Source organism: Henriciella sp. (assembly GCF_029936995.1).
Taxonomy (GTDB): Bacteria; Pseudomonadota; Alphaproteobacteria; order Caulobacterales; family Hyphomonadaceae; genus Henriciella.
In genome coordinates, this window is sequence record NZ_JAPYRE010000002.1 from 57,672 (window position 1) to 280,872 (window position 223,201).

234 protein-coding genes and 4 tRNA genes (2 of these 238 only partly in view) are annotated in these 223,201 nt (G+C 60.5%); 142 read left to right on the forward strand and 96 right to left on the reverse strand.

The genetic code is table 11. From position 1 onward, the window contains the following. Together Q1K31_RS04415 and clpB are read left to right on the forward strand one after the other, a co-directional pair. A protein-coding gene (locus Q1K31_RS04415) for an RNA polymerase factor sigma-32 (RefSeq protein ID WP_300377141.1) crosses the window boundary here: on the forward strand, positions 1-545 show its 3' portion. Its footprint begins 340 nt before the window's first position; only the last 545 of its 885 coding nucleotides appear in the window; its start codon lies beyond the left edge, outside the window; it ends in the stop codon at positions 543-545. A 192-nt stretch (positions 546-737) separates the two neighbouring features. Next, positions 738-3,365: an ATP-dependent chaperone ClpB gene (clpB, locus tag Q1K31_RS04420; protein WP_300377143.1), complete on the forward strand. Its 2,628-nt coding sequence runs from the start codon at positions 738-740 to the stop codon at positions 3,363-3,365. Between the two features lie 35 nt (positions 3,366-3,400). On the opposite strand, the gene Q1K31_RS04425 is transcribed toward clpB, so the two are convergent. Next, positions 3,401-5,365 carry a prolyl oligopeptidase family serine peptidase gene (locus tag Q1K31_RS04425; RefSeq protein WP_300377145.1) on the reverse strand — a complete coding sequence of 655 codons (1,965 nt, stop codon included), beginning with the start codon at positions 5,363-5,365 and terminating at the stop codon, positions 3,401-3,403. 214 nt (positions 5,366-5,579) lie between these two features. Between Q1K31_RS04425 and Q1K31_RS04430 the strand changes: the two genes are divergently transcribed. Then, positions 5,580-5,927 (forward strand): UrcA family protein, encoded by a 348-nt coding sequence (locus Q1K31_RS04430; RefSeq protein ID WP_300377147.1) that lies wholly within the window; start codon positions 5,580-5,582, stop codon positions 5,925-5,927. An 85-nt stretch (positions 5,928-6,012) separates the two neighbouring features. On the opposite strand, the gene Q1K31_RS04435 is transcribed toward Q1K31_RS04430, so the two are convergent. Beyond that, on the reverse strand, positions 6,013-7,389 hold the full coding sequence (locus tag Q1K31_RS04435) for a M23 family metallopeptidase (RefSeq protein ID WP_300377149.1): 1,377 nt from the start codon (positions 7,387-7,389) through the stop codon (positions 6,013-6,015). A gap of 266 nt (positions 7,390-7,655) precedes the next feature. Here Q1K31_RS04435 and Q1K31_RS04440 point away from each other — a divergent pair, with 266 nt between their 5' ends. The 11 genes from Q1K31_RS04440 (at position 7,656) to rimM (ending at position 16,335) form a co-directional block, all read left to right on the forward strand. Next, a complete protein-coding gene (locus Q1K31_RS04440) occupies positions 7,656-10,892 on the forward strand; it encodes a YdbH domain-containing protein (protein ID WP_300377151.1) in 3,237 nt (1,078 codons plus the stop codon). Between the two features lie 56 nt (positions 10,893-10,948). Next, entirely contained in the window at positions 10,949-11,155 is a 207-nt protein-coding gene (locus tag Q1K31_RS04445) for a YnbE family lipoprotein (RefSeq protein WP_367187525.1), read from the forward strand. A 23-nt stretch (positions 11,156-11,178) separates the two neighbouring features. Then, on the forward strand, positions 11,179-11,532 hold the full coding sequence (locus Q1K31_RS04450) for a YdbL family protein (protein ID WP_300377155.1): 354 nt from the start codon (positions 11,179-11,181) through the stop codon (positions 11,530-11,532). A gap of 7 nt (positions 11,533-11,539) precedes the next feature. Further along, positions 11,540-11,782: a hypothetical protein gene (locus Q1K31_RS04455; RefSeq protein ID WP_300377157.1), complete on the forward strand. Its 243-nt coding sequence runs from the start codon at positions 11,540-11,542 to the stop codon at positions 11,780-11,782. A 77-nt stretch (positions 11,783-11,859) separates the two neighbouring features. Then, the gene (locus tag Q1K31_RS04460; RefSeq protein ID WP_300377159.1) at positions 11,860-12,516 is read left to right on the forward strand and encodes a histidine phosphotransferase family protein; all 657 of its coding nucleotides are present in this window, start codon (positions 11,860-11,862) and stop codon (positions 12,514-12,516) included. A gap of 63 nt (positions 12,517-12,579) precedes the next feature. Next, entirely contained in the window at positions 12,580-12,945 is a 366-nt protein-coding gene (locus tag Q1K31_RS04465) for a response regulator (protein WP_300377161.1), read from the forward strand. 71 nt (positions 12,946-13,016) lie between these two features. Then, a complete protein-coding gene (locus Q1K31_RS04470; RefSeq protein WP_300377163.1) occupies positions 13,017-13,859 on the forward strand; it encodes a protein-glutamate O-methyltransferase CheR in 843 nt (280 codons plus the stop codon). A 116-nt stretch (positions 13,860-13,975) separates the two neighbouring features. Further along, positions 13,976-14,596 (forward strand): hypothetical protein, encoded by a 621-nt coding sequence (locus Q1K31_RS04475; RefSeq protein WP_300377165.1) that lies wholly within the window; start codon positions 13,976-13,978, stop codon positions 14,594-14,596. A 10-nt stretch (positions 14,597-14,606) separates the two neighbouring features. Then, a complete protein-coding gene (locus tag Q1K31_RS04480; RefSeq protein WP_300377167.1) occupies positions 14,607-14,918 on the forward strand; it encodes a transcriptional regulator in 312 nt (103 codons plus the stop codon). 121 nt (positions 14,919-15,039) lie between these two features. Then, complete coding sequence (locus tag Q1K31_RS04485) at positions 15,040-15,723, forward strand: beta/gamma crystallin-related protein (protein WP_300377170.1); 684 nt, start codon at positions 15,040-15,042, stop codon at positions 15,721-15,723. A 54-nt stretch (positions 15,724-15,777) separates the two neighbouring features. Then, complete coding sequence (gene rimM, locus Q1K31_RS04490; RefSeq protein ID WP_300377172.1) at positions 15,778-16,335, forward strand: ribosome maturation factor RimM; 558 nt, start codon at positions 15,778-15,780, stop codon at positions 16,333-16,335. On the opposite strand, the gene Q1K31_RS04495 is transcribed toward rimM, so the two are convergent. Next, positions 16,332-17,456 carry a glycosyltransferase gene (locus Q1K31_RS04495; protein ID WP_300377174.1) on the reverse strand — a complete coding sequence of 375 codons (1,125 nt, stop codon included), beginning with the start codon at positions 17,454-17,456 and terminating at the stop codon, positions 16,332-16,334. The genes rimM and Q1K31_RS04495 overlap by 4 nt on opposite strands. A gap of 123 nt (positions 17,457-17,579) precedes the next feature. Here Q1K31_RS04495 and Q1K31_RS04500 point away from each other — a divergent pair, with 123 nt between their 5' ends. Next, complete coding sequence (locus Q1K31_RS04500) at positions 17,580-18,584, forward strand: glutathione S-transferase family protein (protein ID WP_300377176.1); 1,005 nt, start codon at positions 17,580-17,582, stop codon at positions 18,582-18,584. A 59-nt stretch (positions 18,585-18,643) separates the two neighbouring features. Here the strand turns inward: Q1K31_RS04500 and Q1K31_RS04505 are convergent, their stop codons facing one another. After that, entirely contained in the window at positions 18,644-19,132 is a 489-nt protein-coding gene (locus tag Q1K31_RS04505; protein WP_300377178.1) for an Hsp20 family protein, read from the reverse strand. A gap of 183 nt (positions 19,133-19,315) precedes the next feature. Between Q1K31_RS04505 and Q1K31_RS04510 the strand changes: the two genes are divergently transcribed. From Q1K31_RS04510 to Q1K31_RS04525, 4 genes are all read left to right on the forward strand, one after another. After that, entirely contained in the window at positions 19,316-20,323 is a 1,008-nt protein-coding gene (locus tag Q1K31_RS04510; RefSeq protein ID WP_300377180.1) for a methyltransferase domain-containing protein, read from the forward strand. 40 nt (positions 20,324-20,363) lie between these two features. Then, positions 20,364-20,978 (forward strand): TIGR02466 family protein, encoded by a 615-nt coding sequence (locus Q1K31_RS04515; RefSeq protein WP_300377182.1) that lies wholly within the window; start codon positions 20,364-20,366, stop codon positions 20,976-20,978. A 135-nt stretch (positions 20,979-21,113) separates the two neighbouring features. Then, positions 21,114-21,650, forward strand: a complete 537-nt coding sequence (gene ppa, locus Q1K31_RS04520; RefSeq protein WP_300377184.1) for an inorganic diphosphatase — start codon at positions 21,114-21,116, stop codon at positions 21,648-21,650. 19 nt (positions 21,651-21,669) lie between these two features. Continuing rightward, entirely contained in the window at positions 21,670-22,296 is a 627-nt protein-coding gene (locus tag Q1K31_RS04525) for a LysE family translocator (RefSeq protein ID WP_300377186.1), read from the forward strand. Here the strand turns inward: Q1K31_RS04525 and Q1K31_RS04530 are convergent. Next, positions 22,293-22,916, reverse strand: coding sequence for a carbonic anhydrase (locus Q1K31_RS04530; RefSeq protein WP_300377188.1), 624 nt, complete (start codon positions 22,914-22,916; stop codon positions 22,293-22,295). The two genes, Q1K31_RS04525 and Q1K31_RS04530, sit on opposite strands and share 4 nt — an antisense overlap. 152 nt (positions 22,917-23,068) lie before the next feature. Between Q1K31_RS04530 and Q1K31_RS04535 the strand changes: the two genes are divergently transcribed. Further along, positions 23,069-23,677: a TetR/AcrR family transcriptional regulator gene (locus Q1K31_RS04535; protein WP_300377190.1), complete on the forward strand. Its 609-nt coding sequence runs from the start codon at positions 23,069-23,071 to the stop codon at positions 23,675-23,677. Position 23,678: 1 nt separating this feature from the next. Here Q1K31_RS04535 and tsaD read toward each other — a convergent pair whose 3' ends face one another. Together tsaD and Q1K31_RS04545 are read right to left on the reverse strand one after the other, a co-directional pair. Next, positions 23,679-24,767 carry a tRNA (adenosine(37)-N6)-threonylcarbamoyltransferase complex transferase subunit TsaD gene (gene tsaD, locus Q1K31_RS04540; RefSeq protein WP_300377192.1) on the reverse strand — a complete coding sequence of 363 codons (1,089 nt, stop codon included), beginning with the start codon at positions 24,765-24,767 and terminating at the stop codon, positions 23,679-23,681. A 44-nt stretch (positions 24,768-24,811) separates the two neighbouring features. Next, complete coding sequence (locus tag Q1K31_RS04545; RefSeq protein WP_300377194.1) at positions 24,812-25,816, reverse strand: glycoside hydrolase family 5 protein; 1,005 nt, start codon at positions 25,814-25,816, stop codon at positions 24,812-24,814. Between the two features lie 126 nt (positions 25,817-25,942). Between Q1K31_RS04545 and hemC the strand changes: the two genes are divergently transcribed. From hemC to Q1K31_RS04570, 5 genes are all read left to right on the forward strand, one after another. After that, positions 25,943-26,908, forward strand: coding sequence for a hydroxymethylbilane synthase (gene hemC, locus Q1K31_RS04550; protein WP_300377196.1), 966 nt, complete (start codon positions 25,943-25,945; stop codon positions 26,906-26,908). Continuing rightward, entirely contained in the window at positions 26,901-27,623 is a 723-nt protein-coding gene (locus tag Q1K31_RS04555; RefSeq protein ID WP_300377198.1) for a uroporphyrinogen-III synthase, read from the forward strand. The genes hemC and Q1K31_RS04555 overlap by 8 nt, the downstream gene beginning before the upstream one ends. Positions 27,624-27,676: 53 nt before the next feature. Further along, positions 27,677-29,185 (forward strand): hypothetical protein, encoded by a 1,509-nt coding sequence (locus Q1K31_RS04560; RefSeq protein ID WP_300377200.1) that lies wholly within the window; start codon positions 27,677-27,679, stop codon positions 29,183-29,185. Positions 29,186-29,195: 10 nt separating this feature from the next. Continuing rightward, positions 29,196-30,665, forward strand: coding sequence for a heme biosynthesis HemY N-terminal domain-containing protein (locus Q1K31_RS04565; RefSeq protein ID WP_300377202.1), 1,470 nt, complete (start codon positions 29,196-29,198; stop codon positions 30,663-30,665). Between the two features lie 73 nt (positions 30,666-30,738). Then, positions 30,739-30,814, forward strand: a tRNA-Thr gene (locus tag Q1K31_RS04570). A 99-nt stretch (positions 30,815-30,913) separates the two neighbouring features. Here the strand turns inward: Q1K31_RS04570 and thpR are convergent. From thpR to Q1K31_RS04585, 3 genes are all read right to left on the reverse strand, one after another. Beyond that, a complete protein-coding gene (gene thpR / locus Q1K31_RS04575) occupies positions 30,914-31,453 on the reverse strand; it encodes an RNA 2',3'-cyclic phosphodiesterase (RefSeq protein ID WP_300377204.1) in 540 nt (179 codons plus the stop codon). 71 nt (positions 31,454-31,524) lie between these two features. Beyond that, entirely contained in the window at positions 31,525-31,857 is a 333-nt protein-coding gene (locus tag Q1K31_RS04580; RefSeq protein ID WP_300377206.1) for a DUF2853 family protein, read from the reverse strand. Between the two features lie 100 nt (positions 31,858-31,957). Continuing rightward, positions 31,958-33,010, reverse strand: a complete 1,053-nt coding sequence (locus Q1K31_RS04585; RefSeq protein WP_300377208.1) for an aldo/keto reductase — start codon at positions 33,008-33,010, stop codon at positions 31,958-31,960. A 144-nt stretch (positions 33,011-33,154) separates the two neighbouring features. On the opposite strand from Q1K31_RS04585, the gene Q1K31_RS04590 reads away from it, so the two are divergent. The 3 genes from Q1K31_RS04590 (at position 33,155) to Q1K31_RS04600 (ending at position 35,119) form a co-directional block, all read left to right on the forward strand. Beyond that, positions 33,155-33,937 carry a Bax inhibitor-1/YccA family protein gene (locus tag Q1K31_RS04590; RefSeq protein ID WP_300377210.1) on the forward strand — a complete coding sequence of 261 codons (783 nt, stop codon included), beginning with the start codon at positions 33,155-33,157 and terminating at the stop codon, positions 33,935-33,937. Between the two features lie 129 nt (positions 33,938-34,066). Continuing rightward, the gene (gene mmcB, locus Q1K31_RS04595) at positions 34,067-34,525 is read left to right on the forward strand and encodes a DNA repair putative endonuclease MmcB (protein ID WP_300377212.1); all 459 of its coding nucleotides are present in this window, start codon (positions 34,067-34,069) and stop codon (positions 34,523-34,525) included. 48 nt (positions 34,526-34,573) lie between these two features. Continuing rightward, positions 34,574-35,119, forward strand: a complete 546-nt coding sequence (locus Q1K31_RS04600) for a hypothetical protein (protein WP_300377214.1) — start codon at positions 34,574-34,576, stop codon at positions 35,117-35,119. 12 nt (positions 35,120-35,131) lie between these two features. Here Q1K31_RS04600 and Q1K31_RS04605 read toward each other — a convergent pair whose 3' ends face one another. Together Q1K31_RS04605 and msrB are read right to left on the reverse strand one after the other, a co-directional pair. Next, positions 35,132-35,278, reverse strand: coding sequence for a hypothetical protein (locus Q1K31_RS04605; RefSeq protein WP_300377216.1), 147 nt, complete (start codon positions 35,276-35,278; stop codon positions 35,132-35,134). A 39-nt stretch (positions 35,279-35,317) separates the two neighbouring features. Next, entirely contained in the window at positions 35,318-35,869 is a 552-nt protein-coding gene (gene msrB, locus Q1K31_RS04610) for a peptide-methionine (R)-S-oxide reductase MsrB (RefSeq protein WP_300377218.1), read from the reverse strand. Positions 35,870-36,004: 135 nt separating this feature from the next. On the opposite strand from msrB, the gene Q1K31_RS04615 reads away from it, so the two are divergent. The 5 genes from Q1K31_RS04615 to Q1K31_RS04635 all read left to right on the forward strand — a co-directional run bounded on the left by Q1K31_RS04615 (position 36,005) and on the right by Q1K31_RS04635 (position 38,984). Continuing rightward, positions 36,005-36,262 (forward strand): GapR family DNA-binding domain-containing protein, encoded by a 258-nt coding sequence (locus tag Q1K31_RS04615; RefSeq protein ID WP_300377220.1) that lies wholly within the window; start codon positions 36,005-36,007, stop codon positions 36,260-36,262. A gap of 49 nt (positions 36,263-36,311) precedes the next feature. Beyond that, positions 36,312-36,818, forward strand: a complete 507-nt coding sequence (locus Q1K31_RS04620; RefSeq protein ID WP_300377222.1) for a hypothetical protein — start codon at positions 36,312-36,314, stop codon at positions 36,816-36,818. Further along, a complete protein-coding gene (locus Q1K31_RS04625; protein ID WP_300377224.1) occupies positions 36,808-37,269 on the forward strand; it encodes an ASCH domain-containing protein in 462 nt (153 codons plus the stop codon). The genes Q1K31_RS04620 and Q1K31_RS04625 overlap by 11 nt, the downstream gene beginning before the upstream one ends. A 42-nt stretch (positions 37,270-37,311) precedes the next feature. Beyond that, positions 37,312-38,172, forward strand: a complete 861-nt coding sequence (locus Q1K31_RS04630) for an SDR family oxidoreductase (RefSeq protein ID WP_300377226.1) — start codon at positions 37,312-37,314, stop codon at positions 38,170-38,172. A 71-nt stretch (positions 38,173-38,243) separates the two neighbouring features. Continuing rightward, positions 38,244-38,984, forward strand: a complete 741-nt coding sequence (locus Q1K31_RS04635; RefSeq protein ID WP_300377228.1) for an enoyl-CoA hydratase/isomerase family protein — start codon at positions 38,244-38,246, stop codon at positions 38,982-38,984. Between the two features lie 3 nt (positions 38,985-38,987). On the opposite strand, the gene Q1K31_RS04640 is transcribed toward Q1K31_RS04635, so the two are convergent. Genes Q1K31_RS04640 through Q1K31_RS04650 form a run of 3 tightly spaced genes read right to left on the reverse strand, consistent with a single transcriptional unit; the run spans position 38,988 to position 41,122 of the window. Beyond that, positions 38,988-39,371 carry a DUF202 domain-containing protein gene (locus Q1K31_RS04640; protein WP_300377230.1) on the reverse strand — a complete coding sequence of 128 codons (384 nt, stop codon included), beginning with the start codon at positions 39,369-39,371 and terminating at the stop codon, positions 38,988-38,990. A gap of 23 nt (positions 39,372-39,394) precedes the next feature. After that, complete coding sequence (locus tag Q1K31_RS04645) at positions 39,395-40,291, reverse strand: tyrosine recombinase XerC (protein ID WP_300377232.1); 897 nt, start codon at positions 40,289-40,291, stop codon at positions 39,395-39,397. A gap of 45 nt (positions 40,292-40,336) precedes the next feature. Further along, the gene (locus Q1K31_RS04650; RefSeq protein WP_300377234.1) at positions 40,337-41,122 is read right to left on the reverse strand and encodes an enoyl-CoA hydratase-related protein; all 786 of its coding nucleotides are present in this window, start codon (positions 41,120-41,122) and stop codon (positions 40,337-40,339) included. A 131-nt stretch (positions 41,123-41,253) separates the two neighbouring features. On the opposite strand from Q1K31_RS04650, the gene Q1K31_RS04655 reads away from it, so the two are divergent. From Q1K31_RS04655 to atpD, 6 genes are all read left to right on the forward strand, one after another. After that, on the forward strand, positions 41,254-43,422 hold the full coding sequence (locus Q1K31_RS04655; protein WP_300377237.1) for a primosomal protein N': 2,169 nt from the start codon (positions 41,254-41,256) through the stop codon (positions 43,420-43,422). A gap of 101 nt (positions 43,423-43,523) precedes the next feature. Beyond that, on the forward strand, positions 43,524-44,525 hold the full coding sequence (locus Q1K31_RS04660) for a hypothetical protein (RefSeq protein WP_300377239.1): 1,002 nt from the start codon (positions 43,524-43,526) through the stop codon (positions 44,523-44,525). Positions 44,526-44,716: 191 nt separating this feature from the next. Next, on the forward strand, positions 44,717-45,277 hold the full coding sequence (gene atpH / locus Q1K31_RS04665; RefSeq protein WP_300377241.1) for an ATP synthase F1 subunit delta: 561 nt from the start codon (positions 44,717-44,719) through the stop codon (positions 45,275-45,277). 7 nt (positions 45,278-45,284) lie between these two features. Then, the gene (gene atpA, locus Q1K31_RS04670) at positions 45,285-46,820 is read left to right on the forward strand and encodes a F0F1 ATP synthase subunit alpha (protein WP_300377243.1); all 1,536 of its coding nucleotides are present in this window, start codon (positions 45,285-45,287) and stop codon (positions 46,818-46,820) included. Positions 46,821-46,851: 31 nt separating this feature from the next. Further along, positions 46,852-47,733, forward strand: a complete 882-nt coding sequence (locus Q1K31_RS04675; protein ID WP_300377245.1) for a F0F1 ATP synthase subunit gamma — start codon at positions 46,852-46,854, stop codon at positions 47,731-47,733. Positions 47,734-48,122: 389 nt separating this feature from the next. After that, entirely contained in the window at positions 48,123-49,550 is a 1,428-nt protein-coding gene (gene atpD, locus Q1K31_RS04680) for a F0F1 ATP synthase subunit beta (RefSeq protein ID WP_367187533.1), read from the forward strand. 69 nt (positions 49,551-49,619) lie between these two features. On the opposite strand, the gene Q1K31_RS04685 is transcribed toward atpD, so the two are convergent. Further along, positions 49,620-50,411 carry an enoyl-CoA hydratase/isomerase family protein gene (locus tag Q1K31_RS04685; RefSeq protein WP_300377249.1) on the reverse strand — a complete coding sequence of 264 codons (792 nt, stop codon included), beginning with the start codon at positions 50,409-50,411 and terminating at the stop codon, positions 49,620-49,622. Between the two features lie 153 nt (positions 50,412-50,564). Between Q1K31_RS04685 and Q1K31_RS04690 the strand changes: the two genes are divergently transcribed. Both Q1K31_RS04690 and Q1K31_RS04695 read left to right on the forward strand, forming a co-directional pair. Then, positions 50,565-50,972: a F0F1 ATP synthase subunit epsilon gene (locus Q1K31_RS04690; RefSeq protein ID WP_300377251.1), complete on the forward strand. Its 408-nt coding sequence runs from the start codon at positions 50,565-50,567 to the stop codon at positions 50,970-50,972. Positions 50,973-51,095: 123 nt separating this feature from the next. Further along, a complete protein-coding gene (locus Q1K31_RS04695; protein WP_300377253.1) occupies positions 51,096-51,677 on the forward strand; it encodes a hypothetical protein in 582 nt (193 codons plus the stop codon). 33 nt (positions 51,678-51,710) lie between these two features. On the opposite strand, the gene Q1K31_RS04700 is transcribed toward Q1K31_RS04695, so the two are convergent. From Q1K31_RS04700 to Q1K31_RS04710, 3 genes are read right to left on the reverse strand one after another with little or no spacing between them, the layout of a single operon-like run. Continuing rightward, on the reverse strand, positions 51,711-52,496 hold the full coding sequence (locus Q1K31_RS04700; RefSeq protein ID WP_300377255.1) for a thioesterase family protein: 786 nt from the start codon (positions 52,494-52,496) through the stop codon (positions 51,711-51,713). A gap of 1 nt (position 52,497) precedes the next feature. Continuing rightward, the gene (locus Q1K31_RS04705) at positions 52,498-52,818 is read right to left on the reverse strand and encodes a 2Fe-2S iron-sulfur cluster-binding protein (RefSeq protein ID WP_300377257.1); all 321 of its coding nucleotides are present in this window, start codon (positions 52,816-52,818) and stop codon (positions 52,498-52,500) included. Between the two features lie 17 nt (positions 52,819-52,835). Next, positions 52,836-54,077 carry an FAD-dependent oxidoreductase gene (locus Q1K31_RS04710; protein ID WP_300377259.1) on the reverse strand — a complete coding sequence of 414 codons (1,242 nt, stop codon included), beginning with the start codon at positions 54,075-54,077 and terminating at the stop codon, positions 52,836-52,838. A 174-nt stretch (positions 54,078-54,251) separates the two neighbouring features. On the opposite strand from Q1K31_RS04710, the gene Q1K31_RS04715 reads away from it, so the two are divergent. The 10 genes from Q1K31_RS04715 (at position 54,252) to Q1K31_RS04760 (ending at position 66,750) form a co-directional block, all read left to right on the forward strand. After that, positions 54,252-55,361, forward strand: a complete 1,110-nt coding sequence (locus tag Q1K31_RS04715) for a cystathionine gamma-lyase (RefSeq protein WP_300377261.1) — start codon at positions 54,252-54,254, stop codon at positions 55,359-55,361. Continuing rightward, a complete protein-coding gene (tsaE, locus tag Q1K31_RS04720; RefSeq protein WP_300377263.1) occupies positions 55,358-55,810 on the forward strand; it encodes a tRNA (adenosine(37)-N6)-threonylcarbamoyltransferase complex ATPase subunit type 1 TsaE in 453 nt (150 codons plus the stop codon). Before Q1K31_RS04715 ends, tsaE begins: the two co-directional genes overlap by 4 nt. Continuing rightward, positions 55,746-56,897 carry a phosphotransferase gene (locus Q1K31_RS04725; protein WP_300377265.1) on the forward strand — a complete coding sequence of 384 codons (1,152 nt, stop codon included), beginning with the start codon at positions 55,746-55,748 and terminating at the stop codon, positions 56,895-56,897. Before tsaE ends, Q1K31_RS04725 begins: the two co-directional genes overlap by 65 nt. A gap of 4 nt (positions 56,898-56,901) precedes the next feature. Then, positions 56,902-57,624: a nucleotidyltransferase family protein gene (locus tag Q1K31_RS04730; RefSeq protein WP_300377267.1), complete on the forward strand. Its 723-nt coding sequence runs from the start codon at positions 56,902-56,904 to the stop codon at positions 57,622-57,624. Then, positions 57,621-60,689: a double-strand break repair protein AddB gene (addB, locus tag Q1K31_RS04735; protein WP_300377269.1), complete on the forward strand. Its 3,069-nt coding sequence runs from the start codon at positions 57,621-57,623 to the stop codon at positions 60,687-60,689. Before Q1K31_RS04730 ends, addB begins: the two co-directional genes overlap by 4 nt. After that, on the forward strand, positions 60,682-64,176 hold the full coding sequence (gene addA / locus Q1K31_RS04740; RefSeq protein ID WP_300377271.1) for a double-strand break repair helicase AddA: 3,495 nt from the start codon (positions 60,682-60,684) through the stop codon (positions 64,174-64,176). Before addB ends, addA begins: the two co-directional genes overlap by 8 nt. A 56-nt stretch (positions 64,177-64,232) precedes the next feature. Next, positions 64,233-64,550: a thioredoxin gene (gene trxA, locus Q1K31_RS04745; protein WP_300377273.1), complete on the forward strand. Its 318-nt coding sequence runs from the start codon at positions 64,233-64,235 to the stop codon at positions 64,548-64,550. Positions 64,551-64,755: 205 nt separating this feature from the next. After that, a complete protein-coding gene (locus tag Q1K31_RS04750; RefSeq protein ID WP_300377275.1) occupies positions 64,756-65,538 on the forward strand; it encodes an SDR family NAD(P)-dependent oxidoreductase in 783 nt (260 codons plus the stop codon). Positions 65,539-65,753: 215 nt separating this feature from the next. Next, positions 65,754-66,023 (forward strand): GIY-YIG nuclease family protein, encoded by a 270-nt coding sequence (locus Q1K31_RS04755; RefSeq protein ID WP_300378257.1) that lies wholly within the window; start codon positions 65,754-65,756, stop codon positions 66,021-66,023. A 124-nt stretch (positions 66,024-66,147) separates the two neighbouring features. Next, positions 66,148-66,750 carry a hypothetical protein gene (locus tag Q1K31_RS04760; RefSeq protein ID WP_300377277.1) on the forward strand — a complete coding sequence of 201 codons (603 nt, stop codon included), beginning with the start codon at positions 66,148-66,150 and terminating at the stop codon, positions 66,748-66,750. 123 nt (positions 66,751-66,873) lie between these two features. On the opposite strand, the gene Q1K31_RS04765 is transcribed toward Q1K31_RS04760, so the two are convergent. From Q1K31_RS04765 to Q1K31_RS04790, 6 genes are all read right to left on the reverse strand, one after another. Continuing rightward, positions 66,874-68,142 carry a folylpolyglutamate synthase/dihydrofolate synthase family protein gene (locus Q1K31_RS04765; RefSeq protein ID WP_300377279.1) on the reverse strand — a complete coding sequence of 423 codons (1,269 nt, stop codon included), beginning with the start codon at positions 68,140-68,142 and terminating at the stop codon, positions 66,874-66,876. Further along, entirely contained in the window at positions 68,139-69,128 is a 990-nt protein-coding gene (locus Q1K31_RS04770; protein ID WP_300377281.1) for an acetyl-CoA carboxylase carboxyltransferase subunit beta, read from the reverse strand. Before Q1K31_RS04770 ends, Q1K31_RS04765 begins: the two co-directional genes overlap by 4 nt. A gap of 35 nt (positions 69,129-69,163) precedes the next feature. Beyond that, a complete protein-coding gene (trpA, locus tag Q1K31_RS04775) occupies positions 69,164-69,985 on the reverse strand; it encodes a tryptophan synthase subunit alpha (RefSeq protein WP_300377283.1) in 822 nt (273 codons plus the stop codon). Continuing rightward, positions 69,985-70,314 carry a divalent-cation tolerance protein CutA gene (gene cutA / locus Q1K31_RS04780; RefSeq protein WP_300377285.1) on the reverse strand — a complete coding sequence of 110 codons (330 nt, stop codon included), beginning with the start codon at positions 70,312-70,314 and terminating at the stop codon, positions 69,985-69,987. Before cutA ends, trpA begins: the two co-directional genes overlap by 1 nt. Positions 70,315-70,319: 5 nt before the next feature. Beyond that, entirely contained in the window at positions 70,320-71,531 is a 1,212-nt protein-coding gene (gene trpB / locus Q1K31_RS04785) for a tryptophan synthase subunit beta (RefSeq protein WP_300377287.1), read from the reverse strand. A 65-nt stretch (positions 71,532-71,596) separates the two neighbouring features. Continuing rightward, complete coding sequence (locus Q1K31_RS04790; protein ID WP_300377289.1) at positions 71,597-72,226, reverse strand: phosphoribosylanthranilate isomerase; 630 nt, start codon at positions 72,224-72,226, stop codon at positions 71,597-71,599. 131 nt (positions 72,227-72,357) lie between these two features. Here Q1K31_RS04790 and Q1K31_RS04795 point away from each other — a divergent pair, with 131 nt between their 5' ends. From Q1K31_RS04795 to Q1K31_RS04805, 3 genes are all read left to right on the forward strand, one after another. Next, positions 72,358-73,536, forward strand: a complete 1,179-nt coding sequence (locus Q1K31_RS04795; protein WP_300377291.1) for a CoA transferase — start codon at positions 72,358-72,360, stop codon at positions 73,534-73,536. A 430-nt stretch (positions 73,537-73,966) separates the two neighbouring features. Beyond that, positions 73,967-74,785: a class I SAM-dependent methyltransferase gene (locus Q1K31_RS04800; protein WP_300377293.1), complete on the forward strand. Its 819-nt coding sequence runs from the start codon at positions 73,967-73,969 to the stop codon at positions 74,783-74,785. Beyond that, complete coding sequence (locus Q1K31_RS04805; RefSeq protein ID WP_300377295.1) at positions 74,785-75,618, forward strand: cyclopropane-fatty-acyl-phospholipid synthase family protein; 834 nt, start codon at positions 74,785-74,787, stop codon at positions 75,616-75,618. The genes Q1K31_RS04800 and Q1K31_RS04805 overlap by 1 nt, the downstream gene beginning before the upstream one ends. Before the next feature lie 61 nt (positions 75,619-75,679). Here the strand turns inward: Q1K31_RS04805 and Q1K31_RS04810 are convergent, their stop codons facing one another. Beyond that, positions 75,680-76,477 carry a DUF72 domain-containing protein gene (locus Q1K31_RS04810; protein ID WP_300377296.1) on the reverse strand — a complete coding sequence of 266 codons (798 nt, stop codon included), beginning with the start codon at positions 76,475-76,477 and terminating at the stop codon, positions 75,680-75,682. Between the two features lie 151 nt (positions 76,478-76,628). On the opposite strand from Q1K31_RS04810, the gene Q1K31_RS04815 reads away from it, so the two are divergent. Next, positions 76,629-77,714 (forward strand): helix-turn-helix transcriptional regulator, encoded by a 1,086-nt coding sequence (locus tag Q1K31_RS04815; protein ID WP_300377298.1) that lies wholly within the window; start codon positions 76,629-76,631, stop codon positions 77,712-77,714. A gap of 121 nt (positions 77,715-77,835) precedes the next feature. On the opposite strand, the gene Q1K31_RS04820 is transcribed toward Q1K31_RS04815, so the two are convergent. Together Q1K31_RS04820 and Q1K31_RS04825 are read right to left on the reverse strand one after the other, a co-directional pair. Next, positions 77,836-77,919 (reverse strand) — tRNA-Leu (locus Q1K31_RS04820). Positions 77,920-78,159: 240 nt separating this feature from the next. Then, positions 78,160-78,250: transfer RNA gene (locus Q1K31_RS04825), tRNA-Ser, on the reverse strand. A gap of 111 nt (positions 78,251-78,361) precedes the next feature. On the opposite strand from Q1K31_RS04825, the gene msrA (Q1K31_RS04830) reads away from it, so the two are divergent. From msrA (Q1K31_RS04830) to Q1K31_RS04845, 4 genes are read left to right on the forward strand one after another with little or no spacing between them, the layout of a single operon-like run. Then, positions 78,362-79,015, forward strand: a complete 654-nt coding sequence (gene msrA, locus Q1K31_RS04830) for a peptide-methionine (S)-S-oxide reductase MsrA (RefSeq protein ID WP_300377300.1) — start codon at positions 78,362-78,364, stop codon at positions 79,013-79,015. A gap of 21 nt (positions 79,016-79,036) precedes the next feature. After that, the gene (gene gluQRS / locus Q1K31_RS04835) at positions 79,037-79,882 is read left to right on the forward strand and encodes a tRNA glutamyl-Q(34) synthetase GluQRS (RefSeq protein ID WP_300377301.1); all 846 of its coding nucleotides are present in this window, start codon (positions 79,037-79,039) and stop codon (positions 79,880-79,882) included. 7 nt (positions 79,883-79,889) lie between these two features. Next, the gene (locus tag Q1K31_RS04840; RefSeq protein ID WP_300377303.1) at positions 79,890-80,834 is read left to right on the forward strand and encodes a DMT family transporter; all 945 of its coding nucleotides are present in this window, start codon (positions 79,890-79,892) and stop codon (positions 80,832-80,834) included. A 26-nt stretch (positions 80,835-80,860) separates the two neighbouring features. Beyond that, positions 80,861-82,447, forward strand: coding sequence for an alkaline phosphatase (locus Q1K31_RS04845; protein ID WP_300377305.1), 1,587 nt, complete (start codon positions 80,861-80,863; stop codon positions 82,445-82,447). On the opposite strand, the gene Q1K31_RS04850 is transcribed toward Q1K31_RS04845, so the two are convergent. From Q1K31_RS04850 to ykgO, 4 genes are all read right to left on the reverse strand, one after another. Then, positions 82,435-83,394, reverse strand: coding sequence for an alpha/beta hydrolase (locus Q1K31_RS04850; RefSeq protein WP_300377307.1), 960 nt, complete (start codon positions 83,392-83,394; stop codon positions 82,435-82,437). The two genes, Q1K31_RS04845 and Q1K31_RS04850, sit on opposite strands and share 13 nt — an antisense overlap. Beyond that, a complete protein-coding gene (locus Q1K31_RS04855; protein ID WP_300377309.1) occupies positions 83,391-83,921 on the reverse strand; it encodes a tetratricopeptide repeat protein in 531 nt (176 codons plus the stop codon). The genes Q1K31_RS04850 and Q1K31_RS04855 overlap by 4 nt, the downstream gene beginning before the upstream one ends. A 65-nt stretch (positions 83,922-83,986) precedes the next feature. Next, positions 83,987-84,595 (reverse strand): HAD family phosphatase, encoded by a 609-nt coding sequence (locus tag Q1K31_RS04860; RefSeq protein ID WP_300377311.1) that lies wholly within the window; start codon positions 84,593-84,595, stop codon positions 83,987-83,989. Between the two features lie 41 nt (positions 84,596-84,636). Further along, the gene (gene ykgO / locus Q1K31_RS04865) at positions 84,637-84,762 is read right to left on the reverse strand and encodes a type B 50S ribosomal protein L36 (RefSeq protein WP_300377313.1); all 126 of its coding nucleotides are present in this window, start codon (positions 84,760-84,762) and stop codon (positions 84,637-84,639) included. Positions 84,763-84,869: 107 nt separating this feature from the next. Here ykgO and Q1K31_RS04870 point away from each other — a divergent pair, with 107 nt between their 5' ends. Beyond that, a complete protein-coding gene (locus Q1K31_RS04870) occupies positions 84,870-86,333 on the forward strand; it encodes a lytic murein transglycosylase (protein ID WP_300377316.1) in 1,464 nt (487 codons plus the stop codon). Here the strand turns inward: Q1K31_RS04870 and Q1K31_RS04875 are convergent. Next, positions 86,330-87,625: an MFS transporter gene (locus Q1K31_RS04875; protein ID WP_300377318.1), complete on the reverse strand. Its 1,296-nt coding sequence runs from the start codon at positions 87,623-87,625 to the stop codon at positions 86,330-86,332. The two genes, Q1K31_RS04870 and Q1K31_RS04875, sit on opposite strands and share 4 nt — an antisense overlap. Positions 87,626-87,758: 133 nt before the next feature. On the opposite strand from Q1K31_RS04875, the gene Q1K31_RS04880 reads away from it, so the two are divergent. The 3 genes from Q1K31_RS04880 (at position 87,759) to Q1K31_RS04890 (ending at position 91,280) form a co-directional block, all read left to right on the forward strand. Next, positions 87,759-88,646: a motility-associated protein gene (locus Q1K31_RS04880; protein ID WP_300377320.1), complete on the forward strand. Its 888-nt coding sequence runs from the start codon at positions 87,759-87,761 to the stop codon at positions 88,644-88,646. Between the two features lie 89 nt (positions 88,647-88,735). Beyond that, entirely contained in the window at positions 88,736-89,260 is a 525-nt protein-coding gene (locus Q1K31_RS04885; protein WP_300377322.1) for a hypothetical protein, read from the forward strand. 28 nt (positions 89,261-89,288) lie between these two features. Then, the gene (locus Q1K31_RS04890) at positions 89,289-91,280 is read left to right on the forward strand and encodes a sodium:proton antiporter (RefSeq protein WP_300377324.1); all 1,992 of its coding nucleotides are present in this window, start codon (positions 89,289-89,291) and stop codon (positions 91,278-91,280) included. Here the strand turns inward: Q1K31_RS04890 and Q1K31_RS04895 are convergent. Beyond that, a complete protein-coding gene (locus tag Q1K31_RS04895; RefSeq protein WP_300377326.1) occupies positions 91,270-91,989 on the reverse strand; it encodes a M48 family metallopeptidase in 720 nt (239 codons plus the stop codon). The two genes, Q1K31_RS04890 and Q1K31_RS04895, sit on opposite strands and share 11 nt — an antisense overlap. Before the next feature lie 65 nt (positions 91,990-92,054). Between Q1K31_RS04895 and Q1K31_RS04900 the strand changes: the two genes are divergently transcribed. Both Q1K31_RS04900 and Q1K31_RS04905 read left to right on the forward strand, forming a co-directional pair. Further along, a complete protein-coding gene (locus Q1K31_RS04900) occupies positions 92,055-93,644 on the forward strand; it encodes a hypothetical protein (protein WP_300377328.1) in 1,590 nt (529 codons plus the stop codon). Positions 93,645-93,734: 90 nt separating this feature from the next. After that, positions 93,735-94,559, forward strand: coding sequence for a TIGR00282 family metallophosphoesterase (locus tag Q1K31_RS04905; protein WP_300377330.1), 825 nt, complete (start codon positions 93,735-93,737; stop codon positions 94,557-94,559). A 5-nt stretch (positions 94,560-94,564) separates the two neighbouring features. Here the strand turns inward: Q1K31_RS04905 and Q1K31_RS04910 are convergent, their stop codons facing one another. Continuing rightward, entirely contained in the window at positions 94,565-95,395 is an 831-nt protein-coding gene (locus Q1K31_RS04910) for an EAL domain-containing protein (protein ID WP_300377332.1), read from the reverse strand. A gap of 157 nt (positions 95,396-95,552) precedes the next feature. Here Q1K31_RS04910 and Q1K31_RS04915 point away from each other — a divergent pair, with 157 nt between their 5' ends. Both Q1K31_RS04915 and msrA (Q1K31_RS04920) read left to right on the forward strand, forming a co-directional pair. Beyond that, the gene (locus Q1K31_RS04915) at positions 95,553-96,305 is read left to right on the forward strand and encodes a YebC/PmpR family DNA-binding transcriptional regulator (RefSeq protein ID WP_300377334.1); all 753 of its coding nucleotides are present in this window, start codon (positions 95,553-95,555) and stop codon (positions 96,303-96,305) included. 140 nt (positions 96,306-96,445) lie between these two features. After that, complete coding sequence (gene msrA, locus Q1K31_RS04920; protein WP_300377336.1) at positions 96,446-97,102, forward strand: peptide-methionine (S)-S-oxide reductase MsrA; 657 nt, start codon at positions 96,446-96,448, stop codon at positions 97,100-97,102. Positions 97,103-97,188: 86 nt separating this feature from the next. On the opposite strand, the gene Q1K31_RS04925 is transcribed toward msrA (Q1K31_RS04920), so the two are convergent. The 3 genes from Q1K31_RS04925 to Q1K31_RS04935 all read right to left on the reverse strand — a co-directional run bounded on the left by Q1K31_RS04925 (position 97,189) and on the right by Q1K31_RS04935 (position 101,994). Further along, on the reverse strand, positions 97,189-97,971 hold the full coding sequence (locus Q1K31_RS04925; RefSeq protein ID WP_300377338.1) for an outer membrane lipoprotein carrier protein LolA: 783 nt from the start codon (positions 97,969-97,971) through the stop codon (positions 97,189-97,191). A 159-nt stretch (positions 97,972-98,130) separates the two neighbouring features. After that, the gene (locus Q1K31_RS04930; RefSeq protein WP_300377340.1) at positions 98,131-100,512 is read right to left on the reverse strand and encodes a DNA translocase FtsK; all 2,382 of its coding nucleotides are present in this window, start codon (positions 100,510-100,512) and stop codon (positions 98,131-98,133) included. Positions 100,513-100,692: 180 nt separating this feature from the next. Continuing rightward, positions 100,693-101,994 (reverse strand): ammonium transporter, encoded by a 1,302-nt coding sequence (locus tag Q1K31_RS04935; RefSeq protein WP_300377342.1) that lies wholly within the window; start codon positions 101,992-101,994, stop codon positions 100,693-100,695. Between the two features lie 188 nt (positions 101,995-102,182). On the opposite strand from Q1K31_RS04935, the gene Q1K31_RS04940 reads away from it, so the two are divergent. Continuing rightward, a complete protein-coding gene (locus tag Q1K31_RS04940; RefSeq protein ID WP_300377344.1) occupies positions 102,183-103,412 on the forward strand; it encodes an FAD-dependent oxidoreductase in 1,230 nt (409 codons plus the stop codon). Here the strand turns inward: Q1K31_RS04940 and Q1K31_RS04945 are convergent, their stop codons facing one another. From Q1K31_RS04945 to Q1K31_RS04965, 5 genes are all read right to left on the reverse strand, one after another. Next, positions 103,413-103,724 (reverse strand): gamma-butyrobetaine hydroxylase-like domain-containing protein, encoded by a 312-nt coding sequence (locus tag Q1K31_RS04945; protein WP_300377346.1) that lies wholly within the window; start codon positions 103,722-103,724, stop codon positions 103,413-103,415. Further along, a complete protein-coding gene (locus tag Q1K31_RS04950; RefSeq protein ID WP_300377348.1) occupies positions 103,721-103,942 on the reverse strand; it encodes a Trm112 family protein in 222 nt (73 codons plus the stop codon). The genes Q1K31_RS04945 and Q1K31_RS04950 overlap by 4 nt, the downstream gene beginning before the upstream one ends. Next, positions 103,939-104,589, reverse strand: a complete 651-nt coding sequence (locus Q1K31_RS04955; protein ID WP_300377350.1) for an LON peptidase substrate-binding domain-containing protein — start codon at positions 104,587-104,589, stop codon at positions 103,939-103,941. Before Q1K31_RS04955 ends, Q1K31_RS04950 begins: the two co-directional genes overlap by 4 nt. Before the next feature lie 63 nt (positions 104,590-104,652). Beyond that, complete coding sequence (gene trxA, locus Q1K31_RS04960) at positions 104,653-105,567, reverse strand: thioredoxin (RefSeq protein WP_300377352.1); 915 nt, start codon at positions 105,565-105,567, stop codon at positions 104,653-104,655. An 88-nt stretch (positions 105,568-105,655) separates the two neighbouring features. Beyond that, positions 105,656-106,159 carry a prolyl-tRNA synthetase associated domain-containing protein gene (locus Q1K31_RS04965; RefSeq protein ID WP_300377354.1) on the reverse strand — a complete coding sequence of 168 codons (504 nt, stop codon included), beginning with the start codon at positions 106,157-106,159 and terminating at the stop codon, positions 105,656-105,658. Between the two features lie 51 nt (positions 106,160-106,210). On the opposite strand from Q1K31_RS04965, the gene Q1K31_RS04970 reads away from it, so the two are divergent. Together Q1K31_RS04970 and Q1K31_RS04975 are read left to right on the forward strand one after the other, a co-directional pair. After that, the gene (locus tag Q1K31_RS04970) at positions 106,211-106,948 is read left to right on the forward strand and encodes a DUF6065 family protein (protein ID WP_300377356.1); all 738 of its coding nucleotides are present in this window, start codon (positions 106,211-106,213) and stop codon (positions 106,946-106,948) included. Positions 106,949-107,057: 109 nt separating this feature from the next. Then, positions 107,058-107,132, forward strand: a tRNA-Gly gene (locus Q1K31_RS04975). Positions 107,133-107,179: 47 nt separating this feature from the next. Here Q1K31_RS04975 and Q1K31_RS04980 read toward each other — a convergent pair. Continuing rightward, positions 107,180-108,046 (reverse strand): SDR family oxidoreductase, encoded by an 867-nt coding sequence (locus Q1K31_RS04980; RefSeq protein ID WP_300377358.1) that lies wholly within the window; start codon positions 108,044-108,046, stop codon positions 107,180-107,182. Between the two features lie 142 nt (positions 108,047-108,188). Here Q1K31_RS04980 and Q1K31_RS04985 point away from each other — a divergent pair, with 142 nt between their 5' ends. The 4 genes from Q1K31_RS04985 (at position 108,189) to ruvB (ending at position 111,114) form a co-directional block, all read left to right on the forward strand. Further along, positions 108,189-108,890, forward strand: a complete 702-nt coding sequence (locus Q1K31_RS04985) for a metallophosphoesterase family protein (protein WP_300377360.1) — start codon at positions 108,189-108,191, stop codon at positions 108,888-108,890. Between the two features lie 87 nt (positions 108,891-108,977). After that, positions 108,978-109,466 (forward strand): crossover junction endodeoxyribonuclease RuvC, encoded by a 489-nt coding sequence (gene ruvC / locus Q1K31_RS04990; RefSeq protein WP_367187534.1) that lies wholly within the window; start codon positions 108,978-108,980, stop codon positions 109,464-109,466. Next, on the forward strand, positions 109,463-110,086 hold the full coding sequence (gene ruvA / locus Q1K31_RS04995) for a Holliday junction branch migration protein RuvA (protein WP_300377364.1): 624 nt from the start codon (positions 109,463-109,465) through the stop codon (positions 110,084-110,086). Before ruvC ends, ruvA begins: the two co-directional genes overlap by 4 nt. Next, positions 110,083-111,114, forward strand: a complete 1,032-nt coding sequence (ruvB, locus tag Q1K31_RS05000) for a Holliday junction branch migration DNA helicase RuvB (protein ID WP_300377366.1) — start codon at positions 110,083-110,085, stop codon at positions 111,112-111,114. The genes ruvA and ruvB overlap by 4 nt, the downstream gene beginning before the upstream one ends. Positions 111,115-111,120: 6 nt before the next feature. Here the strand turns inward: ruvB and Q1K31_RS05005 are convergent, their stop codons facing one another. Then, positions 111,121-111,507 (reverse strand): hypothetical protein, encoded by a 387-nt coding sequence (locus tag Q1K31_RS05005; protein WP_300377368.1) that lies wholly within the window; start codon positions 111,505-111,507, stop codon positions 111,121-111,123. A 95-nt stretch (positions 111,508-111,602) separates the two neighbouring features. After that, on the reverse strand, positions 111,603-111,872 hold the full coding sequence (locus Q1K31_RS05010) for a BolA family transcriptional regulator (protein WP_300377370.1): 270 nt from the start codon (positions 111,870-111,872) through the stop codon (positions 111,603-111,605). Positions 111,873-111,913: 41 nt separating this feature from the next. Here Q1K31_RS05010 and Q1K31_RS05015 point away from each other — a divergent pair, with 41 nt between their 5' ends. The 8 genes from Q1K31_RS05015 (at position 111,914) to leuB (ending at position 119,724) form a co-directional block, all read left to right on the forward strand. Continuing rightward, positions 111,914-112,534: a J domain-containing protein gene (locus tag Q1K31_RS05015; RefSeq protein WP_300377372.1), complete on the forward strand. Its 621-nt coding sequence runs from the start codon at positions 111,914-111,916 to the stop codon at positions 112,532-112,534. Between the two features lie 34 nt (positions 112,535-112,568). Then, positions 112,569-113,297 (forward strand): tRNA (guanosine(37)-N1)-methyltransferase TrmD, encoded by a 729-nt coding sequence (trmD, locus tag Q1K31_RS05020; protein ID WP_300377374.1) that lies wholly within the window; start codon positions 112,569-112,571, stop codon positions 113,295-113,297. Beyond that, positions 113,284-113,847, forward strand: coding sequence for a 50S ribosomal protein L19 (gene rplS / locus Q1K31_RS16620; RefSeq protein ID WP_367187528.1), 564 nt, complete (start codon positions 113,284-113,286; stop codon positions 113,845-113,847). Before trmD ends, rplS begins: the two co-directional genes overlap by 14 nt. Before the next feature lie 350 nt (positions 113,848-114,197). Then, on the forward strand, positions 114,198-115,589 hold the full coding sequence (locus Q1K31_RS05030; RefSeq protein ID WP_300377376.1) for a hypothetical protein: 1,392 nt from the start codon (positions 114,198-114,200) through the stop codon (positions 115,587-115,589). A 143-nt stretch (positions 115,590-115,732) separates the two neighbouring features. Then, positions 115,733-117,130 (forward strand): 3-isopropylmalate dehydratase large subunit, encoded by a 1,398-nt coding sequence (gene leuC, locus Q1K31_RS05035; protein WP_300377378.1) that lies wholly within the window; start codon positions 115,733-115,735, stop codon positions 117,128-117,130. Positions 117,131-117,148: 18 nt separating this feature from the next. After that, positions 117,149-117,991: a VOC family protein gene (locus Q1K31_RS05040; RefSeq protein ID WP_300377380.1), complete on the forward strand. Its 843-nt coding sequence runs from the start codon at positions 117,149-117,151 to the stop codon at positions 117,989-117,991. A gap of 9 nt (positions 117,992-118,000) precedes the next feature. Beyond that, on the forward strand, positions 118,001-118,633 hold the full coding sequence (gene leuD / locus Q1K31_RS05045) for a 3-isopropylmalate dehydratase small subunit (protein WP_300377382.1): 633 nt from the start codon (positions 118,001-118,003) through the stop codon (positions 118,631-118,633). A 35-nt stretch (positions 118,634-118,668) separates the two neighbouring features. After that, on the forward strand, positions 118,669-119,724 hold the full coding sequence (gene leuB / locus Q1K31_RS05050; RefSeq protein ID WP_300377384.1) for a 3-isopropylmalate dehydrogenase: 1,056 nt from the start codon (positions 118,669-118,671) through the stop codon (positions 119,722-119,724). Between the two features lie 98 nt (positions 119,725-119,822). Here the strand turns inward: leuB and Q1K31_RS05055 are convergent, their stop codons facing one another. Next, positions 119,823-120,206, reverse strand: a complete 384-nt coding sequence (locus tag Q1K31_RS05055) for a nuclear transport factor 2 family protein (protein ID WP_300377386.1) — start codon at positions 120,204-120,206, stop codon at positions 119,823-119,825. A gap of 178 nt (positions 120,207-120,384) precedes the next feature. Between Q1K31_RS05055 and Q1K31_RS05060 the strand changes: the two genes are divergently transcribed. Next, entirely contained in the window at positions 120,385-121,419 is a 1,035-nt protein-coding gene (locus Q1K31_RS05060) for an aspartate-semialdehyde dehydrogenase (protein WP_300377388.1), read from the forward strand. 144 nt (positions 121,420-121,563) lie between these two features. Continuing rightward, positions 121,564-122,472, forward strand: coding sequence for an EamA family transporter RarD (gene rarD, locus Q1K31_RS05065; protein WP_300377390.1), 909 nt, complete (start codon positions 121,564-121,566; stop codon positions 122,470-122,472). A 204-nt stretch (positions 122,473-122,676) separates the two neighbouring features. On the opposite strand, the gene Q1K31_RS05070 is transcribed toward rarD, so the two are convergent. Beyond that, positions 122,677-123,804 (reverse strand): serine hydrolase domain-containing protein, encoded by a 1,128-nt coding sequence (locus Q1K31_RS05070; protein WP_300377392.1) that lies wholly within the window; start codon positions 123,802-123,804, stop codon positions 122,677-122,679. A 121-nt stretch (positions 123,805-123,925) separates the two neighbouring features. Here Q1K31_RS05070 and Q1K31_RS05075 point away from each other — a divergent pair, with 121 nt between their 5' ends. Continuing rightward, positions 123,926-124,426 carry a DUF302 domain-containing protein gene (locus tag Q1K31_RS05075; protein WP_300377394.1) on the forward strand — a complete coding sequence of 167 codons (501 nt, stop codon included), beginning with the start codon at positions 123,926-123,928 and terminating at the stop codon, positions 124,424-124,426. Positions 124,427-124,449: 23 nt separating this feature from the next. On the opposite strand, the gene Q1K31_RS05080 is transcribed toward Q1K31_RS05075, so the two are convergent. Then, positions 124,450-124,959: a hypothetical protein gene (locus Q1K31_RS05080; protein WP_300377396.1), complete on the reverse strand. Its 510-nt coding sequence runs from the start codon at positions 124,957-124,959 to the stop codon at positions 124,450-124,452. A 122-nt stretch (positions 124,960-125,081) separates the two neighbouring features. On the opposite strand from Q1K31_RS05080, the gene Q1K31_RS05085 reads away from it, so the two are divergent. The 10 genes from Q1K31_RS05085 to Q1K31_RS05130 all read left to right on the forward strand — a co-directional run bounded on the left by Q1K31_RS05085 (position 125,082) and on the right by Q1K31_RS05130 (position 132,873). Continuing rightward, complete coding sequence (locus tag Q1K31_RS05085; protein ID WP_300377398.1) at positions 125,082-125,972, forward strand: CoA ester lyase; 891 nt, start codon at positions 125,082-125,084, stop codon at positions 125,970-125,972. Positions 125,973-126,020: 48 nt separating this feature from the next. Next, the gene (locus Q1K31_RS05090) at positions 126,021-126,368 is read left to right on the forward strand and encodes an ArsC/Spx/MgsR family protein (protein WP_300377400.1); all 348 of its coding nucleotides are present in this window, start codon (positions 126,021-126,023) and stop codon (positions 126,366-126,368) included. Positions 126,369-126,449: 81 nt separating this feature from the next. Then, entirely contained in the window at positions 126,450-126,707 is a 258-nt protein-coding gene (locus tag Q1K31_RS05095) for a hypothetical protein (protein WP_300377402.1), read from the forward strand. 39 nt (positions 126,708-126,746) lie between these two features. Beyond that, positions 126,747-127,781 carry a MaoC family dehydratase gene (locus Q1K31_RS05100; RefSeq protein WP_300377404.1) on the forward strand — a complete coding sequence of 345 codons (1,035 nt, stop codon included), beginning with the start codon at positions 126,747-126,749 and terminating at the stop codon, positions 127,779-127,781. A 7-nt stretch (positions 127,782-127,788) separates the two neighbouring features. Then, positions 127,789-128,199 carry a hypothetical protein gene (locus Q1K31_RS05105; RefSeq protein WP_300377406.1) on the forward strand — a complete coding sequence of 137 codons (411 nt, stop codon included), beginning with the start codon at positions 127,789-127,791 and terminating at the stop codon, positions 128,197-128,199. Between the two features lie 48 nt (positions 128,200-128,247). Then, positions 128,248-129,057: a diaminopimelate epimerase gene (gene dapF, locus Q1K31_RS05110; protein ID WP_300377408.1), complete on the forward strand. Its 810-nt coding sequence runs from the start codon at positions 128,248-128,250 to the stop codon at positions 129,055-129,057. A 66-nt stretch (positions 129,058-129,123) separates the two neighbouring features. Beyond that, positions 129,124-129,579 (forward strand): DUF3617 family protein, encoded by a 456-nt coding sequence (locus Q1K31_RS05115; RefSeq protein ID WP_300377411.1) that lies wholly within the window; start codon positions 129,124-129,126, stop codon positions 129,577-129,579. 44 nt (positions 129,580-129,623) lie between these two features. Then, a complete protein-coding gene (mtaB, locus tag Q1K31_RS05120; protein WP_300377413.1) occupies positions 129,624-130,904 on the forward strand; it encodes a tRNA (N(6)-L-threonylcarbamoyladenosine(37)-C(2))-methylthiotransferase MtaB in 1,281 nt (426 codons plus the stop codon). Further along, positions 130,901-132,247 (forward strand): signal recognition particle-docking protein FtsY, encoded by a 1,347-nt coding sequence (gene ftsY, locus Q1K31_RS05125; RefSeq protein ID WP_300377415.1) that lies wholly within the window; start codon positions 130,901-130,903, stop codon positions 132,245-132,247. Before mtaB ends, ftsY begins: the two co-directional genes overlap by 4 nt. Beyond that, positions 132,244-132,873 carry a 5-formyltetrahydrofolate cyclo-ligase gene (locus Q1K31_RS05130; RefSeq protein ID WP_300377417.1) on the forward strand — a complete coding sequence of 210 codons (630 nt, stop codon included), beginning with the start codon at positions 132,244-132,246 and terminating at the stop codon, positions 132,871-132,873. The genes ftsY and Q1K31_RS05130 overlap by 4 nt, the downstream gene beginning before the upstream one ends. A 20-nt stretch (positions 132,874-132,893) precedes the next feature. Here Q1K31_RS05130 and Q1K31_RS05135 read toward each other — a convergent pair whose 3' ends face one another. The 4 genes from Q1K31_RS05135 to argH are packed head-to-tail and all read right to left on the reverse strand — an operon-like array spanning position 132,894 to position 138,476. Continuing rightward, positions 132,894-135,527 (reverse strand): DUF4175 family protein, encoded by a 2,634-nt coding sequence (locus Q1K31_RS05135; RefSeq protein WP_300377419.1) that lies wholly within the window; start codon positions 135,525-135,527, stop codon positions 132,894-132,896. Continuing rightward, a complete protein-coding gene (gene lysA, locus Q1K31_RS05140) occupies positions 135,515-136,780 on the reverse strand; it encodes a diaminopimelate decarboxylase (RefSeq protein ID WP_300377421.1) in 1,266 nt (421 codons plus the stop codon). Before lysA ends, Q1K31_RS05135 begins: the two co-directional genes overlap by 13 nt. An 8-nt stretch (positions 136,781-136,788) precedes the next feature. Further along, complete coding sequence (locus tag Q1K31_RS05145; RefSeq protein WP_300377423.1) at positions 136,789-137,067, reverse strand: lipoprotein; 279 nt, start codon at positions 137,065-137,067, stop codon at positions 136,789-136,791. Further along, positions 137,064-138,476, reverse strand: coding sequence for an argininosuccinate lyase (gene argH, locus Q1K31_RS05150; RefSeq protein WP_300377425.1), 1,413 nt, complete (start codon positions 138,474-138,476; stop codon positions 137,064-137,066). Before argH ends, Q1K31_RS05145 begins: the two co-directional genes overlap by 4 nt. Positions 138,477-138,505: 29 nt before the next feature. Here argH and Q1K31_RS05155 point away from each other — a divergent pair, with 29 nt between their 5' ends. Continuing rightward, positions 138,506-139,096, forward strand: a complete 591-nt coding sequence (locus Q1K31_RS05155; protein ID WP_300377427.1) for a TlpA disulfide reductase family protein — start codon at positions 138,506-138,508, stop codon at positions 139,094-139,096. Here the strand turns inward: Q1K31_RS05155 and Q1K31_RS05160 are convergent. After that, the gene (locus Q1K31_RS05160; RefSeq protein ID WP_300377429.1) at positions 139,093-139,938 is read right to left on the reverse strand and encodes a hypothetical protein; all 846 of its coding nucleotides are present in this window, start codon (positions 139,936-139,938) and stop codon (positions 139,093-139,095) included. The genes Q1K31_RS05155 and Q1K31_RS05160 overlap by 4 nt on opposite strands. Before the next feature lie 85 nt (positions 139,939-140,023). Here Q1K31_RS05160 and Q1K31_RS05165 point away from each other — a divergent pair, with 85 nt between their 5' ends. After that, on the forward strand, positions 140,024-140,689 hold the full coding sequence (locus Q1K31_RS05165; RefSeq protein ID WP_300377431.1) for a Fe2+-dependent dioxygenase: 666 nt from the start codon (positions 140,024-140,026) through the stop codon (positions 140,687-140,689). Here Q1K31_RS05165 and Q1K31_RS05170 read toward each other — a convergent pair. The 5 genes from Q1K31_RS05170 to rpmB all read right to left on the reverse strand — a co-directional run bounded on the left by Q1K31_RS05170 (position 140,686) and on the right by rpmB (position 147,055). Continuing rightward, on the reverse strand, positions 140,686-141,765 hold the full coding sequence (locus Q1K31_RS05170; RefSeq protein ID WP_300377433.1) for an esterase-like activity of phytase family protein: 1,080 nt from the start codon (positions 141,763-141,765) through the stop codon (positions 140,686-140,688). The genes Q1K31_RS05165 and Q1K31_RS05170 overlap by 4 nt on opposite strands. Before the next feature lie 20 nt (positions 141,766-141,785). After that, complete coding sequence (cobT, locus tag Q1K31_RS05175) at positions 141,786-143,789, reverse strand: cobaltochelatase subunit CobT (RefSeq protein ID WP_300377435.1); 2,004 nt, start codon at positions 143,787-143,789, stop codon at positions 141,786-141,788. Positions 143,790-143,870: 81 nt separating this feature from the next. Further along, a complete protein-coding gene (cobS, locus tag Q1K31_RS05180; RefSeq protein ID WP_300377438.1) occupies positions 143,871-144,854 on the reverse strand; it encodes a cobaltochelatase subunit CobS in 984 nt (327 codons plus the stop codon). An 87-nt stretch (positions 144,855-144,941) separates the two neighbouring features. Next, the gene (locus Q1K31_RS05185) at positions 144,942-146,636 is read right to left on the reverse strand and encodes an amidohydrolase (protein ID WP_300377439.1); all 1,695 of its coding nucleotides are present in this window, start codon (positions 146,634-146,636) and stop codon (positions 144,942-144,944) included. Between the two features lie 125 nt (positions 146,637-146,761). Then, positions 146,762-147,055 (reverse strand): 50S ribosomal protein L28, encoded by a 294-nt coding sequence (rpmB, locus tag Q1K31_RS05190; RefSeq protein ID WP_300377440.1) that lies wholly within the window; start codon positions 147,053-147,055, stop codon positions 146,762-146,764. A gap of 215 nt (positions 147,056-147,270) precedes the next feature. Here rpmB and Q1K31_RS05195 point away from each other — a divergent pair, with 215 nt between their 5' ends. Beyond that, positions 147,271-148,140, forward strand: a complete 870-nt coding sequence (locus Q1K31_RS05195) for a DUF3108 domain-containing protein (RefSeq protein WP_300377441.1) — start codon at positions 147,271-147,273, stop codon at positions 148,138-148,140. 58 nt (positions 148,141-148,198) lie between these two features. Continuing rightward, entirely contained in the window at positions 148,199-149,011 is an 813-nt protein-coding gene (locus Q1K31_RS05200; RefSeq protein WP_300377442.1) for an exodeoxyribonuclease III, read from the forward strand. Here Q1K31_RS05200 and Q1K31_RS05205 read toward each other — a convergent pair. Next, positions 149,008-149,697 (reverse strand): response regulator transcription factor, encoded by a 690-nt coding sequence (locus Q1K31_RS05205; RefSeq protein WP_300377443.1) that lies wholly within the window; start codon positions 149,695-149,697, stop codon positions 149,008-149,010. The two genes, Q1K31_RS05200 and Q1K31_RS05205, sit on opposite strands and share 4 nt — an antisense overlap. 101 nt (positions 149,698-149,798) lie before the next feature. On the opposite strand from Q1K31_RS05205, the gene Q1K31_RS05210 reads away from it, so the two are divergent. Further along, positions 149,799-150,308, forward strand: coding sequence for a L,D-transpeptidase family protein (locus Q1K31_RS05210; RefSeq protein ID WP_300377445.1), 510 nt, complete (start codon positions 149,799-149,801; stop codon positions 150,306-150,308). Here the strand turns inward: Q1K31_RS05210 and Q1K31_RS05215 are convergent. Then, a complete protein-coding gene (locus tag Q1K31_RS05215; RefSeq protein ID WP_300377447.1) occupies positions 150,305-150,973 on the reverse strand; it encodes a YggS family pyridoxal phosphate-dependent enzyme in 669 nt (222 codons plus the stop codon). The two genes, Q1K31_RS05210 and Q1K31_RS05215, sit on opposite strands and share 4 nt — an antisense overlap. On the opposite strand from Q1K31_RS05215, the gene Q1K31_RS05220 reads away from it, so the two are divergent. Continuing rightward, positions 150,972-151,595, forward strand: coding sequence for a thiamine phosphate synthase (locus tag Q1K31_RS05220; protein WP_300377449.1), 624 nt, complete (start codon positions 150,972-150,974; stop codon positions 151,593-151,595). The two genes, Q1K31_RS05215 and Q1K31_RS05220, sit on opposite strands and share 2 nt — an antisense overlap. On the opposite strand, the gene Q1K31_RS05225 is transcribed toward Q1K31_RS05220, so the two are convergent. Next, positions 151,592-152,032: an NtrZ family periplasmic regulatory protein gene (locus Q1K31_RS05225; protein WP_300377451.1), complete on the reverse strand. Its 441-nt coding sequence runs from the start codon at positions 152,030-152,032 to the stop codon at positions 151,592-151,594. The genes Q1K31_RS05220 and Q1K31_RS05225 overlap by 4 nt on opposite strands. A gap of 47 nt (positions 152,033-152,079) precedes the next feature. After that, complete coding sequence (locus Q1K31_RS05230) at positions 152,080-153,240, reverse strand: porin (protein WP_300378259.1); 1,161 nt, start codon at positions 153,238-153,240, stop codon at positions 152,080-152,082. Positions 153,241-153,357: 117 nt separating this feature from the next. On the opposite strand from Q1K31_RS05230, the gene Q1K31_RS05235 reads away from it, so the two are divergent. From Q1K31_RS05235 to holA, 4 genes are read left to right on the forward strand one after another with little or no spacing between them, the layout of a single operon-like run. Further along, a complete protein-coding gene (locus Q1K31_RS05235; RefSeq protein WP_300377453.1) occupies positions 153,358-153,786 on the forward strand; it encodes a DUF3576 domain-containing protein in 429 nt (142 codons plus the stop codon). A gap of 33 nt (positions 153,787-153,819) precedes the next feature. Continuing rightward, positions 153,820-156,381 (forward strand): leucine--tRNA ligase, encoded by a 2,562-nt coding sequence (gene leuS / locus Q1K31_RS05240; RefSeq protein WP_300377455.1) that lies wholly within the window; start codon positions 153,820-153,822, stop codon positions 156,379-156,381. Then, positions 156,378-156,860: an LPS assembly lipoprotein LptE gene (gene lptE / locus Q1K31_RS05245; RefSeq protein WP_300377457.1), complete on the forward strand. Its 483-nt coding sequence runs from the start codon at positions 156,378-156,380 to the stop codon at positions 156,858-156,860. The genes leuS and lptE overlap by 4 nt, the downstream gene beginning before the upstream one ends. After that, positions 156,857-157,909: a DNA polymerase III subunit delta gene (holA, locus tag Q1K31_RS05250; RefSeq protein ID WP_300377459.1), complete on the forward strand. Its 1,053-nt coding sequence runs from the start codon at positions 156,857-156,859 to the stop codon at positions 157,907-157,909. Before lptE ends, holA begins: the two co-directional genes overlap by 4 nt. Here holA and Q1K31_RS05255 read toward each other — a convergent pair. The 8 genes from Q1K31_RS05255 to hemE all read right to left on the reverse strand — a co-directional run bounded on the left by Q1K31_RS05255 (position 157,887) and on the right by hemE (position 166,459). Next, positions 157,887-158,807, reverse strand: coding sequence for a ParB/RepB/Spo0J family partition protein (locus tag Q1K31_RS05255; protein WP_300377461.1), 921 nt, complete (start codon positions 158,805-158,807; stop codon positions 157,887-157,889). The genes holA and Q1K31_RS05255 overlap by 23 nt on opposite strands. Beyond that, the gene (locus tag Q1K31_RS05260) at positions 158,807-159,625 is read right to left on the reverse strand and encodes a ParA family protein (RefSeq protein WP_300377463.1); all 819 of its coding nucleotides are present in this window, start codon (positions 159,623-159,625) and stop codon (positions 158,807-158,809) included. The genes Q1K31_RS05255 and Q1K31_RS05260 overlap by 1 nt, the downstream gene beginning before the upstream one ends. Continuing rightward, entirely contained in the window at positions 159,618-160,235 is a 618-nt protein-coding gene (rsmG, locus tag Q1K31_RS05265; protein ID WP_300377465.1) for a 16S rRNA (guanine(527)-N(7))-methyltransferase RsmG, read from the reverse strand. Before rsmG ends, Q1K31_RS05260 begins: the two co-directional genes overlap by 8 nt. A gap of 2 nt (positions 160,236-160,237) precedes the next feature. Continuing rightward, complete coding sequence (mnmG, locus tag Q1K31_RS05270) at positions 160,238-162,115, reverse strand: tRNA uridine-5-carboxymethylaminomethyl(34) synthesis enzyme MnmG (protein WP_300377467.1); 1,878 nt, start codon at positions 162,113-162,115, stop codon at positions 160,238-160,240. Positions 162,116-162,191: 76 nt separating this feature from the next. Then, positions 162,192-163,517 carry a tRNA uridine-5-carboxymethylaminomethyl(34) synthesis GTPase MnmE gene (gene mnmE / locus Q1K31_RS05275; RefSeq protein WP_300377469.1) on the reverse strand — a complete coding sequence of 442 codons (1,326 nt, stop codon included), beginning with the start codon at positions 163,515-163,517 and terminating at the stop codon, positions 162,192-162,194. Positions 163,518-163,520: 3 nt separating this feature from the next. Further along, positions 163,521-164,822: a transcription termination factor Rho gene (gene rho / locus Q1K31_RS05280; protein ID WP_300377471.1), complete on the reverse strand. Its 1,302-nt coding sequence runs from the start codon at positions 164,820-164,822 to the stop codon at positions 163,521-163,523. Between the two features lie 140 nt (positions 164,823-164,962). After that, on the reverse strand, positions 164,963-165,388 hold the full coding sequence (locus Q1K31_RS05285; RefSeq protein WP_300377473.1) for a CopD family protein: 426 nt from the start codon (positions 165,386-165,388) through the stop codon (positions 164,963-164,965). A 21-nt stretch (positions 165,389-165,409) separates the two neighbouring features. Further along, positions 165,410-166,459, reverse strand: a complete 1,050-nt coding sequence (gene hemE / locus Q1K31_RS05290; protein WP_300377475.1) for a uroporphyrinogen decarboxylase — start codon at positions 166,457-166,459, stop codon at positions 165,410-165,412. A gap of 360 nt (positions 166,460-166,819) precedes the next feature. On the opposite strand from hemE, the gene Q1K31_RS05295 reads away from it, so the two are divergent. From Q1K31_RS05295 to dnaQ, 5 genes are read left to right on the forward strand one after another with little or no spacing between them, the layout of a single operon-like run. After that, complete coding sequence (locus tag Q1K31_RS05295) at positions 166,820-167,653, forward strand: pyruvate, water dikinase regulatory protein (protein WP_300377477.1); 834 nt, start codon at positions 166,820-166,822, stop codon at positions 167,651-167,653. Continuing rightward, positions 167,650-168,246 carry a Maf family protein gene (locus tag Q1K31_RS05300; protein ID WP_300377479.1) on the forward strand — a complete coding sequence of 199 codons (597 nt, stop codon included), beginning with the start codon at positions 167,650-167,652 and terminating at the stop codon, positions 168,244-168,246. Before Q1K31_RS05295 ends, Q1K31_RS05300 begins: the two co-directional genes overlap by 4 nt. Then, positions 168,243-169,067, forward strand: a complete 825-nt coding sequence (gene aroE, locus Q1K31_RS05305; protein WP_300377481.1) for a shikimate dehydrogenase — start codon at positions 168,243-168,245, stop codon at positions 169,065-169,067. Before Q1K31_RS05300 ends, aroE begins: the two co-directional genes overlap by 4 nt. Then, complete coding sequence (coaE, locus tag Q1K31_RS05310; RefSeq protein WP_300377483.1) at positions 169,064-169,663, forward strand: dephospho-CoA kinase; 600 nt, start codon at positions 169,064-169,066, stop codon at positions 169,661-169,663. Before aroE ends, coaE begins: the two co-directional genes overlap by 4 nt. Positions 169,664-169,665: 2 nt before the next feature. Continuing rightward, the gene (gene dnaQ / locus Q1K31_RS05315) at positions 169,666-170,370 is read left to right on the forward strand and encodes a DNA polymerase III subunit epsilon (protein ID WP_300377485.1); all 705 of its coding nucleotides are present in this window, start codon (positions 169,666-169,668) and stop codon (positions 170,368-170,370) included. A 17-nt stretch (positions 170,371-170,387) separates the two neighbouring features. Here dnaQ and secB read toward each other — a convergent pair whose 3' ends face one another. Then, a complete protein-coding gene (secB, locus tag Q1K31_RS05320) occupies positions 170,388-170,930 on the reverse strand; it encodes a protein-export chaperone SecB (protein WP_300377487.1) in 543 nt (180 codons plus the stop codon). A 130-nt stretch (positions 170,931-171,060) separates the two neighbouring features. Between secB and Q1K31_RS05325 the strand changes: the two genes are divergently transcribed. The 3 genes from Q1K31_RS05325 to Q1K31_RS05335 all read left to right on the forward strand — a co-directional run bounded on the left by Q1K31_RS05325 (position 171,061) and on the right by Q1K31_RS05335 (position 173,584). After that, positions 171,061-171,669, forward strand: a complete 609-nt coding sequence (locus Q1K31_RS05325) for a Tim44/TimA family putative adaptor protein (RefSeq protein ID WP_300377489.1) — start codon at positions 171,061-171,063, stop codon at positions 171,667-171,669. 85 nt (positions 171,670-171,754) lie between these two features. Then, complete coding sequence (locus Q1K31_RS05330) at positions 171,755-173,032, forward strand: MltA domain-containing protein (RefSeq protein WP_300377491.1); 1,278 nt, start codon at positions 171,755-171,757, stop codon at positions 173,030-173,032. A 9-nt stretch (positions 173,033-173,041) separates the two neighbouring features. Beyond that, positions 173,042-173,584 carry a Smr/MutS family protein gene (locus tag Q1K31_RS05335; protein ID WP_300377493.1) on the forward strand — a complete coding sequence of 181 codons (543 nt, stop codon included), beginning with the start codon at positions 173,042-173,044 and terminating at the stop codon, positions 173,582-173,584. Here Q1K31_RS05335 and hisE read toward each other — a convergent pair. The 4 genes from hisE to hisH are packed head-to-tail and all read right to left on the reverse strand — an operon-like array spanning position 173,581 to position 176,104. Continuing rightward, positions 173,581-173,937 (reverse strand): phosphoribosyl-ATP diphosphatase, encoded by a 357-nt coding sequence (hisE, locus tag Q1K31_RS05340; protein WP_300377495.1) that lies wholly within the window; start codon positions 173,935-173,937, stop codon positions 173,581-173,583. The genes Q1K31_RS05335 and hisE overlap by 4 nt on opposite strands. A 15-nt stretch (positions 173,938-173,952) precedes the next feature. Continuing rightward, entirely contained in the window at positions 173,953-174,717 is a 765-nt protein-coding gene (gene hisF, locus Q1K31_RS05345; RefSeq protein ID WP_300377498.1) for an imidazole glycerol phosphate synthase subunit HisF, read from the reverse strand. A 5-nt stretch (positions 174,718-174,722) separates the two neighbouring features. Beyond that, positions 174,723-175,463 (reverse strand): 1-(5-phosphoribosyl)-5-[(5-phosphoribosylamino)methylideneamino]imidazole-4-carboxamide isomerase, encoded by a 741-nt coding sequence (gene hisA, locus Q1K31_RS05350; protein ID WP_300377500.1) that lies wholly within the window; start codon positions 175,461-175,463, stop codon positions 174,723-174,725. Continuing rightward, on the reverse strand, positions 175,460-176,104 hold the full coding sequence (hisH, locus tag Q1K31_RS05355; protein WP_300377502.1) for an imidazole glycerol phosphate synthase subunit HisH: 645 nt from the start codon (positions 176,102-176,104) through the stop codon (positions 175,460-175,462). Before hisH ends, hisA begins: the two co-directional genes overlap by 4 nt. A gap of 109 nt (positions 176,105-176,213) precedes the next feature. Here hisH and Q1K31_RS05360 point away from each other — a divergent pair, with 109 nt between their 5' ends. Next, entirely contained in the window at positions 176,214-177,647 is a 1,434-nt protein-coding gene (locus tag Q1K31_RS05360) for an amidohydrolase (RefSeq protein WP_300377504.1), read from the forward strand. Positions 177,648-177,707: 60 nt separating this feature from the next. Next, positions 177,708-178,061 carry a hypothetical protein gene (locus Q1K31_RS05365; protein ID WP_300377506.1) on the forward strand — a complete coding sequence of 118 codons (354 nt, stop codon included), beginning with the start codon at positions 177,708-177,710 and terminating at the stop codon, positions 178,059-178,061. Positions 178,062-178,067: 6 nt separating this feature from the next. Here the strand turns inward: Q1K31_RS05365 and hisB are convergent, their stop codons facing one another. Next, complete coding sequence (gene hisB / locus Q1K31_RS05370) at positions 178,068-178,664, reverse strand: imidazoleglycerol-phosphate dehydratase HisB (RefSeq protein WP_300377507.1); 597 nt, start codon at positions 178,662-178,664, stop codon at positions 178,068-178,070. 137 nt (positions 178,665-178,801) lie between these two features. Here hisB and Q1K31_RS05375 point away from each other — a divergent pair, with 137 nt between their 5' ends. From Q1K31_RS05375 to hslU, 3 genes are read left to right on the forward strand one after another with little or no spacing between them, the layout of a single operon-like run. Further along, on the forward strand, positions 178,802-180,781 hold the full coding sequence (locus Q1K31_RS05375; RefSeq protein ID WP_300377509.1) for a bifunctional diguanylate cyclase/phosphodiesterase: 1,980 nt from the start codon (positions 178,802-178,804) through the stop codon (positions 180,779-180,781). A gap of 48 nt (positions 180,782-180,829) precedes the next feature. Continuing rightward, positions 180,830-181,396, forward strand: coding sequence for an ATP-dependent protease subunit HslV (hslV, locus tag Q1K31_RS05380; protein ID WP_300377511.1), 567 nt, complete (start codon positions 180,830-180,832; stop codon positions 181,394-181,396). Beyond that, entirely contained in the window at positions 181,396-182,700 is a 1,305-nt protein-coding gene (gene hslU / locus Q1K31_RS05385) for an ATP-dependent protease ATPase subunit HslU (RefSeq protein WP_300377513.1), read from the forward strand. Before hslV ends, hslU begins: the two co-directional genes overlap by 1 nt. Here the strand turns inward: hslU and Q1K31_RS05390 are convergent. Continuing rightward, the gene (locus Q1K31_RS05390) at positions 182,690-183,037 is read right to left on the reverse strand and encodes a helix-turn-helix domain-containing protein (protein WP_300377515.1); all 348 of its coding nucleotides are present in this window, start codon (positions 183,035-183,037) and stop codon (positions 182,690-182,692) included. The genes hslU and Q1K31_RS05390 overlap by 11 nt on opposite strands. A gap of 53 nt (positions 183,038-183,090) precedes the next feature. On the opposite strand from Q1K31_RS05390, the gene Q1K31_RS05395 reads away from it, so the two are divergent. Then, positions 183,091-183,813 (forward strand): SDR family oxidoreductase, encoded by a 723-nt coding sequence (locus Q1K31_RS05395; protein WP_300377517.1) that lies wholly within the window; start codon positions 183,091-183,093, stop codon positions 183,811-183,813. 29 nt (positions 183,814-183,842) lie between these two features. Next, positions 183,843-184,442: a 2-hydroxychromene-2-carboxylate isomerase gene (locus Q1K31_RS05400; RefSeq protein WP_300377519.1), complete on the forward strand. Its 600-nt coding sequence runs from the start codon at positions 183,843-183,845 to the stop codon at positions 184,440-184,442. Between the two features lie 40 nt (positions 184,443-184,482). Here the strand turns inward: Q1K31_RS05400 and Q1K31_RS05405 are convergent, their stop codons facing one another. The 8 genes from Q1K31_RS05405 to Q1K31_RS05440 all read right to left on the reverse strand — a co-directional run bounded on the left by Q1K31_RS05405 (position 184,483) and on the right by Q1K31_RS05440 (position 193,723). Beyond that, complete coding sequence (locus Q1K31_RS05405) at positions 184,483-185,223, reverse strand: response regulator (protein ID WP_300377521.1); 741 nt, start codon at positions 185,221-185,223, stop codon at positions 184,483-184,485. Between the two features lie 156 nt (positions 185,224-185,379). Then, positions 185,380-186,378: an adenosine kinase gene (locus tag Q1K31_RS05410; RefSeq protein ID WP_300377523.1), complete on the reverse strand. Its 999-nt coding sequence runs from the start codon at positions 186,376-186,378 to the stop codon at positions 185,380-185,382. Positions 186,379-186,547: 169 nt separating this feature from the next. Beyond that, entirely contained in the window at positions 186,548-187,198 is a 651-nt protein-coding gene (fsa, locus tag Q1K31_RS05415) for a fructose-6-phosphate aldolase (protein ID WP_300377525.1), read from the reverse strand. A 55-nt stretch (positions 187,199-187,253) separates the two neighbouring features. Next, positions 187,254-188,204, reverse strand: coding sequence for a UDP-glucuronic acid decarboxylase family protein (locus tag Q1K31_RS05420; protein ID WP_300377527.1), 951 nt, complete (start codon positions 188,202-188,204; stop codon positions 187,254-187,256). Further along, a complete protein-coding gene (locus Q1K31_RS05425) occupies positions 188,204-189,514 on the reverse strand; it encodes a UDP-glucose/GDP-mannose dehydrogenase family protein (protein WP_300377529.1) in 1,311 nt (436 codons plus the stop codon). Before Q1K31_RS05425 ends, Q1K31_RS05420 begins: the two co-directional genes overlap by 1 nt. 98 nt (positions 189,515-189,612) lie before the next feature. Next, positions 189,613-191,130, reverse strand: a complete 1,518-nt coding sequence (locus Q1K31_RS05430) for a phosphomannomutase/phosphoglucomutase (RefSeq protein WP_300377531.1) — start codon at positions 191,128-191,130, stop codon at positions 189,613-189,615. Between the two features lie 74 nt (positions 191,131-191,204). Next, positions 191,205-191,930, reverse strand: coding sequence for a glutamine amidotransferase (locus tag Q1K31_RS05435; protein WP_300377533.1), 726 nt, complete (start codon positions 191,928-191,930; stop codon positions 191,205-191,207). After that, positions 191,927-193,723 (reverse strand): DUF885 family protein, encoded by a 1,797-nt coding sequence (locus Q1K31_RS05440; RefSeq protein WP_300377534.1) that lies wholly within the window; start codon positions 193,721-193,723, stop codon positions 191,927-191,929. Before Q1K31_RS05440 ends, Q1K31_RS05435 begins: the two co-directional genes overlap by 4 nt. A gap of 121 nt (positions 193,724-193,844) precedes the next feature. Between Q1K31_RS05440 and sdhC the strand changes: the two genes are divergently transcribed. From sdhC to Q1K31_RS05460, 4 genes are read left to right on the forward strand one after another with little or no spacing between them, the layout of a single operon-like run. Beyond that, the gene (sdhC, locus tag Q1K31_RS05445) at positions 193,845-194,213 is read left to right on the forward strand and encodes a succinate dehydrogenase, cytochrome b556 subunit (RefSeq protein ID WP_300378261.1); all 369 of its coding nucleotides are present in this window, start codon (positions 193,845-193,847) and stop codon (positions 194,211-194,213) included. Positions 194,214-194,222: 9 nt separating this feature from the next. Beyond that, entirely contained in the window at positions 194,223-194,615 is a 393-nt protein-coding gene (gene sdhD, locus Q1K31_RS05450) for a succinate dehydrogenase, hydrophobic membrane anchor protein (protein WP_300377535.1), read from the forward strand. A gap of 30 nt (positions 194,616-194,645) precedes the next feature. After that, positions 194,646-196,436, forward strand: coding sequence for a succinate dehydrogenase flavoprotein subunit (sdhA, locus tag Q1K31_RS05455; protein ID WP_300377536.1), 1,791 nt, complete (start codon positions 194,646-194,648; stop codon positions 196,434-196,436). Positions 196,437-196,445: 9 nt separating this feature from the next. Further along, the gene (locus tag Q1K31_RS05460) at positions 196,446-197,228 is read left to right on the forward strand and encodes a succinate dehydrogenase iron-sulfur subunit (protein ID WP_300377537.1); all 783 of its coding nucleotides are present in this window, start codon (positions 196,446-196,448) and stop codon (positions 197,226-197,228) included. Between the two features lie 52 nt (positions 197,229-197,280). Here Q1K31_RS05460 and asnB read toward each other — a convergent pair whose 3' ends face one another. The 3 genes from asnB to Q1K31_RS05475 form a co-directional block, all read right to left on the reverse strand. After that, positions 197,281-199,143, reverse strand: a complete 1,863-nt coding sequence (gene asnB, locus Q1K31_RS05465) for an asparagine synthase (glutamine-hydrolyzing) (RefSeq protein ID WP_300377538.1) — start codon at positions 199,141-199,143, stop codon at positions 197,281-197,283. Between the two features lie 179 nt (positions 199,144-199,322). Beyond that, a complete protein-coding gene (locus Q1K31_RS05470; protein ID WP_300377539.1) occupies positions 199,323-200,036 on the reverse strand; it encodes a hypothetical protein in 714 nt (237 codons plus the stop codon). Positions 200,037-200,231: 195 nt separating this feature from the next. Then, a complete protein-coding gene (locus tag Q1K31_RS05475; RefSeq protein WP_300377540.1) occupies positions 200,232-201,224 on the reverse strand; it encodes an NADPH:quinone oxidoreductase family protein in 993 nt (330 codons plus the stop codon). A 124-nt stretch (positions 201,225-201,348) separates the two neighbouring features. Here Q1K31_RS05475 and Q1K31_RS05480 point away from each other — a divergent pair, with 124 nt between their 5' ends. The 6 genes from Q1K31_RS05480 to folK all read left to right on the forward strand — a co-directional run bounded on the left by Q1K31_RS05480 (position 201,349) and on the right by folK (position 204,731). Further along, positions 201,349-202,221: an isoaspartyl peptidase/L-asparaginase family protein gene (locus tag Q1K31_RS05480; RefSeq protein WP_300377541.1), complete on the forward strand. Its 873-nt coding sequence runs from the start codon at positions 201,349-201,351 to the stop codon at positions 202,219-202,221. Next, positions 202,218-202,568: a hypothetical protein gene (locus tag Q1K31_RS05485; protein WP_300377542.1), complete on the forward strand. Its 351-nt coding sequence runs from the start codon at positions 202,218-202,220 to the stop codon at positions 202,566-202,568. The genes Q1K31_RS05480 and Q1K31_RS05485 overlap by 4 nt, the downstream gene beginning before the upstream one ends. Position 202,569: 1 nt before the next feature. Then, positions 202,570-203,058 carry an RNA methyltransferase gene (locus tag Q1K31_RS05490; protein ID WP_300377543.1) on the forward strand — a complete coding sequence of 163 codons (489 nt, stop codon included), beginning with the start codon at positions 202,570-202,572 and terminating at the stop codon, positions 203,056-203,058. 72 nt (positions 203,059-203,130) lie between these two features. After that, the gene (folP, locus tag Q1K31_RS05495; protein WP_300377544.1) at positions 203,131-203,895 is read left to right on the forward strand and encodes a dihydropteroate synthase; all 765 of its coding nucleotides are present in this window, start codon (positions 203,131-203,133) and stop codon (positions 203,893-203,895) included. Continuing rightward, positions 203,882-204,253: a dihydroneopterin aldolase gene (folB, locus tag Q1K31_RS05500; protein WP_300377545.1), complete on the forward strand. Its 372-nt coding sequence runs from the start codon at positions 203,882-203,884 to the stop codon at positions 204,251-204,253. The genes folP and folB overlap by 14 nt, the downstream gene beginning before the upstream one ends. Further along, positions 204,246-204,731: a 2-amino-4-hydroxy-6-hydroxymethyldihydropteridine diphosphokinase gene (folK, locus tag Q1K31_RS05505; protein WP_300377546.1), complete on the forward strand. Its 486-nt coding sequence runs from the start codon at positions 204,246-204,248 to the stop codon at positions 204,729-204,731. Before folB ends, folK begins: the two co-directional genes overlap by 8 nt. Positions 204,732-204,741: 10 nt before the next feature. Here the strand turns inward: folK and Q1K31_RS05510 are convergent, their stop codons facing one another. Then, positions 204,742-204,915 carry a hypothetical protein gene (locus Q1K31_RS05510; protein ID WP_300377547.1) on the reverse strand — a complete coding sequence of 58 codons (174 nt, stop codon included), beginning with the start codon at positions 204,913-204,915 and terminating at the stop codon, positions 204,742-204,744. A gap of 113 nt (positions 204,916-205,028) precedes the next feature. Beyond that, on the reverse strand, positions 205,029-205,796 hold the full coding sequence (locus tag Q1K31_RS05515; protein ID WP_300377548.1) for a LytTR family DNA-binding domain-containing protein: 768 nt from the start codon (positions 205,794-205,796) through the stop codon (positions 205,029-205,031). Positions 205,797-205,971: 175 nt separating this feature from the next. Here Q1K31_RS05515 and Q1K31_RS05520 point away from each other — a divergent pair, with 175 nt between their 5' ends. The 7 genes from Q1K31_RS05520 to odhB all read left to right on the forward strand — a co-directional run bounded on the left by Q1K31_RS05520 (position 205,972) and on the right by odhB (position 216,055). After that, positions 205,972-206,520, forward strand: a complete 549-nt coding sequence (locus Q1K31_RS05520) for a DUF2306 domain-containing protein (RefSeq protein ID WP_300377549.1) — start codon at positions 205,972-205,974, stop codon at positions 206,518-206,520. A gap of 76 nt (positions 206,521-206,596) precedes the next feature. Next, the gene (locus Q1K31_RS05525) at positions 206,597-207,790 is read left to right on the forward strand and encodes an alkaline phosphatase D family protein (RefSeq protein WP_300377550.1); all 1,194 of its coding nucleotides are present in this window, start codon (positions 206,597-206,599) and stop codon (positions 207,788-207,790) included. 48 nt (positions 207,791-207,838) lie between these two features. Next, positions 207,839-209,077, forward strand: coding sequence for an MFS transporter (locus Q1K31_RS05530; RefSeq protein ID WP_300377551.1), 1,239 nt, complete (start codon positions 207,839-207,841; stop codon positions 209,075-209,077). 126 nt (positions 209,078-209,203) lie between these two features. Next, positions 209,204-210,397: an ADP-forming succinate--CoA ligase subunit beta gene (gene sucC, locus Q1K31_RS05535; RefSeq protein ID WP_300377552.1), complete on the forward strand. Its 1,194-nt coding sequence runs from the start codon at positions 209,204-209,206 to the stop codon at positions 210,395-210,397. Between the two features lie 57 nt (positions 210,398-210,454). Beyond that, positions 210,455-211,357: a succinate--CoA ligase subunit alpha gene (gene sucD, locus Q1K31_RS05540; RefSeq protein WP_300377553.1), complete on the forward strand. Its 903-nt coding sequence runs from the start codon at positions 210,455-210,457 to the stop codon at positions 211,355-211,357. A gap of 89 nt (positions 211,358-211,446) precedes the next feature. Next, complete coding sequence (locus Q1K31_RS05545; RefSeq protein WP_300377554.1) at positions 211,447-214,455, forward strand: 2-oxoglutarate dehydrogenase E1 component; 3,009 nt, start codon at positions 211,447-211,449, stop codon at positions 214,453-214,455. 28 nt (positions 214,456-214,483) lie between these two features. Beyond that, complete coding sequence (gene odhB / locus Q1K31_RS05550) at positions 214,484-216,055, forward strand: 2-oxoglutarate dehydrogenase complex dihydrolipoyllysine-residue succinyltransferase (protein ID WP_300377555.1); 1,572 nt, start codon at positions 214,484-214,486, stop codon at positions 216,053-216,055. A gap of 83 nt (positions 216,056-216,138) precedes the next feature. Here the strand turns inward: odhB and pyk are convergent, their stop codons facing one another. Beyond that, positions 216,139-217,542, reverse strand: a complete 1,404-nt coding sequence (gene pyk / locus Q1K31_RS05555; protein ID WP_300377556.1) for a pyruvate kinase — start codon at positions 217,540-217,542, stop codon at positions 216,139-216,141. A 139-nt stretch (positions 217,543-217,681) separates the two neighbouring features. Between pyk and Q1K31_RS05560 the strand changes: the two genes are divergently transcribed. From Q1K31_RS05560 to Q1K31_RS05575, 4 genes are all read left to right on the forward strand, one after another. Beyond that, complete coding sequence (locus tag Q1K31_RS05560; RefSeq protein WP_300377558.1) at positions 217,682-218,230, forward strand: sigma-70 family RNA polymerase sigma factor; 549 nt, start codon at positions 217,682-217,684, stop codon at positions 218,228-218,230. Beyond that, positions 218,227-218,595: a DUF6768 family protein gene (locus tag Q1K31_RS05565; RefSeq protein WP_300377560.1), complete on the forward strand. Its 369-nt coding sequence runs from the start codon at positions 218,227-218,229 to the stop codon at positions 218,593-218,595. Before Q1K31_RS05560 ends, Q1K31_RS05565 begins: the two co-directional genes overlap by 4 nt. Positions 218,596-218,664: 69 nt before the next feature. Further along, positions 218,665-219,069 (forward strand): hypothetical protein, encoded by a 405-nt coding sequence (locus Q1K31_RS05570; RefSeq protein WP_300377562.1) that lies wholly within the window; start codon positions 218,665-218,667, stop codon positions 219,067-219,069. A 201-nt stretch (positions 219,070-219,270) separates the two neighbouring features. Beyond that, the gene (locus tag Q1K31_RS05575) at positions 219,271-219,903 is read left to right on the forward strand and encodes a hypothetical protein (protein WP_300377564.1); all 633 of its coding nucleotides are present in this window, start codon (positions 219,271-219,273) and stop codon (positions 219,901-219,903) included. Positions 219,904-219,977: 74 nt separating this feature from the next. Here Q1K31_RS05575 and Q1K31_RS05580 read toward each other — a convergent pair whose 3' ends face one another. Both Q1K31_RS05580 and Q1K31_RS05585 read right to left on the reverse strand, forming a co-directional pair. Beyond that, entirely contained in the window at positions 219,978-220,541 is a 564-nt protein-coding gene (locus tag Q1K31_RS05580) for an HNH endonuclease (RefSeq protein WP_300377567.1), read from the reverse strand. 171 nt (positions 220,542-220,712) lie between these two features. Then, positions 220,713-221,366, reverse strand: a complete 654-nt coding sequence (locus Q1K31_RS05585) for a DNA-3-methyladenine glycosylase 2 family protein (protein ID WP_300377569.1) — start codon at positions 221,364-221,366, stop codon at positions 220,713-220,715. Positions 221,367-221,512: 146 nt separating this feature from the next. On the opposite strand from Q1K31_RS05585, the gene Q1K31_RS05590 reads away from it, so the two are divergent. Further along, positions 221,513-222,115 (forward strand): HD domain-containing protein, encoded by a 603-nt coding sequence (locus tag Q1K31_RS05590; RefSeq protein WP_300377571.1) that lies wholly within the window; start codon positions 221,513-221,515, stop codon positions 222,113-222,115. On the opposite strand, the gene Q1K31_RS05595 is transcribed toward Q1K31_RS05590, so the two are convergent. Next, positions 222,116-222,868: a 1-acyl-sn-glycerol-3-phosphate acyltransferase gene (locus tag Q1K31_RS05595; RefSeq protein ID WP_300377573.1), complete on the reverse strand. Its 753-nt coding sequence runs from the start codon at positions 222,866-222,868 to the stop codon at positions 222,116-222,118. After that, positions 222,865-223,201, reverse strand: partial view of a cell division protein FtsX gene (locus Q1K31_RS05600; RefSeq protein ID WP_300377575.1) — the 3' end only. The gene runs 533 nt beyond the window's last position; 337 of the gene's 870 nt are visible here — the last part of the coding sequence; its start codon lies beyond the right edge, outside the window; it ends in the stop codon at positions 222,865-222,867. The genes Q1K31_RS05595 and Q1K31_RS05600 overlap by 4 nt, the downstream gene beginning before the upstream one ends.

The following is a 223,201-nucleotide window of genomic DNA, read 5'->3' on the forward strand; positions in this document are numbered from 1 at the left end:
GCAACTGGTCGATTGTTCGCACCGGCACGACAGCCGCGCAGAAGTCGCTCTTTTTCAACTTGAAGCGCCTGCGGGCCCGTATCGATGACACCGGCGAAGCCGTCATGACTCCCGGAAACCGGCAATGGATTGCCACACATCTTGGGGTGCGGGAACGTGACGTGGAAGCCATGGCATCACGCCTCTCGGCCTCCGACCGCTCCCTGAATGCACCACTGGCGACTGATAGCGAAGCTCAGTGGCAAGACCTTCTCGAGGACGAAAATGCGCTCACCGAGGATGCTGTCATGGAAACGCGCGACAGCGAGCGCCGCAAAGCCTGGATTGCGGAAGCTCTCAAGGCCCTGAACGACCGGGAAAATCTGATCATACGTGAGCGTCGTCTGACCGATGATTCAGTCACACTTGAAGTGCTGGGAAAACGTCTCGGCATATCCAAGGAACGGGTGCGCCAGATAGAGCACCAGGCACTCGGTAAACTCAGAAAGGCCCTGGTCTCTATTGTCGGTGAACCTGACGTTACAGGCCTCATTCCCTCCCAATAGGCTTGATACAATAAGCTGCCTCTAACTTTCATATCCAGCGCCGCAACGTATCTTGCGGCGCTTTCTATATGTACCCATATATTTTCCCAGAAATCGGCTGCTGCCAGGCAGGGCCGGTGAAAAGCCTGGGCGTGGCGCATTATCAATGGCCCGCCCTCAATATCGCAATCTGCCTTTAAAAGGGGATAAGACATGAATTTCGACACATATACGGAGCGTGCCAGGAGCGTACTTCAGTCCGCTCAAACCGCTGCTCTGGCGGCAGGACACCAATCCTTCCTGCCCGAACACATTCTGAAAGCCCTGCTTGAAGACCGCGACAGGTTGGCCGCCAATGTCATCCGCGCCGCTGGCGGAAATCCGGAACTGGTCCAGCAGAAGAATGATGACGCCCTTCGTGCCCAGCCGAGCGTCTCTGGCGGCGATGCCGGTCTTCGAATGGATCAGAAAACCGCCAGGCTGTTTGCCGATGCCGAAACGGCCGCAAGGAAAGCCGGTGACAGCTATGTCACGATCGAACGTATTCTGCTGGCCATGGCCGGCCTCTCGGGGTCGAAGGCTGCCGACGCGCTTAATGCAGGGGGCGCTGACCCATCCAGTCTCGAACACGCCGTAACGGAGTTACGTCAGGGCCGCACGGCTGATACCGAAAACGCTGAAGAGGGTTACGAAGCCCTCAAGAAGTATACCCGCGACCTGACAGCGGATGCGCGGGCGGGCAAGCTCGACCCTGTCATCGGACGGGATGAGGAAATTCGCCGGACTGTTCAGGTCCTGTCGCGGCGCTCAAAGAACAACCCTGTGCTGATCGGCGAACCCGGCGTCGGCAAGACGGCCATCGCCGAAGGACTCGCGCTGCGCATCATCAATGGCGACGTACCAGAAAGCCTGAAGGACAAGCGTCTGCTCGCCCTGGACATGGGGGCCCTGATCGCAGGTGCGAAATTCCGGGGTGAATTCGAGGAACGCCTCAAGGCGGTCATCAAGGAAATCGAGCAAGCCGAGGGCGGCGTCATCCTCTTCATCGACGAAATGCACACGCTCGTTGGCGCAGGCAAGACAGACGGAGCGATGGATGCGTCCAACCTCCTCAAGCCTGCCCTGGCACGCGGTGAGCTTCATTGCGTGGGCGCCACCACACTCGATGAATATCGTAAATACGTTGAGGGCGACGCCGCACTCGCCCGGCGCTTCATGGCTGTCTATGTCAATGAGCCCACCGTCGAGGACACTGTCTCAATCCTGCGCGGCCTGAAAGGCCGCTATGAGGCCCATCACGGCGTTCGCGTTTCGGATGCAGCCATTGTCTCAGCGGCCAGCCTCTCCAGTCGCTATATTACGGACCGCTTCCTGCCGGACAAGGCGATCGACCTGATGGATGAAGCTGCATCCCGCTTGCGGATGCAGGTTGACTCAAAGCCTGAAGCGCTTGACGAGATCGACCGCCGCCTCCTGCAGCTCAAGATCGAGGCTGAAGCGCTCAAGAAGGAGAAGGATCAGGCTTCCAGAGATCGTCTCGAAACAATTGAGGACCAGATTGACGAGTTGCAGGCTCAATCCGACGAACTGTCGACAGCCTGGGCTGCGGAGAAAGACAAGCTGAAAGGTGCTGCTTCAGCGAAGGAAGAGCTGGACCGCGCGAACGCCGAAATGGCCGAGGCCCAGCGGCGCGGCGACCTTTCACGCGCTTCAGAGCTCAAATACGCGGTGATTCCTGAACTCGAGGCCCGAATTTCTGCCGTTGAAAAGGCAGAATCTGAGGATAGCAATGAACCTGGTGGCCTCGTCTCCGAAGCTGTCCTGCCAGACCATGTCGCTGCTGTCGTCTCCAAGTGGACCGGTATTCCCGTCGACAAGATGATGGAAGGCGAACGCGAGAAGCTTCTCCGCATGGAAGACGAGCTTCGTCATCGCGTCGTTGGCCAGGATGAAGCCCTTGCGGCTGTCTCGAATGCCGTCCGCCGGGCACGCGCTGGTTTGCAGGACCCTCACCGTCCCGTCGGTTCCTTCCTGTTCATCGGCCCGACCGGCGTCGGCAAGACCGAGCTGACCAAGTCACTGGCGGATTTCATGTTTGACGATGACACCGCCGTCCTGCGGCTCGATATGTCGGAGTTTCAGGAGAAACACTCTGTGGCCCGCCTGATCGGCGCGCCGCCCGGCTATGTCGGATATGAGGAGGGCGGCGTGCTGACCGAGGCCGTGCGCCGCAGGCCCTATCAGGTCATCCTGTTCGATGAAGTCGAAAAAGCCCATCCGGACTTGTTCAATACCCTGCTTCAGGTTCTGGATGACGGACGCCTGACGGATGGTCATGGCCGTACGGTGGATTTCCGCAACACAATCATCATCATGACATCGAACCTCGGGGCGGATGCACTTGCGAGCGGCGATGCCGATGAGATCAGCGAGCCCCAGAGGGAAGCTGTCATGACGGCCGTTCGCAGTCACTTCCGGCCTGAGTTCATAAACCGGATTGATGAGATCGTCTTTTTCAAACGTCTTGGCCGTGCCGAGATCGACTATGTCGTGGATATCCAGATGGAACGGCTGTCGAAACTGCTGGCCGACCGGAAGATCACGGTAGAGCTTTCGGATGCTGCCCGGACCTGGCTTGCCGACCGAGGGTATGACCCGGTCTATGGCGCGCGCCCGCTCAAACGGGTGATCCAGAAGGAGCTTCAGGACCCGCTTGCACGGCTCGTGCTTGAAGGTCGCGTGCCCGACAGCAGCAAGGTCACGGTCGACGTTGAAGGCGACAGCCTCTCAATTAATGGCGTCCCGAATGATTTCGCCAAAGGCGCCGCCGCCTTGAACTGATCCTGCCGCAAGCGATCTATACGATCACCCGGCGCCTAACGCGCCGGGTGATTTTCATCCAGAAAAGCAAGCGTGCGCGTCAGGACCGTGTTTCGTGCATCCGATGTACGCAGATTGTGGTCTTCTGCCCCGAGACTGGCCGTTTCAAGCACAACCCGTCCGTCCAGGGCGCGCGCCATTTGCAGGCTCTGGTCTGCCGGGACAACGAGATCCTCTTCACCATAGATGAGCATGATGGGGATATCGTACTCTCCTGCCCGCTGGAGGGGTGATACGGTATTGCGCTCGACGTCACTGGAATAGCGGTTCGAGCCGATATAGCGCTCCCAGTATTCGTGTGTTTCACTATCCACCTCATATTGCGCAATAAGACGGAACGGATCACTCACACCATTGACGGAAGCGACACAGGCCGTACGCCCGGCATCCCGCAGGCCCATCATGAGCGCTGCATAGCCCCCATAGCTCGCCCCAATGACGCAGTACTGTCGGTCCTTCGCCAACCCCTGCTCAACCGCCCAGGCCCCCGTATCGACGATATCGTCGATCATCTTGCCGCCGAATTCGCCAAACCCGGCATTCCTGAAGGCCTGCCCGTATCCGGATGACCCGCGGAAGTTCGGCTGGAGGACAAGATAGCCCTCTGCCGCATAGGCCTGCGTCCACCAGTCATAACCCAGCCCGTCACGCTGTTCCGGGCCGCCATGCGGCATGATGATTGTAGGGAACGGCCCATCCGCCATGCTTTTGCCGGGCGGAAGTGTGGCGATGACCTCGACATCGAGACCATCACGCGTGGTGATATCCAGGCCAGTCACCGTGCCCGTCGGCTGGTTGACCATATGCGAAGCACTACTACCCACAGAGCCAAGCTGGCCAGATGTCCGGTCAAACACATAATGATCGGCCGGGCGGCCAGGTGACTGCGCACTGACAGCAATTTTTGTCTTGTCCCGGTTCCACGAAACCAGGCTCACGCGCTTGTCCGGCAGTGCAGTCTTCATCGCCTCATGGGCAGCCTTGAGTTGAGGATCGATGAAATATTGTACCGGCAAGCCGTCGAAATAATGAAAGCCCACAATTGAACGGGTATAACTGTCACGGATGCTGCTGGCCCGGCCAACTTCCTTGCCATCGAGAATGATGGGCTCCAACTCACCCGTTTGCCGGGACATATAGTAAAGCCCGTCCTTGTCTCCGATGTCATTGAACACCACGAGTTTGTCCGTTGCGGCATCGAGCCCATAGACATGAAATTCTGCCACACCAGTCGTATTGAAGGATTTGAGAACTCTGTCGCCGCTGCGCAATTCCGCCTGGTCGGTACGCTTGTCGGGATAGACCAGTCTAGCCACTTCATTGCCTTCGACATCGAACCAGACGCTCATGACCGCTGGCGGAAATGAATCACGACGCCTGGATTTTCCCGTCTTCAGGTTCGTCTTGAACGTGGTGAGGGTCCACGACGTACCGCCTTGATCGGGAATGACACTGCCAAGCGAAGACGAACTGCGCGCTGCATTAGCTGCCACTGTCATGATGAGCACATTCCTGTCGTCATCCGGCAAAACGGAGACAACACTCTGCGTATCGAGTGCGCCATACTCATCACGCAAGAGAAGCGACACCTCTCCAGACGAAAGTTCATAGGACAAGGCGCGCTGGAAGTCATATTCCTTCTGGCCGTTCCCTGTCTGAACAGACTCAAATTGCGAGACGTTGATGATGAGGTAGTCATTATTCGGCCAATACTGCCCCTGCAGGCGGTAATCGGCACTAATGGGAATGAACCGGCTTTCGCTCTTGCCCAGAAGATCGAAGATACAGACGGCTGGTGCGCCCTCGGGGGCACACTCGACGGCAAGGTACTGACCGGATGGTGAGAGGCTGGGCGCATCAAGCCCTGTTGCCCGCCCAAACATGTCCGGCGTATCGGCCGTCGCCGCCATTACGCTCAATGCCGCTGGCACCAGCAACCCAAGATATCTGACTACGCGCATGAAAACCCTCCGCCCTCTCTACTTTACGGATACAGGCTAGAGCTTCATTTTCAACCATGCCGGCTAAACACCACATCATGCAAATTTGCATGGGTGGGCTGCATTGGGCGGCCTTTAACTTTGCTGCATGTGCGAGATACTTGTTGTGCACCTGCGAAAAACGCAGGGCTCAGGGGCGGGTAATCTCCCGCAAGCTCAAAAAAGAGGCCAGACCATGAAACGTGTTTCCTCCATCCTCTTCGCACTTTCACTTATCGGTGGCGCTGCACACGCAGACACCCAGTATTCTGAAGTGACAGCACAACTCAAATACGACAGCACGATGCTGCAGACCGAGAACGGTGCAGCCAAGGTCCTGCGGGATCTCGAAACGCAGGCTGAACGCGCCTGCCGCAAGGTTTCGCTGGTAAGCGTCGGACTGGCGGTTGACGAAGTCTGCGCGCAGGACGTTCTGTTCCAGGCTGTCGACAAGATCGGCAACAGCAATCTCAATGATCAGTATGCCGCTTCGCACTACTACGTAAAAACGACGTCAGAGCGCATCCAGCTTGCTGCCCGCTAGCTGCTGGACGTACGCTACATCATACCATAAAAAACCCCGGTCATTTTTATGGCCGGGGTTTTCTTTATGTCTTTGCCTCCAGGGCTCATGGAGCTGGTGGCGCACCTTCCAGTGTGCCAGCCGGACCAGTCGCCTCATTCACGGCATCTGAAGAAGCCAGAGCAACACCACCGCCTTCACGAATGGCGTCGATCTGCTCACGCGCCTCCACAAAGGCCTCCATGATCTGCGGTGTATCAGCCAGCTTCCGGCCTGTCGGCAGATCCAGCGTCATGGCGTTGACCTTCTTGCCATTGACCAGCACTTCATAGTGCAGGTGAGGCCCTGTCGAGGCCCCTGTGGAACCGACATACCCGATGATATCGCCCTGCTGGATACGCTTGCCTGCCTTCACACCCGGGCCAAAGCGCGACATGTGCGCATAGGCTGTCTTGTAGCCGTTCGGGTGCTTGATGCGGGCATAATTGCCGTAGCCGCCATAACGGTTGGCCCGCTCCACTGTGCCGTGCCCGGCAGCATAGATCGGCGTTCCCGTTGGTGCTGCGAAGTCCGTACCGGTATGGAGCTTGTTATATCCCGAGATCGGGTGCGTGCGGTATCCAAAGCTCGACGAGAGACGTGCCCCGTTGATCGGCGTTTTCATCAGGAACTTTGTCGCAGATTCCCCAGTCGGCCCATAATAGTCCGTGGCGCCGTCATCTTCCGTGGTAAATTGGTAATAGGACTTGTCGAGCGCCTTGCCGTTGATGGCCGCGAAGACAACCTCGCCGGAACGGATACGGTTGCCCCGCTCATCGACCATTTCCTCGTAAACCATTTCAAACGTGTCGCCTGGCTGGATATCGCGCTGAAAATCGAGGTCATAGGCAAAAATGCCCGCGAAATCGACGACCTGCTGATCATGCGCACCAGCTGACAGGGCCGCCTGATAAATACTGGTGTCGATGGTCGCTTTCACACGCTTGTACACCGGCTCGGTATGTGCCTCGAGCACGAGCGGCATGAAATCGCCGCTGGATGTGCGCCGCGAGAGTATCTGCTTGCCGGCTTCATTCGACATGGTCAGAGAAGCGAGCTGCGCGGTCTCACCGCTTCCACGGAACTGTGCCTTGACCGTAAGGCCCGCACGTACACGGCGTGGATCAATAAGTTCGGCATCATAAAGGGCGTGTAGGGACTGGGATGCCTCTTCCGGGTCGGCACCAAGGTCCGTGACCAGTTCGATCAGCGTCTCCCGGGGCGCAAGTTTCGCTTCCCGGCTGTCGGCTGGAATATTGTCTGTGAACTCTTGGGCGCTCAAAACCGTTGTTGCCAGCGGTGTCGCCAGTGAAACAGAGGGTGGTGTTTGAGCTTCAGCCTGTTTCGACTGGGCAAGAAAGTAGAAACTCGACAGGGCAGCAACACCTGCCACTGTTCCGAGAAGAACGAGGCTTGTGGTGCCGCGTGAAAGATTGAAACTCAACTGGAGGGCCTCCCTGATGTTTAAGCGTCATGACCCCTGAACAAAGGTCAGCAGATACAACTTCCGGCGAAAAACGATTCACGCCGAACGCTGAATCTAACGAATAAAAGTATCAGCCCAAATATTCTCTTAAATTCCACACAAGGTGATGTGCAAGGGTGGGTATGAGTCTTAAAGCAGCAAAATCGATTAAATTTCGGGCAGGATAAGCCTTGGCGAGACTGGGGATAAGGATGCGTCCATGGACGATTGGCGCCGGAGTCGCGGTGTTCATTGTACTCGCTGTGCTAATGGCATGGATCTTCCGGCTGCAGCTGGCTGGTTGGGGCGCCCAGCAATGGTGCCGGGCCAATTCCCTCGAGTGCGAACTGGACGTCACGGCTCTGGACCTGTCCGGGCTGGAAGTCAGCGGGCTCGCGCTGACAAACGAGGCCCAGGAGACCCCCTTGCAGGTTCAGGACGCAACGGTGAAGTGGCGGTGGGACGGCTTCTTCAGCCCAACCGTGACTGTGATCGAGCTTGACCGCCCGATCCTGCGAGGCCGCTATGCACCAGACAGGGAACGGCAAATTGCTTTCGGCGGACTGGAATCCCTTTCAGGCAACGGCGGTGGCAGCACGCCCTCACCTGATCTTTCAGTTAAAAATGCGACTGTGGAACTGGAAACGCCTGCCGGTCCGCTGGCACTCAATGGAGCATTCTCCGGCAACCTGCCCTATGAGGGGCGCTTCAAGGCAGACATATCCCCGACCGAACTGACCTCCGGCTCCAACAGGCTTGTTGTTCAGGAAGGGATGGCCGACATCACATTCGACGGCCTCCGGATTGATGGAGAAGCCCGACTGCAATTGAGCGAAGCCGCGTTTGAAGGGCTTTCAGCCCGCAATGTGCGCGCAACAGCGGATATTTCCGGTATGCTTCTCAGCCAGATCAACTGGGCTGTAGATCTGGAGAGCTTTCAATACGGGGATACCCTCATCGAGGGGCTGGACATTTCCGGCGCAGTCAAACCACGCACTTTGGGTACAGATGCAGACAAAGGCTGGCTTGCCGGGATCAAGAACGCTGAGGCTACCGGCTCTTTGGAGAACATAACGACCCCGGCCATATCTACGGGCCCCTCGACGCTCGGCCTTGACCTTGAGAGGACCGGGCCCGACCGCATCCGAATGGAGATAGCCCTCACAGGCGAGGCGGTCACACATGCACATGGCTCTGTTGGCCGGCTCACCGTGTCCGGCACCGCATTCACGGATAACGCCACGACCACCACAACGCTTAATGGTGATGTCGTCGCTGATGATGCCAGCCTGAGCCCGGACACGCGTGACGCTCTTCTCTCGGTACTTCGCTCGGGGCCGCCCCTCGAACAACATGCGGAGGCCCTGCAAGTCTGGCTGGGCGACTCTTTGGGCAGCCTCAGTTTCGGCAGCGGTTTCATGGCTCGTTTTGCCGCGCCTTCCGATTGGTCTGTAAACTCTGAGCGCAGCCTGTCACTGAAAGCGGCAAATGGCGCCAGCCTCATGCTAGAGCCTCATGAGACCCGTCCAGCGCTTAATGTCGAACCAGGCAGGGTCGAGCTGAGCGGCGTCCTCAACCTTGCTGGCGGCGGCGCACCTGACGTCACAGCACACATAAAGTCAGCCCGCTTCGAATCGGAAGAACCTGCGGTCATTCATGCAGGCGGCATATCTTTGAAGCCCTGGACGGCCAGCGGCCTCACATTTGCCGCCGACCTTAACGAGCTGAGTCTCACCGCACGAAATGGGACGCCCCGGCTTCAAACCGTCGGAGAACTCCGTCTGGACGGACCTCTCTACGGCATCTCGGTGAAAGAGGCGCGACTTTTTGGCGGCATTGACGCGATGCTGGATAGCTCAGGTATTCGCGCCCAGACCTTCCAGACGAAATGTCTGGGAGTCGACATATCCGGCCTGAGCCTCAATGGCGGTTACAGCATTGGAGAGACAGCCTTTCAGCTCTGTCCGGTCGATGGCCGCGTGGTCCGTCAGTCAAACGGAGTGGCTGGTGGCAGGATCGATCTCGGCAGCCTGACCCTCCCGTTTACGGGACAGGACACACGCGGTGAGCTGGCACTCGAAAGTGCGCAACTTGACTGGCAGGCTGGCGAAAGCGCTAAACTTGCCATTCAGGCAGACGCGGTGCGCCTGCCCCTGGAAATAGGCGGCGATCAGCTGAATGTCGCCTCCACGCAAGCAGCCTTCACACTCCGGAGTGGTCGGCCGGCCTCGCTGTCAGCTCAAGCTGGCCTGACAGAACTTTCCGGAAGCATCCTGCCTGCAGACGTCAGCCTGAACGGCGTAGACCTCGGCCTGAAGTTCACGGAAAACGGCCTGGCGGGCGACGGCGTAGCGGAAGTGCAAATGCGCGACCCTGGCGATGATCCGCTTTACGTCCCGCTCAGGGGAGACCTTTCAGCCAGCCTCGCCAATGGGAGAATGACGCTGCAAGGCCCCGTAACCACAGCACGGGCAAACCAGACGATCGCCAATATTGATCTCAACCTGGATCTGGCGACGCTAGACGGCGATGCGCAGGTGACATCCGAAACACTTGTCTTTTCCCCGGACAGCCTTCAGCCGACCGCCTTGAGCGAACGGGTTCGCGGATTGCTTTCAAATGCGCGCGGTGAGCTCGCGGCCGAAGCCTCATTCACGATTGACGGCGGGACGCCAGAGGGCAAGGGCTGGATATCCGTTTCCGGGTTCGGGTTCGACACTTTGCGCCTCGGTGCCGTCACGGACGTGACCGGCAGACTCGAATTCAGCGACATCCTCGCTTTGACGACGCCCCCCGGACAGGAGATCCGTATCGGGCAGATCAACCCCGGAATCCCTCTGGAGAATGGTGTCATAAGTTTCCAGATTCTGGAGGGGCAGGAAGCCATTATTGAGAGAGCCCGTTGGCCTTTCGCTGGTGGAGAGCTTGTCGTCGGCCAGTCCGACTGGACGATTTCCGGAACGAGCGACACCATCCGCATTTCGGCCGAAAGCCTGGAGCTGAGCCAGATCATAAACATCTTCAACCTGCCCGACATCTCTGCCACTGGCACAGTTTCCGGGGAATTCCCGGTCGAAATAGACGGCCCGAATGCCTATATCCGGAACGCCACACTGAAAGCCGATGAGACCGGCGGCAAAGTCGCCTACACCGGAGAAATCGCAGAAGCGGCCTCCCAGGCGGACCAGCGCGTACGTATGGCATTCAACGCCTTGCGGGACTTTCGCTTTTCCGTACTGGAGCTTGGTGCCAACGGAAACCTCAGCGGCGACATGCTCGTAACGCTCAAACTGATCGGCACTTCACCTGAAGTGCTGGACGGCGCGCCGTTTGCCTTCAATATTGGAGTTGATTCGAAACTGATGCAGCTCGTGCAAACCGGGCGCAGCGTGACAACAAGCAACTGGCTGGTCGATGCAGTCAGGAAATCTGCCAGCGGCGCGAACAGGGAGGCTCCGGATGAAGAGGAGAAGCGTGAATAATGCTGTCACGCCCTGTTCAATTGACGTTCAGCCTGTTTGGTTCACACTAGATTTTCATGAGAAAGATACCTGCCGTGATACATAGACTTATTTTCGCATTTGCCGCGCTCGGCCTGACAGCCGCCTGCTCTCCGACCGTGCGCCTGGAGGCTCCGCGTGAACCCATCACGATCAATCTGAACGTCAAGATTGACCAGGAGGTCCGCGTCAAGCTTGATCGCGAGGTCGAAGATCTGATCTCGTCCAATCCGGACCTATTCTAGGGATTACACAGGGATATAATCTCATGACATTATTCATCAGAGCCATCCTCGCCCTTGCCATCGCTATTGGCGCGGCTTCGATGCTCACCAGCCCCGCGAACGCTGCGGACCCGCAGATCGAGGCCGCCAAGCAGCAGGGCGTGGTGGGCGAGCGCATCGATGGGTATCTCGGTATCGTCGAGGGCGGCGCTGACGCATCGCTCATGCGTCGCGTGCAGGACATCAATAACAAACGGCGCGCTGCATATGACCAGCTTGCCAAGCAGACCAATACGACAACCGAGCAGGTCGCACGCGTAACAGGCGAGAAGCTGATCGCTCAGGCTTCCAAAGGCGAATACATCATGAATGACAGCGGCTCCTGGAAACAGAAGTAGCTTTTTCATGACCCGCACATCCCTTCTGACCTGCGGCGTCGCCCTTGTTGCGCTTGTCCTTGCCGGATTCGGCGTCGCCGCCATGTGGCGCGATCTCGGCGTGACAATGAGCCTGCATGGCTGGATCGCCTATGGCCTTGGAGCCCTTGGCTGCCTGGCGCTATCTGTGGGGCTGTTCTGGCTCCTTTTCCACAGCTCACGTCATGGCCACGACGACCGTGTCGAAGGCCATGACGAACCGGACCGGTGACAAGGCGCTTTTATTCGGGCAAGGCAGAACCAGACCGAATCGGTTAGTTTCTCTGCCTGATCCAGAAGGGGCCCGTCATGAACGCCACGATCGACCCGGCACATCTGTCTGCCTACATCGCCTCGCGCATCTGCCACGATCTCGTATCGTCGGTCTCTTCGATCACCAATGCCCTCGATTTCATGAATGAGCCGCAGGACTCCGAAATGCGGGTCCAGGCGGAAAAACTGTTGCATGACGGCGCGGACAGCGCCGCCTCGAAGTTGAAGTTCCTTCGCTACGCCTTTGGCTCGGTTGGACTCTCCAAGGGTGCGGCAGACATTCATGACGCCAAGCAGATCACCGAACGCTTCGTCGCCAGCCATAACTACCAGCCGGTTATCACCTGGGATATCGAAACCGAGCATCTCAGCTTTTCCCATGCCCGGCTTATCATGAACATGGTCATGCTAGCCGTTGACTGCCTGCCACGTGGCGGCACCATAACTGTGAAAGTGCGCAATCAGCCAGAGGGGCTTGGCGTGAGCGTCATTGCCGCCGGCAAACGTTGCAAACTGCGTGACGATACCGCGGATGCCATTGCCGGAACCGAACCACAGGACGGCTGGTCTGCGCGCACTGTACAACCCCTGTTTACGCGGATTATCGCAGAAGGCCTTGGCGGCACACTCCATGCCGACCCGCGAGAAGAGGAAATCGCGTTGACCTCCACTGGCCTCAACGCCGAAGGATAAACGGCCCGTTAACTGCTATGGCCTCATTAAGGGGCAGTTATGGCTATTACTGCGGGTGGCGCCATGAAATCCTGTCTTATCGTTGATGACTCCCGGGTCGTGCGCAAGGTTGCCGGTCGGATCATCCGTGACCTTCAATTCGAGGTCAGCGAAGCTGGCGATGGGGCAAATGCCCTCAGTGCCTGTCGTGAAAACATGCCGGATGCGATCCTGCTCGACTGGAACATGCCCGTCATGAATGGGCTGGACTTCCTCCGTGCCCTGCGGCGTGAGCCTGGCGGCAAGAAACCCGTCATTGTCTTCTGCTCAACCGAGAACGATGCCGAACATATTGGCGAAGCCATGCGCTCCGGGGCTAATGAGTTCATCATGAAACCGTTCGATGCTGATATCGTTCAGAGCAAATTTGCAGAAGCCGGTCTCGTCTAAAGCAATTTGTTAACTCCGGACGTGCATTTGTTAATTTTTGATCCTGAGGACCTCACCGGCGAAAGATAATCATGGACGAGACCGTTTTTCAGGAAATCGCAAAGCTTGCGCTGAAAGGCTCCGGCCAGCTGATCACACCTGCGCGGGCCTATCTCGTCGAAACCAGGCTGAACCCGCTTTTGCGGCGCGAAGATTTTGGCAGCATCGAAGAACTGCTTGCCTGTTTCCAGGCGCGGCCGAACTCCAGCCTGCGCGAGGAAGCCGTCGCAGCCCTGACATCCAAAACGAGCCGTTTCTTTGATGGCCGAGAGATGCTCAAGCGTATCGTGGACCATGTACTGCCCATGATGGTCGACACTTCCGGTGGCCAACCTCTTCGCATGTGGTGCGCTGGCGGCGCAGCCGGGCATGAAGCCTATTCGCTCGCCATGCTGCTGGAGGAAACGCGCATAGATTCTGTACGACATGCCCAGATCGAAATTCTGACCACTGACATATGCGAGAAACAGTCAGAATCAGCCCGGCGCGGCCGTTTTGGCCATTTCGACGTTCAGAAAGGCCTTTCCATTCATCGCCTGCTAGAGCACTTCACCCGGCTTGATACCGGTGAGTGGCAGATTTCGCCTGCCCTGGCATCCCGCGTAGGAGTTCGCACGCACAATCTCCTGACTGACGCGTCGGGTCTCGGGCTGTTTGACGTAATCCTTTGCCGCAATGTCCTGAAAGACATGGCCCCCCAAGCCCGCACGCAGGCGCTACTGACCGTCGCCCGCCAACTGACGGATGGCGGTATTCTCATTCTCGGCGAAGGCGAGACTGCCACTGGCCTCATTGATGGGCTGGAGCCCTCACGCGATGTACGTGGCGCCTTCACGCGCCAGGTCGCACGCGATGCCCTTACCATCGCGGCCTGAGCCTGACGGGACACCCCGTCCTATAGCCAGCCCCTGAACTTTCACGGCCCACCAGAAGCCGCTTGACAAAATCACGCACGCATATACTTTGTTTTTCAAAGTTCTTGGAGACAGCAATGCCTAATCAATATTCTGACGATCTCGCTTATGTTCGTGAAGTGGCAGAGGCCGGCATATCGGCACCGCTTTTGGGCGGGCGCTTCCTTGTCTGGTGGGGCGGCCTCGTTACGGCCGCCTATATCGGACATTACATTATTATCTCCGGTACAGCAGGGCTTGGCATGGACTGGCTCGGCATCATGTGGCTTGCCTTTATCACCCTCGGACTTGGCGGCTATTTCACCCTGATGCGGCTTTTCCCTACCGACAAGCCCGGCGCTTCCTCGGTTGGTAACCGAGTCTCGGAAACCGTCTGGATGGCGTCCGGCTTCGTCCTCTTCTCCTTCTTCGCAGGTGTTACACTGAAGTCCGCTCTGGAGGGGCAGGCGTCGATAGGCTTTAACTGGTCCATCCCGCTGGTGCTCGGGGTTTATGGTATCTCGCAGCTGGTCAGCGGCCTCATGGCGAAAAGCAAGGCGCTCGTCTTTGCAGGCTATGGTGCGATTGCCAGCGTTGGCCTGACCGCGCTGATCGTCGATCAGATGGAGCTTTATCTAGCTGCCGCGGCGGCTGCAGCCGTCACCGTCCTGATCCCCGGCATTCTGATGCTGAGAAACGAACCTTCCACAACGGTTTAGGGAGGCCCCGATGAACGAGGACAACCCGTTTGACCACAGCCAGATCGACGATGTCATACATGGCCGCCTGCGTCTCGGCGTCATGGCTTATCTCTCCTCGGTAAGTCCGGCCATCTTCGGTGAGCTTCGTGACAAGGTAGGCGCGACTGATGGCAATCTCTCGACCCATCTCAAAAAACTCGAGGAAGCCGGATATGTCCGCCAGGAGAAACGCTTTGTCGGCAAACGTCCGCAAACCCGTGTCTTTCTGACCGATCAGGGCCGGCAGGCCTGGCTTTCCTGGATCGACCAGATGCGCACAATCATGGGGGCGGCGGACTAGGCATTTCGCTGGGCAGGGAACCATATGGCCACCCCGGCCTTTTCATGAAGGCCGGGTTGCGCTGCGTTCAGCCAGCCCCTGCTAGATTGTGAGGGTAATTCAGACAGGAGACGAGACGCTCATGACCGCCCTGAAAGCACTTGGCTTATCCCTTACCTTGTCGGCCGCCCTGGCCCTGCCGGCAACAGCGCAATATGGCCGCCATTCCGCTGGTGGCGAAGCGATAGTCTATGCCCATCCGGACTTTACGGGACAGTCGCTGCGCGTGACCCACGCCATCCCGCATCTCAACCGCTACCGCTTCAACGACAAGGCTTCCTCCATCCGCGTCACTGGTGGCTCATGGGAAGTCTGCGTAGACCCCAACTATCGCGGACGCTGTGAAATCATCACCTATCGTGAAGGTCAGCTCAATCAGATCCGCCTGAACGACAAGATCACCTCAATACGGCCCGTGGCCCACCGCCGGGACCGGTGGAACCGGGATGATCGCTGGGACAGACACAGGGATCGTGGCTATCGCGGACGCCAAAGCGCCCCCATCGTACTCTATCAGCATCCTGACTTCCGCGGCAGCGCCCTGCCCGTCGACGGTGCGATCCCACACCTCAATCAGTTGCGGTTCAATGACAAGGTCTCATCCATCGCGCTTCAAAGCGGTGTCTGGGAGGTCTGCACAGACCCGAACTTCCGTGGACGGTGCGAGATCATAGATCGCTCTGTTCCACAGACTAATGTCTACAGGCTGAACGATAATATCACCTCGATACGTCCAGCCGGACGGGGTTATGGACGTCGCTGGTAACTCAACCGCCAGAAGGGGCTTCCAGCCGGACCAGCCTCCGGTTAGGGAAGCCCCATGAGCGAAAAGCCTGCAAAAAAGAAACTGATAGTGCTTGGCGTCATTGCCGGGGCGCATGGGGTGCGTGGCGACGTGCGGGTGAAAAGCTTCACAGAGGCCCCAGAGACACTTTTTACCTACGGTCCCCTTCTTTCCGACCGGGGAGACACTCTCCTGGAAGCGGCAAATACCCGGCCCGGAAAAGATCACTATATCGTCACGCCTGTTACTCCACGCTCCAAGGAAGAATGGGACGCGCTGAAAGGCACCCGGCTACACGTGCCGCACAGCGCCCTGCCCGTTCCGGACGAGGATGAGTTCTATATTGAGGATCTTGTCGGCCTCACCGCGCATGACCGATCCGGCACCAGAGTGGGTAAAGTGAAGGCCGTACAGAATTATGGGGCCGGAGACCTTCTGGAAATACTTCCCACGCAAAGCGGGCATCCCTCATTCTTTGTCCCGTTCACACTTGAAGATATCCCACAGCTCGACTTCGAGACTGGCCAGATCACGCTGGCAGACCCAGCAGCCTGGGCTGATACATCCTCGGGCGATGAAGAGGAAAAGCGCTAGATACGCCCCGCCTGCGAAGCCAGCTCCACAAGGTGGGATTCGAGTTTGCGGCTCTGCTTTTGCAAATTGAAGCTCTCCATCGCGAACGCGCGTCCTGCCTCACCCATCTGTGCAGTGCGCTCCGGGTCGGTCAACATGCGCGCAAGCCTGTCGGCCAGGGCCGCCTCATCGCCCTCATCAACCAGATAACCGGTCTCCCCGTCTTTTACGCATTCGGTGATCCCGGCATGGCGGGTCGCAGCCAGTGCGCACCCCGACAGCATTGCCTCTATACAGACCAGCGGAAGTCCCTCAGCGTCCCCTGATTTGGCCCTTCGTGATGGTACAACGGCAATCCGTGCTGCAGCCCACTGTAATGGCATTTCATCAGCTGGCACCCAGCCCGGCAACTCCGCATCGACCCCTGCTTGCCGAAGCCTACGCACCAGGTCTTCCTTGAGTTCACCATCGCCTATGAGCCGTATCGTCCAGCCCTCAAGCTCCTCGCCGAGGCGCGCGAGCGCAGCGATCAGCGTATCTATGCCCTTCTTCTCGGTCCACCGGCCTGCAAACACCAGGAGGTTTTCTTTCTCCCCCGGCTGGAAACGCGCCGGGTCTGCGGTGTTATGATGGACAACCATCTTGTCTTCTGGGGCCCCCTTCGCCGCCAGTTCCCGGCGAATAAAGTCCGAACAGGGAAGGATCAGCTTCGCCTCTGCCCAAAGCTTGGCACGCCGACGGTTGTAAACCCGGATGAAGCTGTCCTTGGTGTTGGTCGTCTTGGTGGCGTCACCACCATAATAGGTTACTGCCAGTGGCAGGCCCAGCCTGTGCGCGATCGGCAATGCATAGGCGCCAGACTTTCCAAAGCTGGCATGGACTGCAACCGGGTCATAGGCTTTCAGCGCCTGTTCCAGTTTCGGCGAGATGGTTCCCAATTGCTTGAAGGCAGACTCTCCCCCCGGCCCATGCAGTGGGCCCAGCTCGACCACTTCGGCCCCATCCGGCACAGGCCCTCTCAACTCATGTCCGATATAGACAGGCTTCAGCTTCGAAAAGGCGGAATACCCGCGTGGGATAAAGCTTTCTGATGGCGTGAACAGCTTGTCGCAATAAGCGAGGAAATGCCTCGGTTCACTCACGTTATCTACCCCGGTTTGGCCTCGCGGTTTGAGTATGGCAGCACGCCTCAACCGTCAAACACGTCTTGGCAGCAATAGCAGCTTCGCCTAAGACCGCGCTTCTAACCTGATAAGGACACCGACATGACTGCTTACCGCTTGTTCGGCGCCGAAACATCGCCCTATTCACTGAAGGTGCGCGCCTTCCTGAAGTACAAGGGCATCGATTTTGACTGGATCACGCGGTCAAAATCGACTGAAGACGAGTTCCAGTCGCACGCCCGCGTGCCCAGCATTCCGCTTCTGGTCTCACCGAACCGGTCTCCCAATCAGGATTCCACCGACATCCTTTCATGTGTCGAAAGCGACCAGAGCGAACCTTCGTCTGTCCCGGACGACCCGGCCTGCGCCCTGCTTGCCCTCATCCTTGAGGACTATGGCGATGAGTGGCTGAACAAGATCATGTTCCGCGAACGCTGGGGCCAGAAACCAGACCGGGAAGAAGCCGCCGACCGCACGATGGAACAGCTTTTTGACGGCAACCTGCCGCGCGCCAAGAAGAAAACGCGCGATCAGATCGTCAAGCGCATGCGCGACCGCCTGCCCCTCGTCGGCATCGAGCGCAAGAACGAAAAAACCCTGAAGACCTCCTTTGAGCGTTTCGTCAGCCTGCTCAATACTCACCTGGAACATAACCTGTTCATCTTTGGCGGACGTCCCTGCGTGGCTGACTTCGCGCTTGCCGCCCAGCTTTCGCAGATGCTGCTTGATCCGACACCAGGGAAATGGCTGCGCGACAACGCCCCCTTCGTGACCGCCTGGTGCGAGTTCATGGAAGCGCCTAAAGCCGGTGCCCCGTTCAAGGGGCTGACCGATGTTCAGGAAACCCTTCTGCCGCTATTCCGCGATGAAGTCGCCGTGACCTACCTGCCGTGGGCAAGCGCCAACCTGCAGGCCAGCCAGGACAAGCAGGAGCGCATATCGGCAAAAATCGAGAAGAAAGCCTTCGAGCAGGTCACACAGCAATACGCGGCAACCTCGTTCAAGTCTGTGCAGAAGGCTGTGCGGCGCCTCAATGACAATGAAGCACTGAACGCGTTTCTGGAGAACGCTGGCGCTTCGGCGTTTTTTGCAAACAACGCAAACTAAAAAAGGCTCCGGACATATCTGTCCGGAGCCTTCCTTTTCATGCCTGACAACTGGCCCGTCTAGGCGGCAGAAGCTTCATCCTTCTTGCCGCCGACCAGTTTCGGCTTGCCGGCTTCGCCAGCCGGGCTGCCAATGTCGATCTTGCGCGGCTTCTTGGCTTCCGGCAGTTCACGTACAAGCTCCACCCGAAGCATGCCGTTTTGAAGGCTTGCGCCTGTTACAATGACATGATCGGCCAGCTGGAAGCGGCGCAGAAACCCGCGTTCGGCAATGCCGCGGTGCAGGTATTCGCGCTGTTCACCAGTTTCGTCATGAGACTTCTTGCCAGCAATCGTCAACAGATTGTCATTCGTCTCGATCTCGAGGTCGTCTTCGGAAAAGCCCGCGACAGCAATCTCAATCGCAAACGCATCATCGGCGACGCGTTCAATATTGTAGGGCGGATAGCCCTGCGTCCCGTCGAGACGGCTTGCGGAATCGATCAGATTGGCCATACGGTCAAATCCAACCATTGTGCGATAAAGGGGGGTCAAATCAATCGTACTCATGGTGTACAGTCCTCTCTAAGCAACTGCGTCCGGTTGCCCGGACATACATGTTTCGGCTCATCTGGAACTCCAGCCCGTTCATCGGCGCTGGCAGATTGCCGGTCCGGACCTGCTTGGCAGCGTCCTGACATGATGTATTTGGGAGAGGACACGAGACTGTTCAAGAACCCCGGAGGAGACAAGATGAAACGAATTCTAGGCACAGGACTGCTCACGCTCGCACTTGCCGCGTGCGGCAGCGAGAGCAATGTCGAAGACACACCCGCAGCCCCTCAGCCGCCGGCTGAAACGACGGATGAAGGCACAACTTCTGAAGACGGCGCGAATGGGACAGAGGGCGCTCAGACTGAAGCCGGTCAGACGTCTTTCACAGTTGATGACGCCATGGCCGGCAGCTGGCGTACGGATGAAGAAACCGCACGTGACCAGTATCGCAACCCGGCTGAAACGCTCGAATTTTTCGGAATTGAAGGGGATGACACAGTTGTTGAAATCTGGCCCGGCGGCGGCTGGTACACAAACATTCTCGCCCCCTGGCTCAACGAGAATGGCGGCCAGCTGATCACTGCGACCTACAACCCTGAACGCTCCGAACGCGCCGCCCAGGTCGTTGAGGATTTCAAAACAAACTACAACGCCAATCCGGACACTTTCGGGACGATTGACTATACAGTCTTCGGAGCCGAGTCCGGCGCACTGACAGAACCTGGAACGGTCGACGCCGTACTGACATTCCGCAACCTTCATAACTGGATGTCCGGCGATTATGCAGAAAAATTCTTTGACGATGCATATGCTTCGCTGAAGCCGGGCGGCGTACTTGGTGTTGTCGAACACCGGCTGCCTTCATCGACAGAACAGGACCCATCTGCCGCAAGCGGATATGTCCACGAAGACTATGTGAAAGGGCTCGCAGAAGCTGCCGGATTCGAGTTCGAAGCCTCCAGCGACATCAATGCCAACCCGGACGATACCGCCGACCATCCGTTTGGCGTCTGGACACTGCCGCCAGTCTCAAGGACTGAGGATGCAGACGGGAACACGCCCGAGGACTTCAACCCCCAGACATATCTGGACATTGGCGAATCCGATCGCATGACACTGAAATTCGTCAAGCCGGCCGATGATGGCAGCGACGGCGCCATGAAGACGGATGCAGAAACAGAAGCTGAGCCTGCTCCAGAAGAATAGCCACTGGGCAGACAGCCAATCACCATCTAGAAGGCGGATCATGACGATCCGCCTTCTTTTTCCAACACACCTTCATCATACCAGGCTTACGGATGGTGCCTTGCTCGACGACCTCAAGGACGCCTGCTGGATGATCGAGGACGGGGATAGCGCAGGTCATGCCTGGTGCGAGGAGAAGGGATATCCGGGCTACACATCCTACGCCTCACTGGACGACCTTCCCGCTCGCGCGACAGCATTTTCTGATCTTTCCAGACAGCTGGAAGAACACGCCTGGGCGTTCGCGAAAGCCCTTCACTGGGATATCGACCGCGACCAGCTGAGCCTTGATGCCTTCTGGGTCAATATTCTTGGTGAAGGCGGGCATCACTCAGGGCACATCCATCCCGGCAGCATTATTTCAGGAACCATTTACATCGACATGCCTGACGGATCTGGCGACATACGCTTCGAAGATCCGAGACTGGCTCGCATGATGGCCGCTCCGGCACAGAAGGATGACACGCCGGACGAGCAGAAACGCTTCATCTACATTTCTCCCACCGCTGGGGACATCCTGATGTGGGAAAGCTGGCTGCGCCATGAGGTGATGCCGGGGGCTGGCGCTGAGCCGCGCATATCAATCAGTTTTAATTTCGGACTTCAACGAAACTAGCCCGCGGGGCAGAACATGTAAGTGCGGGTTCCATCCCGTATTTGGAACACGACATCACTTGACGGTTCCGCCTGTCTTGTGCAGTGCAGCGCGGATTACCGCTTAAATGATGGCAAGCGCCCTACAGGATTTCTCATGGACATCTCGAAAATTGTATCCGGTCAAAACCCACCAGAGGACGTAAATGTCCTGATCGAAGTGCCGCTGGGCGGCGAGCCGATCAAGTACGAGATCGACAAGGCATCGGGCGCCATGTTTGTCGATCGCTATCTGTACACCTCCATGCGCTATCCCTGTAACTATGGCTTCATTCCCCACACCCTGAGCCTTGATGGGGACCCCATCGACGTCATGGTCATCGGTCAGCGTGCGCTTGTGCCAGGGGCCGTCGTCCGCGCGCGGCCAATTGGTGTCCTGATGATGGAAGATGATGGTGGCGAGGATGAAAAGATCCTGGCCGTGCCGCACCAGAAGCTCACCCGCTATCATGAGAAGATCCACACCTATACGGACCTTCCCGAGACTCTGTGCGACCGCATCCAGCATTTCTTCCAGCATTACAAGGACCTGGAGCCGAACAAATGGGTCAAGGTCCGCGGCTGGGACGGCGTGGAGAAGGCACGCGAACTGATTGAAGAGGCAATCGCCCGGCACAACAGCACCCAAGCCTGAACCCTAGAGGCAGGCCAGAATGGAACTTAGCGTCTGGCTGGCCATGATCGGCCTGTTCCTGGCTGGCGGGCTCACGCCCGGCCCGGCCGTCATGCTCGTGGTCTCCTCATCCCTGCGCTATGGCTTCCGGCCTTCGATGTTGCCAGCTATCGGCGTGTCGACGGCCAACATTGTCTGGATTTCTCTCGCGGCTGGCGGGGCGGCTGCCATTGCATCACAATTTCCGCAGGGCTTTCTGATCCTCAAGCTCGCAGGCCTCGCCTTCATATCCTGGCTGGCATTCGGCCTGATACGGGCACAGCCGAGAGACCTGCGCCTGTCGCGTGAGGCCATGCCAAGACGCGCCGCCCTTTTCGGAAAGGGTGTGGGCCTGCAGCTGGCCAATCCTAATGCCCTGGTTTTCTTCGGCGCTCTACTGCCCGGCTACTTCGATGCCAGCCGCCCGCTTGGCCTGCAGGTCATGATAGCAATTGCCACAATCACCATCACCGAAATGTTCGGGCTGGCCATCTATGCCGTTGCGGCAGACCGCATGGCCCGGAATTTTGCCAGCCCGGTCTTCGCAAAATGGTTCAACCGCGCCGCTGCGGCCCTGATGTTCGGATCGGCAGCCTTCGCTGTCTGGGCAACCAGCCAGCCAGCCTAAACCTCGACCGGGTCGAATTCGCCTGTTTCAGGATCGCGCCAGTGAAGCTCGCCATTGCCGATCGCAAACCATGCGCCGTGAAGGGCGAGCTTGCCAGCTTTTACCCGTTCTTCGACGAACGGGAATGTCAGCAGATTTCCAAGCGAGGCCCCGATGCCAGCATATTCGAGAGCACGCTGCGGATCAGCCGGGATCTCGGCAAGCATCTCATCGCGCGTTTTATCGAGAAGGCTGACCCAGGGCGCAATGAACTGGCCAACCGGCTTGTCATCAGCAGCCGATAGCGATGCCTGAACGCCGCCGCATCCACCATGACCCATGACGAGGATATGTTTCACTTCCAGCGCCGTTACCGCAAATTCGAGCGCCGCACTCACACCATGCAGCCCGCCTGAAGTGTCATAGGGCGGCACAAGGTTGGCAACATTCCGCACGACAAAAAGCTGGCCCGGCGCAGCGTTGAAAATATCAGCCGGCTCAGCACGGCTATCAGCGCACCCGATCACCAGTATGTCAGGGTCCTGCCCCTTCCCAAGTTTCTCATAAAGGTCCGCCTGCTGGCTGTATGTGCCTTTTCGGAAGGCACGATAGCCATTCTTGAGATCGTCAGGTGTGCGCATGTGAGCCTCCTCATTCTCGAACCGTGCTGCCAATAGCCAGACAGACGCCGTTCTGCAAGCACGTACGATATGACCGTCTGTTCGCGTCAACCTTTCCGCAAAGAAAGTCTGCCAGATTAGCTGTGTCAAAGGCTGGTGGAGAGAGGCGAGGAATGGACAAGGCGGACAAGAGCGGGACGGACGCCTCTGCCCCGCGCCGGCAGGGGCCAAAACGCAGCGAGTCCTCGCGTGCGGCCATTCTGGATGCCACCCGCGAAGAGATGGTCAATCATGGCTGGCGGAAATTCAGCGTGGATTCGATCGCCCGGAATGCGCACGCCTCCAAGCAGACAATCTATCGCTGGTGGCCGGCCACGGGGACGATGTGTGTTGAGGCCGCTACAGTACTGTTACAGTCTGCAGCCACAGGCGGCACTGAACCCGTGGACCGTATCGCTGCCCTGTTGCTTCCCTTTGAGGCCCTCACACGTACGGGCAACGGCCATGCTGTATTGCGCGGCGCATTACTGGCAGCATCCGACGAAAAGGAAGCCGGTGAGCTGTGGCGCAGCTGGCTGAAATCGAATGTCCGGGCCCCCTTGCGGCTGATCCTGGCTGAGCTCGCTGCCAAACAGAGTATAAGCCGCGACTATGATCTGGACGAAATGGTCAATCTTCTGGTTTCGCCGGTCTGGCACAAGCTTCTTGTGATGCGCGCACCCATGAAGGAAGGCTTCTCCAGAGAGCAGGCCGGGCGCTTCCTGCGCGTTCTCGCCCTCTAGATCAGGCCTTGGCTCCACGCTTGCCGCCCCCATAGGCAGGATCGGACTGCGCGCGGACCTCATCAAGCGGCCAGCGAGGACGGGCGGCGAACGTCATCGCGTTTTCAGGCACCCTTCCACAAGCCAGCCGCTCGGCTCCTGCCAGCGCAATCATGGCTGCATTATCCGTGCAATGACGCAATGGGGGGGCGATCAGTTTGGCCTCATGACTGTCAGCCACTGTCCCAAGCGCTGTGCGTATCGCCCCGTTCGCAGCGACCCCGCCAGCCACGACTAGCCGCTTCTTATCTCCGCCGGCAGAAAATCCGGAAAGCGCGCGATCGGCCCGTGCAGACAGACAGTCCGCAATCGCAGCCTGATAGCTCGCACAGAGATCCGCGACATCCTGCTCTGACAGGTCGCTAGCCTCGATGATACGAGCCGCCGCCGTCTTGAGCCCTGCAAAACTCATGTCGAGCCCGGGCCGTCCCAGCAGGGGGCGTGGCAGCTTGTACCGCTTCGCATCTCCACCTTCGGCGGAGCGCTCGACCGCCGGGCCACCTGGAAAACCGAGACCGAGAAGCTTGGCGAGCTTGTCGAAAGCCTCTCCAGCAGCATCGTCAATCGTGCTGCCGAGCCGTTTATAGTCGCCCAGCCCGCCGACTTCGATAAACTGGCAGTGCCCGCCCGAGACGAGTAGAAGCAGATAGGGAAACGGACACTCTTCGGCCAGACGCGGACTCAACGCATGGCCTTCAAGGTGATTCACCGGAATGAACGGCTTGCCACTTGCTAGCGCCATGGCCTTGCCGGTCATCATGCCAACCATGACACCGCCGATCAGGCCGGGCCCGGAGGTCGCCGCGACTGCATCAATTCCGGCCAGTGTCAGACCGCTCTCTTCAAGCGTGGCCTCAACAACCCGGTCGGCGACTTCAGCGTGCGCGCGGGCTGCGATTTCAGGAACGACGCCGCCATAAGGCGTATGCTCCTCGATCTGGCTGCGCACAGTCTCCGACAGGATCGTCGCACGTCCATTTTCCAGCCGCAGGACGGCCGCTGCGGTTTCATCGCAGCTGGTTTCAATGCCGAGGACGGTGACGCTTTTCATGGCGTGTATCTAGGACTTCCGCGCCGGGCTTGGAAGCCTGTGCCTCAGTCATCGAGAAGGGCCGCCCGCATGGAGCGGATCCACACCTCACGTTCCAGGTTGTAAGCCCTGAAGCTGCTTGCATAATCCCAATAACACCAGCCGATATTCCGTTCTTCGGCAAGTTCACGCATGGCACGTGTCCATTTCACCCGCTGGTTCAGAGGCACATGTTCATAGACACCGAATTCCCCGAGGAAGATCGGATGTCCTTCTTCGCGCGCGAACTCGACCGCCAGATCCGCGCCAAGTCGCATGGTCTCACGCTCTTCAGGCGTGCCCCACTCTCGCCCGGTCGGTGGCGGGTTGTCAGCAAATGACGCCCCCTGATGGGTGAAATTGTAAGGGTCGTAATTGTGAAAAGTCAGAATGATCCGGTCGTCCTCGGGCGGACGGCTTTTCAGGAGCGCATCAAGATTGCCCCAGCCTGCACTTCCAATAATCACCCACCTGTCTGGATGCCTTTCACGCACAATCGCCAGCAATTCCCGGTTCAGTGCATCGGTCTTGCGCACGGTCATCTTGTCATTCGGCTCATTGATCAGCTCGAAAATCACTGATTGCGGGGCCCCCTCGAAAGCGTCAGCGATCTGCCGCCAGATTTCACCCAGCCGTTCACGGTGCGCCGACGGTTTCTCCATCAGCTCGTTATAATGATGGACATCGATAATGATGTTGAGACCTTCCGCTTCAGCCCAGCCGGCAATTTCCTGTATGCGACCCATGAAGTCGGGATCGATCCGGTAGGGCCGGCGCTCGGCTGCATGTGCGCTCCATTTTACAGGCAGGCGGATCGTGTCGAATCCGGCTTCTGCAAGCCGCGTCATGTCCTCGCGGCGTACACTATAGCCCCAGTCTCCTTCCCTGGGCGCCTCAAGCCCGCCGCCCATGTTCATGCAGCGCTCAATCGGAGAGTCCTGCGCCTGCAAGACATCCTCCGCATGAGCGGCTGGCTCGCCTGCGGAACATGCAGCCAGGAATAGCGCGATGGCAAAACTTAAAAGGCGCATGGTATCTCCTCGGATGTGACTCAGTCATACGCGGACACGGGCCCAGGTGCCAGATGCCGCAGCCTCATTGTCTTGCGCGGTCCTGTCTCACACATTAGCAGGGCGAAATCTGGACAGTCAGGAGACATGATGACGGCAACGCGCCCCCCGCGCCACACGCTCAGGATCGGCACCCGCGGATCTCCCCTTGCGCTCGTCCAGGCCCGCGAAGTCGCCGCCGGGCTGCAACGCCTGTCGAATGGCGAAGTGACTGGTGAGGTCGTCACATTCAAGACAGGTGGCGACAAGCTGACCACAGAACGCCTGGTCAACGCCGGTGGCAAGGGCCTTTTCACCCGCGAGATTGATGCCGCCGTCGATGATGGTCGCTGCGATATCGGCGTGCACAGCCTCAAGGACGTCCCGAGCGTTCTGCCGGATGGACAGGCCCTGATTGCCTATCCGCAGCGGGAAGATCCGCGTGATGGTTTCATCACGACCACTGGCCTGAAAAGTCCGAAAGACCTGCCCGAAGGCGCAACCGTCGGGACAGCCAGCCTGCGCCGCGAGTCCCAGACTCTCGCCCTCCGGCCGGATATGAAAATTGTTACCTTCCGCGGCAACGTGCAAACGCGCCTGCGCAAGCTCAATGAGGGGCTCGCGGACGCGACCTATCTCGCAATGGCCGGTCTTCATCGGCTCGACATGGCGCATGTTGCCGCGCCCATCTCCGTAGAGGATATGATCCCGGCTGCAGGACAGGGCATTATCTCGATTGCCGCCCGGCCTGATGACATGGACGACGACCTCCTCAAGCTCATCGCAGGGCTGGATCATGCGCAGACACGGCATGCGGCTATGGCGGAACGGGCCTTCCTGGTCGAGCTTGACGGGTCCTGCCGAACCTCCATGGCAGGTCATGCCCGGCTTGAAGACGGGGTCTGGAAGTTCAGCGGCGAAGTCCTGGCACCGGACGGGTCACAACGCTGGGTCCAGCATGGCACCGCCCAGAGCGATGCCAGCCTCGATGAGCTGGCCTCCCTCGGCCGTTCAGCCGGAAAGCGGATTCGCGAGGCGGCAGGCGGCGAACTCCCCGCCTTCGACGATGTCTGAGGCCCCGCCCCGGATCATTATTACACGCGCAGCCCCCGGCGCGGCACAGACGGCTGAACGCTTAAACGCCATCGGCGCTTCGGTAATTATCTCTCCTGCGCTTGAGCTTTGTGCCCGGAACGAACCTGTTCCGGACCTTGACGTCATTGGGGGCCTGGTCTTCACCAGCGCCAACGGTGTGCGCTTCTTTTCCGAAGCCTGTGATCGCCGGGATTTGCCTGCCTGGTGTGTTGGCCCCGCAACCGCTTCGCAGGCCCTGCGTGAAGGGTTCAGCCTGGTTCATCAGTCCTCGGGCGACGCACATGACCTTGCCCACTATATCGCCCATCACTGGTCCGGCGGTGAGAAGGCGCTGCTTCACGTTGCCAATGCCGCAGCCGGTGGCAATCTGCGCACGGCCCTGGAAGCAGAAGGTTTCTCGATAACCTTTCTGCCGCTCTACGAGGCGCGTACCGCCCCGGCTCTTGTAAACGAGGCCTCCAGGGCTCTTGAGGGTGTTGAGCGCACAATTGTTCTGGGCCACTCGCGCAAAGGTATGGAGGCATTCCTGGCACTGGCCAGGGAGCTGGACCTGGCGAGGACTGAGTTTGTCGTGATTTCGGAGCAGGCTGCAGCCCCACTGGAAACAATCGGGGCCACCCGCGTTCATATTGCGACACATCCTGATGAAGACCATCTGATAAGTGCGCTTGAAAGGGTACTCGGCCGGGCCTGATCGTGCGACACTAAAAAATCAGGCCATCAGGAACGTCTACCAGAGGGAGATACATGAGCAACAACCAGCCCCATTCTTCCGAGCCGATCGACGCAGAGTATGAGCCGGCTGAAACCGGCAAGGAAGACAGCGCCACGGCCAAGGAAACACGTGTCGTGAAAAGGGGGCCGGGCTGGTTCTCCTTCTTCCTGCTTTTCCTGGTCATGCTCGGCACGCTTGGTTTCACCGCCTGGTCCACCGGGCTGATCCAGCGCACGGAGCTGGCCCAGCTCTATGCCAGAACCGGCCTGCCTGCCCTGCCCGATCCGGCGACGCAGACCCTGCCTGATGCAGAAAATCCGGAGATGGAAAATCTGCGCGCCACACAGTCCGGCCTTGAGACGCAGGTGAGCGATCTCTCCACTCAGCTGGGTGCCCTCGAAACCCGGCTCACGCGCGAAATCGAGCAACTGCGCACACAGGCCGCTGACCGCCCTGTCACTCAGGAAGGCGATGAAACGCAGGCCTCCCCCGCTCTTGAAGCCCTGCAATCGGAGCAGGCTGCACTTGGTGAAAGGCTCGATGAACTCGCGGAGGAAATCAGTTCGCAAGACGCGCAGGCGGCTGAGGCGGTCGAGGCACTCCGCACCCAGCAGGCATCCCCTGGAGAACAGGTCGAAAAACTTTCCTCACAAATGGCAGGTCTCGACGACCGGCTGGCCAGCGAGACTGAGCGTATCGCCGAAATGGCCGCAAGCGATGGCGGCAACGAATCTGACCAGCGCGCCGCCTCGCTCATGCAGCTTGCCCGCCTGCAGGACCGGCTCGGAAACCTTGAGCAACAGGTTACCCAGCTGGGCAATGAAGCCGGTGACACAATGGATCCGGCCCGCCTCGAGACCATCGAGACCCGTCTGGATGAGGCACAAGACGACAACACGGCAGCTGACGAGCAACTCGGGGAACTTCGCACAGAACTGAAGACCCTGCGCTCCGACCTTGAAACCTTCAAGGCCGTTCAGCAGGATTTCACCAGCCAACTGGCTTCCATTCAGGAATCGGGCACGGACACGACCGGTGACGCGACCGCCCTCGTCAGGGCCTCGCTTGCTCTGTCCGCCATAGAAGCCGCGGTTCAGCGCGGCGAAGCGTTTCCTGCCGCCCATGCGCGCCTGCGCGATGCCCGGCCGGGCGACGCTCTGGTTGATGACCTGGCCAGCTTCGCCGGCACGCCTGTGCCGACCCTCGACAGCCTCAAGTCAGACTTCCGCGACCTGCAAGACACCTCGTCGCCTGCAACCGCATCAGAGGCCTCAAATGATGGATGGATCGGCAATATTTTCGGGGATGCCGTCAGCGTTCGCCAGACAAACAAGCCATCTTCCGCCCAGCCCGCCCGTTTCGAAGAAGCACAAGCGGCCTTGGCCCGTAACGACCTTTCCGCGGCCATAGGCGCAGTCGAAGGGCTGCCTGCCACGCAGCGGCAAGCCTTTGCCATGTGGCTGGAGAATGCCCGCAAACGCGTGCGGCTTGAAGAAACTCTTGAGGATTTGCGCCTTAAACTGACCGCATCGGCGCCATAGAAAGCTACTCATGTTTTTACTCTTTCTCTTCATCCTTCTTGTTGTTCTGGCTGGCCTGGCCGTGCTCTGGGCAGCCCGCCTGCCCGGCAGTGTCCTGGTGACACTTGGCCCGGACACAGCTGTTGAGCTGAAAATGGTCGTCGCCATTCTCGCCGTGATACTTCTGGGCGCTGCGATGGCTGTTGTGTGGGGAGCCCTGACGGGGCTTCTCAGGCTGCCCGGCCGTTTCAACCGGGCACGCCAGACCTCGAAAACCAGATCTGCCAACAAGGCGCTCGCAGACGGCCTGCTGGCGGCTGAAGCCGGCGATATCCGATCTGCAAGGAAATATGCGAGCAAGGCCCGCCATGCCGAGGATGAGCGCCTGAAACTCTTCCTTGAGGCCCGTACATCAGAAATTTCCGATGACTGGCCAGCGGCAGAACGCGCCTGGGGCCAGCTTGCCCGCCTGCCCGGCGGCCAGCTTGCCGGGCTGCGCGGGGCGGCCACAGCTGCTTCCGAACGCGGCGATGTCGCCGCAGCCGAAATCCGTGCACGTGAGGCACTTGAGCTACGCACCGGCGCTGACTGGCCTTTCAACGCCCTGTTCGACAGCCAGATTGCCCGCGGCCACTGGCAGGATGCGCTCGATACGCTGGCGGTAGGTGAGAAACGCGGTGTGATCAAAGGCAACAGCCTGCGTCGCCGCCGTGCGGTGCTTTATACCGCGCTGGCCTGCAGCCTGCCTAATGCAGAGCGCAAGAACGCCCAGCGCATGCTGGCCGATGCGATCCGTTCCGCATCGACTTTCCCTCCCGCCGCCTATCACGGTGCCCGGCACCTCATGCTGGACGGCAAGACGAAAGCCGCCCAGGGCGTGCTGGAACTGGGCTGGAAGGCCAACCCTCACCCGGCGCTTGCCCAGCTTTGCCGGAAACTGGACTCCTCAGACAAGCCTGAGGAACGGATTTCCCGGCTGGAATCGCTGGTCTCGACAAATCCGGAAGCACGCGAAAGCCGCATTCTCAAAGCCGAAATCGCCATGGCGAAACGTGACTGGACGCGCGCCATCCGCTTCCTCGCCCTGCTGATTGAACAGAAACCGACGGCACGCCTCTGCCTGCTGCTTGAACAGGCCCTGCGCGGCTATGGCGATACTGGCGAAGCTGAGCGTTGGGGCCGCATGGCCGTGACAGCTTCCCGCGAAGCTGAATGGTCTGACATCGACCCCAACAGTAATGCCTTCGACTATTCCCGTCGCGACTGGTCGCGTCTTGTCTATGCCTTTGGAGACGCTGGTACACTCGTTCACCCGCGCTATGAGGCCTATGACAGAGAGCTGGAAGCCGGGCGCCATATTGCGCTGCCAGCTCCGGTTACACGTAAATCGCCACCAGCCGGCAGCCCGGGCAAAGAAGGCACCGCTATCAGCAACCCTTCCGTCAACCTGACCCAGCCTCCCGTCGACTACGTCCAGGATTCCGATGACGGAACGGACTGACACCATAGGCTTCTGAAAAGCGGGCTTGCAGCACACGCCCGCAAACGGTATTGAGCGCTCTTCAAGCAACGGAGCCGCCTTAGCTCAGCTGGTAGAGCATCGCATTCGTAATGCGGGGGTCAGGTGTTCAAGTCACCTAGGCGGCACCATTTTTCATCAGTTTTGCTTCGCCAAGATTTTTTGGTCCAGTGGACCAAAAACAGGTGAAAAATGCCCGCAACAGCGGGCGCAAATCACAACACAGCCACTCAAACCCCAAGCGGATAATCGGCTACTGCCTCATAGACGCTCTTTTTCCCCGTGCGCGGCACACTCTCGTAGAGGTGGAACCGGTCGGCTACCCACGGTCCGGCCCGCAGGACCTGCCAACGCTCTGACCAGGCCATTGCAGCCTCCAGCGGCGTATTATTGAGATAGGCAAGTGTTATGTGCGGCTTGAAGGGTCTGGCATCCTTTTCGAGCCCGATCCGGGTTGCAGCCTTTCCGCACGCCTGCGCAAGCTTCTCAAGTTCCGGAGTACGCTTCACGGTCACGAAAGCCGCATGCGGTTCCTTGCGCCCGAACCAGCCAACGCCCTCGATTTCAAGCTCTAGCTGTGGGCAGGAAACCTCCCCAATTTCTTCATCCAGTGCTTCGGCGACCGGCTCGCTGATCTCGCCAAAGAAAGCCAGCGTAATATGGAAGTGCTCCCGGTCGCGCCAGCGCGCCCCGTCGAGACCGGTACAGAGCGGCTCCAGACGGTCGGCGATATCCTCGGGAACGGGCAAGGCAGCAAAAAGTCTGATCATGTATCCACCACAAACGAGAAAAAGCCCGGCCTTCAAGACCGGGCTTTCTGCAAGTCACGCGAGACCAGCAGTTATTTTGCCAGCTCGCCGAGTTTCCCGAAGTTTTCGGCCAGGAGATAATAAAAGGTCACACGGGACTTGTTCGAGCCTTCCGGCTTCATGATCTCGCAGACTTTACCCATTGCCTCGTCGATTTCGCCATTCTTGTGGGCAAGTCCCAGCTTGCCCCGGCAGAATTTCTCACGAACGCGCGCAAGCTCGCCAGCGTCCGAGCATGAAACCAGCGATGAATCCCGGTTGCGCAGCGCTATTCCCAGATGCCCGACAATCTTCTCAGCCGCCTTCTGGTTATACCCATTCGCGTATTTCTTGATGTTTTCCGCATAAGCCGATGCATCAGCCATGATGCCGTCCCCTTCCAATTTATGTCCGTCCCACTGCTGCAATTGTCACAGCATTGAATATGCTGCGCCGGGACTGCGGGAAAGTCAAATACTACCGGCTTTACGGACAGGGCGAAGGTTGTCGCTGGTGGAGAGCGCTGACGTCTTCCTCCATTTCTTCAGTCCACGACAGCTGAAACCCCCGAATACATGTTTTCAGTTGCTCAAGACTCGTCGCCCCGATGATCGTCGATCCGATGAAATCGCGTGAGTCGCAGAATTTGATCGCAAATTCTGTCGGATCTGCCCCATGCTTGCGGGCCAGATCGACATAAGCATTGATCGTTTCTTCCGCACCCGGTTTCTCGTAACGCTGCAAGCGCTGGAACAGCTGCTTGCGGGAGCCTTCCGGAAGGGCCCCATCACGGTATTTCCCGGTCAGGTATCCCTGCGCAAGCGGCGAATAGGCGAGCAGGCTCACCTGTTCGCGCACACAACATTCCTCAAGATCTTCCTCGAAAGTGCGGTTGACCAGATTATAGGCATTCTGGATGGACTGCATGCGGGGCAGACCACGTTTCTCGCTCTCGGCGAGAAAACGCATGACGCCATAGGCAGTCTCGTTCGACACGCCGATGTGGCGGATATTCCCCGCCTTCACATGCGCATCGAGATGGCTGAGGATCTCCTCAAAGGGCTCGAAGTCCACTTCATAATGCTTTGACTTGATCCGGTTGCCGAACATCGAGGCCGGACGGTCCGGCCAGTGCAGCTGGTAAAGGTCGATATAGTCTGTCTGGAGCCGTTTCAGGCTTTTCTCGACAGCCTCGTCGACCTGCGCCTTGGTCTGACGCGTGAAAGGCACATCGTCATCGCGCGTCCAGGTCTGCGTAGAGCGCCCGCACATCTTGCTGGCAAGGATGATGTCCTTGCGTTTGCCGGTCTTCTTGAACCAGCTTCCGATAATTCTTTCCGTTGAGCCTTGCGTCTCCGGTTTGGGGGGCACCGAATACATTTCAGCCGTGTCGAAGAAATTGATGCCCTCGCTGACGGCATGGTCCATCTGGGCGTGGCCCTCTTCCTCGGTGTTCTGCTGGCCCCATGTCATGGTGCCAAGACAGCATGCGGTGACTTCAATGTCTGTTGTGCCCAGTTTGCGCTTCCGGTCGTGCATGAAATTTTCCTTTGTTAATCGCCTGTCAGGATAGGAAGCCGAGGCTGCCGAACACAACCGGTTTTCCTTGAACTAAGGGCGTGTTTCGCCCATATTATCGACAATCGGCATGGCTCTCATGCCGGCCTTTCGAAAGAGGGATCTATGAACGACTACAACTCTTCTGTCGCCCGTGGCAGGACTATGGATGCGAGCGTTGACGAGGGCCTGCGGTCCTTCATGCTCGGCGTCTATCAGAAGCTGACCATCGGCATCGCCCTGTCCGGCGTGCTGGCCTTTGCGGCAGGCACGTGGGAGCCGCTCTTCAACCTGATTTTCGGCACGCCACTCTATTATGTCGTGGCCTTTGCCCCGATCGCGCTGATTCTCGGCTCGATGTTCTTCATGAAGAACCCGTCGCCGACCGGAACAGCCTTCCTGTACTGGGCCATCGTCGCCACTGTCGGCCTCGGCATGGGTGTTTACTTCTACATGGCCTCAAGCGGTGTAGAGACTCAGACCGCCGGCGGGATTTCGCAATCCCTGAACTATATGACGATCGCCAAGGCGTTCTTCATCACGGCGTCGGCCTTCGGTGCCCTGTCGCTCTGGGGCTATACGACCAAAAAAGACCTCTCGGCCATTGGCAGCTTCGCCATCATGGCGATCTGGGCCCTGCTTGCTGTCTCGGTGATCTACATGTTCCTGCCGATGCTCGGCATCATGGAGCCATCCAGCGGCATGGAATGGATGATTTCCGGCGGGTTTGCCCTGCTCTCTGCGGTCCTCGTGGCCTGGCAGACGCAGGAGCTGAAGGAGAATTACTATCAGCTCGCCGGCGACCAGCGCAGCCTGGCCGTCATGACGAATTGGGGCGCACTGAACTTCTTCATCATGTTCGTGAACATGTTCCGCTTTGTCCTGATGCTGCTCGCCTCGCGCGAATAAGCATACGAGACGCATCTTTAGAGAAAGCCCCGGACCTCAAGTCCGGGGCTTTTTTCTTGACTCTTTCGTCCCGCCTGAACACGCTGGAACAGACCGGGAACCTGATATGTATGAGCTTGGGAGGCGCGCATGGCCTATGATCCGCAGAAACCGGGTGCAGGCGATATCTGCCGCGGTGTTCTGCGCCTGTTTGCTGACATGAACCATGCCGGCGTCACCGAGATGACACTCGCAAATGGTCGGCGCGCCGATATTGCCGCCATCGGCCCAAAAGGCGAAGTCGCGATTGTGGAAGTCAAAAGCTCGGTGGCCGATTTCCGGGCAGATGGGAAATGGCCGGACTACCTGCCTTTCTGCGACCGCTTCTATTTCGCTGTTGGCCATGCTTTCCCGAAAGACCTTATCCCCGGTGAGACCGGTCTGATCGTGGCTGACGGGTTCGGCGGCGCTGTCCTGAGAGAGCCCCAGCCCACTCCGCTCGCAGCGGCCCGGCGCAAGGCCGTCACGCTGAGATTTGCCCGTCTTGCTGCCAACCGCCTCAACTTTGCAACCGAACCTGCCATCGAAGACCTTCTGAACACTGGCTGATGCCCTGCGATCTGGACGCCAGCCCTTAAAAACCCTAGCTGAAATCCCATGAGCCTTGCCTATCCGCTTGCCATAACAGCCGAAGAGGCGCTGAAGGGTACAAGCCCTGCCGCGCGCACGCGCTATGAAGCTGAAGACGTGGCTGGCGAAACAGCTATCCTCTCACTGGAAACGGAGTGGCTGAAACCGGCCTCCAACGAGGTCGATGCCATCCAGAAGCAGGCCCAGTCCGGTGATGCGAAGGGCTTTATCCAGATTTATGAGGATGCCGACGGCAAGCCCGTTCTTGCCGTCACATACTGGAAACTGGCTGCCGCCCCAAAGCCGGCGCAGCGCCCTGAAACGACGGAAGCACAGCCTTCAGAAGACCGGAAGCCAGCCGCACGAAAGGCCTCACGCGAAGACGATCACACTGACGACCTCTATTTCCGCCATGACCGCGGCCGCAAATCCCGGCGCAAGAAACATGTCGACCCGCGCCAGATGGACCTCTTCGTCAGCCCCGACCCGCGCGGATATGAGCATAAGGACCCCAATAATCCGAATACGATGCTCACCGATGAGGAAGGTGACGGAACGACTTTTGGCGGCTGACCGGCCTCCACATCACGGCTGGAAGACGTAAAGCGCCAGAACAGCAACCGAGGCAAGCGTCATGACCGCAAGAAAAAGGCCCATCAGCATCTTGAGCCCGGCCTTTTCTCTCGATGGCACATCTCTCCACCAGCTCTGAAAACTGTCTCGTTGTGTCATGCCGGGTAACCTATAGCACTGCCGGCGCGGGCTCAAACCCTAGGCATTTGCAGGCTTGAAAGTCAGCGCCACACCATTGTTGCAATAGCGCAGACCTGTTGGTTCCGGCCCATCCTCGAACACATGCCCCTGATGGCCGAGACAGCGCGCACAATGATATTCCGTGCGCTGCATGAGCAGCGTATTGTCCGGCCTGGTGGCAAGGTTGCCTTCAATATAGGTCCAGAAACTCGGCCAGCCGGTACCGCTCATATACTTCCATTCGGACTTGAAGAGCGGCAGGTCACACCCCTTGCAGTGGAACGTGCCTTCGCGTTTTTCCTCATTCAACGGCGAGCTTCCTGCCCGTTCGGTTGCGTCCTTGCGCAATACCTCAAAGGCTTCCGGCGACAGGCGCTCACGCCATTCGGCCTCCGTGATCTGCCGCCATTGCGTATCTGAGTATTCCGCCTCGGCGGCCACGGCTTCGGCGGCTTGTCCCTTGCCATTCGAGCAGGCCGCGAGGATCGTGCCCGCCACACCGCCAAGCAGGATACCTCGCCTTGATAGTCTGTCGATTATCTGGGTCATATTGCGAATATAGGTCGCCATTCTGGCGGGTCGAAACACAAATCCGTGTGGAATTCGCGAGCCTCACGTGACAGGCAGATGTTTTGCGGGGTCGCCAACCGCCTGACAAGACAGTAGAACGCGGCCCGTCGACAAGGTTAAGCGGAGCAGGAACCCATGGACGAGCTTGAAGGCAAACTGACTGATGCAGCCCGCGAAAAGCTGCGCATGACGGTGGAGCGCGTCGAGCGCCTAGAAGAGGAAAAGAAAGAAGTCGCCGACCAGATCAAGGACGTCTATGCCGAGGCCAAGGCCATGGGTTATGACACCAAGGCACTTCGTCAGGTCGTCCGTCTGCGCAAGCAGGACCGCCAGGAACGCGAAGAGCAGGAAGCTGTCCTGGAAACCTATCTTGTCGCACTGGGCGAGATGTAATCGCTTTGCCCTGTTTGGCATGGGGCACGAAACGCCATAAATTGCATCCATGCCGCGTGAAATCGACGAACGGAAAAAACGAAAAGCCCTGCGCAAGCTGCGCAAGGCCGCCGAGCTTGCAGAGCGCGGCGAAGGCCCGCCCCTGTCTGACTGGGAGCGGGAATTCCTTGAGGAAGTCGAACAGCGCATCGAAACGTTCGGATCGGCCTTTGCCGATCCCGAGAAGGGCGACCTTGAAGACCCCATGTCCGCACTCCAGACCCAGAAGCTGCGCGAAATCGGCAAGAAAGCCCGCGGCAAGGGCGGCGGATTCAAGACACGCAAGCCACTGGGCTCGAAGAAGAAACCCGCCTACACACCGCGCGTCCGCCAGCTGGATGAAGACATTGAGGAAGAGGCCCCTGCCCCGGAACCAGCAAAGCCGGAAAGGCCGCCGCTCGGCGTCATACGCGGCAGCGACCTGAAATCTGGCGAAGAACTGCCCGCTCCGAAGACCGGAGGGGAAAGTGAACGGCCAAGGCTTCGCATCATCAAGGGCGGTCGGGATGACGCCTGACCAGCAGGTCTTCTGGGACCGCTTCCAGACCGAGACCGGAGACCAACGCAAACCCGCGGACATTTTCGCTTTTGGCGACAGCCCAGAGATGGCCGGTGAACTGCTCGAGCTCGTGTTGTCCGGCACCAAACGCGCAACAGCAACGCGTCTCGCCGTCTACCAGAAAGAGAGCAAACGCCCGCCTGCGCCGGGTGACCTGTCGCTTGTGCTTGATGGCGAGGACCGGCCCGCCTGTGTGATCGAGACGACAATCGTCAATGTCGACCCCTTCAACACCGCATCAGAAGCCTTCGCCCACACAGAGGGAGAGGGCGACAGGTCACTTGAATACTGGCGCAAGGTTCATCTCGCCTATTATCGCCGTGAATGTGCCGCAGAAGGCACCGTATTTGCCGCAATCGAACCCATCGTCTTTGAGGAATTCCGGCTTATCTGGACTCCCAGTGCATAAAGGCAGACTGTCTGCGGTCTGCGAAAGCAAGGGAGCTGGCAAATGAAAACAGTCGTGATTACGGGCGCCTCGACCGGCATAGGCCGGGCGGCGGCGGAGTATCTTGCCGGTCAGGGCTGGACGGTCTTTGCAGGCGTACGGAAACATTCCGATGGCGAGCCGCTAAGCAAGGGGAACAGCAATATCCGTCCGCTCATCCTGGATGTTGCCAAACCCGATCAGGTAAGTGCGGCCGTAAAAACCGTCAGTGCCGCACTGGATGGGCAGACGCTGACCGGGCTGGTGAACAATGCCGGTATCGCGAATATGGGCCCGCTCGCCGTCCAGCCGCTTGACCAGTTCCGCCAGCATTTCGACGTGAACGTCTTCGGCCTGCTCAGTGCCACGCAGGCCTTCCTGCCCCTGCTCGGCATGGACGAAGCGCGCAGCGGTGCTCCCGGCCGCATCGTCAACATCACAAGCGTCGGCGGGCGCATCTCCGCGCCCTTCCTCGGGGCCTACACGGCCACCAAACACGCTGTCGAAGCCATGACCGACAGCCTGCGCCGCGAGCTCATTATCTATGGCATCGACGCCATCGCCATCGGACCGGGATCTGTAAAGACGCCGATCTGGGACAAGGCCGAAGACATGAACAGGGATCACCCCTACGCCAGCTCGGCCTGGGCCGATCCGCTCGAAACCTTCGCGGATGTCATGCTGGAAGGCGGCCGTAACGGGCTGGACCCGGAAGTGATCGGCCAGACGATAGAATCGGCGCTTTCGGATAGAAGCCCAAAAGCACGCTATGCGCCTGTACCCGACAAGCTCACCAACTGGACGATCCCGACACGCCTGCCTAAACGCTGGCTCGACCGCATCTTCTGGAAACGCTTCGGCCTGACACGAAAGACTAAGGACTGACCCTCCCCGGCGTCAGCAATTGTCTCGCGCTCCTGCCAGCCTAAGCTGACTGCAAACAGGAGGAATGTGAGATGAGCGACCTGGTCACCCGCCGCGATGATGATGGCCTCTGCTGGCTGACACTGAACCGCCCGGACAAGCTGAATGCCCTGACAGTCGCCATGTTCAGGCAATTGCGCCAGCATGTGCTTGACCTCAAATCCGATGACAGCATCGGCTGCGTCATCCTCCATGGCGCGGGCAAATGCTTTTCCGCCGGCCATGATCTCGGTGACATTGCCGAGGGCGAGGATGTGCCTTCACGCGGCTGGCACTCTGAAACCCTGCGGCTGATGGAAAAGCTGCCCAAGCCCGTCATCGCCGCCGTGCACGGTCATTGCTACACCGGCGCCCTCGAAGTCGCGCTCGCGGCAGACTTCATTCTCGCCGCCCAGTCGGCAAAATTTGCCGACACACACGCAAAATGGGCGCTCACTCCCATCTGGGGGATGAGCCAGCGCCTGCCCCGGCGGGTTGGCATCGCAACCGCGAAACGGCTCATGTTCACTGCCGAGACCGTGAAAGCTGACGAGGCCCTGCGTATCGGCCTTTGTGAGAACGTCTTCCCCGATGAAAGCTTCGAAACGGACCTGGAATCCTTTGCCCGCCAGACCCTCACAAACTCTCCCTTCAGCCATGCCGCCAACAAGCGCCTGCTGGAAGCAACCGACATGGACGCGCTCGATGCCGGGCTGCAGTGGGAAATCATGGAAAATGAAGGCGTCGGTCCCGACATGCAGGCGCGCATCGCCGCTTTCACCAGGAAGGCTTGAGGCTCAGAGGAACCAGAGCAGCACACCGAGCCCTAATGCGCCGGTGATGAACATCCCTGCGATCATCCCGAACGCGATATGTCCCAGAGGCTGGGCTGAGTGTGAATCCATCCGGTTCGCGAGCGTCGCCGCTTTCCTGTAGGCCAGAAAGAAGACCGCAACCGCGATCAGGATGAAGACCGAGGCCCCGGCCTTGGCGAGCCAGGTTGGCTCCACGGCCCGGAAGATCGCCTGAAAGCCAAGCCCGATCCCGGCCGAGGCAAGGCCCGTCCGCATCCAGCCGGCAAATGTGCGTTCATTCGCCATGATGGTGCGGTCTTCCGCATAATCGGTCCGGTCCTCGGCGAGGTCAGTCCTGTCTTCAGCAAGTTCGGTCTTGCTCGGCATGATCTCTACCTTACGCGTTTATCTCATCCGCGCGGATGCGCACTGGCATGAACCGCCCGCAAGCGCTCGGAGTCAACGCCGGTATAGACCTGTGTGGTCGACAGGCTGGCATGGCCGAGCAGCGTCTGGATCGCCCTCAGGTCAGCGCCTTCGGCCAGAAGATGCGTTGCAAAGGCATGACGCAAAGCATGCGGTGTCGCCGTATCCGGCAGGCCGAGCGCGCCCCGCAGGATTTGCACGCCCTTCTGCACGATCGCCGGCTGGAGCCGCTTGCCACGAACGCCATAGAAGAGCGGCGCCTGTGCCGTCAGCGGGTATGGGCAAAGCCGCGCATAGGCGTGGACAGCCTCGCGTACAGCCGGGATCATCGGCACAATCCGCACTTTGCCACCCTTGCCCTTCACACGCAGGCGCTCCGGCAGCGGCAGCGCGTCGCCATTCAGGTCCAGCGCTTCAGAAATACGCAGTCCCCCGCCATAGAGCAGCGTCAGAACCGCCACATCGCGGGCAGCCACCCACGGCTCCTCAGCGAAAGCTTCGGCTGTGCCAATCATGTCCCGCGCCACAGCGACCGAAACCGGGCGCGGCAGGCGCGCACTGCGTTTTGGACCCTGCAGAAAGGCAATTTCCGGATTGTCGATACCATGATGATGGTCGAGCCAGTGATAGAACGCCTTGATGGCTGAAAGCACCCGCGCAATCGAGGCATCCGACAGCCCGTCCCGGCGCCGGCTGGCCAGGAACGCACGAATGTCGCTGGCATGGAGATGACGGAACATCTTGATGCCAACGGCTTGATCCAGATGCCCTTCAAGAAAGGTGAAAAAGCCCCTCAGGTCATGCCCATAGGCCTCGACAGTGTTGTCCGAGAGACGGCGCTCACGCCCGATATGCTCAAGAAAGGCGGCCAGGATTTCCATACCCGCGAATCTCGGCGAGAGAGATTAAGGGGGTGTTGAGAACACCTACCGGCCGGTGAACACAGGCGCGCGCTTTTCCATGAAGGCCGCAGCGCTTTCCTTTGCATCCTCTGTTTCCATCAGGCGGCGGATTTCGGTGATCGCCCATTTGCCGGTATCGCGCCAGTCCGGATCGAGCGTGCGGCGAAGCCCCGCCTTCAAAGCGCGCACAGCCTGCGGCGGGTTGGCCGCGATCTTCTGCGCAATGCCAAGCGCTGTCGGCAGAAGGTCGGCCTGTGGCACGACGCGAGAGACGAGCCCGATCTCTTTTGCCTGCGCTGCATCAATGATCTCGCCTGTAAACAGAAGCTCGCTCGCCTGTTCGCGTCCGACCAGCTGCGCCAGCCGTCCAAGGCCCGGCGCATCACAGCAGAGCCCGCGTGTCACGAAAATCTCGCCGAACTTTGCCGTCTCCGCCATCACCCTGATATCCGCCATTATGGCAAGCTCTGCCCCCCACCCCAGGGCAAAGCCGTTCACCGCAGCGATGACCGGAATATCGGTATGCAACAGCGCATCGGCACACGGGGTCAGCCCGCCGGTCGCCTTTGCCCGTTCAGCCATCTCCGGCGTCGAAGGTGCGCCCTTTGAGAGAATCTGTTTTACGTCATCGCCGGAACAGAAGGCCCGCTCGCCCGCCCCCGTGATAACAATACAGCGCGCCTCGCTCTGCCGGATCGCGTCTTCCAGCGCCATATAGAGGGGATAGTCGAGCGCGTTCATCGCTTCTGTGCGGTTCAACGTAAGCACGCTGACATGGTTCTCGGTCTCGATCTTCAGGATATCAGACATGAGCGCTTCCTCCGGATATTCTTCTCAGGATGAAGCCTGCCACCCGCGCCACGGCCGTCAATCGTGACGCCGCGCCAAGCCGCAGACCGGAGGGTGACGGAATCACCTCTCCATCCTAAACCTGAGCCTGCATGAAGATCGCCCGTATCCTCTTCCCGCTGCCCTTGCCCGAACCGTTCGACTATGCGGCGCCGGAAGGCCTGCATGTGGAAGCGGGCAGCTATGTCCGCGCCCCGCTTGGCAAGATCGAGCGCACGGGCGTGGTCTGGGAGATGAGAGACAGGGCAGAAGACGACACCCGCGAGTTGAAGCCCGTCCTCGATGTCTTCCCCGTCCCGCCCATGACGGAAGCCATGCGCCGCTTCATCGGCTTTGCAGCCAGGTACAATGTCGCCGCGCCGGGCCATGTCCTCGCCATGGTGCTGCGCGCCCGTGGCGGGCTCAAGCCTTCACCGGTCCAGACGCTCTATGTGGCCACCGGCCATCGCTCCAACCGGATGACCGATGCGCGCGTGAAAGTACTTGATGCGGCGCGTGAAACCGGGCCGACAAGTGCCGCAGAACTCGCACGTACGGCAGGCGTCTCTCCCGGCGTGGTCAAGGGGCTTGTCGAGACGGGGTCCTTGGAGGCCCGCGAGACCGCAACCGACCTGCCCTACCCTCAGCCCACCAATTTCGAACGTGGTACACATCTCACCGGCGAACAGAGAGAGGCCGGAGAAGTCCTGCGCGCACAGATATCACAGGGCGGCTTCCAGCCTTTCCTGCTCGACGGCATCACGGGCTCCGGCAAGACCGAGGTCTATTTCGAAGCCATAGCCGAAGCGCTCTCCAAGGCAGACAATGCGCAAGTCCTCGTCCTGCTGCCGGAGATTGCACTGACGCAGGCCGTGCTCAAACGCTTCGAGGAACGTTTCGGCGCCCCGCCCGCCCCGTGGCACTCATCTCTCAGTGACGCCGAACGCCGCCGCACCTGGCGCGAGACCGCGCACGGCCGCGCCCGCATCGTCATCGGCGCCCGTTCTGCCCTGTTCCTGCCTTTCGCAAACCTGAAGCTCATCATCATCGACGAGGAGCACGACACCTCCTTCAAACAGGAAGACGGCGTCACCTATCATGCCCGCGACATGGGGGTAATGCGCGCCAAGCTGGAAGATGCCGCCATCATTCTCGCTTCGGCGACACCAGCGCTTGAAACCATGGTGAATGCCGAGACTGGCCGTTACCAGCGCCTGAAACTCTCCGCCCGCCCTGGCGCAGCAAAACTTCCCGATATCGAACTCGTGGATCTGCGCACCAATCCACCGGAAAAAGGCCACTGGCTCTCGCCCGTTCTCTCGCGCGGGCTTGAACAGACCTTCGAGGCGGGCGAGCAGAGCCTGCTTTTCCTCAACCGGCGCGGCTATGCGCCCCTGGTCATCTGCAAGGCCTGTGGTGAGCGACTGAAAAGTCCTGCAACTGAGAGCTGGCTGACAGAGCACCGTTATACAAACCGGCTCGTCTGCCACCTGACCGGCTGGTCAATGCCCAAGCCTGCCAAGTGCCCGATGTGTGGAGCAAAGGACTCCCTCATGGGCGTCGGCCCCGGCGTCGAGCGAGTGGCCGAAGAGGTGCGCCAGCTCCTGCCACAGGCCAGAGTCGAAATTTTTTCCTCAGACACCGCCCAGACGGGCGAAGACACGCGGGGCATTGTCGATCGCATGGCGTCAGGCGCAATCGACGTCCTTGTCGGCACGCAGATCGTCGCCAAGGGCCACAACTTCCCGAACCTCACCCTGGTCGGCATCGTCGACGCTGACAGCTCCATGAAAGGCGGGGACCTCCGCGCGGGTGAGCGCACCTACCAGCTCCTCTCGCAGGTTGCAGGCCGTGCAGGCCGTGCCGAACGTCCCGGCCGCGCACTGGTGCAGACTTACGCCACCGAAAACCCCGCCATGATCGCTCTGGCTGCCGGGGACCGTGACGGATTTCTCCAGATCGAACGTGATGTACGCGCCGAACTGGGCCTGCCTCCGTTCGGCCGCATGGCTGCGCTCATCCTGTCGGCGCCATCTGCCGAAATGATCGCCGAAGCCGGCAAGCTCGCAGGCGCAGCTGCACCCAATGGCGAAGGGGTCACTGTCTACGGTCCGGCGCCTGCTCCCATTTCCATCCTGCGCGGGCGCCACCGCATGCGGTTTCTGGTCACCTGCCCGCGCGAGGTCGACCTGTCGGCTTATATGAGCGCGTGGCTGGCTGCGATGAAACTACCATCGGCCGTGCGAATATCAGCTGATATTGATCCTTATTCCTTCCTCTGAACCGTTAGTTGAATATTTGCTCGTGATCTGTTCACTGTTGCGAACAGAACGGCCAAAGGCAGGCTTGGCGCCCTCTAACCCTATTTCGCGGGAGAACAGTCTTGAGCCCACCATCCGGCAAACCCGGGAAACGCTACTGGGCATGGGCAGGGCTGCGCCTGGTTCTCATCTTTGCTCTTCTGACAGGGCTTTCACTTATATTTGCCCTCCTGTCGAACGGGCTGGAAGCTGGATGGAACGGCGCGACCATCAGCATCAGCCTCCTTTTTGGCCTGCCCTTCACCGTGGGCGCCTTGGGCACTTACCTGCTCTCTCTCCTGTCCATCGACAAACAACGCACCTTTGACAAATACCGCCTATGGCTACTGCTGGCTGTATTGGTAGCCGGCAGCTTCGTTCTCTCTGAAGCCATCATATGCGTCCTGATGATCCTGCCATTCTGGGTCTTCAGTGGCTGGATCGGAGCGCTCTGTGTTCAGGGACTGCGCAGGCGGTTCCAAGGGCGTCACAGGATCAACTGCAGTGTCCTTGCCGCCCTTCCCTTCCTCATGCTCGGGCTGGAAGCTCAACTGCCTCAAACGGGCAAGGATTTCGTAGTTGCGCGCTCCATCACGATCGATGCACCGGCCAAGGTCGTCCGGCCGCTCCTTTTCGAGATGAACAACATCCAGCGACATGAAGGACGGTGGAACATAACACAGGATGTTCTTGGCGTGCCCCGACCGAAATCTGCGGTTGTCACGTTTGGCAGCGGTGGCCCGCGTCGTCTTGCCCGCTGGGAAGACGGTGTCAGTTTTGAAGAACACATTTTCGCACAGACTGATGACAGTTTACGCTGGGAATTCGTTTTCCCCAACGACTCAGTCTCGCACCGCTCAGATCGCCATATCTCTCCGGACGGGCCTCATCTGAAGATCATGACTGGGGGATATGAGCTCGCGGCATTGCCGGATGGGCGAACCCGGCTGACACTCGACACATCCTATCGCGCGACGACACCCGTGAACACTTATGCGGCCCTGTGGGGCGAACTTATTCTTGGGGACATTCAGTCGAATGTGCTGGCTGCAATAAAACGTCGGGGTGAACGTAATTCAGGCTGATATTGATCCGTATTCCTTCCTTTAGGCGCTGAACGTGCCAATCGGTCGCAACTCTACCGCTGCGGCCATGTTGTCAGCCTTGGAACGAAGTGCTAAGCGCCCTCGCAAGCATCGGGTTGGGGCCTTGCCGCCAGCCCGTTTACCAGTATTCACGAACAGGGCATTCGCCCGCAACCGACGGAAACAAGGTCTTGGCCGCATCTTCCGCCTCCCATGCCAATGAAACGGCGCGCCGCTATGCGAGCGCCCTTTTTGAGCTTGCCCAGGACAAGGGCGAACTGGAAACCGTTGCGACTGACCTGAAAAGCGTCATCGCCATGGCCGCTGACAGCAAGGATCTTTCCCTGCTGCTCGAGTCGCCCGCCTTCGCCCGTGAGGACAAGGCCAAGGCCCTCGTCGCTGTGGCCGCGAAAGCCGGTCTTTCGAAGATCGTCTCGAACTTCCTGGCCACAATGGCCACCAATAGCCGCGCAGACGAGATCCTGTCCGCGGCCAGCTATTTTGATGAACTCTACGCCCGGCATCGCGGTGTGAAACGCGCTATTGCGCGGACCGCCGAAAAGATGACGGCAGCCCAGCGCAAGAAGCTCGAAGCTGTGCTGGCAAAGGCTGTCGGCAGTGATGTCGAACTGGAGACAGAGGTCGATTCCGGCCTTATCGGCGGCATTCAGCTCCGCGTCGGCTCGACCCTGATCGACGCCAGCGTCGCCTCTAAACTTGACCGTATGAACATCGCCATGAAGGGAGCTTAGAAGCTCGATGGACATCAGCGCTGCAGAAATTTCAGGCATCCTGAAATCCCAGATCGAAAATTTTGGCGTCGAGGCTGAGGTCTCCGACGTCGGACAGGTCCTGTCCGTCGGTGACGGCATTGCCCGCGTCTACGGCCTCGACAATGTCCAGTCCGGCGAAACCGTCGAGTTTGACGGCGGCGTCAAGGGCATGGCCCTCAACCTCGAAGCCGACAATGTCGGTGTCGTGATCTTCGGCGATGACCGGGGCATCAAGGAAGGTGACACCGTAAAGCGCCTCAACGAGATTGTGGCTGCGCCGGTTGGCCGTGGCCTGCTCGGCCGTGTTGTGAACCCGCTCGGTGAAGCCATCGACGGCAAGGGCGAGATCAAGGATGTCGCCTCGCGTAACCGTGTTGACGTGAAGGCGCCGGGCATCCTGCCGCGCAAATCCGTCCATGAGCCGATGATGACCGGCCTCAAAGCGATCGACGCCATGATCCCGGTCGGCCGCGGCCAGCGTGAGCTGATCATTGGTGACCGTCAGACCGGCAAAACCGCGATCTGCATCGACACCATCCTGAACCAGAAAGAAACCAACGACGCCGCCAAGGACGACAGCGAGAAGCTTTTCTGCGTCTACGTCGCGATTGGCCAGAAGCGTTCCACCGTTGCACAGGTCGTCAAGACGCTGGAAGAGCGCGGCGCACTTGAGTACACCGTCGTCGTGACCGCCAGCGCCTCCGAGCCGGCCCCGCTCCAGTATCTCGCACCGTTCACCGGCTGCACGATCGGCGAGTGGTTCCGCGACAATGGCATGCACGCCCTCATCATCTATGATGACCTGTCCAAGCAGGCTGTTGCCTATCGTCAGATGTCCCTGCTTCTGCGCCGCCCGCCGGGCCGCGAAGCCTATCCGGGTGACGTGTTCTATCTTCACTCCCGCCTGCTCGAGCGCGCGGCGAAGCTGAACGAGGACTATGATTCCGGGTCCCTGACGGCTCTGCCGATCATTGAGACCCAAGCCAACGACGTTTCGGCCTATATCCCGACCAACGTCATCTCGATTACCGACGGTCAGATCTTCCTCGAGACCGACCTCTTCTATCAGGGCATCCGTCCGGCCGTGAACGTCGGTCTGTCCGTGTCGCGTGTGGGCTCCTCGGCCCAGACGAAAGCGATGAAAAAGGTTGCCGGTTCGATGAAGGGTGAACTCGCCCAGTACCGCGAGATGGCCGCCTTCGCGAAATTCGGGTCCGACCTCGATGCCGCAACCCAGCGCCTGCTGAACCGCGGTGAGCGCCTGACCGAACTCCTCAAGCAGCCGCAATTCTCGCCGCTGCAGATGGAAGAGCAGGTTGTCGTGATCTATGCCGGTACACGTGGTTATCTTGACCAGGTCGGCGTGCGCGACGTGACCCGCTTCGAGCAGGAACTGCTTTCGCACCTTCGTGGCGCGAAGAAGGACCTCCTCGCCAAGATTCGCAAGGAAAAAGCCCTGACCGACGAGATCGATGCCGAAATCAAGGCAACGCTCGACGAGTTCACCAAGGGTTTCGCCTAGTCGTTCGTTCACGCGGAGCAGGAGCTGAGCCATGCCCAGCCTCAAGGATCTGAAAAACCGGATCACCAGCGTGAAATCCACGCGGAAGATCACCAAGGCGATGCAGATGGTGGCTGCCGCCAAGCTGAAGCGCGCCCAGGAAGCCGCTGATGCAGGGCGGCCCTATGCCAAGCGCATGGCGAGTGTCGTGGCCAACCTGGCCAGCTCGATGGGCGAAGGCGCAGGGCCGAAACTCCTGTCGGGCACCGGCAAGGAAGACACCCATCTCGTCGTTGTGATGACAGCGGAGCGCGGCCTCTGTGGCGGCTTCAACTCCTACGTCGTCAAGGAAGCCCGCCAACTCATCCGCAAGCTCGTTACCGAAGGCAAGACGGTCAAGATCCTGACCGTCGGCAAAAAAGGCCGCGAGCAGCTCAAGCGCGACTATGCCGAGTTTTTCGTCGGTCATGTCGACCTCTCGGAAGTGCGCGGCAATGACTACACCGAAGCCGGTATCGGCCTCGGCCTGGACATTACCAAACGCTTCGACGATGGCGAATTCGACGTCGCCACGCTGGTCTACAGCCAGTTCAAGAACGTGCTGACCCAGTTGCCGGTCGCCCAGCAGCTCATCCCTGCCAAGGCCCCGGAAGACGCAGAGATTGTCGACCTCAAAGGCGCCATCTACGAGTATGAGCCTTCGCAGGAGGAAATCCTCGAGACGCTCCTGCCGCGCTACATCAACACCCAGATCATCTCCGCCATGCTGGAAAGCGGCGCTGGCGAGCAGGCGGCACGCATGTCGGCCATGGACAACGCCACGCGCAATGCCGGCGAGATGATCGACGACCTGTCGCTGCAATATAACCGCGCGCGTCAGGCACAGATCACCAAGGAGCTGATCGAGATCATCTCCGGGGCCGAGGCGCTCTAGAGGAGGACGTTATGGATTTCTGGGTCTACGAACACTTCTCCAAGAAACGCGCCCGTATTCACACGGGTGACTGCCGCTATTGCAATCACGGCCAGGGCGTTGGTGGCGACCAGACCAATGACGACGACAAGTGGCACGGTCCTTTCGACACGTTCGCCAAGGCCGAGAAGGCCGCGAACGCTCTGAACCACAAGGACACGCGCGCCTGTGGCGTCTGCAAACCGGCCGAAGCCACAAGCAGCAAGCGCTCAGGCGTCAAGATTTCCGATGTCGCGCCTGCCATCGCTGCGGCCTCCAAACCCGAACCTGCCCCTGAGCCGGCGGCGAAACCCAAGCCGGCTCCCAAGAAAAAGCCCAAAACATCATCCGCTCCCAAGGAGACGCCTTCCATGAGCAGCCTTGCTACCGGCACGACCGGCAAAATCTCTCAGGTCATCGGCGCTGTTGTTGACGTCGAATTTGACGGCCACCTGCCCGATATCATGAACGCGCTGGAAACCGACAATAACGGCACCCGGCTTGTGCTCGAGGTCGCCCAGCACCTCGGTGAGAACACCGTGCGCACGATTGCCATGGACTCCACCGAAGGCCTGGTTCGCGGTCACCCGGTCACCGACCTTGGCGAGCCAATCCGCGTTCCTGTCGGCCCTGAAACACTCGGCCGCATCATGAACGTCATCGGTGAGCCGATTGACGAGCGCGGCCCGATCGAAACCAAGACCCGTGCCCCGATCCACGCGCCCGCGCCGGAATTCGTCGACCAGTCCACGGAAGCCGAAATCCTGGTTACCGGCATCAAGGTCATCGACCTGCTCTGCCCATACGCCCGCGGCGGCAAGATCGGCCTGTTTGGCGGTGCCGGTGTCGGCAAGACCGTTCTTATTCAGGAACTGATCAACAACATCGCGAAGCTGTTCGGCGGCTACTCCGTTTTTGCCGGCGTTGGCGAGCGGACGCGTGAAGGTAACGACCTTTACTACGAAATGATCGACTCCAAGGTTATCGACCTTGAGGGCGATAGCCGCGTGACGCTGGTCTATGGCCAGATGAACGAGCCGCCCGGCGCGCGTGCCCGCGTTGCCCTGACCGGCCTCTCCCAGGCGGAGTACTTCCGTGACCAGGAGGGCAAGGACGTACTCTTCTTCGTCGACAACATTTTCCGTTTCACGCAAGCCGGTTCGGAAGTTTCCGCCCTCCTCGGCCGTATCCCGTCCGCTGTGGGCTACCAGCCGACACTGGCCACCGACATGGGTCAGCTCCAGGAGCGTATTACCTCCACCAACAAGGGCTCGATCACCTCGGTCCAGGCCATTTACGTCCCGGCCGATGACCTGACCGACCCGGCCCCGGCCACATCGTTTGCCCACCTTGACGCGACGACGGTTCTCAACCGCTCGATCTCGGAGAAAGGCATCTATCCGGCTGTTGACCCGCTCGACTCCACCTCGCGGATTCTTGACCCGCAGACGGTTGGCCAGGAGCACTATGAAGTTGCCCGCGGCGTTCAGGAAATCCTGCAGCGCTACAAGGAACTCCAGGACATCATCGCAATTCTCGGCATGGACGAACTGTCCGAAGAGGACAAGCTGGTCGTTGCCCGTGCCCGTAAGGTCGAGCGCTTCCTGTCGCAGCCGTTCGACGTGGCCGAAGTCTTCACCGGTTCGCCGGGTGAGCAGGTCAAGCTCGAAGACACCATCAAGGGCTTCAAAGACCTGATCGCGGGTGAGTATGACCACCTGCCGGAACAGGCGTTCTACATGGTCGGCAACATGGACCAGGCCATCAAGAAAGCCGAAAAGATGATGGAAGACGCGTAGACGCAACTCCATATTCTGAAACGAATTCAACAGCCGCATCGGAAACGATGCGGCTGTTTTCGTTTCGGCCTAGTCTCCGGTGAAATCCGGCTCGCGCCCTTCGATGAAGGCCGAGACACCCTCCCGGAAATCCTCCGATCCCTGCATGAGCAGGAAGGATTCAAGGTCCCTGTGCGCCGTCGCGCGTGACAGGGCCAGCGCCGCTGTATTCACGTCCTGCTTCACCATCTTGAGCGCTGTCGGCGGCAGACGGCCTGCGCCCGCTGCGATCTCATGTGCCTTCTCAAGCGCCTTGCCTGGCGCAACGACATGGTCGCACAGGCCCCAATCCAGCGCTGTTGCTGCATCCACTTTTTCGCACAGGGCCGCCAGGCGCTTTGTCCGTGCCGGGCCAATCAGTGCCACGAAGCGCGGGATGGAGCCCCAGCTCATATTCATGCCGCGCTCGACTTCCGGCACGTAGAAGACGGCCTCATCGCCAGCCACCCGCAAGTCACACGAAGCGGCAAGCGCCGCACCGCCGCCAATACACCAGCCCTCTATTGCACAGATGGTCACAGCGTCGATGCGCTCCCACGCCTCGCACATTTCGGGGCCGGCCCGTTGCAGGATACGGCGTTCACTGAGGCCGGCTGCCGCTGTCTTCTCCCGCTCTGGGTCTTTAAGGTCCGCTCCCATGCTGAACTGGTCGTTTCGGCCCGTCAGGATTACGGCAGAAATCTCCGGGTCTGCGTGAAATTGCCGGGCCGCTTCTGTAAGCTCGCGGAGCAGCTTCTGGCTCAGTGCATTCGCTCTTGCTCCGGTATCGAACCGTACAACCGCTGTTCGCCCCAGCCGTTCAATCGTCACCTGCGCCGCCATGCCTTCACCTCACTGTCTGCACCCTTTTTATCTACAGCCCCCGGACCCCGCCCGGCAAATGCATCATTGGGCCGGGCCGCGACAGCAAGTCCGGGTAGACAACGCCGCTCAAACAAGTATTGAGACGGCAGCAATTCAATTGGAGCCGCGTTTATGGCTGACAAGCTTCACTTCTCCCTCGTCTCGCCCGCCAAGGAGCTGTTCTCCGGTGAGGTCGATCACGTGATCGCGCCTGGTACCGAAGGCGAGTTCGGCGTTCTGGCACACCATGCGCCCTTCATGACGACACTCAAGAATGGCGTCGTGCGCGTTCTTGATGGCGATACAACGAAGATGCGCCTGTTCGTGCGTGGCGGCTTTGCCGATGTCACACCAGCCGGGCTGACCATTCTTGCAGAAGAAGCCGTCGACCTTGGCTCGGTTGATGCCGCCACAGTCGAGTCCGATCTTGAAGAAGCAAGGTCGAAGCTTCTCTCCGAAGGCAAGGACGGTCCACACGTGACAGCGCTTCAGGCCCAGGTTGACTATCTGACCGATCTCAAGGCCGCCGTCGTCCACTAGACCCCTGTTCTCGGGCGAACAGCACGGACATCGCAGGGCGTATACAAATATGCGCCACCTCCACTTGCTGGAGTCGCACCGCGACGTGAGCCCTGCTATACTCTCCGCAAAATGGAGAGACGCATGAAATTCCGGATCGCTACTATCTTCGCCATTTCCGTCCTGTCGGCTGGTTGTGCCAGTACGGCAGGGGATACAGCGCGAAGGTCAGAAGCCGGTGTCACAAGGGCCCAGGCCGTAAAGGCTTTCTCCGATGCCGTGCTCGGGCACTGTCTGCCGGCCATTCACCGGGAAGAGACGTTCAGCGAATTCGAAGTCGACGGCGTCACGCCCATCGGCCAGCTCTGGGAAAACCGCACGCCGCTATTCCAGAACGAGACCCTGCCCATCCACCAGATGGTCGAGGGCGTGGTTCAGCTCCAGCTTGACCCCTTTTCTTCCTGCCAAGTGGCCTCCAACGATCTTCCGGTGGAAGTCACTTTCAACCTGATCGGAGATGCCCTCCTGCAGACGGCCTATGGCTACACCGAACAGGAGTCCGGTTATCCCCAGGATGGCGACAGGCTCAGCCGTGTCTTCGTATCCGGAACGGGAGACGACATGGTTACAGTCGCTCTCGATGGCATGAAGGACGGGGCGACGAGTTCGACAACCCTGTACTCCAACCTCAAGGCCAGCGTGACAGCCGGGCCACTCAACAACTAGCCGGACACCACACGTCGCGCCTGGAGGACGTTCCTAGCCGAACACCGCCACGGTCTGCCGCCCGATCATAACCGCGTCGCCTGAGCGGTTCCACAGCCGCATGGACTGGCTGGAATAGCCATCACTCGTGGCCTGCGCCTCATGATGCGCCAGGAACCAGCCTTCCGTCGTCTGGATGTCGTCTGTCAGGAACTCCGCCATCCACGTCATCGAGCTGATCGGCGCAGGCTCAGACATCATGGACATGGCCGCAGGCGGGGGCGAATCCGCGATGGACAGCAGCGTGGTCGCATTCCACAACGCCCCTTCATCCTTGTGGCGCAGCCACAGCGTGATGTCACCTCTCTCAGCGCCGCTCATGGGCGGATATCCGTCTGCCAGTCGCACATTGAAGTGGTTGGCAAAGGTCGGACGCCGGCCGCTGCCAAAGAAGGACTGGCACTCGTCCGGCGCTTTCACCTCAGGGCACTCCCGTGAGCGCTGGTTGAGCTTCGAGTCACGCTTGGCGCCGAACGTGAACAGGCACCGCGCCATCACGCCGTCCCCGGTAACCATGTCTGCATTTATGAAAGCCGAGGACTTGCCGCGCCTCAATATGCTCGGCGAGATGACCACATCGCCACCGACAGGCCCGACGAAGGCGACCTGTGCCGCACGCAGGGGCATGTCCGGCACGAGCTCAAGCGCAGACTCAAGACAAAGCGCAGCCGTAAGGCCGCCATATGTCGTGCGGCCCTGCATCCAGTCTTCGGGGATTGTCGCTTCGACACGGCCGTTCGTGCCGCGCTTCAGGCCAGCGATCAGTTCACTGTAAAGCACCCTAGTGCTGGCTTTCCGGCGTCGTCACCTTGAGCCCGTCAAGCTCATCCGTGATCTGGATCTGGCACGAAAGACGGGAATTGGGCTGAACATTCTCGGCAAAATCGAGCATCGACTGCTCCATCTCTTCCGACTCGCCAACTTTCCCCATGAAGGCCTCGTCGACATAGACATGGCAGGTTGCGCAGGCGCATGCCCCGCCGCAATCGGCATCAATTCCGGGGATCGAATTCTTGATCGCGGTTTCCATGACGGTCTCGCCATTCTTCGCTTCGATCGGGCGCTCGGTGCCTTCGTGGTCTACGTAAATAATTTTCGGCATTGGCTTTGTTTCTCTCCTCAGGCGGCGTCAGCCGCTATCTCTTTCATGCTTATGGTTGTATCGCTCAGCCGGTCAGGCGCAACATGCGCACCTGACATGATGAGCTTTTTCGAGGCTATGAACTCAGGCGGGCTGTTAACCGCATCAACAGCGATCAGCCGGCCGGCTTTCAGGTAAAAGGCGGCAAACTTGTTTGCGGATTTGTCACCGCGCACGACGACTTCGTCATGGCCCTGTGACAGTCCGGCAATCTGCAGCTTCACATCATACTGGTCGGACCAGAACCACGGGCAGTCGATGTTCGGGCGCGGTTTGTTCATGATGGCAGCGGCTGCCAGCTTGCCCTGCTCGATCGCATTATGGACGCTCTCCAGACGGCCCGAGCGGGCATAGTGGTTAAGCGGGCGCACCGTGCAGTCGCCGGCGGCAAAGATACGCGGATCGGACGTGCGTGCATCGTCATCGACGATGATCCCGTCCTTGCAGGGCAGGCCCGCCTCTGCGGCCAGCTCGATGTTCGGCACGATGCCGATCCCGGCAAGCACCATGTCGGCGGCAATCTGCTCGCCATCGGCCAGCACGGCATGGCTGACCTTGCCGCCCTCCCCTTTCAGCGAGGACAGCCGTGCGCCGAGCCGTATGTCGACACCCTTGTCGGTATGCAGGCGCTCGTAGAATTCCGAGATCACGGGGCTCGTCACCCGCGCAAGGACACGCTCGGCCATTTCCAGCACGGTCACTTCAAGGCCGAGCTGGCGCGCCACGGCGGCGGCCTCGAGCCCGATATAGCCGGCCCCGACGATGACCAGCCTCTGGCCCTCGATCATTTTTGGCTGGATATGTTCGACATCCGACAGACCGCGCAGGTCGAAGACATTCTTCAGCTCCACCCCCTCGATGGGCAGCGCCCGCGGACGCGAGCCCGTGGCAATGATGAGCGCGTCATAGGCCAGGTGTCCGCCATGCTCGAAGCGTACTTCGCGGGCCGACCGGTCAATCGCCTCGACGCGCTGGGAGAGCAGCGTCTCGACATTGTTGTCCTCGTACCAGGCGGCGTGCTTGAAATAGAGCCGGTCCTCGCCAAGCTCGCCCTTCATGTAGGCTTTCGAGAGCGGCGGACGCTGGTATGGCAGTGCGGTCTCTTCACCGATCAGCGTGATTGCCCCTTCATAGCCAAACTGGCGCAGCGACTGTATCGCCTGCGCACCCGCCTGGCCGCCGCCAATCACGACTACTCTTTCTGCGCGTGACAGATCCAAAACCTTTAATCCTCCCGGTTTCAGTACTTTCATGACGCAGGCGTCACGATTTTTCAAGACATACCCCCGCGCGATAACAGCGCAGCACGTTCAAGGAAAGCCTGAAGGCTTGACCCGCGAGGCCAGCCCGGCACATTCCCGCATTGTAAAACGCCGGAAAGGACGTGCCTTACAGTGCCAGACCCCTCTGCCCGCATGATGGAGATGCTGCATGCCCGTGCCGCGAAACTCGGTCGAGGCGAAAGCCTGACGCCGCCGGTCGTCAACGCCGCCAAGTATGCCCTGCCCGGTGATCCGGATCATGCTTTTCCGTATGGCCGGTTCGACAATCCGACCTGGGCAAGCGTCGAAGCCGCCATCGGCGTGCTCGAGGACGCAGAGACCGTCTGCTTTCCGTCCGGCATGGCCGCCGTCACCGCCGCGATCATGGCCTGCCTCAAACCAAGGGCGCGCATCCTTCTGCCCTCTGATGGCTATTACACGGTTCGCGTCCTCCTCGATGAGTTCCTGCGCCAGCACGATATAGACGTCACTGAACTGCCAACCGGGCAGATGAGCGATCACGATGTCTCCGGCTATGACCTCGTATGGCTCGAAACCCCGTCAAATCCGGGACTCGATGTCTGCGATATTGCCGCAATTGCCGCGCGCACGCATGAAAGCGGCGGGCTGGTCTGTGTCGACAACACCACCGCCACGCCCCTGCTGCAGCCGGTTCTGGATCTTGGGGCCGACCTGGCTGTCTCATCCGACACAAAGGCCCTGTGTGGCCATTCCGACGTCCTCTTCGGTCATGTCGCCGGGCGCGATAGCGCCCTCATGGAGCGGGTCCGCCAGTGGCGCAAACTCTCCGGGGCGACCCCCGGCCCATCGGAAGCCTATCTTGCCTATCGCGGCCTGATGACACTGGATGTCCGGCTGGAGCGAATGTGCGCCAATGCAGAAGCCCTCGCCAACCTGTTCTACAGCCATCCGGCCACTGGTTCAGTGCGCTATCCCGGCCTTGCTGACGATCCGTCATACCCGACAGCCACCCGCCAGATGGCCCGGCCCGGCTTCATCATTGGCATCCAGTTCACCGATGCGGCGACTGCCGAACGCTTTATTGAAGACTGCCCGGCCGTCTTTCACGCCACCAGCTTCGGCGGCATCCAGACAAGTGGTGAACGCCGCGCCCGCTGGGGCGACGATGTGCCAGACAGCTATGTCCGCCTTTCGGTCGGCTGCGAGCCTGCCGACGCACTGCTTGGCGCCATCCGGCAAACCCTGGACAGCCTCACATGAGCTTTCTCGAAATCCACCTGCCTGACATCGAAGCGACATCCCGGCTCGCGCGGCGGCTTGCCCCGCACCTTAAAGCCGGGGACGTGATCGCGCTCAAGGGCGGGCTCGGCGCCGGCAAGACCACCTTCGCCCGTGCCCTCATCTCCATCCTTTCCGGGGCTGAAACAGATGTGCCCAGCCCGACCTATACCCTCGTCCAGACCTATGACACGCCGGGCCTCACCGTCTTTCACTTCGACCTCTACCGCCTCGAGACCCCGGATGAGGTCATGGAGCTCGGCTGGGAGGAAACCATGGACGGTCTCGCCCTGATCGAGTGGCCGGACAAGGCAGGCGAACACCTCCCCCAATGGCGGCTCGATCTTGCCCTTGAACAAACGCAGGATGGCCGCACGGCAAGGCTGGAAGCGCACGGCGAAGACTGGCAAGCTCGCCTTCATGGGATTTGAAACCACACGTGCGCACCAGATAGACGTCTTCCTGACACAGGAAGGCTGGAAGGATGCGCGCCTCGACTGGCTAAACCAGGACGCCTCAACGCGCCGCTATGGCCGCCTGACCCGTCCGGATGGCACGACAGCCCTGCTCATGGACGCCCCGCCTGTCGAGGACGACCCGTGTACGCCCACACTCACTGATGCCGAGCGCCTTGCCGGGGGCTGGAACAAGCAGTCACGTCTCGCCGCATCCCGGGTCGAAGCATTCGCGGCCATAGGCGGCTGGTTGAAACGCAACGGCTTCAGCGCCCCGGAGATCCATGCTGGCGACCCGTCTCTCGGCCTTGCCGTGATTGAGGATTTCGGCACGCTGAAGGAGTTTGCCCGCCTGATCGAACAGGGCGAAGACGAGATCACCCTCTACACAGCCGCCGCCGAAGCCCTGGCCGAGCTGCACGTCCTCGACCGCCCAGCCGTCCTTGAAGGACTGGGCTGCGAGTGGCCGCTTCTGGCCTTTGATGACCTCGCCCTGCGGGTCAACGCCGACCTCTTTGCCGACTGGCTGCCGGAACTCGACCCCCGCATGAAGATGACAGACATTGCCCGGGCACGTTGGGAAGAAGAGCGCGACGCCCTGATAGACCAGGCCCGCACCTTCCCACGCGAACTCACACTCCGCGACTATCATGCCGAAAATCTGATCTGGCTGCCCGAACGCAAGGGCCGCGCCCGGATCGGCCTTCTGGACTTCCAGGACGCCGTCATCGGCTGGGACGCATGGGACATGGCAATGCTGGTTCAGGATGCCCGCCGCGAGGTTTCCGCAGAGGCCCGCGATGCCGCCATCCGCACCTATCTCAACCGGACCGGCAAGACCGAAACCGACTTCCTTGAACGCCTCGCCGTGATCGGCGCGCTGAATGCGCTGCGCATCACCGGCATTTTCTCCCGCCTCGTCTCGCGCGATGGCAAGCAGCGCTATCTCGACTTCCTGCCCCGCCAGAAACGCCTGCTCGCACGCAACCTCCAGCATCCGGCTGCGGCTGGCATGTCTGCCTTTGTGCGTGACACTGCGCCCTTCATCTTCGAGGATGCCTGACGCAATGACGACTATGCCAGACACTGCGATGATCCTCGCCGCCGGGCTCGGCACACGCATGCGCCCGCTGACGGATGATACGGCCAAACCACTCCTCAAGGTCGCCGGCAAACCCCTGATCGACCGGCAGGTCGAACCGCTGATCGAAGCCGGGGTCAAACGCCTCGTGGTCAACACGCACTGGTGTGCCGGCCAGGTCGAAGCGCATGTGAAAGGCTATGGCGGCGTCGAGGTCGTCTTTTCCGACGAACGCGAGGAAGTGCTCGAGACCGGCGGCGCGCTGGCCAAGGCCGCCCCGCTTCTTGGCGAGGGTCCTGTCTTTGTCGTCAACACCGACGCCTTCTGGGCACCCTCAGGTGCCAGCCCCCTCAGACAGCTAGCAGATGCCTATGATCCCGCCCGCATGGACGAGCTGCTGCTGCTCGCAGACACGGGCCGCTGCCTCGGCTTTGGCGGTCCCGGGGACTTCTTTCGCGCTGAAGACGGCACGCTCACCCACCGCGGTGACGCAGCTTCAGCCCCTTGGGCCTATGCCGGCCTGCGCATCGCCAATCCGGCACTTTACGCCGACCACAGCCCCGAACCCTTCTCCGCTTTCCGCATCTGGTCAGGGCTCCTCTCAAGCGGACGCATGCACGGCCTGCCGCTTGACCGCTTCTGGCTGCATGTCGGGGACCCACAGGCCCTGAAGGACGCAGAAATGTGGATGTGGTGTTTCGGCGCATGAGCAGGGATCGCCTTTTCGACGCCGGTGCCCCGAAGGTCCGCACCATCCCGGCCGGCGCCGACACCCTGACAGCGCTCGCCACAACGCTCGCCCGCGAGAAAGACTTCGCCACGCACCCCGATGCGCTGGCCGATGATTTGATTTACGTCCCCAATCGTCGCTCGGCACGCGCGCTCGCCCTGGCGCTCCACAGGGCTGCTGGCGGCAAGGCCCTCCTGATGCCGGACATCCGCCCGCTTGGCGATCTTGAAAGCGATGAACCTCCGCCCGGCGCGGAAAGTGCCCTGGCTGACCTGCCACCTGCCATCTCCCCCGCAGAAAGGCTTGGCCGTCTCGCCGTGCTTGTCAGCGCCTATTACGAGAAGCTCGGCCAATCGATCCCGCCCGCATCCTCCATAGCAGCGGCACGCGAACTCTCGCGGCTTCTGGACCAGGCGGCACTTTCGGGAAATGTCGACTGGGACAGGCTCGACACGCTGGTGGCCGAACGCCAGCTCGCCGAACACTGGCAGAAATCTGTGAATTTCCTCGACATCATCACCCGCCAGTGGCCCGAAGACCTTGAACGCAATGTCCAGATGGACCCGTATGCCCGACGTCTCGCCGCTGCCGAAGCCACCGCGAAACGCTGGCAGGACACGCCTCCAAAGGGCGACATCATCATCGCAGGCTCCACCGGCGCAGACCCATCCGGCCGCATACTGATGAAAGCCGCGCTCACCCTGCCGCGCAGCCTGATCGTCCTGCCGGGGCTCGACCGCGAAGTGAGCCACGGCGCATGGGAGCGCATCTCCGAGACGCCCAACCATCCGCAGTTCACCATCGCGCGCACGCTCGCATCGCTCGGCCTCGCCCCGCATGAAGTGGCCGCATGGCCCGGCCTTGAGACGAGCCCGCAGCAGAATGCCCGGCGCACGCTTGTCCACGAAGCGCTTGCCCCGGCTGACGACACGTCTGGCTGGCTGGAGCGTCTCGACGTCCTTTCCGGCACGCGGGACAGGGCCGATTTCGCCCGCGACGGATTTTCCGGCCTGACCATGATCGAGGCCGATGACGAAAGCGACGAGGCCTGGTGTGCTGCGCTCCTGTTGCGCCTGACGCTGGAAACAGGGGACCAGACAGCCGCGCTCGTCACGCCCGACACAGGGCTGGCCCGGCGGGTTTCCGCGCTTCTCAGGCAATGGGATGTGCATGTCGCCCCGTCCGGTGGCACACCACTTCTCCAGACGCCAGCAGGCAGCCTTGCTGCGCTTGTCATGGAATGGGTGAGCGATCCGACCCACCCCGTCTCCATGCTGGCGGTGCTGAAGCACGCACAGGTCGAGGTGACACATGACATTGCCGCGTTCGAGCGCTTCTTTCTGCGCGGGCCGCGCCGCTGGGACGACTGGGCTTCCCTCAATATACACATCAAGCGTCTGGCAAGTGATGAGGAACACGCCTACCGCGCCGGCCTGCAACCGCATCATGCAGAAGCGGCACTTGCGCTCAGTGCAGACTTGCAGGCGCGTTTCCATGCGGCCGGTCTCGATGCAAGCGATGAACAGGTAAGCGGCATGGCCTTCCTGGAGGCCGTCAGTGATTTGATGGGAAGCCTCGGCGCTACACCACTGCCATGGGCCGGGCCGGATGGCGCCGCGCTTTCGACAGCGCTAAGGGACTTTGCCGAAGTCACCAAGAGCATGGCCCCGGCCACCCCGGAAATCTGGACAGAACTGTTCAAGGCTTTCTGCACAACCATCATGGTCCGCGAGGAAGCCATCGAACATCCGCGGCTCAATATCTGGGGGCCACTGGAAGCCCGCCTGCAATCGGCTGACCGGCTCATCCTGGCCGGGCTCAATGAAGGCGTCTGGCCCGCCCAGCCACCGGCAGACGCCTTCCTGCCACGCAGCTTCCGGCGTGAGATCGGCCTCAACGACCCGGATGAACGTATCGGCCTTTCCGCGCACGACTTTGCCCAGATGGCCGCCGCTCCCAATGTCACCCTGCTATCGTCCCGCCGGCGTGAGGATGCCCCGGCGATCAGTTCACGCTGGCTCTGGCGTTTGAACACGCTGGCACGCGGTGCGCTCGGCGAGGAAGAAGCCGCAAGAACTCTTTCCCCGCAGGCGGATCAGGATCCGCGCGAATGGCTGAAGGCTCTTCGTAAACCTGAGGAGCTCAGCGGGTTCCGCTCAGAGCCCCGCCCGAAGCCACCGCTCGAGCAGCGCCCGAAAGGACTTTCGGTTACACGGATCGAAGCCCTGCAACGCGACCCTTATGCGATCTATGCACAATATGTCCTTGGCCTGACAAAGCTCGACGCGCTCGACATGCCCGTAGATGCCCGCCCGCGCGGAACCGCCATTCATGCCGCGCTCGAGAAATTCGAGGAAGACGGCGTCGAGAAGTCGGCCGGACAGCTGGTCAGGATGCTGGAAGAGGAGTTGCGCGCAGCAGGCGAAGCCGAGGACATCATCCTTGGGGCTATGGCTTCCCGCAAACGCGTGGCCGAAGAATACCTGGCCTGGCGCCATGACAGGCTCCATGAAATTGCAGGTACTCCGTATACGGAACTCAAGGGCTCGCACACCTTTCCTGTAGCTGGCGCAGAGGATGGCTTCCGCCTCACTGCCACAGCCGACCGGATAGAAAAACGCCATGATGGCAGCCTTGCGATACTCGACTTCAAGTCCGGTGCCCCGCCCGGTGAAGGCGAAGTTCGGACCGGACTCAATCCGCAGATGCCGCTTCAGGCCGTTATCGCCCTTGAAGCAGGCTTCCCGGATCGCAAGGACGGGCGCCTGTCACCCTATTCTGTCAGTGAGCTGACATATGTTCGCTTCGGCACGCAATTCGCCGTGCGCCACATAGGTGAAAAGGTCGGCAACTCCTACCCCGAAAAGCCTGTCGAAGAGATCATCGACGAGACACGCGAAGGCTTCCTGAAGCTGGTCGCAAAGTTTGCCGACCCCGATCACCCCTATGTCAGTATGCCGCGTCCGAAATGGGCGAAGTACGGCTCTGATTATGCCCGGCTTGCCCGCCGCGATGAATGGGCTGCGGAGGACGGCGATGACTGAGACTGCCCCCGACGCCTTCGCAAGAGCACTTGCCGCACAGGCCCTCGCCGCTCGCCCGGACCGCTCTGCCTGGGTCGAGGCCCATGCCGGGTCTGGCAAGACCAAGGTCCTGATCGACCGTGTCGCCCGCCTGCTCCTGCGCCGGGAAGACGGCCGCAAGGGGGCCGACCCGGACACGATCCTGTGTGTGACCTACACCAAGGCCGCCGCCAACGAGATGCTGTCGCGTCTGTTCGGCCAGCTCGGGCGCTGGTCCGTTCTGGAAGATACCGAGCTGCGTGCCGAACTCGCCCGGCTCGAACACCGCGCGCCGGAAAGCTATTCTCAGGAAGACCTCAAGGCTGCCCGCGCCCTCTTCGCCCGCGCGCTTGAAACCCCCGGCGGCCTGCGCATCGAAACGATTCACGCTTTCTGCTCACGCATCCTGCGCCGCTTCCCGCTTGAAGCTGATGTCTCGCCCGGATTTGCGGAGATGGAAGACCAGGAAGCCGACCGCCTCTGGGATGAGAGCCTTGCGGACGGCATCGTCACGGCCAGCAAAGCGCGCCCTGATGCACTGGAAATCCTCTCCGAAGCCGGCGGCGGCTTTGGGGCCGCGGCACCGCTATCATCCCTTCGCGGCGCACGGGGAGGCCTGACAGGGCAGGACCCGGACAGCCTGAAGACACAGCTCAGGGCGCGGCTTGAAGCTCCTGATGAAACGGTCGAGGAGATCATGGAGCGCGCCGTCGGCCGTGGCCTGCCACGTGCCGCCCTTGCCAGCATCGCACAGGGACTTGGCGAACTGGACAAGCCCGGCAAGAGCGACGGAAACCTGCTTGAGACGCTGGTGTTTATTCTCTCCGATGCCCCGCTCATGGAGAGATGGGACGTATATCGGACGATCTTCCTGACCACGACTGGCGCATTCCGGGCAAGCAATCCGTATACGGCAGGTGCGGCCAAGACGACCCCCGGCCTGGCTGATCTCTTCCAGATGAAGGATGGCGAAGGCAGCGAAGCCGCCCGCTTCCGGGCGCTGCTGAAAGACCTGATCGCCCGGCAGGCCTATGAGCGCACCGTCGCCCTTATCGACACAGGCCTGCCCGTCCTGTCAGCCTTCCGGGCCGGGAAGACAGGACGCGCCGCGCTCGACTTCGATGACCTCATCCAGCACACGCGTGCCCTGCTCACATCCGGGGGCCTTGCCGAATGGGTGCTCTACAAGCTCGATGGCGGCCTCACCCATATCCTGCTCGACGAGGCGCAGGATACCAGCCCCGCCCAATGGGAGATCATCAATGCGCTGGTCTCCGAGTTCCGTGCCGGCGAGGGTGCCGAGCGCAGCACCGATCCGCGCACACAATTTACCGTCGGGGACAAGAAGCAGTCCATCTACTCCTTCCAGGGCGCAGACCCGGAGCAGTTCCTGACCGAGAAACGCCGCTTCGCCGAAGCCGAGGAAGCCCTGCACGGCCAGGCCAACCTGCCAGACATGACCATGTCCTTCCGCTCCAGCCCGGAAGTCCTCTCTTTCGTCGACAACGTATTCAACCAGGACCGCTTCGAGGGACATCCTTTCTCCGAAACGATACCCGATGAAGCCGATGATCTCACCCACGTTGCCCGGCGTGCCGACCAGCCGGGCCGCGTCGACCTCTGGCCAGTTGAGCCGCATACGGACGAAGAGGAAGGCGACCCGTGGGACGCCCCGCTCGATCACCTCTCCGAAAGCTCCCCCAGGAACCGGCTGGCGCAGAAAGTCGCCGCTGAAATCCGGCAGATGATCGACACCGGAGAGCCCGTCTGGCGCAACGGCGAACAGAAAGCCGCCGAACCGGACGATATCCTCATCCTCGTGCGCAAGCGTGGCGTGCTGTTCGAAGCCATCATCAAGGCCCTCAAGGCCGCGAAACTCCCCGTTGCGGGCGCAGACCGGCTCGTCCTGCTCGATCATATCGGCGTGCAGGACTGCCTCAACCTGATCCGCTTCGCCCTCATGCCCGGCGATGACCTGACGCTTGCGGAAATCCTGCGCGGGCCGTTCTGCGGACTGGTCGATGACGATAATGAGCTCTTCCCCCTCGCGCATGGGCGCAGCAAGGACGAACGCCTGTGGGACCGACTCAAGACCGCCACCGATCCCCGTTTCACCGCCGCCCGCGCCTTCTGCGAGGACTTGCTGGCGAACCGTCACCTGTCCGCCTTTGATCTCATCATGCGGGTGCTCGTCACCCGCCGCGATGGCCTGTCGGGCTGGGACCGGCTCATCCAGCGGCTGGGGGAGCCGGCCCGCGATCCGGTCAACGCCCTCATCAACCGTGCACTCGGCCATGCCATGGGCGAGGCGGCCAGCCTGCAGACCTTCCTCGCCGAAATCGAAGGCGACGACAGCCAGCTCAAGCGCGACCTTGCCGAAGCCCACGGCCAGATCCGCGTCATGACCGTCCACGGCGCCAAGGGCCTGCAGGCCCCCATCGTCATCCTGCCCGACACGACAGGCGGGGAAAAAGCCGACACCAGCAGCCTGTTCATGCTGGAGGACGGCACACCGGTCTACAGCCCCAGAAAGGCCGACGACCCGCCCCTCATCGCGGAACTGCGCGAGGCCCGCGCCGCCGCACAGGCGCGCGAGGCCCGCCGCCTGCTCTATGTCGCGCTCACCCGCGCGCAGGACCGGCTTGTCATTGGCGGGGCCTTTACCGGCCGCAAGACAAGTGCCGGCTACAGCGAAGGCTCCTGGTACGCCCTCTGCCGCACCGCCATGCTCGAGCTGACAGGCACAGACGAGATCGACACCTCCCTCACCTATGGCAACATCGTGCCCCCGGTCGGCAAGGCCGGCGACCGCCGCGCCCGGCCCGAAGCGCCCGGCTGGACGCGTACCCCTGTCACCCGCCATGACCGCGCGCCTCGCGTCACCGCGCCGAGCCGCCTGCTGCGCGACACCGCTCCTGTCACCAAGCCCTTCGGCAAGGCCCGGTCGGCCGCCCTCAAGCGCGGCCAGCTGATCCACGCCCTGCTGCAATACCTGCCGGAACTGCCCGAAGACACACGCGAAACGGCTGCCCGCAGCTGGCTCGACCGCCATACCGATCTTGAGGCCAGCGCCCGCGCGGAAATCCTGTCGGTCACGCTCGCCACACTGAACGACCCGGCCTTCGCCGCCGTCTTTGCCCCCGGTGGACGGGCCGAGGCCGCTGTCGTCGGCGAACTCACCAGCGGCGGCGAGCGCCTCATCATCAATGGCCGGGTCGACCGCCTCGTCATAAACGAGACCGACATCCTGCTCATCGACTTCAAGACAGACCGTCCCGCCCCCGCCCGCGCGGAAGACATCGACAGCTCGTATCTTCTCCAGATGGCGGCCTACCAGATGGTGCTGGAAACCGCATGGGAGGGCCGCACCGTGCGCCCCGCCCTGCTCTACACCGACGGGCCGAAACTGTTCGAACTTGCACCTTCTCTATTGGAGAACTCACGCAACCGTTTAGTTGATGGCGTTTGAACTCACCACAGATTCCCTATCTATTGGGGCACAGACACGAACCATAAGGAGGCAACATGGCCGCCGAACACATTACCGACGACGATTTCGACGCCGCGATTTCCGGTGACACCCCGGTCGTGGTGGACTTCTGGGCCGAATGGTGCGGCCCGTGTAAACAGATGTCGCCACATCTCGAAGCCGTCTCCGAAGAGATGGCCGGCGAAGTGAAGATCGCCAAGATCAATGTCGACGAAAACCCCGTTTCCGCGTCGAAATTCGGCGTTCGCGGGCTGCCCACCCTGATGATGTTCAAGGATGGCAAGGTTGCCGCAACCCATCTTGGCGCGATGTCGAAACAGCGCATCGCCGAATGGATCAAGGAAAGCGCCTGAACCCCTCGCGCCTTTCTTGACGAGACTGGCCCGCCCGGCAAATGCCGCGGCGGGCTTTTCTTTTGCCATCTCCTCCCCCGTCATCCCGGAAGCGCCGCAGGCGCTATCCGGGACCCAGCTCGCCCGGCCCTTCCCCACGCGTCACCCATGGACGCCGTCAGCCCGTGCCCCTAATCCTCACTCAAAGCATATCAGGAGGAATGACATGGAGCCCTATCAGGACCTTTCCCGCTCGATCGAAGGCAGGACCGCGCTTATCACAGGCGCAGCCAGCGGCATGGGCCGGGCCACCGCCCACCTTTTCGCGCGCCAGGGCGCCAATGTCGCCGTCACCGACCTGAAGCAGGACGCCGTCGACGCGGTCGTGAAAGAGATCCGGGACGCAGGCTTCACCAATGTCGCCGGCTGGGCGATGGACGTTTCCGATCCCGTCACCATCAAGCGCGTCGTTAACGAAGCGGCAGATCATTTCGGCGGGCTGGAAATCCTCGTCAACAATGCCGGCTTTGCCATCCCCGCCGATGTCGGCGAAGAATCCTATGAAGACAGCTGGGAACCGACGCTCAACGTCATGCTCTCCTCTCACCAACGCGCCATCCGCGCCGCGCTGCCCTATATGCGCGAGGCCGGCTGGGGCCGCATCGTCAATGTCGCCTCCACCGAAGGGCTCGGCGCAACGCCCGGCAACTCGCCCTATGCCGCTGCCAAGCATGGCGTCATCGGCCTGACGCGCGGCCTCGCGGTTGATCTCGGACGTGAGGGCATCACGGTCAACTGTATCTGCCCCGGCCCCATCCGCACCGGCATCACCGACCGTATCCCCGACGAGCACAAGGAAATCTTCTCCAAGCGCCGCGTGCCGCTGCGCCGCTATGGCATCCCGGAAGAAGTCGCCAACATCACGCTCTCCTGCGTGCTGCCGGCCGCCAGCTACCTCAACGGCGTCCACATCCCCGTCGACGGGGGGCTTACGATCAAGAATGCCTGATGTTCTCGCCTCGGGGACAGGGCCACTAACTCATATCTCCGCAGATACCTGCGAAAGCAGGTATCCATGGTGCATCTTCATCGGTTCAGGTTGAAAGGTTTGCGGTTACACCAAACAAGTAACCACCATCAGCCCTTGCTTTACCGCTAATTCCATGGACCCCTGTCTTCACAGGGGTCTGCGGCAAATAGGGGTACCTCATTTTCTACGTCTATATCCTTGCCAGCCAGAAAAACGGCACCCTCTACACTGGCCACACCGATGACATCTCGCAGCGTATCTGGCTCCACAAGCAGGGCCTCGGTGCTGTATTCACACAGAAATACGGTGTCACACGCCTCGTTTGGCTCGAAGCCCACGAAACCCGCAACAGCGCCAAGACCCGTGAATACCAGATCAAGAAATGGAAGCGCGCCTGGAAGATTAGACTGATCGAAGAGACGAATCCCGGCTGGGCAGACCTCTACCTCACCCTCAACCACTAACCCTGCCACCGCACCCAATCTCTCCGCCGATACCTGCGAAGGCAGGTATCCAGCGCCCCCCATTTTAGAAATTGCCACCAACAATCCATCCGACCGGATAGCCTTGACCCCTATCCTTCTCCCCATGTCCAATCTCACCGGATTTCTGACGGAAGGGTTCAACGCTGTACGCGATGCGCTGGATACAGCTGCCGCGCGCGCCAATCTGCATTTGCGGCCCGAGACGATTTCGCGCGCTGTGGCCCGGCGTGTGCGCGCCACGCTGAAACGGATCGAGGCCATCCTGCGCCAGCTGCTCGTCCTGCTCGCCGCGGAGATCGGGCCGCTCCCGGCCGCCGCCACCGCCCCACAGGCACCCGCCCGAACGCCGCGTACACCCGCCCCCGGCACACGCCGTACAAGCTTCGTTCTGATGCCGGTCTATCGCTATGATGGCGCTGCCCTTCAGGTGCTTCAGGCGCGAGCCAGCAAAATGTACCGTGCTCACACCGTCACCACACCGCTGCTGGACCGTCTTCACACCCTGCGCACACTGCTGGACAACCCCTGGCCTGCCGCCCGGCGGATGGCACGTCTCATATCCCGGCTGAAGCGCGAGGGCGCCCCGGAACCGATCATCGGTGCGCAGGACAGGCTGCACCGCTACGGCACCGCCTTCGGCATGTTCGCCCACGCCCTGCCAGAGCGCGTGAAGACCGCCTTCAGGGCCTGGCCGGATACGAGTTGAGGGCCGAAAAATCTTGACCGTCTGTACCGCAAGCCACCCGGTTTGCGAACGCAGGCACAGCCCTCACTCCGCTCATCCCGGCGCAGGCCGGGATCTCATAAAATCAGTGAAATAGTATATAAATCAGCGCGGTAGCTCGTCATTCAGGGCGAGCACCTTGCCTGCCAGATAAAGAGAACCACAGATCAGGATACGCTCGGCCCCGGCCGCGACAGCCGCGCGCATCGCCGCCTCGAAACTCTCATGTGCCGCCGCACCCGCCCCGCTTTTCCGCGCCGCTGCAGCGAGGTCTTCCGGGGTGAAACTGTTCTCATTGTCCGCGATCGGGCAGGTAAAGACCTTGAGGCCGGGCCGGGACAGGGCAGCAAAAAACCCGGTCGCGTCCTTGTTGTTGAGCATTGCTGAGACCAGCATGGTCGTGTCGGTTCCGGCTTCAGCATCGAGCTGGTCAAGTACCCTGGAAAGGGCGCGACCTGCATGGGGATTGTGTCCGCCATCGAGCCAGACCGGCAGGCCGTTTGCGAGCTCTGTCACAGGCCCCGGCGAGAGTTGCTGCATCCGCGCAGGCCAATGGGCTGTGGCACAGCCCGAAAGGATTGCCTTGTCTGTAATACCCTGTATCTGCGATGTTTTTAGGGCCTTCGCGGCGAGCACGGCATTCGCCATCTGGTGATCGCCAGAGAGGCCGAGCGGCGGGAAGATCGCGGCTTTATCGGCCTCGGAGAGGAAGGAAATCTCCGCCCCGGTCCTGTCCGCCTCAGCCCGGATCGCGGCTTCCGCATCGGGGCTCTGGACGGCCGAAACAGCCGGGCATTCGGGCTTCAGGATCCCCGCCTTGTCACGGGCGATTTTCGAGATCGTGTTCCCGAGGAAAGCCTGATGATCGAGGTCGATCGGGGTAAAAACCGAACAGGCGGATTTCTCGATCACATTGGAGGCATCATAGCGCCCGCCAAGCCCGACTTCGAGCACCAGCAGGTCCGCCGGGGTCTCATGAAAGGCCAGGAACGCCGCGGCCTGGGCGGCCTCGAAATGGGTGATCTCGCGGCTCCCAAGAAGTGCGCCCTCGACGCGCTCCAGACAATCGACAAGATAGTCGTCGGAAATCAGCTCCCCGGCGAGCCGGATCCGCTCATTGAACCGGACCAGATGCGGCGAGGTTGATGTATGGACCTTCAGGCCCGCCGCCTCCGCCATCGCGCGGATAAAGGCGACAACCGAACCTTTGCCGTTTGTCCCGGCGACATGGATTGTCGGCGGCAGGTCAAGATGAGGAGAGCCCAGCTCTTCCAGCACAACCAGAATGCGGTCAAGCGAAAGCGCCCGGTCAGCCGGGTTATATTTCTCGAACCTTTTCAGCGCCGTATCGACGGCGAGTTGGGTGTCGATCAAGCCTTTTTGGCCTTCTTGTCTTCAGCTTTTTCTCCGGAAGGCGCATCGGCAGACGGCGCCTTTACCGGGCCGATTTCAGTACCGTCGGAATTCCGCGCTGGCAGAAGATGTTTGAGGATCCGGCCAAGCGTCTCTTTCATCTCGCGGCGATCGCAGACGATATCGACCTGGCCTTTCTGGCGTAGGAATTCGGACCGCTGGAAGCCTTCAGGCAGTTTCTCGCGGATCGTCTGCTCGATCACACGCGGCCCGGAAAAGGCGATCATCGCCCCCGGCTCGGCCAGGTGAACATCGCCCAGCATCGCATAGGAGGCTGAAACACCGCCAGATGTCGGGTCGCAGAGCACCGCGATATAGGGAAGCCCCGCCTCGCGGACCTCGTCAATCGCCAGCGTGGTCCGCGGCATCTGCATCAGCGACAGCGTGCCTTCCTGCATACGCGCACCGCCAGAAGCTGTGCATACGACGAAAGCCGCCTTGCGTGCGACAGCCATCTGGGCCGCGGCAATGAAGGCCTCGCCAGCCGCCATGCCAAGCGAACCGCCCATGAAGGCGAAATCCTGAACGAGGATAACAGCCGGCTGGCCATCTACACGCCCGAAAGCCGCGGCCATACAGTCTTCCTGGCTTATCGGCGGGCTTGCGTCCGGGCTTTCTTCCTTCTCACGCGCGGCAATCTTGGCTTTGGCCGCCTTGATGCGGGATGGATACGGCTTGTCGTCCTTGAACTTCAGCGGGTCCTGCTGGACCTCTGGCAGCTCCAATGGCTCCCAGCGCTCATCATCAAAGAGAAGGCGAAAGCGGCGGCGCGGCGAAATTCTCATATGCGCGCCAGCCGGGGTCACATACCAGCTCTCTTCAAGATCGGAGCGATAGACGAGCTCGCCACTCTTCGGGCATTTCACCCAAAGATTATCAGGCGTCTCTTTCTTGGACGATAGAAAGGTCTTCAGACCCGGCGTGCGAAAATTTGTTAGCCAATTCATTTAAGCTGGACTCCCTGTCTGGTCCAATCTGCTTCTCAAGCTACGCCTTTAAGCGCGTCCGACAACTCTTCGGCCAGTTTCCCCATCCGCCCGGCTATACTCCCGGTATCATCAGCCTCAAGCGCCAATCGCACATGATCTACGAAAGCAGACCCGACGACAACCCCATCGGATATACGCGCCATGGCGGCGGCCTGTTCCCCCGTTCTTACGCCGAATCCGACGCAAACCGGCAGGCCTGAGACCTTGCGGGCCCGTTCGACGCCTTCACGAATATCTTCCGGATCGGCCGATCCGGCGCCCGTCACGCCCGCCACAGCGACATAGTAGAGAAAGCCGGATGCCCCTTCGGCAACCTTGGCAATGCGCTTGTCGGTGGTCGTCGGCGTGGCCAGCCGGATAACGGAAATGCCATACTTCTCATAGGCCTGGCGCAGCTCATGGTCTTCCTCTGGCGGGAGGTCGACCAGGATTGTCCCGTCAATCCCGGCCTGAGAGGCTGCATCCGCGAAAGCGTCATAGCCCATCAGATGCACCGGATTGGCATAGCCCATGAGGATAAGCGGGGTTTCCTTGTCGTCTTCGCGAAACCTTTCCGCCAGCGCGAGGACATCCTTCAGCTTCGTGCCAGCCTTGAGACTGCGCTGCCCGGCCCGCTGGATCGCCGGGCCATCAGCCATCGGATCGGTGAATGGCGCGCCCAGCTCGATAATGTCAGCCCCGTTGTCGCGCAGCGCACAAAGCGCCTGATAGCTTGTCTCAAGATCGGGATCGCCCGCCATGATATATGTCACGAGCGCAGCGCGGTTCTCGGCACGAACCTTGTCGAACCGGTCTGTAATTCTCTGTGTCGGCATTATTCTGCGGGTGCTTTCGTATTCTCGCCCAGCCAGTCGGCATAATCAGAAAGGACGTGGCTACAGGGCCAGGCCACCATGGCTGGGACGTCATAAGGGTGAATCTCCGTCACCAGCTTTTCCAGCGCATCCCAGCAGGCCGGGACAGATTTCAGCCACAGCACATGTTCGAAAGCCTGCTCGACAACCCCTTTCCAGAGATAGGTCGAACTTACCGGCGCCTCCAGATTCGCGCAGGCGGCCAGCCGCTGTTCAACCGACGCATCGGCGATCTTCTGAGCCACATCCTTGGACGGGCAGGTAATGCGGATAATGAGGGCTTCAGTCATAACGCCTAAATCTCCATTCCCAGATGCTCAGCGACCGAGAAGATGTCCTTGTCGCCGCGGCCGCAGAGATTCATGATCAGGATGTCCTCCTTGTCCATGCTCTCGCAGACGTCGCCCAGGCGGGCAATCGCATGCGCCGGTTCCAGCGCTGGGATGATGCCTTCAAGACGGGTGCAGAGCTGGAAGCCTTCGAGCGCCTCCTTGTCCGTACACGTCAGGTATTCCGCCCGGCCCGTATCCCGAAGGAAGGCGTGTTCCGGGCCGATCCCGGGATAATCCAGACCGGCAGAAATCGAGTGGGCATCGATGATCTGGCCGTCATCGGTCTGCAACAGATAGGTCCGGTTGCCATGCAGGATGCCGGGTACGCCGCCATTCAGCGCGGCAGCATGCTCACCGGTCTCGATCCCGTGGCCTGATGCCTCCACACCTACAAGCCGCACTCCCTCATCCTCGATGAAGGGGTGAAACAAGCCGATCGCGTTGGAGCCGCCGCCGATACAGGCCATCACGGCATCCGGCAGGCGCCCCTCACGCTCCATGATCTGGCGTTTGGCTTCCTGCCCGATGACGGACTGGAAGTCGCGTACAAGCTCAGGATAAGGGTGTGGCCCAGCGGCCGTGCCGATCACGTAGAATGTGTCGTGGACATTGGTGACCCAGTCGCGCAGCGCCTCGTTCATCGCATCTTTCAGTGTGCCCGTGCCGGACGAGACAGGAACGATCTCGGCCCCCAGCATCCGCATACGGAAAACATTCGGCTTCTGGCGCTCGACATCCGTCGCACCCATGAACACGACGCATTTAAGACCGAAGCGGGCACAGACGGTTGCCGTCGCAACGCCATGCTGGCCAGCACCCGTTTCGGCAATGATCCGCTTTTTTCCCATCCGCATGGCGAGCAGGACCTGGCCGAGGCAGTTATTGATCTTGTGCGCGCCGGTATGATTGAGTTCATCGCGCTTGAAATAGATTTTCGGGCCGCCGAAATGCGCGCTCATCCGCTCGGCATGATAGAGCGGCGATGGCCGGCCGACATAGTGCTTCCAGAGGTCATCCATCTCAGCCGCAAAGGCCGGGTCCTTCTTGGCGGCGCGATACTCATCCTCGAGCTCGAGCACGAGCGGCATCAGCGTTTCAGCGACATAGCGCCCGCCAAACTCACCAAAACGGCCCTTCTCGTCGGGCCACTGGTCCCATGTATTGAGCTTGTTCATTCTGATTCCCGCTTCACTTCGTTGCGCGCTGGATCGCACTCAAGGCTGTTTCTCATCTGGCTTTCCTATCCGGCGGCCTTTGCAGCAGCGATGAAATTGGCGATCAAGGTCTCATCCTTTACGCCTCTCTGGCACTCGACTCCAGAGGACACATCGACCGCAACTGCACCGGTTGCAGCAATGGCACCGGCAACATTGTCCACATCCAGTCCGCCAGAGAGAATCCACGGCGTCGAGGGTTGCCAGTCGTCAAGGACTGACCAGTCAAACGGGCGGCCGTGCCCGCCTGGCACATCGCTGCCTTGCGGCGGTCTGGCATCCAGCAGGTACTGGTCGGCAGCCGTATATGCCTCAAGGGCTGCAAGATCGCCGGCACTGGTAACCCCATGCGCCTTCCAGACCTCGGCGCCCGTGCGTTTCTTGATCTCCTCAACCCGTTGCGGGCTTTCCCGGCCATGCAGCTGGAGCGTGGAAATCCCCGCCTGAACCACCTCGTCGATCAACCGGTCATCGGCATCGACGAGCAGGGCAACCGGCGTACAGCCAGGATAGTGCGGCAGGCGCGCAACTGTCTTCACATCCACAGCGCGCACGGATTTCGCAAAAAAAACAAAGCCAACCCAGTCTGCCCCAGCCTCAGCGGCCACACGCAGCATCGCCTCGTCCCGGAGGCCGCAGATTTTCACTTTCGCCATGACCGAAGGCTGGTGGCGCGGCCATTCACCGAAGTCAAGAAAATCTCCCTGCCCCGACGGTAAGCGCGCCTTGATATTTACGAATGCGTCCGGGCTTGCTGAATAGGCGCCAGAAGGAGGACTTAAAGCCCATGCCAGGTTCCACGCTGCTCTCTGATATCCGCATTGCCGACATGACCACGGTGATCTTCGGCCCTTATTGCACGCAGACGCTCGCCGACATGGGGGCGGACGTCGTCAAGCTGGAACCGCCCAAGGGCGATGACTTCCGAAATGTCGGCAAGCCCGCGAAAAACAAGCGCATGGGCCCATGCCACCTGACCATGAACCGCGGCAAGCGCTCGGTCGTCTGGGACATGAAATCGGATCAGGGAAAGGCGGCGATCCGCAAGCTGATCGAGAACAGTGATGTCTTTATCCACAATATCCGCCCCGACGCGGTCGCGCGGCTGGGCCTGACCTTCAAAGAGGTGAAGGCGATCAAGCCGGACATTGTCTATGTGCACTGCCTCGGCTTCGGATCGGAAGGGCCATATGCGGGCCGGCCGGCCTATGATGATCTCATCCAGGCCCTGTCAGGGGCGACCAGCCTGCTGCCGCGCGTCGACGGCAACGAGGCACCACGCTTCCTGCCGACTGCCTTTGCCGACAAGGTATCCGGTCTGCACGCCACGCACGCGACCCTGGCCGCCCTGCATCACCGCGACCGCACGGGCGAAGCCGTCCATGTCGAGGTGCCGATGTTCGAGTGCGTCACCAGCTTCCTCTTCGAGGAGCACTTCTACGAAGCCGCCTTCGATCCGCCAGTCGGCCCGCACTGCTATCAGCGACAGGTCGACAATTCCCGCCAGCCCGTGCGCACACAGGATGGCTGGATCGTCATCGCGCCTTATGTTGATCATCGCTGGATAACGCTCTTCGATGTCATCGGCGCGCCCGAAGAACTCGAGGACGAGCGGATCAATGACTATAAGGGCCGCTTCTTCAACCAGCCCTACATGATGTCGCGTATACAGGCGCATTTCGTGAATTTCACGACGGCCGACCTGCTGGCGAAGCTCGGCGCCGCCGACATTCCCTGCGCCAACGCGACAGATATCTCAGAGGTCCAGCAGGACCCGCACCTGAAGGCGGTGAATTTTTTCCAGCGCCGTGAGCATCCGAGCGAAGGCGGATACTGGGAAGTCCAGCCCCCCTTGCGTTTCGCAGGCGTCCGGTCCCGCGATATCAGCCCGGCCCCACGGCTGGGAGAACATACTGACCAGGTGCTTGAAGAACTTGGACTGGGCGCCGATCCGGCTGACAGATAGATACCTTCGGGCCCCGGATTATGGGTTCCGCAGCGGAATTGTGCCCAATCTCTGAGCAGAAATGCTTTGACATGAAAAATTCTTTCTTCGCAGCTGCGCACAGCGAAAGCAGTTCCCTGTTTTACGCACCGCCCCTTAATAGCGTTGTTTTATAAGACTTTTTTGTCGCATAAATGGCGTGCATTTCAGAGGCAAACACGTTTTGCGTGTTATTTCGCAAAATTGCGCCCCTGTTTCCGGCCTTAAATACTTTGACCTTTCGACCTAGATTTGAGACTTGGTAGCCGCGGCACGCAGCCGACAACCGCGCAATATGCGGCTTTTGACACAATCGTGAGGCACGCAGCCGGTGACACTGGCAGCAAGGGCTATTGCGAAAGACGCAAGGACCCGCCTCACCCCGACAACTCGAATGCGAGGAGGAGAGAAGATGGCATCCATGTCTGGCTCTCAAACTGCAATGGATACAAAACAGGATTATGGCGATGATCCGCTGTCCGTACGCGAGACAGGCCATTATCGTGAGGAGTATATCGAGGGCTTCGTTGACAAGTGGGACGCCCTGATCGACTGGGATGGCCGCGCCAAGGGCGAAGGCCAGTTCTTCGTCGACCTGCTGCGCGAGCGCGGCAAGCATACGGTTCTCGACGTCGCCACGGGCACAGGCTTCCACTCCTGCCGCCTCATGGAAGAAGGCTTTGATGTCACCAGTGTCGACGGATCTGCCGAAATGCTGATGAAAGCATTCGAGAATGCCGGTGACCGCGGCCAGGTGCTCAAGACGACCCAGGCCGACTGGCGCTGGCTCAACAAGGATATCAAGGGCAAGTTCGACGCGATCATCTGTCTGGGCAATTCCTTCACCCACATCCACGACGAGATGGATCGCCGCCGGGCGCTGGCTGAATTCTACGCAGCGCTGAAGCATGACGGTATCCTGATCATCGACCATCGCAATTACGATGCGATCCTCGACAATGACTTCTCGACCAAGCACCAGTTCTACTATTGCGGCAAGGACATCGTTGCCGAGCCGGAATATGTCGATGATGGCCTGGCCCGCTTCCGCTACAGCTTCCCGGACGGCTCGGTCTACAATCTCAACATGTTCCCGCTTCGCCAGCGTTACGTGAAGCAGCTGCTCAACGAAGCCGGCTTCAGGGAGATCAAGACCTATGGCGACTTCCAGGCCGATTTCGGCGAGGAACAGCCAGACTTCTACATCCAGGTTGCGGAGAAAACGTACTAATGAGCCAACAGGACGATATTGCCGTCGCTGAAGCCTATTATGACAGCGACGACGCCGACCGTTTCTATTTCACCATCTGGGGCGGCGAAGACATCCACGTCGGCATGTACAAGACGCCGGATGAGCCGATCGCCCCGGCCAGCAAGCGCACCGTTGAGACCATGGCGGATATGATGGGCGAGGCCGGCAAGGCTGCCCGCATCATCGACCTGGGCGCAGGGTATGGCGGCTCGGCCCGGTATCTGGTGAAAGAGGCGGACGCCAAGGAAGTCGTGTGCGTCAATATTTCCGAGACGCAGAACAAGCTGAACCGCAAGAAGAATGAAGCTGCGGGCCTTAATGACAGGATCGAGGTGCTGCACGGCTCCTTTGACGACGTACCGGCCAAGGATGAGTCCTTCGACGTGGTCTGGAGCCAGGATTCTTTCCTGCACGGGGCTGACCGGAAGAAGATCATCGAGGAATGCACCCGCATCCTGAAGCCGGGTGGCCGGCTGATCTTCACCGACATCCTCCAGGACCCGGATGCGCCCAAGGACAAGCTCCAGCCTGTCTATGACCGCATCCACCTTCCAAGCCTCGGCTCTGTCGACTTCTACGACAAGGCAGCCGAAGACCTCGGATTGACGGTCGGGCCCCGCAAGATGCTGCCTGATGCGCTGCCGACGCACTACGGCCGCGTGCGTGAGGAACTCATGTCACGCCGCGACGAACTAAAAGGCGTTGTATCGGACGAGTACGCCGACCGCATGATCGAAGGCCTCGCCGCATGGGTCGATGGCGGCAAGTCCGGCTGGCTCAACTGGGGCATCCTCACCTATGACAAGCCGTAGGGCCTGAACCTGATTTTTCTGAAGAAGGCCGGGCACTGCGCCCGGCCTTTTTTTGCGCGGACTAGCCTGTGCGCGCCATCAGCGCTTTCGCAGCTAGCGGGTTCAGGACCTTTTCTCCGCTTATGAAGTACGCAAACACATCCCGCCTGCCAGGGCTTCCCGGCTCGGAAACGGTCCTCAGTCCATCAGGCGCGTCGCCAGCGGCGAGCGCAGCAAGCCTTTCAGACCAGCTGTCCAGGTCCCTGGAGGGGTATCCCGCCTTGTGTCCCGCCTGCGTGCCCATAAGCCGCAGATAGGCGAAATCACCTGTCTGATCGCCGAGCTGCGGAAAGTCACTGTCGGCGGCCGTGACGACGGCCACGCCATACTTCCTGGCAAGGGCGACGAACGCCGGTATGCAGAAGCTCTCATGACGCACTTCAACGGCATGACGCAGCTTCACCCCATCTGCCTCGCCCGGCAGGAGCTCCAGAAAAGCCTCGAAATCTTCAGCCTCGAATGTCTTGGTGGCCATGAACTGCCAGTTTATTGGCCCCAGGCGTGCCCCCAGAAGCGTCACACCACTATCGATGAAACGCGCGACAGAATCGCCAGCTTCGGCGAGCACCTTACGGTTCGTTGCATAACGCGGGCCTTTCAGGGCGAAAACGAAGTCTTCCGGGGTCTCATCACGCCATTTGCGGAACGTGTCCGGCTTCTGTGAACGATAATAGGTCCCGTTCACCTCGATCGAGGAGAGCGCCCGGCTTGCATATTCCAGCTCCCGCTTCTGGGTAAGGTCATCCGGATAGAAAACGCCCCGCCAGGGTGCATAGGTCCACCCGCCAATCCCGATACGGATCCTGCCGCGCTCCGCCATGGCCTTGTCTCCTCCGGTTGCTCGATGGATGAGAAGGCCACCCACCCCAGGAGTCAATCGCTCTGGGGGCACGCTTCAGGGATGCGTCAGGGGCTTGAGCCAGCGGCCTGCCTGCCTATTCTGGACAGCCTAGGATAGAAGGATTGTTCAGGTGAAACACGCTGAACTTGCCCGGGCTTTTGACGAAGCAGCGCTGTCACCAGCGGACTGGATGCCCGCCCTCAGCCAGCTGGCCGATGCATGCGGCGCGCCGCATGCGCAGCTTATCGGTCTCGGCGGCCCCTCAAGGATCATGTTCAACTGGATCTCGAACGGATCCGGGAAGGTGGAGGAACTCGGTCTCGACCCGGCGCTTCATGACCCCAGCACGAATTACCGGATCATTGCCAGCCATTATGCTTCGGATGGCGAGATCATCGATGAACGCGCCTATGACAGGATCATCAACCGTCTTCCGTCCCTGAGCTATGTGGAACGGATTGAGCGGCACGGCATGCGCCACGGGGTCCAGACCAGCCTGGCCCTGGACGAACGCAGCCTCGTCGGACTGGCTACGTTACGCGCCGACAGGACCACCCCTGAACAGCTGGAGATGTTCAGACAGGCTGCGCCACTAGCCCGAAATGCCCTGCACATGCAGGTAGCCCTCGATCATCAGGGAGCCCAGCTCCTTGCGGGCACATTCGAGGCCATGAGCATCGCCGCCTTTGTGCTCGACGGCATCGGCATGGTCCGCGCAATGACCCCTGCCGCGGAAGAGATTGTCGCCTCCACCGGGCCGTTCACGCTTTCGAGGGGTCAACTTTGCACTTCCGAACAGCGCGGCAATAACGAACTGCAACGCGCCATCGCAGCCGCAGTCGAAACCGGGGACAGCCCGGCTCGAAATTTCTCGATCGTTCTGGGACTGAATGATGGCGACCCACTTGTCGTCGATGTCGTGCGTCTTCCCAAACGCGAATGGGCCATGCAGTTCAGCCCCCGGGCCGTGGTGATCCCGAAGCTCAGGAAAACACGCCTCACACCGCGTGGCCTGCTGCGTAAGGCATTCGGCCTGACGGAAGCGGAAGAACGCGTGACGCAGGAGATATTGCTCGGCAAATCCCGCGCCGAGATCGCACGGACCCGGCAGGTCAGCACAACAACGGTAAACAGCCAGCTGAAAAGCATCTTCGCCAAGACCGGCGTAACACGTGAAGCCTATCTCATCGCCAAACTACGCGAACTGGTCGATTAGCCCCGCCCTTAACCAACACGCCGCATCGCACCCCATCGGACAACAAAAGCGAAGTCAGCCCCTAAATATGCCTATTTTAGAAGGTTTTATGGAGCTTTTCGGACTGTCTCGGAAAAAGCAATGGTGCCAGGAGAGGACTCGAACCTCCACGTCGTGAGACACACGGACCTGAACCGTGCGCGTCTACCAATTCCGCCACCTGGGCACAGGGATCGGAAGGCGGGTTGATATGGCACCAACCCCTGCTCGTCAACGGGCAATGCCAGCCACATTTTCCGCTCATATATTAAGAGTGACATGTCGCACTGCGCCCGCATGCACGGCGGTTCACGCATCTTGCTTTTTTGAACCATGCACCTGGAAGATGCCAGACGTTGGTCACTCCCCCCCTCGGGGTCATCAATACCGGATTTAGGAAATGGCGGCCTGGCAGGCCCAAACAGACTGGCGGAGAGACAGGGATTCGAACCCTGGAGACGGGGATACCGCCTACACGCGTTCCAGGCGTGCGCCTTCGACCACTCGGCCACCTCTCCGCAGAAGTGGCGCTCTATAACGGAAGCGTGATGGTCTCCGCAAGCCCGTGATTGTTAATCAGCTGCATACACCCCATATCCAGCCCAAGAAATGATGAAAGGACGAGGTTCATGTTCTTCTCCAGAAAACCTGCCCCCATGCCGGAAAAGGGCAAGGCCCTGCCCGGCCGCGACACGCCGATCCCTACCGCTGAAACCCATTTCGTGAGCGGCAGGCCTCTCAAGGCTGAGAGACCTGAGGGTTATGAGGAGATCGTTCTCGGCATGGGCTGTTTCTGGGGGGTGGAACGTATCTTCTGGCAGATGGATGGGGTCTGGCTGACCCAGGCCGGCTATGCCGGGGGCGAGACACCGAACCCGACCTATGAAGAGACCTGCACAGGCGAAACCGGACATACGGAGGTGGTGCGTGTCATCTATGACCCGGCAAAAGTCTCGACCAGCACAGTCCTGAAAGCCTTCTGGGAAGGCCATGACCCTACGCAGGGCATGCGACAGGGTAATGATGTCGGCACGCAGTACAGGTCGGCCATATTCACCACCACGCAGGAGCAGCTCGATGCCGCCAGAGCGTCCAGGGACACGTATGAAAAAGCGCTGGGCGAGTCGGGACGTGGCCAGATCACGACAGAAATCGGGATGCTCGATAAGTTCTACCATGCCGAGGATTATCACCAGCAATACCTGGCCAAGAACCCGAATGGCTATTGCGGCATCGGCGGTACTGGTGTCTCCTGCCCCATGCCAACAGGTGTCAGCGCCTGATGCATTTGCTAGGCGGGTTGCGTGACTGATTTCGTAACCCGCTTTGCCCCTTCTCCGACCGGGCGCCTTCATCTCGGCCATGCTGCGTCTGCCTTCCATGTCTGGGAAGCCGCGCGCCAAGCCGGGGGCAAGGTGTTGCTGCGCATCGAGGATATCGACCAGGGCCGCTGCAAGCCGGAATACACTGACGCCATACTTGAGGATCTCGCTTGGCTGGGGTTTGAGTGGGACAGTGGAGTCCGCATCCAGTCAGAGCACTTCGTTGAATATGACAGCGTCGTCGAATACCTCACATCGCTGGGGCTGACCTATCGCTGTTTCCGGAGCCGTAGCGACATTGCCGCGGAGCAGGCCAAAGCCGGCCTGCCGCCCGGCACGCCTTTTGCCGGACAGCCCCTCCCGCCTGAAGAAGAAGCCCGCCGGATGAATGAAGGCGCGTCATACACCTGGCGGCTCTCGCTGGAGAAGTGCCGCGAGTATCTTGGGGCCGGCTATCACCAGCTTGCCTTCGATCTCGTCACACCTGAGGGCCATCACGAGATCATCAAGGCCCGGCCCGACCTGCACGGTGACATCAACCTGACGCGGAAGGACTCACCAACCGCCTATCATGTCGCCTGCACCCATGATGACGCGCTGCAAAACATCACGCATGTGATCCGCGGCAACGACCTGGCGGAAGCAGCGCATATTCACGTGCTGATTCAAAAGCTTATGGGCTGGCCACAGCCTGTCTATACCCACCACGCACTTGTTATGGGCCCGGATGGCAAACGGCTTGCCAAACGCTTTGCATCACAAAGTATTGCCGCCCTGAGGGCGGACGGTCTATCGGCGGATCAGGTTCGCCGCATGGCCGGAGTGTGAAGCACATATGACTGACAAGGATATCCCCCTGCCGTCGGCCCGCGCCTGGATCGGCCCCCTGCTTCTGCTGGCCGGGGGGAGCCTTATCGGGCTGGCCCCGATCGGGATGCGGTTCGGGCTGGATGCGCTGGGCCCGCAGGCGATCGCCTTCTGGCGCTTTCTCTTTGCAATCCCGTTCCTGTTCATCATCCTTATCGGTATCGAGCGGCGTATGCCCGCCCGGATCAACCGTTATTGCGTGCTTGCCGGGCTTTTCTTCGCGCTCGACATCGGGCTCTGGCACTGGGCGCTGACGGTGACGACCGTGGCCAACGCCACGTTTATTGTGAACCTCGGCAATATATGCGTCGGTTTCGCCGCATGGCTGTTCTTCAAGGAGAAGCCAAAGCCGGTCTGGTTTGCCGCCGTCTTTGTCGCCTTCTGCGGCGCTGCGGCCCTGTCACTCGGTGGAGAGCCCGGCGGCAAGGGCGATATTCGCGGCGACCTGATGGCGCTCGGCGCAGCTTTCCTCGTTGCGGGCTACATGCTGTTCTCGAAACTGGCCCGCAACCGTATGGGCGCGATGGATGCGATCTTCTGGCTGACCGTGGTCGAGGCCTGCGCCGCAGCGGTTCTGGTGATGATTTCCGGCGAATCCTTCCTGCCCGCCACGCTGGCAGGCTTTGGCGCTCCGCTTTTCCTGGCACTCGCCGCACAGGTTGGCGGACAGGGCCTCATCATTGCCGGGCTGGGCCGCACCCCCGCAGCGGTGGCCGGAATTGTCGTGCTGATCCAGCCGGTCGTGGCTGCCGCCATCTCATGGCAGCTTTTCGATGAACCACTCAGCGCTATTCAGGGCAGCGGCGCTGCGCTCATCCTGTTCGGTATATGGCTATCGCAAGGGGGTGTACGTAGAAACAGACGCCGGTCTGAAGCAAAACGGTTACAGGACGCCATTAGGGGTGCCGAATAGCCATCCAGTTTCCGAGGGAGGATCCAATGCGAACCATTTTCCTGTCCATGACGAGTGCGCTCGCGCTTGCCGCCTGCGCAACAACCACCCAGACATCCACCGCGCCCACGCCCGCGCAGGAGGCCTCTGCGTCGGCTGTGACGGATACAGATAACGGGGCCAGCCGCCTTGGACGTGTAGCCTATAAGCCGCAGCAGGCTGGCGACTCCTATTACACATCCGCTTCTGCCAGCGTCAGCGAACGCGCAGGGGCAGATTTCGCACCCAAGGCGAAAAACATAATTCTCTTCGTCGGCGACGGCATGGGTGTTTCCACCATCACAGCGGGACGGATCTATGCAGGCCAGCAGCGTGGCGTGGATGGGGAGAGTTATCGCCTGACAATGGAAAGCCTGCCCTGGTCGGCCTTTTCAAAGACCTACAGCCATGATGCCCAGGTTTCCGATTCCGCCTCCACCGCCACGGCCATGATGAGCGGCGTCAAGACGGCCTCCCGCACGCTTGGCCTGCGCCAGGGTGTCGCCTATGGAAATTGCGCCTCCGCGCAGGGTCAGGGCACGGATTCGATCTTCGAGATTGCCGAGAAGGCCGGCCTGGCCACAGGCATCGTCTCGACTGCTCGCATCACACACGCCACACCTGCTGCAACTTATTCGGAATCAGCCAACCGCAACTGGGAGGACGACCGCGAAGTCGGCGAAACCGACTGCACCGACATCGCCAGCCAGCTCATCGATTGGCCAGCCGGTGACGGTTTCGAGGTCGTGCTTGGCGGCGGGCGCGCACCCTTCATGCCGGCCAGCATCAACGATCCCGAAACAGGAGAACCGGCAGGTGCACGCGTTGATGGCGAGAACCTGATCGACGGCTGGACAGCAAAATCATCCGATCATGTCTACATCACCGACAGGACAAGCTTTGACGCGACCGATTTTGCCAGCAGCGCGCGCGTCCTTGGCCTCTTCCAGCCCTCCCACATGCAGTATGAACTGGACCGTGCTAATGACACTGCCGGTGAGCCTTCGCTCTCTGAGCTCACACGCGCCGCCATTACCCGTCTATCGCGTGAGGATGAAGGCTATATTCTGCTCGTAGAGGGCGGCCGGATCGATCATGCCCATCACGGCGTCAATGCCGCGCGCGCGCTTGGCGACACCGATGCACTGGACCAGGCGGTCGCCACTGCGCTTGAGATGACCAGCACCGAGGATACCCTGATCATGGTCACGGCGGACCACTCCCACACGATGACAATTGCGGGGTATCCAGCACGGGGCAATCCGATTCTCGGCAAGGTCGGCTATGGCCCCGGCGGCATGGCGCGCGCCGATGACGGGAAGCCCTACACCACACTTGGTTATGCCAATGGCGAGACCGCCTGCGCGCCGGGCGAAGAGGAATGCGCCCGCAAGGACATCACCAGCACTGATACCACCGACAAGGACTACCAGCAGCAATCCCACGTCTTCATGGGCTCAGAGACCCATGCCGGTGAGGATGTCCCGGTATTCGCCAGCGGCCCAGGTGCCGAGCTGGTGCGCGGCGTGATCGAGCAGAATGAGCTTTTCCATATCATGGGCCGGGCCAGCGGACTGGTCGATTACGAAGACTGATCGCCTTCACGCGCTGCAAGATTGCGGATCGCATCGGCCACCTCTGCGCCATTGTCATGATGGGGCATGTGGCCGCTATCTGCGAGGGGCACGAGGGTGAAGTCCCCGACCTGATGCTTGATCTTCCCGGCGTGAAGCTTCGGATCGATGACGGTATCCTGCGCCCCTGAAAACAGGATGACCGGCATGTCGAGTTCAGGATACCTGTCCTGTTGCGCGGCAAGCTCCTCACGCAGAGCATTCATGTCCTTGGCGTTGGCACGGAATTCCGGCGGCCTGAACAACAGTCCGAGCCCGCTATTCTCATAATAATTCTCCGGGGCATCGTTCGGATCGAAGACGCTATCAATCCCGCTCTTTACCGCCCCTGGCCCGGCAATCGGGGCGAACTGGGAAAAGGCCGGCCCCAGAACAGGTGGTCCGGCCAGGCCATTATACCAGGCAATCCCGCCACCGCCCCAGTCATGCGTGGTCGGCGCAAGCAGGACGAGACCTTTAACCAGCTCCGGATGATCGAGCGCCAGGCGCAAGGCGACCGATCCACCATATGAGTGACCGACCACTACGGCCTGCTGGTCCGGCGCGAGCGCCCTGAGCGCACCTGCCATCTGGGCGGCCTGCACACCGAGCTCCTCACCATCCTCTGGACGGCCCGAATAGCCGTGCCCGGGCCGGTCAGCCATCAGGACCTGGTGATTTTCTGAAAGCCGCGGCGCGAGTGTGAAGGTGAACTCCCGCGCATTGGCCGAGGCTCCATGAATCATCAGGACGACCGGCCCATCCATTCCCGCCTTGATGACATGAACCGGAACACCGTTCACATCCACCTGTTCACCAATTGGCGGCCAGCGATTTTCCACGCGATCCGTGTATACGGCACTGTGCACACAAGCCCCAAGGCCGGCAGCCATCAAGACCAGCAGGAGAAGCAGCACTGTCAGCTTCAAAGCCCTGTCCCGGTCTGTTCTCTCTCGAGTCGCGCAACTGCTGATTTCGCAGGCCCCAATGTCGGATGAATCTTGAGGGCTTCACGATAGGCTTCCAACGCTTCTTTGCTCGCGCCCAGTTCCTCCAGCACCCGGCCAAGCCCGGTCCAGGCGCCGAAATGACGTGGCTCCAGTTCAAGCGCCTTGTTCACATCGCGAAGGGCTTCGGCCATCTTTTCCTCGCGCAGGAAAACCGAGGCCCGGCGGTTATAGGCTTCAGCATAGTCCGGCTGGATTGACATAACCCGATCATACAGTTCACGGGCAAGCTCCAGGTCGCCATTCGACTGCGCGGTGACAGCCCGCTCCATGACGAGATCGGCGGCCGCAGACCCGCTCTCCATCCAGGCCGACCATATGTCGAGTGCAACGCTTGTCGCCTGCTCTTCGGTCTGGGCGTTCTTCAATTCCTCGAACATCTCGTCGCTCGGCCCGTGATCGGGGCCACTGACGAGGACAAGGCTGGCAAAGGCGAGCGCTTTGATCATGCGTTCAAGTATGAGGCTATAGGTGGCCCCGGCAAGGCCCGATTGCGGTAATCGCGCGGCAGTTCCTAGAGAATTTCCTCAGAGACCAGCGCGGCTTCAAGCTCTCCGGCGCAACGGAAGTGGTGCCCCCGGAAGCCGAGGCGGCGGGCGGCTTCAATGTTTTTCTCGCTGTCATCAATGAAAAAGACCTGCGCCGGATCGGGATTGCCCATACGGTTCAGTGCGATCTCGTATATCGCCGGGTCGGGCTTGATGAGGCGTTCCTCGCCGGACACCACAACATCGCGGAGGCGGCGGATAAGCGGGAAATGCTCGAGCATCCCCGGCCAGATTTCATGCGAAATGTTGGATAGCCCGTAGAGCGGGTACTGAGCCTCGTCCAGGCGCTTGATGAGCTCTGGAACGCCGTCGACATACCCGTCGAACATTTCGAACCAGCGCCCGTGCCAGGCGTCGATTTCAGCAGCATATTCGGGATGAAGCGCTTTCAGCTGCCGGGCGCCCTCGGCAAAGGAGCGACCCCGGTCATGCTCGACATGCCAGGCCATCGTACAGACCTCGCCGCAGAAACGGCGCGCTTCGTCTTCGCTGTCGAAAACCTTGCGGTAAAGGTAGACCGGATCCCAGTCCACCACGACATTACCCAGGTCGAACAGGATGATGCGTTCAGCCAAGCGGGGGAAACCTCCGCGCACTGCACGCATTCATATCTTGATTAACCCTGTTTTGCTTTAAAGCGTGGGTCAGTCTTGTTGATGACGTAAGTACGGCCCTTGCGGCGCACCACCTTGCAATCGCGATGACGCGACTTCAGGGCTTTAATGGAGGATTTGACTTTCATGGGACGGACCCTGCGATTTCTGGAAACTCGTAAGGGCGCGGAAATACTCAATGCCCCATGCAGAGTCAACGTTGCAGACACACCCTCATGGCAAAGGACTTGCTGAAATGACCAAACCGAGCTCGACGCCTCACCGCTGGGCAATGGCTTCTGCTCTCAGTGCGCTGATCGGCGCCTGTGCAGCGACACCACAGGCACCCGCCACATCAACAGGCGCTGTTCCCACGCCTTCGCCCAAGCCAGAGCAGCCAGCTCAATCGCCTGCCCCTCAGCCTGAGCCACAGGCAGCACAAACGGCAGACCCACAGGTGCAAGAGACACCCACCCCGGCTGCAGGGCCCGTGCCCGGTGACCCGACCGGGGATCCTGACGCTGCCGCCCTCAGCGGTCCGACCGGTCCGTTCACACCGACCCGCCACACTGAAATGAACCAGTGGCGCGAAGACTTTTCCGCTCGTGCGCGCGTAGAAGGCCGCAATCCGGCGGTCGTCTTTGCCATACTGGAAGGCATTTCACCCTTGCCCCTCTATCTCAGTGAAGACGAGGATGTCGCCCAGACCGGGGTCGAGGACCAGGCCGAGTTTGCCAAGGCAATCTGGGAGTATCTGCGTACGGCCGTCACGACTGCCCGTTTCGAGACCGGCCAGACGAAACTGGCAGAGCTTGCCCCCGTCTTCGACCGGCTGGAGCAGGCTTATGGCGTCGACCGCGAAGTTATCGCTGCCATCTGGGCGATGGAAACCAATTACGGGTCGTATATCGGCGACTATGATGCGGCCAACACACTCTCCAACATGGCCGTCGAGGGCCGCCGGCGCAGCTTTGCCGAGAGCCAGCTGATCGCGCTCATGAAGATTGTCGAGAACGGTTACGCGACGCGCGCACAGCTCGGGTCCGGCTGGGCAGGCGCGATGGGACAGACCCAGTTCATGCCGACCACCTATCTCGCCTATGCCCAGGACTATGACGGCAATGGCAAAGCCGATCTCTGGGCATACGCCCCGGACGCCCTGGCCTCTGCAGCCAATTATCTTTCGCAGTCCGGCTATTCCCTGGATCAGCCCTGGGGGACCGAGGTTCTCGCCCCGGCGAATTTCGACTGGTCCTATGCCGACGGCAATGATCGCCGTCTCTCGACCTGGAAAGCCCTCGGTCTCTCCCCCATACGCGGTGGCGGTTTCGAGCCGGGCGACGGGGCCTATGCCGAGCTCTGGCTTCCGGCTGGCGCACAGGGGCCGAAGTACCTGCTGTTCAAGAATTTCAGCGTCTTCAAGACCTATAACCGCTCCAACTCCTATGCCCTTGCCGTCGGGCTTCTCGCCGATGGCCTGCGCGGCGAATACGGCCCTGTCGCTTCATGGCCGACACACGTTCCGCGCCTTACCGGCAGCGAGGTGAAGACGCTGCAAGCCACGCTGAACCAGCTTGGCTATGATGCCGGGCCCGTCGACGGCATTGTCGGCAGCGGCACGCGTGGCGCGTTGCAGGAATTCCAGAAGGCCAATGGCATGACGGCGGACGGATATGTCTCGAAACCCGCGCTTCAGGCCGTGCTGAACGTGGCAGGTTAGTCGTAGATCTCTGGCCGGTCGTCCGGATCGTCTTCCATCACCTGGTTAGCGGGGAAGACGAGACGGGCAAAGCCGGCCATGAAGAGCAGCATCAGCCCTGCGCCGATAAAGGGCGCGAAGGGGTGAACGTGCTCGTACATCCACGGCCCGAAGAACGGGCTGACAATAAAGCCCATGCCATTCGCTGAGATGACGAGCCCTGCGACATTACCCTGAAGGCTTGATCCGACAGCAAGCGATGCCCCGCTTGAAAAGCCTGGCCGGGCGAGCCCCTGCCCGATACCGACAAAGAACTGCGCGAGCACCAGAACGGCAAATTCACGCGTCGGCACGATCAGGAAAGCCCCGAGCGACAGGGTAAGCGCGCCCCAGATCATCAGGGTCCGGTTGGTCATCTTCAGGCGCGGGATCAGCACGAGCTGGGAAATCAGCGTGCCTGTCGCCCCGACCGTGTAGGCTGGACCCGTGAACTGCATAGCCTCGGCCCCGCCAACCTCGATCTTGTCCATGATGGCGAACGCGAATGTCTGCATCAGGACGCCCGTCACAATGGACAGAAGCACCGCGAATATGAGGTAGGGCAGGACGCGCGGGTCACGCCACAGGCCGTCACCTTCACGTTTCTCCCCGCGTTTCAGCCCCGCTTCACGCTTTGGAGGCGTGTGCTCCGGCAGGCGCGTAAAGATCAGGAAGGACATTACCGCGGCAATCGCGCTTATCATGAAGACAGGCGTGAGAAGGCCGAAGACGGCCCCGGCGGCGGCTGCGAAGGCAGGCCCGGCAACCGCCCCGAAGCTGAAGCCTGATGTCAGGGAAGCGATTTCGGACGTGCGGTCCTCTCGCCGGGTGCGGTCGGCAATATAGGCCTGTGCAGCCGGATTGGTCGCCGATCCGATAAGCCCGAAAAGGGTGCGCGAACAGAGCAGGCAGACAAAAACGACCAGCGCGCTCTTGATATACCCCGCCATGGCCAGGGCAGCGAACGTCCCGAAAAGGAGCATGGAAACAGAAAAGCCAAGCATGCCGATCGCGGCGACACGGCGTCGGCCGAGATCATTACTCTTGCGCCCCCAGAAGGATGAGCAGATTGCCCACATCGCTGCCGAGAGCGAGAAAATCGCCCCGGCCATCCAGTCCGGCAGACCAAGGTCGCGGATCAGCGGCGGCAGGATCGCGCTGACCAGCATGGTGTTGCCCGCACCAACCGCCAGCAGCGCAAAGAAAAGGAGCCGGAAGGCCCCGCGTCGGTCGGGTCTGTCCTGTCCGAACTGCGGGGAGGATTCAACACTCATGCCCTCTCATCGGCCCGGCCCGGAGAAAGATCAAGCACTGCGGATAAATTTCAGGCTTCCGCCCATATGGAAACCTAATTGTAAGCCCAGCCTGTCATGATCATCCCTTGAAACCTGTCAAACCGGGACGTGAATGACCCAGATTATCGGCCTTCTGACTGTCTTTATCGTCGTTGTTGGCGCGCTCGCTTTCAGCGGAAGCCCTGCCATTGCCGAAGCCCTGCCCGTCGAGCTTGGCCTGATTGGCGGCGCCGCCGCCGGCACGCTGCTGATTGGCAACTCCCCGAAGATTGCAGGTGCCGCCGTGAAAGGTATCGGACAGGCCATGCGCGGCCCGAAATGGACACGACAGGATTATAGCGACCTCCTGACAGGGATGCATGACCTGATGCGCCGGGCCCGGCGTGGCGGTTTTGTTGCGATCGAGGCTGACATCGAGGAACCGCTGGCCTCGCCCGTTTTCGCCAACCGGCCGAAACTGACCGCAGATGAACCAGCCGTCAGCATGATTACCAGCAGCTTTCGCCTGCTCTCGCTCAATCCCGGCGGCCCGTCCCCCATCCAGGCCCATTTGCGGGATTCCATCTCCACAGTGGCAGAAAACCGTCACCGCGCAGTGGCCGCGCTGAACACGCTGGCCGATACTCTCCCCGCGCTCGGGATCGTCGCAGCGGTGCTCGGCATCATCAAGACGATGAGCGCCATCGACCAGTCGCCGGATGTGATCGGCCCGATGATTGCGGCAGCCCTGCTCGGCACCTTCCTCGGCGTTTTCCTTGCCTATGGCCTTGTCGGCCCGATCGCGGCGCGGTTCGGCCAGGTTGTGGATGAAGAGATGCAATACATGGAAACGATCGGCACCCTCATCTCCGCGCATGACAGCGGCATGGCACCGCTGACCGCGCTCGAAATGGCCCGGGCGCGCCTGCCCGTCCACCTGCGCCCATCGCTTGAAGAAATCGATGCTTCCATCTCGACCGTGGAAAGCCTCCCCCGCCAGAAGATTGGCCACACAGCCTGACAAGTCAGCGATTTTCGCATCTCCGGCTGGTTTTTGACCGGTGGATTGACTAGGTGTTACCGGTCCCGCGTTGGGTGAAGGAGTGCTGGATGTCGCGATTTGATCAGCTGACAGACACTGTTGAGACCTATCAGGCGCTCGCCGCCGAGAATTATGCGCGCGTGCGCCAGCTTGCCGAAGAACTTCGTGCCGGGCTGTGCGACCATCTTGGCGCCTCGGATGGCGTGTGTGTGCAACTCGTACCGCCGCAGGGGGAGTTCCAGCCGAAAGCCTATGGTGACAATGCATTTTCCGTGGCCCCGCGCGGCTTCCGTCCGCTTGGGCCCATCGCTTTCGGCATTGCCGTACGTGTGACCCGCGCCACGGACTGGATCCGCGTCACCATGCAATGCCAGAAAATCGGTGAGCACCTCATCCTCGATATCCAGGGTGGGGAATCCTTCAAACTCGACCTGCCCTTGACGGGCGACGATTCCATAAAACTGTTTGAATATGTCTATCAGCACGTGCTGAACTGGTTTCAGTCTAGGATTGATCAATATCAGCAGGGGGAATACGGGACCCGCGAGATTGGCTTCGATTTCTCGCGTGAAACAGATAGCGCCAACGCCTGAGCAGCCCCCGTAGCGGTAATCACGACACATGCCAGATTTTCATCTTCCTCTCGCGGCTGTAGGCTCTGAAGGCCTGATTTTCGCCTGCGCCCTTATCGGGGCGCTCGGTCTCGGCGCACAATGGCTCGCATGGCGCCTGCAGGCTCCGGCCATCGTGCTGATGGCACTTGCCGGGCTTGCGGCCGGCCCCCTCTGGCAGATCATCTTCGGCAAACCCCTCCTCGACCCTTCCGAAACCTTCGGGGATCTCTTGCGACCGATCGTCTCCCTGTGTGTGGCGGTCATCCTCTTCGAAGGCGGCCTCATCCTGAAATTCGAGAATTTGCGCGATGCGGGCGCTGCGGTGCGCCGGATGGTCTTCTTCGGCGGCCCGCTGGCCTGGGTCCTCGGCTCACTGGCTGCACGCTATGCCGCCGGGCTGGACTGGGCGAGCGCAATCGTCATCGCCGGTGTCATGGTCGTGACCGGCCCGACCGTCATCATGCCCCTCCTGCGCCAGTCGAAGCTGGCCGGCCGCCCCGCCCAGTTCCTGAAATGGGAAGGCATCGTGAATGACCCGATCGGTGCGCTTTTCGCTGTCGCCGCCTTCGAGATTGTCCGCGTCGCCTCACAGGGCGACTCGACCTTCTGGGCAGGGATGTGGATTCTGACTGCGGCGGGTTTCGGCATCCTGCTCGGGATCGCTTTCGGGCTTGCCATGTCGCGTGCATTCCGGGCCGGCTGGACGCCTGAATACCTCAAGGCTCCGCTGATCTTTGCCTCGATCATCCTGTGCTACGCCATTTCCGAACAGGTCGAGCACGAGACAGGCCTGGTGGCTGTCACCGCCTACGGTATGACGCTGGCCAATTCCCGCCTGGCGGATCTTTCGGAACTCAGGAAGTTCAAGGAGGATATTGCCGTCCTGCTTGTCTCGGGCGTGTTCGTCATCCTGACAGCAGACCTGACGCCGCAGATCATAAGCTCTGCACTCAATATCAATACGCTGCTCTTCCTCATCACAATGCTCTTCGTGGTCCGCCCGCTGGCGGTCTGGATTGCCACGTTCGGCACGCTCAGCCGCAAGGAAGCGCTGCTACTCGGCTGGATTGCTCCGCGCGGCATCGTGGCCGTCGCCGTTTCAGGCCTGTTCGGGTCGCTGCTCGTCGACCTTTCACGCGAAGGCCGGTTCTATTTCTCCGGGGCCGACCAGATCGTGCCGCTAGCCTTTGCCATGGTGTTCACCACCGTCGTGCTGCACGGTTTCACGATTGGCCCGCTTGCCCGCCGGCTCGGCCTGGCCCGTGCGGAAAAGCCCGGCCTCCTGCTGGTCGGGGCAAATTCCTGGAGTATCGAGTTCGCCAAGGCCCTCAAGGCCAGCAAGGTCGATGTCATCCTGGCAGACAGCAACTACCGCCGCCTGCGGCCTGCGCGCGAAGCCGGGCTCGACACCTTCCTGGGCGAGGTTCTCTCCGAAGATGCCGAAATCAAGCTCGACCATGCCCGCTTCGATACGGTCGTCGCCCTCTCGACCAACGACTCTCACAATGCACTGGTCTGTAATCAATTCGCCCCGGAAGTCGGCCGCCACCGCGTGTACCAGCTGTCCCTCTCGGAAGGAGACGAAGTCGATGAGAAATCTGTCGGCTCTGCTGCACGCGGGCGCACCCTGATCCGGCGTGGACGTACCTATGACGGCCTGATCCGCGACCAGTATCGCGGCTGGACCTTCTCGCGCACACGCCTCACCGACAAGTACACGCTCGAGCAATATCTCTCTGAACGGCCAAAAGGCGATCTCGTCGCCGAAATCCGCCCGGACGGGACAATGGTCCTGCTAGGCCCAGCGCGGGAAGCCCGCGGCGGCGAAGGCGCGACAATCATCAGCTTCGCGCCGGACCAGCAACCAACAACCCCTGCGCGTGAGAAGGACGCAGAACCGTCCAGCGAAAGCGACAGCAGCACGAAGACTTCCAGCGAGAAACCAAAGCAGGGCAAGCCGAAAACCGAAAAGGCAAAAAGCGAGAAATCTAAAGGCTGACGGCGTGAAGGCTGGCCCCATGCCGCCTCAGCCAGGCGCGCTCTTTCTTCCAGTCCGGCCTGCACCGCGCGACATGCGCCCAGAAACGCGAGCTGTGATTCATTTCCAAGAGGTGCGCGCACTCGTGTGCGGCGACATACTCCAGCACCTCGGGCGGCGCCATTATCAGCCGCCAGGAAAAGGCCAGCCGGCCATCGGATGTGCACGAACCCCAGCGTGAGCGCGTGTCCTTGACCGTCACGCGCCTGGCGTCCACGCTCAGGGCAGCACAATAGCGGTCAACCGCCCGGGCCAACTCGTCCTTTGCCATGCGTCGCAGGAAACGTTCCGCCCGCCGGCCCAGTGTCCCGGCATCGCCCGGCAGGTTGAGAACTTGCGGCTCGCCTTGGTCAAGGCTGGCGCGCCGCCCCTCTCCCGCGCAACTGAGGCGGCAGTCACGCCCCCGGAGCTGTATGGTCTGGCCATCGCCCATGATGACTTCCGGCGGCATCTGGCGCAGGCGCGCCGCAGCCCAATCAACACGCTCATGCGCAAACCGCGCGGCAGCCTTCATGTGCCGCCTTGATGGCGCAACAACAACAGCTTCCCGGCGCTTCTCGTCGAGCCTCAAAATAATGCGGCGGGCACGCGGATTGACCTGAATGCGAACAGGGATATCCATGCCGCAGGGGGACGTCAGTATCATGGTCTGGTTTTTATCGACAATCATGATATCCCTCGACTCGTGGCGCAATCGAATCTAGCCTTTTGATATAGTGTAGGGGAACCCAAACCATGAAACACCTTCTTTGCGGCGTCGCAGCCGTTGCGATGATCGCCGGCTGCGGACAATCTTCCGGCGGCCCAGGCGAGGAACCGCTAGGCGACATCACACTTCGCGATGGCGATCCGGCTGAAGCCGGCGCTGTCATCACCGCCATGTCGCTGACGAATTCGGGCGATGGCATCGTCGAGTACGGCAACAAGTCAGTCGATGGCGCCAAGGCCACTTTCTCGGACGTCACCATCGTGACCGGCGAAGATGGCACGGTTACCGCAGGCACGCTGGAGTTCGAAGGCCTCGACATGGTCGATGACAAGGCCTCTTTTTCCAAGATGAGCCTCAGCGACATCAGCGTCGCCGACCCCGAGAATGAGGACAATACGCTCAGTGTTGCCAATGTCGAGATTCTCAACCCGACCCCGGAACTGGCAGCCTGGCTGGCCGGCAGCCTCGGCAAGGGCGAACCGGCCCCGTTCCCGGAAGCCGCTCAACTCGGCTTTGCTTCCTGGGCTGTCAGCAATGTCTCCGCCAACATCGCCGACACTGACGGCGAAGGCACATTCTCGCTTGAGAAGTTCGAAGTACGTGACCTGGCTGACCAGAAGGCCAAGCGCGCAATGCTGAACAACTTCGCCTTCAACTTCACGGCTGAAGAAGACGGCGAAGAAGTACCGGTCAACATGAACCTCGGTTCTCTCAGCGTCTCCGGCCTGGACCTGGCTTTCCTTGGGGCCGTTCAGGAGAACATCGGTGACGAGGAAGCCATGATGGAAGCCATCATGAAGACCGCCTACGAGGAGCCGATGGACCCTGGTTATGACCAGTTTGCCATGGATGACTTCTCCCTCGATGCGGCTGGCGCCAGCTTCAAGATGCCGTCGCTTGATGCCGTGATCGAGCGCAATAATGATGGCCAGCCGGTCAAATACGTCACCAAGCCTTTCACCATGACACTCGATGCCGACCCGGAAGGCGGTGAAGCCGGTGCAGGACTGGCCCAGGCACTGAGCATGGTCGGCTATGAAAGCGTCGAGATGAAGGGCGCAGGCACCGCCGATTATGATCCCGAGGAAGACATCATCAGCATGGAAGCCGATGACAACTATTTCGAGATCGTGGACGGCGCGAAATTCTCCTTCGGCTCCAGGCTCGGTGGCTATGCCGCCTACAGCAAACAGGCCGCCGGTGCGCTCGATTTCGAGAACATGGCTGAAGGCGGAGAGCCTGATCCGCAAGCCTTCCAGAACGCCCTGAACGAGCTCGATTTCTACCGGGTTGAGCTTGCGATTGCCGATGATGGCCTTGTCGACCGCGTTCTCAATGCCTTTGCCGCCCAGTCCGGGCAGGACCCTGAGCAGATGCGCTCACAGGCCGCCTCAATGGTCCAGATGGCCCCGGCCATGGCTGGGGGCAGCGGTGTCGACATGACGCTCATCAGCGAGCTGTCGAGCGCTGTTTCATCCTTCATCACGGACCCGGGCACATTGACCATCAAGGTCGATCCGGAAGAACCGCTGTCAGCTGAAACGCTCGCCACCATGCAGGATCCGAGCATGCTGACGAAGGACTATCTCGGCTTCTCGGCGAAGCACGAAAACTAGGCCGCACCACGGCTGCAAATCAGGCGCGCCGGTCAGTCTGCACCGGCGCGCCTTTTCTTTTGTCACAATGAAGCGCATATCAGGGCCATCATGAGATTTGCCTATTTCGGAGATGTCGTTGGGAAACCGGGCCGCGCGGCCGTGCTGGAACACCTGCCAGGCCTGCGGCGTGACCTGAGCCTCGACTTCGTCGTCGTGAATGGAGAAAATGCCGCAGGCGGTTTCGGGCTGACGGAATCCATTGCCAGCGAGTTCTTCCAGGCTGGAGCCGACTGCCTGACCCTTGGCGATCACGCCTGGGACCAGCGCGAGGCGCTCACCTTCATCCAGCGTGAGCCGCGCCTGCTGCGCCCGCTGAATTACCCGGAGGCAGCGAATGCTCCAGGCAAGGGCGCGCATGTCTTCGTCCTTGATGACGGGCGCCGCGTCGGCGTCGTGCAGCTTCAGGGCAACGTTTTCATGAAACAGCAGCTTGAAAACGCGTTCAATCATGCCGACGCCGCGCTGGACTCCATGCCACTCGGTGTCGCGGTGGATGCACTGATCGTTGACATGCACTGCGAGGCGACCAGCGAAAAGATGGCGATGGGTCATTATTGCGATGGGCGCGCCAGCCTTGTCGTCGGCAGCCATACCCATGTCCCGACAGCCGACCTGATGGTGCTTGAACACGGCACCGCCTACCAGACGGATGCGGGCATGTGCGGTGACTATGACAGCGTCATCGGCATGAAGAAGGACAATTCCATCAACCGCTTCGCCACCCAGCTGCCGGGCGAGCGCTATGCCCCTGCACTTGGCGAGGGCACACTCTGCGGCGTGTTCGTGGAAACAGACGATGCGACCGGGCTTGCCCGGCGGGTCGAACCCATCCGCATGGGTGGACGGCTGGCAGAAACCCTGCCCACGCCCTGACCGCTTCAGGCTCGCTTTTTCTGAATTCCTTGTGACGCCGGCATGTCGACGGCTGCCGCCCGGGTCGCACCTTCCATGTGCGTCGCCTTGCCGAACAGCCAGCCCTGAATGAGCGAGCCGGCGCATTCACGTGCCCAGTGCAGTTCACGCGGCGTCTCGACGCCTTCAAACAGGAGGTGCGCGCCGATCTCATGCAGCTTGATGATGATCTGGTGAGCGAACTGGCGCGTGTCCTCGCCCTCCATCATGCGGCGGAACCAGCCTGCATCGATCTTCACGATGTCCGGCTTCAGGGCAACCACGCGCATCAGGTCCGAACTGCCGACGCCGAAATCGTCAATCGCCATCCGGAAGTCGAGCGCCCGCAACTTGTCTGTTACCGTCTGCAAGGCCTGCTTGTCGCCGCCTTCCTGCTCGGTGATCTCGAAAACGAGATTCTGCGGTTTCAGCCCCTGCTCACGGACCATTCCAGCGAACCGGTCGAGCCCTGTCAGCATTTCATCGGTGAATACGCACGAGCCGGGCAGGAGATTGACAAAAAGGGTCGTATTGCCGAGCTGCCAGGCTGCCGTATTGGAAAGATGAAGATAAAGGCAGGCCCAGTCTGCGATGAACCGGTCACGTGCGGGCAGCCGCGCAAAGAAGTCCAGCGGCTCGATCGGCGTGCCCTTGTAGATCGGACGGGCCAGCGCCTCGACGCCATACAGCATCCCTGCATTATTGTTGATGGCATAGACAGGCTGGAAGGCAGACCGGATCTCGAAAGCGCCGAAATCGAAGGCCTTGTGGCCTCCATCAAGCTCGAAAATACGCTCGCTCAATCGTGCGAGATTCATGATCCCCTCCAGATGTGCGGTTTCTTAATCTCTGGCAGGGGCGCGTTAATATCTTCCTTTCAGATTCTGTTAGTATGCATCGATATCTTTCAAATCTTGTTTGTGTAGCCTAGATCAGCCACTTACTCGCAGGAACTTTCCAGGAGAAGAACCGACCATGGCCGGACATTCCAAATGGGCCAACATCCAGCACCGCAAGGGTGCGCAGGACAAGAAACGCGCCGCCCTGTTTGCGCGCCTGTCCAAGGAAATCACGATCGCTTCCAAACTCGGCGGCCCTGATCCTGACGCCAACCCACGCCTACGCCTGGCCATCAACAACGCGCGCGGCCAGTCCATGCCCAAGGACAATATCAAACGCGCCGTCGACAAGGGTCAGGGCGGCAATGCCGAAGAATATTTCGACATGCGCTATGAGGGTTTCGGCCCCGGTGGTGTCGGCATCATTGTCGAAGCCTCAACCGACAACAAGAACCGTGCAGCCAGCGAAGTCCGCTCCGCCTTTTCCAAGAATGGCGGCAATCTCGGCGAACTGGGCTCGGTTTCCTTTGGCTTCGAACAGGTCGGTGAGATCGAATATCCCGCAGAGGCCGGCGACGAGATGGAGATCATGGAAGCCGCCATCGAGGCCGGAGCAACAGACGTCGAAAGCGACGAGAATGGCCACTGGATCTATACAGAGCGCGAAGATCTGATGGATGTGGCCTCCACGCTTGAGGGCAAGTTCACCGACGCCGAAGCAAAATCCACCAAGCTTATCTGGAAGCCTCAGAACACTGTGCCCGTGGAAGGCGACCACGCCGACACGCTGATGAAGCTGCTGGATGTTCTGGACGAGCTCGATGACGTGCAGAATGTCTTCGACAATTCCGAGCTTTCCGAAGCCGAAGTCGAGCGTCTTTCAGGCTGATCTGTCTGGAACGGGCCGGGGGCCTTCACCTGGCTCACGCCCCTTACAAGATTCCGTGAGATGTGCGTTTTGAGCCTCAAAATCGCACGTCTTCGCGCCATATGTGCTGCATACGCACACGAACAGTTATGGCCGAGCCAATGAAAAAATCACCGACCACATATATCGCCGTTATCGCAGGCGCTGGCGCCATTGCCGCAGGTTTTGTGTGGAGCGCCATGGCCGACCAGGCAAACACCTCAGGTCCGGCCAATGCCGCCAGCCTGAAAACCGCCATCTTTGCAGGCGGATGTTTCTGGTGCACCGAAGCCGACTTCGACAAGGTCGACGGCGTGGTTTCCACCATTTCCGGCTATACGGGCGGAGACGTCGATAACCCGACCTATAAACAGGTCACAGGTGGCGACACCGGGCATTATGAGTCGGTGAAGGTCAGCTACGATCCGCAGACCGTCAGTTATGACGAGCTCGTGGAGTATTATTTCCGCACCGTCGATCCGACCGATCCGGATGGCCAGTTCTGTGACAAGGGCTCAAGCTACCGCACAGCGGTTTTCGTGGACGGCTCTGACGAGCGCGGCATCGTCAATGACGAGATCGAGGAGATCGAAAGCTCCGGCACCCTCCCAGGCCCGGTCGTGACCAAGGTCCTTGAAGCGGAAAAATTCTGGCCTGCTGAAGACTTTCACCAGAATTATTACAAGACCCACTCGGTCAAATACAAATTCTATCGGAATGGCTGCGGACGCGATGCCCGCCTCGAAGAACTCTGGGGCGACGAAGCCGAGCCAGGCTGACCAGTCCGAACTCCCGAACAAAAAAAGCCCCGCGGCCAGCTGCCTCGGGGCTTTTCTTTTGTGTTGGGCATGTGCGCCCTTGCGTTCTAGCGCTCGTCTTCTTCCTCATCCGCGGGATCTTCCAGGATGAACTCACGGGGGTCGATGGAAACGTTCTTTTCCACGTCCTCCAGGGAAACCAGCGTCGTCTGGCGGTTGGCATCAACGGCCCGCCAGCTCTTCAGGTCATAACTCTCACGGTCGAAAAACAGGGTCAGGCGGCCTTCCGATTCTCCGGCGCGGTCCTCAACCGTGATGGAGACTTCCTGATTGCCGCGTTGCACATCCAGCACGCGCGCATCGGTCTCGTAGTCCAGCTCCTCGTCAAGGATCAGGCCAAGCGGGGTCGAGGCCAGCGGAACGCGGTCGACGGTTTCCAGCTCGCTATCCTCCATGGCCACCGTTGTTCCGTTGGCAACGATCAGGATGGGCGTCGGGTCATCATATTCGAACCGCATCCGGCCTGGACGGCGAAGCGCAAAGTCACCGCGCGTGACATTTCCATCGGCCGCAACCTGTGTGAAACGGCCCCTGGCAGTCTTCACGTCAGAAAGCTTTTCAGCCGCATTCTTCAGGATCGCCTTACGCTCGGCCTCAGAGAGCTCACCCTGAGCGGAAGCAGGCCCGGAAGGCGAAGTCGCCTCCACATCGGCTTCAACCTCGGCAGGCGGTGGTTCGACCGCCGGCGTCTGGGGGCCGGTCGCCTGTGCCATATGGATCATGGGCGCCGGAGCGGCAGCCGGCATCATGAAGGCCGGGTCCACCTCGAAGGCGAGAGGGGTGCTGCCCATCATCAGAACAGCGGCAAGGGGGTGCAGCATGCTTGTCATGTCGTGCTCCTTAGGTTGGCCTACTCAAATAAGCGGCTTAACCCAGTAAAAACAGGGCTGAAAAAAGGTATTTCTGCCGTGTTTCGTTGCCTTCCATTCAGCCTCGCAGCCTTTGCGCACGGAGATGAATGCCAGCTGACAGGACCTGTCAGCAAGCGGTTATTCGCCCGGCGTATCGCGGGCAAGGATCTCGCGTTTTCCGGCATGGTTGGGCGCAGAGATCACGCCTTCCTCCTCAAGCCGCTCGATCAGGGTCGCCGCCTTGTTGTAGCCAACCTTGAGACGGCGCTGGAGATACGAGGTCGATGCCCGCTTGTCCCGCAGGACGATGGTCATGGCCTGGGCGTAGAGGTCGTCCTCGGCATCGCCGGTAGACACACCGAGCATTGCATCCATCACGGCACTTCCCGTGCCGCCCTCGTCGGGTTCTTCCAGGATGTCCTCATTATAGTCCGGCTCGCCCTGCTCCTTGAGCCAGGAAACAACGCCTTCAACCTCCTCATCCGACACAAAAGGCCCGTGCAGGCGCTTTGTCCGCACCCCGGCGGGCTGGTAGAGCAGGTCACCCATGCCAAGCAGCTGTTCAGCCCCCTGCTCGCCAAGAATGGTGCGGGAGTCGATCTTGGTTGTCACACTGTAGGAAATCCGCGTCGGGAAGTTCGCCTTGATTGTGCCGGTGATGACATCGACAGACGGGCGCTGTGTTGCTGTAATCAGGTGAATGCCGGCGGCCCGCGCCATCTGCGCCAGGCGCTGGATACAGCCCTCGATCTCCTTGCCCGCAACCATCATCAGATCCGCCATCTCGTCGATCACGACAACAATGTTCGGGATATGGTCGATGGGCAGGATTTCCGTTTCGTGCATCGGCTTGCCGCGCTCGTCATAGCCGGTCTGCACCTTGCGGGTCAGCTGGTCGCCCTTTTCACGGTAGCGCTCTGCCTTCTCATTAAAGCCAGCCAGGTTGCGCACACCCGCCTTGGACATGAGCTCATAGCGGCTTTCCATCTCGCGCACGGTCCATTGCAGTGCATTCACCGCCTTTTTCGGATCGGTGACGACCGGGGCCAGCAGGTGCGGGATGCCCTCATAGATCGAAAGCTCCAGCATTTTCGGATCGATCATGATGAAACGGCACTGCTCCGGCGGCAGCCGGTAGATCAGCGACAGGATCATGGCGTTGACGCCGACAGACTTACCCGAACCCGTCGTGCCCGCGATCAGCAGGTGAGGCATCTTGGCGAGATCGACCACGGTCGGCGTGCCACCAATATCCTCGCCCAGCGCCATGGGGAGCGATGCTTTCGTGCCGGTATAGGCGCTCGATGAAAGTAGCGAGCGGAAATAGACCGTCTCACGCTCATCGTTCGGCAGCTCGATACCGATCGCATTCTTGCCCGGAATGACGGCAACGCGTGCCGAGACTGCGCTCATGGAGCGGGCAATGTCATCGGCAAGCGAGATCACGCGTGCGGATTTCACGCCCGCGGCGGGTTCAAGCTCGAACAGTGTAACCACCGGGCCGGGACGCACTTCCTTGATACGGCCACGCACACCGAATTCCCGCAATACCTCGGCCAGCCGGTTGGCCTTGGCCAGCAGACTGTCTTCATCCACACCGGCGCGACGTTCCGGCGGATTCTGAAGAAGGTCGATCGAAGGGAGGATGCGGGCACCCTTGCGCGATTTCTTGCGGATCGGCGGGGCATCAGTCTGCGGCTCGGGCCTGTTCGCTGCGGCAAGGCGCGGCTTGGTGACAGGCCCGGGAAAGTCCGCCTCGTCATCCTCTCCGGTGTCTTCGTCCTGGACATCGTCGATAATCTTCTTGCGGGTGTCAGGCAGCGCCTTTTGCTGAATGTCCGGCATGTCTTCATCGTGGCCGCCTACAGGCTTGCGGCGGAACAGGGCTGACAGCCTTCCGCCAATCCCGCCGGCACTGCGTGCCATGCGCGCGCCCGAACTTGCTGCCGCCGTCTGGAGCATGTGTGCATCGCCGCGATGAAAGCCCATCGCGCTGAAGGCCAGGCAAACTGCCACCGCACCGAGGCAAAGGCCCGCAAAAAGACCGGGGAAAGGCAGCAATAACGCCTTGAACGGAATTGATACCAGGCCGTGAATCCAGTCCCCGGCGACACCGCCAAGCCCGGCCCATAGCGGCCACGCTGCCGGGACCGGAAACGCCGCCAGCGCTCCGGCGAGTACCGGAATGAACAGGGCGCCATAGGCCCAGCGGCGCAGACGTGGCTTGCCGATCAGCACCGCACGCATCGCGCCGCCGACCATCAGTGAAAGCCCTGCCATCCATGCTGCGAAACCAAAGCTCTGCAGGGCAAGGTCCGCCACGATGGCGCCCGTGCCACCAAACAGGTTCTGCACCGCCATGCCCGTTGCCGCGTTCCAGCTTGGGTCTGTCGATTCATAGGTTCCTGCACTGCCACAGAGGAAGACACCAATTGCAAAGGCTGCCGTGCCCGTCAGGATACGCCAGACCGGGTCGGATGCCTCACGCACATTTTGTGTCTCAGCGATTGAATTGGCCATTCTACCGTTCACCATCAGAAGTTGGTTTTCCGGTAAATTGACCGAATAGCCTTAACACGGCGCAAACGCTGGCCATGTGGGGCTGGCAGGCAACTGACAAAAAATCCCCGGCCAGTTGCCTGGCCGGGGAAGTCCGGGAGGAAACGCTTCCCATGCAGGAGAAGCGAACTTGTGGGGGGCTTATCCGAATTCTGGATAGGCCTCGAGACCGACCTCGGTCTTGTCCATCCCTGCGAGCTCTTCCTCATCGCTCGGACGCACACCCATGGTGACCTTGAGGATCATCCAGATGATGGCGGAAGCGATCGAGACGAACACACCCGTTGCGATGACGCCGACAAGCTGGCCGAAGAAGCTTGCATCGCCATTCGACAGCGGAACGATCATCGTACCCCAGATGCCGCAGACGAGGTGCGCCGGAATGGCACCGACAACATCGTCAATCTTGAGCTTGTCGAGCAGCGGAACCGTAACCACGACGAGGATGCCACCGATCGCACCGATCAGGACCGACAGGCCCATGGACGGGGCCAGCGGCTCGGCCGTGATCGAGACAAGCCCGCCAATCGCGCCGTTGAAGGCCATCGTGGCGTCGACCTTGCCCTTGTAGAGCACGGCGGTGAGGATCATCGCGGCCAGCACACCGCCACAGGCGGCCATGTTGGTGTTGGCGAAGATCTGCGCGACGGCATTGATGTCGTCGAACGTGCCTGCGGCCAGTTGCGAGGCGCCGTTGAAGCCGAACCAGCCGAACCACAGGATGAACGTCCCGAGTGCGGCCAGCGGAATGTTGGAGCCCGGCATCGGATGAACCTGTCCGCCAACAAACTTGCCCGCCCGTGGCCCGATGATGATCGCACCGACGAGAGCAGCCCAGCCACCCGTTGAGTGAACCAGCGTCGAGCCGGCAAAGTCGGAGAAGCCGAAATGCGTATCCAGCGCACCGCCGCCCCATTCCCAGGAGGCCACGATCGGATAGATGAAGGCCGTCAGCACGGCGGTGAAGATCAGGAACGGCCAGAGCTTCACGCGCTCGGCCACTGTGCCGGAGACGATTGAGGCCGCGGTTGCCACGAACACCATCTGGAAGAACCAGTCGGACGCACTTGCATAGCCTGTGTCCAGGCTGTCAGACGGTGACCAGATGAAGGCCGGGATGCCGAACCAGCCCGACAGGAAGGTCGAGCCCGGATAGGCCATGTTGTATCCGACCAGCCAGAACATGAGGCCCGCGACAGAGAACAGCGCCACGTTCTTCATGGACTGCATCGCCGCATTTTTCTTCCGGACGAGCCCGGCTTCCAGCATACAGAAGCCGGCCGCCATGAACATGACGATCAGGCCGCCGATCAGGAACAGATAGCTATTGTCCACATATGCGCTGACTTGTGAGGCGTCCTGCGCGGACGCGCCCAGTGCCCCTAAGGCTGCGAGCGGCGCTAACGCCAGTCCCCGCATCGTGCCTCTAACCAAACTACTCATGCCCTTCTCCCAATTGGTTGGTATGACGGACATAGCTAAGCGGACCTGCACAGGGAGCATCCAGACTCTTCCCCCGCACACGAAACTGTCTCAGCCGTAATGATCAAAAAACGTGCAGCCTGCGACCCAAACGCCCGTTTTGGCGTCAATGCTGGACCGGATTCATTCCCGCGCCTAAAACGCCAGACATGAGCAAGACCTCGAGCGAAATCGTCATTATCGGTGCTGGCCCGACCGGGGCCGCCCTGGCACTGGCGCTCGCACAGGCCGGGTTCGAGACCACCCTCGTCGATGCCCGCGACCCGAAAGCCGAACCCCCGCGCGACATGCGCAATTTCGCCGTGGTGACAGGCAGCTGGCGCCTGCTCGACGCCATCGGCATCGCTGCGCCTCTCGATGGCCGGACACAGCCGCTGCACGGGCTTGAAGCCGTTGATGGCGGCACGCACTGGTTTGGCGCACCGGGCATCCTGTTTGCCGATGAAGACCTGCCTGAACGCGCGGAAGGCGAAACCCTCGGCCACATGATTGAAGCGCCTGAATTACAGGCAGCCCTCGATAGCGCCATGCAGGCCGAGACGGGCCTGACCCTGCTCGCCCCGGAGAAATTTGCCGGCTATCAGGCCCACGCCGGCGGCGTCACGGTAGAACTGGAAAGCGGGAAGACGCTGGAAACGCGGCTTCTGATTGGCGCGGACGGCGTCAGATCCCCCGTACGGCATACCGCCGGCATTCCCACAGAGGGGCGCGACTATGGAAAATCGGTCTTCGCCGCCAATGTCGCCCTGTCACGCCCGCATGAAGGTATCGCCCGCCAGCTTTTCACACCACAGGGTCCGTTCGCGACCCTGCCCCTGCGCGGCGACCGGGCCAATCTCGCCTGGTATATGAAGCGCGGCGCCGCCGAGGCGCTGGCGAAACTTGCCCCTGAAGAGGTGGAAGCAGAACTCAATCACCATTTTGCTGACTTTGCCGGTGAGATGAAAATTGACGGGCCGATGGGCTCCTATCCGCTCATCCTTCAGGTCGCCGAAACCATGGTCTCGCGCCGCGTGGCGCTCGTCGGGGATGCCGTGCGCCGCGTCAATCCCCTGGCCGGGCAAGGGCTCAACCAGGGCTTCCGCGATGTTGCCGCCCTTTATGACGCCATCATCGAGGCAGACCGTACAGGGCTCGACATCGGATCTGTGCAGACCCTGGAAACCTATCAGGCTTCGCGCCGCTTCTCCGCCAACTCCGCCGCGCTGACGCTTGATGCCATCGACCGGCTGTTTTCAAATGACAGTCTGCTTACAAAGCCGCTACGCAGTCTGGGGCTTGTCGCTGCCGACCGGATCGCCCCGGTCCGCAAGCGTCTGGCAGGGATTGCAAGCGCCTCATCGGATGGCCTGCCCAGCCTGATGCAACCACGCGGCTGATCAGCCTGCCGCCCCTTCGCCCAGCTCGCGCAGCAATTTCCAGGTATAAAGCCCGCTGGAATGGCCGTCCGAGAAGTAAATCCGTACAGCATACCGTCCTACCGGGTCGGCTTTCTCGACGCTGATATCATCCGGCACAGGCGGCTGCGGCGGGCGTGGCCCAGCCCCGTGCCCGCGGACTTCAGCCGACGGGCTTTCCTCGCGCAGGCGCTTATAGGGTATGTCGAAGCTCGTCTCGTCTTCGAAGCTCACACGCAACACGCCCGCGGCGCGGCGAAAGCGTAACTCTGTCGGCCAGGGCATCACGGTCATTCCGGGCTGTCTCCGTCGATCGGACGCGCTTCGCTTTCCAGCATGATCGGCAAGCCGTCGCGGATCGGATAGGCCAGCCGTGCCTTCTGCGAAACAAGCTCCTGGCGGGCGCGGTCATATTTCAGCGGTGTGCGTGTCACCGGGCAGATCAGCAGCTCAAGCAGCCGCGGATCCGTCTTCGGCCTAACTTCGCCAGGGGTGTCGTGTATGTCTGTCATTGCAGCGTGGAGGAATCGTCGCCGGATATGTCCATGTCAAGCAGCGCGATGAGCGTATCGCAACGGGCGCGGAGATCGGGCGCTTCCAGCAGGGCCTGTTTTTCCATGGAGGAGAAAGGACATCCCGCCGACAGGGCGTTCACCAGTGTTTCCATTGGCGCGGTTTCAAGCGCATCCCAGTCCACTTCCATCTGGTTGTGGGCGACATACTTCTTGAGCGCATCCGCCAGATGGTTCCGCTCTGGCAAGCCATGTGTCTCGGGCTCTTCCAGATCATCTGCAAATCCGTTCCAGTCCGGCTGGACCTGCCGGTAAGGCGTCGCAACATCGAGCTCTTCATCCAGCGCGAAACGGCAGATGCCGGTCAGGTTGATGAGATAGCGCCCATCCTCGGTTTCAGAATAGGAAGTGACGCGCCCGGCACAGCCGACACGAGCCAGGTGCGGCGCCTGCTTGCTGCCTCCCGTTGTCTGGATCATGCCGATGACCCGGTTCCCGGCCATCGCATCATCAATCATGTTGAGATAGCGCGGCTCAAAGATGTTCAGCGGCAGGGACCAGCGCGGAAACAGGACCGCTCCCGCAAGCGGAAAAACGGCCATCGCGTCCGGAAGATCGGATACTTTCCTGTAGCCATGTCTGGTCATCGGATTACGGCTCCTGTCCGCCCTTCTATCCTACATGGCACTCAGCCGCGCCTTGTCGAGGGGTCAGGCGAACATGAGTGAGGAAAGGCGGCGCCGGCCCTCGATCGTGGCCGGGTCCTTTTCGCCCGCGGCCTCGAAGAGTTCGAGCAGCTTTGCCTTCGCCTTGCCGTCTTCCCAGCCGAGGTCATCGGAGAGGATTTTCAGCAGGTGGTCAGCAGCACCCTTGTTGTCGCCGCGCGCCATCAGTGCCTCGGCCAGCTCAAAGCGTTGCGCGTGATTACCGGGATCGTTCGAGACCCGGTCATTCAGCGCTGCAAGCTCATCATCGGCCGGAGCATCCGCCATCAGATCAATCGCCTTGCGGACACGTTCAATGGCGGGGTCTGACTGCTTGTCCGGCCCGGCCATGTCGAGAATCTGGGACGCCTTTTCCGAGTCTCCATTCGACACATAACACCGCGCCAGCCCGGCAATCGCCTCGATATTCTCCGGATCGGCCTCGACGACAGCGCCATAAAGCTGTGCGGCCTGCGCGATGTCTCCTGCCTTGAACAGGTCGCCCGCTCTCTCGACAGCTTCCTGGATCTGCTGGCCCTGATCGGTGCCGCTAAGGAGCTTCGATATGAACTCCCTGATCTGGCCTTCCGGCAGCGCACCCTGGAAAGCATCGGCCGGGCGGCCCTTGTCAAAGGCGAAAACGGCCGGGATGGAGCGCACGCCAAGCTGGCCGGCGATCCCGGGATTCTCGTCGATGTTGATCTTGACCAGCTTGACCTTGCCCTGCTGCTCGTTGACGACCTTTTCCAGCAGTGGCCCGAGGGACTTGCACGGCCCGCACCACGGTGCCCAGAAATCAACAAGAACGGGCTGCTGGTTGGAGGCCTCCACAACGTCCGCCATGAAGGTCTGGTCGGTACTGTCCTTGATATTGTCGCCGCCACCGGGGCCACCGGGCGTGCCGAGGGTAATATCGCTCATGTCTTGCGCCTTCTGATTATCTCGCGGCAATCTGGGCATTCCCGCCCTGTCTTACAATCCGTAACCGCCCGTAGAGTTCACTTGCCGGTCACGAAACCAGCGTCGAGAAATCGATCTCTGTGAGCTTGTGGCCGGTCAGCTCCACGAATTTCCGGAAATCCTCCCGCGAAATGGCCGTGGTGCCAGTATTGATGAGCGGGTGGAAGTTAAGCGTCTCATGCGCCATGAGCGCAGCATCGGCGATGAACCGCACGCGGCCTTCCGTATCGTTCATCAGCGCAAAGCCTGTCACCGAGCCCGGCGTCACACCGAGGCATTCCTCCATCAGCTCTGCGCTGGCAAATGACAGCCGCCGCGTCCCGATCAGCTTGTGCAGCTGGTTGAGCTTCAGCTCGCTCTCGGCATGGGCGGAGATCAGCACAATCGTGCCGTCCTTGTCCTTCATGAACAGGTTCTTGGTGTGCCCGCCCGGCATCTCGGCCTTCAGCTCACGGCCTTCTTCCACGGTGAAGGTCGCCTCGTGCCAGCGCGTTTCGTGGGCGAGGCCGTGGGTATCGAGAAAGGCGAAAAGGTCATCAGGGCTTGCAGGCATGGCGCTCTTTCAGGCAATCAGAGGCCAACCGTCAAGCAGGGACCGAGAGAAATGCAGCTTGAATGCTACAAGATCTACAACACCGCCCCCGAGATCGTGCCGGGCCGCTCGCAACGTGAATGGATGGACGCCTTCCCGGACCGCCACCCCTATCGCTGCCTGCCGCTGACCATGGCCAACTCCACCGGCTGGGAAATCCTCTGCCCGATGGACGTGAAGATTATCTGGGACGGCGGGCCGATGGAGCACAATGTGAAGCTCTTCACCCGCAAGGAAACCCAGGCCGCCCTGCCCTCCTTCGCCGACAGCCATTTCCGGCGCGGCATCGTCACCTTCCACACTGGCCACCTGTTCCGCACGCCACCCGGCTGGGGCGTCTGGACGTCCGGCCCGCCGAACTATTTCAAGGACGGGATCGCCCCGCTCACCGGCCTCGTCGAGACAGACTGGCTGCCCTTCCCCTTCACCATGAACTGGCAGATGACCCGGCCCGGCGAGGTCGTCTTTAAGAAGGGCGAGCCCTTCTGCTTCGTCATGCCGTTCGAGCATGGCAAGACCGAGGAGATCCAGCCGGAACGCAAGCTGCTCTCGACCAATCCCGAGCTCGAGCATGATTACCGCGCCTGGCACGAAAGCCGCGGCAGCTTCAACGAGAAGCTCAAGGCGATGGACTCAGAGACCGTGAAAGCCGGCTGGCAGCGCCACTACATGAAAGGCCAGAAGGTCACGGGCGACAAGGCCGACGCCCACCAGACCAAGCGCCGCCTCAAGCCCCCGAAGGATGTGTGAAGCCGAATTACACCTCCCCGGTGCGAAACCCCCTTGCAAGCGCCTTCGTTTTGCGCTTAAAGCCGCGGTCTCGCCGGAGGGCATTTGCTCACCGGGTACCCCATCGGATGCGGGCGTAGCTCAGGGGTAGAGCACAACCTTGCCAAGGTTGGGGTCGTGAGTTCGAATCTCATCGCCCGCTCCAGTTTTTCATGATTTTACAGGCACGCCTGCTCTTGTCGGCCTGCATGACTAGTCCCCGCTTTTGCTGGGGCCCGATTTCATGAACGCTTCAAAGCTGTCGGCGAAGTCCGGGTGCCACCTGGAAAGCGCCGGGCGGTTCTGGATCATATCATCCGCCGTCCACTGAACCCGTTTTTCATCCATCTCCCGGTTCGTCTCATTATCAGGGCAAAGGATGTAGAAATCGCCGCGCGCCAGTGCCTCCAGCATGTAATCAACCGTCTCCTCGGCCGTCGCCGCACCGGGCGGCTTCTGCGCAATGAAGCTCTGTATCATACCTGTATAGACAAAACCCGGCACCAGCAGATGCGCGCTCAGGCGGCAGGAGTCCAGATTGCGGAAACTGTGTGCCAGAGCTTCCGTATAGGCGAGCACCCCGGCTTTTGACATATTATAGGCGATATTGCCCGGCGGGCGCGTGATCCCCTGTTTCGACCCTGTGCAGATCACCGCACCGGCCTCACCGTGGGCAAGCATGGACGGAATGAACGCCTGACAGCCATGAACAACCCCCCAGAGATTTATGCCGATCAGGGTTTTCATCTCGTCGGTCTTTTCCCACGGCAAGGCGCCCCTGTTGACGACACCCGCATTGTTCATCAGGCAGTGAACGTGGCCAAACCGCTCATGTGTTTTGTCACGAAGGCGCTCAAGCTCCTCTGGCTCCGCCACGTCGCAAGTGACCGCGAACAGGCGCTCCCCGGCATTCTTATCGGCTGAAAGGTGACCCATTGCATCGCTCAGCGCCGCATCGTCGCGGTCGGCTATGACGACGTTCATTCCCGCCGCAAGATACCGCTTCGCTGCGGCTAACCCTATTCCGCTCGCGCCACCTGTGATGACGGCGGTCTTGCCCGCATTCATCCATGCTGTCATGTCTTCGCTCCGCTCAAACTGGGAAATATCCTACCGAGCCTTTGTTGTGGGCTGCAATCGCTAGTTTCCTGGCAGTTGCCGGAACACTGCCTGTCTTGCGTCCTTATAGATGGCGACACATCTATTCAGGCAAGGAGACGTGATGAACGAGCCCGTCATATACGCCATCGGCGACGTCCACGGCGAGGCGGACATGCTGCACAAGCTGCATGCGCGGCTGTTTGCCCATCACGAAGCTCATTCGGATGGCTGCCAGATGCTGCTTGTCCATCTCGGCGACTATGTCGATCGCGGGCCGGACAGCTGCGGCGTGATCGAGACGGTCATGCGCCTTGAAACACGTGAGGATATCCGGGTCGTGAATCTGCGCGGCAATCATGAGCAGATGATGATCGACGCCTATGACGACCCTGACCGCTTCCGTCTCCAATGGCTGATGAATGGCGGGGATGCGACGCTTGAAAGCTATGCGAAACGCGGGCTGGAAGAGCCCTCGGCAGAACACATCGCTTGGCTCAATGCCCTGCCAGGGCTGCACCTTGAGGAAGACCGCCGCATGGCCTTCGTCCATGCCGGGCTCGACCCGAACCTTTTCCCCTATTGCAGCAACGAAATCCGGCTCTGGACACGCGCGAGACGCTTCTTCGATACCCGCCAGTGGGAAGGAAGCTCACTTGAAGGCTGGTCGGTTGTGCATGGCCACACCCCGACACATGATTTCCAGCCCGAAACCGATGGCAGACCGCCTCAGCGCTTCAACCTCGATACAGGCGCGGTCTATGGCGGCAGGCTGACCGCTGCCATCTTTGCCCCCGGCACTGCCGTCGAATTCCTCTCGGTGTGATCCTCACCCCTTGCCAATGGGAACAAATGCGGAAAATTTGTCTGGTGTTAACGACAACCGGGTTTGTTTTCGCGCATGTCAGACGCCATCAGAATTCTCGGCATCGACCCGGGCCTGCGCCACACCGGCTGGGGCGTGATCGAGCAGGCCGGCTCCCGGCTTACGCATATCGCCAATGGCGTCATCCGCATCGACCCGGCCCTCTCCCTGTCGGCCCGGCTCGGTGGAATCCATAGCGAGATCACAGCCCTCTGCGCGGAATACCGCCCGCACGCCGCCGGGATCGAGGAAACCCTCGTCAATGCCAACCCCCGCTCCGCGCTGAAACTCGGACAGGCCCGCGGCGCGGCCATGGCCGCCTTGCACGGCGCCGGGCTTGTTGCCCACGAGTATTCCCCGCGAACGATAAAGCTCGCCGTCGTCGGCACAGGCGGGGCCGACAAGGCGCAGGTTGCCTTCATGGTCGCCCGGCTTCTGCCACAGGCGGGCAAGCTGGCCTCGGATGCTGCTGACGCGCTGGCCTGCGCCATCTGCACGGCCCATCATGTCACCACGAAGACCAGAGGTGCGGCATGATTATCGGACGTCTGCGCGGCGAGATCGCCACGGTCGGCACAGACAGTGTTATGATCGACGTGAATGGCGTTGGGTATGTCGCCCTGGCGGGCGGGCGTCTGCTTGGCAAACTCCAGCCCGGCAAGGAGGCCGAGCTGCACATAGAGACGCGCGTCACCGAAAACTCCATCACGCTGTTTGCCTTCGAGAGCGACGAGGCGCGCGCCTGGTTTGTCCGCCTTCAGGATGTCCCCGGCGTGGCGGGCAAGTCCGCCATGGCCATCATGGATGCGCTCTCGCCCGCAGAGCTGATGGACGCACTGGCGCTGGGTGACGCCGCCGCGATCACACGCGCCAAGGGCGTCGGCAAGAAATTCGCCGAACGCATTATCGGCGAGCTGTCCGGCAAACCCCCGCCCATGGGCCGGTTCGGGGCGCTGCGGGCACATGCAGGCGACGTCGCCATTAACCCTGACACCGCCCCTGCCAGCGGGGCCCGCACCGAGGCGATCTCCGCCCTCGTTAACCTTGGCTATACCCAGTCCGACGCCGCACGCGCCGTCGCGACCGCCATTCGCAACATCCCTGACGCCGACACCAACGCCCTCATCCGCGCCAGCCTCAAGGAGCTTGCTTCGTGAGCCGTGAAGGCAGCCTCACCGACCCCGAACGCCAGTCCGGCGAAGCGCTCGACCGGGCGTTGCGCCCGCAGAGCTTTGACGACTATGTCGGCCAGGATGCGCTGAAAGCGAACCTGAAAGTCTATGTCGAGGCGGCCCGCAAGCGCGGCGAAGCGCTTGACCATATTTTGCTGTTCGGCCCGCCAGGTCTTGGCAAGACCACGCTCGCCCAGATAGTCTCGAAAGAACTCGGCGCAGGCTTTCGCGCCACCTCCGGCCCGGTCATCGCCAAGGCGGGCGATCTTGCCGCCATTCTCACCAATCTGGAAGAAAACGACGTTCTCTTCATAGACGAGATCCACCGCCTGCCCCCGGCGGTCGAGGAAATCCTGTATCCGGCCATGGAAGACTATGCCCTCGACATCGTGATCGGCGAAGGCCCTTCGGCCCGCTCGGTCCGGCTCGATCTCGCGCCGTTCACGCTTGTTGGCGCGACCACACGTGCCGGCTTGCTGGCCAATCCCTTGCGTGACCGGTTCGGCATTCCGTTGCGGCTTGATTTCTACGAGCCGAAAGAACTTGCCCGCATCATCATGGCCGCAGGCCGCAAGCTGGGGGCGGACCTCACAGAAGACGGCGCCATAGAGGTCGCCAGCCGGGCGCGCGGCACCCCGCGCATCGCGCTTCGCCTGCTTCGCCGTGTGCGCGACTTTGCCGAAGCCGAAGGCGCGAAGATCGACAAGGCGGCTGCAAACCGCGCGCTCTCACGTCTCGAGATTGACGAGGATGGGCTCGACGCGCTCGACCGGCGCTATCTGGCCGCACTGGTGAAGACATATGCGGGCGGGCCTGTCGGCGCCGACACGCTGGCAGCCGCGCTTTCCGAAGCCCGCGATGCGGTGGAAGACGTGATCGAGCCCTTCCTCATGCAGAAAGGCTATGTCGCCCGTACGCCGCGCGGCCGCATCGCCGCCCCGCTCGCCTATGAACGCATGGGCCTGCAAGCGCCGGACATAAAGAGCCAGCCGGGCCTGTTTACCGAGAAGTAGCGCCCCTTAGCGCTGGATCAGCCAGAGCACGCCCGCAGAGTGTAGATAGAGGAACGCCTCGCTCGATTTACGCGCCGCACGCATTGCGACATGCCCGGCAAGCTTCCGGTTCGTTGCAATCATCAGCACGGAGGCCGCAAATCCGGGAACGAACAGCCACCAGGTGAGCGCCACAGAGGCAATCACAGACAGGAGAAGAATACAGTAGGCGGTAAAGTCGAGCACGCGCAGGCGGATCTCGTTTCGCCGGTCAAAAATGTTCAGCAGGCCCGGATTGCGATGCAGCGCCTCGGCATCAATGGCAAACACGCGGTCCTCACCCTGCCGGTAATGCACGACACGCGCAAGGCGGCCTGCCGCGTGCGGATTCGGAACCGCCTTCAGGAACATCACACCTGCCCTCCCCACTTCAGGAAGGGCTTATGCCGCAGGTCTTAATGGTTTTTCGCCCCAGAGGCATTAATTGCGAGCGTTCCGGTAAATCCGCCTTAGCCAACAGGCGCTTTCGCCCGGATTGAGAGCGCATGGAGGCCGGAATCGAACTCTTCCTTCAGCGCATCATTCACCGCACGTTGCATGGCGACGCGATTCATTCCTTCGAACTGCGATGAGATGATCTTTACATTGAAGTGCGTTTCACCTTCCGGCGATGCTCCGGCATGCCCCGCATGACGGGCGCTGTCATCGACAACCTCCAGTGCCTCGGGTGCAAAAACCTGCGTCAATTTCGAACGAATCCGTTCTGATCTGTTTGTCAATTCTAGCCTCTTTAACCTGAAACCCTTATGTTCCGTGCCCGATGACTGATGCATTCTCATACCGCGTAAAATTCACCGACATAAGGGTGAAGCCCCCGAAGACCGAGAAAGAGCGGCAGAAGGCGGCGGAAACCCGCGAATGCCACCGCGATGGCTGCGACATGGCCGGGCAACACCCCTCGCCCAAGCCCCGTGGCCTCGAAGGCGTCTACTGGTTCTGCCAGAAACATGCTGGTGAGTATAACCGCAATTACGATTATTTCGCCGGCATGTCCGAAGCCGAGCTGGCCGAGTTCAACGAAATGGCCAAGTACGGGTTCAACAAGACCTGGAAGTTCGGCACAGGCCCGATGGGCAAGGGCAAGGCAGCTGCCGCCCACGATCCACGTCACTGGCGGGGCAAGGAGTTCTTCGAGGAGAACGCCGAAGCTCGCAAGGCCCGCCGGACCGAACAACAGTCGGCTGGCGTCACCGCCCGCGCCCTTTCCGAGCTGGACCTCGAGCCAGGTGCCAGCGCCGCCGAAGTCCGCAACCGCTACGGCGAGTATGTGCGCCGCTTCCACCCCGACTCCAATGGCGGCGACCGCTCGACCGAAGACATGCTTGCGCGCGTGCTGCGGGCAGGCAAGACGTTGAAGGCGGCCGGCATGATGAAGGACTAGTTTCCGTCCTTCATCGGCCCGCCGGGACCCTGTCATGGCCTTCGACGTCTCGATCATCACCCTGTTTCCCGAAGCGTTTCCGGGCCTTCTGGACGTCTCAATACTGGGGCGTGCCCGCAAGGACGGGATCTGGTCACTCGACGTGACAGACCTTCGCCAGTTCGGGCTGGGCAAGCACAGGCAGGTCGACGAGACTCCCGCCGGGGGTGGGGCCGGGCTGGTCATGCGCCCCGATGTGGCCGCGGCCGCGCTGGATGCGCAGGAACGCAAGGGCCGCCCGCTGGTCTATCTCAGCCCGCGCGGCCGCCCCTTCGATCAGGCCATGGCAAAGGACTTTGCCGCCGGGCCTGGCCTTGTCTGCTTCTGTGGACGCTTTGAAGGGCTGGACCAGCGCGTCATCGACAAACGCAACATGATAGAAGTCTCTATCGGGGACTTCGTCCTCGCAGGAGGGGAAGCGGCCGCCCAGGCCATGATCGAAAGCACGGTGCGTTTGCTGCCAGGTGTCGCCGGGAACGGGGCATCGCTAGAGGATGAGAGCTTTTCCCACGGTCTTCTGGAGTATCCGCAATATACCCTGCCGCGCATGTGGGAGAACGAACCCACCCCCGATGTGCTTCTGTCGGGCGATCATGGGAAAATCAGTGAATGGCGGCTCAACCGCAGTAAACTGTTGACAGAAGCCCGTCGTCCCGATTTATGGGCCGCTTACCGCAACGGGCAAGATTTACGAGCGTCGGAGACGGACGATGAACATGATTGAACAGCTCGAAGCCGAGGAAGTGGCACGCGTCACCTCAGGCAAGACCATTCCGGACTTTTCGGCCGGCGACACGGTCTCCGTGAACGTGCGCATCCGCGAAGGCGACCGTGAGCGCGTCCAGCGCTTCGAAGGCGTCTGCATCGCGCGCGCCGGGGCCGGCCTCAACGAGAACTTCACAGTGCGCAAGATTTCCTTCGGTGAAGGTGTCGAGCGTGTCTTCCCGGTCGTCTCCCCGATGATCGAGAGCATTGAAGTCAAGCGCAAGGGCCATGTCCGCCGCGCCAAGCTGTATTATCTGCGCAACCTGCGCGGCAAGTCAGCCCGCATCGCAGAGCGGACCTCCGGTCATGGCATGGAAGCGACGGAAACCACCGTTTCCAAGACCGAGCGCAAGCGCCAGCGCGTCGAAAGCAAGGCCGCCCGCCGCGAGCAGGCCGCCAAGGACCGCGCCGAGCGTGAGGAAGCCAAGCGCAAGGAAGCTGAAGCCGCTGCGGCTGCTGCCGAAGCAGAAGCCGCCGAAGGCGAGGAAGAAGGCAAGACCGAAGAATAGGTCTCGCCTGATAACCGGTTTTTCCCGAAACCCCGTCCCTCACCGGACGGGGTTTTTCTTTGTCCTGTGTCCAGATGCCCAGCACCCGCTTCAGGCTTTACGGCACGGCGCTTGCAGAGGACCTGCCTGAACAGGGCCGCAGACAGGGTTTTCCCGAATCCGGACAGGTCTGCTGCGGCTTTGCTCGCGTGCGAAGGGAATCTCCTTTCTGTGGAGAAACTCGTTTCGTATACGCAACGAAATGGAAAAATGCGGTCAGGATCATGGGGGGCTCCCCGGTCAGGCCGAACTGAAATCCTGTGCGGGTCCACATCCGGGCCGCGATTGGGGAAGGTGGAATGAAACCGAGCATGAAATTTTGGGTAAGCGCCGCCGCCGTTGCGGTCCTGCCCGTCGCCGCCCACGCCGATGGCGAAAAGGGCACCTGGGATAATGAGGCTGTCGGCACCCGTTACAGCTCTGAAGGCACGCCCACAAATGACCGTGTCCTCACCGATGAGCAGGTGCGCGACATCATCAATCGCAGTGGCGCGAACGGCCCCGGCGAAGTCCGTTACATGGGTGGCTCCAAAGAGGCCGTCGATACCGAGCTCTGCTGCGAGAATGTCGAGGAGCGCGTGACGGAGAAAACCGAGGTTGAGGAAACCACAACCTATTTTGACGCCGTGACCCGCCGCGAGATCACCCAGCCGGTCGAACGCACCATCATCCAGCCGGTCGAGCGCCGGATCATCCGCCCGCAGACCGAGAACGTGACCGCCCCCGTCCGCTACGAAGAAAATCGCCTGCCCAAGCGGGTCGAGGCCGACAAGGTGCCCGCCATACAGGAAACGGTTGTTGAGGATGTCACCGTCGAAGAGGTCGAGGAAGCCACCGAGTCCTACTATGATGTCGTCACCCAGCGGGAAATCATCCAGCCGATCGAACGCACCACCATTGTTCCGGTCAAGCGGCGCATCCTGCGTCCGGTAACCGAGACGGTGACAGCCGAAACCCGTTATGAGACGCGCCGCGCCCCTCTGGTTGTCGAGAAAGACCCGGTCCCGCCGGTCAAGGAAACTGTGACCGAAGAGGTCAACGAGGTGGTGAAGGAAGAAGTCACCGAAACCTATGTCGACGCTGTGACACAGAAAAATGTCTTCCAGCCGGTCGTGAAGACCGACGTCCAGCCGATTGAACGTCGCATCCTGCGCCCGCAATCCGAAACAGTCACGGCAGACCGTCGCTATGAGGAAGAGCGCCTTCCCCTGGACGTCCGCAAGCAGCCTGCGCCGCGTGTCACAGAGAAGATCATCCCCAAGGTGACCGAACGCACGGTGCTGGAAGTCCAGGACGAGTATATCGACCATGTCACACGCAATGTGATCCAGCCGGTCGTCAGCACGACGGTGCAGCCGGTCGAACGCCGCGTCCTGCGCCCGCAGACCGAGCGTGTTACCGCCGAAACGCGCTACGAACAGGAGCGCCTGCCCAAGCGTGTTGAAGCCGAGCCGGTCCCGGAAACGCACGTGAACCACATCGAGCAGGTCGAGGAGAAGTATCGTGAAGAGGTCACTGAGACCTATTTCGATGCCGTGACCAAGCGCAAGGTGATCCAGCCGGTCACGCGCCGCATCATCCAGCCTGTCGAGTACCGCAAGCCCCGGCCCGTGACCGAGACAGTCGAGGCACCGACCCGTTACGAGACGCGCCGCGCCTCCCTGGTCGTCCTCAATGTCGGCAGTGGCTGCCCCTGCAACTAGGCCAGATACAACAAGACTTTACCTCTGAAACGGGCCGGTGGAGCACACCGGCCCTTTCTTTTGTCTTGCAGCCGGGGAGCGAGGCATATCTTGCCTATTTGCGGCAGACATGATGTTTTGCGCCGCAACAGGAATTGAGGCTCATGGCAGGCAAGACTTTATACGACAAGATCTGGGATGCGCACACGGTTCAGACCGACCCGTCGACCGGCGATGCGCTCCTCTATATCGACCTTCATCTCATCCATGAAGTGACGACACCGCAGGCCTTTGCCGGGCTCAAGAGCGAAAACCGCAAGGTACGCCGTCCTGAACTCACGCTCGCTGTTGCAGACCACAACACACCGACCGAGAACCAGTCTGCCGGGCTTGAGGGCGTCACTGACGAGGCCGCGCGTAACCAGCTTTCTGCCCTGTCGCGCAACGTTGCCGAACACGGGATCGAGTTCTTCCCGATGGGCAACATCAATAATGGCATTGTCCATGTCGTCGGCCCGGAACAGGGGCGCACCCAGCCGGGTATGACCATTGTCTGCGGTGATAGTCATACCTCCACGCATGGCGCGTTCGGCGCAATTGCCCACGGCATCGGCACGTCCGAGGTCGAGCATGTGCTCGCCACACAGACCCTGCGCACCCGCAAGTCGAAGAACATGGCCATCGAGGTCAGCGGCGAACTGCGTGACGGTGTCACCGCCAAGGATCTCGCCCTGCACCTGATTTCGGTGATCGGCACAGCCGGCGGCACGGGCTGTGTCATGGAGTATCGCGGCCCCGCCATCGAGAAGCTCTCCATGGAAGGGCGAATGACGCTCTGCAACCTGTCCATCGAGGGTGGCGCACGCGCCGGGCTCGTCGCACCTGACGAAAAGACCTTCGACTACATGAAAGGCCGCCCCGCAGCCCCCAAGGGCGCGGCCTGGGAACGCGCGGAAAACTACTGGCGCACGCTTCACTCAGACGCCGACGCCGAGTGGGATCATATCGTTGAAATCCGTGGCGAGGATGTCGAACCGACCGTGACCTGGGGCACCAGCCCCGAACAGGCCATCCCTGTCTCGGCAACCATCCCCGATCCGAAGGAGATGCGCGACCCCGTCCACAAGGCGGCCGCGGAACGCGCGCTCGAATATATGGACCTCACCCCCGGCGCGCCGATTGCCGGCACGCCCATCCAGCGTGTGTTTATTGGATCCTGCACCAATTCCCGGATCGAGGACCTGCGGGCCGTGGCACAGATCGTCGAAGGCGCACACGTGGCAGACAGTGTGCGCGCCATGATCGTGCCGGGCTCCGGCCTTGTACGCGCCCAAGCCGAACAGGAAGGGCTCGACAGGGTTTTCACCGCCGCCGGATTTGAATGGCGCGAACCTGGCTGCTCCATGTGCCTTGGCATGAATCCGGACATTCTTGCCCCCGGCGAACGCTGCGCCTCGACCTCGAACCGTAATTTCGAAGGCCGTCAGGGCCGTGGCGGACGCACCCACCTGATGAGCCCGGCGCTGGCCGCGCGTGCCGCAATCAATGGCGTGATTGGCTAGGTCCATGAGCGGGACTTCATGATCACGGGGCTCGACCATATCGTCCTTGTCTGCCCGGACATCGAGTCTGGTATCGCTGCCTATCAGACGCTGCTTGGGCGGGCGCCGGACTGGCAGGCCAGCACGGATGGCACGGCCACAGCCCTCTTCACTGTGCAGAATACGGCACTTGAACTTATGGCTCCCGAAGGGGACGATGGTGTTGCCCCGCGCTTGCGCGAAATCCTCTCCGAAAACGGCCCCGGCCTGACCAGTCTGGCCTTCCGGACCGACGATATAGGGGCAGCCCATCACAAGCTCACACGCAGGGGCCTCATACCCGAAACCATTACAGATGGCGCAAGTTCGAATCTTGATTCTGGCGCCATCAGACGCTGGAAAAGGTTCCGCTGCAAGGATGCCGAGACCGCAGGAATCAAGACCTTCCTGATCGAGCCAGAAACGCCCATGATGCCCGCCACAGGCGCCCCCGGATCGACTCATGCGCTTGATCATATCGTCATCGACACGCCCAATCCCGACCGTGCGCTGGGCCTCTATGGCGCACGCCTCGGTCTCGATTTGAGACTTGACCGCACAGCCGAGCAGTGGGGCACACGCTTCCTCTTCTTCCGCACAGGCGGGCTCACCTTCGAGGTCATCCACCGCCTGGGCGAAACCCACGATCCTGGCACCGCAGATCGCATCTGGGGGCTGACCTGGGTCGTCGAGGAATTGCCTACCGCGCATGCCCGCCTGACCAAAGCCGGGCTCGACATCTCTGAAATCCGGAAGGGGCGCAAGCCCGGTTCCTCGGTGTTCACCGTCCGCAACGGCACGCTTGGTGTACCCACCCTGTTCATTTCCCATTCCCCGCGATAGGAAAGCTCCATGAAAGCCTTCACGACCCTCTCCACCACGGCCGCGCCGCTCATTCACCATGACCGGCTGATGGCCAATGTCGATACCGACATGATCATCCCGAAACAGTTCCTGAAGACCACGGAACGCGAAGGGCTGTCAGAGGGTCTGTTTTACGAACTCAAGACGCGCGCCGATGGCAGCCCCGATCCGGATTTCGTGCTCAACCAGCCCGCCTACAGACAGGCCGGCATCCTGATTGCGGGCGAGAATTTCGGCTGCGGCTCGTCACGCGAGCATGCCCCCTGGGCGCTGCTGGACCAGGGGATCACCTGCGTGATCGCACCGTCCTTTGCCGATATCTTCAACAATAACTGCTACAAGAACGGCATCCTGCCCATCGCCCTGCCCTACGAGATCTGTGCGGCGCTGGCCGAACAGGCCGGGGGCGCGAACCATAAATTTTCTGTTGATCTCGAACGCCAGGTCGTCATCACACCCGATGGCGAGGAGATCAGCTTCGATATCGAGCCCGGGCGCAAGGCGAGCCTCCTGCAAGGCCTCGACGACATCGGCGAGACCCTGTCCAGCGAAAGCGCCATTGCAGAATTCGAGGCCGGGCGCGTATCCACAATGCCCTGGCTCGAACGACAGCCGGGCTGATCCCAAAACTCCACTCGATCCGGAACCACGAAAAGATGACACAGACACTTCTCCTCCTGCCGGGCGATGGCATCGGCCCGGAAGTTATCGCTGCCGCCCAGCGCATTGCCAGACACGTCGCGCCTGACGTGGCCATAGAGGAAGACCTTGTCGGCGGTGCCGCCGTCGATGCCCACGGCACGCCGCTCAGCGATGAGACGCTGGAGCGCGCACGTGGCTGCGATGCTGTCCTCCTCGGGGCTGTCGGCGGGCCAAAATGGGCTGATGTCGACCGCGCCAACCGCCCCGAAGCCGGGTTGCTCAAACTGCGCAAGGGCCTCGATGTCTATGCCAACCTGCGGCCTGCCTACTGTTTCGAAGCGCTTGTCGATGCCTCCAGCCTGAAACGCGACCGTGTCGAAGGTCTCGACCTCATGATCGTGCGCGAGCTGACCTCCGGGGTCTATTTCGGCGAACCGCGCGGCATCGACACCGATGAAAACGGCGTGCGCCGCGGCTATGAAACATCAGTTTACACCGCTCCAGAGATCGAGCGCGTCACCCGTGTCGCCTTCGAGATCGCCCGCGGGCGTTCAGGCCGTGTCTGTTCGGTCGAGAAGTCGAATGTCATGGAAAGTGGGCATTTCTGGCGCCAGGAAGTCACTGCCCTCCATGAAGCCGGCGGTGCAGGCGTCGAGCTGACCCACATGCTGGCCGATGCCTGCGCGATGGAGCTGGTGCGCAACCCGAAACAGTTCGATGTCATCCTCGCCAGCAACCTTTTCGGGGACATGCTCTCCGACGAAGCGGCCATGCTGACCGGTTCGATCGGCATGTTGCCGTCTGCCAGCCTCGGCGCTGAAGGCGTGCCCGGCCTGTTCGAGCCCGTGCACGGCTCAGCGCCCGACATTGCCGGTCAGGGTATCGCCAATCCATGCGCGGCCATCCTGTCGCTGGAAATGGCGCTGCGCTGGTCACTCGCCCGGCCCGATGCCGCCGACCGCGTGATGAAGGCGGTTGCCGACGCCCTCAAGGCCGGCGCGCGCACAGGCGATCTCGGCGGCGACCTCTCGACCGATGAAATGACCGACGCGATCATCGACTGTCTGTAACGGACCCGCCATCCCGAAAGCGCCACAGGGGCTGTCGAAGGCCGGGCCTACCGGCCATGTTGCCCGGATTCCGGCATTCTGAACTTGCGGGAAAGCCCTCAGCTATAATCCGCAATCCGGCTTAGCAGCTGGCCACGGAATTCGAAGAAGCTTGCGCCGCGCACCTTGATGGTCTCGCCCGCCTTCAGGCCGTTCGGCAGGTCGACGGCGGCCTTGCCCTCGAACTCGATCTCGGCGGCCGCCCGGCCCTGCCCGATAACGAGGCTGACCAGCTTCTGGCGGCGATAGGAGAAGGCGTTCCCCGACAGCTCGGCGACTTCGCCCATCTTGTCCCGCCCCTCGAATTTCATGCTCTGTCCGGAGTTTGAAATGTTCTCGAAAACGACGTCTTCCGCGACGCAATCGAGCATTCCTTCAATATCCCGGTCATTGTAGCATTTGATGTACTTGGAGATGACGTCTTCGATCAGGGCTGACTCCATTTGAAAGTGTTTGCAGGCGTTGCACTCAACATTCGCGGAGAGTGCATTACATGCAGGCTAAATCAAGGCTGAGCCTGCCGCGCGACGCACATGACTATGCCCTGCGCGCAGAGAGACTTTAATTGAGGAGCGGCCTGTTCTCGGCTATTGGGGACGCTTCGCAAAAGGAATTGATAACATGGCACTCAAAGTTGCAGTCGTTGGCGCCACAGGCAATGTGGGCCGCGAACTCCTTAACATCATGGACGAACGTGATTTTCCGGCAGACGAAGTCTTCGCTGTCGCCTCCCGCCGTTCCAAGGGCCGCGAGCTGAGCTATGGTGACACGACACTGAAATGCCACGCGATTGATGATTTCGACTTCTCGAAGGTCGATGTCGTCCTGATGTCGGCAGGCGGCGACACGTCAAGGGAATGGGCCGAAAAGATCGGCAAGACCGGCGCCATCGTGATCGACAACTCCTCGGCCTGGCGCATGGACCCGGACGTCCCGCTGGTCGTGCCGGAGGTCAATGGCGCTGATGTCCTGAACTACGGGAAGAAAAACATCATCGCCAACCCGAACTGCTCCACTGCGCAGCTCGTCATGGCGCTGAAACCCATCCATGACGCCGTCGGCATCAAACGCGCCGTGGTCTCGACCTATCAGTCGGTCTCCGGCTCGGGCAAATCCGGCATGGATGAGCTCTGGAACCAGACCAAGGGCATCTTCGTCAACGATACACCGGAACCGCAGGAATATCCCCGCCAGATCGCCTTCAACGCGATTCCGATGATCGGTTCCTTCCGCGATGACGGCTTCACCGACGAGGAAGCCAAGATGTGGAACGAGACCCACAAGATGATCGATCCGGACATCAAGCTTACCGTGACCTGCGTGCGCGTCCCGGTTTTCGTGAGCCACTCCGAAACGGTCAATCTCGAGCTCAATGGCGCGATGACGCCGGAAGAAGCCCGCGAGGTCCTGCGCAATTTCGATGGTGTCCAGGTTGTCGATAACCCCGATGAAGACCAGTACATCACGCCGGTCGAAGCCGCAGGCGAATGGGCCACCTATGTTTCGCGCGTACGCACCGACCCGACCGTCGAACACGGCCTCGCCATGTGGGTTGTCTCCGACAATCTGCGCAAGGGTGCGGCACTGAACGCGATCCAGATTGCCGAGGAACTGGTCAAGCGTGGCATCGTGAAACCGGATACGGTGAACGCCTAAGCCTGATCGGCCTCAACCACTTAAAACACGAAACGCCGCTCCACACCGGGGCGGCGTTTTTTCATGCCGGCCCTGCGCATTTGCACGCAGGCCGCAGCAAGTTTCGGGTAGCGCGCCACCCCGTGACCCCCTAAGTGCGAGACCATGTCTTCAGAGCTTCGCTTCGGCCTCTTCAGCGCGTTTGGTGCCTACCTCCTCTGGGGCGGGTTGCCCCTCTATTTCCGGCTGCTCGATCATATCGCGCCGGAAGAGATGCTCGCTCATCGCATCGTCTGGGGCCTGCCGACAGCGCTTTTGTTCATTGCCGCGGCCGCACGCTGGAAAGACCTGCGCGGCGCACTGACAAGGCGCAGGCTTGGCTTTCTCGCCATTTCCGCAACGCTCATCGCCATCAACTGGCTGGTCTATATCTGGGCCGTCTCCGCCGAGCGCGTGACCGAGGCGAGCCTTGGCTATTTCATCAACCCGCTGGTCAGCGTGCTCATCGGCATGGTGTTCTTTTCCGAGAAACTGCGCACCGCCCAATGGGTTGCCATCGCGATTGCGGCGAGCGGCGTCGGCGTACTGACCTGGGAACTTGGCCGTCTGCCCTGGGTCTCGCTGGTGCTCTGTTTCAGCTTCGCGACCTACGGCGCAGTGCGCAAGAAAATCAGCGTCGACAGCCGCATCGGCTTCTGTATCGAGACAGCGCTGCTCTTTCCTGTCGCCTTTATCTGGCTGGCCTGGTTCCAGACCACCGAAGGCGGCGGCTGGGTGGGGGATGGCCGCTGGCTTGACTGGCTGTTGCCGCTGGCCGGACCGATCACGGCGGTGCCGCTCATCCTGTTCGCACTGGCGGCCAAGCGGCTGAAGCTCGCCACGATCGGGATGATGCAATACATGACCCCGACCATTCAGTTCCTGATTGCCGTGCTGCTTTTCCGCGAGCCGTTCGGAACTGTCGATGCCATTGCCTTCGGCCTGATCTGGACCGCGCTCATCGTGTTCACGACCGATAGTGTCATGGGCGAACGCAAGGCCCGGCGTCTGGCGCGCGCGGCGCGCTATACCTGAAGACCTGAGAAAAGCCCCGACGCTCATGAAAGAGGCCGGGGCGTGAAGGTCTGATGATGATGAAGCCATGCTTCACAGGACAACAGAGCAAACACCGTGCCAGCCCTCGCGGGCGGCTAATTCTGGACCGCTCTCATACCGCCACGAGACCACTGTCACACCATGAAAACACCACTCCCCGTGCGGGAAGGCGCAGAAAATATCCTACAGGCAACCATATAGCGCATCGACCAGTCGCCGCGCACGCGGATCGCCCTGAAGGTAGCTGGACTGGCGGTTCATGACATAGGCCGCCGACAGCCGCCGGTCCGGGTCGCCGAGCGCGAGCGAGCCACCCCAGCCGGAATGGGCAAGCGTTTCTCCATTAGGCCCGTAAATGCCAAGATTGTTACGCATCACGCCGCTGGCGAACTCCGTGACAAATGGCAGGACCAGGTCTTCCCCAATCACCCGACGCTTCGTCAGTGCCGCAAAAGAGTCTGCTGGAATCAGGCGTTTACCATCAAGATGCCCGTCATTGGCATAGATTCCGTACAATTGCGCGACTGATTTCGCCGTGCCGTGGCCATTGGCAGACGGGATCTCGATTTCGCGCCACGCCGCCCCTCCACGTCCAGGCGCTGCCCATTTTGTCAGGAAGGCGACCTTGTTAAATTCATTGAGATCTCCCAGGCGAGGCATCTCTCGCGGTTTCATGATATCACCGACCCGATCATGTTCTTCGGCGGGCAGGCCAATGTGGAAATCAATACTGGCCGGCACGCAGATGTCTTCGCGCAGGATCGTGCCAAGGCTGCGCCCATCAATGCGTTTCGCGATTTCTCCGGCAAGATAGCCCCAGGTCGACGGATGATAACCATGCGCCGTTCCCGGTTCCCAGAGTGGTTCTAGCGTTGCAAGTTCTGCGGCCAGCGCTGGTGGGTCCAGCCAGAGATCCGGATCAATCGGCTCTGCAAACCCAACCAGCCCGGCCTGATGCGACAGGACCTGCGCGATCGTGACATCGGCTTTTCCGGCGGCGCCAAACTCCGGCCAGATCTTGCTCACTTTCGTCTCATAGCCCTCATCGAGCTTGGCGATGACGCTTGCGATGACGAGTGCGGAAATGCCTTTGGTCGTCGAATAGACCGGCACCAGCGTCTCACCGTCCCAGGCCCGTTCTTTCTGCCGGTCGGCATAACCGCCCTTGAGGTCGATGATGACCTCGCCGTCGAGAATGGCGCAGAAGCCCGCGCCCAGCTCTTCACCGGCCTCGAATGTCTCTTCGAAAACATCCCGGACCGGCTCAAATCCGGGGCTGACCTGTCCGCTGACTTGCCCGCTAACTGGCATGGTTGGGTCTCCCTGTCGTGTCTGCTAGATCGGGAGCCTCAAGCGCCAATCATGCCGCAAGGCAGCATCCCGACAGCAGCTGCCGCGTTGATGTGGCAGGACATGGAAGGAAAGGCAAATCATGAAACACCCGCTCGCCCTCGCTGCGCTTACGCTTGCCCTGACAGGGGCCTGTATCTCCGCACCTGAAGAGGAAGCCAAGGTGGCAGAGACATATGGCACAGACCAGCCCGCCCCCCAGATGAACCTCTCCACAGACAGCGCCAACAGCTTCGATGTCACTGAAGCACGCCTGCGCCAGGCCATCGAATCGCGTGGGCTGACCCTGTTCAAGGTGGTCGACCATGCACAAGGCGCACAGGAAGCCGGACTGAAGCTTTCGTCGTCGACACTTTTCATCTTCGCGAATCCCGAGGCCGGCACCCCGCTGATGCAGGCCAACCCGGCGATGGGGATCGAACTGCCCATGAAGATACTGGTCATCGAGACGGACAATGGCGTGCAGGTCTTGTGGAAGGACGTGCCCGCCATGGCTGAACGCTACGCCATTACGGACAAGGGTCAGGTCGTCCAGAAGGTTGCCCAGACCCTCCAGGCCATCGTAGATGAGGCGAGCCAGTAATCAGTCCGCCCCGTCCAGCCTTCCTATTCGAGAATCGACTCTGTCAGACTTGAACGATGCTCTTCTTCGAGAAAGGCCAGATAGCTCTTGATGCTCTGTTGCCACGCAAATGTCTCGACTTGATCGAGGACATTGCCCGCATTCAGATCATACCGCGCCTGAATACAGATCGACGGACCACCCCCCTGTGCTGTTACCAGCATGTACCCACGTGGCTCGGTCTGCGTATTGTAGGTGTTTGCCAGTCTGAGAGCGTTCTCAAAACTGGTATCTGCAAGTTTCTTGCAGGCCCGGAAAATCAATACCCGACAAGCAAACTCAGGGCGGTCGCACTGACGCATGGAGGCGTTAAACCCTTGCTCACCCATAACTCCCTTGATGACGGGTGTACCGGACAACACAACACCCTCTAACTGCGTCGCACCGCGCTTGCGTAGCTCATTGATAGCTTCTCTAAGCTGAACAGGTGCCGCCTGAGCAGGAAAAACGAGTGCAGCTAAAAGAATGAAGACAGAAAGAAATGATCGCATCATTGTCACTTACAGTTTGGGGGTCGAGATATGTACATCTTGGCCAGAGAGTCGAGTAGATGTTGTCAGCCCCTGCGGAGAGGCACTAAACGCAGTAACTCCCGACCAACGTAGAGGCTTGTTTTATGACGACACAGACAACGCACCGCCCCCGCCGCTCCTGCCTTTACATGCCGGGGGCCAATTCCCGCGCACTGGAAAAGGCCAAAACGCTGGCCGCCGACACGCTGATCCTCGACCTGGAGGACGCGGTTGCGCCGGACGCCAAGCAGGATGCGCGCGAGACGGTTTGCGCGGCTGTAAAGGAAGGCGGCTATGGCAAGCGGGAAGTCGTCATCCGCATCAATGCGCTGGACACCGAATGGGGGCTTGATGACCTGAAAGCCGCCGTCGCCGCCGGGCCGGATGCCATTCTCGCCCCGAAAGTCATTGATGGCGGTGACATCGACCGCCTTGACGATGCCATGTCACGGGCCGGTGCTTCCGGGGACATGGGCCTATGGGTCATGATCGAGATGCCGAAGGCCCTCCTCAACATCATGGACATCGCAGAAGCCGCAGGCCGCACGCGCATGTCCGCCTTCGTCATGGGCACGAACGATCTCGCCAAGGAGTTCCGCGCGATCACCGATCCGGCCCGCACAGCCTTCCAGACGAGCTTCGGCCTGACACTGGCGGCCGCGCGCGCCTATGACATTGTCGCCATCGACGGGGTCTACAATGACATCTCGAACGCCGAGGGTCTTGAAAGCGAGACCCGGCAGGGCCGCCTGCTCGGCTTTGATGGCAAGACGCTGATCCATCCCAGCCAGATCGAAACCGCCAACCGCATTTTCGCGCCGGAAGAGGCCGACGTCCAGCAGGCCCGCGATGTTATCGAAGCCTTCGCCGACCCGGCCAACAAGGGCAAGGGCGTGCTCAAGGTGAACGGCAAGATGACCGAGCTCCTTCACCTGGAAGAAGCCAGACGGATCGTCGCTGTGGACGAGGCGATCAAGGTCATGGAATCGGCTTGAACCGTGCCACTGCCGCGCCATCTGGAGCGGGGTTCAGAGGAGATTGATATGACCTACACACTGCTTCACCACACAGGCTGTTCAACCTCGCGCAACGGTCTCGCCCTGCTTCAGGAGAACGGGGTCGAGCCGGAAGTACGCAAGTACATGAATGCCAGCGAGCGCCTGACGGTTGTTGAGCTGAAGGAGATCGCCGCGCAGATGGATGCCAGCTCCCCGCGCGAGTTCCTGCGCGACAAGGATGCGAAAAAGTTCGACCTGCCGGAAGATGCAAGCGATGAACAGGTCTATGCCGCCATGGCGGAGAACCCGAAGCTGATCCAGCGCCCGATCGGCATCAAGGATGGCAAGGCCGCACTTGGCCGCCCGATTGAGAAGCTGCTCGAGATCAGCTGACCGGTCGTCACGGGCGAGAAACATCAAATTTCACGGATCGCCTAAGCGCTAAAGCAAAACATCTGTGAGACAAGCTGCGGCATGATGATCCTGCTTGTTCTCGCTGGCGTGCTTCTCGTCCTGTCGGCCGCGCTTTTCTTCGGGCCCCAGCTTGTGGCCTATGGCCCGCATGGCCTGCGCGAAGCGTTCTCCCGGCCGGAAGCGCATCTTGTCACGCTCGCCCTGGCGGGCATCCTTGCATGGCTACTTTTTGGCACGTCCATGGTTTCCGCCTTGATCTCAGGGGGCGAGACGGTGCAGGTGATGGCCGGACACCTGATGGGGCCGCGTTTCAGCTAGGAAGCGGCAGACGCTGCCCCGGCGAGACGAGAGGGCAGTATGACGAAATCCAATCCGGGCCACTATTTCGAGGACTTCAGCCCCGGCATGGAACTTACCCATGCCACGCCGCTGACGCTCAGCTCTGGCGACATCTCGCTTTACCGCGCCCTGACCGGCAGCCGGCACGCGCTCTACTCGGCCGAAACATTCGCAACATCCAACGGCTTCGATGCCCTCCCCATCGACCCACTGCTCGCCTTCCATGTCGTCTTCGGCAAGACCGTGCCGGACATTTCGCTCAATGCCGTTGCCAATCTCGGCTATGCCGACGGGAAATTCCTGCAAACCGTCTATCCCGGTGACACGCTGACGGCGATTTCCGATGTGATCGGCGTCAAGGAGAACTCCAACGGCAAGACGGGTGTTGTCTGGGTACGTACACGGGGTGAGAACCAGCACGGAGAGACCGTTCTGTCCTATGTACGCTGGGTCATGGTCAACAAGAAGGATCCGGCCAGTCCGGCCCCGGAAGCGGTCATCCCGGACCTGCCCGACGCTGTTGTCCCGGGTGATCTGCCCACTCCCGCCTACAAGGACTGGAACGCCGCGCTCGCCGGGTCCAGCTGGCGGTTTGGTGACTATGAGGTTGGCGAGAAAATCGACCACGTTGATGGCATGACGGTGGAAGAGGCCGAACACCAGATCGCCACGCGCCTTTACCAGAACACCGCCAAGGTTCACTTTGACGCGCACGCCCAGAAAGACAGCCGGTTCGGCAAGCGCCTCATATATGGCGGGGTCGTGATCTCGATTGCCCGCGCGCTTTCGTTCAACGGGCTGGAAAGCGCCGCCCAGATGCTGGCGATAAATGCCGGTACCCATGCCGGGCCACTATTTGCCGGAGACACGGTCTATGCCTGGTCTGAAGTGCTCGATACAGCAAAACTCTCCGATACCACGGGCGCGCTGCGGTTGAGGCTTGTGGCGGCGAAGAACCATCCCTGCGCAGACTTCCCGCTGCGCGGCGAGGACGGGAAATATCACCCGGATGTGCTTCTCGACTTCGATTACTGGGCCGCGATCCCCATCTAGGGCGGCCATGACAAACCTCCTCGAAGGCCTTGCCCTGTTTGGCGTCTCGCTCGCGACCATGCTGATGGCCGTGGCGAGCCTGCTCGGCACCATGACAATCAAGCAACTGGTCGATATCGGCCATGTCGATGCACGCGTGCTCTGCAACCTCACAGGGATCACCGATCCGCGAGAACTTCAGGACGTGTTCGGCCCGCCCGATATGAAGCGCGTCTGGCACGGCCTGAATTTGCCGATCATTGAAAACGAGCGCCGCCCGGCGGGTTACCTGATCAGTGATGACCGGGTCGACTGGATATCTATCGGCGTGGCCATCCTGGCCCTTTTCTGGCGCCACCCGCTGGCCGATCTCCTTCTAATCGTCGCAGCCACCGCACAGGTCGCCGGCTGGGTCATCGCCACACGGCTTCCGAAGTAACAATTTTTGTCTTCCGATTTCGTCATCCCTCGACTACATGACACCCTCATGAAGGTCTGGAAGATGAATGGCGCGGGCAATGCCTTTGCGATCTTTGACGCAAGGGGCCGCAAGTTTGCGCCGGATTCAGAGCGTATCCGCGCCATCGCCAGCGAGATGAAAGCCGACCAGGTCATGTCAATCGAGCATGACCGGGATGTCGACGCTTTCCTGCGCATCTGGAATGCCTCCGGCGAAGAAGTGGATGCCTGTGGCAATGGTACGCGCGCGGTGGCGCACCTCCTGCTGGAGGAAAACGGCAATGGCAATGTCCGCATCCGGACCAATGCCGATATACTGAAAGGCCAGAAGGCTGGTGAAAGCCTGGTCACGATCGATATGGGCTCACCGCTCATGGGCTGGGCCGACATTCCGCTGTCAGAGAAGATGGATGTACGCGGTGTCGATGTCCGCATTGGCCCCATGGACAATCCCTACCTCTCCCGTCCGGCTGTTGTATCCATGGGCAATCCGCACGCCGTCTTCTTTGTCGATGATGTCGATGCCTATAACATTCCCCAGATCGGCCCGCTCGTGGAATGGCATCCGACCTTCCCGGAAGGCGTCAATGTCGGCTTTGCCCAGGTGATCGATCGCGGCACGATCCGGCTGCGTGTCTGGGAACGCGGTGCCGGGCTCACCAAGGCCTGCGGCACCGGCGCGTGCGCTGCCCTCGTATGCGCCGCACGCGCAGGCAAGACGGAACGCACCGCGAAGCTCATTCTTGACGGCGGCGAGCTCACCATCGAATGGCGTGAACGCGACGACCATGTCCTTATGACCGGCCCGGTCGAGCTCGAAATGAGCTTCGAGGTCTGACGGGTGGTGTAAAGGGTCTCTCCGGGTTAGGCTGGCCGCAAGGCACAGTAAACCGAGGGGACAATTATGCGACTGAAGACACTGGCAGCAGCCACCGCGCTTACACTTTTTCTAGGCGGCACGGCTGCCGCACAAGGCCTGAGCGTCCAGCCGGGCGAGTGGAGAACCGAATCCCGCATGACGGGCACGATGCAGGCTCAGGGCATGTCAATGAACCTGCCAGGCCAGACCCACTCCTCCACGCAGTGCATCAGCGAAGAGGATGCAACCTTCTCGCCGGACCAACTCGCCGAGGACGGCTGCACGACATCGAACGTCCAGTCGACGGATGATAGCATCAGTTTCGACCTCACCTGTACCCAGCAAGGCGCCACAATCAATGGCAGCATGAAAGTGTCAGCCTCCGATGGCGGGAAAACGGTAGATGGCACGATGAACTTGAACGGAAGTGTGCCGGGTGGGGGCAAACTCGACATGAAGGGTGATTTTAGTGGTTCCCATGTCGGTGCCTGCAGCTCATAAGGCTTGAAACAAGCGGTCAGACGCGCGATTTGAGCGGATTGACCATGACCACAGACACCCGCCCCCAAGTTTCGCCGAAAGTGATTACGCTCGGCTGCCGCCTGAACTCGTATGAGTCCGAGGTGATGCGGGGGCATGCCGACAAGGCAGGGCTCGACAATACTGTCATCGTGAACACTTGCGCAGTGACCACCGAAGCCGTTCGCTCCGCCCGCCAGACGATCCGCCGGGCGCGCAAGGACAATCCTGACGCACAGATCGTTGTCACCGGCTGTGCTGCCCAGATCGATCCGCAAGCCTTTGCGGCCATGCCGGAAGTCAGCCGTGTCGTCGGCAATCATGAGAAGATGCAGGCAGAAACCTGGTCTGCGGACATGCTGAGCCGTGGCCCGGAAAAGGTGCTCGTCAACGATATCATGTCGGTGACCGAAACCGCCGGGCACCTCATCGATGGAATGGAGGGCCGCGCCCGAGCCTATGTCCAGATCCAGAACGGTTGCGATCACCGCTGCACCTTCTGCATCATCCCTTACGGCCGCGGCAACTCGCGCTCCGTGCCTGCTGGGGAAGTGGTCCAGATGATCCGGCGGCTCGTCGAAACCGGCCACCACGAGATCGTGCTCACCGGTGTTGACCTCACCAGCTGGGGGGCTGACCTGCCAAACCAGCCGCAACTCGGCAATCTCGTGCAGCGTATCCTCAAGCTGGTGCCGGAACTAAAGCAGCTTCGAATCTCGTCCATAGATGCGATCGAAATCGACGATGCGCTTTTCGAGGCACTGGGCGACCCGCGTCTTGCCCCCTTCATGCACCTGTCGCTCCAGCATGGGGATAATCTGATGCTCAAGCGCATGAAGCGTCGTCACTCACGCGAAGACGCCATCGCGCTTGCAGACAAGCTGCGCACAATCCGCCCGGACATCGCCCTGGGGGCCGACATCATTGCGGGCTTTCCGACCGAGACCGAAGAGGCTTTCGCCAACTCCCAGCGGCTCGTCGAGGAATGCGGGCTCGCCTTCCTGCACGTCTTTCCCTACAGCCCCCGTCCGGGAACACCTGCTGCGCGCATGCCCCAGCTCGACAAGTCCGTCATAAAGGACAGGGCCGCGCGCTTGCGTGAAACCGGCGCCGCTGCCCTTCAGCATCATCTGGATAGTCATGTGGGCCGCCTGCGCGATGTGCTGGTCGAACAGGACACATCTGGGCGTCTGGCCGACTTCTCGCAGGTGGCCCTGCGTGGTTTTGAAACGCTTGAGACTGGACGCCCCGTCCCTGCGCGGATAGTCGCCCAGGACGGGCGCAAACTGATCGGGGAACCTGCATGATCCTCTGGTTCGGCAAGAAGAAGAAAAAGAAGAAGCTTGAAGACGCCGGCGCAGCCATGGACGCTCCGGAACTGTCGGCCGACGAGCTGGCGGCACGCGAGGCAGTGGCGCATGAAGAGGCTGATACGGCAACGGAAGCCGTTGACCATGCCCAGGAAGACGAAGTGGCCCGGCAGCAGGAAGCCGCTGCCGCTGAACAGCGCCGCCTTGAAGAAGAACACGAAGCGGAACGCCGCGCAGAAGCTGCCCGCGAAGCAGAAGAGGCCGAGCGCCAGCGTGAAGCTGCTGCAAAGGCGCAGGAGGAAGCCCTACGGCCCCAAGACACAGACACCGCCGAGGATAGCCGCCCTGCCGGAACAGATGACGCGCCCGGTACAGCGGATGCTGCCGACCCCTATCAGGAGACAAAATCTCCGGGCTTCCTGAAAAAGCTCTCCGGCGGGCTATCCAAATCGTCCTCCAAGCTTGGCTCCAGTCTCACCGGCGTCTTCAACAAGCGCAAACTCGATGACGAGGCGCTGGAAGACCTCGAGGACCTGCTGATTACCTCCGATCTCGGGGCGAAGGTTGCCGGCAAGGTCACCGCAAGCCTTGCCAAGAGCCGTTTCGACAAGGATGTGACGGACGCCGAGATCAAGGCTGCGCTTGCCGAAGAGATCGAGAAGATCATGACGCCACGCGAAAAGGTCGTTGATTTTTCCGATGGCCCGCGCCCGCGCATCGTCCTGTTCGTCGGCGTCAATGGCTCCGGCAAGACGACAACCATCGGCAAGATCGCCTCGAAACTGAAAGACCAGGGCGCAAAGGCCCTACTGGTCGCCGGCGACACATTCCGGGCTGCCGCGATTGAACAGCTCACCGTCTGGGGCGAGCGGGCCGGCATTCCCGTCATGTCACGGCCAACCGGGGCCGATGCAGCGAGCCTTGTCTATGAGGCGGTCGAAAGGGCCCGCGCTGAAAATCTCGATCTCGTCCTCGTGGACACTGCCGGACGGCTTCAGAACAAGGCCGAGCTCATGTCGGAACTTGCCAAGATCGTGCGCGTGACCCGCAAGCTCGACCCGGATGCCCCGCACGATGTCATCCTCGTACTCGATGCGACAGTTGGCCAGAACGCACTTTCCCAGGTCGAGGCCTTCCGCCATACCGCCGAGGTCTCGGGCATCGTCATGACCAAGCTTGACGGGACCGCGAAAGGCGGTGTGCTTGTCGCGGTGGCTGAAGCGCACGACCTGCCCATTCATTTCATCGGTGTCGGAGAAAAGGCTGAAGACCTGCAACCCTTCAGCGCGCGCGCATACGCTCATGCGCTTGTCGGCATTGAAGAAGAGGAAACGGCGTGACAGCAGATCCCGCCAAGACCACCCTGCGCGCCGAGCTGAAGACCCTTCGTGATGAGGTGAGCGCCCGTGATCCGGATGCCGCCGAAACGCTTGCGGCAAAGTTTCCGATGAAGCTGCTTGAGCGGTATGGCCCGGTCGTTGGTGGATACTGGCCGATTGGCAGCGAGATGGATCCACGTCCCGTGATGGAGAAGCTTGAAGCTGCGGGCGCGAAGCTGGCCCTGCCGCGCATCGATGAGGACAATGCCATGTCGTTCCGGCAATGGCATGCGGGGGATGACCTGGACAAAGGCCCGTTCGGACTTAGCGAGCCACGGGAGAGTGCCCCGCTCATTGAACCGACATTGATCCTGCTGCCCTTGCTCGGTTTCGACAAGGTCGGCACACGGCTCGGATATGGCAAGGGCTTCTATGACCGGATGCTGGCGGGCTTGCGTGAACAGGGCCGCGTCTTCGCCTGTGGCCTCGGGTTTCACGCGCAGATGCTGGACGATCTGCCTGCCGAACCGCACGACCAGCCGCTGGACTGGGCTGTTACGGAACGGGGCTCTGTCCCGATTTTCATGATGCGCACCTTCGCACGTGAAGAAGACACCGGAAATGATGACGGGCCTGGCGCCGCCTGAGTCCTGTTTTCTAATCCTGATTAGAACCTGTCGAGCAGCCGCTCCAGATAGTCGCGCTCATCCTCATCGCCGGCCGTGCCATAGCGTCTGCGCAACTCTTCCAGAATATCCTTGGCCCGCTGGCGTTCTGCCTCCTCAGGAATGTTCACGTCACTACCGTCTGAAACACCGCCAGTCGGATTGCCGAACGGATCGGTCTCCTCGTCGCTTCCGCCATATTCCTCGCCAAGGCGTTCACGTTTCAGCTCGTCCAGCTTGCCGGCAAGGCCCTGCGCAAGGTCCCGAAGGCCATCGGTCGCCCTGTCCTGATTGCGCTGGGCGCGCGCTGTATTTCCTTCCCGCAGGGCTTCGGCCGCCCGGCGCTGGGCACGCTCAATCGCTTCCAGAAGCTCTTCCTCGGTTTCCCCGCCCTCACCGAAGCCTTCGGCCTCTTCATCGCTTTCTTCACCGCCATTCCCGCCGCGGCGCTCGGCAAACTCTTCAATCGTGTCGCCAAGACCCTCTTGCCGCCCGGCCAGGTCTGAGCCGGGCGCAGAACGTTCTTCGCCATTCTGGCCATCAGGCTGCTCTCCAGGTTGTTGGCCTGGCCGCTGATGCGCTCCTTCGCCCCGCTCTTCCGCGAGCGTCTCATCATTGAGCTCGCGCTGCTCGCGCAGCATATCCGACAAATCACGCAACGTTTCGGACAGCTCGCGCTCTTCCTGCGGCAAGTCTTCCTCATTCTCCCCCTGTTGCTCACCCGGCATGCCCGGGAAGCCGTCTCCACTGCCATTGCCCTGCTGGAACTGCAGGTTTTCCAGCATGTTCGTGATGTCGGACAAAAGCTGGCGTGCCTGGTCGGTTGCGCCGGTCTCAGTCAGATCGGATAGCGCATTCAGCATGTCCTCGAAGTCAGAGCCGCCAAGGCCCTGTCCGCCACTCCTTTGGGCACTGTCAGTATCATCGGGGGGTGCATCCAGTCCGTTGGCGAGCGCCTCGGCCATGCGCGCCGCCATGTAGTTCTTGGCCGCTTCCCTGAAGGCTTCCATCCGACGCTTGATCTCGGCTTCCGAAGCTCCGTCGCGCAGCGCTTCTTCCAGCGCCTTGCGCGCGGCCTGAAGGGCGCGAAGGGCGTCCGCAGCGCTGCCATATTCGGCCCGTAGCGTCAGTGACCAGAGCAATGGCTCAGTGGTTTCGGCCTCGTCTGTCGTAACCGAGGCCTGCAGGACCGAGCCTGCATGACGCAGGCCCAGATACAGGCTGACATCCTCGAAATAGTGCGGCGCATTATAGGTAACAGCCTCGATCATGCGTGAGGCGCGCTGGATACCATCAGGCGCATAACCGATCCTCTGTGTGGCGGCAGTATAGACTGCGCCCGCTTCCAGCGCTTCGGCATTTGCCTGCTCCGGCAGGCCTTCATACGTACCATCTTCGCGCAGGATCGTGACGCGAATATCCTGGATCGCACGCGCGAGTGGTTGCAGCAGGAGCTTTTCAGGAATCACGAAATCGACAGGCTCGCTATAGCCAGCCTGACCGGCTCCATCTGTTGCCCGCAGGCGCACCTCGGTTTCAAGTCCTGCCCAGCGATGGCGCGTCAGGTCGATCGCGGTGGTGTCCTCCGCCGCCTTGGGCGCAACGCCGGGCAACTGGACGCTAACCGAATCCGGTGTGCCATCCCCGCCGCCATCCTTACGCGTGAACACAAGCTCAAGGCTTTCGACACCATAATCGTCCGATAGCTTCCAGCCGAATTCCGTCTTGTCGGTGGGAGTGAGCTCGGGGGCAGACACCCACTCGACCGCTGGCACCTCATCCGGTGATGCAAGAACCTGCCAGCCCGCCCGATTGCCCCACCACGTCACGCGTACGTCACTGTCAGTCGAAATGATACCGGTGGCCTCGAATGCGCCTTCCGGCGTTTCGGCAAAGCGGCTGGCAGTGCGGGACTCCTTGCCGTCAATCACCAGTTTCGGAGCCGAGGGGGCCTGCGCCCGTACCGTTATCTCGGAGCCCGCCGGGACGCGGACATTCTGCTGACCGGACTTCAGGAAGACGGGCGGGCGTCCGGTATGCTGCGGCGGTGTGATCCAGGCTTCGATACGGATTGTCTCCGCACCGAACAGGCTGCCGATATCCGGCGAGAATGCCCGCTGCAGACGGTCTCCGGCAGCCGCCCAGCCGAAGATCAGCGCCAGCGCAAGCAGCCCCGGAATGATATAGCGTAGATGCAGTGGATCTGTTGCCCTCCACTCATCGCGGAAAGTGGGGACGTTGAGACGCCGTGCTGCATCTGTAAGGCGGACCTCATGAGCGCGCCAGAGCGCCACGCCGTCCGCGCCGGGGCGCGACGGCCTGTCGCTGAGGGCTGTAAGCGGCCGCAAGTCGGACTGGCGGTCCAGAATGCGGATAGCTTCGTTTCGGCCCGGCGGGGAAAATCTTATGAAGCCAATGACGCCGAGGAGAACTACACTGCAGACAAAGGCGATGATGGATATGGCTGCCAGCTTCTCGCTCGCGGCATCCATAACGCCTGTCAGGGCAAGAAACAGGAAAACCCCAACCAGTACTGACGGGGGCCAGAACGCACGTGCAGCCGCAAGCCGCCAGAGATGTCCGCGGGTGCGGGCAATCTTCGGGGCAATGCCTGGGATGCGCTTCAGCTCAGCCAATCAGGGGTCGTCTCCAATGCAATCATCTCTTCAAATGCCGGACGCCTGCGAACAACGGCATACTTGTCGCCATCGACCAGGACTTCCGCCACCAGAGGTCTCGCATTGTATTGCGACGAAAGAACGGCGCCATAGGCACCGGCCGACATGAAGGCAAGACGGTCGCCCGGCGCGATGGCGGGCAATTTACGTTCCGCAGCGAACTTGTCAGTCGACTCGCAGATCGGCCCGACAACATCGTAGCTGATCCTGTCCTCACTGTCAGGACGCTCGCGCAGGGGGAGAATATCATGGTGCGCCTGATAGAGCGCCGGGCGCATCAGATCGTTCATGCCCGCATCTATGATCAGGAAATTCCGTTGTGGTGAAGGCTTGGTGTAAAGCGCCTCGGTAATCATCACGCCAGCATTACCCGCAATGACCCGACCGGGCTCAAGGATGACTTCTACGCCCAGCCCCTCTGTAACCTCGCGGATCATGTTCGCATATTCGGCAGGTGGCGGCGGATTGTCTTCAGCCCTGTACGGAATGCCGAGCCCACCGCCGAGGTCCATCCGGGTAATCTCATGTCCCTGTTCACGCAAGCGGCGCACAAGGGTGACAACCCGAAGGAAGGCATCCTGCATCGGCGTGATTGCATCAATCTGGGAGCCGATATGTACATCGACCCCGACGGCTGAAAGCCCGTCCAGCTCAGCGATACGGGCATAGAGAGCTTCAGCTTCCTTCCACGGCACACCGAACTTGTCGCCCGCCTTGCCGGTCGAGATATTCGGGTGGCCGCCAGCGGCCACATCCGGATTTACCCGGACCGCAATCCGGGCAACCTTCCCCATATTACACGCAACTTCAGAGAGAACCTCGGCTTCTGCCGCACTTTCGATGTTGAATTGATGGATGTCTTCGCGCAGCGCGAGGCGCATTTCTGCCCGCGTCTTGCCAACGCCGGAAAAAACGATGCGTGAGGCTGGTATACCCGCCACTAATGCACGTTGCAGCTCTCCGCCACTCACGACATCGGCCCCACAGCCCTCGGCCGCAAGCGTCTTGAGGACACCGAGATTGCCATTTGCCTTCACGGAATAGGCAATCAGGCAATCCATGCCGTCAAAGGCTTCAGCAATAACCCGCGCATGCCGCCTCAGCGTCGCAGATGAGTAGACATAGACCGGGGTTCCGACCGCATCCGCGATCGCGTCCAGCGACACGTCCTCACAATGGAGGCGTCCGTTCCTGTAGTGAAAATGATGCACGCTTTAACTCAGCCTGGCCCGACTTCGTCCATCCCGTCTTCACCAACATCCGCTGCCGGATCGGATTTCGGGATCTCGCCGCCTAGTTCGTTGTAATAAGCCTCGTCCTCAGACTTGTCGGGCGCTTCGGCATAAGCCGCAGGTACATCGACAGGCGTCTTGGCTTCCTCGCTTGGCGGATCGGAAAATATGGGAGGCGGACGCTCAAGGTCACCGCGTATGCCGCAAGCCGCCAGCATGGCGCAGGCACCCGTCATGGCGAGAAGTAGTTTACCGGTCCGTTTCATTCCTTGGCCTCCAGGCCCAATCTAGTTGTCCACAACTGCACCTGCTCGGTAACGCGTGCAGGCGATGTGCCGCCATAGCTTTGCCGACTGGCCGCAGAGGCTTCGACACTTAGCACGGAAAACACGTCCTCCGTAAGCCGCGGCTCGACACTCTGCATGCTTTGTAATGGCAGCGCGGCAAGGTCAACGCCCTCGCTCTCCGCAGCCGCGACGATACGGCCCGTGACATGATGGGCATCGCGGAATGGCATCTGGAGTTCACGCACAAGGTAATCGGCCAGGTCCGTCGCCGTGGAGAAGCCTTTCGCGGCTGCAGCCCGCATATTGTCGGCGTCGAAAGTGACAGTGCCGATCATACCCGTCATGGCTTTTACACATAGACCGAACGTATCGAATGCCTCGAAGACAAGACGCTTGTCGTCCTGAAGGTCCTTGGCATAAGCCAGCGGCAGGGCCTTTATCGCCCCCTGCAGACTCGCAAACTGTCCGGCGATCAGGGCAGCTTTCGCCCTTATCAGCTCAGCCGCATCGGGATTGCGCTTCTGGGGCATGATAGAAGAGCCGGTAGACCAGCCATCTGACAGGGTCGCAAAAGCGAACTGAGCGCTTGTCCAGAGGACAAGCTCCTCTGCAAGACGGGACAGGTGCGTGGCTGCGATAGAGAGTGCCGACAGGACTTCCAGAGCGAAATCCCGCGCTGAGACCGCATCCAGCGAGTTGGCCATTGGCCGGTCAAAGCCGAGCGCTTCAGACGTCATGTCACGGTCGATCGCAAAGCCAGTGCCCGCCAGCGCGGCCGCACCAAGCGGGGACTCATTGAGACGAAGCGCGGCATCATGCATCCGGCCGCGGTCACGTTCGGCCATTTCAACATAGGCGAGCAAATGATGCCCCAGCGTGACCGGCTGAGCGGTCTGGAGGTGAGTAAAGCCCGGCATGATCGTATCGGTGTTTTCAGCCGCCCGCCGGATAAGCGTCTTCTGCAACTCAAGCAGCCCCGCCTGGGATTCGGTCAATGCGCCGCGCACCCAGAGACGGAAGTCTGTCACGACCTGGTCATTGCGCGACCGCGCAGTATGGAGACGCCCGGCCGGCTCACCGACCAGCTCCTTCAGGCGCGCCTCGACATTCATGTGAATGTCTTCAAGTTCAGTTCGATACGGGAATGTACCGGCCTTCACTTCCTCCAGAACACGATCAAGCCCGGTCTGGATCTGCTCATTGTCCTCATGCGAAATTATCCCGCATTCGGCCAGCATGTCGGCATGCGCCCGACTGCCCGCGACGTCCTGCAGCACCATACGCCTGTCGACATCGATCGACGCGTTGATGGATTGCATGATATCGGACGGCTGCGCGGCAAAGCGTCCCCCCCACATCTGCTGGCTTTCGCCTTGCTTATCGGCCATATCGTCAGTCCTGTTGATTGGAGCCACACATGCCCCGTATCGCAAAAATCGCCATACCGCTCATGATCGCCGGGCTTGCCCTGGCTGTGTCTTATGCATTGCTGAGCGCGACGTCCACGGGGGGAAATACCAGTCCGCTTGAAAAACTGGCAACCGGCAGCCTGTCCAAACTCGATATATCCCAGCAGGGCACGCGCGTTTCAGATGCCACATTCCAGGGCCCGGACGGCGGCGATATGACGCTGGCTGCCTTCGACGGGAAGGTCACGCTGGTCAATTTCTGGGCTACATGGTGCGGCCCCTGCGAGCGGGAAATGCCCTCACTCGCAGAACTCGAAACCAAGAAAGGCAGCGACGACTTTCAGGTCATTGCCATCAGTGTCGATGCCGCGGAGGACAAGGAATATGCCCGCCAGCGTCTTGATGAGCTGACGGGCGGCGTTCTCGACTTCTACTTCGCCCCGCCCGAGGAATGGGACATCGTCTATGACAGCGGGGCCAAGGGCTTTCCGACAACCGTTATCTATGACGCGGCCGGTGTGGAGATCGCCCGCCTCTCGGGAGAGGCCGACTGGTCTTCCTATGAAGCTGCCGCCGTCATTGAAGAGATAACCCCCTAGCGAACAGCCGAAAGCTCGAGCTGGACCCGCGAGATCTGCGCGGCAACCTCATCGACAGGCGCCGGCGTCGAGGACGCAAGCGGGGCTTCCGGCCACAGGGCCTGAAGCGCCTGGAGCTCCTCGCGGACGGCTTCTCCTGCATCGCCCTCGAGATCGCCTGCATAGTCGGACGCCACTTTCACGAAACCGAACGCGTCGGCATATTCCGCGGCATTTGAAATCTCTCCGTCCACAACGCCGATCCGGTACTCCGCAAGCGTTGTGTCGAGCAGGAAGTTGAGAATGTCCGGCGTGGATCCGCCCGCCTTGTCTGCGAGCATGGCAAGGTTGTCTTCCGCTTCGCCGAGCTCGCCCTCGATTTCAGAGGATTCCGTGCCGTTCTCCAGCGCTTCGGAAATCCCGACGAAAAGGTCACCCTTGAAGCCCAGTTCGTCGAGGCCCTGGCGTTCTGCGGCATGGGTTTCGGAGACAGGGTGCATCAGATGCGGAGCCGCCTGCTCAGGCGCGCCAGCGCGGTAGAGCGCCAGACCGGCCTCGACATGTCCGCGCATGAAGGCAAGCCGGTTCTCGACGGGCAGCGTGTCCATGGAGGCCGCGCCACCTTCACCCCCTTCGCCTTCCCCGCCTTCGCCCTCACCGGCGAATGAAGCAGATCCCCCTTCGCCCTCGCCTTCTCCGGCATAGGCTGAGGTTTCTTCAGTCTGCGCAGCCTGCTCTGTGGTTGCCGCGCCTTCGCCTCCGGCTTCGCCATCCTCGGGTGCACCACAGGCAGCAAGTGATGTCGTGCCCAGCAGGGCAGCGGTCAGGCCGAACTTGACGAGATCACGGGGCGTAAAGGTCATGACAGACTCCGAAAAATGATAAGGGATGACTTTTCCAGCTCCGTGCTTTAGTGCAAATCATTCTCATATTCAATGGTTCAGGCTTATGTATTTTACAGTATCGGATGGTCTCAAACCGGCAGATATCGACCGTGTTCACAAGAAGGCCGCAGCCCTCGACTGGCGGGACGGGCGCAAGACTGCCGGGCGGACAGCACGCGAAGTGAAATCCAACCTGCAGGCTGACCTGACGACCGGACCGGGACAGGGTCTGCATGACTTCCTGATGCGCGCAATATCCATAAATGGCGAGATCAAACGGCTTGCCAGGCCAAAGCGGTTCTCACGCCTTCTCCTCAGTCGCACTGAAGGTGGCGGCCATTATGGCTTCCACGTCGACAATGCGATCATGGGCCAAGAGGAACACCGCCTGCGGACAGATCTGTCCTTCACGCTCTTCCTGTCTGATCCGGAGGCCTATGAGGGCGGCGAGCTCTGTCTTGTGACGCCTGCCGGCGAATTTAAAGCCAAGCCCCCCGCCGGCACCATCATCCTTTATCCATCTGGCGCGTTGCATCAGGTCACGCCGGTGACGGCCGGGTCGAGACTTGCCTGTGTCGGCTGGATCCAGAGCCACATACAGCGGACCGACCAGCGCGAGGTCCTGTTTGACCTCGAGACGGTACGGGCAAGCCTCAAGCCGTCGCAGGGCGAGCAACGTCTCGCTCTCGACAAGACCATCTCCAACCTAACGCGGATGTGGGGCTCTTAAGGCTCGACCCTGAACACGAATAACAGGGTCTGCTGGCCATCGCTGAAATTGTCATCGGCAATGATGAAAAGCCGCGCGGCCCCGTCCGGGCCATACGCAGTGGCAACGCCTTCGAAATTGTCGACCGAAAGGGGCCGGCTTAATCGGACTAGAGGCACTGAGCGTCCAGTCTCGTCAACACGCCCCAGCATGATGGAATTACCCGTCACAGGATTCCAGGCGCGGTGCAGGCTGTAGGTCGTGGCCTCGAGCCTGTCGAAACCGACAAGCGGCAGATCGCCTCCGTCTATCCAGGGCCGGGCGGCAAATTGCGCCTCTCCGGCCTCGTCGATGACAGCAACCGGGCTTAGCCGGTCTGTGATGTCTTCCAGGCCCGCGATCAGACGGTCATCCTCCAGCATCAGGGCTTCTGCGCCACCATTGCCCCGGATCGTACCAGCGAGGCTCTCAGGCGAAGTTCCGATAGCCGACACCTCGATGCCGCGCGCATTGCCGCCGCACACGCCATAACCATAGGCAAGGATACGGTGATCACGCTCGAAGCTCACGAAAGCGAGACCGTCGATGTATTCCAGCCCCTCTGAATCAGCCTGCGACTTGCCAGTCAGGATGCTGCCTGACTCGTCCTTCAGGAAGGTGAGCGTTGCCTGCCCTGTTGGCTCAAGCAACTTCTGATCAAAACCAATCTCGACCAGAGCCCCGCCATCGGAAACAGCCAGAAGATCGCCCGAAGGAAGCACCTTAAGCCCCGACAGCCCGCCAAATGAAGCAAATTCCGTTTGCAGTGACCATCCACCCTCAAAGCTGACACCTGATAGGGCCTTTTGGGTCTGCTCCGCCGTGCCAAGCATGACCGGCTGCGCCTCAAGCCGGAATGACTGCGCGAAGCCCCTGGCCTCTTCCCCGTGGCACGAAGCCTCGACAAGGTGATCGCGATGTTCAGTGAACTGCCATGCCTCGTCTGCCGGGAGGGCGGAAACCTCTTCAGGCGCTGACCCACGGCAGGCCGTGGCCAGGCAGAGGACAAGACCAGCGCTCAGCCAGCCCATTGCCTTGGTGAACTGCCGCGCTCTCATGCAATCCGGTCTCCGCTTTTTCAGCGCTTGGTGCTTTTGCGCGCTGCTTCGGCGAGGCTCGTGGTCCTCACGTCACGTCCGCCATAACGTGGTCCGCCTGACGAAGCGCCCGATACGCCGCTCGCTGCAGCCGCGGTGCGTTTTTCTCCGCGCAGGGGCGGCACGGCCATGGCCGCAGGCGCCGGGGCATTGCCTTTTTCGTCGAAAAGGCTGGCCAGCTGCTCCGTCATCGCGCCGCCAAGCTGCTCGGCATCGACAATCGTCACGGCACGGCGATAATAGCGCGTCACATCATGGCCGATGCCGATAGCAATGAGTTCCACCGGGCTCTTGTTCTCGATCTCGTCGATCATCTGGCGCAGGTGACGCTCGAGATAATTGCCGACATTGACACTCAGCGTGGAGTCATCAACCGGCGCACCATCGGAAATCACCATCATGATCCGGCGCTGTTCCGGCCGGGCCAGCAGCCGGTCATGAGCCCATTTCAGGGCTTCGCCGTCGATATTCTCTTTCAGCAGGCCCTCGCGCATCATCAGGCCGAGATTACGGCGCGCACGGCGCCAGGGCGCATCAGCCGACTTATAGATGATGTGGCGCAGATCATTGAGACGGCCCGGCCCTGCGGGCTTGTTCGCCTTGACCCAGTCCTCACGCGACAGCCCGCCTTTCCACGCCTTGGTCGTGAAACCGAGAATTTCGACCTTCACACCGCAACGCTCCAGTGTGCGTGCCAGAATGTCTGCGCACAGGGCAGCCACCATGATCGGTCGTCCCCGCATGGAGCCTGAATTATCAAGCAGCAGCGTGACCACCGTGTCGCGGAATTCAGAATCGTCTTCCTGTTTGAATGACAGTGGCGACGTCGGGTCGGTGATGACGCGCGTCAGGCGCGAAGCGTCAAGCACACCCTCCTCGAGGTCAAACGACCATGACCGGTTCTGCTGCGCCATCAGGCGGCGCTGGAGCTTGTTGGCCAGCTTGGAGACCGCACCTTGTAGTGACTGAAGCTGGTGATCGAGATAAGCGCGCAGACGCGTCAGCTCTTCTGGGTCACACAGGTCTGGCGCATTGGCAATTTCATCGTGCGCCTTGGTATAGGTGCGGTAGACAAACTCATGTTTGTCATCACCTTCGCGGAAGTTCGGACGCAGGGGTTTCGAGCCATCATCGGCTTCATCGATCTCGTCATCGCCTTCAGCATCTGCGTCGGCCTCGATCTCGACATTTGTATCCTCGCCCTCAGCCTCGTCGCTTTCGCCAGCCTCCATCTCCTCGGTGGTGGTGCCGTCGCTGTCATCCCGGCTCTGCGCGTCGTCGGTAGCGGAATCCTGCTCTTCCTGTTCACTCTCGTCCTCGGACTCGCTGTCATCCTCGGACTCATCACCGGATTCATCTCCTTCCGTGAGGTCCTTGATAAGCTTCTGGACTGTTTTGGCGAACGCACGCTGGTCCTCCAGTTGGCCCATCAGCTCCTCGAGCGCATCGCCGCCGCGTTCTGTCACCTCATCCCGCCAGATCGATGCAATGCCCTCCGCTTCAGGAGGCAGGGGCCGGCCGGTCAGCTTTTCGCGCAGCAGGAATTCCAGCGCGGGGGCAATCGGCGCTTCGGAACGATCCTGCATCCGTGTGTAACCCGCCTTCTCGCACCGGGCCGCAAGCGCAGCGTCAAGATTGCGGGCCGTGCCATCCATGGCGCGAGCCCCGATCGACTCGATACGCGCGCGCTCGGCTGCCTCATAGACCTGACGGGCCATATCTCCTGTCGGGCGCTCGGCATTGTGCGCTTCGGCATCATGATGGGCCATCCGCAGAGAGAGCGCATCCGCCTCGCCGCGTGCCCGTGCAGCCCGCGCTTCTGTCAGCTCGCGCGGCGGGGTCTGCAACACCAGCCTGCCCGGCTCGGCACGCCCTGCTTCCGACCCGAACGACGCTTCGACATCGCGCGTCTGGCTCATGGCCTTGGCGGTCGTGGCAAGCGCCTGCTTGAAGAGTTCGAAAGGCGTGTCTTCTGAGTTGGCCATGGGACTCACATAGCGTGCCTGTTCGCACTTGCGAAGTGGGATCGCAGAGTAAGCCGGCGCCGGGCCGGCTCATCTGTTTGCTTACGCGACCCGAACCATGAGGGCGCTTTCTGGAAGCTCCTCGTCGAAGCAGCGTTGATACATTTCAGCCACCAGCGGGCGCTCAAGCTCATCGCACTTGTTGAGGAAGGTCATCCGGAAAGAGTGCCCCAGATCACCGAAGATCTTGTAGTTCTCCGCCCAGGTGATCACGGTCCGCGGGCTCATCACTGTCGAGATATCGCCCGCCATGAAGGCGTTGCGCGTAAGATCAGCCAGCCGCACCATGCGTGAGAGAAGATCCTTGTCGAGATCGGCCGCCTTGGTCGAGACGATCTCGACCTCTGCGTCATGCTCGAGATAGTTGAGCGTGGTGACGATGCTCCAGCGGTCCATCTGGCCCTGGTTGAGCTGTTGCGTGCCGTGATAGAGACCCGTCGTATCGCCGAGCCCGACCGTGTTGGTCGTCGCAAACAGGCGGAAATAGGGGTTCGGCGAGATGACACGGTTCTGGTCCAGCAGCGTCAGCCGGCCCGAAGCTTCGAGCACACGCTGGATCACGAACATCACGTCCGGACGGCCAGCATCATACTCGTCGAAGGTGATGGCAACCGGCCGCTGGATCGCCCAGGGCAGGATGCCTTCACGAAATTCCGTAACCTGCTTGCCATCACGCAAGACGATCGCATCCTTGCCGACCATGTCAATCCGGCTGACATGGCTGTCGAGGTTGATCCGGACCATCGGCCAGTTCAGACGCGCAGCCACCTGCTCGATGTGCGTCGACTTACCCGTGCCGTGATAGCCCTGCACCATCACGCGGCGGTTATGCTCGAAACCCGCGAGAATGGCCATCGTCGTCTGGGGATCGAAACGATAGGATTCATCAAGCTCGGGGACGTATTCCGTTTTGTCCTTGTATCCGTGGACGACCATATCCGTATCGATGCCGAATACGTCGCGGACCTTGATTTCCTCGGTCGGCTCCAGACCGGTCAGGGCATCGGTATCGCTGGTCAGGCTCATATGTTCTTCTCTCCGAAATCGCTCTCGTGCTTCATGTGGGGTTCTAGCACGCGAATGAAATGCGCCTAGTGGGACGCAAGGTAAAGGTCAGTCGCCGGACTTCCAGACAATTTCACCCTGAACGACTGTCATTGTGGCGTCTGCGTCGAGTATCTGATCTTCAGGCAGGGTCAACAGGTCGCGGTCGAATACGGTAAAATCAGCGGCTTTTCCAGCTTCGATGGTGCCGAGCTCCTCTGTCATGAAGGCCGCATAGGCGGGCGCGGAGGTGAAAATTTCCAGCGCACTTTCACGTGAAAGTGCCTGTTCCGGGTGCCAACCCTCGCCGGACTGGCCCTCAAGGTCTTCACGGGCGACAGCGGCATAATACTCGATCAGCGGCGAGCCCACCTCTACCGGCGCATCGGATCCCCCCACAACGACCGCTCCGGCATCAAGCAGATCCTGCCAGGCATAGGCCCCCTCAAGCCGGGCCATGCCAAGCCGGGCGGGCGCAAACTTCAGGTCGCCGATGGCATGCGATGGCTGCATGGACGCGATCAGTCCAAGATCGGCAATCCGTTGAATATCGGCAGGCGCAACGATCTGTGTATGTTCGATGCGCCACCTCTTGTCCGGCCCGTACCCCTGGTCCGCGAAAGTGTCTATGACCCTGCGGTTTGCGAGGTCCCCGATGGCGTGAATCGCGAGTTGGTAGTCTCCCGCGTCCGCACGCTGCATCGCGGTCTCGAGCTTGTCCGGGCTCGTGAGGGACAGGCCGGACGTGTCGGGACGGTCCGAATAAGGCTCGATCAGCAGCGCCCCGCGCGACCCGAGCGCGCCATCCATGTAGAGCTTCACCGCACGGTTACGGATCGTATCGGTCTCGAATGCATGATCGCGGGCGATATCGGCGCCAGCCGCATCATAGGCATTCCAGAGACGTAGCGGCATCAGCCCCTGCTCGTCGAGCTCCTTCAGGATCGGCGCATGTGCAGGCGGTACAGACATATTGTGCACACCCGTCCAGCCACGTGAAGCATAGACTTTCGCACCCTCTATGTAAGCGCGACGAATATCCTCCTCACTTGGCTCGGAAACCAGTGCCCAGACTGGCTCCATCGCATTGTCGATCAGGAGGCCCGTCGCCTTGCCTGCCGCGTCGCGTTCAATCTTTCCGCCTTCCGGGTCCGGCGTTGCGTCAGTGATCCCTGCCGCTTCAAGGGCGGCTGTGCTGGCCACCAGCGCGTGGCCATCTGCACGGCCAAGAATGACAATCCGGTCGCCAACAGCAGCATCAAGATCGGCCGCGGTCGGCATACGCCCTTCCGGCCAGCCCGTCTCGATCCAGCCACGCCCGACAATGATCGCGTCATCCGGCAGCTGCGCCGCCTCGGTGGCTACACGGTCCTGCAAATCTGCGACAGAGGCGGTTCCCGTCAGGTCGAGGGAAAGCTCGCGCTGCCCGATACCAAGGAGGTGGGCATGGCCATCGGTAAAGCCCGGAAACATGACATCGCCGGCCAGATCGACGATGTTAACGTCGCTCTCATTCCAGTCACGGGAGAGCGTTGCCTCTGTCGCGACAATGCGCCCGGCATCATCGACGAGGACCGCATCGACCGTTCTGGGTTCATCCAGCCCTGTGTAGATTGTTCCGCCCGTATAGACTGTGAGCTTATCTAGCCCCTCAGGCGCAGCCATATTGTCCGCCGGTGCCGCAGCAGTTTGCGGTGCGGAAGCAGCATTGCAGCCTGCCATGACAACAGAAACTGCTGCAGCAAATATCAGGGGTCGGGTCATCGGAGCATCCTTCAGATTTCACCTGAAGGTCCTAGACCTTTCGCCCGCCGCCCTCAACGCTGAAACCGGGCAAAAAAAATGCGCCCCTGAAGGACGCATTCTTGATGGCGCTGATGCGGAAAGCCCTAGGCTTCTGCACCCTCTGCCTGCTTTTCAATGTCGCGCTTGATCTTCAGCGCCTTGGCAGACAGTTTGTCATCACGTGTCTTGGCGAGATATCCGTCAAGGCCACCATGCTTGTCGATTGTGCGCAGTGTTTTGGCAGCAATCCGCATCGGGAAAGACCGTTCCAGCGCATCAGACCGAAGGGTAACCCGCACCAGGTTCGGCATAAACCGGCGCTTGGTCTTGACGTTCGAGTGGCTGACAATGTTGCCGACGATCGGCTTCAGGCCAGAAATTTCGCATTCGCGTGCCATGGGGCGCTCGCTCAATCTATGTGTTCAAGTAAACAGAAGCGGCGCTATTACGCCGCCATCGCTTGCACGTCAACCACCAGTCTCAGCCTGCCATGCATGGCGGGAGCGTGATTTATTTGCGGCAAAGCAATGGCAGCCCTGTTCAGCCTTCATTCTGTCAGCCAGATATATATGCTGTCCGGAAACGGAGCTCACGAAAAGGATCGAGTGCGACCATGAAAAAGCTCATCGTCACGACAAGCATCATGGCCTTGGCGGCCGGCGGCGTCGTGAATGCAGATACAGCGACCGCTGAAACCCCGCTGACCCGCATCAAGGATGGCGACCCCATGCGCCTGACCTATGAAGTGAAGGCGAATGCCTGGGCGGTGATCATTCCCATTACGGGCAAGGCGAATTTCCGCATGGACCTCCAGCCCGATACCTATTCCATCAAGGGCAAGGTGAAGACGACCGGTCTGGCCGACATTCTTGTCAATTACGATCTTGACCTCTCTGCCAGCGGCTATGTCCGTGACGATCATCTGGAGACGTATGCCTACGTCTCGCAGAATGATGATGGTAACAAGAACCGTCGTGTGGAGATGACGTATGGCGAGGACGATGTCGCCATGACAGCCAAGCCGGCATTTGGCAGCCTCGGTGAGCCACCCGCAACCCCGGCCCAGAAGCTGGAAGCAAGCGACCCGCTTACGGCGCTGCTTGGACACGGGTTCATTCCGCGTAAAACCGGCGAAGACCCGTGTGGCCCGCCGATGAAAATCTTCGATGGCCGCCAGCTCACATGGCTGCACTTCGAGAACCAGGGCCTCGAGAAGATCAGGACAGCCGGCTACAAGGGCGAGGCCTATGAGTGCTACGTCAAGATGGACAGGGTCGCAGGCTACGAAAAGGACGAGATCAATACCGACAATCTGTCCGGTATTGATGGCCCGCTGCGTATCTGGATGGCTCCCCTGCCCAATGGCCTGACAATGCCGGTGAGAATTCGTGCCGATACCGACAAGATCGGCACCGTGACTCTACAGGTCTCGAAGCTGAAGCTTGAGCCCCTGGGAACAGAGGGCGCCACGAGCAACAACTAGACTGCGCCCAGCATGACCCGCGTTGACCGCATGTGGCGGCGCGGGCTAATGGCGGTGAATGTCCGATTCCCAGTTCAAGATCAGCACCTGGAACATCAACTCCGTCCGGCTGCGCGCACCTAATATAAAGGCTTTTCTGGAGGCCGAAGCACCTGACGTGCTCTGCCTTCAGGAAATCAAGTGCCAGACCGGCGAGTTTCCGGCGAAGGTCTTCAACGAAGCAGGCTATCCCCATCATCACGTGCTTGGGCAGGCTGGCGGTCATCATGGCGTCGCGATCATTTCGCGCCATCCTTTAGAACCAGTGGACGCACTGCCCCTCTGCCGGGAAGGACAGGCCCGCGTCCAGGCCGCAAAGATCGGGGGCTTCGAGATACACAATATCTACCTTCCGGCAGGGGGTGACGAGCCAGATCCCGAGAAGAATCCGAAGTTCGCACACAAGCTGGACTTCCTGGCCTGCATGGCGCGGGACTATGCTGCCGCGCCTGCCGATGTACCACGTGTGCTTGTCGGGGATCTGAATGTCGCTCCCCACGAGAACGACGTCTGGTCCCACAAACAGCTGCTGAAAATTGTCTCGCACACGCCCGTCGAGACAGAAGCGCTGGAAAAGGCCCGCAGTGACGGGGGCTTCACGGATATCGCCCGGGAACTGCATGAAGACGGACAGAAGCTTTATACCTGGTGGTCCTATCGCGCGAAGGACTGGGCTGCCTCAAACCGGGGCCGACGGCTTGATCACGTCTGGGCCAACGATGCGGCGATGCGTCTGGTCGAGCTCTCGAGCTACAGGATTCACCTTGGCTGGCGCGGCGGCTGGAAACCTTCGGATCACGCGCCGGTGAGCACCACTTTCAAGCGGGCCTAGCTGGCCTGCAGGCGATAGCCGCCTGTTTCCGTCAGCAGAAGTCGCGCGTTTGCCGGATCAGGCTCGATCTTCTGGCGCAGTCTGTAAACATGCGTCTCCAGCGTATGCGTCGTAACGGCCGCATTGTAACCCCAGACCTCTGACAGCAGCTCGTCGCGCGCGACGGACTTGCCCCCCGCACGGTAGAGATACTTCAGGATATTGGTTTCTTTCTCTGTCAGCCGGATCTTGCGCTCATCTTCGCGCACCAGGAGCTTCATGGCCGGATGAAACTCATACGGTCCAAGCATGAAAGTGGCGTCCTCGCTTTGCTCGAAACTCCTCAGGTGGGCGCGGATACGCGCCAGCAGAACGGAAAACCGGAAAGGCTTGGTGACATAATCATTGGCCCCCGATTCCAGACCGAGGATTGCATCTGCATCGGTATCCTGACCCGTGAGCATGATAATAGGTGCCCGAAGGCCTCTTGAACGCATCAGCTTACAGGCTTCGCGGCCATCCATATCAGGCAGGTCGATATCCAGCAGAACAAGATCGATCCTGTCGGCTTGCGTACGTTCCAGAGCTTCGCCCGCATTCCTGGCCTCAAGTGTCTCGAAGCCATCGTGGAGCCCGAACTGTTCGGCAAGCGCAGCGCGCAGGTCTTCATCATCGTCGACAAGAAGGATCGTCTTCTCGCTTATCATGGCCATCTCCGAGTTGCAGCAACTGGTTTCACACCGCATACATGGGTTGTGCATCACCAGATGTTCGACAGCGCGTCATATCACATTTTTGGGAGGCAGGCGTGACAGCTCGTTTCAAGGCGACCTCGGAAGGCCATTTCCACGGTGATGACATTTCGTGCAGATGCGCACTTGGAAAAGGTGGCATTGTCGCGGCAGAGGACAAAAGCGAAGGCGATGGGGCCTCCCCTCTGGGCATATGGGAGATGCGCCGCGTCTTCTGGCGCCCTGACCGGATGGAGAAACCTGAAACCGGGCTGCCCGCTGTTCCCCTCACCTTACATGATGGCTGGTGTGATGCACCCGAAGACCCATTGTACAACTGTCCGGTCCAATTGCCCTACCCAGCCAGTTGCGAACACCTTTGGCGGGACGATCATATCTACGACATCATCGTCGAGCTCGATCACAACCGCGATCCCGTTACACCGGGCGCGGGAAGCGCGATATTCTTTCATCTCGCCCGGGAGAACTATGCTGGCACGGAAGGCTGCATCGCCATCTCGCTTGATGACATGAAGCACGTTCTGTCCACATGCGAGCCCGGCAGCACGCTGGAAATCGCGCCTTAGCCGGTTTCGCGCGCGCCGAAAAAGGCGCTCCCAACGCGCACATGGGTCGCGCCGAAACGCGCGCCGAGTTCATAATCCGCACTCATGCCCATGGACAGGGCCGAAAGGCCATTCTCCCCGGCCAGCCTGGCCAATAGCGCGAAGTGCGGGCCGGCAGGCTCTTCGGCGGGTGGAATGCACATAAGCCCGGCAAGATGTCCGGGGTATGTCTGCCTGACCAAATCAACCAGTTCTTCTGTATTGCCTGGCAATACACCCGACTTCTGCGGCTCTTCGCCGGTGTTTACCTGTATGAAAAGCTCTGGAAACTTCTGCAGCTTATTCGCCGCTTCCGTAAGCGTACGCACGATCTTCGGCCGGTCGACGGTCTGGATGACATCGAACAGGGCGACGGCGTCTTCCGACTTATTGCTCTGGAGCGGGCCGATCAGATGCAGCTTGAGCCCGTTAATTTCACGTCTGTGCGTCCAATGCTCATGCGCTTCCTGCACACGGTTTTCCCCAAACACCCGGTGGCCGCAATCAAGAGCGGCCTCGATACGCTCATCGGGCTGGCGCTTGGAAACCGCAATCAACTCGACCGGTTGCGATGCGCTCTTGTCGAGGGCTGCCTGAATGGTGGCCCGGTGGCCTGCTATCGTGTCTGATAAAGGGGTGCTACTCATGGCAGAGATGAAGCATGGAGATAGACCTTCCCGCAAGTTCCGTCATGCCGTCCGCATGACGCGGCAACACATGCCTTCAGGTCTCCCGGCAGGTTTTTTCCTGACAGATCCTGTCCGCACACCGGACCCTGTTTCAACCATCCGGGGTCTTCCCGTGGGGGTCGGCGTGATTTTTCGCCATTTCGGGCAAGAGCCAGCTCTTTCAAAGGCACCTGACATTGTGCGCCTCTGCCAGCGCCAGAACAGGACAATTCTAGTAGGTGCCGATATGGAACTTGCAATTGCCATTGGCGCAGATGGCGTACACTGGCCGGCCCGCCTGGCTCATAAGATACCGGAATCAGTGCGCCATGTCCGCCTTAATACGCTCAGCGTCCACTCGGTTACAGAGTTGCAGCGTGCTCGCACAGTTGGCGCAGATGCCATTCTGGTGTCTGCCGTCTATCCTTCAGAAAGCCCCAGCGCTGGAGCACCCATTGGCCCCGGCCGCCTAAGGTCACTCGCACGCACAGCAGGACGGCCCGTTTACGCGCTTGGCGGCATTACGTGCGACAATGTGGAGAGAATAGCCCGAACGAGCGGATTCGCTGCGATTTCAGGCCTGAAAGAGGCGGCTGGCTAGAATTTGAAAGCCGAACGCAGGCGGATGCCGGTTTCGATCTTTTCATCCTGCAGCTGTTGCAGGGAGGCATCCAGTTCGCTTGCGCCGACACTCACCGAGCCACCAACGCTGATGCGCGGTGTAATGCGGAATTCTGCCCCAGCCCGCATTTCCTCCCGCGGAAGCGGGGAGTCTTCGGGGCGCGACGTCAGGTCCACGCTCAGTTGCCACTTGTCGCCCTTGACCCAGGCAAGCTTGACTTCCTTGCTTGGCCCGCTCTGCCAGATAGGCCGCTCATCGGACGGAGAACTCAGTGTGAACTGCCGGTACCAGTCGGGCTCGGCATCGTCTGTTTCAGAAACTGAAGGTGCCGGCATATCGACAGCCTGCGACTGCGCAAAGGCCGGGCCGGCCAAGCACACCGCAATCACTGAAAGATATGCACATTGTTTCTTCATGAAGACCTCACTAGCGCAATTAGCCACGAGAGTCGCGAAAATGAAGATTAAAATGCCGATATTTCCAAGAAATCGGCTGACAGTGTGATTTCTACCACAATCCCCGCCCCCTCAAGCGTGCCCGCAACCGTATCCAGTGTCTCATCCTGGTACGCAACAGCCAGTGAGAGATTGTCAGCGATGTCACGGGCAGCGCCGATACTGTAGGCGCGGCTGTCCAGACCCGCCAGGTCATCCTCGGCCTCGCCATAGTTGAAGGAAATTCCGGTCTCGCCGAAATTCTTCCTGAGACCGACTTCCCATGCCCTGTAATCGCCTGAAGCAAAACCATTGTCGCTCGACAGCCAGGAGGCGCCGATCTCGAAGGCCTCAAACTCCAGTGCCGCACCTGCTGAAAATGTCTCGGCCTTTTCCCTGACCCCCGGCAGAGGGCTGTTCGCCTCTGCACTCGACCAGCCGAGCGCTGCCTCGATGCGGACATCCGGATTTCGCAACCGTCGTGACAGATTGAGCCCCGCCTCCACGGCATTCGAAAGGTCCGGACCCATACGGCCCGCCTCCACAGACCGGTCGAGCCCGTCTGCTTCCGCATCAGGCGTGTAGGAGACGCCCGCGCGTAATCCGAGAATGCGCGGGCTTGCATAGCTTACTTTTGCCGAGGGCCCGGTCAGATCGTGATTGGTCCGCAATATCTTCAGGCCGGCCGGGTCGAGGTAGGGGTTGTTTATACCTGAATGACTGAGAACCGATGGGGCGCCTTCATGAAAACGTGCCGCAATCCCGCGGTCCCGGCCAACGCGCAACTCCCCATAGCCACCGTCCAGCTCGATATAGGCCGCCTCGGTCCGTCCACGTGCGCCAGCATTCAGCTCGCCAGGCCCGCCCGAAAGACCGGAATAGCCGCCTTCCTGCGCATTGAGGCCGTCAAAACGTCCGCGAAAACTTGGCCGGGCCGGATTGTCCCTTTGCCCGCGAATGGTCAGCCTGCCACTAACCTGCAGGCCGTTTTCAAGAACCTTTTCGACACGATTATCCAGCGAGAGCTCATAAAGTAACGGCTCGAACTCCGCTTCAGAACTATTGGACCCGGCCAGCCCGACAATCGTGACCGCCTCGATGTCGGACTCAAAGGTAACAGGCGCAGACTGCGCCATGGCGGGCGCGCTGGACAGTGCGGCCATGCCGGCAAGGATGCCATATTTGCTCATACTCAATTCCGGCTCTCCATGTAATCTGGCAGCGACCGCAGAACGGCACTGGTCCGGCAGGTCGCAGATGCTATACAGGCTCGTGATGAAGAAGATATTGCTGACAGGATCATGGCCATGAAGCGTACATTTCAAGCACTCGTCGCGGTTGCTGGCGCCCTCGCGCTGACAGGTTGCCTCTTCGGGGGGAGCAATGATGAGGAGATCAGTGTTGTCCAGGATTTCCAGGGCGGGGTTAATCCCTATCTCTGGCGTGCCAGCCTCGACACGCTCGACACGCTTCCTCTCACCACAGCCGATCCTGTTGGCGGCATCATCAATTATGACTGGAAGACATACGAAAACGCGGCCGGCGAACGGATCAAGGCAACGGTCTACATCCTCGATTCCCGGCTTCGCGCCGACGGTGTAAAGGTCAGCGTGTTCCGTCAGGTCGAGCAGGACGGCCAGTGGGTCGATGCCGCAGTCGACCCTGAGACAGGCATCCAGCTCGAGAATGCCATCCTCACACGGGCTCGCGTGCTTAAATCTTCCGAGCTGAGCTAGCACGTACAAGTCCAGACAATCGGGAGGGGTGCCGTGTCATCTCGCTATGATCCGCAGGCAGCGGAAGCAAAGTGGCGTCAGGCCTGGAAAGACGCCGACCTGTTTCGTGCGCTCGGGCCGGACGAAGCTGGCGACAGGCCAAAATCCTACGTCCTGGAGATGTTTCCCTATCCATCCGGACGCATCCATATGGGGCATGTGCGCAACTACGCCATGGGCGATGTCGTCGCCCGTCACAGGCGCGCACACGGCCACAACGTGCTTCATCCGATGGGTTGGGACGCATTCGGCCTGCCTGCGGAGAATGCCGCCATCGAGCGTGGCACGCATCCCGGCGACTGGACCTACAAGAATATCGACGCGATGCGCGCCCAGCTCGACAAGCTCGGCCTGACCCTCGACTGGAGCCGTGAATTCGCCACCTGCGACGAAGATTACTACGGCGAACAGCAGCGCATCTTCCTGAAAATGCTCGAAGCTGGCCTGGTCTACCGCAAGGCAAGCAAGGTAAACTGGGATCCTGTCGACAATACCGTCCTGGCCAACGAGCAGGTCATCGATGGCAAGGGCTGGCGCAGCGGCGCAGACGTCGAGCAGCGCGAACTGACGCAATGGTTCCTCAAGATCACCCAGTATGCCGATGCGCTCCTTGAAGGTATCGACACGCTTGATGAATGGCCTGAAAAGGTCCGCATCATGCAGGCCAACTGGATCGGGCGCTCCGAGGGCCTCCAGATGCGCTTTCCGTTCGAGGGCAAAGCGCCCGCAGGATACAGCGACGGCATAGAAATCTTCACGACACGCCCCGACACACTATTAGGTGCCAGCTTCATCGCTCTGTCGCCTGACCACCCCCTGACCATACAGCTGGCAGAAAATAATTCTGAGATTGCAGACTTCCGCACAGCTTGCGCCCGCATCGGCACGAGCGAGGAAGCCATTGAAAAGGCCGAAAAAATCGGCGTCGACACCGGCCTGCGCGTCACGCATCCGTTCGATGAGACACTGACCCTGCCGGTCTGGACGGCCAATTTCGTGCTCATGGGATATGGTACGGGCGCAATCTTTGCCTGCCCTGCGCATGACCAGCGCGATCTCGATTTCGCACGAAAGTACGATCTGGCCGTACGCCCCGTCGTACTTCCCTCCGATGCGGAACCGGACAGCTTTGCTGTCGATCAGGAAGCCTATGTCGGTCCTGGCACGATCTTCAATTCGCAGTTTCTCGACGGGCTCGAAATCGAGGCGGCCAAGTCGGCCGCGATCTCCCGTATCGAAGATATGGACCTGGGCAGCGGGACGGTTAATTACCGCCTGCGCGACTGGGGCGTTTCGCGTCAACGCTATTGGGGCTGTCCGATCCCTGTTATCCATTGCGACAGTTGCGGCGCTGTGCCCGTCCCGGAAGCCGACCTACCGGTCACACTTCCTCGCGATGTGAGCTTCGACAAGCCGGGCAACCCCCTGGCCCACCACCCGGACTGGAAGCACGTCGCCTGCCCCTCCTGCGGCAAGCCGGCCATACGCGAAACCGATACGCTCGACACCTTCGTCGATTCTTCCTGGTATTATGCCCGCTTCGCCAGCACGAACGATCCGGAAGAGCGCAGTTACTGGCTGCCTGTCGATCAATATGTCGGCGGGGTCGAACACGCCGTGCTGCACCTTCTCTATTCGCGTTTTGTCGCCCGTGCCCTGCGCGATATCGGCGAGATCGACCTGCCCTCTGGTGAGCCTTTTTCCGGGCTGTTCACGCAAGGCATGGTCACTCACGAGACCTACAAGGGCCCTGATGGCAAGTGGGTCGAACCCGTGGATGTCGAACGCCGCGGCGATAATCTTTTCCTCGTCGATTCAGGTGAACCGGTCACAGCCGGGCCGATCGAGAAAATGTCCAAGTCAAAAAAGAATGTTGTCGATCCCGATGAGATCATCGCAACATTCGGGGCGGATACAGCACGTTGGTTCGTTCTTTCAGACAGCCCGCCAGAGCGTGATGTCGAGTGGACACAGTCCGGCGTGGAGGGAGCCGCCCGCTTCGTGCAGCGTGTCTGGACGATTTTTTCCGGTTTGGGTGAAGATCAGGCCAGCGATGCTGCCCCTCAGGTCACACCCCTCATAAAGAGCTCCCACCGGGCTGCTGCCGCGATCGACAAGGCCATCCGTGAATTCCGCTTCAACGCGGCCATCGCCACCTGCCATGACTGGGTCAATACGCTCAAAAAGGCAGAGAATGCCACAGATGAGACACCCGATACCCGGCGGGCAAGTGCCCGGATGCTGGCCGTCTGCCTGACCCCCTTCATGCCGCACCTTGCCGAAGAGTGCTGGGCCATGCTCGGTGAAGACACTTTCATCTCCAGCACATCATGGCCGGAGTCCGACCCTGCGATTATGGAGGACGACAAGGTCACGCTGCCGATACAGGTGAACGGCAAGCGCCGGGCGCAGATTGATGTCGAAAAGAGCGCAGAGACCAGAGACATAGAGCGCATCGCTCTGACGAATCCAGACATTGAAGCCTTCCTTTCTGGCAAGGAGGTCAAGAAAGTTATTGTCGTGCCGGGCCGTATCGTGAATATCGTGGCAACATGAAACACGTCATTGCCCTCCTGCTCGGCTCGCTTCTGCTGACCGCCTGTGGCTTCCGTCCGCTCTATGCCGGGCAGTCTGGACTTGGCGGCATGACCGCTCAGAACATAAGCATCACTGAAATCGATGGCCGCTCGGGATACATGCTCCGCCAGGAACTGCTGCGGGAGCTTGCCACCGGCCTTCCGGGTGTCGAGAGCGATGCCATTCTCACCATTACTCTAAGTGAGGACATTACCCGCGCCAGCCTGTTGCCTGATGGTGCCGTATCGCGCTCATTCTACACTGCCAGCGGTCGCTACTCGCTCGAAACGGGTGGTGTCGTTCTGCGGGGTGACGCCGATGTGCAGGTGCCATTCGCAGCCACGCTTACGCCGTATACAGATGTTTCTGCGCAGTCTTACGCCGCTGATCGCGCCATGACCGAACTTTCCCGTAAGATCGTTGACCAGCTTCGAATACAGGCACAAAATAGCGGATGATTATCAAGCCTGCCGCTCTGTCAGGACATCTCCGCAAACCCGATCCCGCCCTATGGTGCATGCTCGTATTTGGCGATGATGACGGGGTCGTAAGCGATACGGCCGACAGCATCGCCAAGGCCTGGTCAGCTTCTGCAGCAGGCGGAGCGAAGGTGCTCACACTGAACGATGACGATATCCGGCGTGAGCCTCATCTGCTAAATGAACGTATTGAGACAGGCTCTCTGCTTGGAGAGACGGATATTATCCGTGTTCGGACGTCTGGTGAAAAGATATCCAAAGCCATACTTGGCCTTGTCGAACAGGCCGACCAGTCTCAAAGCCCTTTTCAGAATCGGCTACTGATCCTCTGCAGCGGACTCAACAAACGCTCAAAACTCCGGGCAGGTCTCGAATCCGCCCGCCTATCCGCCGCCATTCATGTCTTCGCCGACAGCGATCACTCCGTACGCGAACTGATACAGGCCCGTCTTGATACCGATGGGATTGCCATAGATCTTGATGCGCTCGACCGGTTTGCCGCAAACCTTCCCGGGCATCGAGGCCTGGCCAATCAGGAAACCGATAAACTGGCGCTTTTTGGTCGGGGTCTCGGTCGTCCCATTTCGCTTGATGACGTAAACAGACTTTCTCTTACCGATGCCGACACCAGCCTCAGGGACATGATTCATGCTGCGCTGGACGGTGACAGGGAGGCATGCCTGAACGAGTACCACCGCGTCTCTGAGTCCGGCACATCGGCGATCAGCATTCTGCGCCTGCTCGAACTGGAGGTTAAGCGGCTGCTTCAGGCACGTGGTCTTGCCGGTACAAGTGGAAATATCGGTATGAAACTGCGCCCGCCAGTCTGGCAATCAGAGTGGCCTGCATTTCGCTCCCGCATGGACCGCTGGTCGGCCCCCGCCCTCAATCGTCTGCTCGCGGCGGTACACGACCATGAAATCCGTGCCAAGGAAGCCGGCAATGCTGCCGACGCGTCAGTGCGCGTGCTTCTCCTGAATGTATTGAAGTCAGCGTCTGGCCGGCCTAGGACGCGCGGCGCGCAGTAAGCCGCCTGCAAAGATCGTCTAGCTGCTCCAAATCCTTGTATTTTATACGTAATTCCCCGCCGGACGACTTGTGGCGTATATCCACATCAAGACCCAGGCTGCGCGCAAGGTCTGCCTCGAGAGCTTCTGTATCGACATCCTTTGCGCCCGCGTCCACGCGTTTTGCGATCGCATCGAGCGAGCCTTCGTCCCGCGCATTCTTGACGAGCTTTTCAACCTCGCGAACGCTCATCTGCTTCTGAACCGCCATGGACACAACGGCATCCGGGTCCGCCGCACCGAGAGCGGCCCTGGCATGGCCTGCGGTAATACGCCCTTCCCGAAGATGCGTCCGCGATGTCTCGGAAAGGTTCAACAGGCGGATTGTATTTGCGATATGCGCCCGGCTCTTGCCCACACTTTCAGCCAAGCCCTCCTGCGTCCGCCCAAAGCGCTTCATCAGCGCGCCATAAGCTTCAGCTTCCTCAATGGGGTTGAGATCCGTGCGCTGCACGTTCTCGATAATTCCGATCTCCAGCAGCTCCAGCTCGTCCAGCTCGCGGATCGTGGCCGGGATTTCCTTCAGGCCGGCCTGCTTTGCCGCCCGCCAGCGCCGTTCACCCGCAATGATCTGGTACTTGCCTTCATCCTTTGGATCAGGCCGCACAAGGATAGCCTGCAACACGCCCTTGGTGCGAATGGATTCAGCCAGCTCTTTCAGGTCAGCCTCGGCAAAATAGCGGCGCGGCTGCTGCGGATTCGGCTTTATGTTGGCGACCGGAATTGTGGACGCCTCCGCGACTGGCGGCTGCCCTTCAGACGTGTCCTGGGATGAGGAGCTTGCACCCTCGACCTCCCCGATAAGAGCAGAAAGCCCACGGCCCAGACGGCTCGGTCTGGATTTCGGATCCGAAGACATCACGCCTCCACCAGTCTTGCGCGCTCACGCTGGAGCATTTCAGAAGCGAGACGAATATAGGCCTCGCTTCCCGGACAACGGTAATCATACAACAGTGCCGGCTTTCCGAAGCTCGGTGCTTCTGACAGGCGGACATTGCGCGGAATAACTGTCTTGTAGACCTTTGTGCCCAGAACTTCGCGCACCTCATCAGCTACCTGGTCAGACAAGTTATTTCGCTTGTCATACATGGTGAGCACAATCCCCTGAATATCCAGGTCTGGGTTAAGGCCAGACCGGACAACCTCGACCGTCCGCAAGAGCTGGCTCAGACCCTCCAGCGCCAGGAACTCGCATTGCAGCGGAACAAGGAGTGCATCTGCGGCCGTCATCGCATTGATAGTCAGGGATGAAAGCGATGGCGGGCAATCGATAAGGATAAAGTCGTAGCGCCTGTCCGCATCTTGCGCGACCCTGGCGACATAACCACGTATAGCGTCCCGTAACCTGTATGATCTTCGAGGATCCTCGGCCAGCTCGGTCTCAACACCAGACAGGTTCTCATCGCCTGGTACAATTTCGAGACGCGGCACCAATGTCGGCAAAATTGCCTGGTCGAGCGAGACCCTGTCCACCACGACATCATAGCTTGTCAGCTTCCGGTCAGCCCGCATGATGCCGAGACCGGTAGAGGCATTCCCCTGCGCGTCGAAATCAACGACCAGAACCCTGCGGCCAACCGCAGCCAGGGCTGTCCCGAGATTGATGGAGGTCGTCGTCTTGCCTACGCCGCCTTTCTGATTAGCCACTGCCAGAATACGGGTTCTGGAATCAGACACGTTTCGCCTCCATGATCTTCAGAATGATACCGCCTTCACTGGTGAGGCTTGGAATCGCTTCATAGGCGAGAGTCCAGCATTCCTGCGCCTCCGTCAATTCATCTCGCCAGTGTTCGCCTTTGAAAAAGAGTCCCGTTGCGCCACGTGAAATCCAGCTTTCTGTATACCCGAGTAATTTCGGCAATGGCGCCAAGGCTCTGGCCGTCACGTAATCGACAGGTTTCGGCTCGATAGCTTCAACCCGTTTGTTGTGAATTGTCGCCGGCAGCCCGAGTTCCGTGACCACCGCCGCAAGGAAAGCGCATTTCTTGCCAACAGATTCCACCATGGAAACATGCCCGTCCGCCGCACTGTTACAGGCCAGGACAAGACCCGGTAGCCCCGCGCCGGTTCCAATATCCAGAATACGTGCATCCTGTGTGACATGCGGTATGATTTGCGCACAATCGAGCACATGGCGCGCCCAGATATGCTCCATCTCCCTGGGTCCGATCAGGTTGAGCTTGCGCCGCCAATCATCAAGCAATTCGACATAGCTCTCTATACGGCTCAGCGTTTCACGTGAAACAAAAAGATCCGATAGTCTGGCCTTGGCCTCGTTTTCCGTCATGCTTAACTCGCGGCACGCTGAGGAGACTTGCGCCGCTTCACATGCGACAGCAATGACAGGAGAGCACCAGGCGTGACGCCCTCTATACGCCCGGCCTGCCCCAGTGTTGCCGGACGCACCGTTTCCAGTTTCGACCGGGCCTCATTCGACAAACTGCCAATGGCCCCGTAGTCGAGGTCGGACGGAATCTCGAGCGCTTCATCGCGGCGCAGCGCTTCAACGTCAGCCTTCTGACGCTCTAGGTAACCGGAATAGGTTGCCTCAATGACAAGCTGTGCGCGATGAGCAAACGGTATTTTTTCCAGCTCGGGAAATGCCGCCGCCACCTGCTCGAAGGAAATATCCGGGTATGCGAGATAGTCCCAGGCGCTACGCCGTTGCCCGTCCTGATTGACCTTCCAGCCGTGCTGGGCCGCTTCGTTCGGCGTGAGAACAAGGGTTTTCAGGCGATCACGTCCAGCTTCAAGACTTTGGTGTTTCACGTGAAACATCTCTCGCCGATCACTTCGGACCAGCCCGAGCTCAACGCCACGATAGGTCAACCGCTGATCGGCATTATCGGCGCGCAAAGCCAGCCTGTATTCCGCCCGAGATGTGAACATCCGGTACGGTTCACTGACTCCATGCGTGACAAGGTCATCAATAAGCACGCCAATATAGGCTTCCGCCCTGTCAAATACGGCCGCTTCTTTTCCTGCAACCTTCCGCGCCGCGTTCAGTCCGGCAACGAGACCCTGCGCGCCCGCCTCCTCATACCCCGTCGTGCCATTTATCTGGCCGGCAAGGTACAGCCCGGCTAGCGCCTTTACTTCCAGCCCGTGAGACAAGGCCCGTGGGTCCACATAGTCATACTCGATTGCATATCCCGGCTGGATAATGCGAACATTTTCCAGGCCCTCAATGGTCCGGACAAAAGCTTCCTGGACCTCCACGGGTAGAGATGTCGAGATCCCATTCGGATACACCGTAGTGTCGTCAAGTCCTTCAGGCTCGAGAAATATCTGGTGCCGCGTTTTTTCGGCAAACCTGTAGACCTTGTCTTCAATTGACGGGCAATATCGCGGGCCCTTTCCCGCAATCGCGCCAGAATAGACCGCGGACTTGTTCAGATTATCAGCAATGATTTCATGAGTGGCCGCGTTCGTGAATGTTATGCCACAGGCAAGCTGGGGCACATCGATCTGCGAGTTCATGAAAGAGAATGGCACAGGCTGCTCATCTGCAGGCTGCATTTCCAGCCTGTCCCAGTCAATCGTGCTGCCGTCCAGCCGTGCTGGCGTACCCGTCTTTAACCGGCCCATGGGAAGATTGAGACTATAAAGCCGGTCCGATAGGCCAATTGCTGGCGCCTCGCCGATACGGCCTGCCTCGATACGTTCTTCACCCCGGTGGATAATACCTTTCAGGAAAGTTCCGGTCGTAATCACTACGGCTTGCGCCCTGTAAGCACTCCCGGAAAGCCCGACCACGCCTGCCGTTCTCTCCTTCTCGACGATAAGGTCTTCGACACCATCCTCGATCAGGCTCAGATTTTCATAACCGGATAGCTCAGCCTGCATCGCTTCACGATACAGCCTGCGGTCAATCTGTGCGCGCGGGCCACGTACGGCCGGGCCTTTGGAACGGTTGAGAAGTCTGAACTGTATGCCTGACTTATCAGCCATACGCCCCATCAGGCCATCCAGCGCGTCAATTTCACGTACCAGATGTCCCTTGCCGAGCCCCCCGATGGCCGGATTGCACGACATCTCGCCAATCGTGGCAAGTTTATGTGTAATCAGCGCAGTCTTTGCCCCTGTGCGCGCGGCCGCCGCCGCTGCCTCGCACCCGGCATGACCGCCGCCCACGACAATAACATCGAAATCAAATGCACCCGGCATTTGCGCTCCGTCCTTCACTCATCTGGATGAAAGCGTGCCTATACACTATCTGCCCGTTAAAACACAGGGGCCGGATTCATTTGCCGATACAGAAGGAACTGAAGACGGCACCCAGTATTTCTTCCACACCGATCTCACCGACCAGCGTGGACAACTGGCGCGCAGCGAGCCGTACGTCTTCGGCGACAAGCTCAGCACCACCGCCGCGCGCCTGGAGGTCGAGCGCCTGTTTCACGTGAAACAGTGCGTTTTCTAGAGCCAGCCTATGGCGGCGCCGCGTAATCATGGGCGCCCCTGCCCTGCCGGCTTTTTTACGGATGACCTCTGCTATCCGCTCTTCAAGAACTTCAAAGCCGTCTCCCGTCGCCGCGGAAATAACGAGAACACCGCTTGCAATATCATGACTCGTCGACAGGTCTGATTTGTTCAGGACACAGATATCCTCATCCGAGACACCCGAAAAATCCCCTTCGGTATCGCTCGACCGCAGCTGGATCCGCAAATCTGCAGACGCCGCTCGTGCGTGGGCCCGCTTGACCCCTTCTGCCTCAATTGCGTCGCCCGCCTCGCGCAATCCAGCTGTATCGGCCACCCACGCGATCTGCCCCCCGATCTTCAAGCGCACTTCGACAATGTCGCGCGTGGTTCCGGGAATATCTGAAACGATTGCCGCCTCGCGCCGCGCCAGTCGATTTAGTACTGACGACTTGCCCGCATTCGGGGGTCCGACGATCGCAATGTGAAACCCTTCACGTATGCGCTCACCGATCTCGTCATCAGCCAAAGCCGCTTCGAGGCTATCTGAAATCACAAGAAGCTGCTGGCGTACCGGATGATCCGTATCGTCCGGCGCATCTTCTTCATCCGGAAAATCGATACTGACCTCAAGCAAGGCAAGCGCCTCTACCAGGCCGGACCGCCATTTCGCATACTGTCCTGACAAGCGTCCAGCCAGTTGGTCCAGCGCTAGGGACTTCTGTGCCCGGGTTTCCGCGTCGATCAGATCGGCAACGCCTTCTGCTTCCACCAGGTCCAACCGGCTATTTTCGAAGGCCCGGCGCGTGAACTCCCCCGGTTCAGCCAGTCGCGTCGATTCAAATCCACAAATCGTATCCAGCGCGTGCTCTATAACGGCCGCCCCGCCGTGAAGGTACAGCTCCACCGTATCTTCACCGGTGTAGGAATTTGGCCCCGGCATAAAAATCGCGAGGCCTTCATCGATTGTTTCACGTGAAACGTCGAGAAATCTGCCAAATGTGGCGTGCCGTGGTTTCGGCACCCCTCCTTCGAGCATCGAACCGCAGATGTCGCGCACCTGGCTCCCGCTAATGCGGACAATCGCAATAGCTGACGGCGGCAGCCCGGAGGCAAGCGCGCAGATGGTATCGCGCGCGCCGTCCATAGCCTAGTTCTTCATTGCCTCGAAGAACTCGTCATTTGTTTTTGTCTGACGGAGTTTATCGAGCAGGAAGTCGACCGCATCCGATGTCCCCATCGGGTTGAGGATACGCCGCAGGATATAGATCTTCTGCAACTGTTCCTTCGGCGTGATGAGTTCCTCTTTCCGCGTACCGGACTTCATGATGTCGATTGCCGGGAACACGCGCTTGTCTGCAATCTTGCGGTCCAGGACGATTTCGGAGTTACCCGTGCCCTTGAATTCCTCGAAGATCACTTCGTCCATACGTGAACCGGTTTCGATCAGCGCTGTCGCAATAATGGTGAGCGATCCACCGTTCTCGATATTGCGTGCTGCACCAAAGAAGCGTTTCGGACGTTGCAGCGCGTTCGCATCGACACCGCCTGTCAGCACCTTGCCGGAGCTTGGCACTGTTGTGTTGTAAGCGCGGCCAAGGCGCGTAATCGAGTCGAGCAGGATCACGACATCACGGCCATGCTCTGCAAGCCGTTTGGCTTTTTCGATAACCATCTCAGCAACCGACACGTGACGAGTCGCCGGTTCATCGAAGGTCGAGGAGATCACCTCGCCTTTCACCGAACGCTTCATGTCGGTGACTTCTTCCGGGCGCTCATCAATCAGAAGAACGATCAGGTAGCATTCCGGATGATTTTCCTCGATGGATGCAGCAATATTCTGAAGCAGAACCGTCTTACCCGTCCGCGGAGGCGCAACAATCAGGGCGCGCTGTCCCTTGCCGATGGGCGAAACAATGTCGATGACACGACCTGAACGATCCTTCTTCGTCGGATCATTCGTTTCCATATGCAGGCGCTGTTCCGGATAAAGGGGAACCAGGTTGTCGAAATGGACTTTCTGGCGCGCCTTGTCCGGGGCTTCGAAGTTCACGCCATTCACACTCATCAGCGCGAAGTACCGTTCGCCTTCGCCCGGCTCCTTGATTGGCCCCTCGACCGTATCACCGGTTTTCAGGCCAGCCTGCTTGAGCAGCTTCGGATTGACGTAAATATCGTCCGGGCCCGGCAGGTAGTTTGATTCCGGCGAGCGCATGAAGCCGAAGCCGTCATTCAGGACTTCAAGGACACCGCGCCCGATGATCGTGATGTCACGCTCTGCCAGCTCACGAAGGATTGCGTAGAGCATGTCCTGCGTCCGAAGCGAAGATGCGTTTTCAACTTCGAGGCTTTCCGCATAAGCGAGAAGTTCGGTCGGACTCTTGGCTTTCAGGTCACGAAGATAGACGTGACGATCGGTGCCGTTTTCGGATTCAATAACAATGTCGGACATGGGAGCTCGGGATAGACTGAACCCGTCATCGTGACGGGAGATAATATCTGGGAGATTCGCGTCAGCCCAGGACGGGCCGGGAATTTATGCGCCAGCTTATGCGCTTCAACAGCCGATCCGTCAAGACATGTTCACCAGCGTTAGAAAGGACGCACAATGACCATGACCACAATCACGATCAACAGAACGAATGGAAGCTCGTTCATAAGCTTTAACCGTCCGGCAGACACCTTTTCGCCCCGGTCGATTTTCTTGCCAAGGCTTATGAAATAGCCGTGTAGCCCGGTCAGGATCAGGACAAAGAGGAGTTTCACGTGAAACCATCCGGCCGACAGGAGTGCCGTATTCGACACCACCAGTGAAATTCCCAGAACCCAGACCAGGATTATGGAAGGATTGAGGATGATCTTGCGCAGCTTGTTGGACGCGCTTTTCATGGCCTCGAAGAGCTCTTCTCCCGGCGCCGATTTCAGCTGATGCAGCTTGTAACGCGGAAAGACAAGCATCCCGGCCATGAACGCGACAACAAAGATGAGATGGAAAGCTATAAGCCAGTTATACAACACGATAGCGCCTCCCTGTTCGGCCTATTTGTCGTGTGCCCGATTGCGCACAATGTCGACGACACGCTCAACATGCTTGATCGGCGTTGTTGGCAATACGCCGTGGCCGAGATTGAAGATATGCGGCCGGCCCCGATAGGCTTCGATGATCTCGATGACACGCCGCTCCATTTTTTCACCGCCCGCCATGAGCAGAAGTGGATCAAGCTGCCCCTGAACAGGGAAATCACTTGGCAGTTCCCGGTTCACGAATGCCGATGAGATAGCCGTATCCAGGCCGACAGCATTGACCCCTGTCAGGTCTGTATATGCCGGTAGCATTGTTCCCGCACCACGTGGAAAACCGATGATCGGCACATCGACACCGAGTTCCCGCAACCGCAGAACAAGCTTGCGATTGGGCTGTACGACGATCTGTTCGAAAACATCCTCGGCAAGCCCTTCCGCCCAGGACTCGAACATCATCAGCGCATCCGCCCCTGCTTCGACCTGGGCAGCCATGTAATGCGCCGTAGCCTCCACGAGGTCATCCAGAAGCAGGTCGAGACCCGCCGGGTTCTGATGTGCCCAGAGCCGTGCCTGTGATTTGTCCGTGCCTCCGCGGCCTTCAATGGCATAGAGCGCAACCGTCCAGGGTGCCCCGGCAAAGCCGATCAGTGTCTTGCCGGGCTCGAGCTTGGATTTGACCCTCGAGACTGTCTCGTAAACCGGGGACAGTCTCTCCTTGACCTGTTCGACAGGAACCTTGTTGAGGCGCCCTTTTTCCTCGACGGTTTCAACAATTGGTCCGACACCCTTTTCGAACCGCACACCCTGGCCGAGCGCATCAAGGATCAGCAGGATATCTGCGAACAGGATGACACCATCCATATCGTAGCGCTCGATCGGCTGAAGTGTCGCCTCAGCTGCCAGAGATGGGCTGTAACAGAAGTCCAGGAAATTCTTGGCCCTGGACCGAAGCTCCATATATTCAGGCAAATGCCTGCCCGCCTGACGCATCATCCAGATGGGAACAGGGTCCCGCCTTTGGCCATTCAGCACATCAAGGAGTGGTTTTAGCGCGGTGTTAGCCATCTGGCTCCCTTCAAACTTTTCAATCAACCTTGGTTCTTATCATTACTAGTCACTGGAAATCGTGGACAAAGCGTCTCAGGACAAGTTTTCAGCAGGATTTCCACAGCGAGTCCAAGCCGGTGTACAGATTTTAAGGTTTCATTAACATTCTGGAATCGCGATTAAAATTGCGTTAACCATTTTACTTGTCCGCCGGTCTGGAACAGGCCGGGAATCATGGCTGTCAGATTCATCCGGGTGTGGATTTCTGGTGAATGAATCCGGGGAAACAAATCAACCCACAAGGTGTCCACAGGGGTTGTCGATTTCTTCAGGACACTGCACTTTCCTGCAATCCAGATTGTGCGGTCCGGGGGTCAGATGCGTCCAAGCATATACTTCAACGTTCACCTCGTCTCCGATTCGACCGGTGAGACGCTGAATGCCGTCATGCGCGCCGCCGCGGCGCAGTTCGAGAACGTTACTCCTCTGGAGCACAACTATTACCTGGTCCGCTCGGAGCGCCAGCTGGAGCGCGTGATGCGCGATATCGAAGCTGCGCCTGGCGTGGTCTGGTTTACAATTTCCGATGAAGCGCTTCGCATAAAGCTCGAAGAGTTCTGCCGGGCCCACCAGATACCCGTACTTGCTGTGCTAGACGCATCTATCCACCTATTGAGCCGACATCTCGGTGTTGCTGCAACCGATCGTGTTGCTGGCCAGCATGCGCTTAATCAGGAATATTTCGAACGGATCGAGGCGATCAATTACGCACTGTCCCATGACGATGGGCAGAATGTGGAGGGCCTGGCCCACGCCGACGTGATCCTTGTCGGGGTCAGCCGCACCTCCAAGACGCCAACCTGTGTGTATCTTGCCAATCGTGGCATAAAGGCGGGTAATATTCCCCTCGTGCCGGGTGTTCCGCCGCCTGCCGTGCTTGATAACCTCGACCCGGAGACGGGACCGCTGGTCATCGGCCTGAAAATCGGCGTTGAGCGGCTTGTGCAGATCCGCAGTCAGAGACTTATCGCACTCAATGAGACCTCGGCGACGGACTATACTGACGAAGAGGCCGTCCGTTCCGAAGTGACCCAAGCCAGCCGTCTCTTCCAACGCAAGAAATGGACGATCATTGATGTCTCGCGGCGTAGCGTCGAGGAAACTGCAGCTGCGATCCTGAACAAGTATAATGAACGCAAGGGGCATGGATGAGCCACGACGTCATACTCGCTTCCGGTAGCGCGAGCCGCCGCTGCCTGCTGGCCGCCGCTGGCGTGGAAGCGGCCAATGTAAAACCAAATGTTGACGAGGATGCAGCCAAGGCATCTTTCCGGGCGAGCGGCATGCGTGTTTCCGATCAGGCCATGCAGCTGGCTGAGCTGAAAGCAGTCAAGGTCTCGCGGAATACAGGCGGTCTCGTCATTGGTGGCGACCAGATGCTGAACCTCGATGGCGAAGCGCTCGACAAACCAAGGGACATGGACGAGGCGGCCAGTCATCTGCGCCGTTTTTCCGGCAAGCCTCACAAGCTGGAGACGGCGATCGTGATCGCCGAGAATGGTGAGCCTGTCTGGCGCTTTCTCACGACACCGAAACTCACCGTGCGACCGTTGACCGATGACTTCATCACGACCTATCTCGAGGCGGCCGGTCCGGACATCCTGAACACTGTTGGCGCCTACCAGCTCGAAGGGCTTGGCGCACAGCTTTTCAGCCGCATCGAGGGCGACTATTTCTCCATCCTTGGCCTGCCCTTGCTCCCGCTGCTGGACTATTTGCGCACACGTGGCGTACTGAACGCATGATGGACCGTCTTGCTGTCATAGGAGACCCGGTGGGTCACTCCCTTTCCCCGCAGATCCATATGACATGGATCGACGGCCTGGGAATGGATGCCTCATATGAATCCATCCGGGTTCCGGCTGGAGAAACAGCAGACGCGCTCGAGCGGTTTGCTCAGAACAGTTTCCGTGGCCTGAACGTGACCCTGCCGCACAAGCAGGCCGTTGTTGAAAGCGCCAGCGACCTGTCGCCTGCAGTTAAGGTTATCGGCGCAGCCAACACGCTCAGCCGCAAACCTGATGGCACCTGGAGGGCCGACAATACAGATGCGCCGGGCCTGATGTCAGCCCTGTCCCGTATTAATGTACGGGATGTCGCCGGAAAGACCGTTCTGGTTCTCGGTGCTGGCGGGGCTGCCCGCGCAGCGCTCTATGCCCTGGATGAAGCTGGCGCAGGGCTGATCGTTCTCAACCGCACTGTGGAAAAGGCGGAAAAAGTCATCGACTCCTGCTGCCAGCGCAGCCACGAATATGGCTCGCTTGCGGACATGGAACAGTACGCCCGGAAGGCGGACCTCATCATTAACACGACCAGCGCTGGTTATACCGGCGAACATTTCCACCTCCCGCAAGGCGATGGCAGGCTTTTTTTTGACATCAGCTATGGCAAGCCAGCGGCTGCCCAGCTTGACCACGCAAGCGAGTGTGGCTGGCGGGCTGAGGACGGTCTGGGCATGCTGGTCTGTCAGGCGGCTGAGAGTTTCCGCATCTGGTTTGGCGGCGAGCTTCCCGATATTGAGCCCGCCCTCGCCGTCTGCCGCGAAACACTGAAGTCCTACCAATGATCATACTCGGCCTCACCGGCTCCATCGGCATGGGCAAGAGCGCAACGGCCAAAATGTTCGCCGAGGCCGGCATACCCGTTTACGATGCAGATGCCGCCGTTCACTCGATTTATGAAAAAGGCGGGCTTGCCGTCACGCCGCTGGGCGAACGCTTTCCCGGCGTTGTGGTCGATGGCGCTATCAGCCGCCAGCGCCTGCGCGACATCGTTCTGGAAGACCCGGATGCCATGAAGGACCTTGAAGGCATAGTGCATCCGCTTGTCGGGGAGACACAGATACGCTTCCGGCAGGAGGCCAAGGCTTCAGGCGCGCGTCTTGCCGTGCTTGATATCCCCCTGCTCTACGAGACGGGCGGCGACAAGCGGTGCGACTATGTAGCCGTCGTTACTGCGCCGGAAGAGGCCCAGCGAGAGCGCGTCATGTCGCGCCAGGAAATGTCGGAAGCCGATTTCGAGAAGATCCTCGACAAACAGGTCCCTGACGCAGACAAGCGCGCCAGGGCCGATTTCATCATCTCTACAGCCTTCGGTTTCGAATTCGCGCGAACACATGTAAACGCGATCATAGACCTGCTCACAGGGATGGATGAGGCCTGAACATGACGAGCCCGCTGCGCGAGATCGCCTTCGATACAGAAACGACCGGTCTCGACTGGTCAGGTGACGACCGTATCATCGAACTGGGTGCGGTAGAGCTCATCAATCACGTCGCTACAGGGCGAACCTTTCATGAGCGGATCAATCCCCGCCGCGCGGTGTCAGCCAAGACGATCGAGATTACCGGCCTGACCGATGACATGCTGGCCGATAAACCCTTCTTCGAGGACCCGAGCATCGTCGATGCGCTGCTCGATTTCATCGGGGACGCGCCGGTCGTGGCCCATAATGCCAGTTTTGACCGTGGCTTCCTGAACGCAGAGCTTGCTCGCTGCAACAAGCCGGAAATACCGCTGGAGCAGTGGGTCGACACACTGGATATTGCCAAGAAGCGCTATCCCGGTGCGCCAGCCTCACTCGATGCGCTGTGCAAGCGCTTCGATATCGGGTTGGAAGCGCGCACACTGCACGGCGCACTCCTGGACAGCCAGCTCCTCGCGGAAGTGTATCTCGAATTGCGCGGTGGCCGTGCCAGAAGCTTCGATTTTTCCGATGGGGTGTCAGCCGAGGATGCTGCCCGTTTCAGGGAGGCCAGGCAGCGCCCGACGCCTCTGCCCTCATTGCTGACGGCAAGCGAAGCCGAAGCGCATTCGGCTTTTATCGAAGAGCTTGGCGGAGAGTCGATCTGGGCGCAGCTTAAGGCCTGAGACCCAGCCGGACAGGACTAGGCCTGTCCGTTTCCGTTTTCAGGGGTTTCGCCCGGCGCGGCGTGCTGGGCGCCATCCGGCTTGGCCTGCCCTGCGGCCTGTGCCGCCCGGCCCTGTTCTTTCTGCTGGCGATAAAGTGCAGTGAAGTCGACCGGGTCAATCCGGAGCGCCGGGAAACCACCTTCCTGGGTGAGGTTCGCGACAATGCTGCGCGCGAACGGGAAAAGAAGGCGCGGGCATTCGATAAGAAGCATTGCTTCCATATCCGATTGGGAAGCGCCTTGAATCTGGAAAAGACCAGCATATTGCAGTTCCACGAGGAAGAGTGCGGTCTGCTGTGTGCCAGCGCGCGCATTCATCTTCAGGACAACTTCATAGACGCCTTCAGACTGGTTCTGCGGAATGGCCTGAACGTCTATGCCAAGATCCACGTTTGGCTGTTCATTGACGCGCGCGCCAGGGTTTTCGAAGGACAGGTCCTTGATATACTGGTTCATCACACGCAGGCTGGGGCCCGTAGGCTGCTGCGGCTGGGGTGCGGCGTCAGACGTGTCGCTCATTGGCATGAAATCCTCTACAGACAGGCTCTGGCGCCTACCATGTGCCCTCTTCCTGCGCAACACTGGGTGGCACAGCTGTAAACTCTCCTATATTGGGGAAAGGACCACACAGGATTCTCTTGGAGCCCGCATGTCATCCTCCTTCATAGAACTGGCCCTGCTGATCGCCATTGCGGCCTTTATCGGCTGGCGTCTCTATTCGACGCTGGGCGGCGATGAGGGCCCGCCAGAAGGACGCGCCCGTTCTGAGCCGCAGCGTCCCCGCCCCGTGAATGGCGACAGGGAGGCGCGCCAGCCCGAGTCCGGCCTTCGTCCGGCCTTTACCGGCCCAGCCGCTGCTGGGCTTGAGACCATTCATGGTGCCGATCCGGACTTCAATCCACGCGAATTTCTGCAAGGCGCTCGCGGCGCTTACGAGATGCTGGCCAATGCCTTTGCCCGCGGTGACCGGGAGACGCTAAAGCCCTGGCTCGACACGGATGTGTATGAAGCCTGGGATAGCGCCATCGCCGAGCGGGAAAAGACCGGCGCGGAAGCGCCTCAGCTTCTGCGCATCTGCCACAGTGAAATCGACGATGCGAGCCTCGATGGAAGCATCGCCCGGGTGACGGTGCGCTTTGAAGCAGAGCTTGGCGAAGGTGACATGACCCGGCGTTCGGAAGAATACTGGACCTTCATGCGTGATACGACGTCGGATGATCCCAACTGGCTGCTCGATGACGTCGATACCGCTGAATAGTTTATGTGCGGCGTCTGGCGGGCCGACTGCCACTGACAGAAATTTCATATTGTGAGCTGGCGAGAAGCCCGGCAATCTTGCGCTCATGCGTGCGTCCGTTGTCCTTCCCGCCATCCTTCTCCTGCTGATTTCTGGCTGCGCGTCTGCGCCCGAGCCGGAGCATGATGCTGGCCCCGTGCCGCCATCCGGGCAGCCAGAACAGTCTCAACCCGGCACGCCCGACACGGATACCCGCCGTGCCCGTCCCAAGATGCCCGTCCCGATGGCACCACCCGTGCCCGCAGCGTTTGAGGCCCTGCCCGGCTGGCAGGAGGCCGACCTGATGCCAGGCGTGTCGGCACTCAAGCAGAGTTGTGAGGCGTTCAGCGCGAAGGCGGCGGATTCCTACCTTTCGGACTCCGCGCGTTGGGCAGGCCAGGTGCGTGACTGGACACCAGCGTGCGCGGCGATGGGCGTCATTATTAACGAAAGCAGCGCCCGCACCGTATTGCAGGCGCTTTTCAAACCGGTCGAGATCGTGAGCACGGACGGAGCATCACGTTTTACCGGCTACTTCGAGCCGGTCTACGAAGCACGCTATGCCCCCGAGTACCCCTATACAGAACCGGTCCCTGCCCTGCCCGGCGATCTTGTCTCCGAGGGGGGTAACAATGTCTACCAGCGCTTGTCCAACGGCTCGCGTAGACCCTACCCGGCGCGAGAGCAGATCACGAATAATGGTGTACGCCCACTCGCCTATGCTCACCCGGCGGATGTTTTCTTTCTCCAGATACAAGGGTCTGGAAAACTCGCTTTCCCCGATGGCCGTGTCATGAAGGCAGCCTTTGCCGCGCATAATGGCCGCCCGTTCAAATCGACTGCGAACTGGCTCTACAGGCGGGGCTGGATCGGCCGCGGCGAACGTTCGATGCAAGGCATCCGCGCCTGGATGGACCGGGCCAGTGAGGCCCAGCGCCGCGAAGCCATGAATGCAAACCCGCGCTTTGTCTTCTTCACGCTTGAGCCGCGCGAGGATGATGTCAGCGGGCCCCGGGGCGCGATGAGTGTGCCGCTGACACCGTTGGGCTCTGTCGCTGTCGATCGGGCCTATCACCCGCTGGGCGTACCTGTTTTCGTGAAAACCACCGCACCCGGCCTGGGGGGAGACTGGTCTGGCCTGCTCAATGCGCAGGATACCGGGGGCGCAATTACTGGGCCCGTGCGCGGTGACATCTATTTCGGAACCGGTGAAGAAGCCGGCGAACGCGCTGGTACGATGAACGCACCGGGCCGGCTCTGGGTACTGCTCCCGACGCGGCTTGCCGACAGGCTTGCCAGCGACGAGATCTATGCCGGGCTTGGAGCAGACAACTCGGCGCCCTAGATTGCGGCCATGCCGAAGCGGGACCTTACGCCTGAAGAACAGAAAGCCTGGGACCAGGTGCGCAAGTCCGTGCGCCCGATTGGTTCGGCTGCGCGCGTCGCGAAACCAAAGCCAGAGACGGCCGGTGACCTGATCTCTGAGCAGGACATCCCTGCCCCGATGGCGAGCCCGTCCGGCAAGCCCGCGAAACCGGCTAGAAATACACCGCCGTCACACCGCTCCCATACCTTTGTCAGACCACAGGACAGGGGCCATGACAGGAAAGTCCGGCGCGGAAAGATCGAAATATCTGCCCGCTTTGACCTGCACGGTCATACCCAGCAGTCGGCCTGGTCTGCCCTGCCGGCCTTCCTCATGCGTGAGCAGGCCCGCGGCGCACGCTGTGTGATCGTGATTACCGGCAAGGGCAAGTTCGGCGAGGGGGTGCTGAAACGGAATTTCCTGCACTGGCTTGAGATGCCGCAGGCCCGTAGTCTTGTTTCCGGTTATGCCCGCGCACATCCCCGGCATGGCGGCGCCGGGGCTTTCTACGTCTTTCTGAAGCGCCGCTAGGTCCTTGTTTGCCGGGACGCCTTTTCGGCAAGCCCGGAAACGCCGCGACGTTCTGCAAGGGCGTCGGCCACCATATCCAGTGAAACGCCCTTGGCGCGGAGACCGACCAGCAAGTGAAAGAGCAGGTCGGCGGCTTCGGAAGCGGTTTCCCTGCGTCCCTCGGCGGCGATTGCGAGGGCAAGTTCTGCGCCTTCTTCGGCGATTTTCTTGCCGCAGCGAAGCTCGCCCGACTTCAGGAGGCGGGCTGTGTATGACTTTTCCGGATTACCATCCACGCGCTCATCGACGGTACGCGCCAGCGTCGAAAGCAGGGCTGTCAAACGGTCCGCAGAGCCAAGGTCCTGTTTTCCCATGATTATTCCTGTCGCTTAAGAGTCAAACGGTCTCACCGGGGCCCCCGCCGCGGCAAGGGCTGCGCGGGCTTCAGAAAGGCCTACCTCACCAAAGTGAAAAATCGATGCGGCAAGCACAGCGTTGGCACCGCCTTCCAGTACGGCCGGAGCGAGGTCTGCTGCCGATCCGGCGCCGCCTGAAGCCACCACGGGAATGGTAACGGCGGAGGTAATGGCCTGGAGAAGCGGAATATCAAAGCCGGACTTGGTCCCGTCCTTGTCCATGGAGGTCAGCAGGATCTCGCCTGCCCCACGCCGTTCAGCCTCCTTGGCGAACTCTACGGCATTGATCCCGGTCGGCTTACGCCCGCCATGCGTGAAAATTTCCCAATGGTTCCCGGTCTGGCGTGCATCTATCGCGACGACCACAGCCTGACGCCCCCCTTTCGCTGCACAGCGCGATATGACGTCCGGATCGGCAACGGCGGCGGAATTGATCGCGACCTTGTCGGCACCTGAGCGCAGGAGTAGTACCAGGTCATCCGCCGAGCGCACGCCACCGCCTACGGTCAGCGGCATGAAGCATTGCTCGGCCGTGCGCCGCACGACATCGAGCATGGTGCCGCGTCCTTCATGACTGGCCGTGATATCGAGAAAACAAAGTTCGTCGGCCCCCTGCGCGTCATAGATTTTCGCGAGTTCTACCGGGTCGCCCGCATCGCGCAGGCCAACGAAGTTGACGCCCTTGACGGTGCGTCCGTCTTTCACATCCAGACAGGGTATAATGCGGGTCTTGAGCATTCCAGTCAGGCCCTCGCAGCGATGATTGCCGCTTCTGGGTCGATATCGCCATCATAAAGGGCGCGGCCCAGAATTGTGCCCGAAATCGCCCGTTCGCCGCCCGCATTTTTGAGGTCTTCAATGTCCTTGATGCTTGCAACACCGCCCGAGGCGATCACGGGAATCGTAACAGCCTGGGCCATCTCGCTGGTAAACGCGACATTCACGCCAGTCTTCATGCCATCGCGAGAGATATCCGTAACGACCAGCCCCGCAACGCCGCATCCTTCAAAGACCCTGGCCAGCTCAACCGCTTTCATGTCGGACGTTTCCGCCCAGCCCTCGACTGCGACACGGCCATCCTTGGCATCAATCCCGACAACGATCTGACCGGGCAGCTCGCGCGCGGCAGACTTGACAAGCTCCGGGTCACGCAGTGCGGCTGTGCCCAGGATGACACGGGAGACACCGGCTTCCAGCCAGGAATCGATCTGTGCGCGTGTGCGAATGCCGCCGCCGAGCTGCACAGGAACTTCCGTCTGGGCGAGGATGGCGCGCACGGCCTCGCCATTGGCGCTGTCCCCGGCAAAGGCGCCGTTCAGGTCGACGACGTGCAACCGGTCAAACCCCATGCGGCGGAAGCGGTCTGCCTGGTCAGACGGATCGGGATTGAACGAGGTAGCCTTGTCCATCTCGCCGCGCAGCAGGCGTACGCACTGGCCGTCTTTCAGGTCAATCGCGGGATAGAGGTCAAACTGAGCGGTCATACCGGGTCCCATGTGAGGAAGTTTGCAAGCAGGCGCAGGCCGACGCGCTGGCTTTTTTCAGGGTGGAACTGCGTGCCAAACATATTGTCCCGCGCAATCGCGGCTGTGATCGTCTCGCCATATGTCGCGGTCGCGGCAAGATCGTCTGAATTTTGCGGGCGCATGGCGTAGGAGTGGGTGAAATATACATGCGGTTCATCCCCCAACCCCGTGAGGATCGGATGATCCTGCTCGATTTCGAGGCCATTCCAGCCCATGTGTGGGACGGCAAGATCCGGTCCTGGCGTGATCCTGTCGACATCTCCGTCAATCCAGGCAAGCCCCGGCGTTTCCCCGTCCTCAAGACCGCGTGTGGCCATGAGCTGCATGCCGACGCATATACCAAGAAAAGGCGCCCCTCGCTGGCCGACGGCTTCTTCGAGTGCTTCGGTCATACCGTCACACGCCCGCAGGCTTTCCGCGCAATCTGCAAAGTGCCCTACACCCGGCAACACGATCCTGTCTGCCGAGCGGACGGTTTCAGCGTTCCCCGTCATCTCGATATCGATATCGGCACCGGCCAGTACGGCCGCGGCCCGCAGGGCGCGCTCGGCCGAATGCAGGTTGCCGGAGCCATAGTCGATCAAAGCAAGTGTTGTCATCTGGCGCGCTCTTACCCGTGGAGAGGATTATATGGAAGGGGCTTGTGGCTTGATCCCATGCAATCACTGCCGCAAGCTGGGCAGCAAGTTATCTTAATGGAGTTTTCTCATGCGTTTCCTGTCTTCTGTCTGTCTGGCCGGCCTGTTCGCCGTTAGCGCAATGCCTTCGGCTGCGGACCCTGCGAATGAAACCGCGCTCAACATGGTCGAGCAGAAAAGCGAATTGACGCAGGACCTCGCCACGAAACTCTGGGAATGGTCTGAGGTTGGCTACCAGGAAACGAAATCGTCTGGCCTCTTGCAGGAGACACTGGCCGGCGCAGGTTTTGAGGTCGAGGCTGGTGTCGCCGATATTCCGACGGCCTTTATCGCGGAATATGGTTCGGGTGAGCCGGTCATTGCGATTCTGGCAGAGTTTGATGCCCTGCCGGGGATCAACCAGAGCAAGGCGCCGACGCGAGAGCAGGTCAGCAACAAGCATGCCGGTCAAGCGTGTGGCCACAACCTCTTCGGGGCCGGCTCGGTCTCTGCGGCCATTTCAATTCGTGACTGGCTCGAGCAGACCGGGACCGAAGGCACGATCCGCGTTTACGGCACACCCGCTGAAGAAGGCGGCAGTGGCAAGGTCTATATGACGCGCGCCGGGCTTTTCGATGATGTCGATATTGCCATGCACTGGCACCCCGGTGATGAGAACTCGGCAGCAGCGAACACATCTCTGGCCAACCGTTCGGCGAAATTCCGCTTTACTGGTGTGTCGGCCCATGCCGCAGGCGCGCCAGAGCGCGGGCGCTCTGCGCTCGACGGGGTGGAGGCCATGAACATGATGGCCAACATGATGCACGAGCACATGCCGCAGGATGCGCGTATGCACTACGTCATCACGGCGGGCGGCAATGCGCCTAACGTCGTGCCGGACTTTGCGGAAGTCTTCTATTATGTCCGCCATCCCGATGCTTCGGGCGTCGAGGACCTCTGGACACGTCTGGAAGATGCAGCCGAGGGCGCAGCGCAGGGCACTGGAACAGAGGTCGAGTGGGAGGTCATCCATGGCAACAACCCGCTACTGGTCAATGAGCCTCTGGCCCGGATGATGGATGACAAGCTGCGCGAAGTTGGCGGCGTTGAATACAATGCCGAGGAACAGGCCTATGCCGAGCAGCTTGCGAGTTCTTTCGATAATCCGGATCTGAAGCTTGGCTCTGAGGATGAAATCCAGCCTTTCGAGATTTCACTCGGCTACGGGTCGACCGATGTGGGTGATGTATCCTGGGCTGTGCCCACCGTCGGCCTGCGCACCGCGACATGGGTGCCGGGGACATCCGCTCACAGCTGGCAGGCGGTCGCCGCCAGCGGCATGTCCATCGGACACAAGGGCGCGCAGGTTGCTGCCAAAACACTGACGCTTGCCGCCATCGAGCTTTACCAGAACGAAGAGCTCGTCGAGACGGCCTGGGACCAGTTCGAGGAAAAACGTGGCCCGGATTACGAGTACAAGTCCCTCCTCGGGGACCGTGAGCCGCCGCTTGATTACCGCAAATAAGACCGTGCGGGGCGCATGAGAGTGCGCCCCGTTCCCTCCATCAATATAGAGCATCTGGCGATGACTGCTTTCAGGGTTCTGCTTGTCGCCCTCTGGGTGGGGCTTGCCGTTTATACTGGCATCGTGATTGCGCGGGAGGGGATGAACCTGCTACCAATCTTTTTCGGTGACATGGCAAAACTGATCTGGCCCGGTCAGTTCAATCTAGACTTTCTGTGCTTCCTGGTCCTGTCAGCGCTCTGGACGGCGTGGCGGAATGGCTTTTCTGCCGCAGGCCTGGGGCTGAGTGTGCCCGCCTTTTTTGGCGGTGCGGGATTCTTGCTGCCCTACCTCTTTGTCCTGAGCCTTCACGCGCGCGGTGACATGAAGAAAGTGCTTCTCGGCATCCACGCCAGGAGAGATATACCGGAATAGGCGGTGCTACAGGCTGCCCTTGGTGGAGGCCGGCTTGCCTTGCAGGCGCGCGTCGGCACTCACCGCCATGCGGAGCGCCCGCGCGGTCGCCTTGAAGCAGCTCTCGGCGATGTGGTGATTGTTCTCGCCGTAGAGATTTTCGATGTGCAGGCACATTCCGCCATTACCGGCGAGTGCGTGGAAGAATTCCTTGAACAGCTCAGTGTCGAGATCACCGACCTTGTCGCGGCGAAAATCGACCCGCCATACAAGATAGGGCCGCTTGCACAGGTCGATCGAGGCGCGGCTCAGCGTTTCGTCCATCGGGATATAGGCGTGGCCGAACCGTGTGATGCCAGCAAAGTCACCCAGTGCCTGCTTGATGGCCTGACCTATGACAATGCCTGTATCCTCGACGGTATGATGGGCATCAATGTGCAGGTCGCCTTTCGCTTTCACGTCGAGATCGATGAAGCTGTGGCGCGACAGTGAATCAAGCATATGATCGAAAAAACCGACGCCTGTTTCGATGTCGGCCTTGCCCGTTCCGTCGAGATTAACGGTAACGGTAATGTCGGTTTCCCGCGTCGTGCGCGTGATTGTGGCGGTGCGTGCATCAGTCATGGGGCCATCACATAGGTTGTCCTGACCTGAAGAGCTAGACCGAATTCATTCACGGAATTCTAAAGTTTAGCCGCCAGACGTAACATGGGTTAATTTTTTTGATGGGCTGAACGGGTCCAAGGTAAGGTCTGTAGACCGTGGATAAACTAAGCCGCACGTTTGCCAAGACGCGCTTCGCGACCGCGCTGCCGCTCGCTGCGGCATTGCTGGCCGCAATGCTGGCGGTCCTGTTTATAACAATCTTTTCCATTGCAGCTGAAGCCCGCTCCATTCGTCTTTCAGACCGGGCAGCGCAGCAAATGGCGGAAGCGGTGTCTGTCGAGCTCCAGAATGGAGACACGGCCGCAGTCAGGACGATCGTCGAAACCGCTGCGCCGGAAACGGCCCTCATTACGGATGGCACTGGTGCGGTGATCGCGGGTGCTGAAAACCGGGCTCTGCTCACAGAAGGCCGGAAATACCCGCTGGTGCAAAACGGCGAAGAGATCGGCCTGCTGCATGCCGGGCGGATCGTCCAGGGCGGCCTGCCCCTGCCGCTTCCCGCACTTCTGGCGTCAACGCTTTTCATAACCGGCCTTGCCTACTGGCTTGCCAATTATTTTGCGGGCCTTGCGAGTTCCCAGCTCATGGAGATCAATTCAACTCTCAAGCGGATGAGTGCGGGCCGGGCATCAAGATCAAAGGATACGCCTCTTGTGTTCGAGGAATTCCGCTCTCTGAGGGCTGAACTCGTGCGCAGTTTTCACAGGCTGAAGGGGGAAAACCGTCGCCTGTCCCAGGCCGCCTATAGCGATGAGCGTACCGGACTCGGCAATGCTGCGCGCCTGACAAACCAGCTGACCGAGTTCATCTCCCGCTGCTCTTTTGAGGAACCGGCTGCCTACATCCTGATTGAGGCTGAGGGTTTTCAGACTTACTCCGATGCCCAGAGCACGCTCCTGCCCAATGATGTCCATGCGGCCATGGCCCGCCGGATTTCGCAGTTTGTCGCCGCGCTGGAGGAAGAATTCTCCATGCCGTCCGGAAGCTGGCCGGTCTTTGCCCTTCAGTCGGATGAATTTGCCATCGTCGTCGACCGTCTTGGTGCGCGAGGCGATGTCATGCGCTTTGTTCGCCGCCTCTTGGAGGCATTGCGCCAGCCCTATGATATTGCCGGTCAGACCATACGGCTCTCACCCTGTGCCGGGATCGCGATTCTGCCGGAAGATGGCCAGTCCCCCCTGGAGGTTCGCAAGCGCGCTGAATCGGCACTTTACCAGGCCCGGCGCAGTGAGGACCTGAACTTCCAGTTCTATTCGCCGAAGTTCGACCGGCAGGCCGCGGCTCGCAAACGGCTGGAGTCGGAAGTGCGTGCGGCTGTTGAAGCCAACAGGTTTGTGCCGGTTTTCCAGCCAAAAGTGGACCTCAGAACAGGACGGATCGTCGGCTCAGAGGCACTTGCCAGATGGAAGCTGGAAAGCGGGCGCATTGTATCGCCGAATGTGTTCATCCCCGTCGCTGAGTCCATGGGGCTCATTTCCCGCATCGGCATGCAGATAACAGAGCAGGCCTGTCACGCCGCAGCCCGCTGGCACCGGGAGGGCTTCAGGGACGTATCGGTGGCAGTGAACGTTTCGCCATTGCAGTTTGAATCCGATGACCTTGGGGCGATGATCATCAACGCCATGAGCGAGGCGGGGCTGCCGCCAAAACTCATGCAGCTGGAAATTACCGAGAGCGTCGCTGTTTCCGATCCTGACCGTCTGCGTGATGTCATCAGCCCGCTGAAGAGCATGGGTGTGAGGCTGGCGATGGATGATTTCGGGACCGGCCATTCGAACCTGTCGCTGCTCGGACGACTGCCCTTCGACGTCTTCAAGATCGACCGGAGCTTCATTTCCAGCCTGTACACGGACAAGCAGGCGCCTGCGATTGTCGAGATGATCCTTGGGATGGCCGAAACGCTCGGCATGGAAACAGTGGCTGAAGGCGTCGAGACCGAAGCACAGGAAAAATTCCTGCGTCATCGCGGATGTGACCAGTACCAGGGCTATTTCTATAGCCCGCCAGTGTCCCTGGAAAAATTCCTCGAAATGCTGGTGAAGGACCAGGACTGTTCGTCTGCCAATGCAGGCTGATCACAGCCGGGCCTTGCGAACGGGCTGCGGGTGCGCCACATCACTTTCGTGACAGATCAGAACGCTTCAAACTCATCCCTGTGGCACGGCACGACCATTCTCGCCGTGCGCACAGGTGACAAGGTCGTGATCCTGAGCGATGGCCAGGTGTCGATGGGACAGACCGTCATGAAGGGCAACGCCCGCAAGGTGCGCCGCCTCGGTGATGGACAGATCCTCGCCGGGTTTGCAGGCGCGACGGCGGATGCTTTCACGCTTTTCGAGCGTCTTGAACAGAAACTTGAGCGCTTTCCCAACCAGCTTCAGCGCGCTGCTGTCGAACTGGCCAAGGACTGGCGCACCGAAAAATACCTGCAGAAGCTGGAGGCGCTGCTGATCGTTGCTGACAAGGAGGCGACCCTGGTGATCACCGGGGCGGGCGATGTGCTTGAGCCGGAGCATAATGTCGTCGCGGTCGGCTCTGGCGGCAATTACGCCCTGGCGGCCGCACGCGCTCTTTACGGCTACGAGAAAGATGCCGAAGCGCTTGGCCGCAGGGCGATGGAGATCGCAGCCGACATATGTGTCTACACGAATTCAAACTTTTCGATTGAAACCCTGGATGTGAACAGCTGATGGACGTTCTGACCCCAAAGGAAATTGTTGCAGAGCTGGACCGTCACATAGTCGGTCAGGCCGATGCCAAACGTGCTGTAGCGCTTGCCCTGCGCAATCGCTGGCGCCGCAAGGAAGCGCCGGAAGAGCTGCGCGAGGAGATCACACCCAAGAATATCCTGATGATCGGGCCGACAGGCGTCGGCAAGACCGAAGTCTCCCGCCGCCTCGCCAAGCTTGCCAATGCGCCCTTCCTCAAGATCGAGGCAACCAAGTTTACCGAGGTTGGCTATGTCGGCCGTGATGTCGAGCAGATTGTCCGTGACCTGGTTGAGTCTGCCGTTGGCATGGTCAAGTCCCAGCGCCGCAAACAGGTTGAGGAACAGGCCCGCGAGGCCGCAGAGAACAGGTTGCTCGATTCCCTTGTCGGTGAGGACGCCCAGACCTCCACGCGCGAGGTCTTCCGCCGCAAGCTGCGGGATGGCGAGCTGGATGACCGCGATATTGATATTGAGCTGGCCGATACCGGCAATCCCATGCCGATGATGGACATGCCGGGGGGCGGTGGCTCTATGGGCATGGTCAATCTTGGCGACCTGCTCGGCAAGGCGATGGGCGGACGAACCAAACGTGTCCGTACGACCGTTCGTGATGCCTACAAGCCACTGATCGGCGAAGAAGCTGACAAGCTGATCGATGAAGAGAGTGTGACCCGCGAAGCGATCCGGCTGGTCGAATCCGACGGGATCGTATTTCTGGACGAGATCGACAAGGTCGCTGGCGCGAGCCAGAAGAGCGGGGCCGATGTAAGCCGTGAAGGCGTACAGCGTGACCTGTTGCCGCTCATCGAGGGGACGACGGTCTCCACGCGCCGCGGGCCGGTGCGCACAGACCACATCCTCTTCATTGCCTCCGGCGCGTTCCACGTTTCGAAACCGTCTGACCTGCTTCCGGAATTACAGGGGCGCCTGCCAATCCGCGTGGAGCTGCGTGCGCTCACGCGGGATGACATGCGCCGCATCCTGGTTGAACCGGAAGCCTCTCTCATCAAGCAGCACGAAGCGCTGATGAATTCCGAAGGCGTGACGCTGGTTTTCGAGGATGCCGCAATAGATGCACTTGCCGACATTGCCGTGAAGGTCAACGACACGGTGGAAAACATCGGCGCCCGTCGTCTTCAGACCGTTCTTGAGCGCCTGCTGGACGAAATCAGTTTTACCGCACCGGACCGCTCAGGCGAGACCGTGACGATTACGGCGGATTACGTAGAGGCCCAGCTGGCCGACCTTGCAGGCAATTCCGACCTGTCAAAGTTCATTCTGTAGCCGGGGCCGCAGCACGGCGAACCGGCAGGTGTTTCTTGCCCCAGTCGCGAAAAGCGGCAAGTGCCGGCCCGAACTCCCGGCCCTTTTCGGTGAGCACATAGGCGTGGCGCACGGGGCGGCTCTGATAAGGGCGGCGCTCCAGGATACCGGCCTCGACGAGACGCTTCAGCCGGCTCGAGATGATGTGTCGGGTCGCGCCTGTATTCTCGGCGAATTCCTCGAATTTCGAGAAGCCGAGAAAACAATCCCGCAGAATAAGAAGGGTCCACCGGTCCCCGACCAGGGTGAGTGTGCGCGCAACCGGGCACCAGTTTTCTTCAAGATCTGTCCATTTCATGATTGCAACATAGACTGATTTGCGTAGGTTCCAAATAGGAATGGAGCAAGTTCATGAAGCCAGTTGCAATTATTATAGGCGCCGGCGACGCCACAGGAGGCGCGATCGCGCGGCGATTTGCGCGCGGCGGCTACCGGTCGATATGTGTCAGGCGGACGCAAGAATCCGGCGAGCCGCTGGCGGCCGACATAAGGGCGAACGGACATGATGCCGAGGCGGTCGGCTGTGATGCACGGTCGGAAGAGGCGATGACGGCCCTGTTTGACCGGGCTGAAGCGGAATTCGGGCCAGTCGAGGTCGTGGTTTTCAATATTGGCGCGAACGTTCATTTCAAGATCACTGAGACGACGGCACGCGTCTATCGCAAGGTGTGGGAAATGGCGGCCTTTGCTGGTTTCCTTGCCGGGCGCGAAGCCGCCCGTGTAATGGAGCCGCGCGGGGCGGGGACGATCCTGTTTACCGGCGCGACCGCGTCAGTGCGGGGCGGGGCCGGCTTTTCGGCTTTTGCCGGTGCCAAGTTTGCCCTGCGCGCCCTTGCCCAGTCCATGGCGCGGGAGCTTGGCCCCAAAGGCATACATGTCGCGCACTGCATCATAGATGGCGCGATTGATACGGCCTTCATCCGGGACAATTTTCCGGAGCGGTACGCGCTGAAGAACCAGGACGGGATCCTTGATCCCGATGCTATCGCAGAGAGCTACTGGATGCTCCACCAGCAACCCCGAAGTGCCTGGACCCAGGAGCTTGACCTGAGGCCGTGGATAGAAACATTCTAATTTGGAACTTACAGGGAGAGGAGGTCGTGATGGCCAGAACACTGGAATTCTTTTTCGATTTCATAAGTCCGTTTTCATATGTCGCCTGGCATGCGCTGCCGCATCACCTGGACACTGCCGAGAGTGACATCGCCTACCGCCCGGCATTTCTGGGTGCGGTGATGCAGACCACAGGCAACCGTCCGCCCGCGACTGTCCCGGCCAAGGGGGCCTATATGACACGGGACATCGAGCGGTGTTGCCAGCGCTATGGCATTGCATACCGGATGAATCCGAATTTCCCGATGATGAATACAAGACCCGTTCTGCGCGCAGCCTGCGGTCTGGCTGATGCGCCCGCAGAGCAGGTAAGGTTCATAGATACGATATTTCACCATGTCTGGGCGGCATCGGAGCCGCTGAAGACCGATGACCTTGAGCAGGTGGCAGCCGTCTGTGAAGCGGCCGGGTTGGATGGTGCCCGTATGGTGGCCTTGAGTGAAAATGAAGATGCAAAGGCTAGGATGAAAGCCAACACCGACGAGGCTATCTCTCGTGGAGCTTTCGGCATGCCGAGTTTCTTCGTTGGCGAAGACCTGTTCTTCGGCCATGACAGGCTGGATTACGCAATCGAGGCCATGCGCGCGTAATTCGGGGGCTGATATGAGGCTGACGGGGCGCGCAGTGTGGTCACTTCTGCCGCGCGGCCTGCTGGATCAGCACCTGACTGATAACGGCCTTGATGGTCGCGGCCGTGAATGGCTTCTGGATGAGGTAGGCGGGCTCGCCACTGATGCCCCTGAGGAGTTTCTGCGGATAGGCCGTTATGAAAATGGTGGGCGTACCGGTCTGGTTTGTGATTTCGCTGCAGGCCTCTGCGCCTGAAGATCCATCCGCCAGCATGATGTCGGCTAGCAGGAGATCCGGTGCCTCCTGTTTACAGGCCGCAATTGCCGCCTGGCTTGTTGCGGCGGTGCCCAGGACCTGATGCCCCATACCGCGCACGGTCTGGGCAATATGCGCAGCAACAAGGGGTTCGTCCTCGATGATGAATACTTTGCGCGGTCCTGCAGAAAGAAGCGCCTTCTCCGCAGAGACGAGGAGGTCATCGACCTCACCACCATGCTTTTTCATGATCGCGGCTGTTTCGTCAGTAGAAAAACCCTCCAGAGCCGTGAGCAGGAGCGCGCGGCGGGGGTCCGAGGCCAGCAGGCGGACTTCGTGGCGCGGCTGGCGTGTAGGCAGGGTCGTCAGGTAAGCGTCCAGCCGTGCGAACAGGGCCAGCCGGTCCATATTCAGAACGATATCCTGTGGCAGGGACTCAAGCAGGGCATCAACAAGTTTGTCGCCCATCGTCTGCTGGCCGATGACCGCCCGGGCATACCGCCTCAGGAATGCAATGTCGCTTTCTGCCTGCTGGTTCTCGCTCAACACGGATCCCTTCGACCCCCATTCTGGGAATCACCAATATGGGATGATGTCTAAACCCGTTAACCTTGACAGTATGCTAACCAACTGCAGTTGCAGCAGTTCCGCCCGCGCGGACTGGCCTGGACCCGGCGGGCCCAGGCCATGAAAACAGTAATATCAGACGTTGATGCCGGCAGCCTTGGCGAGCTCGGCATACGGGGTCTCGGGCCGAGGGCCGTAATGCGAGATCACTTCGGCCGCTGCGATATGGCCGAGCTTGGCGCAGGTTGGCAAAGGCAGGTCTCGTGACAGGCCGAACAGGAAGCCGGCAGCGTATTGGTCCCCGGCGCCAGTGGTGTCGACGACCTTTGACACAGGCTCGGCCGGCACGGAGACCGGTTCGCCATCACCGATAACAACCGAGCCTTTTTCCGAGCGCGTGATCGCGGCCAGCGACGTGTCAGCCTGGAGTTTCTTCACGGCCGCATCGAAATCGTCCGTCTCGTACAGCGAAAGCAGTTCGTCCTCGTTGGCGAACAGCATGTCGACATGGTTCTTTATCAGGTGAAGAAAGCTGTCGCGGTGACGCTCGACGCAGAAGCTGTCGGACAGGGTAAGCGACACTTTTCGTCCGGACGCCTTGGCGATTTCCGATGCATGAGCGAAGGCCTTCTTCGCCGGCTCCTGATCGAAGAGGTAGCCTTCAAGATAAAGAATGCCGGCCTTTTTCACCATGTCTTCCTGCACATCGTCAGGCGAGAACAGGACAGATGCACCGAGAAACGTGTTCATGCTGCGCGCGCCATCGGGCGTCACAAAGATGATTGAGCGGGCCGTTGCCGGGCCATTATCGAGCGGCGGGGTGGTAAAGTTGATACCGATATCGGTCATGTCCTTGCGGAAGACGTCGCCGAGTGGATCGGATGCGACCTTGCCGATATAACCCGCCTTCGCACCAAAACTGGCCAGCCCGACAATCGTGTTCGCGCCTGAGCCACCGGATAGTTGGCGAGCATCCGTGGAGGCTTTTGTCAGCTCGTCCGCCCGAGGTTCGTCGACGAGGGTCATCCCGTCCTTGCGAATATTGTACTGATCCAGGAATGAATCCTCCACGGGAGCGATCATATCCACAATGGCATTTCCAAGACCGACGACATCGAGCTCGATATCCGACACGTGCACCTCACTTTGTTGATTAGGACTGGGCGTTGCCTTCGCAAACATGACGCGCCGATGCAAGGCAGGGGGAGGAATTAGACTCAGGTTCCCGTTGGCCTGCCTGATGGGCGGGCAGGCCAATCTACGTCCTCATGACCGGTCTGAAAAAGCAGAAATCAGGAGTCGTTCAAACAGAGACACCGGCCTTTTCTGCGTCGGCCAGGAAGGCTGCGAGGCCCTTGTCAGTCAGGGGGTGATTGACCAGTCCTCGCAGGACGCCCGGCGGCAGCGTTGCGACATCCGCCCCGGCCAGTGCAGACTCCTTCACATGATTGGCGCTGCGAATGGATGCCGCCAGGATCTGCGTGTCGAAGAGGTAGTTGTCATAGATGGTGCGGATATCCTCGATCAGCTCCATGCCGTCGATATTGATATCATCCAGACGCCCGATGAAGGGCGAGATGTAGGTTGCGCCCGCCTTGGCGGCGAGCAGGGCCTGGTTGGCGGAAAAACAAAGCGTGACATTCACCGCCGTCCCCTCGTCGGCGAGCGTGCGGCATGCTTTCAGGCCATCCAGGGTCAGGGGCAGCTTGACGGCGACGTTTGAGGCGATCTTCTGAAGTGTCCGGCCTTCGGAGATCATGGTGTCGTAGTCTGTCGCAACGACTTCCGCGCTGACATGACCGGGCGTGAGTTCACAGATTTCGGCAATGACATCGGAGAACTTGCGGCCTGACTTGGCAACAAGGGACGGATTGGTGGTGACGCCATCAATCAGGCCCGTTTCAGCCAGGTCCTTGATTTCGCTTGTATCGGCTGTGTCGACGAAGAATTTCATGCTGCTGCTCCCTGGCTCGTTCCTTCAGGGATTTAGCAGGCGTATGCCCGTGCGACTAGGCGCTGGTACTGAGCTTCTGAAAATACTCGATCGTTTTTTCGAGCCCATCGCGCAGCTTAACGCGTGGCTGCCAGCCAAGGGTCTCCTGCGCACGTGTGATGTCGGGTTTGCGCTTGCGGGGATCATCAGCCGGGAGCGGCTTGTGAATGATCTGCGACTTTGCGCCCGTCAGCTCGATAACGAGCTCGGCCAGTTCGCGAATGGTGAATTCCACCGGATTGCCGAGATTGATAGGCCCGGTCACGCCGGCCTCGGTGTCCATGAGACGGATCAGCCCGTCTACGAGGTCGTCGACATAGCAGAAGCTGCGGGTCTGCTGGCCATCGCCATAGAGCGTGATGTCTTCACCGCGCAGGGCCTGCATGATGAAATTGGAAACGACACGACCGTCATTCGGGTGCATGCGGGGGCCGTAAGTGTTGAAAATCCGCGCGACCTTCACATCCATGCCGTGCTGACGGTGATAGTCGAAGAACAGGGTTTCGGCACAGCGTTTACCTTCATCGTAGCAGCTGCGCGGGCCAATTGGATTGACATTGCCCCAGTAATCTTCCGTTTGCGGATGAATTTCCGGATCACCATAAACTTCCGACGTGGATGCCTGCAGGATTCGTGCTTTTGTACGTTTGGCCAGCCCAAGCACATTGATTGCGCCGTGTACGGATGTCTTGGTCGTCTGCACAGGGTCGAACTGGTAATGAACCGGGCTTGCCGGGCAGGCCAGGTTATAGATCTGGTCGGTTTCGACAAAGAGCGGGAAGGTCACATCGTGACGCATCAGTTCGAAGCGAGGATTCTCCATCAGGTGCGCAACGTTCGTGCGCGTGCCGGTGAAGAAATTGTCTACGCACAGGACTTCCGCACCGCTCTCCAGCAGGCGCTCGCACAGATAGGAACCGATAAACCCGGCACCGCCCGTAACAAGGATGCGGGGCGCGAGATGCATCAGCCCTGCGGCCTCCCGACAGAGGTATAGTCAAAGCCACGTTTTGACATGTCTTCCGGCGAGTAGATGTTGCGCAGGTCCACCACGACGTCACCTTTCAACGTGTCCTTGACCCGGTCAAGATCGAGCGCGCGGAACTGGTCCCACTCGGTAATGATGACCATCGCGTCTGCACCCTCGATCGCGCCATAGGCATCATCGGCATAGACCAGCCCATCCATCATTTTCCGGGCTTCTTCCATGCTTTCTGGGTCATATGCCCGCACGGTTGCGCCAGCTTCGATCAGGGCCGGGACGATGTCGAGCGAGGGCGCATCCCGCATATCGTCCGTATTCGGCTTGAAAGCGAGGCCGAGCACACCGATTGTCTTGCCCTTCAGGTCGCCGTCCATCGCCTTGATGACCTTGTCGGCCATGGCTTTCTTGCGCGCGGTGTTGACCTCGACCACCGTGTCGATGATGCGCACCGGGCTGCCGGCCTCGTTGGCCGTACGGGTCAGCGCCAGCGTGTCTTTCGGGAAGCACGAGCCGCCATAGCCCGGCCCGGCATGCAGGAACTTGTTGCCGATCCGTCCATCCAGCCCAATGCCACGTGACACCTCCTGGACGTTGGCGCCGACAGCCTCGCACAGGTCCGCCATCTCGTTGATGAACGTGATTTTCAGCGCAAGGAAAGCGTTTGCGGCATACTTGATGAGTTCGGAGGTCGGCCGTGTCGTGAACAGGATGGGCGTCTCGTTGAGGAAGAGCGGACGGTAAAGCTCACGCATTACTTCGCGGGCGCGCTCGCTGTCCGTGCCAACGACCACCCGGTCGGGGATCTTGAAATCCTTGATCGCAGCGCCTTCGCGCAGGAATTCGGGGTTGGAGACCACTGCGAAGTCCGCATCCGGCTTGGTCTTGCGGATAATCGCCTCGACCTCATCGCCGGTGCCGACAGGCACGGTGGATTTTGTCACCACGACGGTGAACCCGTCCATCAGTTCGGCAACTTCCTCGGCCGCGCCATAGACATAGGAGAGGTCGGCATGGCCGTCGCCGCGCCGGGACGGTGTGCCGACGGCGATGAAGACCGCGTCGGCGTCGGCGATAGCGTCCTTGGCCTCGGTCGTGAAATTGAGCCGGCCCGCCTTGACGTTCTGGGCGACGAGCTCATCCAGGCCGGGCTCGAAGATCGGAATCTCGCCCTTCTTGAGCCGGTCGATCTTGGAAGCGTCCTTGTCGACGCAGGTCACGACATGGCCGAAATCGGCAAAACATGCCCCGCTTACCAGGCCGACATATCCTGTCCCGATCATCGCTACGCGCATGGCTTCATCCCGTTTTCAGTTACGCCACTGGTTTGGGCGCGAGGGGTGCGATTTTTCTCACAAAAGGTCAAGCCGGAGGGGCAGGCGGGAGGTAACACTTAAATCTCCTGGTTATATGCCCCGACCTCTTCATGCTTGCCGAGGCGCGGCTTGACCTCCCTGTGGAACAGGTCGCGCATGTCGTCGGCTGATTGCAGGCTTTCCACGACAACGACCAGCTCGGGCTTGTTCGAGGAAGCACGGACCAGCACCCAGGAGCCATCTTCCAGTGTCACCCGGGCGCCATTGACCGTGTTCACTTCGACGACCTTGCGGCCCATGATCTCTGTCCCTTCGAGTGATTTATATTCCTCGACCATGCGGTCGATCACGTCATATTTCAGCTCGTCATCGCAGTGCGGTGACATGGTCAGGGAGGTGTAGGCGATGCCCAGCTCGTCCTTCAGGTCTGCCATGGTCTTGTCAGGGTTGCGGTCGAGCATCTGCAGGATCGCCCCGGCCGCAACGATGCCGTCATCATAGCCAAGCCCGACTGGCGGGCGGAAGAAGAAGTGGCCGGATTTCTCGAACCCGGCGAGCGCATCAAGCTCGGTCGTTCGGCGTTTGATGTAGGAGTGGCCGGTCTTGTAATAGTCGACCGCCGCGCCGTTTTCTTTCAGAACCGGGTCGGTCTTGTAGAGCCCCGTCGATTTCACATCGACGACAAAGCTGCGGCCCGGATGTACGCGGGAAAGATCGCGCGCCAGCATGAGACCGATCTTGTCAGCGAAGATTTCCTCGCCCGTATTGTCGACCACGCCGCAGCGGTCGCCATCGCCATCAAAACCGAGCGCGACATCCGCGCCATGCTCTTTCACGGCTTTCGCCATGGCGTGCAGCATTTCGGAATCTTCCGGGTTGGGATTGTATTTCGGGAACGTGTTGTCGAGGTTGCAGTCCATCTCGATCACTTCTGCGCCCATCGCGCGCAAGGCGTCTGGAGCGAAGGCGCCTGCTGTGCCGTTTCCGCAGGCCGCGACGACCCGCAACTTGCGCTTCAGGCTGATGCCGGCACTGAGCGAAGCGATATACTTGTCCCGGATTCCGTCGACGCGGAAGTTGCCGCCCCGCGCATGGGGATGAAAATCGCCATTGAGGACGATTTCCTTGAGACGGCCCATCTCGTCAGGACCAAAGGTAAGCGGCTTGTCGGCCCCCATCTTGACGCCGGTCCAGCCATTCTCATTGTGGCTGGCTGTCACCATCGCGCAGCAGTCGGCATCAAGCTCGAACTGCGCCCAGTAAACCATGGGTGACAGGGCAAGCCCGATGTCGAGAACATCGCACCCGCCCTCGACGAGGCCGAGCTTCAGGGCATTCTTGATCGGCAGGGAGATCGACCTGTAGTCGTGGCCAACCACCACTTTTGGCTTCACGCCAAGTTCATGAAAAAGCGTGCCCATACCCAGCCCGAGTGCTTCGGCCCCCAGCAGGTTGAGCTCTGGCGTTTTTTCGCTGCCGGGGGTACCGAACCACCAGCGTGCATCATATTCACGAAAACCTGTCGGCTTGATAAGCGGCAGGGTCTCGTACTCAAGCGAGTTGGGGGCGATGTCGGCGCGCGGTTTTGGCATCATGGCCGATAACTCCTTGATCAGACTGTATCGAGTTCACACGGAAACATGACATATATCCAGTGCGGAGGCCCAATTTATTTCGACCCGGCCTCAGCGGTCAGAAAGTTGGCAAACCAGCGGCCAACCAGGTCATTGTCCACGGGTCTTTCCAGACTCGCGCATGCGTCATCCACACGTTCTTCGCTGAAAGCCGTGCCCCGCCGCACATTGTAGAGCGCGCAGCTGAAGCCGGCCGAGAACTCGGGGTGGCCCTGGAAGCTGATGGCGGGCACGTTGTCATATTCGAGAGCGGCATAGGGTGTGAAATCGGAGGCGGCCACGATCCGGGCCCCGTCGGGACGGGACAGGACCTGATCCTGGTGGCTCACGCCGAGCGAGAAAGTGTCTCCCTCAAGCCCTGTCAGCCAGTCTGGTTTGTAGCAGACGTCATAGACATGCCGGCCGATTCCCCAGCCCTTGCCGGACTTCTCGACACGGGCGCCAAAGGCAGCGGCAATGGCCTGATGGCCGAAACAGACCCCGATCTGCGGTACGCCCGCCTCGCCAGCAGAGCGAATGAAATCCATCAGGGGTGCCATCCACGGGTGATCCTCATACACGCCTGCCGCAGAGCCCGTCACGAGCACGGCGTCAAGATTTCCCACATCCGGGAATGGCGCACCCTCGCTGACCGGAACGCTTTCGCAAATCAGTCCGGGTGCGTGGGGCGCAATCAGGCGCTCGAACATTTCCGGGTAGCGCGGCCAGTCCGCCCGGATCGCGCTGGGAGGCAGGCCGGTTTCAATAATTGTCAGTTTCACGGAGCGCTCACCTCTGTTTGCGGCTCTTCGGGTTGCTGCCGGGCGGCAATCCATTCGTCGATTCTTGCTTCCAGCGCATCCAGCGGAAGTGATCCCGCTCCCAGGACGGTGTCGTGAAATGCGCGGATGTCGAAGCTGGCGCCAAGCGCGTCTTTCGCCCGTTCACGGAGCTCGAGAATCTTCAGCTCGCCGATCTTGTAGGCTGTCGCCTGGCCGGGCCACCCTATATAGCGGGTTACTTCCGTCTGGATATTGAGGGGGGCAAGCGCGGAGTTTTCCGTAAAGCAGGCCTCGGCCTTTTCCCGGCTCCACCCATACCAGTGCAGTCCTGTGTCCGCGACGAGACGGCAGGCGCGCCACATTTCCATCGACAGTGCGCCAAAGCGTTCATATGGCGTCTGATAGATGCCCGCTTCACCGGCCAGTTTTTCCGCATAAAGCCCCCAGCCTTCACCGAAGGCGGTTGCATAATATTCGCGGCGGAAGCGTGGAACGTCTTCCAGTTCCTGGGCCAGCGCAATCTGCAGGTGATGGCCTGGCACGGCCTCATGCGCTGACAGGGCCGGCAGTTCGTAGAGCGGTCGCTGGTCGAGAGCGTATGTGTTGACGAGATATGTCCCGGCCACCCCTTCTTCAGGATCACCGCCTGCGTAGCGCCCCGTCGTGTAGCCTGGTGCGATCGAGGCCGGCACAGGTTCAACACCATAGGTCAGGCGTGGCAGCTTGCCGAAATACTCTGGCAGCGTCGCATCGAGACGCTTGGAGATCAGGGCAGCCTTTTCCATCAGGTCTTCCGGCGTCTTGGCATAGAATTGCGGATCGTTCCGCAGGAAGTCGAGGAAATCTTTGAAGGAGCCGGGAAAGCCGATCTCCTCAATGATGCTTTCCATCTCGGAGCGGATGCGGGCCACTTCCTCCTCGCCAAGGGCATGAATTTCCTCGGGCGAGTAGCCGGCCCCCGCCGTATGATCGCGGATCATCGCGGCATAGTAGGTCTTTCCGTCGGGCAGGGAGACGATGCCGGGCTCGGGACGGGCTTCGGGTGCATATTCTGTTTCCAGGAAGGTGAGCAGCTCGGCATAGGCGTCTATGGCGCGCGCCACGGCCTTGTGACCGGCGGCTTCCAGCGCGGTCCGGGTCTGCGGCGTCATGCTCTCAGGCAGGGTTTCGAAGGGTTTCCAGAGAGGACTTTCTTCCGGGCGGTCGACGATCTGTTCGCGGACATGCGCGATGACCGTGTCCAGTGGATCACTGTGTGCCGTCCAGCCTGTCCTGATGCCGCGGCGCATGTTCTGGGCGTTCTCTCGGAAATAATGCGGCAGATCATTCAGGCGGGCAATCCACGCTCCGGCTTCCTGCTCATCACGCAGGCGAAGTTTTCCGGCGGCAAAGAAAGGTTCGGCATGAAAGCCCCAATCGCCGGTAAACGGGATGCGCGCCGTATCAAACTCGGCCTGTATCTGAAGGCCAACAAGCAAGTGATTGAGAATTTTCCATTCCGGAGAAGTCTTGTCTTCGGCGTCCTCCAGCTTTTGTGCCAGAAGGCTGGCGCGTTCGGCCAGGTTTGACACATGTGTCTGGGACACGTCCGCCCAGCGCCGGGGTGCCCTGTCTTCGGCGCGTGCCTGGGCGACCGGGTTCGCGGAAAGCGCAAGCGCTTCATAATCTTCAATCACTTCATGAAGTGGTGAAGGTTCCGGGGCCGGCGGTCCGGTGGTTTCTTGCGCCGTCTGCGCCGTCACTGGTGACGCAAGGGCAAGTGAGGCCAAAAGGGGGATGATCGCTGATTTCATGGCATGATTGCCTTTCATGTCGCGTTGACACCACGCTGCACCATTCTAGAACCCGCATAACAAATCAAAAGGTTTCGGGAGATTCCCAATGGCAGGTTCTGAATGGTCTGATCCCCGTCCTATGTCACCACATCTCCAGATTTGGAAGTGGCACTGGACCATGGCGGCCTCTATTTTTCATAGGGTCACGGGCGTAGGCAATTATCTTGGTGCATTGCTTATCAGTGTGTGGGTCGTGTCGCTGGCCGCCGGGCCGCAGGCTTACGGTGTTGTCCAGACGGTCATGCTCTCGGCTGTCGGGCAGATCCTCCTCTTCTTCTGGCTGACATCGCTGCTGTTCCATTTTGCAAACGGGATACGCCACATGCTGTGGGACGGGCCCAAGGCCGGGTTCGATCCGAAGGTTGCGAGTGCCTGGTCGATCTTCAATTTCGCTTTCGCAATTGTCGCCGCGGCAACAATCTGGTCGCTTGCGACCAACCTGATCTAGGAGCGCGCGATGAGCACGAATTACGAAACTCCCACCGCTGCTGCCCGCGGCCTCGGCTCCGCAAAATCCGGCACGGCACACCATATCCGCCAGCGCGTCTCTGCCATCGCGCTTGTCTTTCTCGTGCCATGGTTCCTGTATGGCCTGATTACGGCAAGCCGGGCCGGGTTTGCAGGTGCCACAGCATGGATGGCTCAGCCCTGGAATGCGATCCTCCTGATCCTCGCCCTGGGTGCGGCATTCTATCATATGCGCCTTGGTATGCAGGTTATCGTCGAGGACTATATCCAGAAGGCGGGAATGAAGCAGGGGCTTCTCATCCTGAATACATTTGTCTGCGTCGGCCTGTTTGCAGCGACGGCGCTGTCGGTTCTCAAGATCTGGATTTCTGCCGGCGCCTAGAGCGCGCCCGGCGACCGGAAGGAAGTCAATATGTCTGACTACAAGTTCATCGATCACACCTACGATGTCGTCGTTGTCGGCGCGGGCGGCTCCGGCCTGCGCGCAGCCCTTGGCGCCGCACAGGCCGGTCTCAAGACCGCCTGTATCACCAAGGTTTTCCCGACCCGTTCCCACACGGTGGCGGCACAGGGCGGGATCGCCGCATCGCTGGGCAATATGGGCCCGGACGACTGGCGCTGGCACATGTACGACACGGTAAAAGGGTCCGACTGGCTCGGCGATCAGGATGCGATCGAGTATCTCACGCGCGAAGCACCCAAGGCGGTTTACGAGCTTGAGCACTGGGGTATGCCCTTTTCCCGCAACGAGCAGGGCAAGATTTACCAGCGTCCCTTCGGCGGCCACACGACTGAGTATGGTGAAGGCCCACCCGTGCAGCGCACCTGTGCGGCTGCCGACCGTACCGGCCACGCGATGCTGCACACGCTGTACGGCCAGTGCGTCAAGAACGACACCGAGTTCTTCATCGAGTATTTCGCGCTCGACCTCATCATGGATGAGGAAGGTGCCTGCCGCGGTGTGACGGCCTGGAAACTTGACGATGGTACGGTTCACCGCTTCCGCGCCCAGAAGACTATCCTGGCGACAGGCGGCTATGGCCGTGCCTTCTTCTCCTGCACATCGGCCCATACCTGCACCGGCGACGGCAATGCGATGGTCCTGCGCGCGGGCCTGCCGCTTCAGGACATGGAGTTCATCCAGTTCCACCCGACCGGCATTTATGGGGCTGGCTGCCTGATTACCGAAGGCGCGCGCGGGGAGGGCGGCTATCTCACGAATTCCGAGGGTGAGCGCTTCATGGAGCGCTATGCGCCGCGCGTGAAGGATCTCGCATCGCGCGATGTCGTCTCGCGGGCCATGACGGTGGAGATCCGTGAAGGTCGCGGTGTCGGCGAAGGCAAGGACCACATCCACCTTCACCTCGAACACCTTCCGCCAGAGACACTGGCCGAGCGTCTGCCGGGCATTTCCGAGACGGCCAAGATTTTCTCCGGCGTTGACGTCACCAAGGAGCCGATCCCGGTCCTGCCGACGGTCCACTATAATATGGGCGGCATCCCGACGAATTATCACGGTGAGGTGCTGACCAAGAAAGGGGCCGATACCGATAGTGTCGTGCCTGGCCTCATGGCTGTGGGTGAAGCCGCCTGTGTCTCGGTTCATGGCGCCAACCGGCTCGGCTCCAACTCGCTCATCGACCTTGTTGTGTTCGGCCGTGCGGCGGGTCTTCGCTGTGGCGAGACCCTCGACCCCGGCGCGAGCCAGCCAGAGGTGCGCGACGCCCAGACCGATGCTCACCTGGCCCGGTTCGACCGGATCCGCAATGCCAGCGGCGACCAGCCGGTCGCAAAGCTCCGCCTTGAGATGCAGAAGTCGATGCAGGAAAACTGTGCCGTCTTCCGCACAGGCGAAGTGCTCGACGAGGGCGTTCAGAAGATTGCCAGCGTTTACGACAAGAGTGCCGGGATTGACGTCAAGGACCGTGGCCTGATCTGGAACACGGACCTCGTTGAGGCCCTTGAGTTTGACAACCTGATCGGGCAGGCCGCCGTCACGGTGAACGGCGCGGCCAACCGCCAGGAAAGCCGCGGGGCGCATGCCCGTGAGGACTATTCCGACCGCGATGACGGGACCTGGATGAAGCACACCCTCGCCTGGGTGGATGACGCCGGAAAGGTCACCATCGATTACCGCCCCGTGCACGAATACACCATGTCGAACGACATTGAGTATATCGAGCCCAAGGCCCGCGTTTACTAGGGAAACATCATGGTTCAACTGACGCTTCCGAAAAACTCCAAGGTTGGCAAGGGCAAGGAATGGCCGAAGCCTGACGGCGCGACCAATACCCGTGCCTTCCGCATCTATCGTTACTCGCCTGAAGAGGATGGCCCGCCACGTTGGGACACCTACCATGTCGACATGGACCGTTGCGGCCCCATGGTTCTCGATGTCCTCATCTGGATCAAGAACAATGTCGATCCGACACTGGCCTTCCGTCGCTCCTGCCGAGAAGGTGTCTGCGGCTCATGCGCCATGACGATTGGCGGGCGCAACACCATCGCCTGCACCAAGGGCTGGGACGAGGTTGCCGGCAAGACGATCACGATTGCCCCGCTGCCGCACCTGCCCGTGGTCAAGGACCTGATCCCGGACCTCACCAATTTTTACGCCCAGCACGCTTATGTGCAGCCCTATCTCAAGACCGATACGCCGGAGCCCGAGAAGGAGTGGCGACAGTCCGAGGAACAGCGCAACGAGCTGAACGGGCTATATGAGTGCATCTTGTGCGCCTGCTGTTCGACATCGTGCCCGTCCTACTGGTGGAATGGCGACAAGTATCTCGGCCCCGCCGCGCTGCTGCAGGCCTATCGCTGGCTGATCGACTCGCGCGATGAGGCGACCGGTGAGCGGTTGGACGACCTGGAAGATCCGTTCAAGCTTTATCGCTGCCATACCATCATGAACTGTGCACAGGTCTGCCCCAAGGGGCTGAACCCGGCCAAGGCGATTGCCAAGGTCAAGCACATGATGGTCGAGCGGGTCGCCTGAGCGCGCCGGTCACGCTTTTCTGTCTCGCTTGCGGCGGTCTGGCAGGGCCCTGTCAGACCGGCCTGGAGTGAGTGCTGTCCTGAAGCGAAGCGACGTTCGCCAGCCACTTTTCGATAGCGTAGAGAATGAAGAGCTGGGACATCAGCGTGCCCTTCAGTTTCTGTTTCTCGATTGTTTTCTGAATGAATTTCTTCTCGATAAAGTCCGTGATCCGTGCTGGCTTCTCGAGAAGTTCGGCTTCGCACATCTGCGTCAGCCGGGCGCTGACCGGGGCCCAGAAGTCCCTGCCGAAGCCCCGCTTGGGCTGTTCGGTCAGGTAGCCGGGCAGGTACTTCTCGCCCAGCTTGTAGATCCAGGCTTTCGGCAGCCTTCCATGATTGCGCACACGGAACGGTGTTGGAAGCAGGCTGGCGATCAGGCCGTGTGCCAGCAGCGGGTTCCTGGCCTCCACACCATGGGCCATCGCAGCATAATCGGCGATCGGCGTGATGAGTTCGGGGATGCGTACCTTGTATTCGAGGTTCAGGATCTTCCGGGCAAAGCCTTCTTCTCCCGGAATATCGATCTCGTTCATGTAGGCCTGCATGATGTCATAGGTCTCCCGCGCCGGTGTCGGGCCGCGCCAGAATTTTTCCTTCACGGGTTCCCGCATGAAGTGGCAGTGCCTGCGCGAGATTAGCTCACCCTTGTAAACGCACTGCCGGATGACCGCGTCTGGTGTATCCGGATCACTTTCAAATGTATTGAACTGGTCCAGCGCCTTGAAATAACTGCGATACGCGCCGAGTTCATCGCCACCGTCTCCAAGCAGAAGGACCTTTATGTCTTTCTCCGACAGGGTCCGGGCGAGGATCCAGACGAGGACCATGTGCGGGTAGATGACCGGACAATCCAGCAGCCAGGCGGACAGCTCGTGAAATGCCTCCATGTAGGCGTCCACAGTGACCGACTCGAGCAGCAGGTTGATGTCCAGATCTTGCGCGAACTGTGTGACGACATCCTTCTCGACGAACCTGGCCTCGCCATCCACGGCGTTGACATGAATTCCGTTAGTGGACCCGGGCGGCCGGGTGGCCTGCGACAGCGTGGCAATCAGGGAGGAGTCCAGACCCGCGCTGAGCGCGACGGCCAGACCGGCATCTGCGCGTGAACGCGTGATGACGCTGTCGCGCACGCCCTCATCTCCCCTTGCCAGTATGTCCTCGAATGTCGCCGCCTCCTGGGTATTGAGGACTTCGGCTATGTCCCAGTATGCCTGAATGGTCGCGGCTGGTTCTTGCTGGGCCATGTCCAGGACCAGCGTGTGCCCGGCTTCAAGCTTCCTGACTGCCTTGAAGAAGGACTGGCCGGGCTCCGGCGTGAGCATTGTAAGGTAGTGGTATAATGTATCGGTATTGACCTCGGGGGTCACAATGCCACTGCGTACAAGCGCCTTGACCTCTGAGGCGAAGGCTAAGCTGCCATCGTCCAGCCGGGTATAGAAAAGCGGCTTCTCGCCAAACCGGTCCCGGGCGAGGATAAGCTCTTCCCGCGTCTGGTCGTAAAGGGCGAAGGCAAACATCCCGTCGAGATGGTTGACGAAGTCCCGGCCCCATTTGCGATAGGCCATAAGGATCACTTCTGTATCCGACCGCTGTGTAACTGGTTCAAACTCCTCGCAGAGCTCCGCCCGCAGCTCTTCCCAGTTATAGATTTCCCCGTTGAACGTGATGCACAGTCCGGCGCGCGTATCGACCATGGGCTGGTTTGCCTCGGGGTTCAGGCCGATGATGGCAAGCCGGTTGTGTCCAAGGACAACGCGTTGCGATTCCCAGACCTGCCGGTGATCCGGGCCACGGTGTTCCGAGGCTTCCAGCGCCTGGCGGACAATTTCACTCCTGGCTGTATTGCCCGCTATACCTGCTATGGCGCACATGGCGTTCCCGTTGTCTCAACTGCTTTTATCGGCGGTGCAGCTTCGTGCCTGTACCCCACCGCTGGGTCTGGCGCTGGCAGAATTCCGCAGGTCGCGCAAGCCACTCGCCGCCGCTCCTGCTCTTTCTGGAGCGGATTGCGCCGATGGGAAACCTGTAAAATCATCTTCGATGACCCGGTTCAGACAGGCGGCCCGCGCCGGATTTCCGAGGTGAGATGGGCAAGCGCATCCTTCAGCCAGGGCGGTGTGTGGGGTGAGCGATAGCCGGGCGGCCAGCCGGGGCGAACGGGCGAGGTGCGCCCCCGTCCCAGCGGCGGCAGGGCGGCTTTCCGGAGAAGGAAGCGGGCATGACGCCGGGCGAGCTTCTCCGGGTTTTCGAGAATGGCCTGAAGCCCCCGCAGCCGCGCGATGAGCGGCGCGGCGGACGCGTCGTCTTCTGCTGTATCTGTGACAGGGGCCGCCGGGTAGGGCGCATCGAGGCAGAGGATGCGCGGCCCGATGCCGGGCACGTAAACCGGGCGCGGCCTGCGCCGGCGCGTATAGAGTGTTTCGAAGAGCTGGAAATGTGTGGTGGTGGCGCCGTCATCCCGGACACGCGAGGCGTGATCCGGGACCTGCTTCCGGGTGGCACTGGGTCCCGGCACGCCCTCCGGGCGGCCGGGATGACGGCCCACCTCCACCTCCCGCGCCATCAGGACGATGAGGCGGCGGGTCAGCGCTTCGGCAGGGCGCAGCAGGCGCAATATGTAGCGGCGCAGGGCATGCGGGATACGCTCCGGCCCGGCGCCGTCGACCACACCGGCAAGCAGCATCAGCCGGGCGAGCAGCGCGTCAAGCTGCGGCCGGATGCGCGCCAACGCGCCCTGAAGATGCCTGCGCAGACAGGTATCCATCGAGCAGCGAGTTCAGTGGTGCACCATGGGGCCCTGCCTTCGCAGGGACTGGCGGAGAATTTGCGATTTAATCGGATTAATTGGTGTCTGATCGGTTTCAGTCACCTTGCAATGTAAAAGCCCGGCAGACCTATGCCTGCTGGACTTCTCGAAGCTGCCTGAGATCCCGGCCTTCGCCGGGATGAGCGGTGTTGGTTACACCGTTACCACAACCTTCCCCTGGGCGCGGCGTTCCATCAGTTCGGTGATGGCGTCGGGGCCTTTGTCGAGGGGGTAGGTGTTGGAGATGTGAGGCTTGATCTTGCCCTGTTCGTAGAGCTCGAAAATCTCCTTGATGTTCTGCTCGTTGGCTTTCGGATCGCGGGCGACCGCGGCACCCCAGAAGACGCCGACAATGTTGCAGGATTTGAGTAGGGTGAGGTTGAGCGGCATTTTCGGGATGCCGGCCGGGAAGCCGATGACGAGGAAGCGCCCGTCCCAGTTCATTGCGCGCAGCGCCGGTTCGGCATAGTCGCCGCCGACACCGTCATAGATGACGTCGACACCGCCGCCGCCAAGTTCCTTGATCTTGTCGCTGAGCGCTTTCTGGTCTGCCTTTTCCAGCGGCCCGCGCGGATAGACAAGGCCCTTGGAGGCGCCTTTCTGCTTGGCGAGCTCGACCTTTTCTTCCGAGGAAGCCGCGGCAATGACATCCATGCCCATGGCGGCGCCAAGCTCGACTGCGGCGAGGCCGACACCCCCGGCGGCACCGAGGACCAGCAGGCTCTCACCCTGCTTGCACTGGCCGCGATCCTTCAGGGCGTAATAGGAGGTGCCATAGGTCATCAGGAGGGCAGCGCCTTCCTCGAATGACATGGATTCCGGGAAGGGGCGCACGCGGGCCTCGTCGACGACGACTTCCTCGGCCATGCCGCCCCAGCCGATGGAGCCCATGACGCGGTCGCCCTTCTTGACCTTGGTGACGCCGGATCCGACGGATTTGACGACACCGGAAATCTCCCCGCCCGGTGCGAAGGGACGCTCCGGTTTGAACTGGTACTGGTCCTGGATGATGAGGACGTCGGGATAGTTCACGCCGATGGCCTTTACGTCGATGACAACCTCGCCCTCGCCTGCTTGCGGGTTCGGGACATCCTGGAGTTCGAGGGTTTCGGGGCCGCCGGCGGACTTGGACAGAAGGGCTTTCATGGGCGTGTTTCCTCTTGCACTTTATGCTGTGTGACTACATTGACGTCGCGAACCTATCCATGGCACCGCGCCCTGTGAAGCGTTACGCGGCGAAAATCATTCGCGTTTCGGGAGCAAGGATAAAATGGCAAAGACCTGGTCGCTCGTCCTGCATGGCGGGGCGGGACCGTTGAGAGACCTCGACCATGCGCGCTCCGAGCGCCACATGGCGGGACTGTTGCGCGAGGGTGAAGCGCGGCTGGCGCGTGGCGAGGCGGCACTGGATGTCGTCCATGCGATGATTACAGCGCTCGAGGATTGCGGCTTTCATATTGCGGGCAGGGGGTCGTCTGCCAACGCCATCGGACAGTGGGAGCTGGATGCCGCCATCATGGACGGGCGCTCGCGCAATGCCGGGGCGGTTGCCGCACTTCGCGGTTACAAGAGCCCGGTCACGGCTGCCCGGCTGGTCATGGAAAAGACGCCGCATGTGCTGATCGTCGGCAAGGGCGCGGCGATGATTGCGCGCGAGCACAAGCTGGAGCGGGTGCACAGCCCGAAGAAATACTACACACCGGTGATTACCCGTCCGGTGAAGAAGGGCGAGCTGGCGCACGGCACGGTTGGCGCTGTGGCGCTCGACACAAACGGGCGGCTGGCGGCGGCGACCTCGACGGGCGGGCTTCTCGGCAAGACGCCGGGCCGGGTCGGCGATACGCCGGTCATCGGCGCGGGTCTGTGGGCCGATGAGCGGGTCGCGGTGTGCTGTACAGGGCAGGGGGAGTATTTCCTGCGGACCAATGCCGCCGCCGATGTGTCTTCCCGGATGCGTTATGGTCGCCAGAGCCTGAAGACGGCGGCGCATGGTGCGCTGGAGGATCTCAACCTGCTGGGCGGCGATGGCGGCATGATCGCGATTGACGTGCTCGGCCATGTCGAGATTCCGTTCAATGCAGAGACGATGAAGCGCGGTGTCGTCACCAGTGGCGGGCGCTTCGAGGTGGCAACGAAACCATGAGCGGGCATGATCTCGGCTTCTTCATCGCGGGCCTGCTGGTGTTCTTCGCCTTCGCTCTGGCGGTGCAGATGCGGATCCTGGCCGGGATTGCCCTGAAACGGGCCGTGCGGGCAAAATTTACCGAGCTTGATGACGGTAAGGCGCGGTTTGCGGTGGCGAATGCGGTCAGCGGCAAGCGCGAGCTGGAAGAGGGTGATGCGGCAGGAGACGCCGCGCAATGGCTGTCGGCTGAGTATCCGCGCGCCATCGGGCATGTGCGGCTGGCGCGACGGGCAACGTTTGCGATGGGCGCGGTGCTGCTTGCGGTGATCGCATGCTGGCGGCTGACAGCCGGGGGAGAGGCGTAGGATGCGTGGATATTTCGCGATCGGGGCAGAGGGCATTTCCAAGCCGATGAACCTTGGCGCGCTGATGCGCACGGCCAATGCCTTCGGGTCGAGTTTCGTCTTCTCTGTCGGTGCCGCCGACCGGGTGAAGCTCGCCTACAAGGCCGATACGTCGAAGACATTCGAGAGCGTGCCGTATTACCAGTGGGAGACGATTGGCGACATGGCGTTTCCCAAGGGCTGCCAGCTGGTCGGGATCGAGCTGACAGAGGATGCTGTCGAGCTGCCGGAGTTCCGCCATCCCAAGGCGGCGGCCTATGTGCTGGGACGCGAGCGCGGGGACCTGACGCCGGACATGCTGGCCAGGTGTGACCATGTCGTGAAGATCCCGACGCGGTTCTGTATCAATGTCAGTCTGGCAGGGGCACTGGTCATGTATGACAGGGTGCGCTCCATGGGCGGGTTTCGTGACCGGCCGGTGATGCCGGGCGGGCCGGACAGGGAGGCTTGAGCCATCAGACGCGAGGACCGGGAAAGACTGCGCGATGAAGTGCTGGCCGAGGCCCGCAGGCGCACGCTGATCATGGGAATCCTGAACGTCACGCCGGACAGCTTCTCCGATGGCGGTAAACATGATGGCTTCGAGGAGGCGCTCACCCATACCAGCCTGATGGTGAGTGAGGGGGCAGACATTGTCGATGTCGGCGGGGAGTCGACCCGGCCCGGCGCGACGCCTGTGAGCGAGGAAGACGAGCTGGCGCGCATACTGCCCGTGGTGAAGGCGATTGCATCGCCGGCCCGGCGCGCGGTCTCGATCGATACCTACAAGGCAAGCGTGGCGAAGGCGGCCTGCGATGCCGGCGCAGTGATCGTCAATGATGTGACGGGGATGTCGGATCCGGGCATTGCGGCGGCGGCGGCAGAGGCAGGCGCGGCCTATGTGCTGACCTATCATCGCGGCGAGAAGGATGCCGATATCAATGTGGCGCGCGACATGCCAGCCTTTTTCGAGGACGCGATAAAGCGCTGCGAAGCCGACGGGCTGGCGCGTGAGCATATCATCCTCGATCCGGGGGTTGGCTTCGCGAAGACGTATGAGCAGAACTTTGCCGCGCTGGCCGGTGTGGACGAGCTGGTGGCGATGGACCTGCCTGTGCTGATCGGTGTGTCGCGCAAGTCTTTCATCGGCAAACTGTATGGAGCCGAGACCGATGAGCGGCTCACGGGGTCACTGGCGGCAGCCCTCGACAGTGTGCGCCGGGGCGCGCATATGCTGCGCGTGCATGATGTCGCCGCACACCGGCAGGCAGTGAAAATGTGGGAGACGATAGCGAATGCGGCGCATTGAACGGGTTTTTGTCGAGAATCTCGGGATACACGGCTTTCACGGGCTGATCCCGGCGGAGCAGACGCTGGGCCAGAAATTCTTCGCCGATATCGAGTGCCGCGTTGCGCGGGGCGAAGCGCCTTCGGACCGGATGGAGTATGCGGTCGATTATGGTCAGCTCTGCGATCTTGCCCATGAAGTGTCGGCCAGCGGGCCATTCAACCTGATCGAGACACTGGCCGAGCGGATCGCGCAGGCGGTGATCGATACGTTTCCGCTGGTCGAGATGGTGCGCGTGCGCGTGCGCAAGCCGAATGCGCCGATCCGGCATTTCATCGACCATGTCGGCGTCGAGATCGAGCTGTCGCGGGATGGCTGACTCTGCGCTTGCTTTCGGGTCGAACCTCGGTGACAGCCGGGCGATGATCGAGGCGGCGCTTGAGCGGCTGGACTCAGCAGACGGGATCAGCGTGACCAAGGTCTCGTCCTTCTACCGCACACCGCCCTGGGGCGTCGAAGACCAGCCGGACTTCATCAATGCGTGCGCCCTTGTCGAGACGGACCTGTCACCGGAAGCGCTGCTTGCTGTGTGCAAGCAGCTCGAACAGGCGCTGGGGCGGGAGACAGCGGTCCGCTGGGGACCGCGTCTGATTGATATTGATATGCTGTGGATGGAAGGGGAAACCCGCCAGAGCGAGACCCTGACATTGCCGCATCCGCGCATCTGTGAACGCGCTTTCGTACTGGTGCCGCTGGCCGAGATCGCCCCGGAGCTGGACGTTGGAGATCGCAAGGTGCGCGATCTCCTGTCTGCGCTTGATCCGGACAGTCTTGAGAGTATTCGCAAGGCCGATTGAGGCGCCCACCTTACCCGCTATAGAGCGAGTCTGCCGGCGAAATGGCCATGTAGAATGTGACGGCTGCGATAAAGCCGAGCACGGCGAGGCTGAAGCCCTTGGCGATGAGCTGGGTAAAGTGGGTGTGCATGGTCTTTTCCTGCTGTGTGCCGGGCATGTCGTCCGGCATTTTTGTCTGTCCCATGCCAGATATGTGCCATTACCGGCATTTAACCTGGCCGCTTTGGAATAGGTTTCATGCAGGGCCGGAATTAGGCGAAGGGCAGGCACTTGCCGGGCCTTTTGTGGCGGAAATGTTCAGGGGGCCAGACCGGCGGCGCGAACAGCTTCCTGATGGGACCGCGAGACGGACACCTCGATATCCGACTTCAGGATGAGGATGATCCGCCCGCCTTCGCGCCGGGCATCCCTGACCGCCGCACGGCTGACCCACCAGGAGCGGTGCACGCGCAGGCCGTCTGCGCTTGCAAGCTCGCGGTCTGCATCCGACAGCCGCATCAGGATGAGGTCACTGCCGAGACTGGTATGCACGCGGCAGTAGTGATCTTCCGAAGAAACAGCCCATAGCTCTGCCGTGCGGTATTTGACCGGCAGGCGTTCGAGGAAGGCCCTGGCTGCGCCATTGTCACTTGCCTGCTGGGCAAAGTCCGGCCCGGCGACATCGAAGGCCCGGCCAAGCGTATAGCCAAGCAGGGTCATCGCGACGGCAATGACGAGAACATAGAAATAAAGGATGTGGGCCGGGACGTTTCCAACGACGATATACCCCCCGGACAGGAACTTCATGGCGTAGATGACGAGGGTAACACCCGCCGCCGTCACCAGGGATGCAATGGCGATCATCAGCCAGACCGGGCCTTGCGGGCGCCATTTATAGAACGCCCAGACCGTGACCTCCCCGACCAGTGTGCCCGAGACGATCAGGGTCAGCCAGACAGTGAAGTTCAGGAGGAAAGGCGCGTTTCCGCTGCCGCCATAGGGCCGCACAAAGGCCAGGAACAGGGAGATCCCGACAAGGATCAGCGCTTCCCGTCCACGTTTCTTCCAGTCAATCGCGATGCGCAAGCTGTCCGCCCCTCTTCATTCGCGCTTCGCGAGTGACTTTGGCTGCATTTCGCGAAGGATTCCAGACCTGTGACGCATTCGGCCTCGCATGAGCGGGGCCTCCAGCCAGTCTTGGCATTGCGGGTGGCCGGTGAGCTGCCCGGCGCAACAACCCGAACTGGACTGGTGAAATACTATGAACCTTGCACACGCCCCCGCCCGCCTTGCCGTCGTACGCCGTATTCGCCGCCTGTCCCGAACGGCCTGGACGCTGTTGATCGCCATTACGGTCTATACCGCGATCAGTGCATTGACCCTGATCGATATCGGACGGCTTCCGCGCTTCCGCTTTGACCCTCAGCCATTGATCGAGTCCGGCATCGCCATCCAGATACATGTGGCAGCGGCTTTGGCGACGCTTGCAATTGGCATCTACCTGTTGTGTGCGCCGAAAGGCTTTCGCCTGCACAGGACATTTGGCTGGGCGTGGGTGATCTGCATGGCGATCACGGCAGGCTCATCCTTCTTCATCATGACGCTTTTCCAGTCCTTCTGGAGCCCGATCCATGCGCTGTCTGCCTGGACACTGCTCGGCCTGCCGATGGGGGTCGCAGCCGTCCGCCGCCGTGACATCAAGCGTCACCGAGGTGAGATGACCAACATGTTCGTCGGCGGGATGATCGTGGCGGGGCTGTTCGCGCTGCTGCCCGGGCGGCTGATGTGGCACATTTTCTTTGCCGTCTGAGCAGGATCGGCCCTTTCGTAAGCAGGCGACGCCCGGCATAAAGGAGCCGGGCGTTTGTCACTTCAGGAGGAATTACATGGCGGTCAGGACAGCCGGTCTAATCGCGGGCGCGCTTGTGCTTGCATCGTGCGTTACAGAGGATGGCAACCGGGCCTTGCCGCGCATCTTCGAGCCAGCCCCTGAAACCGCCGTTGAGGCGTTGAACCGCTATTATGCCGACATTCCGGCATCCGAGCTGCCGCGGGCATCCGAAGGCGTACCGCTGCCGGAAAGTGATGCCGTGTTGAGCCGTATCCTGGTCGCCTCGTGCAATGACGAGGAACAGGAGAGCCCGACGCTTGCGCGTCTGGGCGAGGAAGAAGCCGACCTGTTCCTGATGATCGGGGACAATGTTTATGGCGACCGTGATGGACGGGCCTATGCCAACAATCAGCCGGAACTGAGCGAGCTGCGCGAATCCTTCAGCGACCTTGCTGCGCGGCCGGAATTCCAGGCCGTACGCGAAAAGTTTCCCATGATGGTCGCATGGGACGATCACGACTATGGCGCCAATGATGCCGGTCGAGGGTTTCCCTTCAAGGAGCTGGCAGAGCGCATTCACGAGAATTTCTGGGGTCTCGCGGACCAGGATGTCGGCCAGTGGCCGGGCACATATTATGCGCGCAGCTTCGGCCCGGAAGGCCAGCGTGTGCAGGTCATCATGCTGGATACGCGCTTCTTCCGCAGCCCGCTGACGCCAACTGACGAGTATGGAGCGGAAGGCAAGGAACGCTACATTCCTGCGCCGGAAGGCAGCGAACAGGACATGCTGGGCGCTGAACAGTGGACCTGGCTGGAGAACCAGTTGCAGAAGCCGGCGGATATCCGGCTGGTCGTCTCGTCCATTCAGGTCATGCCGACCGCGCATGGCTGGGAAGCGTGGGCGACCATGCCTGCCGAACGTGAGCGCCTGTTCGATCTTGTCAGCTCGACTGGCGCGAATGGTGTGGTCTTCCTCACCGGCGACCGGCACACGGGCTTCATCTATGAAGAACGCGGTGTGCTGCCTTATGCGGCCAATGAACTGACAGCCTCGTCGCTGAATCTGTCCTTTGCCGACAAGAGCGATGAACGCGACCCGCGCCAGATCGGTGCAGCGTTTCCGCCGGAGAATTACGGGGCTGTGGAAATCGACTGGGAGGCGCGGATGCTGTCCCTTGTCCTGAAGGACGGAAAAGGACAGACCGCGCGGCGGAACAATATTGCATTTTCCGATATCGGCGTTGATTAAGCGCTGAAGAGACGGGGCGATTCGCCAAGCCGGGAGACTCGCGACGCCATGGCCGATTACCGTAATGTATGGGTGCTGATAGCCGCAGCGGCTTTCCTGCAGCTGGGCGGCGGGATTCTGGGCGTGGTCACGCCGCTCGGCCTGGAGGCGCTCGGCGTTGCGCCGGGTCTGATCGGGGCGGTGGCGGCGGCGCATGCCGTCGGCTTCATGGTTGGCGCGTGGACAGCATCGAATGCCATCCTCCTGTTCGGCAATATCCGGGTTTTCTCTTCGGCAGCGGCTGTCTGCGCGGCGAGTGCGCTTTGCATGCAACTGTTGCTCGACCCGTGGAGCTGGACAGCAGCGCGCCTCGTGCAGGGGGCGGCGTTCGCGTGGATGTTCTCCAGCGTGGAATCCTGGCTGGGCGCGACCGTTTCGGCGCGGAGCCGGGGCAGCGTCAGCGGCTTCTATCACCTCATCGCGAAAGTGGCGCTCGTGGCAGGGCCGTTCCTTGTGGCGGGTCTCGCGCCGATAGATTTCAGGCCGTACATCTGGGCCGGTATATTCCTCAGCCTGTCCCTGCTGCCAATCTGCCTGACGCGCCGGGGCGAGCCGCCGCCTCCGGGTACGGAGTATTTCCCGCTGCGCCGCCTGTTCGAGATTGCACCAGCTGCGGTGATCGCCGTCTTCATGGCCGGGCTGATCAATAGCGGCACGCTGGCGCTGCTGCCGATCTATGCCGGGGTGGCCCTGCCGGAAGTGCCGGGTGGGGCAACGGCCGCGGCAGCCCTGGCGGCGGCTGCGTGCTGGACGGGCGGGCTGGTAAGCCAGTGGCCGGCCGGGCGGGTATCGGACTATGTCGACCGGCGTGTCGTGATCGCGGTCATGGCGGCGATTTCCGGATTTGCCGCACTCGTGCTCGGCCTGTTTCCCGGCCTGCCGCGCAGCTACATCCTTATCGCGCTGGCTGTGTGGGGCGCAGGGTCCCTGTCCTTCTACGGCATCGGCGTCGCACATGCCATCGACCGGGCAGAGACCCATCAGATCGCGCGGGTCATGTCCGGCCTGCTGTTTGTCTGGGCGGTTGGCTCTGTGGTCGGCCCGCCGCTTTCAGGTGTCGCGTTCAACCTGCCCTATACCGAGGGCGGACTGTTCCTGCTGGCAGCGATCATGTCGGGATTTCTCACCTTTGCGATGCTGCTGCGCCGGGCAAGAAAGAAAGACGTTCCCGCCGATGCGCAGGAACCATGGAAAATTACACTGCCAACCACGGCCACGGCGAGCGAGATGGACCCCCGCGTGGAGTGAGTCCTGGCTCAGTCCACCATGCGGACCCATCCGGTTGCGCCAACAGTTTGCGGTGTTATAAGGCCAGCAGCTTTACGGGGTTTCCAGCCCCGCCCTGCCCATTGATGCAAGAGGCCATTCCCACCCATGAACATTCACGAATATCAGGCCAAAGCCGTCCTGAAGTCCTATGGTGCACCCGTTGCTGACGGTGTGCCAGTGCTCTCCCTCGACGATGTCCAGAAAGCTGTCGATTCCCTGCCGGGACCGCTCTGGGTCGTCAAAAGCCAGATCCATGCTGGCGGACGCGGCAAGGGCAAGTTCGTGGAAGCCGAAGCCGGTGAGAAGGGTGGCGTACGCCTCGCCTTCAAGAAGGAAGAGGTGATGGAGCATGCCAAGCAGATGCTCGGCAACCACCTCGTCACCGCCCAGACCGGCGATGATGGCAAGCAGGTCAACCGCCTCTATATCGAAGACGGTGCCGATATCGATCGTGAGCTGTATCTCTCCGTCCTGATCGACCGCGCGACCGGCAAGCCGGCCTTTGTCGCCTCGACCGAGGGTGGCATGGATATCGAGCAGGTCGCCCACGATACGCCGGAAAAGATCCTCACCCTGCCGATCGACCCGATCGCGGGCGTCACCGACAAGGACAGCGAGCAGCTGTGCGACGCCCTGAAGCTGGAGGGCGAGGCCCGCACGGACGGGATGAAACTCTTCCCGACGCTCTACAAGGCCTTCACCGAGAAGGACATGTCGATGCTGGAGATCAATCCGCTTATCGTCATGGAGAACGGCCACCTGCGTGTGCTGGACGCCAAGGTCAGCTTCGACAGCAACGCGATCTTCCGTCATCCGGACATTGCAGAGCTTCGCGACAAGACCGAGGAAGATGCCAAGGAAATCGAGGCCTCCGAATGGGACCTCGCCTATATCGCGCTCGACGGCACGATCGGCTGCATGGTCAATGGCGCGGGCCTGGCCATGGCGACCATGGACATCATTAAGCTCTATGGCGAAGAGCCGGCAAACTTCTGTGACGTTGGCGGCGGCGCCTCGGCGGAGAAAGTGGCCGCGGCCTTCAAGATCATCATGCAGGACCCGAACGTGAAGGGCATCCTGGTCAACATCTTCGGTGGCATCATGAAATGTGACGTCATTGCCGAGGGCGTGATCGCGGCCGTGAAGGAAACCAATCTCGGCGTGCCGCTGGTTGTGCGTCTCGAAGGCACGAATGTCGACGAAGGCAAGGCGATCATCCGGGACTCCGGGCTGAACGTGATCCCGGCCGACGATCTCGACGATGCGGCCAAGAAGATCACCGACGCGATCAAGGGCTAGAGCTTTTCGCAGAATTCACGCGCCTGCGGGCGCGAAACACATCCAGGGACCATATTCATGTCCATCCTTATCGACTCCAATACCAAAGTCATCGTGCAGGGTCTGACCGGCAATACCGGCTCATTCCATACCAACCAGGCGCTGGAATATTTCGGCACCAAGATGGTCGCGGGCACGCACCCCAAGAAAGCGGGCCAGAAATGGACCGCCGACAACGGCGCCGAACTGCCGATCTATGCGAGCGCCGGCGAGGCGAAAGAGGCGACAGGCGCGAATGCATCTGTCATCTATGTCCCGCCAGCCGGTGCAGCCGCCGCCATCGAGGAAGCCATCGATGCGGGCATCGAGCTCATCACCTGCATCACCGAAGGTGTGCCGGTCATGGACATGGTGCGCGTCAAGGCGAAGCTGGAAAAGTCCAATTCGCGCCTGATCGGGCCGAACTGCCCCGGCGTCCTGACACCGGAAGCCTGCAAGATCGGCATCATGCCGGGCAAGATTTTCGAGAAGGGTTCTGTGGGCGTGGTGTCCCGTTCGGGCACGCTCACTTATGAAGCTGTCTACCAGACTTCCATGGCCGGCCTTGGCCAGACCACGGCGGTCGGCATTGGCGGCGACCCGGTCAACGGAACGAACTTCATCGACGTGCTGGAGATGTTCCTCGCTGACGACGACACGAAGTCGATCATCATGATCGGTGAGATCGGCGGCTCTGCGGAAGAAGAGGCCGCGCAGTTCCTGAAGGACGAGGCCAAGAAGGGCCGCAAGAAACCGATGGTCGGCTTCATCGCGGGCCGTACCGCACCGCCAGGCCGCACCATGGGCCATGCCGGTGCCATCGTCTCTGGCGGCAAGGGCGACGCGCCGTCCAAGATTGCGGCCATGGAAGAAGCTGGAATCAAGGTGTCACCCAGCCCTGCGCGGCTCGGCGATACCATGGTAGAGGTTCTTAAAGGATAATCCCGGATCATATGATCCGGATGGCGGTCAGACGAGGCCCTTGAAGACCCCGCCGGGCCGTCCAGATGAGGTTTGAGGACGGTGCAGATATGGCAGATGATGGATCCCCGGTAACGGGCAAGCGCGGCATGCGGAACAGCGCCATGCTGGATACCGCGTTTCTCTATGGCGGCAGCGCGGTCTGGATCGAGAAGATGCAGGCCGCCTATGCGCGCGACCCGAATTCCGTGCCCGAAAGCTGGCGGGATTTCTTCCGCGAGCTTGGCGATGGCGGAGAGGCAGCATCGCGTAATGCCGAAGGCGCAAGCTGGAAGCGTGAAAGCTGGCCAGTGCCGGCAGATGCCGACCAGGTTGCGGCATTCGATGGCAACTGGGCGCTGATCGAGCCGAAGCTCAAGGACAAGATCAAGTCCGACAAGCCGGCAGCGTCGGAGGCCGACCTTGAGGTTGCGGTGAAAGACTCGATCCGTGCCCTGATGATGATCCGTGCCTATCGGGTGCGGGGCCATCTGGCGGCCGATCTCGACCCGCTGTCCATGGACAGCAAGGAAGAGCATCCCGAGCTTGAGCCGGAAAGCTATGGCTTCAGCACGGACGACATGGACCGGGCGATCTTCATCGACGGCTATCTCGGCCTCGACTATGCGACCATTCCGGAAATGGTCGAGATCCTGAAGCGGACCTATTGCTCGACCATCGGGATCGAGTTCCAGCACATTTCGAATCCGGAAGAGAAGACCTGGCTGCAGGAGCGGATCGAGGGCCCTGACAAGGGCGTCGAGTTTACCGCACGCGGCAAGAAGGCAATCCTCGCCAAGCTGATCGAGGCTGAAACCTTCGAACGCTTCCTGCACCGGCGTTATCCGGGCACCAAGCGCTTCGGCCTGGATGGGGGTGAGGCGGCCGTGCCTGCACTGGAGCAGATCATCAAGCGCGGCGGCGCGCTCGGCGTCAACGAGATCGTCGTGGGCATGCCCCACCGTGGACGCCTCAACATGCTGGCGGCCGTCATGGGCAAGCCGTATGAGAAGATCTTCCACGAATTCCAGGGCGGCTCGACACAGGGCGCGGAAGGCTTCGGCTCCGGGGATGTGAAGTATCACCTCGGCGCATCGTCGGACCGCAGCTTCGATGGCAATGATGTCCACCTGACCATGAACGCCAACCCGTCTCACCTGGAGGCGGTCAATCCGGTGGTGCTGGGCCGCACACGCGCCAAACAGGCGATGGAGGCGGAAGAGACAGGCCAGCTGGAACGTTCACGCAAGCTGCCGCTTCTGCTGCATGGCGATGCCTCATTTGCCGGGCAGGGCGTGGTGTCTGAATGTTTCGCGCTGTCGGGGCTGGCCGGCTATCGTACTGGCGGCACGGTCCATTTCATCGTCAACAACCAGATCGGCTTTACGACCAGCCCGATCTATTCGCGCTCATCGCCTTATCCCTCGGACGTTGCGCTGATGGTGCAGGCGCCGATCTTCCATGTGAACGGGGACGACCCGGAAGCGGTGACCTATGTTGCCAAGGTGGCCATCGAGTACCGGCAGAAATTCGGCAAGGACGTCGTTATCGACATGTTCTGCTATCGCCGGTTCGGCCACAATGAGGGTGACGAGCCGATGTTCACCCAGCCGGTCATGTACGACAAGATCAAGGGCCATGAGTCCACCCGCGAGATCTATGCCAAGCGGCTGGTCGAAGAGGGGCTCGTGACCGCCGATGAGGTCAAGCAGCAGGTCAAGGACTTCGAGGATTTCCTCGACAAGGCGTTCGACGAGGGCAAGGACCTTGTGACCGAGAAGGCCGACTGGCTGGACGGTGAGTGGGCCGGGCTGGGCCTGCCGGAAGATGATGAACGCCGCGGCAAGACCGGTGTGAGTAAGAAGAAACTGACCGAGATCGGCGAGGCCATCACAACCATTCCCGAGGGCGTGAATGTGCACAAGACGCTGAAGCGCGTGATCGATGCCCGCCGTGACGCGATCACGTCCGGTAACGGGATCGACTGGGCAACGGCGGAACATCTTGCCTTCGCAACGCTCTTGGAGGAAGGCTTCCCGGTGCGTCTGTCAGGGCAGGATTCGGGCCGCGGGACATTCTCCCAGCGCCACAGTCATTTCATCGACCAGAAAAGCGGTGAACGCTATACGCCGCTGAACAATATCGGCGAAGGCCAGGCGCATTATGAGGTGATCGACTCGCTGCTCTCGGAAGAGGCTGTCGTCGGATATGAGTATGGCTACTCGCTGGCCGATCCGAATGCGCTCGTGCTCTGGGAAGCCCAGTTCGGTGATTTTTATAACGGCGCACAGGTCTACTTCGACCAGTTCATTTCGTCTGCCGAGCGCAAATGGCTGCGTATGTCGGGCCTCGTCTGCCTGCTGCCGCACGCCTATGAAGGCCAGGGGCCGGAACACTCTTCGGCGCGGCTGGAGCGTTTCCTCCAGATGTGCGCGGAAGACAATATGCAGGTCTGCAACCTGACGACGCCAGCCAACTACTTCCACGCGCTGCGCCGCCAGATTCACCGTGATTTCCGCAAGCCGCTGATCATCATGACGCCCAAGTCGCTTCTGCGGCACAAGCTGGCGACCTCGCCAATTGATGAGTTCAACACCAAGTCCTCTTTCCACCGCGTGCTCTGGGATGATGCGGAGACGCCGGGCCGGGAAGGCAAGGTGAAACTCGCCAAGGACAACAAGATCCGCCGCGTCGTTCTGTGCTCGGGCAAGGTCTATTACGATCTCTTCGAAGCGCGTGAGGAAAAGGGTGTCGACGACATCTATCTCCTGCGGATCGAGCAGTTCTATCCGGTGCCGCGCAAATCGATCATGCAGGAGCTGAAGCGCTTCACGCAGGCCGAGATGGTCTGGTGCCAGGAAGAGCCACGCAATATGGGCGGCTGGACATTCATGCGCGACGAGATCGAGTGGGCCTGTAACCAGGTTGGTGCAGAGCATCCGCGCCCGAAATATGCCGGTCGTCCGCCTTCTGCGGCCACGGCCACCGGCCTTCTGTCACAACACAAGAAAGAGCGGGATGCCCTGATCGCTGCCGCGCTGGGAGACCAGCCGGTAGAAGACAGCATCGTTTCCGCCTGACCCGAACAACGAACGAAACGGACAAGACATGACTGACATTATCGTGCCCCAGCTTGGCGAGAGCGTCACCGAGGCGACCGTCGGCCAGTGGCTGAAGAAGGCGGGCGACGCGGTCTCGAAGGACGAAGTCCTTGTCGAGCTCGAGACCGACAAGGTGTCTGTAGAGGTTGCCGCAACGGCAGATGGCACACTGTCGGAGATTGTCGCCAATGAGGGTGACACGGTCGAGATTGGCGCCGTGCTTGGCCGCCTTGGCGAGGAAGGGGCTGCAGCTTCCGCCAAGGAGGAGGCAAAGTCTGACAAGCCGTCCGAGCCAAAGAAAGACGAGGCTCCGGAAAAGGAAGACAAGGCGCAAGCCGCCTCTGGAGGCGGTGAGAGTGTCGACGTGACCGTGCCGTCCATGGGTGAAAGCGTGACCGAGGGCACCATCGGCGAATTCCTGAAGAAGGCTGGCGACAGCGTTTCCAAGGATGAGACGATTGCCGAGATCGAAACCGACAAGGTGGCGCTTGAAGTGCCGGCCACGGCAGATGGTACGATTTCCGAATGGCTGGTCAGCGAGGGCGATACGGTCGAGCCGGGCATGGTGATCGCGCGGATCAGCGAAGGCGCTGGCGGTGGCAAGGCTTCGACCCCGTCCAAGCCGGACCTCACCGAAGACAAGCCTTCTGCAAAGAGCGAAGACAAGCCCGCAGCATCCACCGCGGAAGACCGCCCGGTGTCACCATCGGTGCGCCGCGTCGCGAGCGAGGGCGGTGTCGACCCGAAGGATATTCCGGGCACGGGCCGGGACGGCCGCGCGACCAAGGCCGATGCACTGGACTACGTGAACAAGGCTGCTGAATCGGGCAAGGGCGCGGCCAGCCAGCCGGAGGCATCCACGCCGCAGCGTGAAATTGGTCCGCGCGAAGAGCGGGTCAAGATGACCCGCCTGCGCCAGACCATCGCCCGGCGCCTGAAAGAGGCCCAGGACACGGCTGCCATGCTGACCACGTTCAACGATGTGGACATGTCGGCGGTGATGGACCTGCGGTCGCGCTACAAGGATGCCTTCCTCGACAAGCACGGCGTGAAACTCGGCTTCATGGGCTTTTTCGTGAAAGCCTGCGTCAACGCGCTGAAGGAGCTGCCTGCGGTCAATGCGGAGATCGATGGCTCCGACATCATCTACAAGAACTATTACGATCTTGGCATCGCGGTCGGCACAGACCGTGGCCTTGTCGTGCCGGTCGTGCGCGACTGTGACGAGCTTTCCATTGCCGGAATCGAGAAGGGCATTGGCGACCTTGGCAAGAAGGCACGCGACGGCTCGCTGTCGATAGGTGACATGCAGGGCGGTACGTTCACGATCACGAATGGCGGGGTCTATGGCTCGCTGATGTCGACGCCGATCCTCAACCCTCCGCAATCGGGCGTGCTCGGCATGCACCGCATTGAACAGCGCCCCGTGGCCATCAATGGCGAGGTGAAAATCCGCCCGATGATGTACCTGGCACTGTCCTATGACCACCGCATTGTCGACGGCAAGGAAGCCGTCACCTTCCTCGTGCGCATCAAGGAAGCCCTGGAAGACCCAGAACGGATGATCCTGGACCTTTAAGGCCAGTACTCAGATGATCGAATGAAGCCTCCCTGCACATATGTTGCGGGGAGGCTTTTTCATATGTCCCGAGCGTTTGTCCTTCAGGGCCGCCTTATCCCCAGTTCCCAGGCGGCCTCGTCATTGTCGCCTTTCCAGGCGGCATAGGCGACGGCTCCATCAAGCCCGGCGGTCCGCAGCAGTGTGACGGGCCAGTCATCATGTTCGATATCCGCCACGTGAATGGGATGGACGCCCCAGAGCAGTTGTGCCGCGCGCAGGCGCGCTTCATCCGCAGAGCCATAAAGGATCAGGTGGCGTCCGCGATGCTTGGAAAACTGTGTGAGCCGCCGGGCCGAACCGGTCCGCAGGGCGAGGGCCGAGGCGTGTTCGGCATAGGCGAGTGACTGGGCGGCGCGGGCAACGACATCAATCGTCAGCTCAAGGCTGCGATCGCCCATGAACTGTTTCAGGGAGTCGCGATAATCCTCGGCGGCCTCGGTGGCATGGATGATCCGGCCCATGATGGCGACGGCGGTTGCTGGATGCCGGCCGATCGCTGTTTCTGCCGACAGCATGACGGCGTCCACGCCCTGATAGATGGCGGTGGCGACATCGCCTGTTTCCGCCCGTGTCGGCGCGGCGTTGTCGATCATGGATTCCAGCATCTGGGTGGCGACGATGACGGGCCGGCCTTTTGCGCGCGCCGTGCGTACAATGCGGCGCTGGATGATGGGCACCTGCTCGGCCGGATATTCGACGCCAAGGTCTCCGCGCGCGACCATCACGCCGTCGGCAGCGTCAACGATGGCCGCGAGATTATTGATGGCGGCCGGTTTCTCGAGTTTGGCAATCAGCGGGGCCCGCCCGGCTATAAGGGCCTGAACCGTCTCGACATCCTCGACCGATTGCACAAAGCTGAGGGCGATAAGGTCTGCGCCAAGTTCAAGCGCACAGGCGAGATCCTCACGGTCTTTCCCGGTGAGCGCGCTGACGGGCAGTGCCTTGCCCTGCACGGTGAAGCCCTTCCTGTCAGACAGCTCGGCCGGGAAATCGGATTTTACTTTCGGTGTGGCGCCGGCTTGCGTCACAGTAAGGGCGATCATCCCGTCATTGCAGAGCACGCGGTCCCCGGTTTCGAGGGCCTCCAGGATTTCCGGGTGCGGAACAGGTATGTTGCGCGGCGCGTCAGTTTCTTCCCGTGCGATGAGGGTGTACTCGCCGTCGAAATCGAGTTTCAGCTTGCCGCCCGCAAATGTGCCGACACGCACCTTTGGTCCCTGAAGATCTGCAAGTACGGCCAGAGGACGGCCAAGTGCCTTTTCCGCCATGCGGACCGCCTCCAGCGAGCGGCGATGATCTTCATGGCTGCCGTGGCTGAAGTTCAGCCGGAATATGTCGGCACCGGCTTCGGCAAGCAGCTGGACCGTGCGCGGGGCCCGGCTGCCGGGGCCGAGTGTGGCGACAATCTTGGCATTGCGCCCGCGCAGGCGGGAAAGTCGTGACATCACCAGACACTCTCCTCGGCTATTAGCTTAATTTCTAGCGGAATTCACGGCAGACAAAAAGAGAGCGCTAACATTTTTCTTGATTGAACCTTTTGCCGGTCTGGGGCGACTATCGTGATATTGTTGAGGAAAGGCCCGAATGGCCATGACGAATGATCCGGGCCGCATTTATGACGAGCTGCTTGTCACGCTGGTGCGAACTGGTGACCGCGCGGCTGCCGAACGTCTTGCGGCGAGATGGTACCCGCGCCTGCTGCGCACGGCCCGGCGTCTGCTCCGCGATGACGACCAGGCGCGTGAAGCCGTTCAGGAGGCCTGGACCGGAATTTGCCGTGGCTGGGTAGGGCTCGCAGATGCCCGGAAGTTTCCGGCCTGGGCCTTCTCGATCCTGCATCACAAGTGTGCAGACCGCATACGTCATGAACAGGGAGGGCGCGCCCGGCAAACAGACCTGAACGGCTGTGAAACGGACAGGGCGGCCGCAGACTCCGAAGTGCGCATGGCAATCAGTCAGGCGCTGGACCGGCTCAGCCATGATCACCGCGTCGCTGCCATCCTGTTTTTCCACGAGGGTCTGACCCTGTCGGAAATAGCTATTGCGACCGGCGTTCCAACGGGAACAGCCAAGTCGCGTATCTTTCATGCCCGCCGCCAGCTGAAGGCGGCTCTACAAGGAGACGAGAAATGACGGAGATGGAAAAAAGGCTGCACACTGGTCTGAGCGAAGAGGATGAGGCGTTTCTTGCGCGACTTGAGGATGAGCCCGGCCTGTTTGCGCAACTTGGCGCCACATTCACCGGCTCGATGAAGTTCTGGACGGCCTTTGCGGTTGCATTGAGCCTGATCTTCTTCTTCGGCTCGATCTGGGCGCTATGGCAGGCTTCGGTAAGTGCAAATGCGCAGGAAGCGGTCGTGTGGACGGGTGGAGCCCTGGGGGCCTGGTTTGCGGTCGGTATGATAAAGATCTGGTTCTGGCTGCGGATGAATCATCTCGTAACTCTCAAGGAAATCAAGCGGTTAGAGCTAAAAGTGTCGCAACTGAACACGTTTTAATTCTGGTTTCAGGAACGGGTTCAGGAGAGCGGTCGTTTGTTTGTCCAGCAGACGCGAAAGGAGACTGCCATGAAACGCACACTGCTTACCGCTACCGCAGCACTGGCCTTTGCCGCAACGCCTGCCGTCGCGCAGCTTGTCGATGGTGATGCCGGTGTGACCGCTGAAACTGAAGTCACCACGGATACTGCCGATACGGCCGCAGACGTAACGACAGAAGTCGAGACCGACGTTCAGAAGAGCGACGACGCACAGCTCGACAGCGATATCGATTCTGCCGCAAATTCTGAAGCAGGCATCGGTGGAAACTATCACGAGAGTGAAGAAGATGCGGCTGCCGATTCCGAACTCAACACCGGTTCTGACGTTGATGTTCAGATAGATACGCCGGACGCTGAAACTCCGGATACAGACGTTTCTGTTGAGGGTGAAAGCGACACAGATGTGAGCGTCGATACTGAAACGCCTCAATAATAATGAGTTGGACAAGGATCGGCCTACAGGCTGATCCCTCGTTCCGGAAGCCCCGCGCGGCCTTGGCGGCCCGCGGGGCTTTTCGTGTGCCTGGAGCGCGAAAGCGCGAGGGAAACGTCAGGCAAAGGTAACAGGCCCAAAGGAACACCCTGTGGCAGCATCCGTTATTAAAGGTAAGCAACACCTGGAAAGGAGATTGCAATGAAACGCACACTTCTTACGGCCACGACAGCGATCGCATTCGCCGCAATGCCGGCCACAGCCCAGCTTGTCGGCGGCGACGCAGGCGTTACGACTGATACAGACATCGCCACCGATATTGGTGAGACAGCTGCGGAAACCGGTACGCAGGTCCGTTCCGACATTCGTACGGGTGTCGAAAACAATGCGGACGCCGCTGCTGAGTGGGAGTCTGACGCCGATGTGAATGCTGGCGTTAATGCAAATGCCCGTGTCGACGGGAATTATGAGAACGAGCAGGATACCGCAGCAGGTGCCCGGCTTGATACGCGCACGGATGTAAATACCGGCGCGACCCTCAACCGGGGCGCAGATACTGGCGCATCTCTCGCCGGTGAAGCAAACACCGGCCTTGATGCCAGAGCTGTGCAACAAAGTGCTGAAGGTGGCGCATATACAGAAAGCCGTGCAGATGCCACGGCCCAGTATCGCGACCGGACCACGATGGCCAATGGCGACGTATCAGCCAGGGTGGATAGTCTCGACACTGAAGAGCTTAATGCCTATGCCGCCGGACAGGTCAGGAAAGCAACGGGCGATGCATCTGTCGGCGCATCCAGTTCGCTCGAAACCGAAGCGGAAACCCGTTATTAGAAACGCTTCTCATTGCGAGAACAGCCCCGTAGCTCTTCAAGCTGCGGGGCTTTTCATGTTGGGGTACGGGCGGTTCAGGCTTCCAGCTCCACATCCCAGTAGAGGTAATCCATCCAGGTTTCATGCAGGTGGTTGGGCGGAAACCGCCGGCCGACCTGCTGAAGCTGGTGATTGGAAGGCCGTTCAGGTGTGCGGCTGAGAGACAGCCCGGATTCCTTGAGCAGGCGCCCGCCCTTCTTGAGGTTACAGGGCGAACAGGCTGTTGCAATGTTCGTCCAGCTCGTGCGCCCACCCTTCGAGCGCGGCACCACATGATCGAAGGTCAGTTCCTCGCGAGCGCCACAATAGACACACTGGAAGCCATCGCGCAGGAAGACGTTGAAACGGGTGAAGGCGGGCGACCGGTCCTGATGCACGAATTCGCGCAAGGCGATGACAGAAGGCAGCCGCATCTCGAAGCTCGGACTGCGCACAACGGTGTCGTATTCCGCGATGATGTCGACCCGGTCGAGGAAAACGGCCTTTACGACATCCTGCCACGGCCAGAGTGAAAGTGGATAGTAGGAGAGCGGGCGAAAGTCCGCGTTCAAAACAAGTGCAGGCCGGCCCTGGGGAGGGCATGTCAGGACTTCAGGCATCGGTGCAGCCTCCAAGTGTCCTGCTCAATGGTTTTTGCGCCGAGTTAGTGAACACGCACCTCCATCGATTCGGGGTTATCAATAATGATTCCCGAATACGAGTTTATGACAGTTTCGGGCTTTGGCTAGCCTTTGTCGTAACTTTCGTCGCGACATGCCGGCTTAGCCGGATCAGGCGGAGCCGCCACCGTCAGCGGCGTAGGCCTTGGCGCGCTCGGCATTGATCCAGGCCCAGAGCAGGTGCGCGGCGACACCGCGATAGGGCCGCCAGCTATCAGCAAGGGCCGTGAAATCCCTTGATTCGTGCCTGACCTCGGCGTCACTGAGCAGGCGGTAGGCCTCCATGAGCCCCACATCCCCTGCGGGAAAAGCATCAAGCCGGCCACAATTGAGAAGGAACAGGTCAGCTGTCCACGGGCCGATGCCTTTCACGGCGACCAGTTCCTTGCGGGCGGCATCCATGTCGGCGGTGTGAACGCGGACAAGGTCCAGCGCGCCGGATTCCACGGCTTCGGCGATTGAGCGCAGGTGGCGGATCTTGGGACGCGAGAGCCCGCAGCCTCGCAGCGTCTCCTCGCTGGCTGCCAGGACAGATTGCGTAGAGACCGTGCCGAGTTCAGTTTCAACACGGCTCCAGATCGAGCGGGCGGCCTTGGTGGTGATCTGCTGGAAGGCGATCATCCGCGCGATGACGGCATAATCCGGCGTGCCGGAACGCCAGTCAGGCACGCCATATGCCGTAAACGCCCGGGCCAGGGCGGCGTCTCTTTGGGACAGCCAGTTGCAGGCATCAAGAAGTTCGTCTGGACCGGGTGGTTGCGTCATGCCTTGTCATCGCGCGTGGCGTGCGGGGCTTCAAGTCTTTCTTCGGGCGGGCGTTTCGAGGAGAAATCGCCGGACCGGACGCCGCCAGACATTGCACATAAAGGCCACAGGCGTATTCTAGGGGGAAGAACACAAGGGAGGATCACATGGCAGACGGATCAGTGGCGGGCGAACGCGCCCAGTTCCGCGAGATGATGGAAGGCACCCAGGAAGACTGGAACATTATCGCGGAACATTCGCGCATCTTCAACAAGGGCCTCGCCAAGCGCGTGCTTGACCATTTGCGGCTTCTGGACGGCGACTATGGCGGGTTCCCTGTCGACCGTCTTGAGCATTCTCTACAGACCGCGACGCGGGCCCACCGCGATGGGCGGGATGAGGAATATGTCGTCTGCGCGCTGTTGCACGATATAGGCGACACGCTGGGCAGCATGAACCATCCCGATGTCGCGGCAGCGATCCTCAAGCCTTTCGTATCCGAGGAAAACCTCTGGATGGTCGCCAATCACGGCGCTTTCCAAGGCTATTATTTCTTCGAGTATCTTGGCCTCGACAAGAATATGCGTGAAAAGTTCAAGGACAGCCCGCACTATCAGCGCTGCGCTGAGTTCTGTCACAAGTATGACCAGGCTGCCTTCGATCCGGACTATGAGAGTGAGCCGCTGGAATTCTTCGAGCCGATGGTCGAGCGTGTCTTCTCGAAACCGAAAAACTCGATGTATCTGCGCAAGAAAGACCCGTCAGCCTGATTATGCCGAAAGGTCGCTTCTGGTGCGGCCCTGCGCGGCGAGCCCCTCGTCGAGAAGGCGCGCGGAAGCTTCTTCCAGTTCTTCCTGAAGGCGCGCATTCATCTCCTTGCGCGCCAGCTGCCCCGGTATCGGGGGCAGCGCCTCGTAGACAACAAGGCCGGGGCGCCGCGTAATGCCGCGTGCTTTCCAGCACAGCCCGGAATTGGTCGCCAGGGGCAGGACCGGGACATCAATCGCGTTGTAAAGCGCAGATAGCCCTGCGGACTTGTAGTCGCCCGGGGCACCGGGTTGCGCGCGTGTGCCCTCGGGATAGATCAGGATCTGGCGCCCGTTTGCGGCGCGCAGTCTTGCTTCATTGACCATGCGTTTCAGCGTGCGTGTCGTACCGGCCCGGTCAATTGGGATCATTTTGGTCTTCAGGGCATACCAGCCGAGCGCTGGATACCAGAGTAGTTCGCGCTTCATGATCACGGCGGGGTCGCGAAACAGGATGAAGGGGATGAACACGTCCAGCATGGCCTGGTGCTTGCCTGCGATGATGAGCGGGCCATCGGGGATGTGCTCCTGCCCGCGCAGCTCGACCCGGATGCCGCAGATCACCCGAAGGCCCAGACGGACATACTGGGCATAGAAGCCGATCGCGCCTATGGCGACACGCCGGGGCAGGAGCATCGTCGGTAGCGCGGCAACGCCGATGACCGCCATGCCGCCATAAAGCCAGACGATGAAAATGAAGGAGCGTATTGTGTTCACAAGACAGCCTTCAGCGAGTGATTGACGGTGCCCCCTGCGGCGACACGGGCGGCCAGCCCGGCCGCGACAGGGGTGATGGCCAGGATGGCAAAATCCCAGAAATCGAGCGAGAGCTGCGGCAGGAGCTGGCTGCGCGCCCCGGCACTCTGGGCGGAGAAGATGACCATCGCCGTGACCGCCAGGGCTGCGACCGAGCCGGCTGCGCCAGCCTTGAGCCCTAATGTCCAGAAGCGCCGCTCGAAAAGGCGGGCGATGAAGCTGTCCTCTGCGCCAGCAAGGTGGAGGACGTCGACGATATCCTTGCGGGCAAGCAGGGCGGCGTGTGTCGCAAAT

Bases quoted from the DNA above. Each gene is read 5' to 3' on its own strand.
- mnmG (WP_300377467.1), bottom strand. From the start codon at position 162,115: ATGCCGGGTGCATTTGATTTCGATGTTATTGTCGTGGGCGGCGGTCAT.
- Q1K31_RS04450 (WP_300377155.1), top strand. From the start codon at position 11,179: ATGACATTATTCATCAGAGCCATCCTCGCCCTTGCCATCGCTATTGGC.
- Q1K31_RS04905 (WP_300377330.1), top strand. From the start codon at position 93,735: ATGAGATTTGCCTATTTCGGAGATGTCGTTGGGAAACCGGGCCGCGCG.
- sucD (WP_300377553.1), top strand. From the start codon at position 210,455: ATGTCCATCCTTATCGACTCCAATACCAAAGTCATCGTGCAGGGTCTG.
- folK (WP_300377546.1), top strand. From the start codon at position 204,246: ATGGCTGACTCTGCGCTTGCTTTCGGGTCGAACCTCGGTGACAGCCGG.
- rimM (WP_300377172.1), top strand. From the start codon at position 15,778: ATGAGCGAAAAGCCTGCAAAAAAGAAACTGATAGTGCTTGGCGTCATT.
- hisB (WP_300377507.1), bottom strand. From the start codon at position 178,664: ATGACTGATGCACGCACCGCCACAATCACGCGCACGACGCGGGAAACC.
- Q1K31_RS04475 (WP_300377165.1), top strand. From the start codon at position 13,976: ATGCCTAATCAATATTCTGACGATCTCGCTTATGTTCGTGAAGTGGCA.
- Q1K31_RS05510 (WP_300377547.1), bottom strand. From the start codon at position 204,915: ATGGGACAGACAAAAATGCCGGACGACATGCCCGGCACACAGCAGGAA.
- folP (WP_300377544.1), top strand. From the start codon at position 203,131: ATGGGAATCCTGAACGTCACGCCGGACAGCTTCTCCGATGGCGGTAAA.
- hisF (WP_300377498.1), bottom strand. From the start codon at position 174,717: ATGCTCAAGACCCGCATTATACCCTGTCTGGATGTGAAAGACGGACGC.
- addA (WP_300377271.1), top strand. From the start codon at position 60,682: ATGACTGAGACTGCCCCCGACGCCTTCGCAAGAGCACTTGCCGCACAG.
- Q1K31_RS05055 (WP_300377386.1), bottom strand. From the start codon at position 120,206: ATGGAGTCAGCCCTGATCGAAGACGTCATCTCCAAGTACATCAAATGC.
- dapF (WP_300377408.1), top strand. From the start codon at position 128,248: ATGAAGGTCTGGAAGATGAATGGCGCGGGCAATGCCTTTGCGATCTTT.
- Q1K31_RS05040 (WP_300377380.1), top strand. From the start codon at position 117,149: ATGATCACGGGGCTCGACCATATCGTCCTTGTCTGCCCGGACATCGAG.
- Q1K31_RS04890 (WP_300377324.1), top strand. From the start codon at position 89,289: ATGCCAGATTTTCATCTTCCTCTCGCGGCTGTAGGCTCTGAAGGCCTG.
- Q1K31_RS04705 (WP_300377257.1), bottom strand. From the start codon at position 52,818: ATGCCGAAAATTATTTACGTAGACCACGAAGGCACCGAGCGCCCGATC.
- Q1K31_RS04455 (WP_300377157.1), top strand. From the start codon at position 11,540: ATGACCCGCACATCCCTTCTGACCTGCGGCGTCGCCCTTGTTGCGCTT.
- Q1K31_RS04945 (WP_300377346.1), bottom strand. From the start codon at position 103,724: ATGACCGTGATGCCCTGGCCGACAGAGTTACGCTTTCGCCGCGCCGCG.
- hisH (WP_300377502.1), bottom strand. From the start codon at position 176,104: ATGACAACACTTGCTTTGATCGACTATGGCTCCGGCAACCTGCATTCG.
- Q1K31_RS05440 (WP_300377534.1), bottom strand. From the start codon at position 193,723: ATGAAATCAGCGATCATCCCCCTTTTGGCCTCACTTGCCCTTGCGTCA.
- Q1K31_RS05155 (WP_300377427.1), top strand. From the start codon at position 138,506: ATGCCCCGTATCGCAAAAATCGCCATACCGCTCATGATCGCCGGGCTT.
- Q1K31_RS04805 (WP_300377295.1), top strand. From the start codon at position 74,785: ATGAGCCAACAGGACGATATTGCCGTCGCTGAAGCCTATTATGACAGC.
- aroE (WP_300377481.1), top strand. From the start codon at position 168,243: ATGATGGACCGTCTTGCTGTCATAGGAGACCCGGTGGGTCACTCCCTT.
- Q1K31_RS05230 (WP_300378259.1), bottom strand. From the start codon at position 153,240: ATGAGCAAATATGGCATCCTTGCCGGCATGGCCGCACTGTCCAGCGCG.
- Q1K31_RS05580 (WP_300377567.1), bottom strand. From the start codon at position 220,541: ATGCCTGAAGTCCTGACATGCCCTCCCCAGGGCCGGCCTGCACTTGTT.
- Q1K31_RS05195 (WP_300377441.1), top strand. From the start codon at position 147,271: ATGAAAAAGCTCATCGTCACGACAAGCATCATGGCCTTGGCGGCCGGC.
- Q1K31_RS04555 (WP_300377198.1), top strand. From the start codon at position 26,901: ATGTCTGAGGCCCCGCCCCGGATCATTATTACACGCGCAGCCCCCGGC.
- Q1K31_RS05590 (WP_300377571.1), top strand. From the start codon at position 221,513: ATGGCAGACGGATCAGTGGCGGGCGAACGCGCCCAGTTCCGCGAGATG.
- Q1K31_RS05545 (WP_300377554.1), top strand. From the start codon at position 211,447: ATGGCAGATGATGGATCCCCGGTAACGGGCAAGCGCGGCATGCGGAAC.
- addB (WP_300377269.1), top strand. From the start codon at position 57,621: ATGAGCAGGGATCGCCTTTTCGACGCCGGTGCCCCGAAGGTCCGCACC.
- leuD (WP_300377382.1), top strand. From the start codon at position 118,001: ATGAAAGCCTTCACGACCCTCTCCACCACGGCCGCGCCGCTCATTCAC.
- Q1K31_RS05295 (WP_300377477.1), top strand. From the start codon at position 166,820: ATGCGTCCAAGCATATACTTCAACGTTCACCTCGTCTCCGATTCGACC.
- Q1K31_RS05490 (WP_300377543.1), top strand. From the start codon at position 202,570: ATGCGTGGATATTTCGCGATCGGGGCAGAGGGCATTTCCAAGCCGATG.
- cobT (WP_300377435.1), bottom strand. From the start codon at position 143,789: ATGGCCAACTCAGAAGACACGCCTTTCGAACTCTTCAAGCAGGCGCTT.
- Q1K31_RS05480 (WP_300377541.1), top strand. From the start codon at position 201,349: ATGGCAAAGACCTGGTCGCTCGTCCTGCATGGCGGGGCGGGACCGTTG.
- leuB (WP_300377384.1), top strand. From the start codon at position 118,669: ATGACACAGACACTTCTCCTCCTGCCGGGCGATGGCATCGGCCCGGAA.
- Q1K31_RS04690 (WP_300377251.1), top strand. From the start codon at position 50,565: ATGGCTGACAAGCTTCACTTCTCCCTCGTCTCGCCCGCCAAGGAGCTG.
- Q1K31_RS05420 (WP_300377527.1), bottom strand. From the start codon at position 188,204: ATGCATCTCGCGCCCCGCATCCTTGTTACGGGCGGTGCCGGGTTTATC.
- trmD (WP_300377374.1), top strand. From the start codon at position 112,569: ATGGCCTTCGACGTCTCGATCATCACCCTGTTTCCCGAAGCGTTTCCG.
- leuC (WP_300377378.1), top strand. From the start codon at position 115,733: ATGGCAGGCAAGACTTTATACGACAAGATCTGGGATGCGCACACGGTT.
- sucC (WP_300377552.1), top strand. From the start codon at position 209,204: ATGAACATTCACGAATATCAGGCCAAAGCCGTCCTGAAGTCCTATGGT.
- Q1K31_RS05205 (WP_300377443.1), bottom strand. From the start codon at position 149,697: ATGATAAGCGAGAAGACGATCCTTCTTGTCGACGATGATGAAGACCTG.
- Q1K31_RS04845 (WP_300377305.1), top strand. From the start codon at position 80,861: ATGCGAACCATTTTCCTGTCCATGACGAGTGCGCTCGCGCTTGCCGCC.
- Q1K31_RS04985 (WP_300377360.1), top strand. From the start codon at position 108,189: ATGAACGAGCCCGTCATATACGCCATCGGCGACGTCCACGGCGAGGCG.
- Q1K31_RS05570 (WP_300377562.1), top strand. From the start codon at position 218,665: ATGAAACGCACACTGCTTACCGCTACCGCAGCACTGGCCTTTGCCGCA.
- atpA (WP_300377243.1), top strand. From the start codon at position 45,285: ATGGACATCAGCGCTGCAGAAATTTCAGGCATCCTGAAATCCCAGATC.
- dnaQ (WP_300377485.1), top strand. From the start codon at position 169,666: ATGACGAGCCCGCTGCGCGAGATCGCCTTCGATACAGAAACGACCGGT.
- Q1K31_RS05115 (WP_300377411.1), top strand. From the start codon at position 129,124: ATGCGACTGAAGACACTGGCAGCAGCCACCGCGCTTACACTTTTTCTA.
- Q1K31_RS04870 (WP_300377316.1), top strand. From the start codon at position 84,870: ATGACCAAACCGAGCTCGACGCCTCACCGCTGGGCAATGGCTTCTGCT.
- Q1K31_RS04895 (WP_300377326.1), bottom strand. From the start codon at position 91,989: ATGATTGTCGATAAAAACCAGACCATGATACTGACGTCCCCCTGCGGC.
- Q1K31_RS04485 (WP_300377170.1), top strand. From the start codon at position 15,040: ATGACCGCCCTGAAAGCACTTGGCTTATCCCTTACCTTGTCGGCCGCC.
- ppa (WP_300377184.1), top strand. From the start codon at position 21,114: ATGGACATCTCGAAAATTGTATCCGGTCAAAACCCACCAGAGGACGTA.
- Q1K31_RS05300 (WP_300377479.1), top strand. From the start codon at position 167,650: ATGAGCCACGACGTCATACTCGCTTCCGGTAGCGCGAGCCGCCGCTGC.
- Q1K31_RS04875 (WP_300377318.1), bottom strand. From the start codon at position 87,625: ATGAGTGTTGAATCCTCCCCGCAGTTCGGACAGGACAGACCCGACCGA.
- Q1K31_RS05520 (WP_300377549.1), top strand. From the start codon at position 205,972: ATGAACCTTGCACACGCCCCCGCCCGCCTTGCCGTCGTACGCCGTATT.
- Q1K31_RS05425 (WP_300377529.1), bottom strand. From the start codon at position 189,514: ATGCGCGTAGCGATGATCGGGACAGGATATGTCGGCCTGGTAAGCGGG.
- trpA (WP_300377283.1), bottom strand. From the start codon at position 69,985: ATGCCGACACAGAGAATTACAGACCGGTTCGACAAGGTTCGTGCCGAG.
- cutA (WP_300377285.1), bottom strand. From the start codon at position 70,314: ATGACTGAAGCCCTCATTATCCGCATTACCTGCCCGTCCAAGGATGTG.
- Q1K31_RS04505 (WP_300377178.1), bottom strand. From the start codon at position 19,132: ATGAGTACGATTGATTTGACCCCCCTTTATCGCACAATGGTTGGATTT.
- lptE (WP_300377457.1), top strand. From the start codon at position 156,378: ATGAAACACGTCATTGCCCTCCTGCTCGGCTCGCTTCTGCTGACCGCC.
- tsaD (WP_300377192.1), bottom strand. From the start codon at position 24,767: ATGAAAAGCGTCACCGTCCTCGGCATTGAAACCAGCTGCGATGAAACC.
- Q1K31_RS04480 (WP_300377167.1), top strand. From the start codon at position 14,607: ATGAACGAGGACAACCCGTTTGACCACAGCCAGATCGACGATGTCATA.
- secB (WP_300377487.1), bottom strand. From the start codon at position 170,930: ATGAGCGACACGTCTGACGCCGCACCCCAGCCGCAGCAGCCTACGGGC.
- msrA (WP_300377336.1), top strand. From the start codon at position 96,446: ATGAAAAAATCACCGACCACATATATCGCCGTTATCGCAGGCGCTGGC.
- Q1K31_RS04900 (WP_300377328.1), top strand. From the start codon at position 92,055: ATGAAACACCTTCTTTGCGGCGTCGCAGCCGTTGCGATGATCGCCGGC.
- mnmE (WP_300377469.1), bottom strand. From the start codon at position 163,517: ATGGACGGCGCGCGCGATACCATCTGCGCGCTTGCCTCCGGGCTGCCG.
- Q1K31_RS05080 (WP_300377396.1), bottom strand. From the start codon at position 124,959: ATGATGCGATCATTTCTTTCTGTCTTCATTCTTTTAGCTGCACTCGTT.
- coaE (WP_300377483.1), top strand. From the start codon at position 169,064: ATGATCATACTCGGCCTCACCGGCTCCATCGGCATGGGCAAGAGCGCA.
- Q1K31_RS04965 (WP_300377354.1), bottom strand. From the start codon at position 106,159: ATGCCTGCAAGCCCTGATGACCTTTTCGCCTTTCTCGATACCCACGGC.
- Q1K31_RS05200 (WP_300377442.1), top strand. From the start codon at position 148,199: ATGTCCGATTCCCAGTTCAAGATCAGCACCTGGAACATCAACTCCGTC.
- Q1K31_RS05255 (WP_300377461.1), bottom strand. From the start codon at position 158,807: ATGTCTTCGGATCCGAAATCCAGACCGAGCCGTCTGGGCCGTGGGCTT.
- Q1K31_RS04625 (WP_300377224.1), top strand. From the start codon at position 36,808: ATGACGCCTGACCAGCAGGTCTTCTGGGACCGCTTCCAGACCGAGACC.
- Q1K31_RS05235 (WP_300377453.1), top strand. From the start codon at position 153,358: ATGAAGCGTACATTTCAAGCACTCGTCGCGGTTGCTGGCGCCCTCGCG.
- Q1K31_RS04600 (WP_300377214.1), top strand. From the start codon at position 34,574: ATGAGCCTTGCCTATCCGCTTGCCATAACAGCCGAAGAGGCGCTGAAG.
- Q1K31_RS04590 (WP_300377210.1), top strand. From the start codon at position 33,155: ATGAACGACTACAACTCTTCTGTCGCCCGTGGCAGGACTATGGATGCG.
- Q1K31_RS04810 (WP_300377296.1), bottom strand. From the start codon at position 76,477: ATGGCGGAGCGCGGCAGGATCCGTATCGGGATTGGCGGGTGGACCTAT.
- Q1K31_RS04565 (WP_300377202.1), top strand. From the start codon at position 29,196: ATGTTTTTACTCTTTCTCTTCATCCTTCTTGTTGTTCTGGCTGGCCTG.
- Q1K31_RS05220 (WP_300377449.1), top strand. From the start codon at position 150,972: ATGGCAGAGATGAAGCATGGAGATAGACCTTCCCGCAAGTTCCGTCAT.
- Q1K31_RS04605 (WP_300377216.1), bottom strand. From the start codon at position 35,278: ATGACACAACGAGACAGTTTTCAGAGCTGGTGGAGAGATGTGCCATCG.
- Q1K31_RS05090 (WP_300377400.1), top strand. From the start codon at position 126,021: ATGACCTACACACTGCTTCACCACACAGGCTGTTCAACCTCGCGCAAC.
- Q1K31_RS04750 (WP_300377275.1), top strand. From the start codon at position 64,756: ATGGAGCCCTATCAGGACCTTTCCCGCTCGATCGAAGGCAGGACCGCG.
- Q1K31_RS04500 (WP_300377176.1), top strand. From the start codon at position 17,580: ATGACTGCTTACCGCTTGTTCGGCGCCGAAACATCGCCCTATTCACTG.
- Q1K31_RS05485 (WP_300377542.1), top strand. From the start codon at position 202,218: ATGAGCGGGCATGATCTCGGCTTCTTCATCGCGGGCCTGCTGGTGTTC.
- Q1K31_RS04915 (WP_300377334.1), top strand. From the start codon at position 95,553: ATGGCCGGACATTCCAAATGGGCCAACATCCAGCACCGCAAGGGTGCG.
- Q1K31_RS05105 (WP_300377406.1), top strand. From the start codon at position 127,789: ATGACAAACCTCCTCGAAGGCCTTGCCCTGTTTGGCGTCTCGCTCGCG.
- sdhA (WP_300377536.1), top strand. From the start codon at position 194,646: ATGTCTGACTACAAGTTCATCGATCACACCTACGATGTCGTCGTTGTC.
- Q1K31_RS05335 (WP_300377493.1), top strand. From the start codon at position 173,042: ATGCCGAAGCGGGACCTTACGCCTGAAGAACAGAAAGCCTGGGACCAG.
- Q1K31_RS04630 (WP_300377226.1), top strand. From the start codon at position 37,312: ATGAAAACAGTCGTGATTACGGGCGCCTCGACCGGCATAGGCCGGGCG.
- Q1K31_RS04530 (WP_300377188.1), bottom strand. From the start codon at position 22,916: ATGCGCACACCTGACGATCTCAAGAATGGCTATCGTGCCTTCCGAAAA.
- Q1K31_RS04800 (WP_300377293.1), top strand. From the start codon at position 73,967: ATGGCATCCATGTCTGGCTCTCAAACTGCAATGGATACAAAACAGGAT.
- Q1K31_RS05400 (WP_300377519.1), top strand. From the start codon at position 183,843: ATGGCCAGAACACTGGAATTCTTTTTCGATTTCATAAGTCCGTTTTCA.
- Q1K31_RS04615 (WP_300377220.1), top strand. From the start codon at position 36,005: ATGGACGAGCTTGAAGGCAAACTGACTGATGCAGCCCGCGAAAAGCTG.
- Q1K31_RS04675 (WP_300377245.1), top strand. From the start codon at position 46,852: ATGCCCAGCCTCAAGGATCTGAAAAACCGGATCACCAGCGTGAAATCC.
- Q1K31_RS05060 (WP_300377388.1), top strand. From the start codon at position 120,385: ATGGCACTCAAAGTTGCAGTCGTTGGCGCCACAGGCAATGTGGGCCGC.
- Q1K31_RS04880 (WP_300377320.1), top strand. From the start codon at position 87,759: ATGACCCAGATTATCGGCCTTCTGACTGTCTTTATCGTCGTTGTTGGC.
- Q1K31_RS04685 (WP_300377249.1), bottom strand. From the start codon at position 50,411: ATGGCGGCGCAGGTGACGATTGAACGGCTGGGGCGAACAGCGGTTGTA.
- Q1K31_RS05170 (WP_300377433.1), bottom strand. From the start codon at position 141,765: ATGAGAGCGCGGCAGTTCACCAAGGCAATGGGCTGGCTGAGCGCTGGT.
- Q1K31_RS04730 (WP_300377267.1), top strand. From the start codon at position 56,902: ATGACGACTATGCCAGACACTGCGATGATCCTCGCCGCCGGGCTCGGC.
- atpD (WP_367187533.1), top strand. From the start codon at position 48,123: ATGAGCAGCCTTGCTACCGGCACGACCGGCAAAATCTCTCAGGTCATC.
- ykgO (WP_300377313.1), bottom strand. From the start codon at position 84,762: ATGAAAGTCAAATCCTCCATTAAAGCCCTGAAGTCGCGTCATCGCGAT.
- trpB (WP_300377287.1), bottom strand. From the start codon at position 71,531: ATGAACAAGCTCAATACATGGGACCAGTGGCCCGACGAGAAGGGCCGT.
- Q1K31_RS04885 (WP_300377322.1), top strand. From the start codon at position 88,736: ATGTCGCGATTTGATCAGCTGACAGACACTGTTGAGACCTATCAGGCG.
- Q1K31_RS04425 (WP_300377145.1), bottom strand. From the start codon at position 5,365: ATGCGCGTAGTCAGATATCTTGGGTTGCTGGTGCCAGCGGCATTGAGC.
- Q1K31_RS05525 (WP_300377550.1), top strand. From the start codon at position 206,597: ATGGCGGTCAGGACAGCCGGTCTAATCGCGGGCGCGCTTGTGCTTGCA.
- hslU (WP_300377513.1), top strand. From the start codon at position 181,396: ATGGACGTTCTGACCCCAAAGGAAATTGTTGCAGAGCTGGACCGTCAC.
- Q1K31_RS05475 (WP_300377540.1), bottom strand. From the start codon at position 201,224: ATGAAAGCCCTTCTGTCCAAGTCCGCCGGCGGCCCCGAAACCCTCGAA.
- Q1K31_RS04640 (WP_300377230.1), bottom strand. From the start codon at position 39,371: ATGCCGAGCAAGACCGAACTTGCTGAAGACAGGACTGACCTCGCCGAG.
- Q1K31_RS04980 (WP_300377358.1), bottom strand. From the start codon at position 108,046: ATGACAGCATGGATGAATGCGGGCAAGACCGCCGTCATCACAGGTGGC.
- Q1K31_RS05575 (WP_300377564.1), top strand. From the start codon at position 219,271: ATGAAACGCACACTTCTTACGGCCACGACAGCGATCGCATTCGCCGCA.
- Q1K31_RS04620 (WP_300377222.1), top strand. From the start codon at position 36,312: ATGCCGCGTGAAATCGACGAACGGAAAAAACGAAAAGCCCTGCGCAAG.
- Q1K31_RS04695 (WP_300377253.1), top strand. From the start codon at position 51,096: ATGAAATTCCGGATCGCTACTATCTTCGCCATTTCCGTCCTGTCGGCT.
- Q1K31_RS05395 (WP_300377517.1), top strand. From the start codon at position 183,091: ATGAAGCCAGTTGCAATTATTATAGGCGCCGGCGACGCCACAGGAGGC.
- argH (WP_300377425.1), bottom strand. From the start codon at position 138,476: ATGGCCGATAAGCAAGGCGAAAGCCAGCAGATGTGGGGGGGACGCTTT.
- Q1K31_RS05330 (WP_300377491.1), top strand. From the start codon at position 171,755: ATGCGTGCGTCCGTTGTCCTTCCCGCCATCCTTCTCCTGCTGATTTCT.
- Q1K31_RS04970 (WP_300377356.1), top strand. From the start codon at position 106,211: ATGCAGCTTGAATGCTACAAGATCTACAACACCGCCCCCGAGATCGTG.
- thpR (WP_300377204.1), bottom strand. From the start codon at position 31,453: ATGATCAGACTTTTTGCTGCCTTGCCCGTTCCCGAGGATATCGCCGAC.
- trxA (WP_300377273.1), top strand. From the start codon at position 64,233: ATGGCCGCCGAACACATTACCGACGACGATTTCGACGCCGCGATTTCC.
- Q1K31_RS05070 (WP_300377392.1), bottom strand. From the start codon at position 123,804: ATGCCAGTTAGCGGGCAAGTCAGCGGACAGGTCAGCCCCGGATTTGAG.
- Q1K31_RS05075 (WP_300377394.1), top strand. From the start codon at position 123,926: ATGAAACACCCGCTCGCCCTCGCTGCGCTTACGCTTGCCCTGACAGGG.
- ftsY (WP_300377415.1), top strand. From the start codon at position 130,901: ATGATCCTCTGGTTCGGCAAGAAGAAGAAAAAGAAGAAGCTTGAAGAC.
- Q1K31_RS05390 (WP_300377515.1), bottom strand. From the start codon at position 183,037: ATGAAATGGACAGATCTTGAAGAAAACTGGTGCCCGGTTGCGCGCACA.
- Q1K31_RS04950 (WP_300377348.1), bottom strand. From the start codon at position 103,942: ATGACAGACATACACGACACCCCTGGCGAAGTTAGGCCGAAGACGGAT.
- Q1K31_RS05145 (WP_300377423.1), bottom strand. From the start codon at position 137,067: ATGAAACGGACCGGTAAACTACTTCTCGCCATGACGGGTGCCTGCGCC.
- Q1K31_RS05225 (WP_300377451.1), bottom strand. From the start codon at position 152,032: ATGAAGAAACAATGTGCATATCTTTCAGTGATTGCGGTGTGCTTGGCC.
- Q1K31_RS05585 (WP_300377569.1), bottom strand. From the start codon at position 221,366: ATGACGCAACCACCCGGTCCAGACGAACTTCTTGATGCCTGCAACTGG.
- hemC (WP_300377196.1), top strand. From the start codon at position 25,943: ATGATGACGGCAACGCGCCCCCCGCGCCACACGCTCAGGATCGGCACC.
- Q1K31_RS05560 (WP_300377558.1), top strand. From the start codon at position 217,682: ATGGCCATGACGAATGATCCGGGCCGCATTTATGACGAGCTGCTTGTC.
- Q1K31_RS04470 (WP_300377163.1), top strand. From the start codon at position 13,017: ATGGACGAGACCGTTTTTCAGGAAATCGCAAAGCTTGCGCTGAAAGGC.
- Q1K31_RS04465 (WP_300377161.1), top strand. From the start codon at position 12,580: ATGAAATCCTGTCTTATCGTTGATGACTCCCGGGTCGTGCGCAAGGTT.
- pyk (WP_300377556.1), bottom strand. From the start codon at position 217,542: ATGTCACGACTTTCCCGCCTGCGCGGGCGCAATGCCAAGATTGTCGCC.
- Q1K31_RS05165 (WP_300377431.1), top strand. From the start codon at position 140,024: ATGTATTTTACAGTATCGGATGGTCTCAAACCGGCAGATATCGACCGT.
- Q1K31_RS05085 (WP_300377398.1), top strand. From the start codon at position 125,082: ATGACGACACAGACAACGCACCGCCCCCGCCGCTCCTGCCTTTACATG.
- Q1K31_RS04930 (WP_300377340.1), bottom strand. From the start codon at position 100,512: ATGGCCAATTCAATCGCTGAGACACAAAATGTGCGTGAGGCATCCGAC.
- sdhC (WP_300378261.1), top strand. From the start codon at position 193,845: ATGTCACCACATCTCCAGATTTGGAAGTGGCACTGGACCATGGCGGCC.
- Q1K31_RS04445 (WP_367187525.1), top strand. From the start codon at position 10,949: ATGAGAAAGATACCTGCCGTGATACATAGACTTATTTTCGCATTTGCC.
- Q1K31_RS04855 (WP_300377309.1), bottom strand. From the start codon at position 83,921: ATGATCAAAGCGCTCGCCTTTGCCAGCCTTGTCCTCGTCAGTGGCCCC.
- trxA (WP_300377352.1), bottom strand. From the start codon at position 105,567: ATGAGCGATATTACCCTCGGCACGCCCGGTGGCCCCGGTGGCGGCGAC.
- holA (WP_300377459.1), top strand. From the start codon at position 156,857: ATGATTATCAAGCCTGCCGCTCTGTCAGGACATCTCCGCAAACCCGAT.
- rho (WP_300377471.1), bottom strand. From the start codon at position 164,822: ATGTCCGACATTGTTATTGAATCCGAAAACGGCACCGATCGTCACGTC.
- Q1K31_RS04935 (WP_300377342.1), bottom strand. From the start codon at position 101,994: ATGAGTAGTTTGGTTAGAGGCACGATGCGGGGACTGGCGTTAGCGCCG.
- Q1K31_RS04580 (WP_300377206.1), bottom strand. From the start codon at position 31,857: ATGGCTGATGCATCGGCTTATGCGGAAAACATCAAGAAATACGCGAAT.
- Q1K31_RS05325 (WP_300377489.1), top strand. From the start codon at position 171,061: ATGTCATCCTCCTTCATAGAACTGGCCCTGCTGATCGCCATTGCGGCC.
- Q1K31_RS04510 (WP_300377180.1), top strand. From the start codon at position 19,316: ATGAAACGAATTCTAGGCACAGGACTGCTCACGCTCGCACTTGCCGCG.
- Q1K31_RS05430 (WP_300377531.1), bottom strand. From the start codon at position 191,130: ATGATGCCAAAACCGCGCGCCGACATCGCCCCCAACTCGCTTGAGTAC.
- Q1K31_RS05100 (WP_300377404.1), top strand. From the start codon at position 126,747: ATGACGAAATCCAATCCGGGCCACTATTTCGAGGACTTCAGCCCCGGC.
- hisA (WP_300377500.1), bottom strand. From the start codon at position 175,463: ATGACCGCTCAGTTTGACCTCTATCCCGCGATTGACCTGAAAGACGGC.
- Q1K31_RS04940 (WP_300377344.1), top strand. From the start codon at position 102,183: ATGAGCAAGACCTCGAGCGAAATCGTCATTATCGGTGCTGGCCCGACC.
- Q1K31_RS05095 (WP_300377402.1), top strand. From the start codon at position 126,450: ATGATGATCCTGCTTGTTCTCGCTGGCGTGCTTCTCGTCCTGTCGGCC.
- sdhD (WP_300377535.1), top strand. From the start codon at position 194,223: ATGAGCACGAATTACGAAACTCCCACCGCTGCTGCCCGCGGCCTCGGC.
- Q1K31_RS04725 (WP_300377265.1), top strand. From the start codon at position 55,746: ATGGCCGCACGGCAAGGCTGGAAGCGCACGGCGAAGACTGGCAAGCTC.
- Q1K31_RS04925 (WP_300377338.1), bottom strand. From the start codon at position 97,971: ATGACAAGCATGCTGCACCCCCTTGCCGCTGTTCTGATGATGGGCAGC.
- asnB (WP_300377538.1), bottom strand. From the start codon at position 199,143: ATGTGCGCCATAGCAGGTATAGCGGGCAATACAGCCAGGAGTGAAATT.
- Q1K31_RS05185 (WP_300377439.1), bottom strand. From the start codon at position 146,636: ATGACCCGACCCCTGATATTTGCTGCAGCAGTTTCTGTTGTCATGGCA.
- Q1K31_RS04535 (WP_300377190.1), top strand. From the start codon at position 23,069: ATGGACAAGGCGGACAAGAGCGGGACGGACGCCTCTGCCCCGCGCCGG.
- Q1K31_RS05030 (WP_300377376.1), top strand. From the start codon at position 114,198: ATGAAATTTTGGGTAAGCGCCGCCGCCGTTGCGGTCCTGCCCGTCGCC.
- Q1K31_RS05365 (WP_300377506.1), top strand. From the start codon at position 177,708: ATGACTGCTTTCAGGGTTCTGCTTGTCGCCCTCTGGGTGGGGCTTGCC.
- Q1K31_RS04525 (WP_300377186.1), top strand. From the start codon at position 21,670: ATGGAACTTAGCGTCTGGCTGGCCATGATCGGCCTGTTCCTGGCTGGC.
- ruvA (WP_300377364.1), top strand. From the start codon at position 109,463: ATGATTATCGGACGTCTGCGCGGCGAGATCGCCACGGTCGGCACAGAC.
- rarD (WP_300377390.1), top strand. From the start codon at position 121,564: ATGTCTTCAGAGCTTCGCTTCGGCCTCTTCAGCGCGTTTGGTGCCTAC.
- Q1K31_RS04840 (WP_300377303.1), top strand. From the start codon at position 79,890: ATGACTGACAAGGATATCCCCCTGCCGTCGGCCCGCGCCTGGATCGGC.
- folB (WP_300377545.1), top strand. From the start codon at position 203,882: ATGCGGCGCATTGAACGGGTTTTTGTCGAGAATCTCGGGATACACGGC.
- Q1K31_RS04760 (WP_300377277.1), top strand. From the start codon at position 66,148: ATGTCCAATCTCACCGGATTTCTGACGGAAGGGTTCAACGCTGTACGC.
- Q1K31_RS04430 (WP_300377147.1), top strand. From the start codon at position 5,580: ATGAAACGTGTTTCCTCCATCCTCTTCGCACTTTCACTTATCGGTGGC.
- clpB (WP_300377143.1), top strand. From the start codon at position 738: ATGAATTTCGACACATATACGGAGCGTGCCAGGAGCGTACTTCAGTCC.
- msrB (WP_300377218.1), bottom strand. From the start codon at position 35,869: ATGGCGACCTATATTCGCAATATGACCCAGATAATCGACAGACTATCA.
- Q1K31_RS05360 (WP_300377504.1), top strand. From the start codon at position 176,214: ATGCGTTTCCTGTCTTCTGTCTGTCTGGCCGGCCTGTTCGCCGTTAGC.
- Q1K31_RS04795 (WP_300377291.1), top strand. From the start codon at position 72,358: ATGCCAGGTTCCACGCTGCTCTCTGATATCCGCATTGCCGACATGACC.
- Q1K31_RS05160 (WP_300377429.1), bottom strand. From the start codon at position 139,938: ATGACCTTTACGCCCCGTGATCTCGTCAAGTTCGGCCTGACCGCTGCC.
- Q1K31_RS04560 (WP_300377200.1), top strand. From the start codon at position 27,677: ATGAGCAACAACCAGCCCCATTCTTCCGAGCCGATCGACGCAGAGTAT.
- Q1K31_RS04655 (WP_300377237.1), top strand. From the start codon at position 41,254: ATGAAGATCGCCCGTATCCTCTTCCCGCTGCCCTTGCCCGAACCGTTC.
- Q1K31_RS05015 (WP_300377372.1), top strand. From the start codon at position 111,914: ATGACTGATGCATTCTCATACCGCGTAAAATTCACCGACATAAGGGTG.
- Q1K31_RS04770 (WP_300377281.1), bottom strand. From the start codon at position 69,128: ATGAATTGGCTAACAAATTTTCGCACGCCGGGTCTGAAGACCTTTCTA.
- mtaB (WP_300377413.1), top strand. From the start codon at position 129,624: ATGACCACAGACACCCGCCCCCAAGTTTCGCCGAAAGTGATTACGCTC.
- rplS (WP_367187528.1), top strand. From the start codon at position 113,284: ATGAACATGATTGAACAGCTCGAAGCCGAGGAAGTGGCACGCGTCACC.
- odhB (WP_300377555.1), top strand. From the start codon at position 214,484: ATGACTGACATTATCGTGCCCCAGCTTGGCGAGAGCGTCACCGAGGCG.
- rsmG (WP_300377465.1), bottom strand. From the start codon at position 160,235: ATGACGGAAAACGAGGCCAAGGCCAGACTATCGGATCTTTTTGTTTCA.
- msrA (WP_300377300.1), top strand. From the start codon at position 78,362: ATGTTCTTCTCCAGAAAACCTGCCCCCATGCCGGAAAAGGGCAAGGCC.
- rpmB (WP_300377440.1), bottom strand. From the start codon at position 147,055: ATGGCACGCGAATGCGAAATTTCTGGCCTGAAGCCGATCGTCGGCAAC.
- Q1K31_RS04545 (WP_300377194.1), bottom strand. From the start codon at position 25,816: ATGCGCCTTTTAAGTTTTGCCATCGCGCTATTCCTGGCTGCATGTTCC.
- Q1K31_RS05530 (WP_300377551.1), top strand. From the start codon at position 207,839: ATGGCCGATTACCGTAATGTATGGGTGCTGATAGCCGCAGCGGCTTTC.
- Q1K31_RS04910 (WP_300377332.1), bottom strand. From the start codon at position 95,395: ATGAATCTCGCACGATTGAGCGAGCGTATTTTCGAGCTTGATGGAGGC.
- Q1K31_RS05565 (WP_300377560.1), top strand. From the start codon at position 218,227: ATGACGGAGATGGAAAAAAGGCTGCACACTGGTCTGAGCGAAGAGGAT.
- Q1K31_RS05215 (WP_300377447.1), bottom strand. From the start codon at position 150,973: ATGAGTAGCACCCCTTTATCAGACACGATAGCAGGCCACCGGGCCACC.
- Q1K31_RS04790 (WP_300377289.1), bottom strand. From the start codon at position 72,226: ATGGCGAAAGTGAAAATCTGCGGCCTCCGGGACGAGGCGATGCTGCGT.
- fsa (WP_300377525.1), bottom strand. From the start codon at position 187,198: ATGAAATTCTTCGTCGACACAGCCGATACAAGCGAAATCAAGGACCTG.
- Q1K31_RS05460 (WP_300377537.1), top strand. From the start codon at position 196,446: ATGGTTCAACTGACGCTTCCGAAAAACTCCAAGGTTGGCAAGGGCAAG.
- hemE (WP_300377475.1), bottom strand. From the start codon at position 166,459: ATGGCTAACACCGCGCTAAAACCACTCCTTGATGTGCTGAATGGCCAA.
- cobS (WP_300377438.1), bottom strand. From the start codon at position 144,854: ATGAGCCTGACCAGCGATACCGATGCCCTGACCGGTCTGGAGCCGACC.
- mmcB (WP_300377212.1), top strand. From the start codon at position 34,067: ATGGCCTATGATCCGCAGAAACCGGGTGCAGGCGATATCTGCCGCGGT.
- hisE (WP_300377495.1), bottom strand. From the start codon at position 173,937: ATGGGAAAACAGGACCTTGGCTCTGCGGACCGTTTGACAGCCCTGCTT.
- Q1K31_RS04515 (WP_300377182.1), top strand. From the start codon at position 20,364: ATGACGATCCGCCTTCTTTTTCCAACACACCTTCATCATACCAGGCTT.
- Q1K31_RS04585 (WP_300377208.1), bottom strand. From the start codon at position 33,010: ATGCACGACCGGAAGCGCAAACTGGGCACAACAGACATTGAAGTCACC.
- Q1K31_RS04645 (WP_300377232.1), bottom strand. From the start codon at position 40,291: ATGGAAATCCTGGCCGCCTTTCTTGAGCATATCGGGCGTGAGCGCCGT.
- tsaE (WP_300377263.1), top strand. From the start codon at position 55,358: ATGAGCTTTCTCGAAATCCACCTGCCTGACATCGAAGCGACATCCCGG.
- Q1K31_RS04955 (WP_300377350.1), bottom strand. From the start codon at position 104,589: ATGACCAGACATGGCTACAGGAAAGTATCCGATCTTCCGGACGCGATG.
- Q1K31_RS04460 (WP_300377159.1), top strand. From the start codon at position 11,860: ATGAACGCCACGATCGACCCGGCACATCTGTCTGCCTACATCGCCTCG.
- Q1K31_RS05470 (WP_300377539.1), bottom strand. From the start codon at position 200,036: ATGGATACCTGTCTGCGCAGGCATCTTCAGGGCGCGTTGGCGCGCATC.
- Q1K31_RS04650 (WP_300377234.1), bottom strand. From the start codon at position 41,122: ATGTCTGATATCCTGAAGATCGAGACCGAGAACCATGTCAGCGTGCTT.
- Q1K31_RS04635 (WP_300377228.1), top strand. From the start codon at position 38,244: ATGAGCGACCTGGTCACCCGCCGCGATGATGATGGCCTCTGCTGGCTG.